At 45.8% G+C, this 221,754-nt stretch carries 180 protein-coding genes and 1 pseudogene; 94 read left to right on the forward strand and 87 right to left on the reverse strand.

From position 1 onward, the window contains the following. The 6 genes from GVN20_RS18540 to murB form a co-directional block, all read left to right on the forward strand. A partial coding sequence (locus GVN20_RS18540; protein ID WP_166559782.1) for a hypothetical protein occupies window positions 1-1,434 on the forward strand: 1,434 nt, incomplete at its 5' end. A gap of 75 nt (window positions 1,435-1,509) precedes the next feature. Further along, the gene (locus GVN20_RS18545) at window positions 1,510-2,772 is read left to right on the forward strand and encodes a DUF11 domain-containing protein (RefSeq protein WP_166559783.1); all 1,263 of its coding nucleotides are present in this window, start codon (window positions 1,510-1,512) and stop codon (window positions 2,770-2,772) included. A 243-nt stretch (window positions 2,773-3,015) separates the two neighbouring features. After that, window positions 3,016-3,381, forward strand: a complete 366-nt coding sequence (locus GVN20_RS18550; protein ID WP_166559784.1) for a hypothetical protein — start codon at window positions 3,016-3,018, stop codon at window positions 3,379-3,381. Window positions 3,382-3,834: 453 nt separating this feature from the next. Next, the gene (locus GVN20_RS18555; protein ID WP_166559785.1) at window positions 3,835-5,172 is read left to right on the forward strand and encodes a GntP family permease; all 1,338 of its coding nucleotides are present in this window, start codon (window positions 3,835-3,837) and stop codon (window positions 5,170-5,172) included. A 40-nt stretch (window positions 5,173-5,212) separates the two neighbouring features. Then, the gene (locus GVN20_RS18560; RefSeq protein ID WP_166559786.1) at window positions 5,213-6,409 is read left to right on the forward strand and encodes an RsmB/NOP family class I SAM-dependent RNA methyltransferase; all 1,197 of its coding nucleotides are present in this window, start codon (window positions 5,213-5,215) and stop codon (window positions 6,407-6,409) included. Between the two features lie 46 nt (window positions 6,410-6,455). Beyond that, window positions 6,456-7,475, forward strand: a complete 1,020-nt coding sequence (gene murB / locus GVN20_RS18565) for a UDP-N-acetylmuramate dehydrogenase (protein WP_166559787.1) — start codon at window positions 6,456-6,458, stop codon at window positions 7,473-7,475. A 114-nt stretch (window positions 7,476-7,589) separates the two neighbouring features. Here murB and GVN20_RS18570 read toward each other — a convergent pair whose 3' ends face one another. From GVN20_RS18570 to prmA, 3 genes are all read right to left on the reverse strand, one after another. Beyond that, window positions 7,590-8,102: an RNA polymerase sigma factor gene (locus GVN20_RS18570; protein ID WP_114070278.1), complete on the reverse strand. Its 513-nt coding sequence runs from the start codon at window positions 8,100-8,102 to the stop codon at window positions 7,590-7,592. A 305-nt stretch (window positions 8,103-8,407) separates the two neighbouring features. Continuing rightward, complete coding sequence (locus tag GVN20_RS18575) at window positions 8,408-9,226, reverse strand: SDR family oxidoreductase (RefSeq protein ID WP_166559788.1); 819 nt, start codon at window positions 9,224-9,226, stop codon at window positions 8,408-8,410. After that, entirely contained in the window at window positions 9,223-10,056 is an 834-nt protein-coding gene (gene prmA, locus GVN20_RS18580; RefSeq protein WP_166559789.1) for a 50S ribosomal protein L11 methyltransferase, read from the reverse strand. The genes GVN20_RS18575 and prmA overlap by 4 nt, the downstream gene beginning before the upstream one ends. A gap of 127 nt (window positions 10,057-10,183) precedes the next feature. Here prmA and GVN20_RS18585 point away from each other — a divergent pair, with 127 nt between their 5' ends. Continuing rightward, window positions 10,184-13,090: an FAD-binding and (Fe-S)-binding domain-containing protein gene (locus GVN20_RS18585; RefSeq protein ID WP_166559790.1), complete on the forward strand. Its 2,907-nt coding sequence runs from the start codon at window positions 10,184-10,186 to the stop codon at window positions 13,088-13,090. 12 nt (window positions 13,091-13,102) lie between these two features. Then, window positions 13,103-14,080 (forward strand): hypothetical protein, encoded by a 978-nt coding sequence (locus GVN20_RS18590; RefSeq protein ID WP_166559791.1) that lies wholly within the window; start codon window positions 13,103-13,105, stop codon window positions 14,078-14,080. A gap of 29 nt (window positions 14,081-14,109) precedes the next feature. Here GVN20_RS18590 and GVN20_RS18595 read toward each other — a convergent pair whose 3' ends face one another. The 3 genes from GVN20_RS18595 to GVN20_RS18605 form a co-directional block, all read right to left on the reverse strand. Further along, complete coding sequence (locus GVN20_RS18595) at window positions 14,110-14,754, reverse strand: response regulator transcription factor (RefSeq protein ID WP_166559792.1); 645 nt, start codon at window positions 14,752-14,754, stop codon at window positions 14,110-14,112. 95 nt (window positions 14,755-14,849) lie between these two features. Beyond that, the gene (locus tag GVN20_RS18600; protein ID WP_166559793.1) at window positions 14,850-15,185 is read right to left on the reverse strand and encodes a LytTR family DNA-binding domain-containing protein; all 336 of its coding nucleotides are present in this window, start codon (window positions 15,183-15,185) and stop codon (window positions 14,850-14,852) included. A gap of 437 nt (window positions 15,186-15,622) precedes the next feature. Further along, window positions 15,623-16,369, reverse strand: coding sequence for a hypothetical protein (locus GVN20_RS18605; RefSeq protein WP_166559794.1), 747 nt, complete (start codon window positions 16,367-16,369; stop codon window positions 15,623-15,625). A gap of 452 nt (window positions 16,370-16,821) precedes the next feature. Here GVN20_RS18605 and GVN20_RS18610 point away from each other — a divergent pair, with 452 nt between their 5' ends. From GVN20_RS18610 to GVN20_RS18665, 12 genes are all read left to right on the forward strand, one after another. Next, the gene (locus GVN20_RS18610; protein WP_166559795.1) at window positions 16,822-17,103 is read left to right on the forward strand and encodes a helix-turn-helix transcriptional regulator; all 282 of its coding nucleotides are present in this window, start codon (window positions 16,822-16,824) and stop codon (window positions 17,101-17,103) included. Window positions 17,104-17,243: 140 nt separating this feature from the next. After that, the gene (locus GVN20_RS18615; RefSeq protein ID WP_166559796.1) at window positions 17,244-17,546 is read left to right on the forward strand and encodes a LuxR C-terminal-related transcriptional regulator; all 303 of its coding nucleotides are present in this window, start codon (window positions 17,244-17,246) and stop codon (window positions 17,544-17,546) included. A 156-nt stretch (window positions 17,547-17,702) separates the two neighbouring features. Continuing rightward, on the forward strand, window positions 17,703-18,695 hold the full coding sequence (locus tag GVN20_RS18620; protein WP_166559797.1) for a hypothetical protein: 993 nt from the start codon (window positions 17,703-17,705) through the stop codon (window positions 18,693-18,695). A gap of 57 nt (window positions 18,696-18,752) precedes the next feature. After that, a complete protein-coding gene (locus GVN20_RS18625) occupies window positions 18,753-21,074 on the forward strand; it encodes a TonB-dependent receptor (RefSeq protein ID WP_166559798.1) in 2,322 nt (773 codons plus the stop codon). 3 nt (window positions 21,075-21,077) lie between these two features. Continuing rightward, window positions 21,078-22,013: a DUF4249 family protein gene (locus GVN20_RS18630; RefSeq protein WP_166559799.1), complete on the forward strand. Its 936-nt coding sequence runs from the start codon at window positions 21,078-21,080 to the stop codon at window positions 22,011-22,013. A gap of 469 nt (window positions 22,014-22,482) precedes the next feature. Continuing rightward, window positions 22,483-24,855 (forward strand): carboxypeptidase-like regulatory domain-containing protein, encoded by a 2,373-nt coding sequence (locus GVN20_RS18635; RefSeq protein ID WP_166559800.1) that lies wholly within the window; start codon window positions 22,483-22,485, stop codon window positions 24,853-24,855. Further along, on the forward strand, window positions 24,855-25,676 hold the full coding sequence (locus GVN20_RS18640) for a DUF4249 domain-containing protein (RefSeq protein ID WP_206023314.1): 822 nt from the start codon (window positions 24,855-24,857) through the stop codon (window positions 25,674-25,676). The genes GVN20_RS18635 and GVN20_RS18640 overlap by 1 nt, the downstream gene beginning before the upstream one ends. Window positions 25,677-25,680: 4 nt before the next feature. Continuing rightward, entirely contained in the window at window positions 25,681-26,322 is a 642-nt protein-coding gene (locus GVN20_RS18645; RefSeq protein ID WP_166559802.1) for a PorT family protein, read from the forward strand. A gap of 188 nt (window positions 26,323-26,510) precedes the next feature. After that, on the forward strand, window positions 26,511-28,847 hold the full coding sequence (locus GVN20_RS18650) for a TonB-dependent receptor (protein ID WP_166559803.1): 2,337 nt from the start codon (window positions 26,511-26,513) through the stop codon (window positions 28,845-28,847). Continuing rightward, on the forward strand, window positions 28,831-29,799 hold the full coding sequence (locus tag GVN20_RS18655; RefSeq protein ID WP_166559804.1) for a DUF4249 domain-containing protein: 969 nt from the start codon (window positions 28,831-28,833) through the stop codon (window positions 29,797-29,799). The genes GVN20_RS18650 and GVN20_RS18655 overlap by 17 nt, the downstream gene beginning before the upstream one ends. Before the next feature lie 62 nt (window positions 29,800-29,861). Next, entirely contained in the window at window positions 29,862-30,497 is a 636-nt protein-coding gene (locus tag GVN20_RS18660) for a PorT family protein (protein ID WP_166559805.1), read from the forward strand. Window positions 30,498-30,792: 295 nt separating this feature from the next. Beyond that, window positions 30,793-31,401 (forward strand): outer membrane beta-barrel protein, encoded by a 609-nt coding sequence (locus tag GVN20_RS18665; protein WP_166559806.1) that lies wholly within the window; start codon window positions 30,793-30,795, stop codon window positions 31,399-31,401. A 218-nt stretch (window positions 31,402-31,619) separates the two neighbouring features. Here GVN20_RS18665 and atpG read toward each other — a convergent pair whose 3' ends face one another. The 3 genes from atpG to atpA form a co-directional block, all read right to left on the reverse strand. Further along, the gene (gene atpG, locus GVN20_RS18670) at window positions 31,620-32,507 is read right to left on the reverse strand and encodes an ATP synthase F1 subunit gamma (RefSeq protein ID WP_166559807.1); all 888 of its coding nucleotides are present in this window, start codon (window positions 32,505-32,507) and stop codon (window positions 31,620-31,622) included. A gap of 98 nt (window positions 32,508-32,605) precedes the next feature. Then, complete coding sequence (locus GVN20_RS18675) at window positions 32,606-33,523, reverse strand: class I SAM-dependent methyltransferase (protein WP_166559808.1); 918 nt, start codon at window positions 33,521-33,523, stop codon at window positions 32,606-32,608. A 9-nt stretch (window positions 33,524-33,532) separates the two neighbouring features. Beyond that, the gene (atpA, locus tag GVN20_RS18680) at window positions 33,533-35,110 is read right to left on the reverse strand and encodes a F0F1 ATP synthase subunit alpha (protein ID WP_114067536.1); all 1,578 of its coding nucleotides are present in this window, start codon (window positions 35,108-35,110) and stop codon (window positions 33,533-33,535) included. A gap of 384 nt (window positions 35,111-35,494) precedes the next feature. On the opposite strand from atpA, the gene GVN20_RS18685 reads away from it, so the two are divergent. Then, window positions 35,495-36,307 carry a DUF5672 family protein gene (locus GVN20_RS18685; RefSeq protein WP_166559809.1) on the forward strand — a complete coding sequence of 271 codons (813 nt, stop codon included), beginning with the start codon at window positions 35,495-35,497 and terminating at the stop codon, window positions 36,305-36,307. 3 nt (window positions 36,308-36,310) lie between these two features. Beyond that, window positions 36,311-37,510 (forward strand): glycosyltransferase family 9 protein, encoded by a 1,200-nt coding sequence (locus GVN20_RS18690; protein WP_166559810.1) that lies wholly within the window; start codon window positions 36,311-36,313, stop codon window positions 37,508-37,510. Window positions 37,511-37,531: 21 nt separating this feature from the next. Here the strand turns inward: GVN20_RS18690 and GVN20_RS18695 are convergent, their stop codons facing one another. Then, on the reverse strand, window positions 37,532-38,548 hold the full coding sequence (locus tag GVN20_RS18695) for a glycosyltransferase family 2 protein (RefSeq protein WP_166559811.1): 1,017 nt from the start codon (window positions 38,546-38,548) through the stop codon (window positions 37,532-37,534). A 44-nt stretch (window positions 38,549-38,592) separates the two neighbouring features. After that, window positions 38,593-39,573, reverse strand: a complete 981-nt coding sequence (locus GVN20_RS18700) for a glycosyltransferase (protein WP_166559812.1) — start codon at window positions 39,571-39,573, stop codon at window positions 38,593-38,595. A gap of 233 nt (window positions 39,574-39,806) precedes the next feature. Between GVN20_RS18700 and GVN20_RS29730 the strand changes: the two are divergent. Further along, window positions 39,807-40,109 (forward strand): annotated as a pseudogene (locus GVN20_RS29730) (FG-GAP repeat domain-containing protein); the annotation flags it as partial. 307 nt (window positions 40,110-40,416) lie between these two features. Here GVN20_RS29730 and GVN20_RS18710 read toward each other — a convergent pair. Next, on the reverse strand, window positions 40,417-41,409 hold the full coding sequence (locus tag GVN20_RS18710; RefSeq protein WP_166559813.1) for a polysaccharide deacetylase family protein: 993 nt from the start codon (window positions 41,407-41,409) through the stop codon (window positions 40,417-40,419). 102 nt (window positions 41,410-41,511) lie between these two features. On the opposite strand from GVN20_RS18710, the gene GVN20_RS18715 reads away from it, so the two are divergent. Then, window positions 41,512-42,672: a serine hydrolase gene (locus GVN20_RS18715; protein ID WP_166559814.1), complete on the forward strand. Its 1,161-nt coding sequence runs from the start codon at window positions 41,512-41,514 to the stop codon at window positions 42,670-42,672. 190 nt (window positions 42,673-42,862) lie between these two features. Then, window positions 42,863-43,909 carry a DNA cytosine methyltransferase gene (locus GVN20_RS18720; RefSeq protein WP_166559815.1) on the forward strand — a complete coding sequence of 349 codons (1,047 nt, stop codon included), beginning with the start codon at window positions 42,863-42,865 and terminating at the stop codon, window positions 43,907-43,909. A gap of 151 nt (window positions 43,910-44,060) precedes the next feature. Here GVN20_RS18720 and GVN20_RS18725 read toward each other — a convergent pair whose 3' ends face one another. After that, the gene (locus tag GVN20_RS18725) at window positions 44,061-44,957 is read right to left on the reverse strand and encodes a LysR family transcriptional regulator (RefSeq protein WP_166559816.1); all 897 of its coding nucleotides are present in this window, start codon (window positions 44,955-44,957) and stop codon (window positions 44,061-44,063) included. Window positions 44,958-45,051: 94 nt separating this feature from the next. Next, window positions 45,052-45,975: a LysR family transcriptional regulator gene (locus GVN20_RS18730; protein WP_166559817.1), complete on the reverse strand. Its 924-nt coding sequence runs from the start codon at window positions 45,973-45,975 to the stop codon at window positions 45,052-45,054. 93 nt (window positions 45,976-46,068) lie between these two features. On the opposite strand from GVN20_RS18730, the gene GVN20_RS18735 reads away from it, so the two are divergent. From GVN20_RS18735 to GVN20_RS18750, 4 genes are all read left to right on the forward strand, one after another. Continuing rightward, window positions 46,069-47,505 carry an NADP-dependent isocitrate dehydrogenase gene (locus GVN20_RS18735; RefSeq protein ID WP_166559818.1) on the forward strand — a complete coding sequence of 479 codons (1,437 nt, stop codon included), beginning with the start codon at window positions 46,069-46,071 and terminating at the stop codon, window positions 47,503-47,505. An 18-nt stretch (window positions 47,506-47,523) separates the two neighbouring features. Further along, the gene (locus tag GVN20_RS18740; protein WP_166559819.1) at window positions 47,524-47,763 is read left to right on the forward strand and encodes a hypothetical protein; all 240 of its coding nucleotides are present in this window, start codon (window positions 47,524-47,526) and stop codon (window positions 47,761-47,763) included. 57 nt (window positions 47,764-47,820) lie between these two features. Beyond that, window positions 47,821-48,369, forward strand: coding sequence for a hypothetical protein (locus tag GVN20_RS18745; protein WP_166559820.1), 549 nt, complete (start codon window positions 47,821-47,823; stop codon window positions 48,367-48,369). Between the two features lie 218 nt (window positions 48,370-48,587). Continuing rightward, the gene (locus GVN20_RS18750; protein ID WP_166559821.1) at window positions 48,588-49,544 is read left to right on the forward strand and encodes a MoxR family ATPase; all 957 of its coding nucleotides are present in this window, start codon (window positions 48,588-48,590) and stop codon (window positions 49,542-49,544) included. Between the two features lie 80 nt (window positions 49,545-49,624). On the opposite strand, the gene GVN20_RS18755 is transcribed toward GVN20_RS18750, so the two are convergent. Then, window positions 49,625-52,492, reverse strand: coding sequence for a S9 family peptidase (locus GVN20_RS18755; protein WP_166559822.1), 2,868 nt, complete (start codon window positions 52,490-52,492; stop codon window positions 49,625-49,627). A gap of 434 nt (window positions 52,493-52,926) precedes the next feature. Between GVN20_RS18755 and proC the strand changes: the two genes are divergently transcribed. Both proC and GVN20_RS18765 read left to right on the forward strand, forming a co-directional pair. Next, a complete protein-coding gene (gene proC / locus GVN20_RS18760) occupies window positions 52,927-53,730 on the forward strand; it encodes a pyrroline-5-carboxylate reductase (RefSeq protein ID WP_114460377.1) in 804 nt (267 codons plus the stop codon). Window positions 53,731-53,811: 81 nt separating this feature from the next. Continuing rightward, window positions 53,812-57,486 (forward strand): gliding motility-associated C-terminal domain-containing protein, encoded by a 3,675-nt coding sequence (locus GVN20_RS18765; RefSeq protein ID WP_166559823.1) that lies wholly within the window; start codon window positions 53,812-53,814, stop codon window positions 57,484-57,486. Between the two features lie 51 nt (window positions 57,487-57,537). Here GVN20_RS18765 and GVN20_RS18770 read toward each other — a convergent pair whose 3' ends face one another. The 5 genes from GVN20_RS18770 to panC form a co-directional block, all read right to left on the reverse strand. Continuing rightward, a complete protein-coding gene (locus GVN20_RS18770; protein ID WP_114067515.1) occupies window positions 57,538-58,248 on the reverse strand; it encodes a zinc metallopeptidase in 711 nt (236 codons plus the stop codon). A 96-nt stretch (window positions 58,249-58,344) separates the two neighbouring features. Next, the gene (rfaE2, locus tag GVN20_RS18775; RefSeq protein WP_114067514.1) at window positions 58,345-58,830 is read right to left on the reverse strand and encodes a D-glycero-beta-D-manno-heptose 1-phosphate adenylyltransferase; all 486 of its coding nucleotides are present in this window, start codon (window positions 58,828-58,830) and stop codon (window positions 58,345-58,347) included. Then, window positions 58,823-59,866 carry a lysylphosphatidylglycerol synthase transmembrane domain-containing protein gene (locus GVN20_RS18780; protein WP_166559824.1) on the reverse strand — a complete coding sequence of 348 codons (1,044 nt, stop codon included), beginning with the start codon at window positions 59,864-59,866 and terminating at the stop codon, window positions 58,823-58,825. The genes rfaE2 and GVN20_RS18780 overlap by 8 nt, the downstream gene beginning before the upstream one ends. 10 nt (window positions 59,867-59,876) lie before the next feature. Beyond that, window positions 59,877-60,230, reverse strand: coding sequence for an aspartate 1-decarboxylase (gene panD, locus GVN20_RS18785; RefSeq protein ID WP_114067512.1), 354 nt, complete (start codon window positions 60,228-60,230; stop codon window positions 59,877-59,879). A gap of 147 nt (window positions 60,231-60,377) precedes the next feature. Beyond that, a complete protein-coding gene (gene panC / locus GVN20_RS18790) occupies window positions 60,378-61,262 on the reverse strand; it encodes a pantoate--beta-alanine ligase (RefSeq protein ID WP_166559825.1) in 885 nt (294 codons plus the stop codon). A 155-nt stretch (window positions 61,263-61,417) separates the two neighbouring features. On the opposite strand from panC, the gene GVN20_RS18795 reads away from it, so the two are divergent. Further along, window positions 61,418-62,524: a hypothetical protein gene (locus GVN20_RS18795; protein ID WP_166559826.1), complete on the forward strand. Its 1,107-nt coding sequence runs from the start codon at window positions 61,418-61,420 to the stop codon at window positions 62,522-62,524. A gap of 20 nt (window positions 62,525-62,544) precedes the next feature. Here GVN20_RS18795 and GVN20_RS18800 read toward each other — a convergent pair whose 3' ends face one another. From GVN20_RS18800 to GVN20_RS18815, 4 genes are all read right to left on the reverse strand, one after another. Further along, window positions 62,545-63,528, reverse strand: coding sequence for a metallophosphoesterase (locus tag GVN20_RS18800; RefSeq protein ID WP_229599122.1), 984 nt, complete (start codon window positions 63,526-63,528; stop codon window positions 62,545-62,547). A gap of 16 nt (window positions 63,529-63,544) precedes the next feature. Continuing rightward, the gene (locus GVN20_RS18805; protein ID WP_166559828.1) at window positions 63,545-63,904 is read right to left on the reverse strand and encodes a hypothetical protein; all 360 of its coding nucleotides are present in this window, start codon (window positions 63,902-63,904) and stop codon (window positions 63,545-63,547) included. An 85-nt stretch (window positions 63,905-63,989) separates the two neighbouring features. Next, a complete protein-coding gene (locus tag GVN20_RS18810) occupies window positions 63,990-65,261 on the reverse strand; it encodes a M14 family zinc carboxypeptidase (RefSeq protein ID WP_166559829.1) in 1,272 nt (423 codons plus the stop codon). A 49-nt stretch (window positions 65,262-65,310) separates the two neighbouring features. Then, a complete protein-coding gene (locus GVN20_RS18815) occupies window positions 65,311-66,564 on the reverse strand; it encodes a glutamate-5-semialdehyde dehydrogenase (RefSeq protein WP_166559830.1) in 1,254 nt (417 codons plus the stop codon). A gap of 228 nt (window positions 66,565-66,792) precedes the next feature. Here GVN20_RS18815 and GVN20_RS18820 point away from each other — a divergent pair, with 228 nt between their 5' ends. The 3 genes from GVN20_RS18820 to GVN20_RS18830 all read left to right on the forward strand — a co-directional run bounded on the left by GVN20_RS18820 (window position 66,793) and on the right by GVN20_RS18830 (window position 69,984). Next, window positions 66,793-67,161 carry a BlaI/MecI/CopY family transcriptional regulator gene (locus tag GVN20_RS18820; RefSeq protein WP_114067508.1) on the forward strand — a complete coding sequence of 123 codons (369 nt, stop codon included), beginning with the start codon at window positions 66,793-66,795 and terminating at the stop codon, window positions 67,159-67,161. Continuing rightward, window positions 67,158-69,233 carry a M56 family metallopeptidase gene (locus tag GVN20_RS18825; protein ID WP_166559831.1) on the forward strand — a complete coding sequence of 692 codons (2,076 nt, stop codon included), beginning with the start codon at window positions 67,158-67,160 and terminating at the stop codon, window positions 69,231-69,233. The genes GVN20_RS18820 and GVN20_RS18825 overlap by 4 nt, the downstream gene beginning before the upstream one ends. Window positions 69,234-69,462: 229 nt before the next feature. After that, window positions 69,463-69,984, forward strand: coding sequence for a GtrA family protein (locus tag GVN20_RS18830; RefSeq protein ID WP_166559832.1), 522 nt, complete (start codon window positions 69,463-69,465; stop codon window positions 69,982-69,984). A gap of 57 nt (window positions 69,985-70,041) precedes the next feature. On the opposite strand, the gene GVN20_RS18835 is transcribed toward GVN20_RS18830, so the two are convergent. The 4 genes from GVN20_RS18835 to GVN20_RS18850 form a co-directional block, all read right to left on the reverse strand. Next, window positions 70,042-71,574 carry a M20/M25/M40 family metallo-hydrolase gene (locus GVN20_RS18835; RefSeq protein ID WP_166559833.1) on the reverse strand — a complete coding sequence of 511 codons (1,533 nt, stop codon included), beginning with the start codon at window positions 71,572-71,574 and terminating at the stop codon, window positions 70,042-70,044. 145 nt (window positions 71,575-71,719) lie between these two features. After that, window positions 71,720-73,693: a S9 family peptidase gene (locus tag GVN20_RS18840; RefSeq protein WP_166559834.1), complete on the reverse strand. Its 1,974-nt coding sequence runs from the start codon at window positions 73,691-73,693 to the stop codon at window positions 71,720-71,722. 292 nt (window positions 73,694-73,985) lie between these two features. Beyond that, window positions 73,986-74,678, reverse strand: coding sequence for a BspA family leucine-rich repeat surface protein (locus GVN20_RS18845; RefSeq protein WP_310586832.1), 693 nt, complete (start codon window positions 74,676-74,678; stop codon window positions 73,986-73,988). Beyond that, on the reverse strand, window positions 74,641-75,861 hold the full coding sequence (locus GVN20_RS18850; protein WP_166559836.1) for a BspA family leucine-rich repeat surface protein: 1,221 nt from the start codon (window positions 75,859-75,861) through the stop codon (window positions 74,641-74,643). Before GVN20_RS18850 ends, GVN20_RS18845 begins: the two co-directional genes overlap by 38 nt. Before the next feature lie 251 nt (window positions 75,862-76,112). Here GVN20_RS18850 and GVN20_RS18855 point away from each other — a divergent pair, with 251 nt between their 5' ends. Both GVN20_RS18855 and GVN20_RS18860 read left to right on the forward strand, forming a co-directional pair. Further along, window positions 76,113-76,352: a hypothetical protein gene (locus tag GVN20_RS18855; protein ID WP_166559837.1), complete on the forward strand. Its 240-nt coding sequence runs from the start codon at window positions 76,113-76,115 to the stop codon at window positions 76,350-76,352. Window positions 76,353-76,420: 68 nt separating this feature from the next. Next, window positions 76,421-76,672, forward strand: coding sequence for a type II toxin-antitoxin system RelE/ParE family toxin (locus GVN20_RS18860; protein ID WP_310586831.1), 252 nt, complete (start codon window positions 76,421-76,423; stop codon window positions 76,670-76,672). A 3-nt stretch (window positions 76,673-76,675) separates the two neighbouring features. Here GVN20_RS18860 and GVN20_RS18865 read toward each other — a convergent pair whose 3' ends face one another. Next, window positions 76,676-77,917, reverse strand: coding sequence for a carboxypeptidase-like regulatory domain-containing protein (locus GVN20_RS18865; RefSeq protein WP_166559838.1), 1,242 nt, complete (start codon window positions 77,915-77,917; stop codon window positions 76,676-76,678). Between the two features lie 38 nt (window positions 77,918-77,955). Further along, a complete protein-coding gene (locus GVN20_RS18870; RefSeq protein ID WP_166559839.1) occupies window positions 77,956-78,543 on the reverse strand; it encodes a thymidine kinase in 588 nt (195 codons plus the stop codon). 125 nt (window positions 78,544-78,668) lie between these two features. Between GVN20_RS18870 and GVN20_RS18875 the strand changes: the two genes are divergently transcribed. From GVN20_RS18875 to GVN20_RS18890, 4 genes are all read left to right on the forward strand, one after another. Continuing rightward, window positions 78,669-79,829 (forward strand): hypothetical protein, encoded by a 1,161-nt coding sequence (locus GVN20_RS18875; protein ID WP_166559840.1) that lies wholly within the window; start codon window positions 78,669-78,671, stop codon window positions 79,827-79,829. A gap of 94 nt (window positions 79,830-79,923) precedes the next feature. After that, on the forward strand, window positions 79,924-80,550 hold the full coding sequence (locus tag GVN20_RS18880; RefSeq protein ID WP_166559841.1) for an ABC transporter ATP-binding protein: 627 nt from the start codon (window positions 79,924-79,926) through the stop codon (window positions 80,548-80,550). Between the two features lie 258 nt (window positions 80,551-80,808). Then, window positions 80,809-81,228 carry a HEPN domain-containing protein gene (locus GVN20_RS18885; RefSeq protein WP_166559842.1) on the forward strand — a complete coding sequence of 140 codons (420 nt, stop codon included), beginning with the start codon at window positions 80,809-80,811 and terminating at the stop codon, window positions 81,226-81,228. Further along, window positions 81,207-81,566 carry a hypothetical protein gene (locus GVN20_RS18890; RefSeq protein ID WP_166559843.1) on the forward strand — a complete coding sequence of 120 codons (360 nt, stop codon included), beginning with the start codon at window positions 81,207-81,209 and terminating at the stop codon, window positions 81,564-81,566. The genes GVN20_RS18885 and GVN20_RS18890 overlap by 22 nt, the downstream gene beginning before the upstream one ends. Before the next feature lie 80 nt (window positions 81,567-81,646). Here the strand turns inward: GVN20_RS18890 and GVN20_RS18895 are convergent, their stop codons facing one another. The 4 genes from GVN20_RS18895 to GVN20_RS18910 form a co-directional block, all read right to left on the reverse strand. Continuing rightward, window positions 81,647-82,684, reverse strand: a complete 1,038-nt coding sequence (locus GVN20_RS18895) for a type IX secretion system membrane protein PorP/SprF (protein ID WP_166559844.1) — start codon at window positions 82,682-82,684, stop codon at window positions 81,647-81,649. Between the two features lie 338 nt (window positions 82,685-83,022). Further along, window positions 83,023-86,199 (reverse strand): efflux RND transporter permease subunit, encoded by a 3,177-nt coding sequence (locus GVN20_RS18900; RefSeq protein ID WP_166559845.1) that lies wholly within the window; start codon window positions 86,197-86,199, stop codon window positions 83,023-83,025. A gap of 62 nt (window positions 86,200-86,261) precedes the next feature. After that, complete coding sequence (locus GVN20_RS18905; RefSeq protein WP_166559846.1) at window positions 86,262-87,371, reverse strand: efflux RND transporter periplasmic adaptor subunit; 1,110 nt, start codon at window positions 87,369-87,371, stop codon at window positions 86,262-86,264. Window positions 87,372-87,392: 21 nt separating this feature from the next. Next, complete coding sequence (locus tag GVN20_RS18910) at window positions 87,393-88,748, reverse strand: TolC family protein (RefSeq protein WP_166559847.1); 1,356 nt, start codon at window positions 88,746-88,748, stop codon at window positions 87,393-87,395. Window positions 88,749-89,261: 513 nt separating this feature from the next. Here GVN20_RS18910 and GVN20_RS18915 point away from each other — a divergent pair. Continuing rightward, a complete protein-coding gene (locus GVN20_RS18915; protein WP_166559848.1) occupies window positions 89,262-90,161 on the forward strand; it encodes a LamG domain-containing protein in 900 nt (299 codons plus the stop codon). Window positions 90,162-90,168: 7 nt separating this feature from the next. Here GVN20_RS18915 and GVN20_RS18920 read toward each other — a convergent pair whose 3' ends face one another. From GVN20_RS18920 to GVN20_RS18975, 12 genes are all read right to left on the reverse strand, one after another. Continuing rightward, window positions 90,169-90,735 carry a DUF4833 domain-containing protein gene (locus GVN20_RS18920; RefSeq protein WP_166559849.1) on the reverse strand — a complete coding sequence of 189 codons (567 nt, stop codon included), beginning with the start codon at window positions 90,733-90,735 and terminating at the stop codon, window positions 90,169-90,171. A 26-nt stretch (window positions 90,736-90,761) separates the two neighbouring features. After that, window positions 90,762-91,688: a PfkB family carbohydrate kinase gene (locus GVN20_RS18925; RefSeq protein ID WP_166559850.1), complete on the reverse strand. Its 927-nt coding sequence runs from the start codon at window positions 91,686-91,688 to the stop codon at window positions 90,762-90,764. A gap of 137 nt (window positions 91,689-91,825) precedes the next feature. Then, on the reverse strand, window positions 91,826-92,536 hold the full coding sequence (locus tag GVN20_RS18930; protein WP_166559851.1) for an HAD family hydrolase: 711 nt from the start codon (window positions 92,534-92,536) through the stop codon (window positions 91,826-91,828). Window positions 92,537-92,580: 44 nt separating this feature from the next. After that, on the reverse strand, window positions 92,581-93,618 hold the full coding sequence (locus GVN20_RS18935) for a lysylphosphatidylglycerol synthase transmembrane domain-containing protein (RefSeq protein WP_166559852.1): 1,038 nt from the start codon (window positions 93,616-93,618) through the stop codon (window positions 92,581-92,583). A gap of 1 nt (window position 93,619) precedes the next feature. Beyond that, the gene (locus GVN20_RS18940; protein WP_166559853.1) at window positions 93,620-94,567 is read right to left on the reverse strand and encodes a CDP-alcohol phosphatidyltransferase family protein; all 948 of its coding nucleotides are present in this window, start codon (window positions 94,565-94,567) and stop codon (window positions 93,620-93,622) included. Beyond that, the gene (locus GVN20_RS18945; protein WP_166559854.1) at window positions 94,567-95,436 is read right to left on the reverse strand and encodes a hypothetical protein; all 870 of its coding nucleotides are present in this window, start codon (window positions 95,434-95,436) and stop codon (window positions 94,567-94,569) included. Before GVN20_RS18945 ends, GVN20_RS18940 begins: the two co-directional genes overlap by 1 nt. Beyond that, window positions 95,436-96,170 (reverse strand): NTP transferase domain-containing protein, encoded by a 735-nt coding sequence (locus GVN20_RS18950; RefSeq protein ID WP_166559855.1) that lies wholly within the window; start codon window positions 96,168-96,170, stop codon window positions 95,436-95,438. Before GVN20_RS18950 ends, GVN20_RS18945 begins: the two co-directional genes overlap by 1 nt. Before the next feature lie 47 nt (window positions 96,171-96,217). Continuing rightward, window positions 96,218-98,779 carry a DUF5686 and carboxypeptidase-like regulatory domain-containing protein gene (locus GVN20_RS18955; RefSeq protein WP_166559856.1) on the reverse strand — a complete coding sequence of 854 codons (2,562 nt, stop codon included), beginning with the start codon at window positions 98,777-98,779 and terminating at the stop codon, window positions 96,218-96,220. Between the two features lie 111 nt (window positions 98,780-98,890). Further along, window positions 98,891-99,886, reverse strand: a complete 996-nt coding sequence (locus GVN20_RS18960) for an NAD(P)-dependent oxidoreductase (protein ID WP_166559857.1) — start codon at window positions 99,884-99,886, stop codon at window positions 98,891-98,893. Further along, window positions 99,883-101,004, reverse strand: coding sequence for a hypothetical protein (locus GVN20_RS18965; protein ID WP_166559858.1), 1,122 nt, complete (start codon window positions 101,002-101,004; stop codon window positions 99,883-99,885). Before GVN20_RS18965 ends, GVN20_RS18960 begins: the two co-directional genes overlap by 4 nt. Continuing rightward, window positions 101,001-102,206 (reverse strand): serine palmitoyltransferase, encoded by a 1,206-nt coding sequence (spt, locus tag GVN20_RS18970; RefSeq protein ID WP_166559859.1) that lies wholly within the window; start codon window positions 102,204-102,206, stop codon window positions 101,001-101,003. The genes GVN20_RS18965 and spt overlap by 4 nt, the downstream gene beginning before the upstream one ends. A 151-nt stretch (window positions 102,207-102,357) precedes the next feature. Continuing rightward, window positions 102,358-102,981, reverse strand: a complete 624-nt coding sequence (locus GVN20_RS18975) for a TetR family transcriptional regulator (RefSeq protein WP_166559860.1) — start codon at window positions 102,979-102,981, stop codon at window positions 102,358-102,360. A 362-nt stretch (window positions 102,982-103,343) separates the two neighbouring features. Between GVN20_RS18975 and GVN20_RS18980 the strand changes: the two genes are divergently transcribed. From GVN20_RS18980 to GVN20_RS19015, 8 genes are all read left to right on the forward strand, one after another. Further along, window positions 103,344-103,946, forward strand: a complete 603-nt coding sequence (locus tag GVN20_RS18980) for an RNA polymerase sigma factor (protein WP_166559861.1) — start codon at window positions 103,344-103,346, stop codon at window positions 103,944-103,946. An 87-nt stretch (window positions 103,947-104,033) separates the two neighbouring features. Continuing rightward, window positions 104,034-105,125, forward strand: a complete 1,092-nt coding sequence (locus GVN20_RS18985; RefSeq protein WP_166559862.1) for a FecR family protein — start codon at window positions 104,034-104,036, stop codon at window positions 105,123-105,125. A 237-nt stretch (window positions 105,126-105,362) separates the two neighbouring features. Continuing rightward, window positions 105,363-108,713: a TonB-dependent receptor gene (locus tag GVN20_RS18990; RefSeq protein ID WP_166559863.1), complete on the forward strand. Its 3,351-nt coding sequence runs from the start codon at window positions 105,363-105,365 to the stop codon at window positions 108,711-108,713. Between the two features lie 19 nt (window positions 108,714-108,732). Next, on the forward strand, window positions 108,733-110,196 hold the full coding sequence (locus GVN20_RS18995; RefSeq protein ID WP_166559864.1) for a RagB/SusD family nutrient uptake outer membrane protein: 1,464 nt from the start codon (window positions 108,733-108,735) through the stop codon (window positions 110,194-110,196). 135 nt (window positions 110,197-110,331) lie between these two features. Then, window positions 110,332-111,957: an FAD-dependent oxidoreductase gene (locus GVN20_RS19000; protein WP_206023322.1), complete on the forward strand. Its 1,626-nt coding sequence runs from the start codon at window positions 110,332-110,334 to the stop codon at window positions 111,955-111,957. 52 nt (window positions 111,958-112,009) lie between these two features. Then, the gene (locus GVN20_RS19005; RefSeq protein ID WP_166559865.1) at window positions 112,010-113,695 is read left to right on the forward strand and encodes an FAD-dependent oxidoreductase; all 1,686 of its coding nucleotides are present in this window, start codon (window positions 112,010-112,012) and stop codon (window positions 113,693-113,695) included. Window positions 113,696-113,989: 294 nt separating this feature from the next. After that, window positions 113,990-114,877 carry a hydroxypyruvate isomerase family protein gene (locus GVN20_RS19010; RefSeq protein WP_166559866.1) on the forward strand — a complete coding sequence of 296 codons (888 nt, stop codon included), beginning with the start codon at window positions 113,990-113,992 and terminating at the stop codon, window positions 114,875-114,877. A gap of 449 nt (window positions 114,878-115,326) precedes the next feature. Further along, window positions 115,327-115,821 (forward strand): hypothetical protein, encoded by a 495-nt coding sequence (locus GVN20_RS19015; protein ID WP_166559867.1) that lies wholly within the window; start codon window positions 115,327-115,329, stop codon window positions 115,819-115,821. Window positions 115,822-115,898: 77 nt separating this feature from the next. Here the strand turns inward: GVN20_RS19015 and GVN20_RS19020 are convergent, their stop codons facing one another. Beyond that, window positions 115,899-116,933: a hypothetical protein gene (locus tag GVN20_RS19020; protein ID WP_166559868.1), complete on the reverse strand. Its 1,035-nt coding sequence runs from the start codon at window positions 116,931-116,933 to the stop codon at window positions 115,899-115,901. A gap of 279 nt (window positions 116,934-117,212) precedes the next feature. Here GVN20_RS19020 and GVN20_RS19025 point away from each other — a divergent pair, with 279 nt between their 5' ends. Then, window positions 117,213-117,716 (forward strand): hypothetical protein, encoded by a 504-nt coding sequence (locus tag GVN20_RS19025; protein ID WP_166559869.1) that lies wholly within the window; start codon window positions 117,213-117,215, stop codon window positions 117,714-117,716. Between the two features lie 41 nt (window positions 117,717-117,757). On the opposite strand, the gene GVN20_RS19030 is transcribed toward GVN20_RS19025, so the two are convergent. Beyond that, window positions 117,758-118,492, reverse strand: coding sequence for an EcsC family protein (locus GVN20_RS19030; RefSeq protein ID WP_166559870.1), 735 nt, complete (start codon window positions 118,490-118,492; stop codon window positions 117,758-117,760). A gap of 354 nt (window positions 118,493-118,846) precedes the next feature. Here GVN20_RS19030 and GVN20_RS19035 point away from each other — a divergent pair, with 354 nt between their 5' ends. The 6 genes from GVN20_RS19035 to GVN20_RS19060 all read left to right on the forward strand — a co-directional run bounded on the left by GVN20_RS19035 (window position 118,847) and on the right by GVN20_RS19060 (window position 130,117). Further along, window positions 118,847-119,437: an RNA polymerase sigma factor gene (locus GVN20_RS19035; protein ID WP_166559871.1), complete on the forward strand. Its 591-nt coding sequence runs from the start codon at window positions 118,847-118,849 to the stop codon at window positions 119,435-119,437. A gap of 67 nt (window positions 119,438-119,504) precedes the next feature. Continuing rightward, the gene (locus GVN20_RS19040; protein ID WP_166559872.1) at window positions 119,505-120,581 is read left to right on the forward strand and encodes a FecR family protein; all 1,077 of its coding nucleotides are present in this window, start codon (window positions 119,505-119,507) and stop codon (window positions 120,579-120,581) included. A 279-nt stretch (window positions 120,582-120,860) separates the two neighbouring features. Further along, window positions 120,861-124,292 (forward strand): TonB-dependent receptor, encoded by a 3,432-nt coding sequence (locus tag GVN20_RS19045; protein WP_166559873.1) that lies wholly within the window; start codon window positions 120,861-120,863, stop codon window positions 124,290-124,292. 29 nt (window positions 124,293-124,321) lie between these two features. Then, window positions 124,322-125,827, forward strand: a complete 1,506-nt coding sequence (locus GVN20_RS19050) for a RagB/SusD family nutrient uptake outer membrane protein (RefSeq protein ID WP_206023318.1) — start codon at window positions 124,322-124,324, stop codon at window positions 125,825-125,827. A 172-nt stretch (window positions 125,828-125,999) separates the two neighbouring features. Then, window positions 126,000-126,902: a ThuA domain-containing protein gene (locus tag GVN20_RS19055; protein WP_409033843.1), complete on the forward strand. Its 903-nt coding sequence runs from the start codon at window positions 126,000-126,002 to the stop codon at window positions 126,900-126,902. A 62-nt stretch (window positions 126,903-126,964) separates the two neighbouring features. Then, entirely contained in the window at window positions 126,965-130,117 is a 3,153-nt protein-coding gene (locus tag GVN20_RS19060) for a PVC-type heme-binding CxxCH protein (protein WP_166559874.1), read from the forward strand. Window positions 130,118-130,170: 53 nt separating this feature from the next. On the opposite strand, the gene GVN20_RS19065 is transcribed toward GVN20_RS19060, so the two are convergent. The 3 genes from GVN20_RS19065 to GVN20_RS19075 all read right to left on the reverse strand — a co-directional run bounded on the left by GVN20_RS19065 (window position 130,171) and on the right by GVN20_RS19075 (window position 132,775). After that, a complete protein-coding gene (locus GVN20_RS19065) occupies window positions 130,171-131,037 on the reverse strand; it encodes an alpha/beta hydrolase (RefSeq protein WP_166559875.1) in 867 nt (288 codons plus the stop codon). 90 nt (window positions 131,038-131,127) lie between these two features. Next, on the reverse strand, window positions 131,128-132,231 hold the full coding sequence (locus GVN20_RS19070; protein WP_166559876.1) for a hypothetical protein: 1,104 nt from the start codon (window positions 132,229-132,231) through the stop codon (window positions 131,128-131,130). A gap of 16 nt (window positions 132,232-132,247) precedes the next feature. Beyond that, complete coding sequence (locus tag GVN20_RS19075) at window positions 132,248-132,775, reverse strand: DUF2911 domain-containing protein (protein WP_166559877.1); 528 nt, start codon at window positions 132,773-132,775, stop codon at window positions 132,248-132,250. 134 nt (window positions 132,776-132,909) lie between these two features. On the opposite strand from GVN20_RS19075, the gene GVN20_RS19080 reads away from it, so the two are divergent. The 19 genes from GVN20_RS19080 to rpmB all read left to right on the forward strand — a co-directional run bounded on the left by GVN20_RS19080 (window position 132,910) and on the right by rpmB (window position 159,316). Then, window positions 132,910-134,178 carry a hypothetical protein gene (locus GVN20_RS19080; protein WP_166559878.1) on the forward strand — a complete coding sequence of 423 codons (1,269 nt, stop codon included), beginning with the start codon at window positions 132,910-132,912 and terminating at the stop codon, window positions 134,176-134,178. 125 nt (window positions 134,179-134,303) lie between these two features. Next, window positions 134,304-134,978, forward strand: coding sequence for an RNA polymerase sigma-70 factor (locus GVN20_RS19085; protein WP_166559879.1), 675 nt, complete (start codon window positions 134,304-134,306; stop codon window positions 134,976-134,978). A 68-nt stretch (window positions 134,979-135,046) separates the two neighbouring features. After that, window positions 135,047-136,039: a FecR family protein gene (locus tag GVN20_RS19090; RefSeq protein WP_166559880.1), complete on the forward strand. Its 993-nt coding sequence runs from the start codon at window positions 135,047-135,049 to the stop codon at window positions 136,037-136,039. An 18-nt stretch (window positions 136,040-136,057) separates the two neighbouring features. Then, on the forward strand, window positions 136,058-139,432 hold the full coding sequence (locus GVN20_RS19095; protein WP_166559881.1) for a TonB-dependent receptor: 3,375 nt from the start codon (window positions 136,058-136,060) through the stop codon (window positions 139,430-139,432). 12 nt (window positions 139,433-139,444) lie between these two features. Further along, window positions 139,445-141,142, forward strand: coding sequence for a RagB/SusD family nutrient uptake outer membrane protein (locus GVN20_RS19100; protein ID WP_166559882.1), 1,698 nt, complete (start codon window positions 139,445-139,447; stop codon window positions 141,140-141,142). Window positions 141,143-141,227: 85 nt separating this feature from the next. Beyond that, complete coding sequence (locus tag GVN20_RS19105) at window positions 141,228-142,562, forward strand: polysaccharide pyruvyl transferase family protein (RefSeq protein ID WP_166559883.1); 1,335 nt, start codon at window positions 141,228-141,230, stop codon at window positions 142,560-142,562. A 17-nt stretch (window positions 142,563-142,579) separates the two neighbouring features. After that, window positions 142,580-143,845, forward strand: a complete 1,266-nt coding sequence (locus tag GVN20_RS19110) for a polysaccharide pyruvyl transferase family protein (RefSeq protein WP_229599123.1) — start codon at window positions 142,580-142,582, stop codon at window positions 143,843-143,845. An 85-nt stretch (window positions 143,846-143,930) separates the two neighbouring features. Next, window positions 143,931-145,259: a GntP family permease gene (locus GVN20_RS19115; RefSeq protein WP_166559884.1), complete on the forward strand. Its 1,329-nt coding sequence runs from the start codon at window positions 143,931-143,933 to the stop codon at window positions 145,257-145,259. Between the two features lie 172 nt (window positions 145,260-145,431). Next, a complete protein-coding gene (locus tag GVN20_RS19120) occupies window positions 145,432-146,829 on the forward strand; it encodes a glycoside hydrolase family 88 protein (RefSeq protein WP_166559885.1) in 1,398 nt (465 codons plus the stop codon). A 111-nt stretch (window positions 146,830-146,940) separates the two neighbouring features. Further along, window positions 146,941-148,386, forward strand: a complete 1,446-nt coding sequence (locus GVN20_RS19125) for an NADH:flavin oxidoreductase (protein ID WP_166559886.1) — start codon at window positions 146,941-146,943, stop codon at window positions 148,384-148,386. Window positions 148,387-148,441: 55 nt separating this feature from the next. After that, window positions 148,442-149,212, forward strand: a complete 771-nt coding sequence (locus GVN20_RS19130; protein WP_166559887.1) for a 3-ketoacyl-ACP reductase — start codon at window positions 148,442-148,444, stop codon at window positions 149,210-149,212. Between the two features lie 179 nt (window positions 149,213-149,391). Continuing rightward, window positions 149,392-150,693 carry a Gfo/Idh/MocA family oxidoreductase gene (locus GVN20_RS19135; RefSeq protein WP_166559888.1) on the forward strand — a complete coding sequence of 434 codons (1,302 nt, stop codon included), beginning with the start codon at window positions 149,392-149,394 and terminating at the stop codon, window positions 150,691-150,693. Between the two features lie 105 nt (window positions 150,694-150,798). Then, window positions 150,799-152,022, forward strand: coding sequence for an MFS transporter (locus GVN20_RS19140; RefSeq protein ID WP_114067440.1), 1,224 nt, complete (start codon window positions 150,799-150,801; stop codon window positions 152,020-152,022). A gap of 48 nt (window positions 152,023-152,070) precedes the next feature. After that, window positions 152,071-152,916: a sugar phosphate isomerase/epimerase gene (locus tag GVN20_RS19145; protein WP_166559889.1), complete on the forward strand. Its 846-nt coding sequence runs from the start codon at window positions 152,071-152,073 to the stop codon at window positions 152,914-152,916. A gap of 226 nt (window positions 152,917-153,142) precedes the next feature. Further along, a complete protein-coding gene (locus GVN20_RS19150) occupies window positions 153,143-156,781 on the forward strand; it encodes a PKD domain-containing protein (RefSeq protein ID WP_166559890.1) in 3,639 nt (1,212 codons plus the stop codon). Between the two features lie 178 nt (window positions 156,782-156,959). After that, complete coding sequence (locus tag GVN20_RS19155; RefSeq protein ID WP_166559891.1) at window positions 156,960-157,127, forward strand: GxxExxY protein; 168 nt, start codon at window positions 156,960-156,962, stop codon at window positions 157,125-157,127. 127 nt (window positions 157,128-157,254) lie between these two features. Beyond that, window positions 157,255-158,286 (forward strand): Holliday junction branch migration DNA helicase RuvB, encoded by a 1,032-nt coding sequence (ruvB, locus tag GVN20_RS19160; RefSeq protein ID WP_166559892.1) that lies wholly within the window; start codon window positions 157,255-157,257, stop codon window positions 158,284-158,286. Window positions 158,287-158,588: 302 nt separating this feature from the next. Continuing rightward, window positions 158,589-158,972 (forward strand): LytTR family DNA-binding domain-containing protein, encoded by a 384-nt coding sequence (locus GVN20_RS19165; RefSeq protein ID WP_166559893.1) that lies wholly within the window; start codon window positions 158,589-158,591, stop codon window positions 158,970-158,972. A 119-nt stretch (window positions 158,973-159,091) separates the two neighbouring features. Further along, complete coding sequence (gene rpmB / locus GVN20_RS19170; RefSeq protein ID WP_013926610.1) at window positions 159,092-159,316, forward strand: 50S ribosomal protein L28; 225 nt, start codon at window positions 159,092-159,094, stop codon at window positions 159,314-159,316. Between the two features lie 187 nt (window positions 159,317-159,503). Here the strand turns inward: rpmB and GVN20_RS19175 are convergent, their stop codons facing one another. The 3 genes from GVN20_RS19175 to GVN20_RS19185 are packed head-to-tail and all read right to left on the reverse strand — an operon-like array spanning window position 159,504 to window position 162,725. Next, complete coding sequence (locus GVN20_RS19175) at window positions 159,504-160,967, reverse strand: cellulose synthase family protein (RefSeq protein WP_166559894.1); 1,464 nt, start codon at window positions 160,965-160,967, stop codon at window positions 159,504-159,506. 36 nt (window positions 160,968-161,003) lie between these two features. After that, window positions 161,004-161,453, reverse strand: a complete 450-nt coding sequence (locus tag GVN20_RS19180) for a PaaI family thioesterase (RefSeq protein ID WP_166559895.1) — start codon at window positions 161,451-161,453, stop codon at window positions 161,004-161,006. A gap of 42 nt (window positions 161,454-161,495) precedes the next feature. Further along, on the reverse strand, window positions 161,496-162,725 hold the full coding sequence (locus tag GVN20_RS19185; protein ID WP_166559896.1) for a glycosyltransferase family 4 protein: 1,230 nt from the start codon (window positions 162,723-162,725) through the stop codon (window positions 161,496-161,498). 85 nt (window positions 162,726-162,810) lie between these two features. On the opposite strand from GVN20_RS19185, the gene GVN20_RS19190 reads away from it, so the two are divergent. Next, on the forward strand, window positions 162,811-164,004 hold the full coding sequence (locus tag GVN20_RS19190; protein ID WP_166559897.1) for an FAD-binding oxidoreductase: 1,194 nt from the start codon (window positions 162,811-162,813) through the stop codon (window positions 164,002-164,004). A gap of 7 nt (window positions 164,005-164,011) precedes the next feature. Then, window positions 164,012-164,485, forward strand: a complete 474-nt coding sequence (locus GVN20_RS19195; RefSeq protein ID WP_166559898.1) for a nucleoside deaminase — start codon at window positions 164,012-164,014, stop codon at window positions 164,483-164,485. Window positions 164,486-164,568: 83 nt separating this feature from the next. Here GVN20_RS19195 and GVN20_RS19200 read toward each other — a convergent pair whose 3' ends face one another. The 3 genes from GVN20_RS19200 to GVN20_RS19210 all read right to left on the reverse strand — a co-directional run bounded on the left by GVN20_RS19200 (window position 164,569) and on the right by GVN20_RS19210 (window position 167,319). Beyond that, on the reverse strand, window positions 164,569-165,198 hold the full coding sequence (locus tag GVN20_RS19200; protein ID WP_166559899.1) for an LON peptidase substrate-binding domain-containing protein: 630 nt from the start codon (window positions 165,196-165,198) through the stop codon (window positions 164,569-164,571). Between the two features lie 64 nt (window positions 165,199-165,262). Beyond that, window positions 165,263-165,772: a gliding motility lipoprotein GldH gene (locus GVN20_RS19205; protein WP_166559900.1), complete on the reverse strand. Its 510-nt coding sequence runs from the start codon at window positions 165,770-165,772 to the stop codon at window positions 165,263-165,265. Between the two features lie 23 nt (window positions 165,773-165,795). Continuing rightward, complete coding sequence (locus GVN20_RS19210) at window positions 165,796-167,319, reverse strand: polysaccharide biosynthesis C-terminal domain-containing protein (protein ID WP_166559901.1); 1,524 nt, start codon at window positions 167,317-167,319, stop codon at window positions 165,796-165,798. Between the two features lie 197 nt (window positions 167,320-167,516). On the opposite strand from GVN20_RS19210, the gene cysM reads away from it, so the two are divergent. After that, window positions 167,517-168,389 carry a cysteine synthase CysM gene (gene cysM / locus GVN20_RS19215; RefSeq protein ID WP_166559902.1) on the forward strand — a complete coding sequence of 291 codons (873 nt, stop codon included), beginning with the start codon at window positions 167,517-167,519 and terminating at the stop codon, window positions 168,387-168,389. 134 nt (window positions 168,390-168,523) lie between these two features. Here the strand turns inward: cysM and GVN20_RS19220 are convergent, their stop codons facing one another. The 6 genes from GVN20_RS19220 to GVN20_RS19245 all read right to left on the reverse strand — a co-directional run bounded on the left by GVN20_RS19220 (window position 168,524) and on the right by GVN20_RS19245 (window position 177,388). Continuing rightward, window positions 168,524-171,604 carry a PVC-type heme-binding CxxCH protein gene (locus GVN20_RS19220; RefSeq protein ID WP_166559903.1) on the reverse strand — a complete coding sequence of 1,027 codons (3,081 nt, stop codon included), beginning with the start codon at window positions 171,602-171,604 and terminating at the stop codon, window positions 168,524-168,526. 5 nt (window positions 171,605-171,609) lie between these two features. Beyond that, window positions 171,610-172,419: a polysaccharide deacetylase family protein gene (locus GVN20_RS19225; RefSeq protein ID WP_166559904.1), complete on the reverse strand. Its 810-nt coding sequence runs from the start codon at window positions 172,417-172,419 to the stop codon at window positions 171,610-171,612. Window positions 172,420-172,807: 388 nt separating this feature from the next. Next, entirely contained in the window at window positions 172,808-173,611 is an 804-nt protein-coding gene (gene lpxA, locus GVN20_RS19230; RefSeq protein ID WP_166559905.1) for an acyl-ACP--UDP-N-acetylglucosamine O-acyltransferase, read from the reverse strand. A gap of 99 nt (window positions 173,612-173,710) precedes the next feature. Further along, window positions 173,711-175,102, reverse strand: a complete 1,392-nt coding sequence (locus tag GVN20_RS19235) for a bifunctional UDP-3-O-[3-hydroxymyristoyl] N-acetylglucosamine deacetylase/3-hydroxyacyl-ACP dehydratase (RefSeq protein WP_114070399.1) — start codon at window positions 175,100-175,102, stop codon at window positions 173,711-173,713. Window positions 175,103-175,107: 5 nt separating this feature from the next. Continuing rightward, complete coding sequence (gene lpxD, locus GVN20_RS19240) at window positions 175,108-176,145, reverse strand: UDP-3-O-(3-hydroxymyristoyl)glucosamine N-acyltransferase (protein ID WP_166559906.1); 1,038 nt, start codon at window positions 176,143-176,145, stop codon at window positions 175,108-175,110. Window positions 176,146-176,155: 10 nt separating this feature from the next. After that, complete coding sequence (locus GVN20_RS19245; protein WP_166559907.1) at window positions 176,156-177,388, reverse strand: HD domain-containing protein; 1,233 nt, start codon at window positions 177,386-177,388, stop codon at window positions 176,156-176,158. 69 nt (window positions 177,389-177,457) lie between these two features. On the opposite strand from GVN20_RS19245, the gene GVN20_RS19250 reads away from it, so the two are divergent. From GVN20_RS19250 to hisIE, 3 genes are all read left to right on the forward strand, one after another. Next, a complete protein-coding gene (locus tag GVN20_RS19250) occupies window positions 177,458-178,156 on the forward strand; it encodes a peptidylprolyl isomerase (protein WP_166559908.1) in 699 nt (232 codons plus the stop codon). Window positions 178,157-178,357: 201 nt separating this feature from the next. Next, the gene (locus GVN20_RS19255) at window positions 178,358-179,521 is read left to right on the forward strand and encodes a sigma-54 dependent transcriptional regulator (RefSeq protein WP_166559909.1); all 1,164 of its coding nucleotides are present in this window, start codon (window positions 178,358-178,360) and stop codon (window positions 179,519-179,521) included. A 93-nt stretch (window positions 179,522-179,614) separates the two neighbouring features. Continuing rightward, window positions 179,615-180,214, forward strand: coding sequence for a bifunctional phosphoribosyl-AMP cyclohydrolase/phosphoribosyl-ATP diphosphatase HisIE (gene hisIE, locus GVN20_RS19260; protein WP_166559910.1), 600 nt, complete (start codon window positions 179,615-179,617; stop codon window positions 180,212-180,214). 75 nt (window positions 180,215-180,289) lie between these two features. Here hisIE and GVN20_RS19265 read toward each other — a convergent pair whose 3' ends face one another. Then, window positions 180,290-181,159, reverse strand: coding sequence for a carbon-nitrogen hydrolase (locus GVN20_RS19265; protein ID WP_166559911.1), 870 nt, complete (start codon window positions 181,157-181,159; stop codon window positions 180,290-180,292). Window positions 181,160-181,394: 235 nt separating this feature from the next. On the opposite strand from GVN20_RS19265, the gene GVN20_RS19270 reads away from it, so the two are divergent. After that, on the forward strand, window positions 181,395-183,614 hold the full coding sequence (locus GVN20_RS19270) for a S9 family peptidase (RefSeq protein ID WP_229599124.1): 2,220 nt from the start codon (window positions 181,395-181,397) through the stop codon (window positions 183,612-183,614). A gap of 212 nt (window positions 183,615-183,826) precedes the next feature. Then, on the forward strand, window positions 183,827-184,762 hold the full coding sequence (locus GVN20_RS19275) for a sugar phosphate isomerase/epimerase (protein WP_166559912.1): 936 nt from the start codon (window positions 183,827-183,829) through the stop codon (window positions 184,760-184,762). A 71-nt stretch (window positions 184,763-184,833) separates the two neighbouring features. On the opposite strand, the gene GVN20_RS19280 is transcribed toward GVN20_RS19275, so the two are convergent. Next, window positions 184,834-187,305: a TonB-dependent receptor gene (locus tag GVN20_RS19280; protein ID WP_229599125.1), complete on the reverse strand. Its 2,472-nt coding sequence runs from the start codon at window positions 187,303-187,305 to the stop codon at window positions 184,834-184,836. A 181-nt stretch (window positions 187,306-187,486) separates the two neighbouring features. On the opposite strand from GVN20_RS19280, the gene GVN20_RS19285 reads away from it, so the two are divergent. Further along, complete coding sequence (locus GVN20_RS19285) at window positions 187,487-188,131, forward strand: MarR family winged helix-turn-helix transcriptional regulator (protein WP_166559913.1); 645 nt, start codon at window positions 187,487-187,489, stop codon at window positions 188,129-188,131. 59 nt (window positions 188,132-188,190) lie between these two features. Here GVN20_RS19285 and GVN20_RS19290 read toward each other — a convergent pair whose 3' ends face one another. The 6 genes from GVN20_RS19290 to mutL form a co-directional block, all read right to left on the reverse strand. Then, the gene (locus tag GVN20_RS19290; protein ID WP_166559914.1) at window positions 188,191-188,580 is read right to left on the reverse strand and encodes an RDD family protein; all 390 of its coding nucleotides are present in this window, start codon (window positions 188,578-188,580) and stop codon (window positions 188,191-188,193) included. A gap of 126 nt (window positions 188,581-188,706) precedes the next feature. Beyond that, the gene (locus GVN20_RS19295; protein WP_166559915.1) at window positions 188,707-189,936 is read right to left on the reverse strand and encodes a dicarboxylate/amino acid:cation symporter; all 1,230 of its coding nucleotides are present in this window, start codon (window positions 189,934-189,936) and stop codon (window positions 188,707-188,709) included. 266 nt (window positions 189,937-190,202) lie between these two features. After that, window positions 190,203-192,137 carry a 1-deoxy-D-xylulose-5-phosphate synthase gene (gene dxs / locus GVN20_RS19300; RefSeq protein ID WP_166559916.1) on the reverse strand — a complete coding sequence of 645 codons (1,935 nt, stop codon included), beginning with the start codon at window positions 192,135-192,137 and terminating at the stop codon, window positions 190,203-190,205. A gap of 120 nt (window positions 192,138-192,257) precedes the next feature. After that, window positions 192,258-193,175: a rhomboid family intramembrane serine protease gene (locus GVN20_RS19305; RefSeq protein WP_166559917.1), complete on the reverse strand. Its 918-nt coding sequence runs from the start codon at window positions 193,173-193,175 to the stop codon at window positions 192,258-192,260. Window positions 193,176-193,289: 114 nt separating this feature from the next. Beyond that, the gene (locus tag GVN20_RS19310; RefSeq protein WP_166559918.1) at window positions 193,290-194,069 is read right to left on the reverse strand and encodes a rhomboid family intramembrane serine protease; all 780 of its coding nucleotides are present in this window, start codon (window positions 194,067-194,069) and stop codon (window positions 193,290-193,292) included. A 100-nt stretch (window positions 194,070-194,169) separates the two neighbouring features. Further along, complete coding sequence (gene mutL, locus GVN20_RS19315) at window positions 194,170-196,041, reverse strand: DNA mismatch repair endonuclease MutL (protein ID WP_166559919.1); 1,872 nt, start codon at window positions 196,039-196,041, stop codon at window positions 194,170-194,172. 295 nt (window positions 196,042-196,336) lie between these two features. Here mutL and GVN20_RS19320 point away from each other — a divergent pair, with 295 nt between their 5' ends. Next, window positions 196,337-196,516: a hypothetical protein gene (locus GVN20_RS19320; protein ID WP_166559920.1), complete on the forward strand. Its 180-nt coding sequence runs from the start codon at window positions 196,337-196,339 to the stop codon at window positions 196,514-196,516. Here the strand turns inward: GVN20_RS19320 and GVN20_RS30030 are convergent. The 8 genes from GVN20_RS30030 to GVN20_RS19355 form a co-directional block, all read right to left on the reverse strand. Then, window positions 196,511-196,816, reverse strand: a complete 306-nt coding sequence (locus tag GVN20_RS30030; RefSeq protein WP_310586793.1) for a DUF6787 family protein — start codon at window positions 196,814-196,816, stop codon at window positions 196,511-196,513. The genes GVN20_RS19320 and GVN20_RS30030 overlap by 6 nt on opposite strands. A gap of 49 nt (window positions 196,817-196,865) precedes the next feature. Next, entirely contained in the window at window positions 196,866-197,594 is a 729-nt protein-coding gene (locus GVN20_RS19325; protein WP_114068870.1) for an RluA family pseudouridine synthase, read from the reverse strand. A 118-nt stretch (window positions 197,595-197,712) separates the two neighbouring features. Next, window positions 197,713-198,537, reverse strand: a complete 825-nt coding sequence (gene panB / locus GVN20_RS19330) for a 3-methyl-2-oxobutanoate hydroxymethyltransferase (protein ID WP_114068871.1) — start codon at window positions 198,535-198,537, stop codon at window positions 197,713-197,715. A gap of 67 nt (window positions 198,538-198,604) precedes the next feature. Further along, complete coding sequence (locus GVN20_RS19335; protein ID WP_206023319.1) at window positions 198,605-200,035, reverse strand: murein hydrolase activator EnvC; 1,431 nt, start codon at window positions 200,033-200,035, stop codon at window positions 198,605-198,607. Between the two features lie 50 nt (window positions 200,036-200,085). Further along, window positions 200,086-201,048, reverse strand: a complete 963-nt coding sequence (locus GVN20_RS19340; protein ID WP_166559922.1) for a DUF4292 domain-containing protein — start codon at window positions 201,046-201,048, stop codon at window positions 200,086-200,088. A gap of 32 nt (window positions 201,049-201,080) precedes the next feature. Further along, window positions 201,081-202,796 carry a tetratricopeptide repeat protein gene (locus GVN20_RS19345; protein ID WP_166559923.1) on the reverse strand — a complete coding sequence of 572 codons (1,716 nt, stop codon included), beginning with the start codon at window positions 202,794-202,796 and terminating at the stop codon, window positions 201,081-201,083. 176 nt (window positions 202,797-202,972) lie between these two features. Beyond that, complete coding sequence (locus GVN20_RS19350; protein WP_166559924.1) at window positions 202,973-203,746, reverse strand: exodeoxyribonuclease III; 774 nt, start codon at window positions 203,744-203,746, stop codon at window positions 202,973-202,975. A gap of 93 nt (window positions 203,747-203,839) precedes the next feature. Next, complete coding sequence (locus GVN20_RS19355; RefSeq protein ID WP_166559925.1) at window positions 203,840-205,036, reverse strand: MFS transporter; 1,197 nt, start codon at window positions 205,034-205,036, stop codon at window positions 203,840-203,842. Window positions 205,037-205,117: 81 nt separating this feature from the next. On the opposite strand from GVN20_RS19355, the gene GVN20_RS19360 reads away from it, so the two are divergent. From GVN20_RS19360 to GVN20_RS19375, 4 genes are all read left to right on the forward strand, one after another. After that, window positions 205,118-205,342, forward strand: coding sequence for a DUF2905 domain-containing protein (locus tag GVN20_RS19360; protein ID WP_166559926.1), 225 nt, complete (start codon window positions 205,118-205,120; stop codon window positions 205,340-205,342). A 130-nt stretch (window positions 205,343-205,472) separates the two neighbouring features. After that, window positions 205,473-206,579, forward strand: a complete 1,107-nt coding sequence (locus GVN20_RS19365) for an AAA family ATPase (protein WP_229599126.1) — start codon at window positions 205,473-205,475, stop codon at window positions 206,577-206,579. Continuing rightward, window positions 206,576-207,172, forward strand: coding sequence for a hypothetical protein (locus tag GVN20_RS19370; protein ID WP_166559927.1), 597 nt, complete (start codon window positions 206,576-206,578; stop codon window positions 207,170-207,172). Before GVN20_RS19365 ends, GVN20_RS19370 begins: the two co-directional genes overlap by 4 nt. Window positions 207,173-207,220: 48 nt before the next feature. Further along, the gene (locus GVN20_RS19375; RefSeq protein ID WP_166559928.1) at window positions 207,221-209,347 is read left to right on the forward strand and encodes a bi-domain-containing oxidoreductase; all 2,127 of its coding nucleotides are present in this window, start codon (window positions 207,221-207,223) and stop codon (window positions 209,345-209,347) included. Window positions 209,348-209,378: 31 nt separating this feature from the next. Here the strand turns inward: GVN20_RS19375 and GVN20_RS19380 are convergent, their stop codons facing one another. Both GVN20_RS19380 and GVN20_RS19385 read right to left on the reverse strand, forming a co-directional pair. Continuing rightward, window positions 209,379-210,551 (reverse strand): cation:proton antiporter, encoded by a 1,173-nt coding sequence (locus tag GVN20_RS19380; RefSeq protein ID WP_166559929.1) that lies wholly within the window; start codon window positions 210,549-210,551, stop codon window positions 209,379-209,381. Between the two features lie 155 nt (window positions 210,552-210,706). Beyond that, on the reverse strand, window positions 210,707-212,230 hold the full coding sequence (locus GVN20_RS19385; protein WP_166559930.1) for a trypsin-like peptidase domain-containing protein: 1,524 nt from the start codon (window positions 212,228-212,230) through the stop codon (window positions 210,707-210,709). 394 nt (window positions 212,231-212,624) lie between these two features. Here GVN20_RS19385 and ruvX point away from each other — a divergent pair, with 394 nt between their 5' ends. Genes ruvX through GVN20_RS19400 form a run of 3 tightly spaced genes read left to right on the forward strand, consistent with a single transcriptional unit; the run spans window position 212,625 to window position 214,412 of the window. Beyond that, window positions 212,625-213,038 carry a Holliday junction resolvase RuvX gene (gene ruvX / locus GVN20_RS19390; RefSeq protein ID WP_114068879.1) on the forward strand — a complete coding sequence of 138 codons (414 nt, stop codon included), beginning with the start codon at window positions 212,625-212,627 and terminating at the stop codon, window positions 213,036-213,038. 55 nt (window positions 213,039-213,093) lie between these two features. Further along, window positions 213,094-213,666, forward strand: coding sequence for a peptide deformylase (gene def / locus GVN20_RS19395; protein WP_166559931.1), 573 nt, complete (start codon window positions 213,094-213,096; stop codon window positions 213,664-213,666). 14 nt (window positions 213,667-213,680) lie between these two features. Beyond that, window positions 213,681-214,412, forward strand: a complete 732-nt coding sequence (locus GVN20_RS19400; RefSeq protein WP_166559932.1) for a 3'-5' exonuclease — start codon at window positions 213,681-213,683, stop codon at window positions 214,410-214,412. 53 nt (window positions 214,413-214,465) lie between these two features. Here GVN20_RS19400 and GVN20_RS19405 read toward each other — a convergent pair whose 3' ends face one another. The 4 genes from GVN20_RS19405 to GVN20_RS19420 all read right to left on the reverse strand — a co-directional run bounded on the left by GVN20_RS19405 (window position 214,466) and on the right by GVN20_RS19420 (window position 218,423). After that, window positions 214,466-216,640 (reverse strand): molybdopterin cofactor-binding domain-containing protein, encoded by a 2,175-nt coding sequence (locus GVN20_RS19405; RefSeq protein WP_166559933.1) that lies wholly within the window; start codon window positions 216,638-216,640, stop codon window positions 214,466-214,468. A 4-nt stretch (window positions 216,641-216,644) separates the two neighbouring features. Next, the gene (locus GVN20_RS19410) at window positions 216,645-217,118 is read right to left on the reverse strand and encodes a (2Fe-2S)-binding protein (RefSeq protein WP_166559934.1); all 474 of its coding nucleotides are present in this window, start codon (window positions 217,116-217,118) and stop codon (window positions 216,645-216,647) included. A gap of 61 nt (window positions 217,119-217,179) precedes the next feature. Then, the gene (locus GVN20_RS19415; RefSeq protein WP_166559935.1) at window positions 217,180-217,857 is read right to left on the reverse strand and encodes an NAD-dependent epimerase/dehydratase family protein; all 678 of its coding nucleotides are present in this window, start codon (window positions 217,855-217,857) and stop codon (window positions 217,180-217,182) included. A gap of 2 nt (window positions 217,858-217,859) precedes the next feature. After that, window positions 217,860-218,423: a TetR/AcrR family transcriptional regulator gene (locus GVN20_RS19420; protein ID WP_166559936.1), complete on the reverse strand. Its 564-nt coding sequence runs from the start codon at window positions 218,421-218,423 to the stop codon at window positions 217,860-217,862. Between the two features lie 214 nt (window positions 218,424-218,637). On the opposite strand from GVN20_RS19420, the gene GVN20_RS19425 reads away from it, so the two are divergent. Next, entirely contained in the window at window positions 218,638-219,162 is a 525-nt protein-coding gene (locus GVN20_RS19425; RefSeq protein ID WP_166559937.1) for a hypothetical protein, read from the forward strand. A 457-nt stretch (window positions 219,163-219,619) separates the two neighbouring features. Here GVN20_RS19425 and GVN20_RS19430 read toward each other — a convergent pair whose 3' ends face one another. Further along, window positions 219,620-220,150, reverse strand: coding sequence for a DUF5946 family protein (locus tag GVN20_RS19430; protein WP_166559938.1), 531 nt, complete (start codon window positions 220,148-220,150; stop codon window positions 219,620-219,622). A 279-nt stretch (window positions 220,151-220,429) separates the two neighbouring features. Continuing rightward, window positions 220,430-221,572 carry a glycoside hydrolase family 5 protein gene (locus tag GVN20_RS19435; RefSeq protein WP_206023320.1) on the reverse strand — a complete coding sequence of 381 codons (1,143 nt, stop codon included), beginning with the start codon at window positions 221,570-221,572 and terminating at the stop codon, window positions 220,430-220,432. Window positions 221,573-221,754 lie beyond the last annotated feature (182 nt).

The following is a 221,754-nucleotide window of genomic DNA, read 5'->3' on the forward strand; positions in this document are numbered from 1 at the left end:
GAAGTCAAAAACAGCGCTACGGTGACAGGGACTCCTCCCACGGGACCTGATGTGACGGACGTTTCTGACAGCGGCAACGAGCTGGTAGATACTCCCGCCGACCCAGATACAGACCCCACCAACGACCCCACGGTTGTACCACTGACCCAGAATCCTAAAATTGGTATCGCTAAAGAAGTTAGCTCCTTTGTAAACAACCTAAACTATACCTACGACATTACGTTCAGTCTCAAAGTGAAAAACGTAGGCAATGTGCCTCTCAGTAACCTACAGGTATTTGACACGCTGTCCAAAACGTTTCCAAGTCCTGCCACCTTTAATGTTCTGGGTATCACCAGCACTAAGTTTACCGTTAATCCCACCTATACGGGGACTGCAAGCCAAACTCAGCTGCTTTTGCCCGGCAATGCCTTGGCTATCGGTGACAGCGGAATCATCAGTTTGACGGTGCGCATCAGTCCGAATGTATACGTAGGGGTTTCATACATCAATATTGCTTACAGTACTGGTCAGAGTCCCTTGGGCGAAACCGTAAAAGATCAATCGCAGTTGGGAAATAATCCCGATCCAGACTTTGATGGTGATCCTCAAAATAACTTTGTTCCTACACCCATCACAATTCAGACTCCCGGAAAGCTCACGCTTTTGCCCAAAGTCTTTTTGCAGGGCTCGTTGTTTGGGGTTTTCTCGGGCAACCTGATGCGCGATGACCTGCGGGTGAAAAATCTGATTCCTCGAAAATCACCTTATGTAGCCTGGGGCCCTATTACTGCCGCTGATACCATTACCTCCAACACGGTGTTGACTGTCAGCGGGCAAGATGCCATTGTAGACTGGGTATTTGTTGAATTGCGAGATGCCAATGATTCAACTATTGTGGTAGACAGCCGCTCGGCCTTGGTTCAACGTGACGGTGATATTGTAGAGGTAGATGGCACTTCACCCATTACCTTCAACACGGTTGTTGCGGCCAGCTATTTTGTGTCGGTTCGTCACCGCAACCATTTGGGAGTTATGTCGCAAACGGCTCTGCCGTTAACGCAGATCGTTTCCACGATTGATTTCCGTTCGGTAGCTACCCCTACGTATGTTTTAGCAAATTCACCGATTCATCAATCGCAGGTGGATGTAGTTCAGGGAAAAGCCCTGTGGGCGGGCAATGCCCTTTATGACGGCCAAGTGATTTATCAGGGTACTGACAACGACGTCAATGTCATCTATCAGCAAGTCATTGCAGCCACGGGCAATCCTTTTCTACTGCCTTTCTTCATTCTTTCAGGCTATTACACAGGAGATGTTAATATGGATGGAGAAGTGATTTTTCAGGGAACAACCAACGATGTAGAGTACATCTACCAAAATGTAATCAACAACCATCCCGGTAACGCCCTCAAACAAAACTTCTTTATCATTCAGGAACAATTACCTAAATAAACATAGACAGACTCAGGGGAGCGCGATGCTCCCCTGTAAAAACCTGAAAATTCAACGATATAAACATACACTACAATGAAAAAAGGAATATCTACAATCGTTTGGATTGGGCTAATCTGGTTTCTTGGCTTTGTTACAGTAGCAGCGCAGCAACTCTCGACCAATCAAGTCAATTACCAATTGACCTACCAAGCCAATACGGGGCTTTATACAGTTTGGGTGGTACCCAAATATGCTACGCCAAACGCTAACAATACCGATGTCAAAGAATTTGGAGCCACAGCGCAGGTATCGCTGAAAGTTCCCAAAGATTTTGTGATTCAGAATATCACCGATATAAGAGGCACTTGGGAGAAAAACCCCCTCAAATTGGGGAGTCAGGCCATATTTGCTTCGGCGGGTTTAGATGCTGCTTACAACTATTATGTCATTGGAAAAACAGCTACCGAAACCGATTATGGTTCATTTACCAACGGAACCCCCGTTGCTCTTTTTACCTTTCAAGGCAATGCCTGCTACAGCCCCGTAGGAATCTTAGCTAAAGCTGATCCCTTTGTGGCGGCGGCCAAAAGTGTGGCTTCACTCAATACCGCCTGTAGTTTTTATTCACGCTCTGGGCAAACGCCAAGCGGGAATGTTATTCCGTTAGAGCAATTTGTAGAAAAATTAGGCCCTGATGCCACTTGTAATCCTCCGATTGACTTATCGCTTTCCGTAGCTGTTAGCAATCAACAGCCGGGCTTAAATGCGAATCTCACTTTAACGGTAAGCGTCAAAAATGAAGGGCAAAATCCTGCATCTGGTGTAGAAGTAAAGGATATTTTACCTGCGGGAATGAATTTCCAAACTTTTGCCACAGCTACTGGTACTTATAACTCCGCTACGGGTACATGGACCATAGGAAATATAGCCGTTGGTGAAACCGTCACCTTGTCTATTGCGGTCCAAGTAACACAGCCAGGTGTGCAGTATTTTACGGCCCAAATTTCTAAGGCAGATCAAACCGATACAGACTCTACTCCAAACAACAACATCGAAAGCGAAGACGACTTTGACCGAACTTGTATCACGGTTCCTGTACCAATTTGTGTAGGACAGGTTTTTGAACTTTCCATTCCATCGGGATATACTAATATTCAATGGTTTAGAAATGACCAACCAATCTCTGGTGCAACATCGTCCGTTATCCAAATTACCGAAGCGGGTTCTTATCGATTTGCCGCTACCAACGCCACTTGCCCAACAGAAGGTTGTTGTTCTTATATTTTCTACGAAGGCAACTGCTGCCCTACCGAAGCCATCTGTGTGCCTTTTACAATCAAAAAAATAAAGAAATAAAAACCTTGTCTACCCTTTATTAAGCTAAAAACTACTGAGTTTTCAGCTACAGATTAGGAAAAAGAATAATCCAATAAAACAGGGCTCGCATGCGAGCCCTGTTTTGTATCGTCCTACTGAAAATTAATTTTCTTGTTTTATTTTCCACCAATACACTACTCCTGCAAGCCGAATTAAGGTAATAATGAGCAAAATCCACGAATACCAGCTGGAATCGGACTCCAGTCAGCTGCCGCAGGAGGAATGCTTTTCGGGACAGTTTTTTTGGTCGTCGTCATCCCTGGGCTGTACTACATTTTCGCCCGAATGGCCGAAAAACACCAGTTCATCAAAGACGAACTAAAAAACGCTGGCAGGATTTTGAACCCTGCCAGCGTTACTTTACTGTTTTCTACCCTTTTATTCGTAGTTGCATTGTCGGGCTGTAAAGTGCCGCAAGTGGCTACACCGCGAGCTATGCCGCCCGTTCCCGAAACGTTTAGCAATAATGCTAATACCGATACCCTCAACGTAGCTACGCTCAATTGGCGCATGTACTTTGCCGACTCGACCCTGAACGGCCTCATTGCCGAAGCATTGACCAGCAACCTCGACCTCCTCACGGCCTAGATGAAAATCATCATCATTTTGTCACAGAACGGTATTTTTTTCAATGTTCAAGATTGCGGTGGTATTTGCCCGCAAGATTAGACAGGAGAGCGCTGCCAAACGGGGCAGTAGTTCGGCAAAATAGGCGCTAGAACTTTTAAACTCTCCCAATCATTTTCTTTCCACGGTTCAAATAGGCATCAAGCTTATCGGTATTTTACGGGGGATTTTTTGGGGAGAAAGTGTAACCGATGGCTTTCAGAATTTTCTCAATCAATTTCGTTTCCTGAAAACGTATGACTAAGGTGTTTATTAACGAAAGTCGAAAGTGCGGGGGCTTTTTTTTGGTATAATCATACTATCATTGCGATTGTATGTTCCAGAGAAACTTTATATTTTTTATTTAATGGCATTAAGATACACCAAAGGAAAGCTTTTGGTAGAGCGGACTTCAGACTCTAACCTATTTTAAAGATGCTCTCACCTCTTTACGTATCCTTGCTGCTCATTGTCAGTATTTTGACCATTATTCTGCTCAGTTCACGGTACAAATTCAATACCTTTTTTGTGTTGATTTTTGTGGCAATGGGCGTAGGATTTGCTGCGGGGATGGAAGGAGAAGCGCTGTTGAAAGCCATCAAAGTGGGTTTTGGCAGTACCCTCGAAAAAATAGGTTTGCTGATTATTTTGGGGGCTACGCTGGGTATCATTTTGGACAAAACCAATGCTACGCTCAGTTTGGCTAATTTCATCCTGAACAAAACGGGCGAGCGCTACGCGCCGCTCGCCATTACGTTGGTTGGTATTCTCATCGGATTGCCTATTTTTTGTGATTCGGGGTTTGTGGTGTTGAGTGGATTGGTGGTTTCGTTGGGTCATACCCTGCCCAAAAAACGTCTGGCTTTGGTAGGCTGTTTGGCTACATCGCTGTACGCGGTTCATTGTCTAGTACCTCCGCATCCAGGCATCACGGCTGCGGCGGGCGTGTTGAATGTCGATTTGGGAAAAGCCATGCTGTTGGGAATCTTAGTGGCATTGCCAGCCGCTACGGTTGGGTACCTGTACAGCCTTTCGTTGCCTGCTTCATTAGATGCGGTTGAACAAACAGCGACTGAAAAACTTCCAATAAAAGATGTTGATTTGCCTTCTCCTGCACTTTCGTTTTTGCCTATTATTGTCCCGATTGCGCTTATTTCGTTGAAATCAGTGGTGCTTTTGTATCCCGATATGGCTTTGCCATTTGTGCTGAACCTCATTAAATTTGTGGGAGAACCCATCACGGCATTGATTGCTGGTTTAGGATTGACTTTGCCGTTGTTTCGAAAAATTGAGAAAGAAAAACTAAATCAATTGTTTGACGAAGCCATCGAAAAAGCGGGCCCCATCCTCATCGTAACGGCGGCGGGTGGCGCTTTTGGCGAAATTATCAGAACCCTTGAATTGGGAAAAGTATACGGCGCGGCGTTGGCGGCGGGCGGTTGGGGATTACTCGTTCCGTTTGGATTGGCGGCTATTTTCAAAACTGCACAGGGCTCGTCGACCGTGGCGGTGGTTTCGACGGCGTCGTTGGTGGCCCCTTTGTTGGCAGCCCTCGGATTGGCCGGCCCAGACGGTGCGCTGTTGGCGTTATTGGCGATGGGAGCGGGGTCAATGGTCACTTCACACGCCAATGATTCATATTTTTGGGTAATTTCGCGCTTTGGAAACCTAAACGTTTCCGTTACCTTGCGTGCTTTCACGCCTGCTTCCGCGCTCATGGGAGGTACCGCCCTGCTGGTTATTTACGTGATGAAATGGCTGATGGGTATGTAGAAAGCAGGCAGAGCGTCACGTACATTTTGATTCAAACTTCATGAAATACCACCGCGTTTTAGTGGAAGCGATTGTTTTTTCGCTGACCGAAATATTCGAAAAAGGGCGTCAGGCCGATAAAGTCATTGAGCAGGTGCTCAAGTCCAACCGTAAATGGGGCGCGCGCGACCGGGGCTTTATTGCCGAAAACACCTACGAAATTGTCCGTTGGTGGCGAATGTTGGATTTTGTCACGGCACACTTGGGCAAGCCTTCTTATCTGGACTTTTTTGCCGCGTGGCAAATTTTAAAAGGCAACGAACTGCCGCCGTGGGCGGAATTTGCACACATCAAGCCCAATGCTATCCGACAAGCCTACGAAGAAGCCAAAAAAAGCCGCAAAATTCGGGAGTCGATTCCCGATTGGCTGGACGAAATCGGCGCTGCCGAATTGGGGACAACGTGGGACGATGAACTTCATGCATTGAACCAAACGGCTCCCGTTGTGTTGCGGGCCAATACCCTCAAAACCACCGCTGCCGCACTGAAAGAAGCCTTGGCCAGCAAGGAGATTTTTGCCGAAACCCTTCCAGGATTGCCCGACGCGTTGAAATTGAGGGAGAAAAAAAACGTTTTCCAGACCGATTATTTCCAAAACGGACAGTTTGAAGTGCAAGATGCGGGTTCGCAGCGTATTGCACCCATGTTGGATGTTCATCCGGGGATGCGCGTCATTGATGCCTGTGCGGGTGCGGGTGGAAAAACCCTGCATTTGGCGGCGTTAATGCACAATCAGGGGCGACTCATTGCGATGGATGTGGAGGGTTGGAAACTGGAAGAACTGCGCCGCCGGGCGCGGCGCAACGGGGTCAGCAACGTAGAAACGCGCGTCATTGAACCCAAAACTATCAAACGTCTCCGCGATACCGCCGACCGCGTGTTGTTGGATGTACCCTGCTCAGGATTAGGGGTTTTGCGTCGTAACCCCGATTCCAAGTGGAAAATGAAACCCGATTTTTTGACCCAAATTCGTCAAACACAATACGAAATTCTGACCAGTTATTCGCAAATGGTGAAGCCTGGTGGGAAGTTGGTATACGCTACGTGCAGCATTTTGCCGTCGGAAAGTGAAGAGCAAGTGAAGCGGTTTTTGGCCGAACAGGGCGCTAAATGGCAGCTTTTGGAAGAAGCCCGAACCTCACCAGCGCGCGATGGATTCGACGGGTTTTACATGGCTTGTTTGACGAAACCTTTGTGAAACAACCATTTTTTACGTTCTTTGCACCAGAATCTACTACGGTAAAATGCTTACCATTCAAAGCAACGTTTCTCTCAAATCATACAATACCTTCGGCATAGAGGCTACAGCTCGCTATTTGGTAGAAGTGGATAATGACGAAGATATTCAGACATTACTCCAGCTTCCTGACGTGCAGACGTTGCCAAAACTTATTTTGGGTGGAGGCAGTAATCTTCTTCTTACGCAGGATTTCAACGGTTTGGTGGTCAAAATCAACATCAAGGGCATCAGGACGGTCAAAGAAGATCAGGAAAATGTGTGGGTGCGCGTAGGGGCTGGCGAAAATTGGCACGAATTTGTACTCTATTGTGTAGAACGAGGCTTGGCGGGTCTTGAAAATCTATCCCTTATCCCAGGCACCGTCGGAGCCGCTCCCATGCAGAATATTGGGGCGTATGGCGTCGAAATCAAAGACACTTTCGAAAGGCTCGAAGCGGTTCATATTCTGACGGGTCAAAAACGGGTTTTTACCAATGAAGAATGTCGTTTTGGTTACCGTGACAGCGTGTTTAAAAATGAACTGAAGGGACAGTACATTATTTGCAACGTGCAGTTCAAGTTGCAAAAAACACCCGTATTTCACGTTTCGTACGGCGACATTCAAAAAACGCTCGACCAAATGGGCGTAAATGAGCTGAGTATCAAGGCCGTTAGCGACGCCGTCATTAAAATCAGACGTAGCAAATTGCCTGATCCCGTCGAAATTGGCAACGCAGGCAGTTTCTTCAAGAACCCCGAAATTTCGGTAATGCAATACGAGCATTTGAAATTGATGTATCCAGAAATACCAGGCTACGTAATCAGCAATGAGGTCGTAAAAGTGCCCGCTGGATGGTTGATTGAACAATGTGGCTGGAAAGGAAAACGCTTCGGCAGCATTGGCGTACACGCCCGTCAGGCGCTTGTGTTGGTCAATTATGGCGGCGGTAAGGGATTGGAAATCAAGCAGTTGGCTGAAAAAATACAATCATCTGTCGAAGAGCAGTTTGGAATTCGTCTGCATACTGAAGTCAATTTTGTCTAAAACAAAAAAGTTGACCGGATACCGATCAACTTTTCGAAACCTTCCTCTTTTTAAACTGGCAGCTTCGCTTTATCGGTTAAGATAGCTAAGCCGCCAATGTCTCATTATCCCTACTCAAAATGGATGCGCATAAACGTATAGCTTGTCTTTGAGCTCTTTCCGCGCAATGTGAATTCTGTTTTTGACCGTTCCGATGGGAATGCGCAAGCGGTCAGCAATTTCGTGGTATTTGAACCCCCGATAGTACATCATAAAAGGGGTACGATAGGCTTCCTCCAGTGAATTAACGGCTTTGTTGATGTCGTCCATGGCAAATTTGCCAGCGGCTTCGTTCTCGGTGCTGTTTTCAAAAGAATTGATGTAGTGTAAGTTGTCGCTTGTATCGATAAATGTATTCTTCCGCACCATACGCTGGTAGTTGGTGATGAAGGTGTTTTTCATGATGGTGTACAACCAAGCCTTGAGGTTTGTGCCGTCGGCGTATTTGTCACGGTTGGTAAAAGCCTTCAACAGCGTATCCTGCAACAAGTCGTTAGCATCTTCGCTGTCTTTTGTTAAACGCATCGCAAAGGGCTTTAGTGACTTTGACACTTTAGCGATGTGGTAAGTGAACTCGATAGCTGTCATTGTGGGCTTATTTGAATGTTCTGGTTTCAGTTTGTTGAACAAATTTAGTTAAACATTAAACAAACTTCCAAATAAATTTTGAACAAATTTGTAAATATTAAATTTTGTTATCAGTTTTTTGTACTAAAATGAGTGTTTTTGTATTGGTTTAGTAATATTATAGTACTATTTTTAGGTCAATTTTGGGTTTTTGCCTTCAAAAAGTTCAAAAAAACACATTTGTTTAACGTATGACAATTAACGTTAAACAAAATTGAAATAAAAATAAGTGTTTGACTTTTGTTGATGGTTAATTAAACAAAAATCTACAGCTGATACAGAAATTGGAGGGGGGTGGGATACAGAAATGGATAGTTGATTTTATCCACTAATTTTTGAGAAGAGACGATTTTAAAAGGATTGATTTCAGCAGTACTAAACGTGGGGGGCTGATAGCCAAAAGGGGTACAACTCGCAAGGTACACGTCTCGACGGGTAGGATGGAAGGGTGCCACTACGTTGTAAGTTTCATTCCATACCGACGGGTTTTGTAAAAATGCCTTGATGACCCCGATGACATCGTCGCGGTGAATATAATTGACGGGAACTTCACCAGTGGTGAGGTTCTTTTTGCCTGATACATATTTTGCGGGTATGCGTTCGTACCCCATCAAACCGCCGCAACGCAATACAAGCCATGCTTGGGGCAATGATTGAATCAATAGTTCTGCTTCGGCCAACGTGGGAGCGGCTGATTGGCTGGGATAAATCACATCTTCTTCCTTTACTTCCCGGTTGAGCTCAGGATAAACGGAGGTTGAACTGATATAAATGACCCTTTGGGCGGGGCTATCTTTCACTAACTCTATCAAATGGCGCATTTGGGCCGTGTGAAAATCTGGCCCTGCGCGCTCCAGTCGTGGAGGAATATTGACAACCAGCACGTCGCAATCCATCAAATAATCCCAGCCGATGCCTTTGGGTTCGGGCGTAAGTTGGAGCCATAGGGGTTCAATCTGAAGGGCGCGCAAAACGGCCAATTTTTCGACGCTCGTCGTGCTTCCTTTTACGGTGTGCCCTTCTCGGGCAAGTTGTGCGGCCAGCGGAAGACCCAGCCAGCCGCATCCTAAAATGCTTATTTTCATGGTTTTTCAAATCTTAAAACCGCCCAATGATTGAGGGTTTTTTGGGCGACTAATCGAAGATTTACTTCTTCGGCTTTTTGAACAATATCGGCAATGTCAAATTCGTAAAATCCGCTGACCATCAGCGTTCCTCCACCGACCAGAAACTCGGTGTAGGTAGGAATTTCCTGTAACAAAATATTTCGGTTGATGTTGGCCAGTACAATATCATACGTGGCGGCGGGGCAATCAGCAATCGTCCCCTGAAAAACGTGAATGTGCGTGCAGCCATTCATAGCGGCGTTTTCTACCGCATTGAGGTAGGCCCATTCTTCAATGTCAAAGGCCGTGAGGCGGTTAGCGCCGAGTTTCTCGGCCAGAATAGCTAAAATTCCAGTGCCACTTCCCACGTCCAACACCGATTTTCCTTGATGGTCGAGCAAAAGTTGCTGTTCCATCACCAGCGTGGTGGTTTCGTGGTGACCTGTTCCAAACGACATTTTGGGGTCAATCACGATGTCGTACTCAAACGCTGGGTCGGGCGTGTGGTAAGAGGCCCGTACCCGAATTCTGCCCGCCACCTCAATCGGCTGATAGTTGCGCTCCCATTCTTCGTTCCAGTTTTTGGTTTCGAGTTGTTGGGATTCAAACGTAATGGCCGTCATGGATTGATACCGCTCAATGATTTGCTGGAGCGCGTCTAAGTCAAAGCTTGTGTCGGTAATATACGCCGAGAGGCCGTCGCTGGACTCGACAAAGGATTCGTAGCCAATCTCGGCCAATTCGGCCATCAAAATGTCGTTATAGTCTGGATTGAGCGTTAGGCGTGTTTCAATATAAGTAGCAGGCATCTTGTTAAAATCTTGTTTTTGGTAAATAATGTAAGGTATACCCAGAGGTTGAATGTTTATTCGTAAAGGGAGACAAAGGTACGTCCAATCTGATTTTAAATTACATTTGCAGAAATCATTCGTTCCAATGTTTTACGCTGCACCTACTAAACTTCCTTTTCAACAATTAACCCTTGATTTTGAGGGAGAATTCTATTTTGACAATTCGGTTACCCACCAAGCTATTCGGCGGTTGTACTCAACGGATGCTTCGGTATACCAAGAAACCCCGCTGGCGGTCGCTTTGCCCAAAACGCCCGCCGATATTCAAAAACTCATTGTTTTTGCTGTCGAGCATGGCCTTACGCTCATTCCCCGAGCGGCGGGAACCTCTCTCGCGGGCCAAGTGGTAGGTGAGGGAATTGTGGTGGATATTTCTAAATACTTTGACAAAATTCTCGAAATAAATGCGGACCAACGTTGGGTACGTGTGCAGCCCGGCGTGATTCGTGACGACCTCAATGTGGACTTGAAGCCCTACGGTTTGATGTTCGGGCCCGAAACGTCTACTGCTAACCGTGCGATGATTGGCGGGATGATTGGTAATAACTCTTGCGGGCTACACTCCATCAGTTGGGGTGCTACTCGCGACCATTTATTGGAAGTTAAAGCTTTATTGAGCGATGGGAGCGAGGCCGTTTTTGGCCAACAATCGGGCTCCCATCAGGAAGATTCTTTGCGGGAACGGATTGAGAAAGGCCTTACATTACTTTTGTCAGACACTGATAATCAGCAACTTATTCGGGAAAAATTTCCTAAAAAAACGGTCACCCGCCGTAATTCAGGCTACGCGCTTGATGCGCTGCTTGATGCACCGAACGGCTTGAATCTCCCCAAACTTATCGCCGGCTCAGAAGGCACCCTGTGTTTTATTACTGAAGCAAAACTCAATCTTTTACCCTTGCCACCCGCCGAGCTGGGGTTGTTGTGTGTGCATTGTCAGTCGCTGCATGAATCACTGCTGGCAAACGGTATTGCTATGAAACACCATCCGTTGGCGTCTGAATTGGTGGATAAATACATCATGGATTTTACCAAAGAGCACAACGAATACCGCCACAATCGCTTTTTTATTGAAGGTGATCCTGCGGCGATGCTCATGGTAGAATTTGGCGCAGAAACCCGCGCAGAAGTAGAAACAATAGCGGAAAAATTGGTTGCTGAACTGAAAATCAAGGGCTTAGGGTATGCGTATCCGTTACTGTTTGGCGATGAATCCAAAAAAGCCTGGGATGTGCGCAAAGCAGGTTTGGGCCTGATTCGAAATTTGCCGGGCGATTTGCAGCCCGTCAACCTCATCGAAGATTGCGCCGTGGCGGTGGAAGATTTGCCAAATTATATCGAAGATTTAGGCGAAGTGCTCAAAAAACACCAAGTACACGCCTCGTACTACGCCCATGCGGGAGCAGGCGAGCTGCACGTGGAGCCGATGGTTAACCTAAAAACTTCGGAAGGTAAGGCCAAGTTTCGGGCTATTTTGGCCGATACGGCCACGTTGCTCAAAAAATACAACGGGTCTCTCTCGGGCGAGCACGGCGACGGCCGCCTGCGTGGCGAGTTCATTCCGTTTATGATGGGAGAGGAGGTATATGGGTTGTTTCGGGAAGTGAAAAATTTGTTTGACCCTAAAGGAGTATTCAATCGGGGGAAAATTGTGGATACACCGCCGATGAACGAATTTCTGCGTTATCAGCCAGACCAAAAAGCCCCTCATATCGAAACAGTTTTTGATTTTTCAAAACAGGAAAGCTTGTTAAGATTGGCCGAGAAGTGCAGTGGTTCGGGCGATTGTCGCAAAACCCACATCACTGGCGGGACCATGTGCCCGAGCTACATGGCAACGCGTCGTGAGCGCGATACAACCCGCGCCCGCGCCAACATGCTGCGCCATTTTTATACCGAATCGTCATCCGTTGATGCTACGGCCGAAGAAACCAAGGAGATTTTGGACCTTTGCCTATCCTGTAAAGGCTGCAAATCGGAGTGCCCGTCGAGCGTGGATATATCCAAGATGAAGGCGGAGTTTCTGCAGAGCTATTATGATAAAAACGGCGTGCCGTTTCGGTCGCGGTTGATTGCTAATTTCTCCCAACAGATGCGTTTGGCGAGCATAGCGCCCTGGGCGTATAATTCTATTTTTGGCAATGAATCACTGCGGCGCATTGCCAACAAAGTGGTTGGGTTTCATCCAGACCGAACCATGCCAATGTTGGCAAAAACAACCCTTAAAGATTGGCATAAGGCAAGAACACAAAGCGGAGGCAAGCGAGTGTATCTTTTCTGCGATGAATTTACGAATTACAATGACGTTGAAATAGGTCAAAAAGCGATTTTATTGCTCGAAAAACTGGGCTATGAAGTCATCATTCCCAAACACATCGAGAGTGGCCGGACGTATCTTTCAAAGGGCTTGGTGAAAGAGGCAAAGAAAATAGCGATTCAAAATGTAAAAATGCTCAAGGAGGTCATCTCTGAAGATACCCCTCTGATTGGCATTGAGCCTTCGGCTATTTTGACTTTTCGGGATGAATACCTTGATTTGGTTCCCAAAGAACTTCAGGAAGCCGCCCAACAATTGGCCAAAAATGCCCTGCAATTTGAAGAATTTATTGCGCGCGAAATAGATACAAAACGTATTCATCGTCAACAGTTTACGAATAAACAAAAAACCATTAAATTGCACGGGCATTGCCATCAAAAAGCCTTGTCGTCGCTGACACCGAGCAAAAAGATGCTGTCATTGCCCGAAAATTATATCGTTCAGTTGATTCCTTCGGGTTGTTGCGGCATGGCGGGTTCTTTTGGCTACGAGGAGGAGCATTATGAGTTGTCGATGCAAGTGGGTGAATTGGTGCTTTTTCCTACGGTACGTCAACAGCCAGAAGAGGTCATTATTGCCGCGCCAGGCACAAGCTGCCGCCATCAGATTAAAGATGGTACGGGCCGCAAAGCCAAACATCCGATTGAGATTTTGTGGGAAGCATTACGTAGTTAAACAGACATGACCATGCGGTATTTACTCCTTTTGCTTGTTTGCTGTTTGCGGAGTTTTGCCCAGCCAAATGTGCATATTCAAGGCTATTTTGAGGGTTTTCCTTCTTCGCAGTATCAGATTTTTTTGGATACGCCCTTGGGCTTTTCTCCCTACGACCCCGAAGCTGTTTTGAAAGAGCGCACCGACGAAAGTGGCTGTTTTAAAGCCGATTTATGTATTGAATCGCCTCAGAAAGTAACGATTGAATGTTTGGGTTACCGCGTCGATTTTTTGCTTAAACCCAACGACACCCTTTACTTTGTCAACCCTAGCCGGTCGTCTTTTCCCGTTGTAAAAGGCCCAACGGCTCGTTTACACCAGTTTTTGTACGGGAGTTTGCTGTTTGGGCAGGATTCGCTCCGGCGCAAACCCCTCTTTCAACACATGTCTTTGGAGGATTATTCGTTTGTTATCAATGATCTTGCTACGGAGTCGGCCGAACGTTTTCAACGGGAGCAGGATACCACAAACCGTCAGATAAATGCGTACGTTTTGGCGTCGTTGGAAGGGCAAAAATATTTACGCAAACAAACCTACCTCCGGAGTTTGGGAGACCTCTCCAAAAATGAGCCGATTAGCCTCAAAACAATGAACGACGAAGCCCTTATTTCGGATATTTACCGGGAGGCTTTGTATTCGCGGTGGTTGGGTTTTCTTCCTGGGCCTTTTATGAATCGAAATATGGTGGTTCAGATTGACAGTACGGTGTGGGAAGGAAGGTATAATTCAATATATGAAGGACTGCGTAAATTTCCCCAAACTCGCGAACTAATGCTTGCCAAAATCGTACAGAGGGCGTTTTCGTTAGCGCACTTTTCGCCAGAAAAAGAAAACACGGCGGCGGGAAAATTGTTGGAACGGTTTAAAGAGGATTTTCCCGAATCACCTTTCTGTAATGCCCTGCATCAGGAATTTCTGGCAAGATTGATTAAACCGAAGATAAAGAATTAACCTGCGGGCGGAATGGGTATCGACGAGTTTTAGTCAATCAGTTTGTGCTTAATGGCAAACCGCACTAAGCCCACTACGGTGTTCAGACGTAGTTTTTTGAAGATATTTCGGCGGTGGGTTTCAATGGTATTGATGCTGACATTCAGTTGTTTGGCGATGGCCTCGCTGGAAAAATCATGTACAATAAACCGGATAACTTCGATTTCACGCTTGGTTAAATGCGGCACGCCGTCCACGATTTCGTGGCCATTGGGGACATGGGGATTGGGGATAGAAGCCAGTTGCTTTTCTATGTCGCGGCTAAAGTATCGCCTTCCTTCGCTCACTTCGGTCAAAGCCTTCCGCAATTCGTCGGGGGAGGCACTTTTTAGAATATATCCACATGCGCCTGCCTGAATAGCTTCCCGAATCTGGGAGGCATCTTCTACCATGGTCAGCAAAATTACCTTTATATGAGGGAATCGTTCCTTTACACGAATAGTAAACTCAATACCTCCCAAAAGAGGCATATTGAGATCAGAAACGACGATATCTACGGCCACTTCTTCTACTATCCGGAGTGCTTCCAAGCCATTAGTTGCTTTGGCAACAATCTGAACTCCTTCCTTTTTTTCTAAGAGAGCTGCCAGACTTTCAAGCAAAATCAGGTGGTCATCTGCCAACAATACGCGCATAGGAAGGTACTTTTTCCTGAAAATATAGAATCTTTTTGGATATAAAGTCAAATTGATTCCTAAAAATAAATTGAATTAAAGTTAAGTTGTTGATTCTAACGGGACTTCCCCAAGAGTCGTAAAATAGCCGTTCGCTTTCGCCTTGAAATGGGAATGGACGTACCGTCGGTCATCAAAATAGAATGACTACGTGGGTCTATTCCTAATATATACCGACAGTTGATAACATAACTTTTGTGGACTCGCACAAACTGTTGCGGGAGCTGTTCAAGATAGATACCCAACGACCGACAGGTAATGATTGGTTGTCCTTTTGCGGGGATAAAGCGGGTATAATTTCTAACCCCTTCCAAACGCACTACACTTTCCAGATCGAATGAAAAGAAATGCTGATGGCCCAAATTTGAAGAAATGAATAGTTGTGGATTCATAATAATCAATGTTAAAGTTTTAAATAGAGTAGGGTAAAGATTCTAGTGAAGTAGGGTAAAGATTTGAGTACCCAAATTTCTTACAAGATTAGGCAAGGCGCAATACTGGAATTCCGGTATTTTTATCCTAAAAAGGTCTTTATTTTTCTAATTATTTCGGTTTTTTACCTCAATGCTGGGTTGATAAAGAAAAAGTCTATGCTAAACACTCGTTTTTGAACATTCAATTGAAGGAAACGAGATGGAGAAAATGATGCCGAAGAGTGATATAGAGAGTCGTAGAAGAATGGCCAAGTACGGCCGAGAAGAGGATGAAAAGATAGCCACTTTGAGCAAGTTTATTCGGCCGAATGGCGCAGGCCTCTCAAAAATTTAGGGCCGTCGAGCGCATAAAATTGTACGCATTCGACGGCCCCGTTCAATCTCTTGGTTATTGTTTAATTGTCGTAGTAATCCAAGACACTCTTTTTTTCATTGGTGGCCAAGTCAATAATGTCGAAGCGTTTTGCGCTGGTGTAAGACCCCATGTCAGAATCGCTGTTGATTAGGATGGTACCAAACAATATTACATACTTGCAGTTGTAGTTTGTCTTTTCGACCAATTCATGAATACGTTGGTCGATGGCCTCATAAATTACTTCGGTTGCCTCATAAAGTGGTACGGCGGCGCCGAGTATTCGGTCCTTTTGACGGAGCAATATTTGCTCAATGGTGTTCATTTGGAAGTCCATTTCGGTCACGTTTCCTTCCACAATTTGATTGTTCACTAGTTTACTGAGCGCACCTTTGGCGGCTCCGCAGCATCCCGAATTTTTTGCCTGCCCGACGCGCTTAATCTCACCGATGACACCTTCTTTGGTGATGCCGATGTGGGGGCCGTAATAGATAAAGACCGCACCTTCGTCTGGTACGTGGCTGGCAAATGCCCCCATGCCCGTAAGGCCCGTAAAAGGAAAACCATCCAAGCCGCCCATTTTGAAAGGCCCCAAAAACTCGTGCGCTCTGGATGGATACTGAATGGCGTTTACATCGTCGCTGCAAATACTGTCGGCCAGCATGATTTGGCCAGGTTCTAAATCCAAATGCTCTTCCAGAAAGTCGATGAGTTTGTTTACACTGTCAATCGTGGTGACGGCATTGGGATAATAATTTCTTATTATCGCTAATTTTTCTCGTTTTTTCATACTTGCGAATGGCTAAAAAGGTTTTGATTGGGGTGTTAAGAAAATGCTAAGTGCTTCAGTACGCTTTGAATGGGTAGTTTACTTACAAAGTAAAAACTGAAAAGGAAGTAAAGATAATTTTATTCTAAAAAAAACAATTTGTGCGACTTTTATACCCATAAGGTACGGGGTAATTTGGAGACGCATGAGGGGCTTAATGGAAGGCAAAAGAGACTCATACCGTTTGATAACTATCGTTTGTTTTTCTCAAAAAAAACAGTTTATCTTTGGCTCGCTATACGCTTTGGGCGTACAGCTCTTCTACCCTGCTTCTTGATGAACAAATCATTGACAGCCTGTACCCAAAAGCTGTTCATCAGATGCTATCTATCTATCTATCTATCTATCTATCTATGGTAGAGGTTGCTGATGAACACCTCACAAAGGGTTTAAGTATCTAAAAATCAAAAAAGATGACAGCCCAGTGCCCGCAACCAGACCATTTCGACCCATTGAACAGATTAGACATTTTTCTGCTCCGCCAATCTATTTTTCTCTCCCCCCAGGAACTCAATGTGCTGTATTGGGCCAAAGAAGGCAGGAACAATCGGGAGATAGCCGACCAATTGGGCACGGCCATCTGTACGGTGAAGAAGCACAAAAACAACCTCATCGCTAAGCTCGGTGTGGAAGGGAAGGCGGGCTTGCAACAATTTTTGTTTCATGCCGCCCAAAATATTCCCACTATTTTGTAGTTCAACCGTTGGTGCTGATACGCAGCATTACCATTGTTTTTTCAACGTTTAGAAAAACTCATTGTAATCAATGCCATGCCTGCTTAGAGAGAATCTCTGCAAGTAATGGTTTATAAATGAGCTATTTAACTATATCTCGAATGCCGAACAAAACAGCCGCTGACTCCCCTGCCGAGGAGTTGGAAAAACTGAAACAACTGAATACCTTCCTGCAACGCAGGTCGGTTGCGCTCACGCCGCAGGAGCTGAAAGTGCTCTATTATGCCATCCAACGCCGCACCAATGCCGACATAGCGACGGCTTTGGAGGTAAGCATCGCCACCATCAAGACCCACAAAAACAACCTTATTTCAAAATTAGGCGTAGAAGGGAAGGATGGTTTTCAAAAATTTGTGTTGGAAATGGCCCATTATCCCTTTAGGGTGGAGAAAAATTCACCCTAGGGTTGAGGCGCGGCAAAAATCTTTTGCGGAGATTTGCACCTGACTATTGCGCAATAGTGAGTTCAAAAAGAAAAAGCCACCACGACTTTGGACGGCTGCGGTGACTTTTTCAGACAGTTCAAACAATTATTTAACCATTTAAACTCGTACAAATTTATGAAAAAGTTTTATTGGGCTTCAATTGTAGCCTTATTTATAGGACTAATGTCCTGTAAAAATGAAGAAAATCTAATGATGGAACAGACATCTACTAATTCGAAAGACGTTATTATGGTAGATGGACGGCTTAAATTTAAAAATCATCGGGTGTTTCACCGAATGATTAAAGATTTACAAGAAAATGGCATTGAGAAATTGGCTTCTGAGTTTCCCGATTTTAAATCTATGGCACAGGCTTTCAAAGAACTTTCTGATAAAGACCTCATAGGAAATTCAAATTCGGCTCTACTAAAAACCTATCAATATGTTTATAAAACTACTTTTGATAATAATGGGGAAAAATCAATTGAGAGAGCTGTTACGGGTCCTTTATTATCGTCAATCCTTAATCATGAAGGGTTAATTCAGATAGGGGACAATCTGCTTAGAATGAATGATGAAAAGGTATTATCGACAGATATAAGATATATCAGCGAACTTGAAATTCCAAAATCCAAGTTTGTTGAGGAACATAAAGTAGTTAATGTTCCATTGCAAATTTCCAGTCCTAATGCAAGATTGAAATGGGATGAAGAGGATGTCCTTACAGAATACGACCCTATTGGTGGAGGGTCTAAAAGGAGATTTAAAAGGCTGTATTTTGCACGCAACTATTTTAATGGGATTGACATTTCCGGTAATGGGTATGACTACATGCTTGAAGCGGGTATTTCAATGAGTCATCAACGAAAAAATTGGTGGGGATGGGGTGCTGTGGATACTGATGGATGGGAAATAGGCTCGGGCTTTTTTAGTTTTTCAGGAGCTGTATCCGGTTATTTGGGTATTACAGCAAGTACATACAGTGGAAGTACCAGTGCGAGGGGTGTTTTGTATGTACAGCCAAATGCTGGGGGAAATGTGTATTCCCATGTAAAAGTTAACTACATACAAGCCAATAAAAATGGAGGGGGTAGTTACAATAGTGGAGTTTTGGAGTTTTTCAATTAATAAAAGCAAAGAAGGGGTTTCGTCTTCCCTTCTTTGCTTTTACTTAAACAACGCAGAATGAAACATATAACCTGGACATTATTGCTTGTATTTTTCTGGAGCCATTCCTTTGCACAACGAATATTTGTAAAAGGGAAAGTTATAGAAAAAGAAAGTGGAGAAGCGGTAGTAGGGGCAATTGTCTACTTAGAGAATAAATCACAAGGGACAACAACTGATCAATATGGTAATTTTGTGTTATCGGGTTTAGCTGGGAGTTTTGATATTATATGCAGCTATCCGGGGTATGATAGATTTTCATTGTCCACAATTCTTAAAAGAGATACTTCATTAATAATTGATTTGGTCTCTACTACACTTGAGGAAATAGTCATTAAAGAAACAATGCAAAATCGGCAGGCAGGGTTTTTGAATATTCCTGTTTCAAAACTTAAAAAGTTACCTATGTTGTTAGGGGAGGCGGATATTTTGAAAGCTCTGGCAATGACGCCCGGTGTTATGACGGGGCAGGAAGGAACATCAGGTCTATATGTGCGAGGAAGTAGCCCTGATCAAAATTTGGTATTATTGGATGAAGCCCCTATGTATAATACTTCTCATGGTTTTGGTTTTTTGTCGGTTTTTAATCCCGATGTTGTAAAAAATGTTGATTTGTACAAGGGGAGTTTTCCTGCTCGTTTTGGAGGACGGACCGCATCAGTAATTGACCTAACAATGAAAGAAGGCAGTAATCAGAAGAAAAAGAAAGAGCTGAGTCTAGGCGCTATTAATTCTCGATTCTTGTCAGAAGGCCCCATTATAAAAAATAGGTCTTCTTATTTGATTGCAGGAAGACTCATGCATACGGCTTTATTACAGTTGCCTAAACACATCAAGTTGGTTACAGGGAAGTCTGTGCAAGATTTTGTAAGTTTTTGGTTGTATGATTTAAATGCCAAAGCCAATTATATCTTTAATGATAAGAGCCAGTTGTTTTTCAGTATTTATTCTAACTATGATTTCTTTAAAAATGCCAGTCAACGTAATGATGTTAGAAATTCGAGTTTCTTAAAATGGGGGAGCATGACGTCTTCATTGCGATATAATCGTACACTTTTACCAACACTTTCTTGGCGGATAATAGGAACTTATAGCCGATTTAATTACCAAATGCAGACTTATGAAGAACGTAAAACGAAAGACGAAACGATTACCAATCAGTTTTCATTAGATAACTCTATCAGAGATTGGGGGATTAAAACTGTTATTGAATACACCCCTTCCAATGATTATACAGTTCAATTGGGAGTAGACCATATTTTCCATCGTTATTTCCCTGGTCAGATAAGAGCAACTTTAGATAACAAACCTTCGGCTATTTCGGCCAACAATAACTCTCCGATTTATACCCAAGAATCCGCCTTTTATACCGAAAATAATTGGAAAATAGGAAACACTCACCTTAGTACAGGATTGAGATATTCAATATTAAACGTTGACAATCATATTTATTCAAATTGGGAGCCTCGTATTGCCTATACTTGGTCCATTTCTCAGGCACACAGCATAAAAATGGGGTACTCTCGTATGCAACAGTATATGCATCAGCTTACTTCAAATGGGGTAGGATTGCCCAACGACATTTGGGTTCCTGCTACCTTACGCGTGCCTCCGATACGATCTAATCAAGCAGATATAGGTTGGTATTATGTGTTGGATACTAAGAATATCTGGCAATTGTCAATCGAAAGCTATTATAAAAAAATGAACGATTTGTTGGATTATCAGTACGGGTCGGATATTATTGTTGATTATCAAAAAAATTGGCAGGACATCGTAATTAGTGGAGTACAGGGCAAATCATTTGGCATAGAATTAATGCTTCAAAAAAAGCAAGGAAAGTGGAATGGATGGATAAGTTATACTTATGCTAAAAGTGAACGCCAAACGCCTCAAATAAATAATGGATTGTGGTATGCATCAAGATATGACCGTCGGCACAATATTGCTTTAATCGGTAATTATCAGCTTACTTCAAAGTGGTCTTTTGTGGCGAACTGGGTCTTCCAAACAGGGTATCCAGTTACATTGCCTTCGGCGGCATATATTGATTACTTAGGCAATTTATCCCCTTACTATGAGGGGCGTAATCACTCCCGAATGCCGAATTTTCACCGACTTGATTTAGGTGCTATTTATCGTTCTAAAAATAATAAAGGGAGAGAGTTTGGATGGAATTTTGGGTTTTATAATGCTTACAATAGGAGTAACCCATACTATCTGGAAGTAATAAGAAATTATCAAAAAGTGGATGAAATGCTTGAAATAACGCGCCTCAGTGTGGTAAAAAAAGCGTTATTCCCAATACTGCCTTATTTTTCATACCAAATTTACTTTTAAGTCATGCGTGCACATTGGCTACATATTTGTTTGGCGATTATCCTGTCATTGGGCGCTTGCCAAGATCGGAGCTTATTTGTTTTACCACCTCCGTCGGCAAAAATTGTGCTAAATAGTACATTAATAGCCAATCAATTCCCTTTAGTTTATGTAGGAAAAACTTGGGCGGTTACGGATAAAAAACCCGATAAAACGTTTTATGATAATGCACTTGTAACTCTTTGGGAAGATGGGGTTAGGGTTGGTACATTAATGCTCAAAAACGGAATGTATGAATTACCAAGTTATATTCTAAAACCGGAAAAGACTTATGTCCTTGAGGCGGAAGTGCCTAACATTGGTAAAGCTTTGAGTGCTCCTACTACAATTCCACCAGATATTATTTTAGATAAGCCTATCACAAATTTTAGGTTTCAATGGACAAAGCGCGAAATAACGTTAAATCAACCCGCCCTCATTCAGTTAGTGATTCATAATAATGCTCCCCCAAATAGTTACTACGTGACATCTGGAGTCGCATTTAGTAAAGGAAAAAAAATAACTTTTGCACCGATTGCTACCGAAAATATAGAGATTAGCAGTTCAAATCTGGATTTTGGTTCAAATAAATGTTATGCTTTCTTTCCGGAATTGTCAGGCATACAAGGAAAACGTTCTATTGGCTATAATAGTCAATGCTTCACTTCTTCTGAAAAAGAAATAGGTTTAGTGGTAGATCAAGCGGGGCGGATTGAAACTACAAATGCCATTGCGGATGAAATTAGAGTTTATGTTGCAGTCTATTCTGCCGAGTATTTAGCATTTTCAAAAGCGGCACAGGCAATTGAAGGAGCTGATAATGCATTCATCGAGACTAAGCCTACCTATTCTAATGTGAAAGGAGGAATCGGTTTTGTTACTGCAATAAATAGGATTGAAAAATCAATCAAAATACCATAAAGAAAATTGAATAATAAACAGATTTTTTGTTAATAATGCAGGTTGAACGCATTATCAAAATTTTTAATATGTTTTTACTTTTTTGCAAAATTATAGTTGGTCATAGTTTCGTAACTCATTGATAAAGATTCAAAAATGATACAATTTGTCCAGCCTAACCAAAGAAAATTTGTTGATGCGTTCAACCTGTTAATAATGTTTCAAGGCCAAATATACCGTTTCAAAGATTCAGGCTCAGCAGCTTAAACAATATATCAGAGCACTTACCCTTCAGAGAACACCTCGGCTCCACCAACGATCTCCGGGATTCCTTGATGATGGCGGCTTTACATCGAACATTCTCAAAAATTTCCATTAACACCGACCCAATCTCCACCCTAGGGTTGAGGCGCGGCAAAAATCTTTTGCGGAGATTTGCCCCTGACTATTGCGCGTTCCATAACAGTATCATTAACTATTTTTTGAGTCTATGCGTTTTTGGAAATGGATGGTGGGTGTTTTGGTGGGAGTGGGCTTACTCAATGAAGCCTATTCTCAAAAGATAGTGGTCAAAGGAGTCGTTATGGAGGCAGGGACGAATGAGCCCCTGACCTCCGTAACGATTGTCGACAGTACCCGTAAGCTCTTTACGACCACCAATCGGTACGGGTACTTTAATGTTATTCCGAACAAACTGCCCGTTGCCCTCCAAATTTCATTGGTTGGCTACGAGGCCCAACAGGTATACATCACCAAAGATACCGTCTTAAGGCTCTATTTGAAGCCTCAAACGTTGCAGGAAGTGGAGGTTAGGGCGAGTTATCAACCCACCCTTCAGCCCAATCTTGTGACCCTTACGCCTACCCTACTCAACAATCTGCCGAGTGTGGGAGGGGAGAAAGACCTGCTGAAAGCCATCAGTATTTTTTCTGGGGTGGCCGCCGGCAGCGAACTTTCATCGGGCATCAACGTACGGGGAGGAGCCAACGATCAAAATCTGTATTATCTGGATGGAGCACCCATCTACAGTGTCGGGCATTTGTTTAATTTCCTGTCGCTTTTCAATCCTGATGCGGTGCAGCGGGTGCATTTTTATAAAGGAGATTTTCCGGTAGAATACGGCGGGCGACTTTCTTCGGTGACGGATGTGTCTTTTCGGGAAGGCAATAAAAATCGGTGGGAAGGCAAGGCGGAAGTGGGCGTTATTTCGGCCAAGTTCTCGTTGGAGGGGCCCATCAAAACCAATAAAACTTCTTTATTGCTGACCGGCCGCAGTGCGTATCTGAATCTCTTTAATTTGGGGAAGAAAAAAGCCATTCAGAACCATGAGCAGGGGAATTTTTTAGGGTATAATTTTTATGACCTTAATGTAAAGCTCAATCATTCCTTCAATCAGAATCATAAGCTGTTTTTGAGTTATTATCGGGGAGTGGATCATTACGAGGTACTTCAAAATTCCCCCTTTGGAACCAACTTCGATCAAAACCTTCGGCGATTAACCAACCAATTGCTTTCGGTACGTTCGTACCACGTGCTGAGTTCACGCCTTTTTCTTCAAACAGGGCTGCATTTTACACAATACGCGTTTCGGTACAATGAAGGATCGACAGAGTTCAGGGTAGCTACCGTCCAGCCCAAACCGTGGATGAAACCGGAAAGAACATTTACGAAGATCAATGAGATCTATACCATCAGCAACGGCAAAATACAGGATGTATCCGCCAATTTTCTGGCTGATTGGACCATCGCTTCGGGCGTCAAAGCAAAACTGGGGGCCGATCTCATTCACCATGCCTATGAGCCCGTTTCGTACCGTCGGAAAGAAGAAAATCAGGATTCCGTGTCGCTTAACGAAGCCTCCGCTTCGGCTTTGGAAGGTGGGGTGTTTGGCAGTTTGTTGGTAAACCTATCCTCCAAAATGCAATGGAATGTCGGGGCAAGGTACTCGTATTTTCAAACAAAACAAGTGAATTACAACGGGCTTGAACCCAGAACATCGCTTACGTACCGGACAGACAATGCAAGCATTCAGCTTAGCGCCACCCGGATGATTCAGTACAACCATGCACTGGTAAAAAGCGGAGGATTGACGGATAAAATTACGTGGGTGCCTTCAACACCGGGCATTTTGCCGCAAACCTCGTGGCAGTACGCCGTTGGTTGGTCGCAGTCGCGCCCGGGGCAAACGTTTAAGTACAGCATCGGCGCTTATTATAAACAAATGCAGAATCTGAGCATGTACCGCTATTACTATGGCGATCCTTACCTGTATTATCGTTGGGAGGCAAATACCCTCTCGGGGGGCAAAGGACGGGCCTACGGATTGGAATTGACCGCTGAAAAAAGCTTTCGACGTTGGTCCGGGGGAGTCAATTATACCTTATCGCGGAACCAACGACACTATGACGAACTGAACAAAAGCAAATGGTTTAATGATCTCTACGACCGCCGTCATATCCTCAACCTCAATGGTGTCTATAAAATGAGTAAGACCCTCCAACTTTCCTTTTTGTGGGTGTATTACAGCGGCCAACGCTATGATCTGCCGGCCGGCCGGATCGCCGCCAACCCGCTGGTTCCTGAATACATTGCGTATGACAAAAAAAACAACGGGAAATACCCCGATTATCACCGATTGGATGTTGGGTTAACAAAAAAATATTTTTTAACCAAAGGGCGTTATTGGGAAATAAACCTCAACGTGTATAACCTCTACAGTCGAAGAAATACGTATCGGCTGTATCCGGCGGTGGAAGTCATTACCGATGAGCAGCGCCAACCGCTTGAACGTCGAAACGTTATAAGATCGGCCTCCGTCTTTCCGATATTACCGTCCATAAGTATTGCTTATAAATTCAGATGATGCGTGGTTTCCCGGTGCTTTTGCTGGCTTGCGGAATCATTTCCTGCGAAGTCATTTCAACCAAAAACGTCAAGTTGCCGTCTTCTCCTGAGAAGCTGGTCGTGAATGGCGTGGTTTCTAACGTAGGCGTGGGCGTTTACGTGACCAAAACGCTGCCCGTGCTGCAATCCAATCCCACGTCTTCGCTCCTGAAAGCAAGCGTAAGTCTCCAAAAAAATGGAATGCCGTGGGCGGTATTACAAAAAGGGGATGATCTGTATATGTCAGACAGCAATTGGAAGTATACCGATAATCTCACGGTAGAGGTACAGCATCCTGCATTGGGAAAAGCCTTGGCTGTACCCGATCCCCTTCCGAGTGTGGTAAAAATGAGTGAGGTCTCGGCCGTGTATACGAAAGAAAAAACAGAGGCGGCCATTACCCTGGCTTTTAGGGATGTATCGGGCGCAGATTATTATGCCTACAAAATGATCGCGGTCAAAGATGGCGTGCCGTTGACCAACGAAAGTATCTATAAAATACCGACGGATGCGTTGATGAGCGATTTGAGTTTTGACAATCAAGCAAAGAAAATCGTCTCCCGCCTGTTTTTACTCAAAGAAGCAGGCAATAATCAAACGATTAGGGCAAATCAGGTAAAAGTGTATCTGTATCACCTCTCCGCCGCCACCTACGACTATTATCGCTCCCTGCGTGAATATGACTCGTACAATGAGGATACGTTTGCGGAGGTATTGCCAGTTAAAAATAACATTCAAAACGGCTACGGCTTTGTGGGTGCCTGCAGCATTGATACCATTACAGTCAACATAAAACAATGATTCCATGAAAACAGTACCAAGTCTGATTTGTGCATTTGCCGGCTTATTGTTGACCGGCACCGGTAGTTACGCCCAGGTAACCGATGGATTTTCGTTTGGCCTGAAAGTAGGGGCCAACAGGATGAGTACAAAAATAATTAACAGGCCGAGTAATTATAATGGTCAATTGCGCGGTGTGGGTGTTTCAAACGGTTTTCAGGTGGGAGCGTGGGCTACGCTTCCGGTGAGCCGTTGGTTATTTATAGATACCGACCTGTATTTTCAGCAAAGAGAAAATAAGTACGAAGACCCGAGCAATAGTGATATTATATTCGCTTACAATACCTACAGGTATGCAGGAGTCAGCGGCAGGGTAGGGTTTATGTATAAAGGGGCTTTTGTGAGTGTAGGTCCTGAGATGAATGTCTTGCTGGCTACAAAGACAAGGGCAAAAAATGAAGCTCAGGGGGTTGAATGGGGCATCAATGCGCGTTTGGGGTATCAATACAGGCGCGTCAGAATAGAGGCTTTTTATACAAAAGCACTCACTCATTATGAACAGATTACATTTATTAATCAGGGAGATAAACTTCAACATCTTTTTTACGGAAATACCCTTGGGCTTTCATTAGGGGTAAGATTGTTTGGAGGAAAAGAGCGGAGATAAAGCGGTGATATTTTTCATAACAGTACTGCGCAGTGCTTAACATCTGACATTCTCAAACGTTTCCATTAAAACCGACCCAATCTCCACCCTAGAGTGGAGGCGCGGCAAAAATCTTTTACGGAGATTTGCCCCTGACTATTGGACTTTTGGGGCAGGAGGACCCTGTTCGTGTTCGATTTAATTAAACTATGCTAAAACAAATTCAACTTTTTTTGTTCTTTTTTTTGTTGGGCATCGTCGCCAATGCCCAACAAAAAAAAGTCTATGTCCATGGCTATGTGGAAGATGCCGAAAAACGTGAGCGTATTGCCAAAGCCAATGTTTCGATAGTAGATCAAAAAACGGGTACGCAAACCAACACCTATGGTTTTTTCAGCGTTGGCCTTGTTCCCAATCAACGACAAACGTTGGTCATCAGTACGGTTGGTTTTAAAACAGAACGACTAAGCATTACACTGTCAAATGATACGTTATTGACCGTTTTTTTATTTCCGGAATCAAAACAATTGGAAGAAGTGGAAGTAAAAGATAAGGTGCCGCCCCATGAGCAGGTGCTTGGTGGATTTCATCAACTTTCGGCCAAAACGATTGAGAAAACGCCGGCGCTGCTGGGGGAAACCGACGCCCTGAAAACATTGCAATTGCTGCCGGGGGTGCAAAACGGCAAAGAAGGAACGGTGGGATTGAACGTACGGGGAGGAAGCCCGGACCAAAATTTAATTCTGTTGGATGGGGTGCCTGTTTACAACATCAATCATTTGTTTGGCTTTCTGTCCATTTTCAATAACGATGCCATTGCTAACGTAGATTTCTATAAAGGTGGTATTCCCGCCCGGTATGGAGGACGGCTTTCGTCGGTGATTGATGTAAGTATGCGTGAAGGAAATAAGAAGACTTACAATAAGAAAATCTCTTTGAGTCCTGTCGCGAGCCGCTTTTTGTTTGAAGGGCCTATTATCAAAGATAAATCGTCGTTTTTATTGTCAATACGGCGTACTTGGTTAGATGCGCTGACTACCCCCATTGCCGTCATTTCCAAGAGCGATTTTCGTTCGGTATTTAAATTTTACGATGTAAATTTTAAAGCAAATTACGCTCTTTCTCCTAAAAACAAGCTATACGTTAGCTATTATACAGGGCGTGACGGTCTCAATAACACCATAAAGTTTAACGACGGAACATCCCGTTTCAATTACAATTGGGGCAATAATACCTTCGTTGTTCGATGGAATCATTTGTACAATCAGCGGGTATTTGGAAACTTATCGGTGAGTTATACTAATTTCGATTACACTTTGCAAAACGAAGTGAAGGAGGCCAAAACCTTCCAAAGCCGTTTTACGTCGGGCATCAGAGACTGGTCCATACGATATGATTGGGATATTTTCCCCTCTGCCAATCACATCCTTAAAACGGGAATCAGCGCAACGGCCCACCGTTTCAGTCCCGAGATACAACAAATAAAAAGCGGGCAATCAGATACGATTTATAAGCCGCAAAACAGCGTTGATGCCGTAGAATTAGTCGCCTATGTTGAAGATGAATTTAAAATAGGAACGAAACTTAGCGCTAATGTAGGCTTAAACGCGAGTTTTTATCAAGTAGGCCAACGGAGCTTTATCAATCCTCAGCCGCGTGTATCGCTCAACTATGCGCTGAGTGAGCGCAACTCGCTTAAATTTTCTTACGGGCATTTTGCGCAATATCTTCACCTGTTAAGCAATTCTTCCATTGGCTTACCTACCGACCTGTGGGTGTCGGCTACCGAACGTATTCCTGCTCAACTTTCCAATCAGGTTTCGTTGGGGTATTACCAAAGCTTATTCGAGAGCCGATTCAATGTGAGCCTGGAAGGTTTTCGTCGAAACATGCAGAACGTCATTGAATACCGGGAAGGGGCGTCATTTTTAAACAGTTCGACCGTTGGGTGGGAAGATAAAGTGACTGTGGGCGAGGGGAAAGCGACCGGGATTGAGTTTTTGGTACAGAAAAATACGGGAAAATGGAAAGGTTGGTTAAGCTATACCTTATCAAAATCAGAGCGAACTTTCAGTGATCTGAATCGAGGAATATCCTTTCCGTACAAATACGACAGCCGCCATAACATTGCATTAACGCTCAATTATGAATGGAGTAAAAACAAAACATTTTCCTGTAACTTCTTTTATAATTCCGGCATTCCATTACAAATTTCTACGGCCAAATTCAACGGGGTTTCCCCTTCCCGTTTAGTAAAAACGGTTGGCTTTTTAGGACCTTACAGACCCGATGAGTACTATTCCTATTTCAATGAATTGGGTTTGCTCAGTGATAGAAATACCTTTCGGGCACCTGCTTATCATCGTTTGGATGTCAGTTACCGGTCGGTCAAACCCATGAAAAACGGCAATCGTGTCTGGACGCTGGGAGTGTACAATGTGTACAGCAGAAACAATCCTTTCTACCTGTATTACGATAAAAACCAACTCAAACAATTCAGTCTTTTTCCCATTATTCCTTCTTTTACGTATGAACGCAATTTTTGAGATGAGCAAAGCGGGGGCGATTATTATTGCGCTGTTATTTTTGCCGGGATGTGTAAAAACGGTGGATTTGCCTGGCAATATTTTTAAAAAACAGGTAGTGGCAGTAGGCACTCCCAACCCCGATAGTGTTTTGAGCGTCAGGCTGACGTATTCATTACGACCCGACACTGCGGCAGTGTATCAGGGAATTACCAATGCGGAGGTGTTGTTTCTGGAAGATGGGGTAGTGCTCGGGAAAGTGTCTAATGCGCCCAAAGGCGTGTATTCCTTTAATAAACGACCGGTAGCCGGAAAGAGATACGCCATTAGGGTCAATGTGCCGGGATTTGACGAAATATACGCGGAAGACAGTATCCCTCAGGCACCACGGGTGATCAGTTCAAAATTTGCTTTTAATCCTAACAATCCCAATTCCTCCCCTGATTTTGAGTTGCGAATTACCAATTATGCATTAACCCAAACACTCATTTGGTTTGGAATTTACAATACTCGAAAAGTAAAAGCTGCAAAGCCCGGAACGCCAACAGGCAGCGGTTTACCTGACCATTATTTTTATGAATATCTTAATACCACCAACTTGAATATCGTGAGTAACAGTCAATATTTAGATCGCTTTAATTCTTTTTTTGATGGCCTTTCGGGCAAATACAGTTTTGGAGATCCCGCCAGAGTGGATCCTGTGTCCACAACGTTTGAACCCAATCCGGTGATTCGCTATACGATTGTCAATCAAATCAAAAAAGAGGATCAGGTATTTACCTATTCATTCGCGGCAAGTGCCGGCTATGATCGGTATTTAAAATCGTCCATTATGGCGTATCAAAATCGTCTTTTGGATGCATCAGGTGCGCTGAATAATCCTTTTGCCGAGCCTACCCCTGTGTATTCAAACATTAAAAATGGACTCGGCATTTGGGGAGCCTATAATGCGAAACGAACGGTGTTGCAATAACATCACCAAGGGCTCCGCTTGCCGTGTCATTACCATTACAGTCAACATAAAACAAGGATTCCATGAAAACAACATTCAGTTCGATTTGTGTATTTGTTATCTTATCGTTTTCCGGCACAGTCAATTATGCTCAGGTAACCGATGGATTTTCGTTTGGCCTGAAAGCCGGGGCCAACCGGATGAGTACCAAGATAATCAGCAGGCCAAGTAATTATATTATTCAGTTGGGTGGTGTGGGTGTTTCAAACGGTTTTCAGGTGGGAGCGTGGGCCACGCTTCCGGTGAGCCGTTGGTTATTTATAGATACCGACCTGTATTTTCAGCAAAAAGAAAATAAGTACGAAGATCCTATAAAGGATATTATATATGGCTATAATACCTATAGGTACGCAGGAGTCAGCGGCAGGGTAGGATTTATGTATAAAGGGGCTTTTGTGAGTGCAGGTCCCGAGGTGAATGTCTTGCTTACCACAACCTTGGCACAAAACGAAGCTCAGGGGGTAGAATGGGGTATCAATGCGCGTTTGGGGTATCAATACAGGCGCGTCAGAATAGAGGCTTTTTATACAAAACCCCTCACTCATTATGAACAAAAAACGTTTATTGTTCAGGGGGATAAACCTCAACATCTTTTTTACGGAAACACCCTTGGGCTTTCGTTAGGCGTAAGATTGTTTGGAGGAAAAGAGCGGAGATAAAGCGGTGATATTTTTCATAACAGTACTGCGCACTGCTTAACATCTGACATTCTCAAAAGTTTCCATTAAAACCGACCCAATCTCCACCCTAGAGTGGAGGCGCGGCAAAAATCTTTTACGGAGATTTGCCCCTGACTATTGCGCAATAGTGAGTTCAAAAAGAAAAAGCCACCACGACTTTGGACGGCTGCGGTGACTTTTTCAGACGGTCCGCCGATGCTACATTCTAAACAATCAGTTAACCATTTAAACACAGACTTTATGAAAAACAGAACTAAAACTAATCGTTATAGCTATGAAAACCGGTAAGAAAGCACTGTTTGTCTGTTTATTTTTATTCACATGGATAAACGTAAACAGGGTACTGGGACAGAGTCATTTTGCTATTGCTCCTGTGATAGGTATTATCCATGGGTCTGTAACAGCAAATAACTATTTTGATATTCCTGCTGTTCGCGATAAAGGCTATGGGCCCTTGTTAGGTGTAATGGGGCACTATTTTGTAACTCCCAAGTGGTCGATTTCAACGGGGATGAATTATCACAGGATTAACTATCGAAGAACAACTCCAAATGAAAATCTATATAAAAGTAATCATTGGAATATTCCTGTATTGATAAACTACAAGATAATTGATCGTGCTTTGTCTCCGTATTTTTCTGCTGGGGGAGTTCTTTCATCTCGTTCAGTTTACCTAGATCTTGCGATAGCAAGGCCTAAATTTGCTACAGCTTTCGATCTTACTATTGGTGCTGGGGTTATTTATAAACCTACTTCAAGGGTGGGTTGGATCATACAGCCCTTATGGCAAAAAGAAGTAGCGCCCAAACCCAACAATGCTATACTTCCCAGATATAATGCCTCAAAGGTTTCGTTACAGGTACAGATGCTTGTTCAGCTTTAAGTACAGAGGCTGATCGAATCAGGAATATGTTTGAAAAGGAGTTAGAGGAGGAAATTTTAAAATGGAGTAATAAAATAACGTTAAGAAAATGCATTAGCAATTCATTGATACGATTTAGGAGCCCCCTTTATTTGTATCTACAAAATGCTTAATTCCATAAGCAAACAGCCCGCTTCATCGAAGCGGGCTGTTGCTGTTATGGGAATTATTACTGAAAATTACCCTTGCGAAAGTGCTTCGGCTCCACCGACAATCTCCAGGATTTCCTTGGTGATGGCGGCTTGGCGTGAGCGGTTGTATTCTAAGCGCAGGGCTTTGATGAGCTCTTGGGCGTTGTCGGTTGCTTTGTCCATCGCGGTCATTCGTGCTCCGTGCTCCGAGGCGTTGGATTCAAGTACCGCGCGGTACAACTGGATTTTGAGCGTTTTAGGAATCAAATCGGTCACGATTTGCTCTTCTGAAGGCTCAAAAGTATAGTTAACGTTGGACGTAGTGGCCTTCAAATCATTTTTTGCTTCCGGAATCGGCAAAAGCTGATCGGCGCGGATGATTTGGGTGGCTACGTTTTTGAACTCATTGAACACCACTTCAACGGCGTCGTATTTGCCCGCTTCAAAATCGGCCATGATGCTTTCGGCCGCCTCTTTCACCACACCAAAGCTCAAACGGGTATACACATCCATGAAGTCAGTATTTACCTTGAACCCCCGGCGCAAAAATGCCTCACCGCCTTTTTTACCCAAAGCCAATATTTCTACGTTGCCTTTGGCGGCTTGCGTCGCGTATTTTTCTTGAATGAGGGCCACGGCGGCTTTGATGACGTTGGTATTGAAAGCACCGCAAAGTCCACGGTCGGAGGTAACAGTGACAATCAACACTTTCTCGACGGTGCGCACTTGCTTGTAAGGGCTTTCGGCGGCGGTTTCGGTTCCTGCCGATACCGTAGCGAGCATTTCGCCCAATTTCTTGGCGTAAGGGCGCATCTGGATGATGGCGTCTTGCGCACGGCGAAGCTTAGCGGCGGCCACCATTTTCATGGCCTTCGTGATTTGTTGCGTCGAGTTAACCGACGTGATTCTATTGCGAACTTCTTTTAATGAAGCCATTTTTTTACAGTTATCTGTTATCTGTTACTGGTGATTCGTACTGAATCGCCAAATCCAACTTACGGGCATTTACGGGTTACTATAAAATTGCCTGTTGCCTACTTGACTTTGCGCAGCCAAATACTTGAACCACGGCCACGGGTGGCGTAGGTGGGCATATTTTCGGCAAGCCAATCGGCATGAAACGTTTGGAGGAAATCATTGTGAAACAATATCTCAAACGTATCCTGATACATCAAAAACGCGCGCAAACTATAGGCTTCATTCCAGCCAAAACGTCCGTTGCCGTCGATAACCCAAGCTTTGGGGTACTCAAACGGATAGAATACGTCGTGAACGTGAATGATGACGCCTGGTTTGAGGCGCGGAAAGATTTCGAACAAAAAGTAATTGACGTCGCTGCCCGTTTTTGATACGTGGGTAGAGTCGATAAAAAGAATATCGTTCTCGGCCAGTTTTTCAAAATACTCGACAGGAATATCCTGTAACGTTTTTTCAAAAATCGTCGTTTGCTGACGATCGGCGGGGGTCAACAACGAATACAAACGGTCGGGATAAGGCTCAATAAACGTAAATTTTACGCTTTGATTAAGAAACCGCTCGTTGGTGTCCAGCATCACCGCCGACGAAAATCCCGACCCTGCCTCCATGATTTGCTTGGGGCGGAAGTGCCGCATCATGCAGTGGAGCGTGGTGGCGTCGGCGTGGATAAAATACTTGTTGACAAAATAATACCGAAAGCCGTCTTGGGGAGTATCGGTAAAAGGCACCGACGGAAAGTACGATTTGGCGAACGTATTCATCAACGCTACCTGTTCCGCTTCGCGGAGGTCAATGCCCGGCAACGTGCGCGGGGGCGCGGGATAAATCTGTGCTTCACGTTTACGTACTTCATCTACGGACACGATGGGGCTGTAAAAGTGCCCCGCCGGAACCCGCGTGCGGTACTTACCGATAAATCGGGCTACGTCCCCGATGAGGGGCGTAGCCTTGACGATTTCTTTGATGCGCGACATTTAGCTCAATTATGCGTATTTGGCGGCTAATTCGCGACCAACTTTCTTAATGATATCGGTGACAGAGTCATCCAATTTACCAGCAGCCAGACTTGGAAGTACTTCTGGATGAACGGCTTTCAATAAATTGATAAACTCCGTGTCAAACTCTCTTACTCTTGATACGGGCACTTTGTCGAGCACACCGTTGATAGAAGCGTAAATGATGGCTACTTGGTCGCCAACGCTTACGGGAGAGAATTGACCTTGTTTGAGGATTTCTTGGTTGCGACGACCGCGCTCAATCGTCAATTTGGTAGAGGCATCCAAATCAGAACCAAACTTAGCAAATGCTTCCAATTCACGGAACTGGGCTTGGTCCAACTTAAGCGTACCTGCTACTTTCTTCATGGATTTGATTTGCGCATTACCCCCTACGCGAGATACCGAAATACCTACGTTGATGGCTGGGCGGATACCTGAGTTAAACAGGTTGGATTCCAAGAAGATTTGTCCATCCGTAATAGAAATTACGTTGGTAGGAATATAAGCCGAAACGTCACCTGCTTGTGTTTCGATGATCGGAAGGGCCGTCAATGAACCTCCACCTTTCACTTTGTCTTTCAACGAAGCAGGTAAGTCGTTCATGGTTTTAGCGATTTCGTCCGAAGTCGTAATCTTGGCAGCACGCTCTAGCAAACGGCTGTGGAGATAGAAAACGTCACCGGGATAAGCTTCACGGCCTGGAGGACGACGAAGCAAAAGAGAAACTTCACGGTAAGCAACGGCTTGTTTTGACAAGTCATCGTACACTACCAACGCAGGACGGCCCGTATCGCGGAAGTACTCACCAATGGCCGCACCCGTAAACGGCGCAAAGAACTGCATGGGTGAAGGGTCAGAGGCAGAGGCCGCTACGATGACGGTATAATCCATGGCACCGTACCGGCGGAGGGTAGCTTCTACCTGCTTAACGGTAGAGGCTTTCTGACCGCAGGCTACGTAGATACAATAGACTGGCTCGCCTTTGTCGTAAAATTCTTTTTGGTTAATGATGGTATCGATACAAACGGCGGTTTTACCCGTTTGACGGTCACCAATCACCAACTCGCGTTGACCGCGACCGATTGGAATCATGGCGTCGATGGCTTTGATACCCGTTTGAAGCGGCTCAGTCACTGGTTGGCGGTAAATTACCCCCGGAGCTTTACGCTCTACTGGCATTTCAAAGGTTTCACCTTGGATAGGCCCCATCCCGTCGATAGGTTCGGCCAATGTATTCACTACACGTCCTACGATACCGTCTCCTACTTTAACGGATGCGATTTCGCCAGTACGTTTTACGGTATCGCCTTCTTTGATTTCGTTTGACTCTCCGAGCAATACGGCTCCAACGTTGTCTTCTTCCAAGTTGAGAGCAAGGGCTTTCAGGCCATTTTCAAATACGAGCAATTCACCCGCTTGTACTTTTGTCAGGCCATAGATACGAGCTACCCCGTCGCCCACTTGCAGTACCGTACCTACTTCTTCGAGTTGGGCGTCGGTTTTTGCACCGGCCAATTGCTCCCGAAGTATCGCCGAAACCTCATCCGGTCTTACAGCTACCATAGTATGTTTGTGTTTATTGTTTAGTATTAATAATCGATTCGTGAATTGTGGCGGGTCTTTGGGTATTTAAAATTGAATAACCTCGGTCTTTCGCTTACAACTACGTTTAAATTTGCCGCAAAATTAGTGATAAATTTGCTTTGTTAGCATCGGTCTTTATAAAAAATATACAATTTTTTGCTAAAGTCCCGGTAGATGCCCCAAATGCCTCAAATAGGGGTTTTATTAGGCGAAGATTATAAACATGCCGACCAACCGATTGTTATACTAATTGATGCAAAACCAATCGATGTATCGGTAAAATTTTATTTTAGAATGGGTTTTTGTTTTACCTTTAGCTTACTTTTGCCTCCTTAAATTTTTTTTCAGACAAAATAAGGTGGTATGAAACCCGTTGCCGTTGTAATTCCCCTGTACAAGTCTGTTTTCAGTTTGCACGAAAAAATCTCGTTTACGCAGGGACTACAGGTATTAAAAGAACACCCCATTGTTATTATAAAACCCTTTTCGCTGGATATTTCGTTTGTATTGGAGGAGTATCCGCAACTGAAAGTAGAAAATTTTGATGACGATTACTTTAAAAGCGTTCAGACCTACAATCGGTTGATGCTCTCGACTGAGTTTTATGAACGTTTTAGCGACTTCGAATACATTCTGATTTACCAATTGGATGCTTTTGTGTTTCGCGATGAGCTTTTGGAGTGGTGCCGACAAGGATATGATTACATCGGAGCGCCGTGGCGAATCGAGCGCGATTTCAGTTCTGTGACCGACCGCATAGTTTTTGGTCTCAAAAAGCAGTTGGCGATTTGGTTTGACCTGCGCGACAAGCACCGCAATAATCAGCCGCTAGATGTGACGATAAAATTTACGGTAGGCAATGGCGGGTTTTCTTTGCGAAAAGTCCAAAAATTGCTAGACATTGTGCGCAATAATCGCCCCAAAATTGAAGAGTATTTGGCAAAGAAAGGGTCATTTTACAACGAAGATGTGTTCTTTTGCATTGAAATGAACCGGTATATCCGGCAAGTGAGCTTACCCCATTGGCGCAGGGCGCTTCGTTTTTCGGTGGAAGATTTACCTTCCAAAGCCTTTATTTTAAACGGGAACGAACTCCCGTTTGGGTGCCATGCATGGGATATCCACGAATTAGAATTTTGGAAAACCCACTTTGAAAAGTTCGGACATAAACTATAACGCATGAAGCGGCATTACAGCGGTACCCCTCGCGAGACCATTCCATTACGCATTCTGGATTTCTTCATTGACATCTACGTGCGGTGGTTTTATCGTAAGCGGGAAAAAGCGCCGATTTCTGCCGTTCCCAAAGTGCTTATTGCTTCCTTAGGCCACATGGGCGACGCCCTGACGGTTTCGTACATGTTTCCTATTATTCGCCAAAAATATCCTAATGCAATCATTGATATAATCTCGCCGAGTTGGTGCAAAGCAGTCAATGAACACAACCCTTACGTTCGTCATACGCTGGTGATTGATCATTATTTGAGCAATCGGAATAAAATCGGGTTTTGGCAAAAACTCAAACGGCATTACCAAACATTTAAGGAGGTGCTGCCTTTTTTGCGCGACGAACACTACGATTTTTATTTGGATGTTCGTACCTCTTACGGGGTGTCTCATTTTGTGTTGCCTTTTACGAATGTCAAAAAAGCCGTCGGTTTTAATCGGCGTGGAATGGGTGGTTTTTTGGATGTTGAGCTTGAAATTCCGCGAAAAGATGGCAACTATCACCATTTTGAGGCTTACGCGGCCTTGTTGAAAGAAATAGGGGTTGATACAAAATTGGAAGAAGTCGTGCCTTATTTTACCATTGATGCGTCAATCACGTGGGAGCAGGTTCAGTCAAAATTACCGTTGGTGGTTACGAAACCTTATATTTTGTTGTTTCCCGAAACAGGAGAGGCCCACCGGCAAATGTCGAATTCGTTTTGGGTCAATGTGCTGAAAGAAGTGCTTGAAAAGTCAGATTATTCTGTGGTATTGTGTGGACAAACCGACCTCTCGGCGCAAATTGTGAAGGGGATTGACCGTGCAACCGCGTCTCAATTTTCGGAGAAAGTCATTGATGCTTCAAAAAAATTATCCATCCAAGAGTTGGCTTTTTTATCCACAAAAGCGGAGTTTGCCCTTACTTTGGACTCTTTCCCAGAACATCTGTGTTGCATTTTTTGTGAAACAATTACCATTTATAAAGCTTCAGGTCTTCCATTCTTTCCCATTGCTAATTACCCCGTATTGCTTTTCCACACGCATTTTCTAAGCAAAAACGCAGCGTATGTACGTCGAAATGTTACGGTACATTACCGTGAAAAAATCGAAACTCCCGACGTGAGTCAATTGATTGTGGCGAAAATTACGGCTGAAAAAAAAGTGCTTTAAATTTCTGTAATAGAGGTGCTTTTATTCCAATACATCTCCGAGGGCAGTCATAAATATACCTCTAGGGGAGGTATCTTGGTCGGCAAAATAATGGTAATTTCCTCTTATCCACTCCCTAAAAACGGGTACTAGTCGCAACATCCTATTGCCAGGAAGGCTGGCTCTTACGGTCAAAAAATGCAATTTTTCTTCCACTATTTTCAGGTTTTTATTCTCCTTCGGGACAACGCGCTTTAAGTGGTTATACAGGGTTTGCAATTCGCGCTGCCTTTGCTGGTACGGAATCAATTTTTGCTGATGCGGCCTGGCCAATCGCTGTGTTAAGCTCAGGGGGACTAAATTTTTTGGCTGGGTACCCACTTGCTGGGCGGCATGTTGGCGGTAATTTACGAGAGGTTCGGGGATAAATTGGATTTGTTCCAAAACCGAAGCCACAAATGCAATCCATGTATCGTGCAGAAAATCGGGAATATCGAGGGGAAAAGGCAGTAATTGATTCAGAAATGATTTGCGGAGGGCCATGGTACAGCCTGCCACACGGTTGCCGATGAGCATTACCCTAATACTTTCGCCCTGTCGCCATTGTTGCAGTTGGACTGGTTGGAGTCGTACTACATCCCAAAACGTAGTCTGAAAGGGTTCTCCTTGTTCATTGATTAAAAGCGCGTCTGAAAAGACGACATTTAAGGCCGGATTCTGCTCCAAAAATGCCGCCATGTGCGAAATCTTCTCGGGGTGCCAGACATCATCTTGGTCGCATAAAAACAAGATGTCACCCGTGCATTGAGTCAGTGCTTTTTCAAAATTTTTGGTGACACCTACTTGTTGCTCGTTTACAAAAATGCACACTTTAAAAGGGGCCGTCAGCGCAAATTTGTGTACTAAATCCACAGTATTGTCCGTAGAGCGGTCGTCATAAATCACCAACTCATCAGGTAGTTGCGTTTGACGGGCTAAGCTCTCCAATTGCTCCCATAAAAACCGCTCTCCATTGTAAGTACACAAGGCGACGGAAATCAGTGATTTATTGGTAGACATACTCAAGAAAAAGATTTTTTGTAAATGTACTGAAAATGAAATGATTAGGATGCGTTTAATAACCGAAGTAAACGTCGACATCCTGCAATGATCACGCGTTTGAGGGCTTTGTTTTTTTGATAAAAGTAGGACGGATTGTGATAGGCATTGGGCAAAGAACGAAAATCAGCATCTCGGTTATCAATCAATGCCTGTTTATATACGTCATACAATGGTTTTACGTCTGGACGGTTGGCAAAAGTATATCTATTCTGATGCACCGATACATCGTCTGGATGGGAGAGATGATACCCACTGAAATGAAAAAACAGCAACGGAAACGTATTGTTTACCCAAAAACGGCCTTTTTCGTGGGTTATTTTTCGCTCGTGCATATTCCAGTAGGCCACATTGTAACCGAGGTTTTTGCTAATCAGGGCTGTTGGATAAAACAGCGGTACGTAGTTGAGCCACAGTTGATCCACAAACATCCCTTCGGCAAAATCATGGTAGCCTTCGTGCCAAACGCGGTCCTGCCACCAGTTCAGAAAATGCATAGATTCTTCGCTGCGGCGTAGGGCAAAGAAGCCGCCATTGTACAAACCTGCATTGAGAAAATTACGCAATCGGGGTAATCCTTCGGTGGTAATGGGTGCTGTAACGTGGGGCGTAATGACGATGTCGTGGTTTTCTAAATCATCTTCGATGGCGTTTAAACTATCGAAAAAGAGAATATCAGAATCGAAATAAAGCAGTTTTTGGACCGCAGGATATTTTTTCAATAACCAACTCGCCAGGTAAGGCTTGGCCAAACAACTCAACTCAAAAGGGGTATAGCGGTCAAAAAGCGATTCAAAGTCAGGTATCTGTTCCTTATTAATTTCAATAAGATGGTATTTTTCAACCGAAGAAACGTCCCGATGGTTAATTTTATCAAAAAGCCCAATTACAACCTGATACTCGGGATTATGCCTCACAAGGCTGTCGGCCATGGTTTTGGCCTGTGCTAAGTGACTGAATGTACAAATGGTAAAGGCAAGACGCATCAGAAAAGCGGTAGATTTTGGGCAAAAATAAACGCTTCTTTCGAGTTTCGAGCAGAGAGAGCCGATATTTGATTATTCGGGAAAGCGCAGATGGGTAGGATAAAATGCAGAACGGGTAAAATATCGTGCGGACTATCGTATTTTTGATGCTTTAAATGATTGACCCAATGATGAAAAATAAATGAGGAATCGGATTGGTGGCCTTGCTGTTTGGGAGCGGCTGTCAATAGGAGCCTACACTTTTTGAACGACTTGACGCTTCCGACACGGGAATTACGTTTACCAATCAGTTGACCGAAACCGAAACGGCCAATATTTTGGCCTACGAGTATTTCTACAATGGCGGTGGGGTAGCCGTGGGCGATTTTAATAAAGATGGTTTACCCGACGTGTATCTGACCGGAAATCAGGTGCCTAATAAACTATTTATCAATCAAGGAAACCTCAACTTTGATGATGTTACTGAACAAGCTGGTGTTGCGGGGCGTACAGATTCGTGGAAAACGGGGGTGACGCTCGCCGACGTAAATACGGATCGCGGGTATCAGCGCAAGGAAGCGGCCTACCTCAAAAAGGAATTTGACGCTGATGCAGGCGATAGTGCAGCAGGCAATGCTCGAAAATGGGTTTCATTGGCAGAATATGCGGAATATGTTGCAAGTGAATCAGGGAATAACCGAACACGGAACATGGAAAAAAGGAGCCACCTTTCAGTGCAGGCTCACCGCGAATATCCGCTATTTTTCGAAAGTGGGTCAGCTCGCGGGAGTTAAAACCGCAAAAGTATAGCTCACTTTTGCGGTTTTACGGTTACTTCAGTTAAACATTTTTCGGTTACTTTCTCTACTTCACTTTGGCGCGGCGTTCGCGCATTTCGCGCCAAGTAGTAAGAATAATGCCTTCTTTTTCAATGAATTTTTTTAGTGCAGGATCCTGCATTGCGTATAGGTCTCCGTAGCGGGTAGGCCACGAATCGGTGATTTCTTTGAAGTTTTCGCTCGGGGCAGCGCAGTGCATAATCACCATCGTAATGCCCGGTTTGGCTTCTTTCAACAACTCAATGTACTTCTCGGTTTTCATTTTTCGCAGGTTGTCTTCCGTATTAGGTGTTTCGGGCGAGAGTTTCCAACCGTATGTATCGGCAAACAAATCATCCAAAACGGGCAAGCCCGCGTTCCAAAGCATCTTGCCGATTTGTTGAAACTGCTGAATCTCTTGCGCGGGACTGTTGCGCTCTTTGGCAATCAAGGTGGCGTGACCGCCCGGAAGCATCACTGGAATTTTTTCTTGTATCCCTACTTTAATGTAGCGCTCAGTAAATGCCGCCGAGCCAAAGAGCGTGCCCATGTGCGAGTCGATGTGTGAGGGCTCTACCCCAAAGGCGCGGAAACGTGCAATTTGGGCGCGAATTTCAATCTCCACTTCGTCGGGGGTAGCGTGTTTAACTACATCACCGACGTTTGACCACATGGCACCTTCTTTGTCCAACAGTCCAGGTACTTTCTCACGTCCTGAAATCGGAAACCAGCGGTAGCCTTTCCATTCCGACGTCAGCGTAAGATGGACGCCCGCGTCGGTGGTAGGGTGTTGTTGTACGTATTTCATATAGGCAGGCACCCAGCCGCAGGGCATCATTACGCTGGTTGAGTTGGCCACACCCTTTTCCATCGCCAGAATCGTTCCCTGATTGGCTTCGTACGACATACCCGCGTCGTCGATGTGAAAAATGATGATTTTTTTGCCTTTGGGATAACCCAATTTCTCGGCGTAGGTTTCCTGAGAAATGCTCTGCGCTGCACAGAGAAAAGATAACACAGCGACGAATAGATATTTCATGAAATACAGCGTTTATATTTGCTTCATTAAAGACGTTTTGCTCCTAACCTTACCTAAACTCGGTTTGGCAAAGAACTAATGCACTACTTACTTTTAGATTGTATGAAAAGGCTATTTCGGAATTTACTTTTTGGTTTAGGCGGCTTGTTGCTTTTGGGCGCGGGTCTCACGTATACACCGCCGTTTGTTCATATTCGTAATTATGTGCAGCGCGGAGAAGTGGATATTTTGGATTATAAGCACCACCCCAAACGTCAGGTGTTGGCCTCAACCCTTCCTGAGCCCTGGCCGTTGGACTCTAATTTTAACAAAGCGGTGATTTCCCAAAACCTCATGGATACGCTAGAAAAATACCAGACAACGGCTTTTTTGGTGTTTCAAAACGGCAAATTGGTTTATGAAAAATACTGGGAAGGTTTTGACACCAAAACCCTGAGTCAATCCTTTTCGGCCGCCAAAAGTATCATTTCGATGCTAGTGGGAGTGGCGTTGTACGAAAATAAAATCAGAGGATTGGACGAGCCGATTTCCAATTACATCGACTCGTTTCGCGAAGGAGAAAAGGCGAAAATCACACTGCGTCATTGCCTGACCATGAGCAGTGGGCTGGATTGGCACGAAAAAGACCGTGGGGTGTTCAGCAACAATGCCTACGGCTACTATGGCGAAGACATGGCCGACGTCATCGACGGACTGAACGTAGAAAAACCTGCGGGTAAAGAATTTGAATACCGCAGTGGCGACACGCAAATTCTGGGTTTGGTATTAGAAAAAGTCTACAACAAAAAAATAGCCGACCTTGCCTCCGAAAAGATTTTTCAGCGTATTGGCAGTGAAACGGATGCCTACTGGATGCTCGATAAGCCCAAAGGCCGCGAAAAAGCCTTTTGCTGCTTTGCTCCCACGGCGCGAGATTATGCCCGATTCGGGCACCTCATGCTCTGGAAAGGCAATTGGAAAGGCCGCCAAATTGCTTCCGAAAAATATATGACCGAAGCCCTCAGTCCCGCCAAAGGCATTATTGACCCTAAAACGGGTAAGCCCATTGAAGTCTACGGGTATCAGTTTTGGATGCAACCTTACAAAGATCTGCAAACGGTCAGTATGCGCGGTTTGTTGGGGCAACTAATCTGGGCGATTCCGTCCAAAAATGCGGTGGTGGTGCGGCTGGGCCACAAGGAAGCGCCTCAAAAGGTAGGGCCCTACTTCAAACAGGATTCGGAAATGTATTTGCAGGCGGCAATGGAAGTGCTTGGAAATTAAAAGGCATTATTCAAATTGATTTTGGGCCATGAACGTTGAAAAAAATCTGTCTAAAGCTGGCGATATAGCTATGTAATGGCTTCATAATTTTTGCATTCACATATTTTCATGAAGCAGGTTAAATGAGAATTTTGTTGCAATCCGTGACAAAGTTTAGCTATTTGCAGTCAAAGATGAAAAGTAGTAATCGATGACAGTAACCGAAAAAATCAGTCTAAACCAGGCTGAAAATATTCCTTTTTCTTCCGTTTCCCAACCTGTTTTTACCTTTATTGATTTATTTGCTGGGATTGGCGGGTTCAGAATGGCCCTGCAATCCCTTGGTGGGCAGTGTGTGTTCAGCAGTGAATGGGACCCGCAGGCGCAGAAGACCTATGCGGCTAATTTTGGCGAAGCACCTTTTGGCGACATTACCAAGGAAGAAACCAAAAGTCAAATCCCCGACGGGTTCGATATTTTGTGCGGTGGCTTTCCCTGTCAAGCCTTTTCCATAGCGGGGCGTCGAGGCGGATTTGAAGATACGCGCGGAACGCTTTTTTTCGACGTGGCCGATATTATCCGACGAAAAAAACCAAAAGCCATTTTTCTGGAAAACGTCAAAGGGCTCATCAACCACGACAAAGGTCAAACCCTCAAAACAATCTTAGCCACTCTACGCGAGGATTTGGGCTACTATGTACCCGAACCCAAAGTGATGAATGCCAAGGATTTCGGGGTGCCGCAGAATCGGGAGCGTATATTTATTGTCGGTTTTAGGGAAGATTTGAACATTGATAATTTTGAATATCCCAAACCGTTGGGTATTCCAGTAGCGTTTGAAGATGTAAAAGAGACGGAGCCCGTGTCGGCTAAATATTACTTATCTACCCAGTATTTACAGACGTTGATTAACCATAAACAACGCCATGCCAATAAAGGCAATGGTTTTGGCTATGAAATTATCGCCGATGATGCCATCGCCAATGCCATCGTAGTAGGAGGCATGGGGCGCGAACGAAATCTGGTGTACGACTTCAGAATTACGGATTATACACCGCTGACCAAAATCAAAGGTGAAGTGAATCGGGAAGGTATCCGAAAAATGACCCCGCGCGAATGGGCTCGCCTTCAGGGCTTCCCCGATGATTTTAAGATCGTGGTGGCGGATGCTTCAGCCTATAAACAATTCGGAAATTCGGTGGCAGTGCCAGCTATTAGAGCTACGGCTGAGAAAATCGTGGAGCGAATGTTGGCCTGATTTTTCGAACACATCGGCCAGAGGCCTTTAAATAATCGTCACGCGGTAGAGCTGAGCGACAGCGGAGACACGGGTGCCGTTGGTTTCTCAAAACCAACGACTGGGTTGCTCACAACCCAATGTATCCTATCAAAGAATAGTGCTTACAGGCCTACTTCCTGCTGTATTCGCGAAAGGCAAAACGCATGAAGGATTCGGCCATCGGCTCGGGTTGGCCCTGTAAATGAATCAACCAGAATTTCCTTAAAAGCACCAAGTCCTTCACTTTGATGAGCTTCAATTGTCCAGTAATGAGCTCTTTCTGAATGGAGCGAATGGACAAAAACGCCATGCAATTGGCGTGCTCCAAAAAGGATTTGATACTTTCTGTGCCGCCCAAATGCATGATGATTTGGAGGGACGATAATTTTAAATTGTGTTCTTTCAGGGCGCTTTCGATGACTTCTAACGTCCCCGAACCGCGCTCTCTCAGCACTAGCGGAATTTGGGTAAGCTGCTCAATGCTAATTTCTTCCAAAGGTGCCAATTTGCTGTTGCTGTGTACCACCGCCACGAGTTCATCATCCATGAAATCCACGTATTTGATGCCAGAATGATGTTTTTTTCCTTCTACCACCCCCAAATCAATGGCGTGCGACAAAACGGCATTTTCAATCATCTCGGTATTTCCGTTGAGCAACGACAGCTCTATTTGGGGGAATTTTTCGTAATATTTGGCCAGCAGTGGCGCAATGAGGTATTGTCCGATGGTTGTACTCGCACCCAACCGAAGAATCCCGCTGTGTTTGGATTGCAGGGTGCTGAGTTCAAAGGCTGCTTCCTGATACAGGTGTAAAATCTGACCCGCATAGCGTTTGAGCAATTCGCCCGCAGGGGTAAGAAAAACGGCATTGCCTTTCCGTTCAAACAGCCTCGTGCCGTACTGTTGTTCTAGTTCGCGAATGTGCTTAGTAACGGCAGGTTGCGTAATAAATAATTCACCAGCGGCTTTGGTAAAGCTCAGGTGTTGGGCAACACTGTTGAAAACTTTCAGGCGGAAATCAGACACGGGGTAAAAAGCTTGGGTTGATGTACAAAGTAAAGGGAATTTGAGAAAAACGCGCGCATTTGATGATTTTGCAAAAATTTGTCTTCATCTAGGCTCAATAATTCTCAAACCAAGCAAACTTAACATTAATAATATTTTGCTTTTCTTTTTTGAGGTAATTAAGATAGGCATTAGCTACGGGCGACAGTTTTTTATCTTTTAACCAAATCAGCGTCCAAGTAGATGTTATGGGAAAGCCTTCGACGGGAATGATGTGCAATTGCTGGTTGACTAACTCATTTTTAATGCCGATTAATGGCATTATTGAATAACCTAGCCCTGCAATAACGGCTTGTTTAACGGCTTCATTTGAGGTTAATTCCATCTTTTTGAGTACTGGAAGGCTATTTTGAATAATAAACTTTTCCATCACATGCCTCGTGCCTGACCCTGGCTCTCGATAGATAAGTGGTATAGTTTCAAAGATGCTTTTATCGTATCGACTTGCCTCATAGCTCACTTCCGAATTCCCAACCACAAAGAGCTTGTTCTGCATCAATTCCACTTTATCAATTTTTAGATTTTCTGGCAACACGCTCACCAACGAAAAATCTACTTCGTTTTTTTCTAAGCTTGCTACTACTTGGGCTTTGTTAGTGACATCCATAAGGAGTTCAATTCCAGAGTGTTGTTTGATAAAATCAGCAATAAAATAGGGAGCTATGTATTTTCCCGTGGATACTACCGAGAGTTTAAGTTTTCCCGTAAGTTGTCCTTTGTGGGCGTGCATTTTATAATTGATGGCATAGACTTCACTCAGAATTTTATCGGCAGCCTCCACAATCTCTTTACCAAAATCAGTGACATAAATTTTCTTGTTTATGACTTCTATCAACGGCACTTCAAACTGATCCTGAAAGTTTTTGAGCTGAATCGAAACCGCTGGTTGGGTTAAATGTAGCTCCTCTGCTGCCTTGGTAACGCTCAGTGTTTGGGCCACTTTTAGAAAAACTCTTAGCTGATTGAGGGTATAGTTCATAAAAAATGTTTATGATAATAATAGCAAAGTTAAATAAAAACTTATGAAAATCAGTGCAGACCTTTGTGCCGTCAATCAAAAACCAATCAAGTAATGAAAAGAATTACGGTAGCAAAAGGCGATGGCATTGGGCCTGAAATTATGGATGCCACTCTGTCTATTATTAAAGCCGCAGGAGCTCAAATTGAAATTGATGAAGTAGAGGTAGGCGAAAAAGTGTACCTAGCTGGCAATACAGCGGGGATTGCAAAAGAATCTTGGGATATCATCCGCAGGAACAAAATTTTCCTCAAAGCTCCCATTACCACACCGCAGGGGGGAGGATACAAAAGTTTGAACGTAACTACCCGAAAGTTTTTGGGCTTATATGCCAACATACGCCCTTGCGTTAGTTTACATCCCTTCGTGAAGACCAAGCACCCCGAGATGGACATTGTCATTGTCAGGGAAAATGAAGAAGACCTGTACGCAGGAATAGAACATCAACAAACCGATGAAGTGGTTCAGTGTCTTAAACTCATCAGCCGTCCGGGTTGCGAAAAAATAATCCGTTATGCTTTTGAGTATGCCAAACAGTACGGACGAAAAAAAGTCACTTGCTTTACCAAAGACAACATCATGAAACAAACGGATGGATTGTTTCATCAGGTGTTTGATGAGATTGCCAAAGAATACCCCACCATCGAAAATGAGCATTGGATTATTGACATTGGGGCGGCAAAAATGGCCGACACACCTGAGGTGTTTGATGTGATTGTGATGCCCAATTTATACGGAGATGTGCTGAGCGATGTTGCCGCGCAAATTGCTGGCTCGGTAGGTTTGGCTGGCTCGGCAAATATTGGCGAAGAATGTGCCATGTTTGAAGCCATTCATGGCTCAGCCCCGCGCAGGGCAGGACAAAATCTGGCAAACCCGTCGGGATTGTTGCAAGGGGCGATTCAGATGCTGAATCATATCGGACAAACAGAGGTGGCAGAAAAAGTACAAAACGCGTGGCTGAAAACGATTGAAGACGGAATCCACACCTATGACATTTTCAAAGAAGGAGTGAGCAAGCAAAAAGTGGGAACCAAAGAGTTTGCCGAAGCAGTGATTAGCAACTTAGGCCAAAAACCTTCTCAATTCAAAGCGGTTAGCTACGCCAACGGCTCAGCACTTAATCTACCCAAATACCAACGCAAAGCGCCCAAGTTAAAAGAACTGCTTGGCGTAGATTTATTTGTACACTGGAACGGAACCAGCGCCGACGAACTGGCAGAAAAAGTGCAACAAATCAACACATCTGAGGTACAAATCAGCATGATTACCAATCGTGGCATCAAAGTATGGCCAGATGGATTCTCCGAAACATTCTGCACCGACCACTGGCGTTGTCGCTTTAAGCCTCTCGAAGGAAAGAGCTTAGATAAAACACAAATCATTCAACTGCTGGGGGCGGCTCACGAGAAAGGTATTGACGTCGTCAAGACCGAAAACTTGTACGCTTTTGACGGAAAGCCAGCGTTTTCTTTGGGGCAAGGGCAGTAACTTTAACTTTTTTCAATCATGAACATCCCACTTCTCAAAGGAAATTTCACTCAATCTGAGGCGCTTGATATTCTTACGCAATTGGTTCATGTAAAAATAAAATTTCATGAAAGTAAGATTGAAAAAAGTGATAATGAAGAGGATATAAAAATGCGCGAAAATCGTATTAAAAACCTACTTCAGGATTTCTATGAAGCAAAACAGCTCATACTCAAGCAAAAGCAGTGTGATTTGAATGCTGAAATTCATATCGGCTAAAAAACGGGTTGTACCCTCAATTGGGTACAACCCAAATTAAAATGTCACGAACAAATCATGAACGCTAAGCCCCAAAATCAGTTGTTTCTGGTGTGTCCATTTTGCCAAATGGAAAGGTTTATTACCAAGCACTTCGGGGACGTTTTGTTTCTTTCTGCGCCTGCCTCGGTCTTCTATTTTGATGATGCCAACTTCTTGAAAGCGGTCAAAAAAACAATTCAAAGAGAAAAAATAACCGATATATGCTTGGTCGGAGAAGTGTCCTGCTGTTTTATCCAATATGTGCTGCAAAACAAAAGCATGACGGGGCTTAGGTGCGAATCAGAGATTCAAGAGTTGTTTTCAAAAACAGATACGACATTTTCATTGACCGAGAAGCTTTTAAAGAAGCAATTGTATGAGATGAGTTGTCAAAGTATATTCGGCAACGAAATAGAAGAGGGGCAAATACGTATTCACGCACTTTTGACCTCCAAGCACGACGACTTTATTACACCCATTAACTGGGAATTTTTAGAGCGTATACAACTGGCTGCCGCCCAAAATGGCAATTTGGACAATGCCAGTAAGATGCTAACGCTATACTGCACAGAGTCAATTGTTTAGCGCTTGTATCAATGGGTCTTATGCGTTGCAGCGTAAGGAGGTCGATAGGGGTGTAGGTTTGTCAATAACATGGTTTCAGGGCATATCTCGTCGTTAAAGAGCAGGCAAAAGGTGTTTTTTTGCCTTTGAAAAACAGAGATTGCAGAAAAAACGTAAGAAAATAAGGTGTAAAAACGGGTAATTCCTAACTTTACATCTTACACTTACTTTGAAACCAAATGCCACAAAACAAAATACAGGAGATTTTTGAGGAAATGGGGAAAGTGGTTGTGGGGCAAGAAAACCTTATCAATCGACTGCTTATAGGATTATGTACGGGAGGACATATTTTGCTGGAAGGCGTACCTGGCTTAGCCAAAACGCTCACTGTCAATACCTTGGCTAAGGTGTTGCACCTTGATTTTCAGCGCATTCAGTTTACCCCCGATTTACTTCCTGCCGACATCATCGGCACCATGATTTACAAACCCAAATTGGGCGATTATGAAGTAAAAAAAGGGCCCATTTTTGCCAATATGATTTTGGCCGATGAGGTCAACCGCTCACCAGCCAAGGTGCAATCGGCGCTGTTGGAAGCAATGCAGGAAAAGCAGGTGACCATCGGCGAAGATACCTTTCGCCTCGACCGCCCGTTTTTTGTGTTGGCGACCCAAAACCCCGTGGAGCAGGAAGGTACTTACCCACTACCCGAAGCGCAGTTGGACCGTTTTATGATGAAAGTTTTTGTGGATTATCCCAGCAAAACCGAAGAAATGGAAGTGATGCGCCGGATGTCAAATCTGGATTATAACTACGAGCCGAAAGCAATCTTGACGAAGGAAGATATTGCGCAAATTCGCCACGGAATCAACCAGATTACGCTTTCTGAAACCTTAGAAAACTACATCGTAGAGCTGGTTTTTGCTACGCGTCGCCCGCTAGATTATGGTTTGCGCGACGAAGCCCGCTACATGCAGTTTGGCGTATCGCCCCGCGGCACGATTAAACTCAACTTAGCCGCCAAAGCATTGGCGTATTTTGCGGGCCGCGATTATGTGCTTCCAGAAGATATAAAAGAAGCCGCCCCCGACGTATTCAATCACCGAATCATGCTCAACTACGAAGCCGAAGCCGACGGCATCACGACGCGCTACGTCATTGATTCAATTCTGCGGAAGGTAGCCATTGGAAGGTAAAGTTGTTCTATATTCATAAAAAGAACGCTCAGAAAACCCTGAGCGCTCTTTTTATGAACTTTCATGTTTTTGTTGGGGGGTTATTTTTCACTTCCGCCACCCAATTGTGAACCTCCACTTACCTTGGCTGGAGCCAAGTGCTGATTGATGCCTTTTTCGACCAAGGGCAAGCCTTCTGCCATCCACGAAGGCGCGGGGGCGTCTTTGAGGTAATGGTCAAAATATTGGTACAAACGAACCGCGAAATCTTTCATGTTTTGACGTTTGGTCAAGCCGTGTTTTTCGCCATTGTAGTTAAGCATCCAAACGGGTTTGTTCAGACGTTTCAGTGCCATATAAAACTCTATTCCTTGGTACCAGGGCACAGCGCCGTCGTCGTCGTTGTGCATCATGAGCACAGGTGTTTGAATCTTGGGCGCGTGAAAAAGCGGCGAGTTTTCGAGGTATTGCATGGGTTTTTCCCATAGTGTACCCCCAATACGGGTCTGGGTGCGCTCATACTGTGCTTGGCGAGAAAGTCCTGTGTCCCAGCGGATACCACCGTAAGCGCTGGTCATGTTGGCTACGGGAGCGCCCGCTTCGGCAGCTTTGAAAAGGTTGGTCTGCGTGACCAAGTAGGCTGTTTGGTAGCCTCCCCAACTGTGCCCTGAGATTCCTATTTTGTCTTTATCGACAAATCCTTTGTCAATCATGCTCAACACGCCGGGTACGATACAATTGTAGGCACTTTGGCCTGGATAGCCCGTTTTGTACACAATATCAGGGACAAAAACCAAGTAACCATTGCTCACAAAATAAGAGAAATTGATGTACGAGCGGATGGGACGAGGGGCGTAGTGGGTGTGTACGTTATCGGCGTTTTTCTCGTAAAAGTACGTCATCATGGGGTACTTTTTGGTCGAGTCAAAATTCTCTGGTTTGTACAATAATCCCTGCATAGGTGTGCCATCGCCTGCTCTCCAGCTCACGATTTCGACCGAGCCCCACAGGTAGTTGGACTGCTGAGGATTGGCATTGGTGACCCGGGTGATGTTCTTGAAACTTCCGTCGGTTGCGTACCAATCGGGATATTCTTTAAAGGTTTGTTTTGTGAACAGATAACGGTCGGCATTTTTGGCTTTCAGTACCAGATTACCTACGCTAAAATCGCCCTCGTACAACTTTGTTACCTGCAAAGTAGGAGATAACTGCGCAAAACCCGACTGCTTGGTGGTTTCGTTGACGGTGCTCAGGAGCAACGGTTTAGATAAATCAACGTTCCGTTCTTCCGCATCCAATCGTACGTAGCGGTAGACTCGTTTGTCGCCCCGACCGTTGGTTAATTTCTTAGGATTATTAGGATTCTGCGGGTCAATTTGCCAAATATCAAAACGATCGTTGATGAGGATGGATTGGTCGCCTTTGGTCCAGCCCGCAAGGCCGTAAGGATTTGGAAAATCAGGGTGGTCGTCTTCCTCGTCGGCAAATTTGACGGCTTTATTGGTGGTCAATTGGATGGTTTTATTGGCCGCTATATCGTGCGCAAACCAAGCGGTGTCGGGGTTGGAAAACCAGTACAAATACTTGCCCTCGGGCGATACGCGCGCATTGCCTTGGATTTTTTCTTTGAGCATGGTTTTAGAACCGTCGCGGGTGCTGATGAGGTACGCATCTTCTTTGGGGTTCCAGTCCCAGTGCTGATTGGAGTAGCGAATGTCGGAGTGACCGATGATAAAATCGCCGTTTCCTTCATTGATCAACTCGGTCTCTGGAATGAGTTCACTGCCCAATTGGACCAATTTTTTATCGCTGAGGTTGACCATCGCCAAATACGATTTTTTGCGGTCTCTTTCCAAAGATACTTTTTGTTGGGTTTGGAGTTTGGCGTCCTGCCAATGCCACACTTCCACGTTCACGATTTCTTCGTTGAGGAGCGTGGTATCCTGAACAATGGGTTTAGGATTGGTTCCGAAGAACAATTTCGCCCCATCTTTGGAGAATTTGGGTGTGTATTCGCTGCTTATGAGCCAGCCCTGCGCGGCGGGTTGGGTGGTTTCGTCGGCCAAGCGGGTGGCGGTGGCGTCGCCTGATTTCCAGTAAAATAACTTCGGTAAACGAATCTGAACTTTGGCGTTAGTGTCCAAATCGGCCACAAAAGCGAGTTGGTCGCCGTTTTCATCAAAGGATAATTTCTTGAATTTATGCTTTGGCAAGCCCGCATGAATCAGGGTGAGTTGATTGGTGGCGGGTTCAAAGATATAAACGCCCGTTTTGGTAGAATCAGCACCCGTAGAAGCGAAGGCGAGGCGTTTACCATTTTTGGCTACTTCGTATTCGGTCACAAACGGAAATGTTTTTTCAGTTCCGCTTTTCAATTGTCTCACCACCAACCGATAACCGTTTTCATCCGATTCCCGTTTGGGACGTTTGCTCGGGGCTTTTTGGGTGGTATCGGGCTTTACTTTGGGGCTTTCGCCCAAGAACGCTACCCAATCGCTGCCTTTTTCGGGCAGTTTAAAAGACTGAACCGTTGGGAATTTGACCAGCTTTTTGGAAGCGAGTGCATAAATCCCCAATGAGTCTTTGGGCAGTTCGTCTTTCTTCTTTTTGGCGCGCCTTGCCGCCTTTGTTGCTTCGAGTTGGGGTTTTATTTTAAAAACGGCAAACTCCGAATCTGTGCTTAACCTCAATCCTTCACCACGGGCTACGGAGTCGGCTTGATTGGTGGCGAGATTGTGAAATACCACTTTCCCATCGCCTTCTTGTGGATTGAGCGCATAGCCAAACCACTGTCCGTTGTGGCTGATAACCCGCTCAGGAATGTCTTTCCAAAAATCGTACACATCGTGGGTAAGCGGCTTTTTAACGACCGTCGTCGGGGGAGGCGGGGCCGATTTTTTTGCTTTCTTTTGGGCAATGAGCGTGGGAGAAAGCCCTCCTAACAGTAGAAGCAGTAAATACTTTTTCATTATTTGGTCAGGCAAATGGTTATTGTTTGTTGATTAGGTCAAATTTCAGAAGTTTAGGCTACCCCTGCTAAAATTATTTCCAATTTGCGACGAACCGGAAAAATCCGACTATGATTTGGGTTCTCGAACATCCAAGGCGGGGGGGGTAATGCGTTTTCTCCCAAAAAATACTGTTTTTAACAATCTTTATATTTTACATTTTTCGGGTTATAATTTTTTAAATTTTCCAATTTTCGACTAACCAGAAGAATGCATTTTTAACACTTTTACATTTTACATTTCTCGAGTTATGATTTTTCGGTTTTCCAAATAAACCCCTTCTATTTCCCGGTTCATACGTTCGGTATCTTTTTTGTAAACTTACTCAAAATCGCGTTTTATTGCCAAAATATCCCCAATTTTGCGCTTTAACCACCAATTTTTACCCCGAACCAATGAAAATTGCTATTGTAGGTTGCGGAAACATGGGCATGGCCTTTGCCAAATCGTTTTTGCAGTATGATCTTGTAAAAAAAGAGAACCTTCTTTTGATTGAAAAAAGCGCCGACCGCGCTGAAACCCTGCGTACCGAAAACACGGGCGTGGTGATTGAAACCATCAGTACGCACATAGGAGAGTACGATATTGTGATTCTGTCGGTCAAGCCGCAGGATTTTGCGGCGGTGCAGGATGCGTTACGCGAAGTATTACAGCCACAGCAGGTGATATTGTCGATTATGGCAGGGATTCCGATTGCCAATATTCAGGAAAAACTTGACCATCGGTTGGTCATCCGGGCCATGCCCAATACCCCTGCCATGCTTGGAATGGGCATTACGGGCTTCTCGGCAGCCAAGGAGTTGAGTTTTGCGCAATTGTTAAAAGTAGACAACCTCATCAACGCCACGGGGCGTTCGGTGTTTTTGGAAGACGAATCCATGCTGGATGCCGTAACGGCCCTGAGTGGTAGCGGTCCGGCGTATTTTTATTATTTGGTCAAAGCGATGGTCGAGGCGGGTAAGAAAATGGGCTTTGAAGAGTCATTGGCGACGCTTTTGGTCAAACAAACGATGTTGGGCTCGTTTCATTTAATCAATAATGCCGACAAAAGTTTGGATGATTTAATCAAGGCAGTGGCGTCAAAAGGCGGCACGACAGAAGCGGCTTTACGGGAGTTTGAAGCGGGCGATTTATCCAAAACCCTTCAAACGGGAATATTGGCGGCCGAGCGTCGGGCGAAGGAATTGTCAAAAGGATAGAAAATAGCAAGTAATCGGGCTTTTTCAACGCCAAAGTTATAATTCTTCGTAATTTAAAAGCTGCATTTTCGTTTTTTCTGTATGAAGCAAATTTTACGTATTACCTTACTATTTCTGGGAATTACTGGTGGGCTGATGGCGCAGAATTCCGCCGCGGTTCGGTTTGTGCGAAATCAGGGACAGTGGGAGGCCGCCGTGCGCTATTGCGCCGAAATACCGGGAGGGTATTTGCTGCTGAAAGAAAAATCGCTGATGTATGTCTTCTTTGAAGAAGAGGCGCTGAAGAGTGTTCACGCCCGAAAAGGTGCGCCCAATGCCCGCAAAACAGGTGCGTTAAACGGGCACGCCGTGGAAGTGCTTTTTGAGGGGGCAAATCCTACGTTTAATGTAGAAGAACAACACAAAAATCCCGCCACATATAACTACTTTTTGGGCAATGACCCCAACCGTTGGGCGTCCAATGTGGCGTCGTTTGGTGAAGTAATTTACCGTGATGTGTATCCCGGTATCGACTTCAAAATGTACGCCTTTCGGCAAACGCTCAAATATGAATTTTTGGTGGCCCCCAATGCCGATGCTTCGCGTATTAAAATGCGCTATGTGGGCAGCAAAGAGCTAAAACTGGTCAACAACGAGCTGGCCGTGGCCACCACGGTCAATCAATTCAAGGAAGCGAAGCCTTACACGTACCAAGAAATCAATCAACGTAGCAAGGAAGTAGCTACGCAGTACCGGCTAGAGGGAGAATATCTTTCGTTTGATTTTCCCAAAGGCTATGACCGTTCGGCCCCGTTGACCATTGACCCAGAACTGGTTTTTTCGACTTTTTCGGGTTCTTACGCCAATAACTTTGGCCACGCCGCTACCTACGATACACAGGGAAATTTGTACTCGGTGGGCACGACTCACTCTCTAGGGGTTTTTCCCACCACGGCGGGGGCGTTTCAAAGACAAGTAGGTGGGCCTGGAAATCAAGTAGACATTGGACTGCTTAAATTCAGTCCCGATGGTACGCGTTTATTGTATGGCACGTACATTGGTGGTTCTGATTGTGACGTGCCTCATAGCATGATTGTGAACAACAAGGATGAATTAGTGATTTTTGGAACGACATCATCCCTTAATTTTCCGCTTACTTCGGGCGCTTTTCAAACCCGTTTTGGGGGCGGAACTCCCGTGATGCCCCTCGGTGGATTTGAGTTCAACAACGGTATGGATATTTTTGTCCTGAAATTAAATTCTACGGGGAGTGTGCTGACGGGCAGCACCTACGTGGGCGGAAACGGTAGCGATGGATACAGCCGTACGCCTGATTTTACGTTGGCCAATTACGGAGATGAATTTCGGGGAGAAGTAGTGGTCGATGATAAAGACAACGTCTACGTAGCTACTTCGACTAATTCCTCTAATTTTCCGTTGATGAATGCGCCAGGCAATCAATACGGTGGCCGTCAGGATGCGGTCGTGTTCAAATTGAGTTCCGATCTGAAAACGATGCTCATGAGTACGTATTTGGGTGGAACTTCAGCCGATGCGGCGTACGGAATCAAGTGGGCTCCCTCGGGAGCGGTGTACGTGACGGGAGTAACCCGAAGTTCTAATTTGCCCGTAAAAACAGGTGCTTTTAAAAAAGCCCTTTCAGGGTTGGAAGATGGTTTTCTGGCTAAATTCGCCAATGACCAATTGGCCCAAATTACTTATTTGGGTACCGATAGCTCAGATGTTGGTTATTTGGTGGATGTAGATGCCGAAGAGAATGCCCACGTTTTTGGAATTACAAACGGTAAATATCCCGCTACGGCGGGTACTTACAATGTGGCAAACGCGGGCCAATTTGTTCATGCACTTGATAAAAACCTTGCCCAAACGGTATTTTCAACCACCATCGGCTCTACGCGCGGGCGTCCGGACATTGCCCCGACGGCTTTTTTGGTCAATGAGTGCGGCAATATTTATCTTGCTGGATGGGGAGGGGTGGTAAACAGTCGAAATGGATACATCGCATCAAGCAATACCGCTGGGTTGCCTACCACCGAAGACGCCTTCCGGCGCACCACCACGGGAAGCAATTTCTACGTTGCTATTCTGGAAAAAGGGGCGAAATCGTTGCTTTACGGTACATTTATCGGCAGTACCGTTACCAGTACAGACGGAGATCATGTGGATGGAGGAACCAGCCGATTTGCCAAAAACGGCGTTATTTACCACGCAACCTGTGTATGTCGAATGGCTAATTTTCCATCTACGCCCAATGTTTGGGCGATAAATAATAACAGTTCCGATTGCAACAACGCGGCTTTTAAGTTTGACATTGACCGCATGAAGGCCGATTTTGATACTTACGAAGGGTCAACTAAAGGCGTTGTGTCTGGATGCGCTCCCCTCACGCTGGATTTTATTAATACCAGTGTGGGTGGAAGAACTTACAATTGGGACGTACAGGGTAACAACATCTCGCGAGACCCCGTTAAAGCAACCTATACCTTTAATCAACCTGGTGAATACCGCGTTACATTGCGGATATTCAATCCGTTGGTGTGTAGAGGTCAGGATGTGGTGACCAAGATTATCAAAGTGGGCGTTTCAAAGGCCAAAGCGAGTGGCGATACCACTGTTTGTGCCAATGTGGGCGTGCCGCTTTTTGCCCAGGGTGGCATCAAGTATTCATGGAGCCCAGCGGCGGGTTTAAGCAATCCCAACATTGCAAATCCCATCGCAAAAGTCAACGCTACTACGCAATTTATCTGTACCGTTACCGATTCTAATTGTACCGTCAAACGCAACGTGACGGTTACTGTAAATAATAACAAACCTGATTTTCAGGCTTTAAAAGATACCACGATATGTGTTGGTCAAAGTGCGGTTTTGACGGCCTTGGGCAGTGCCACTCGTTACCGTTGGAGTCCTGCATTGACCTTGAGTGATTCTGTTGGAACACGCATCGTTGCCAAACCTGCCCAAACGACTACGTACACCGTAACGGGGGTTTACGCCGATGGTTGTTTACCCCAAAAAAGCGTAACGGTCAAGATTGAAGATACCAAAACGGATTTCAGGGTCGTGCCGGATACCATTATCTGTGCAGGGCAGAGTGTACAACTCCTTGCGCAGGGAGGAGCAACCAAATTTACGTGGCTGCCTTCGCCGACTTTATCGGATGTTACAATTCGTAACCCAGTGGCGAAACCTACCCAAACGACTACTTACACCGTGACGGGTACGTACCCCGACGGGTGCACCCCCGTGCGAACCATCACCGTCAATGTAGAGCAAGGGCCGCAAAATGTGCGCTTCGAAATAGCACCTATTTACGTCTGTGGACAACCCACTACGTTGCAGTATTTTAATCGAACCTCTGGTAATGCAAAATTTGAGTGGGATTTGGGGAATGGTACGCGCAGCACCAACGCTACCCCTGCGATTGCTACTTATACCCAAAACGGCACCTATCAGGTGACGCTCAGCGCTTTTTCAGCCTATGGTTGTACCACCTCTGTGACACAGACGGTGTCGGTATTGAACTTAGATAAGATTCCTAACGTCATCACCCCCAACGGTGACGGCAAAAACGACACGTTCATCATTGGAATTCCCAACGCCCAACTGGAAGTATTTAACCGGTGGGGAAAGCAAGTGTATAGCAATGCTAATTATCCCGATGATTGGGGCAAAGGGGTTTTGAATGGCACGTACTTCTACCAATTAAAAGTAACGCCTACGGTTCAGTGCAAAGGCTGGGTACAGGTCATAGAATAAAAAAAGCGGCTTTCGGGCCGCTTTTTTTATTGTGTTTTTAAGTAATCTCCATTAGTCGTCGCTTCTTCTTCCGAGCAACATACTAGCGTAATACATCAGGTTGGCCAGGGCGCCCAATGCCGCTACTACGTAGGTCATGGCGGCCCACCACAGTGCGTCTTTGGCCATAACGTGCTCGTTGCGGTTTACGATGCCGCGCTGCTCTACCCACGCCAAAGCCCGACGGCTGGCGTCAAATTCTACCGGAAGGGTAATCAAAGCAAAGAGCGTTACCCCCAAGTTGGCAACGACCAAAACGGTCAAGAGGGTGGTACTCACGATTCCTTGGTTGTAGAATATAAACCCGCCAATAAACAGCATTGCCATGTTGAACATATTGAGGATATTGCTGCATACCTGCACCACAGGAACTAACGCCGAGCGCATTTTCAGCGGCGCGTAAGCCACTTTATGCTGTACTGCGTGGCCGCATTCGTGGGCTGCCACGGCCGCCGCCGAAACGTTGCGCCCATGATACACATCGGCGCTCAGGTTGACGGTTTTATCAACGGGGTTGTAGTGGTCGGTGAGCATTCCTTCTACCTGAGTAATACGCACATCGTAGATTCCGTTGTCGCGCAACATGCGGTCGGCGATTTCGGCCCCGCTCATTCCGTTCATCAATCCCACCTGCGAGTACTCCGTAAATTTGCTTTTCAGACGCCACTGGACAAACATCCCAATGACCATGAATACGATACCAATAAGAATTAAACCTCCCATTTTTGTTTCTTAGATTTATTGATTTTAGGTTGATTAATGGATTTTTGTATCTATCAACAAGAACATAAAACCGTCAAAATCTACTTAAAATCAGGGTTAATAGCCTTTTTTTATCTTCTCAATAAGTAAAGAAGTAGAATAACCTTGAACCAACGGAACGGTTAATACTTCTCCTCCTCTTTCAACGACAAAATCCGCGCCAACGATATTTTGGGGGGTATAATCATCGCCTTTTACCAAAATATCAGGACAAATTGTCTGAATCAGCTCCAGAGGAGTGGGCTCACCGAACAAAATGACAGCATCCACAAACTCCAACGCGGCCATCAAACGTGCTCTGGCGTACTCATTGACCACTGGGCGCAGTGGTCCTTTCAGTTTGCTGACCGAGGCATCGGTGTTTAGGCCCAGCACCATTTTGTGGCCGAGATTGCGGGCCTTTTCTAAATAGTCGATATGCCCTAAATGGACAATATCAAAGCAACCATTGGTGAAAACAATTTTTTTACCCTCTGCTTGCCATGCGCGAGCGGCTGCGGCGCCAGCTTCCCATGACATAATTTTGTCGGCAGTATTAGACATTTTTGTTTGAAATAGAATGTGAAAGTGAAGTTTGACTTTCGGCTTTGGGACTTTTGACCAAGGTGATAATGAACGAAATACCGCCTAACAACAACATCAGAATCATTTGGGTACCGTGAATGTAGGTGGCCAATGCCAGCCCATTTTCTTTGGATAATCCGTACAGTACCAGCGCGCTACTGACCAGAATATGGTACGGCCCAATTCCACCCTGTACAGGTGCCGACATTCCCAATCCGCTCATAATCAGAACAGTCAATCCCGCCAAAAGGGTAAGGTGGGACGATTCGGGGAGCACAAAAAAGCAAACGTAAGAACTGAGCAGGTACATTGTCCAAATCAAAACCGTGTGAAAAACAAACGCCCACGGATTACGAAGTTTACGAACACTCAAGAGTCCTTCCACTAATCCCAGCACAAATCCTTCGATTTTAGCAAAAAGAGAATTCTGACGCAGCCGTTCGGCGTTGTTACGATAAAACCACCAAGCCGCTACCGCAATGCCTATTCCCAATACGGCCACGCCGCCCAAAAGGACTATTCGTCCCGAGCCGTTGCCCGAGCCCATTCCCAATTTTTCGCCGAAAAGGCTCATGAAAAAATCGCTCAATCGGTTGAATTCCAGTATGAAAGCCAAGCCAATGAGCGCTAGAAGGCTAATCACATCAAATACCCGCTCGGCTACTACCGTTCCAAAGCTGACATTGACGGGCACACGCTCTAGCCGATTGAGCGTGCCACACCGCGTCACCTCTCCCGCGCGGGGAATGAGTTGGTTGGCAAAATAACCCGTAAATACCGCCACGGTGGAGTCAAATGAAGAGGGTTTAAACCCTAGCGGCTCAAGCAACATATTCCAGCGGTAGGCCCGACTCCAAGCGGCAATGATGGTAAAGAGTGTAACCAGAATGAGCCACCAATGATTGGCATTTTCGAATTTAGCCCACATAGCGGCCAAATCCATGTCTTTAAAAACGTACCACATCAAGCCACCCGCAATGGCCAGCGAAAGACAATATTTAAGGATATTTTTCATGGATAAATGGCTAACTACCAACTATTTTATTGTTTTCGTCAGGGAAAACGACTTTGGGTTTAAACGTTTTTGCTTCTTCCTGAGTCATCATGCCGTACGAAATAATGATGACTACATCACCTACTTGCGCTTTGCGGGCAGCTGCGCCGTTGAGGCAAATAATGCCTGTACCGCGCTCACCCTTAATGACATACGTAATGAGTCGTTCGCCGTTGTTATTGTTGACTACGTGCACTTGTTCATTTTCCAGAATACCTGCGGCATCCATCAGGTCTTCGTCAATCGTAATGCTCCCAACGTAGTTTAATTCGGCCTGAGTGACCTTAACGCGGTGGATTTTTGATTTGAATAATGTGACAAACATCTTGAGAAAAGTTATTAATCAGTGGTAAACCGTTGAGAAAATGTTTGTAAAACAATGTCTCGGCTCTCTTGCTGAAAATGAGTGATAAGCTAAATGTCTATGTGGTTAATCACCTGAAAAACGGCTAATCGGGGGGCAAAGTTCACGTTAAAAAACCACATTATCAATCAGACGCACTTTTCCCAAATGAGCGGCAATGCAAAGCGCTGTTTGCCCTGTATCGGCCATTGCCTCGATGGTTTGAAGTGAATGGGCGTCCACAATCTCAAAATACTCCAATCGAAAGGCGGGTTGTTGCTCAAAATGCGCGCTGATTGCTCGTTTCACTTCAGCAGGGGTACGGCCCGAAAGCAACAACGATTTGGCTAGGCTTAATCCTTTAAAAATATGCGGAGCAATGGCGCGCTCTTCCGTCGTGAGGTTTCGATTGCGGGACGACATCGCCAGTCCGTCCAACTCGCGGAGGGTGGGGCAGGGGTGAAGTTCAATCTGAAACCCCAAATCAATCATCATCCGGCGGACTATAGCCACTTGTTGTAAGTCTTTTTGGCCAAAGTAGGTCCGGTCGGGCTGAACGATATTGAACAACTTAGACACCACAATTCCGACTCCGTTGAAATGCCCAGGCCGAAATTGCCCTTCCATTACGTGCTCCAGTGCGCCAAAATCGAATTTTAAAATGGGTTTAGAATAAGCGTTTGACAGTTTTGAACCCTCGGACGCTGTCGCTTTTCCGTACATCTCTTCCGCCGACGGTGCAAACACCGCATCACAACCGGCGGGAGCGAGCATCGCACAGTCGGCTCCGAGGGTGCGGGGATAACGGGCGAGGTCGTCGGGATTATTGAATTGAATCGGATTGACAAAAATACTGCAAATGCTAAGGTCATTTTGCGCCTTGGAGGCTTCGATGAGCGACAAATGTCCTTCGTGCAATGCCCCCATGGTGGGTACAAATCCGACGGTCTTGCCTTGTTGGCGTTGTACACGCAAGTAAGAGCGGAGGTCGGCGATGGAATGAAAAATATGCATTACGCTTCCTGAAATTTTGGACAAAGCTACATAATTACCCATTACGAAGTTGGCGTATGGCCAACCTCTTGAAAAACGAGGGGTAAAATCAGTATATTTGCTCAGCTGAGAATGATGTTCGGCAGCCTCCTAAACTCTGCTTAAACAAATAAAAAATGAAAGTTTTTATTAGCATATTCTTTCTCATTATGGGCAATGCCTACGCCCAAGAATGCAATGAAGCGGCATTGCTTATAACCCCTGGCAAATGGCTAGAAGGCATGAAAGGCTCTACATCGGGAGTTTTGGCGGCTGACCTAGCAAAAGAGAGAATTGTCGTCGATAATCTACACAAAATGATGCTGCAAAGCTACCGTCCTTTAGGCGTAGATGCCCACTACAATGGGGCCTATTATGCCACTCGCAGTGACTATCAATGGGTAAATGAATACAGCTATAATTTGCGGGTTTTGCCCTATTACTGTAGCGGAACCACCGTGGCGAAGGCGCACGAGACCTCAACGAGCCTCACCATTGCAGCCAACGTGATTACGTTTGGCGTTGACGTGTACGAACCTTATACGGATTCTTCGCCTTGGGACAATGGATTTCGTTCAATTCGTCAGTTACCTGCTGAAAAAGACGGCTTGTATTACCATGTCGAAGAAACTAGCATTGGTTTTGGCCGAATAGGGCAGCAACATACGTGGCTTATCACCCGCGACGGTCAATTGCCGTTTTTGCTGGTGAGTAAAAAGGAATTTCTGGAACGCAAAAAACAGAAGCTTTTGAAGGGATTGGAAGAAGAAAAAGCCATGGCGAGCCGAAATGCCGAGAGCCGCGAAACTGAGCGCAAGCTGATGGAAAAGCAATACAGCAATGACCCTGTGAAACTACAAAAATACCTTAAAAACCAGTATGAATATTTTAAAGCCCAGGACCGAGAAAATCTGGCGAGAACCGAAAAGAATTTTCTAAATGCGGTTGCCAAAGTGGAAGAATTGCTAAAAATGCCCGCTGATGAATTGAACAAACCCGCCATTGTAAAGCAAGACCCTCACGATTTTTTGTCGCATCTTTTTATCAATGCTACCGACGCTTATCCTGATATTTTGATTAAGCCGAACCCTAATTATTTTGACAGAAAACTCCCCCGAACTTCGCCGCAGTTTATTTCGGTGGTTATTGTTGGTAATCACAAAGACCCCATGATGATACAAGCCATGGCAGGGCTACAAAAAGCGGTAGATTTCGCTAAATTGAAGGGAATGTTGGGGAAATAACGTATTTCCCCAACCCGCTTTTAGCGGGTTTGTGGCACAAATTCTATCTTCAAGTAAGCCCCCGTCGCGTTGGGATTGGTGACGATTTGGGGTAAACCGTTGACTACATCTAGTGATTGGTTGTGGGTGTGTCCTGCAAATACTCCTAGCAGGTTTGGCGCTTTCATTACTTCTTTATGAAAAGCCATGGTTACTTCGGTATGTCCGGCTTCTGGCCACCTCTGACGACGTTCGAGCTCGTGATTTCGGTCTTTTTTGGCACTCCATTCGGGATGCCCACACCCGAAGCCCATGCCTCTTTCGGGCGCATACAGGGGAATATGAACCATCAAAACTAAGGGTTTTCCCGTGGCAACTTCTTTACGGAAAAATGCCAACTGCTCGGGCAATATTTCGTAAATAGAATTGTCGATAACGACAAAACGAACGCCGTTAACTTCGCGCACGGTCATCAGTGGGTTTTCGCCCTGATAGAGCGGAGAAAGGCGCTTTTTTGTCCACGTATCGCGCAGCTCCGTTGCCGAGCCCGACATTCCTTCGTAGTGCCAATCGTGGTTCCCTGCGGTATAGACGTAGGGCAAATTGACCGTTTTTAATTGTTGACTTACCCAATCGACGGCGGCTTCGGAAGGAAAACTCATGATGTCGCCAATGAGTGCCACCAACGAAACCTTTTCTTTTTGGGCAATGGCCAGTGTTTCCTGAAAGCATTTTTCTGGATTTGTCGGCTCACCCGTCTGAAAATGCTTCGTTTGGTTGTAGGCTTTGGCCATGCGGGCGCTATATTGTCGGTAAGGTTCTCCCCGCGCATCATCAATGAACAGGTGCGTGTCGGCCACAAATAGAATACTAAAACGCTCGCGAATGGCGGAGTTGAAGAAACGCACCCGGTTGGTATCAATGGCAAAAGTGCCTCGGTCCGAAAGCGTTGATTGGGTGGTATTTTTAGCACGAATGGCTAAAGGTGCCAAGGCGAGAGATGAAAGCAGTGTTCGTCTTTTCATGGTTAATGTCATAGAATTATTTTTTATGAATGAACCAAGCCCATAAAATAAACACAAATTGCAGGGGTAAGCGAATCAGCGCCATTTGATGACTGCCGATGGCGGGATTTTCTTTGAATACATCAACGATGTGCAATGGCAGAAACAGTAACATCAGCACGAGAATCCCGAGGGTAGACTGGGAGCGAAAGGCTGGAATAAAAACACCGATCCCCACGATGATTTCGGCTATTCCTGATAGATAGTTGATGGCCTCGCCTGGTAAAAAACTCGGAATAAAAGGAAGGTACATTTCGGGCTTTAGGAAGTGATTCACGCCCCCAAAAATCATGAATGCACCGAATAAGTACGTCAGGATGAGTTTTAGTATTTTCATTTTTAATGGTAAAAGGTTTAGGAATAAATAAAATGCGGTGGGTTGCTTAAATCCACCGCACCAATTTTTTTGCATTTTAAAACAACTATAAACTTTTCAAAAATCCGCTTTCGACTTTCCAGCTTTTCTTGTCAGAACGAAGCTCAAAATTGCCTCGATCACCCAATCTTAACACGAGCGGCTTGCCTTTAGCGTCGATGATCATAGCGCCTTGGGCGTCGAGCTCATCAATGCCGTAGAAGACCGACAAATCCCCAAAATCTTCGATGCTACTGCGGTAACTGAACGCGGTGGCGTCGGCGTTGTTGACCTCGTTGCGGTTAATGGCCACATCAACGGTGTAGGTTTGGCCGTTTAATTCAGTTTTGGCATTACGAATGATGAGGTCGTAGTGGTTACGCGCGTTTTGCGGGATTTTCTCGTAATCGTTTCGATTTTCGCGGGCATAAGTGCCATCAGCGATGGATTCCAGCGCGGTCAAAATGGCGACGAAATTCATTTTGCGCAGATACTGCTTTTCGGGGTCATTTTTGTATCCGCCTGATTCAATCAACACCAAACTGGTGCCCCACTTGGCGATGTTGTCGCCAAAGGCGCGTGGTTCAAACTCATCCGAATAACGAGCTACCTGGTTGGGGACAAATTTCTGCAATTCACGGTTCATGCCCACAATCAACTGCATGGCGCGCTCACGAACAGAATTGATGGTACGCTCTTCGTTGTAGGCCGTTGCCAAAAACGAAATTGCGGCTACTTCTTTCGACTCACCTACGCTGTAGCGTGGGCTTTGGTCGTGGAGATTGAAACCCACCGCCGGTTTAAGGGTTTGCTGAAGATGTTTGAGCAATTTTGATTCGGGGCATTGCAACCGCAACGCGTCGCGGTTCATGTCAATTTCTTGCGCGGTGCGGCGTTGCCAACGCTCCACGCCGTCGGGGTTGAGCATCGGAACGAAATAGAGCGTACTTTTTTCCTGAAGTTTTTTTCGCAAATCGTCAAAGCCATCGCCGCTTGCGTTCAGAAAATTGAAAATATCCAGCATCGCCATCGTGGCCGTGGCTTCGTCGCCGTGCATCTGCGACCACAGCAAAACGGGAGGGGCGCCCTTGCCGTATTTTAATTGGAAGATTGAACGACCCTCAAACGATTTACCCGCTTCGGTGACGGTAAAGTTTGGGTTGGCTTTGGCATTGTCGATGAGGGGAACCAAATGACGATGCTTAAAAGCCCGGCGCTCGGCGACGCTTTTTTCTTTGAACATCTCGTGCGCGTCGAAAAGGCGCTGTGATAGGTTGTTTTGGGCAAAAATGGTTTCAGACATACAAAAAAAAGAAACCACCAACAAAAGGTGTTTCATGTGGGCTTTAGGGTTTAACGTAAGGTTATATACAAAGTAACAGGATTCTTTACCACCGCACCTGTCCATCACCCACAACCACCCATTTCTCCGTCACCAATTTTTCTAAGGCAAACGGGCCCCGGGCGTGAAGTTTTTGGGTCGAAATACCGATTTCAGCGCCGAGTCCAAACACCCCACCGTCGGTAAAGCGCGTGGATGCATTGGCATACACGGCAGCGGCATCTACTTCATTGAGAAAACGGTCAATGGCGGATTGATTTTGGGAAACAATGGCCTCAGAGTGGCGTGATGAATAATTTTGAATGTGCGAAAGGGCTTCATCCAGACCATCTACGATTTTTACCGCTATTTTGTAATCCAGAAATTCTCGCCCAAAATCCTGCGGTTGAGCGTGTTGGAGCATGGGATATTGCATTTTCTCAAATAAAGGATAGGACTCATCGTCCGCAAATACTTCGACGTTCCATTGGATAAAATCGTCTTTGAGCATCGGCAAAAAAGTAGTCGCAATGGCTTTGTCAACAATCACGCAATCCATCGAATTACAAACCGACGGACGTGATACACGCGCATTAACTACAATGTCGCGGGCTTTGGTCAAATCGGCCGTAGTTTCTACATAACCATGACAAACCCCTGCGCCCGTTTCGATGGTGGGAATCAGTGAGTTTTTACGCACAAACTGAATCAATGATTCTGAACCACGAGGAATGATAATATCAACATAGCGCGTAGCCGTGAGCAATTCCATCACAAATTGGCGGTCGGTTGGGAGCAACATCACCGCGTTGGTGTCTATGCCGTTTTCTTGCAATGCTTGGTGAATCAGGCCCACCAAACAACGATTGGAGAAATCGGCTTCTTTACCGCCTTTGAGCACGCACGCGTTGCCCGAGCGCAGGCACAGCGCGGCTACGTCTACGGTTACGTTGGGGCGCGATTCAAAAATCGCTCCCACCACGCCGAGCGGCACGGCTATTTTTTTGAGTTTGAGTCCCTGTTCAATTTCCCGCTCAAACAACACCTGTCCCGATGGGTCGGGCAATTGCGCCACGTCGCGCAGGCTGTCGGCCAAGCCCTGTATACGTTTTTCGTTGAGAAATAAACGGTCTTTTTTTGGGTCTTTGTCTGGCATACGCTCCATATCTTTTTGGTTTTCAGTCATGATATGGGCTTGGTTTTCAATCAATATGTCAGCCAAACGATTCAGGAGGGCCGTTTTTTGCTCACTGGTCAAACGGCGCACTTGGGCCGCCGCTTGTTGCGTAGCTTGGAGTTGGGGAACAATCGTGGTGGTCATTTTTTTAGTCGTAAAAGCTAACGATGAACGAATAACTGGTTAGCTATTTTAGGACTGTAAAATTGGGCAAAAAAGCCGCAAAACCCAAACTTGGCAAGTTTAAGAAACTGGCTAAGTTTTATCTACGAAATATTTCGTATAAAAAATTTGGTATTACGAAAGTCTTCGTATATGTTTGTTACGAAATTATTCGTAGATTAAATAAATGCTTAACAGCATGACAAAACCATGAAACCAACCGATTCTGAACTCGAAATTTTGCAGGTGCTTTGGCAAGAAGGTCCCTGCACCGTGCGGCAGGTGAATGAGCGCCTCGCCCAAAACAAAGATGTGGGCTACACCACTACGCTTAAACTGATGCAGATTATGCACGAAAAAGGCCTTTTGACGCGTTTGGAAGAAGCACGGTCGCACGTGTACGCTGCCAATGTCAGCGAAGAAGAAACGCAATCGACCTTACTCGAACGCTTTGTCGACACGGCCTTTCGCGGCTCGGCCAGCAAACTGGTCATGCACGCTTTGGGCAATCACAAAGCTACTCCTGCCGAACTCGACGAAATTCGTAAACTCTTAGACCAAATCGAAAAACAGCCATGAAACTTTTCTCATTATCTTCAGAACCCATCATTCAGGCCTTTGGCTGGATGCTCCTCCACGCCGTTTGGCAGGGATTTGCCATCGCTTTAGTGGCTGCTGGAATCTTATTTTTGCTGCGTCGGAAGGCAAGTTATAGTCGTTATTGGACGAGTATTGGTGCGCTTGCGTTGCAAGTAGCGGCCTCGGTGACCACATTTGCGTTGTATTATCAACCTCGGGTATTGCAGGCGTCTCTTCCTAAAGTGACCCAATTTGCGCAGCCTTTGATGGCAAAAGGCTCGCAAGTGATGATTTCCTTGCCTTGGTACAAACAGACTTTGTGGTTTTTGCAGAGCCATCTGGAGACCATCGTGCTGTTTTGGGTCATTGGTGCATCGGTATTGTTGTTGCGTCTGGTTGGGAGTTGGGTGTATGTACAACAACTGAAGGCTGAAGGGATTCGACTGACCGAATCGGGCATTCAAGAGATGTTTCGGCGGATTGCCACTGCACTCAACATTCGCTCAACCGTGCACTTGTTTGAGTCGGTACGGGTGAGCACGCCCGTGGTCATTGGCTTTATTCGCCCCGTCGTTTTGCTTCCCGTTGGGCTAGCGACTGGATTGAGTGTTAAGCAAATTGAGGCGATTTTGGCGCATGAATTGGCCCACGTGAAGCGTTACGACTATTTGGTCAATCTCCTGCAATCGTTGGTTGAGGTGGTTTATTTCTTCCATCCCGCGTTGTGGTGGGTGTCGTCGCGGGTGCGCATTGAGCGTGAGCATTGCTGCGACGACGTAGCGATTGAGGTTTGTGGCGACAAGGTGGCCTTTGCCCGGGCGTTGGCCGAAGTGGAGGCGTTTCGTCAGTCGCCCGCGTTGGCCATGGCCTTTGCGTCCAAAAGAGGGGTGATGTTGCAACGTGTGCGCAGGGTACTGGGGGTTCCCGAAAAACCGCACCGGAGAATGAACCCCAATGCGTTGGTATTGCTCGTACTGTTGGTATTTGGGGTGTCGGTGTATGCGTTTCAACCGCAAGATAAGCCTAAGGCACCCAAAACCAAGAATATCAGCCATACATCCAAAGACGCAAAAATTGAATTGGATGAAAATGGAAAACTCACAAAAGTGACGTGGAAACAACGCCCATTAGCCGCGAAGGAAGTGGTTGAATTGCAGAAATTAAAAGAGAAGCTTGACAATGGAGAGATAACGCTTGAAAATATCAAAAATGCGGAACAAAAAGCCATTTTAGCTCGTCTTACCGATGTAGAAACTGGACTTCATCAAGGAATGGCGGCCTTGGCAAACGGACTTTCTCACATCGATTTTGAAAATATAAGTATTACAGATGACCAATTGGATGCCATATCTGAACAGGCATTGGCTGATGCTCAACCCATTGTTGACGCCATTGCGGTTGCTTTTTCTGATACCATTGATGAACGTAAAATGCAGTATCATCACCGAAGAATGGACAGCCTCAACCGATTGATGGAGCCTCAACACCAAAAAATGGAAGCCCTTCGGTTGGAGATGGAGCAGCATGAATTCAAAACCAGCGAGTTGGAACGGAAAATGGAGGTGTTGGAATGGAAAAAGAACAAGGCTGCCGATGAACGAAACCAAGTGCTCGAAAAACGAAATAAGGTGATGTACCAAGAAGGGCAAAAAGTAAAAAAATCAGCGGCCGAAGTTGAAAAGGAAATCGACGAGTTGGAAAACCAAATCAAGCAGCGCGAAACACAGATGCAGCAGTTGAATCAACAACTGGGAGAGTTGCGGCTCCAACTAAAAACGGTTCGCAAACCCGTGGAGGAACTGGAAAATCAAATGCGGGAATTGGAAGAACTCAACGAGAAGTATTCACGCGAAATAGACTTTCACGCTGTAGAAATGAGTCGTGCCTATCCGCCGCCGCCGCCACCCGTTGAGCCAGCGAGAGCAAGAGTGCCCCGCAAGGTATCACCACCGCCGCCGCCAGCCGAGCCTGCACCGCGCGTTGGTACTCAAACACCCAAGGCGGTACGGTCTCCAGTGAGGGTAGGACAACCCGTGGGTCCTGTCACTCCTACACCGTCTAGAAAAAAATAAACGTCTAGCAAATTCTTAAAAGAACAGTTTTCGGCTTTGAGTGCTTTTGCACCGAATTGTCGGAAACTGTTTTCCTTTTTATGATTTTTATTCCAAAAAAAACAGATATACCAAAGACCGATAGATAAAAAAGGAGAAGGTTTTTTGCGACCGTATTCGAAATGCGTTTATTTTGTGCCTTCATATCCGCTGTTTCATGCCATTTGTTTGATGAAAGTGGCCTTATTTTATGCTTGTGAAGAAGAAATCAACACTATTCAATTTTAAAGACCTCATCGTATATTTTTTGATTGCAGGCACTGGCGCGGCGGTACAATTTGTAGCAGGCAGTTTTTTTCGCAACTACGTTGATTTTTTTACGTCAGTATCGTTGGGCTACATCGTCTCGTTTGTTGTGGGCTTTGTACTCACCAAAATGTTTGCTTTTGATGCCCGCAATACCAATAAAACCCGCCGTGAGATGGTGAAATTTGGTATTGTCGCCTGTATTTCTTTTGGAATTACGGTTGGTTTTGCGGCTTTAACGCTCAAAATTCTGCACTCATCAGATCCCAACGATTATATTTATAAAATCCCCTACGGTATCATTCCCGAAAAATACAAGGATGTCAACGTCACCGAGGCATCTTCTACGCTGGTGGGAATGGGCCTGAGTTTTGTCAGCAATTACATCCTTCACAAAACCTTTACCTTCAAAAGCACAGGTTTCTACGATCGCGCCAAAGCGGCGTTGCATTTAGGCAGAGACTAAGCTAAGCATCAGATGAGCTAGGCACTCCCGTTCAAAACCGTCCGACGCTTAGTCTGTTTATTTTACTTGCTCCTGCGTCAAAATCGCCATCCACGTTTTTATTCCTTCTACATAATTGCCTAGTCGCAAATTTTCATTGGCCGCGTGTTGATTGTTGTCCATGTTGACCATCGGCACGTGAATAGCGGGCAAATTCAACTCTCTTAAAAACGGCACAATCGGCACGGAGCCGCCCGTCATGCGTATTTTGATGGGCTCTTTGCCAAAGGTGCGCATCATGGCGGCCGTCAGCCAGCGGTCGGGGTAAATGCCGAAATCGGTCCGGAAAGGCAGCATTCTGGATTCCCGTTCGGTAAGGGTGACGATTTTAGGGTATTTGAGGCGTTCTTCATCGGTGGGTTTACGGTTAAAAATAACGTAACCTTTTCCTTCAATGTGTTTTTTTATCAACGAAACCAAGCGGTCGGGGTCGGTTTCGGGAACCAGTCGCAGGTCTATTTCAGCAATAGCCTCTTCTGGTACGATGGTGTTGGCTTTTTCGCCGATGTTGGCACAAACCAACCCTCGAATGTTGAGAGAAGGGTATTGCAAGGCTTCCTGATAATTGGCACCTACCTTATCGGGCGCAGCAAAGCCTAGTTTTTGCCTAATGTTTTCGGGACTGTCGGGAACTGCCGCCAGAATTTTGCGGGCGTCGGCGTCGATGCTGATGCCGTCATAATAGCCTGGAATCGTCACGCGGCCGTCTTCGTCTTTCATGGAGGCCAGCAATTGTGCCATGCGCAACGCGGGGTTAGGGGCATAATTTCCGTAATGGCCGCTGTGTTGTGGTGTTTTTGGCCCATAAGTGGTCAGCGTAATGGTGGCAATGCCTCGACAGCCGTACGTAAGCGTAGGCTCGTTAGAAAGGTGCCGTCCGCCATCCATTACCATCAGAAAATCGGCGGCGAGCTTGTCTTTGTATTTCTTTACGGTTTCGGCCAGGTGTGGCGCACCGATTTCTTCCTCACTGTCTAAGATTACCTTGATGTGGTAGGGAGAGTTGATGTTTTCTTTTTGCATCATGTCCAACGCAGCCAGCAACATCAAAATCGGTCCTTTGTCGTCCGAAACAGCCCGGGCAAAGATGCGCCATTCGGGATCGTAGCCCGTTTGTAGGTTGTTCCAGTCTATCTTTTCCCATTGGCCGTTGGCTCCGCGTTTTTTAAGGACGGGCTTGTAGGGAGATTCCTGTTGCCATTTTTCGGGCTCCACGGGTTGTCCGTCAAAGTGCATATAAAACAACAATGTTTTGAGCGATCCAGTGGTTGGTGTAGCGGGTTTCTTTTCGGCAAAAAACACAGGGTGCCCGCCCGTTGGAAGTGCTTCGGTGCTGAAGCCGCGTTTGTCAAAGGCTTTTTTTAGCCAATCTAAGTTGGGCTGAATCTGCTCTTTGATGTGCGCATTGCTCGGCAAAACCATAAAATCATACAGGTCGCCGTAATAATTTTTGACGTGCTTTTGGACAATGCTTTCCAAGTCAGCCTTGGGCTGGGCAACAGCGGTAAAGGAGAGTACAAAAAGGCAGAAGGGTAGAAGTTGTTTTTTCATTGATAAAGGATAGGTTATGGGTTTCAAACACAGACTTGCCAAGTTTTCAAACTTGGCAAGTCTAACTGATAACTGATAACTGATAACTGATAACTGATAACTGATAACTGATAACTGATAACTGATAACTGATAACTGATAACAATTAACGGTTAACATCTTCGCCAAAGACCCATTTGCCAAACCATTGCAGGTTTTCTTCCATGACCTGCCGCATTTGTTTGGGTTTGGTGATGCCGTGGCCAAAGCCTTTGTAAACCACCATTTTGACGGGTACGTTGTTGTCTTCCAACGCCAGTCTCAACTCGTAGGCATTGGCAATCGGCACGCGCCGGTCCAGTTCACCGTGTTGGATAAGGGTAGGTGTTTTTGCGGTCTTGATGTACGAAATCGGAGAGGTCTTTTTATAGATTTCCGGGTCATTCCACGGGGTACCTTTGAGGTATTGCCGAGTAAAAGGCGTAATGTCCGTATTTTGGTAATAGGTAGCCCAGTTGGAAATTCCTGCCCCGACCGACGTAGCCTTGAAACGGTCGCTGAACGTAGTAATGAACGCCGAAATATACCCGCCCTGACTCCAGCCCATGGCCCCAACTTTTTCCTTGTCGACCATGCCTTTTCCGATCAGAAAATCGACGCCCGAAATGACATCGTCGTAATCGCCTACGCCCAGATTGCGAACATTTAAGGCTCTGAATGCCTTACCATAGCCCGCCGAGCCACGGTAATTGGGCCGCAGCACCAGTGCCCCTTTGGCCGCGAACAGTTCGATGGGGTAGTAGCGGTCGGCTGTAATGCTCGGCATGTCAATGCCCGTCGGGCCGCCGTGGATCACCACCAGCAGCGGGTATTTTTTGGCCGGATCATAATTGGCTGGTTTGATTAACACGCCTTCAATGGTGGCTCCGTCGCGCGATTTCCAACTGACTACTTCGCGGGTGGCCGTTTTGTAGGGTTTGAGTTGGTCACCCATTTGCGTCAGAATTTTGGGGGCAAAAGAGGGGATAGCAGAAACGGCAATCTCGCCCATTTGATTGGGCGAAGCCATCACAAAAGCGGTTTGTTTGAAGTCTTTGGTGAACGAAAACTGGTTGGCAATGATATTATCAGGTTGCGTGATTTTGGTAAACTTCTTAGTAGACGGATTCAGTAAAAATAAATGGGAAGTTGTTTTCTGCAGTCCGCTGAACCAAATCCCTTCGGTCGACCAATCTAATAACCCCGCGTTTTCATCAAAACTCTGACTTAAAACAGTCGGGGTTCCTCCTTCGCTCGGAACGCTCGCAATGAGGCGATTGGCATAAAAAAAGAATTCATCTTCGTTGGCCGTTACGAATGCAATCTGCTGGCCGTCGGGCGACCAAACGGGGTTATTGTCGGGGCCTTTCATGGAAACAATCTTCCGGGTAGTGGTATCGGCCAACGTAAGTGCATAAATATCAGCCGTATGGCTGTTAATCAAGTCAGGATTTTTGGTGGCATCAAACGCGATTTTTGTGCCGTCGGGGGAAAAAGAAAAACTGCCTACCGAAAAGTCCGTTCCTTTCGTCAGTGCTTTGGGCGTGGGGAGCTTGGTGGCGGTGTCCGAAACGGGTAGGATGTAGAGATGCGTCATTTTGTAATCCTGCTGCACCACTTCGTAATCGCTGTATTTTTCTACGCGTTCTTTAAACGCTTTGGAATCGGGAACGGTGGTGGCAAACACAATGGATTTTCCGTTGGGCGAAAAGTCAAAATACGATACGCCTGTTTCAAATTTGGTGAGTGCTTTGGCCTCTCCGCCCTGCGGATGGATGACGTAAATTTGGCTTTTATCGTCGCGGGTGGAGAGAAAGGCCAGCGTTTTGCCATCGGGCGACCAGACGGGGCTACTGTTTGATTTTTTGGAGTTGGTAAGCGGGTATTTCTCGCCGGTAGCGGTGTTGGCCAGCCAGATTTCGGTCTCGTAGGCATTCTCTTCCCAATTGGTTTCCGTAACGGTATACGCCACCCAACGGCCATCGGGAGAGATTTTTGGACTGCCCACGCTTTTCATCGAAATGGATTGCTGAATGCTGGGCGTTTGGGCAAAGGCCATTGCTCCCACAAGGCAAAACAGGGGTAAAAGGTTTAGTTTCATTGGATGAAGTTTAATTGCCCCTAAAAATAAAGATTTTAAACAGGAAAGGGCCGCAAAATTTTGCAGCCCTAAATCCAAGGTCTGTGTCTCTACAGAACTTACGTCAAAATGTCTGTGGTGAGACAGACCCTGGCGAAGTAGAAATAAATCGGACTGCCGACGCAGTTACTGATGTACGGATACTTTTTGGCTGGTTCAACTTGGTAGGCCGTCACAGACCCCGACCGCCGGTGCGGGCTATTTATGGAGAGTACGCAGGGTTCTTTTAAACACTACGCATTACTGAGAAATTTTAGTGAGAGCAACTTTCTGAGTCCCCGATAATAATCCAACCCTTGCCACCCGAAGCGGTAGGGGTAGTAAGTAGGATGCGGGCAGTTTCCGCACTGCAATATTTAAGGTTTACTGCTCCCATACTTCTGCCTGTTACCGAGCCTGTCGCAAAAGCTGTGAGGGTAGCATCGTAGTTGGCTATGCTCATGCCGCAGTTATTCAAAAAGTCTGTTATATCAACATTGGCATTGAGTTGGCTGCCCCAAGAAGCCAAATTTTGGTTAAACGTACTACAACCAACAAACATATTGCTCATATTAGTAACAGCTACGATATTAAAATTGCTTACCGATTGGTTAAAAGCACGACAACCATAAAACATATTATCCATATTGCTAACTTTTTCGGTATTGAAATTGCTTACCGATTGGTTAAAAGCACTGCAACGAACAAACATACCACTCATATTGGTAACGGCAGCGGTATTGAAATTGCTTACCGATTGGTTAAAACCACTACAATCATAAAACATATTACCCATATTGGTAACGGCTGCGGTATTAAAATTGCTTATCGATTGGTTAAATGAACTGCAACCAATAAACATACCACTCATATCGGTAACTTTTTCGGTATTGAAATTACTTACCGATTGATTAAAGGCAATACAACTGTTAAAAACACCCCCCCATATTTGTAACGGCTGAGGTATTAAAACTGCTTACCGATTGGTTAAAGACACGACAACCGGAAAACATAGAACTCATATCGGTTACGGATGCCGTATTAAAATTGTTCACCGATTGGTTAAAGGCCCTACAACCGGAAAACATATCTCTCATATTGGTAACGGATGCGGTATTAAAACTGCTCACCGATTGGTTAAAGGCGCTACAACCGGAAAACATAAAACTTATATTTGTAACGGATGCGGTATTAAAATTGCTCACCGATTGGTTAAAGGAACTACAACCAGAAAACATAAAAATCATATTGGTAACTTTTTCGGTATTGAAATTGCTCACCGATTGGTTAAAGGCGCTACAACCATGAAACATACCACTCATATTGGTAACGGATGCGGTATTAAAATTGCTCACCGATTGGTTAAAGGCGCTACAACCCGAAAACATAAAGCCCATATTGGTAACGGCTGAGGTATTAAAATTGCTGACGGATTGGTTAAAAACACTACACTCAGAAAACATCATACTCATATCGGTAACGGCTGCGGTATTAAAATTGCTGACAGAATGGCCAAAGGCTTTACAACCATTAAACATATGACTCATATTGGTAACCTTGTCGGTATTAAAATTACTCATCGATTGGTTAAAGGAACCACAACGAAAAAACATATAACTCATATCGGTAACAGCGGCGGTATTAAAATTGCTCACCGATTGGTTAAAAGAACTACAGTCAGCAAACATATAACTCATATTAGTAACGGCGGCAAAGTTGGGCGTGTCAGTAGCTGTGAGTGTCATATTGGAGCAGCCGTAAAAAGCATTTTGCATACCGGTCCAATCCACAGTACCCCACTGTTTTATTTCAGTGAGGCGTTGGCTGTCTGTACTGTTGTTAATGATGATTCTTTGAAAATTGGCCGGGCCAATGCTCACGTCTATGATGCCATTGGCAGGTAAGTTCGTGATGGTGAGCGTACTTCCGCTAAAAGTACCACTGCCGGAGGCAGCGCCACCCACCTGTTGCCAAGTATAACTTACTGTACCGGCCGTGGCTACGCCAAATGTCAATGTCGTAGCGGCCCCACCTGTTTTTGATAAATCCCAACGGGTAATGAATGGGCTGCTTTGGGCTTGGGCATTGTACAGCATTGCCCCCCAGGCAAAAAGAAAGATAGTTAGAGATTGGAGTAAGGTTTTGTGCATAAGAAACGGTAAATTTTCGTTCAGGAGAACACCTGAACACTTCAAAAGTACTTTGAAAATCAGCCATATTTGACAGCCTAAAGTAAGGGATTTTTGCGCATTTGTTGCAAGTCTTTATGAACTTTAGAATACGTGACAGTCCCCAAATCCAAGGTCTATGGAGACACAGACTTTGGCGAAAAGTTGGTCAGAATGAAAGGGACGAACAAAAATTTAGTTACTTTCGTTATCTTTTCAAAAAAAGTACCTAAATGAAAACGGTTGCTCATCTCACTACCAATATCACGCTGACATTTAATCAAGTGGCGGAGCTGACTCGTCAACTTCCCAAATCAGATCGTTTGCGACTTGTTACTCTTCTTCAGGAGCATGATGAACCAAGTAAAGAACAACTTTTGCAAGACCTTCGGGAGGCTATTGAAGAAGTAAATCTGGCTAAGGAAGGGAAAGTTAAACTTAAATCGGCGAGGGACTTTATTGATGAGCTATAAGATTTCCCTTACCGAAAAATTTTAAAAAGAAGCCAAGCGCTTGGCAAAGAAATATCCTTCACTTAAAATTGATTTATTACAACTTATCGAAAAACTTAGAAGAAGACCCTATACAAGGCGATGCTTTAGGAAATTTATGCTATAAGGTACGTTTAAAAATTTCTTCTAAAGGAAAAAGAAAGAGTGGTGGGGCACGTGTAATCACTCACGTACATATTGCACACGAAAATGTGTATTTGCTCACTATCTATGATAAATCCAGAAAAGCTGACCTTGAACAGGGTGAATTGGAGTCGCTGTTACGAATTATTAAACATTAAGCCCTACTTCGCCAGCGTATTCACGATCTGCCGCATGGCGTCGGAGGGAATGATGAAATTGAAGTTTCCCCAGAATACCTCATCATATTTAGGAATGACCTGCGGAGAAAAGTTTTCGGTATCAATCAATACGTCCGTTTCAGGAATACGCATACCGTTGCTTTTCTGAATTTCGGTGGTGACAAATTGTAGTTTTATGCTTCCCAATGTTTGGACTTTATTCTGTTCAAACTGCGTATCCAGTAGCATTCTGTAATCTTGCAAATACCATTTTCCCGCAAAAGGCTTGTAATTGATGCAGGTATAGACGCGTTTGGCTTCGCGCTTGGTTTTGCCGAAAACCTTATCAGATGTGCTCGTTTTGAGTATGTCTTTAACGCCTTCGGCCGTAAAATCATATTCAATTTGAATGATGGCCGAATCGGCGGCGTTGATACTGATGCTGCCCGTACGAGCTGCTTTGATGCCTGCGCTAACGGGTCGAAAAAGTACCCGGTATACCTGCTTATCGAGATAATAGGCGATGGTGTCATCCAGTTCGTACACATAATCGTACAGGTTTTTGCCGTCGAGGTATTCGGGAATGCCCACGTCAATCGAATGCGTCACAATCGTGGCACCGTTGGGGAATGAATATCCTTCGAGCGTTTTTGAACGATTATCGCTTAAAAACTGGCGTCCTCTCAGGGCTTTTACTTTCTCTGGAACCAAAATCTTGGGGCGAGGGTCTTTTTCAGATTGCAGCACCGCCTCCCGAATGTCGACGTATTCGCCGTTTTGTTGGAGAGATTCGCGGTAAAACCCATTGAGTAAATAAGGCGTTTCTGGATTGTTTTTCTTTATTTTTCCCAACGCGTCCGACACCAGATTTCGTGCTTCAAAAGTCTTGATGAAAGAACTATCAACGAGCCGTGGGGTGGCGGGTTCGAGTTCTATCACTACGTCTTTTTGGTTCAGGGTATAGGCCGAGGCTTTTTGTCGAAAAGGTTTGTAACCAATCACGGCTACCACCACCACAGAGTCGATGGCAATGCGTGGGAAACGATAAAAAAAATGGCCATCCTCGTTGGTCAGTGTGCCAGTACTTTTGCTCATCATGCCCACGTACGCGTGCGAAATGGGCTTTTGGGTCGATTGATCAATGACTTTTCCCGAAAGCAGCAAGTAGCCCTGCGCCTGTGCGGAGGTTGAAGTGAGCCACTGAAAAACAGCAAAAAAAAGTAGGGTGTAGAATGAAAGACGCATCAGTTCAACTTAGTTAATGAAGATTTTTGTGGCAATAATCACGCCAATTCCCCCATCGTATAACATCTCCGGCAGCGCGCTTCGTAGGAATCGGTTTCGCCCAAAAGAATTTTATCTTGAGAAGTCACTTTTCGGTATGAATATTGCGCTACTTCTCCACAGACAACACATACCGCGTGGACTTTGGTAACGTACTCGGCAATAGACATCAACAGCGGCATAGGACCGAAAGGCTTGCCCGCAAAATCCATGTCTAAGCCCGCCACAATGACGCGTTTGCCGCTGCCGGCAAGTTTGTTGCAGACATCCACGAGATTGTTGTCTAAAAATTGCGCTTCGTCGATGCCCACCACGTCGCAATCACCGGCGAAGAGTAAAATCTCCTCGGAGGTGTTGACGGGAGTCGAACGAATCGAATTTTCGTTGTGAGAAACAATGTCGAGGTCGTGGTAACGTTTATCAATGGCGGGTTTAAAGATTTCCACTTTTTGACGCGCTATCTTTGCCCGGTTGAGCCGACGAATGAGTTCTTCGGTTTTTCCCGAAAACATAGAGCCGCAAACGACCTCCACCCACCCAATGCGAGGCTGCGAATGTTTAGTATTGTGATTGGGTTCGATGAACATTACGATAAATAATAGCCGTGATACTTGAACCGTTATTTGTTTTATTTTTATCGAAAAATTTTCGAATAATGGATAGCAGAAACCGGCTTTGAAAAACTACTTTTACAAAACAAACGATTTTTAGGATGCTTCACAAGTTTAATGTTTCGGCCCTCAATGACTATAGTCAGCAGTTTGCCCATAAAGTTTGCGACGATTTTTTTGCGCATAATTCTGTCGCATCAGGTCAGCACATCCTGAACTTAACGGCAATTCCACAAGTGAATTTGTTTATTATCAGTAGTTTATACGATAAATGGAAAGCCGATGCAGAAGCGTTCAAAAGCCCATTTTTTGACTTTGAAAGCAGCGAGGTAAAAGAAGCGCTCAAGCAGTTTATGAATGTGGTGTCGCGCAAGATTTCGGTAAAAAGAGAGCAGCTTGAGCCTGTTTTGGTGGAAGCCACCAAAGATACGTTGGTGCTCTTGATTGACCCCAACAGTTATTTCAACGAAATTTTTCGCAATCAGCCCAATTTTACCGTCACCGCCGATACAATTCAGCAACTGCGTAAGTACATTCGATTCAATAAATTTGTGCCGCAGTCCATCGCCGAAGCAATGGCCGACCGGGCGTTTGTGTACGTCAATCAGGCCATTGAATGGTCGGAGCAAGCCATTGCGCAACGCACCGCCGAACTAGATTCTATCGACCAATGGGTGGCGGTTTTTTCGGAAAAGGCCGCGTTGGATGCTTCGTCGCTGTTGAAGAAGACGAATCGTCCTGAGTCGATTGTGATTCCAGGAGAGCCGCAGGCCGACCAATCGTTTTTTGATACACTGGTAGAGGAGCCAGTGGCCAATCCCGTCAAATTGAGCGAGCCAGAACCTCTGCGTCCTGTGGATGTCTACGTTCCTCCCGTACCCGCTTTTACGCCCCCCGCCGCGCCTCCCATGCCTCCGACCCTCCACGAAACCGTGGGTGGAAATGGCAACGCCGCCAAGGAGTCGCTAAACGAGCGTTTCAGAACCGAGCAAGCGTCGATTTCAAGCAACTATCAAAAGCAGCCGATTGCGAGCATTTCGCAAAATATACCGCTTCACCAGAAATTTATGTTTATTCACCAATTGTTTGGGGGAAGCAACAGCGCCTACGAAAATGCCATTACCGAATTGGAACAAGCACCTGATTTTCAAACCGCCCGTGGCCTGATTACCTACAAATTTGCCTCTCAGCATCTATGGGACATGACGGGTGATACCGTGGGCGAATTGTTAGAAATTGTAAAACGACGTTTTGGGCAATAATCGCTCTTTCTTCATTTTAGTTGGGAGTTTCTGCGTTTCTAAGTTTCTTTGTATTTAATAACCGAACCGCAGAAACTCTTACATACCGCGCCCGATGATTGCTTGCCACAACCTTACGTTTTCGTATTCCCCCCAAAAGCATTTTTCTTTTCCTGATATTGTTTGTAACGACCGCGAAGCGCTCTTGATTTTGGGCCAATCGGGCAAGGGAAAAACGACGTTGTTGCATTTAATGGCCTTGTTGTTGCGTCCCGAAGGCGGTCAAGTTTTTATCAACAATCAAGATATTACGCCCCTTTCGGTAGCCGAAGCGGCGGCTGTACGCGCAAGTCAAATCGGTATTGTCTACCAACGTCCGCATTTTGTTAGCTCGCTCAATGTGATGGATAATGTGCTTCTTTCGAGTTACTTAGCCCAAAAACCGCAAGATAAAGTGCGGGCAAAACAGCTTGCGGAGCAATTGGGTTTTGCCGATCATCTGTCCAAAAAAACCAATCAATTGAGTCAGGGAGAGCAACAACGCGTCAGTATTGCCCGGGCGTTGATGAACAACCCAGCGGTCATTTTGGCCGATGAGCCTACCTCCAGCCTCGACGACATCAATTGCGATAAAGTAATCGAACTTCTGAAGAATCAATCCGAGCAAATCGGGGCCAGTCTCGTCGTCGTAACGCACGACCAACGCCTCAAAGATGCCTTTGCAAAGCAGGTGAAGTTGTAAACTATGGTCAGGAATGTTTATAGTCAAGAAGTGGTTATAGACTGTCAAGAAATACTCATAATTATAATTAGCCGATTGCCGAAACTTTTCTTTTGAGCACTGTCTTAGAATTATCATCTGTTGCGACGGCACCAATGCCCTACCGCTGTTTTTTCTCCTGATTAAACATATACATAACTTGCTAAAATTCAATTAATTAAATTGCCTGTAAACTTAATATGTATTAAATTTGTTTCGACTACCAAACAGACTTAATAATTGGCAACGGCAGCAGAATTAAAAGTAATGGTAGAGGATCGCCTTAACGAAGCTGAATTATTGTACGAAAACAGGTTTTACGCAGGTGCTTATTATCTATCTGGTTATGCTGTGGAATTTGGATTGAAAGCGGTGATTTGTAAACGGTTAAATATTGAGATGTTTGAGAAAAATCCAAGTACAAAAAATATTGCAAAGACTTTCCAAATACATGACCTAAGTGACTTAATTATATTATCTGGTCTACATCAGGAATTAGAAGACCTAAAAAGTACAGATGCAAGTTTTGCTAAACTATGGTCTATAGTTTCTGGATGGACCGAACAAAGGCGGTATGATTTTGGATGTAAGCAACAAACATCAAGAAGATTTTTAACATCAGTAAAAACATTTATGTCATGGATACAACAGCATTGGTAAATAAATTAAAGACTTTATTCTTAAATGAAAAGAGTAAAGGCCTGCTAGTTGATGCAATAGGGTTGGCTCCTGCATATGGAGGTTTGGTCAGCGACTCTTTTATACTAGGAGTCAGTGCACCTTCTATGGCAATGATTGATTGTTATGATAAAATGGACATTATTATAGATTTATTATTTGCCAATTTGAATGAAGCTGAACGGAGAATGATTGATCGCGTGCGTGTATACGATAGTATTAATGAGCTAAAAAGTCATGCCGAAAATGATTTTGACGACTCATCATGTGCTTGTGAAAGACCCCTGCAATTGAATGCAGCTCTTTATGAAATGGCTTGATTAATATCATTATAAAACAAGTAAGGAGGGCTTTAACCCTCCTTTTTTATGTTAATATTGGCCTATAAACGTACCGACCTTTAAAATTTAGGACACGATAGCTGTTTGTCTTTCTTTGAGCGACGATGACGGGGCGAAGGCTCGAAATCGAAGGTGTAAGCCATCGAAATTTCGTGCGAACCGCCGCTCGGCAATCCCAACGACGAAATCGTAATGTCGTAGCTGTAACCAAATGAAAACTTATCTTGGCGATACCCAATCAGGGCAATGAGCGACTCGCGGTTGGTGATGTTGTCAACGTATTTCTTAATGGGCAGCCCACGGTACCAAAGACCCAATACGATAGGAGAATAGGTAAGATACACCCCCAAATCTAACTGATCGTATTTGCCCTGAAATTTATAGTTAATGGCGGGTGAAATGCTCATTTCGCGGTTCCATTCATCCCCCAAACCAGTATAGCCCCCAAACGGAATGACCAACCCTGCATGAATACTTCCTTTGATGGGTAGACGCGTGCCGTCGGCTATCTGAAAAAATCCTTGCTCTGGGCGGTTAAGGTGGTGCGCTGATACTCCTACCCAATAACGGTCAGAATAAAGCAATAATCCCGTGGCGAAACTCATGTATCCAATCGTAGGCGTGCCGTTGGCGGCGAGGGGGTCAGCGGTAGGGTTTCCTGTAAAACCACGGTTGGTGTACTGGTCTCCAAAAGTCAATTCGCGTAGGTCGGCGCGGCGATTGGCGTAGGTTCCCTGCAATCCCATGCGCAGGGCGGTTGTTTCGTTGAATTTAAGTTGATAGGCGTATTGGGCCGATATTTCGGAAGTTCTCAAATTGCCCGTTCCCTGACTGTCGTTAACAAACATCAAGCCCACACCGCTATTGACTCCTGAGAAGTAATGGTCAACGGCAAACGAAGTGGTAACGTAGTTGGCGGCTAGGCCAGGCCATTGGTTACGATAGTTCATCATAACGCGCGGTGCCAAAGCCCCACCAGCAAAGGCAGGGTTAAGATACAAGGGGTTCGCGTAGAATTGCGAAAATTGAGGGTCTTGCGCTTGCGCAACCCAAAAAGATATACCTAACAGCAGGGTTAAAAGAAGTCTTCTCGTCATGATACCAAAGCTACCGCAAACATTTTGCCAAATTAATCATTAAATCTCCGAGAATTTAACGGATTTTTCAAGCAAATGTTATTTAGGTTTAAAAAAAGGCCCTTGAAAAGATAGAATGCAACTTTTAGGGAGGTTTAGATTGGGGGAGATTAGTGAGTTTTATGCGCAGAGATGGCGAAATAGAGCAATTCTGTTCTTTATATTGTAAACTAAAGTTACTATGGGGCAGTTTGTGAACCTGCTTAACTTAATGTAAAATCATTAAATGAAAAACGCCCATAAAACAGTTGATTAATCAGCTGTTTTATGGGCGTTTTAGTTATTTCCTAAAATGTTTCTTACTCCACTACCGTCGAAGTTGTGTTTGTTTTTTGTTCGTTTTCTGTACGTTTTTTCTTGCCCATGCTGATTTTTTCAATCAAGACAAACAGTACGGGTACTACAAAAATAGCCAGCGACGTGGCGGCCAACATTCCCCCAAATACGGTCCAACCGATGGTCTTGCGTGATTCGGCAGCGGCACCGCTGGCAAACGCCAATGGCAACACCCCCAGAATAAATGCCAACGAAGTCATGATGATGGGTCGGAGGCGCAACTGTACGGCTTCCAGCGTTGCTTTGACCAATTCCATACCGCCGTCTACGCGCTCTTTGGCAAATTCCACAATCAAAATGGCATTTTTTGCGGCCAATCCAATCAGCGTAATCAACCCGATTTGGGCGTAGATGTTGTTGGATAAGTTGGGTAAAAACGTCAGCGTCAAAATTGAGCCGAAGGCCCCGATGGGAACGGCAAAAAGCACTGAAAATGGAATGGACCAGCTTTCGTACAAAGCGGCCAAAAACAAAAAGACAAAGACGATAGAAATGGCAAAAATGGTCGTGGTGCTGTCGCCTGCCTTGATTTCTTCGCTACTCATCCCCGAAAATTCATAGCCATATCCAGCGGGAAGGGTTTGGGCGGCTACTTCCCGCAGCGCCGTAATCGCTTGCCCACTGCTGAAGCCAGGTTTGGGCGTCCCGTTGATTTCGACCGACCGGTAAATATTATAGTGGGAAATCAAGGCGGGGTTTTCAACCACTTTTGTCGTGACCAAAGCACTCAGCGGAATCATGTTCCCTTCGCGGTTGCGTACATAAAACTTCTCAATTTTATCCAACGATGAGCGGAAACTGCTGTCGGCTTGTACCACCACGCGGAAGTTTCGTCCGTAAAGATTGAAGTCGTTGACGTAATTGCTTCCCAACATGGCCGACAATGAACTGAATACCTCTGAAACCGATACGCCCAGTTTTTTGGTTTTTTCGCGGTCTACGTCAATTTTATAGCTGGGAGTTCGGGTGTTAAAAAAGGTGAAGGCCGCGCCGATTTCGGGGCGTTTGGTAAGCGCTCCCAGAAAATTACGGGCTACACCCTCAAATTGCTGAATGTTATCTGTGCTGGTGGTTTGCTGTATCTGAAACGTAAATCCAGACGTGGCACCCAAGCCCGGAATAGCGGGCGGTGCAATGGCCAAAACGCGCGCCTCGCGGATGTCGGCGGTGCGTTTTTGGATTTCTTTGATGACACTCTGCACGTGGTGCTCGGCACCTTTGCGCTCGGCCCACGGGTGCAGGTTGATAAACAGCGTACCAACGTTGGATTTGTTGGAAAAACTGAGCACGTTCAACCCCGCCAAACCACCCACGACCCGTACTTCGGGAATGGATTCTACGCGGGTCATGATTTCCTTAATCATCGCAATGTTACGTGTGGTAGAAGTTGCTTCTTGCATTTCATAGGTGACAAAAAGGCGCCCTTCGTCTTCAACGGGGATAAAACCCGTTGGTTTATTTTTGAACAGAAAAAACAGTCCTACAAACAAACACACCATCATCACCATCACGTAGGGGGTACCTTTGATCCACTTTGCCACACCGCTGGTGTAGGAAATCGACAAGCGCTCGAACCATTTGTTGAATCGGTCGAAGAATTTCTCCATTAAATTCTTCTTATCGGCCGCTCCTTTGGAAGGGCGAAGCATGGTAGAACACAACGCTGGCGTCAGCGAAAGCGCTACGAAAGCCGACAACAGCACCGAAACGGCAATCGTAATGGCGAACTGCTGGTATAAACGCCCCACGATGCCCGGCACAAAACTCACGGGCACAAACACCGCCGCCAAAATCAAGGCGATGGCAATCACGGGTCCAGAAATTTCTTTCATGGCCTTGGCGGTTGCTTCTTTGGGCGAAAGTTTTTCGTGGTCAATATTGTGCTGAACGGCTTCCACGACCACAATGGCGTCGTCGACGACGATACCGATGGCCAGCACGAAAGCAAAAAGCGTGAGGGTATTGATGGTAAATCCAAACGGGATAAAAAAGATGAACGTGCCAATGAGTGAAACGGGAATGGCCAGAATCGGAATCAATGTAGCGCGCCAGTTTTGCAGGAACAAAAACACCACGATAATCACCAAAATCATGGCTTCGCCAAAAGTCTTTAATACTTCATTGATGGAAACCCGGACCACTGTGGCAGTTTCGGTCGGCATGACGTAGTCGATGTCTTTCGGAAACGTTTTTTTCATGGTTTCGAGGGCGTTTACTACTCCGTCGTAGGTTTCGAGGGCGTTGGCACCGGGCGCCTGATAAATCAGAATAAATGCCGCAGGTTTCCCGTTGACAAAGGCGTTTACCCCATAATCAAACTTGCCGAGCTCGACCCGCGCCACGTCGCGTAGATACACCACGCGCCCTTCAGCGGGTGAGGAGCGCACCACGATGTCTTCAAACTGTTCTTTGGTGTTTAAGCGGCTGTTGGTCAGTACACTGTATTCAAATGTCTGGGTGTTGGGTTGCGGATTTCCGCCCACGGTTCCCGCCGCAATCTGAAGGTTTTGCTCCGAAAGTGCCGCCGAAATATCCGCGGGCGTCATTTTGAGGCTGGCGAGTTTGTCGGGATTTAACCAGATACGCATTCCGAAATCATCGGCGCGCGAAACAATATCGCCCACGCCTTTGACCCGTTGGAGGGCATCTTTTAGGTAAATATTGGCGTAGTTTCCGATAAATTGCGCATCGTGCGTGCCTTTGGGCGAATAAAGTGCCAATACCACCATGATGCTCGGCTGACGTTTCCTGACCGTAACCCCCAAACGTTTGACTGCATCTGGAAGCGAAGGCTCGGCTACGCTGACGCGGTTTTGCACGTCGAGTGCCGCAATGTTGACGTCGGTGCCCACCTCAAATACCACATTGACGCCGCTTTGCCCGCTGCTCGTACTGGTACTCGACATATAACTCATGCCTGGCACGCCGTTGACTTGGGTTTCGATGGCGGTGGTGGTGGTTTGTTCTACCGTTTGTGCATCTGCTCCGATAAAGTTCCCCGAAATCGTCACAGTAGGTGGGGTCACATCTGGATACTGCGCGATGGGCAGGGTAGATAATGCAATGAGTCCCACCAACACAATCACAATCGACGAGACGATGGCGGTAATGGGCCTTTTGATGAAAATATCTGCAATCATTTGGAAAGATTTTTATATTTGCAATTGTCGATTTCTTATTGAAATAAACAATTGTAAATGAGTTATTTGTCCGTTTTAATTAGTGCTCCTTCGCGTAAGTTTTGGACTCCTTCAACGGCGATTTTTTCACCTTCTTTCAATCCCTCTTTCACAATGATTTTGGTCCCCAACGGTTGGCCCACCACAATTCTCCGCTGACTTACTTTGCTGCTATCACCTGCAACGTAGACAAAAAACTCGCCCAATTGCTCAGTTACGGCCTTGTACGGAATCACGACCGATTTGGTTGAGGCGCGGTTCAGTACGCGCACGGTTCCGGTCATGCCCGCACGCAGTAAATTGTCGGGATTAGGAAAAATCAGTCGCGTTTTGATGGTTCCTGTTTGCGGGTCAACGGCGCGGTCAAGCAATTGAATTTTGCCAGGATGAGGATAAATATCGGGGCCAAAAGCAAGCGTAAATGTTGAGTCTTTGGAAGCTCTATTTTTAAGTAAGGTCGCAAACCGATAGATTTCTTTTTGGTCGACGCCAAAATCTACGGCCAGTTGTCCATCAGTCGAGACAGTATTCAGCAGGGTTTGTCCTGCCGAAACCGCTGCGCCGGGTTTCACCAAAGAGATGCCAATTACACCATCAAATGGAGCGTAGACTTTGGTATATCGTACGCTGGTAGATACCGCCGAAATATTGGCCTTGGCGGCTTCTGCTTGTTTCTTGGCTACTTCGAGTGCGGCGTCGGCATTGTCAACTAATTGCTTGGCTACGGCATCGTTTTTGTCTAATTCATGGTACCGGTCGGCGTCTTTCTGGGCTTTGTTGACGTTGGCTTCCTGTACTTTCAGGTTGGCCACGGCCTGCTCATAATTGGCCGAATAAAGTTGCGCATCGATGGAGTATAAAAGCTGTCCTTTTTTCACCCGTGCCCCATCCTGAAAATGTACCCCCGTAATAAAACCTGTCACCTGCGGGCGCAGTTCAACTTGATTGATGGGCGTAATGCTGGCGGGGTATTCGTCGTAATAAACGGCGTTGGTAGTGGTGACTTCTTCCAACGTCACGGCCACGGCGGGAGGGGCCTGTTGGGCCGCTTTTTGTTCCTCTTTTTTATCGCAAGAGGTCAGAAAAACGATGGACAATGCGGCGGTAAAGTAGTGTATGGGATTCGAATACATATAATTCGGAGATTCAGTTTTTTAATAATTAAGTTGGCCAAGGGCACGTTGTACGTCAATTTTATTGGAAAGCACTTGATAAAGCGCGTTGTAATAATTGATGCGAGCCAGTCGTAAATCAGTCTCCGAAGCGATGACCTCGAGGTAGGTTTTGATGCCCGACCGGTATTGCAGTTGAATGATGTCGTAGACTTCGCGCGCCAATTCCATGTTTTCTTTTTGGGTAAGCAAATTGGTCAAGCTCCCTTTATAACTGCCCAAAGCCCGCACATATTCGGCGTTGACGTTGAGTTGCAGGCGTTTAATGTCCAAATCAATGCGTTTGAGCTGCCACTCGGCGGTGTTGGTATTAATCTTGCGTTTTCCTCCTTGATAAATAGGAAACGAAAGCGTAATGGCTGCAAATGAATTGGGGAAATTTTTGGAGTACAAATCCAAAAACTGATTGTTTTGAAAGTTCAAATTGTAGGCTCCGTTGGCCGCTACCGTAGGTAAATAGCTCCATTTGGTGTATTGATAATTATACTCTAATAAGCGCTTTTGGGTATTCAGCAACTGATATTCAATGCGGGACGTGTATTCGGCATTTTGGAGGGTATCCAAAAAAAGCTCACGTTCCATTTGCAGGCTGTCGTACTGAAGATTTAGCTCCTGCGCTTTCGGATACGCCATCAAGGATTTGAGGTGTTCAATTTTTCCTTTCAGAATTTCCTCATTGCCTTTCTTCGATGCTTTGGTATTATTGAGCGAAATCAGCGCCCGTTTGTAGTCAATTTTATCGGCAACGCCCGCTTTGTACTGATTTTGCGCATCTTTCAGGCTGCGCTCTAGCCGCACAATGTCTTCGTTGGCCACGTCGATTTGTTGCTTGGTGGTCAAAACATCATAAAAGGCTTTGGAGACATCGACGGCCAAATCGGTTTTGTTGGAAGATGTTAGTTGATTGGCCTGCAATCGTACCTCGTTTTGGGTGCGCCGAGCCAAAAGCACGTCGCGGTTAAAGAGTGGTTGCGACACCGTAAACTGCCCCGCCGAGATATTACTAACACCTAACTTGACGGGATTGCCGCCAATGATGCTGGTTTGGACAATAAAGTTGTGTTGAAGGTTGTAATTGAAGTTGATTTGCGGATACCAATCAGCGAGTCGGCTTTTGATGTTGTTTTCGGTAATGCGCTCATCAATCACCGATTGTTGAATGGCGGGCTGATTTTTCAGAGCGTATTTCACGACCTCTTCTAAGGTGGCTTTTTCCAAGGTTCCGCCGTCGACCGATGCCTGCGATTGTGCCCAAAGCAGGCTGGAAGGCGGAGACAGGAATGTAACGGTAATCAGCGCTAAAAAAAACTTTTTATCTGATTTTGACCAATAACTCATTCAGGGTAAAAATTATGAAAGTAAGAGGAAATTGAAAGATATTTAGGCGGTGCGAAGCTCGGATACTTCAAGAACCGTTGGGAAAAAAATGGAGTAAAAAAACGGAAGAATCGGCAGAATAATGACTTCTACCCCTCGCTCTCCAGTACGTGATAGCAGGAGCGAAGATGTATACGGGCAATGTTCTCATAGTGTTTAAATTCTTAAATGACCGGACTATATTTCTTTCTGATTGCCTGTTAAATAGGATAAAACCAATGGACTTTTTAGAAAGTGTAACGAGTCATTCGGGACGTTAAGAAAGTTGTGATGGTGTGGATAGTAACGCAATGGGTATAAGCTATAAAACAATAATTTTTTAAAAGCGTTCACACTTGAGGCAGATATGGAGGACGCAGAAAGAATAATTTTCAAGCATGAAAGGCTTGCTGATTGGCGTAGAAATGGGCAAATAATCTTTAACATTGAACAAATGTTTTTCTAAACCTGATTCACACAATCCTTCGAAGTTGTATGAAAAAAGCCCTTTTTATGATTCGCCCGTACCTAATGTTTTGTCTCCTGACGATGTGGGTAGGCAGTGCCGTGTATGGGCAAGCACCAAAGCGTTCTATCAAGAAACTCCTCAGCACCAAAGGCTTGGTGGCCTTGTGGGATTTTAAAGAACAGGAGGGACAGCCTAGAAAGGCCTGGGGCATGGAAGATTATCCATTACAAGAGCAAAACGGCACACTGCCTCGCATCAACGAAGGGCCGTTGTCGGGCTATTCGGCGCTTTTTGGTAACAAGGCTTTTCTTTCGCTGCCCAATGCGGAAATCGGCAAGCTTAATATTTATGGTAAAAATCAAGGAGTGACTGTGGTGGCCTGGGTCAAGTGGACGGGAGAACAAACGGGATTTGTGGGAGGGATTTGGAACGAATACCAAGACGGGGGCAAACGGCAGTATGGGCTGTTTGTGTCGTTGCCGTATTACAACGGTCGAAATCAGGTTTGCGGGCATATTTCCTTCACTGGCAAACCTACGCCGCCGTTTCCGTATTCCATTGATTATTCAGCGAGTGAACAGACCGTGCCCGCCAATGAGTGGTGCTGCGTTGCTTTTACGTACGATGGGCAATACATTCGCTCGTATTTTAACGGTATTTTCAAAGCACGTACGCCCGAACTCATCGACCATACCAAAGGCTTTGAGGGCTACCCCGAGGGTTTGACCCAGTCCAAAAATCCGTATTACTTTCCCGATGGCATGGGCAACAACGGTTCTGATTTTACCGTGGGGGCGGTGCTGCTTAAAGCGGGAATGGGTAATTTTTTTAAGGGACAAATCGGCGGATTAGCTGTTTTTGACCGCGCATTGAGCAATGCCAAACTGAAAAAGTTATCTACAGCTTTTTTGGAAGTGGGGTATTAAGCCACCTTTAAACAGGCTTGATGCGTTGAGTCAGGGTTTTACCCGTTGCTATTTCAGTTCCTTTTAACTCAATATAAAGAACATTTGGCGACCAAAATGAGCCACCATCGATGCGGATAAATACCCGGCTCAGAACGCATTCTTTTTTATTGATTGCGGTATATACCTGATATTGGTTTTGGGCGTCTTTTTTCAACAAAAGCGGTAGTTTAGAATAAGCCACCGAGCGCAATTCGTAGCGGTCGTTTCCCGTCGACTTTACGTTGATTCCGTAGGCAAATTTTCGTTGAATGTAGTTCAGATCTTTACGCATTCCTCCCTCCGGATAGCGAATCCAAAATGCATGAACGGGGTCTTCTGTTTCTAATTTCCCGTTTTTGTCCACATTGATTTCGTAACAAATCGTGTTGGTATTAGGGTCGCGCTGGATATAAAACAGGAGTCCTTTGATTCCGTTGGGTACGGGAAAGCTCTCGGGGTCGGGGAGTGGTGCTTTATCGGTGCTACTGTTGGGCGTCGAAAACGATAAAAGTAGCGGGGCAACAAGCAACCACAAAATAATTGAAAGTTTCATGACTATAGTTTACTGCAAAAACAACTTTAAACGACCGAAGACCACGCCTCTGCCCATGAAAAAACCTTTTCGTACCCCTCATGAGTTCCATAAGCAAGCACTTTTTCAACTTTGGTGAAATCGCCCGAGAAAGGACCAGAAGCTTCGATATTGATGGTAGCCATGGCTGCCCCAAACTCTCCGGCTTCTTCCACGTCGGCACCGGCTATCTTTTTGGATAAATAGCCCGCCATGTACGTATCGCCGCAACCCGTGGCGTCCACTACTTTTGTGGGTGTAAAAGCGGGGATTTTATGAAAGCGATTATCGGTATAAATCACCGAGCCGTGGCTGCCAAGGGTGATGATTACTTCTTTAACGCCCATATCGGCCAAGTATTTGGCACCTTCTTGCACCTTACTTTTTCCTGTCAATACCTCCATTTCAAACTCATTGGCTTTCAGAATGCTCACGTGCGGCAGCGCCTCTTTTTTGTCGGCCCAGTCTTTGTAAAGCACCTTTTTGTCTTTAACGTACCGCAAATACCCCTGAATATCCAGCGAAACCATGCCTTTGGTGGCGAGTAGTTTTAATAGTTCCAAGGAGATGTCGTCTGAAAGTAAAGGCCCTAAATGGTAGATTTTGGCGGTAATATCGGGCATGACCGGAACATCAAACGGGGAGGCTTTTTGCAATACGTTTTGTTCGCGGTGGTTTTGATTTTCGGGGTAAATGTTTTCAAAATACACCGAGTGCTCGCTGGGCAATGCATATACTTCAATACCTGATTTGCGAAGGTCGGCAACCACTCCCAACTCACTCGTTGCCAAAGCCGTGACCAAAGCATAGTCTAATTGTGCCTTTTGGATGGCTTTGGAAAAATAAAAAGAAGTGCCTCCCGGCATATATTTGACCGAGTGGGGTGTCACGACTTTATCAAGCGTGATGTGCCCGATGGTGCATATATCGTACATACTCTTCAATGATTTGGTGTCAGTATTTTTGTAAAAATGCGTCGAAGCTAAATCTTAAAAAGTAAGCAATCAGAATGATGAATTTACAATAAAATCATTTAACTACCTATCTTTTAATTGTTTAACTTCATTGGTGCTTAACTTATTAATTTCGTAACCTCCTCAGGTACCAATGCAAAATCATGGATTTCGGCATCGGCGACGGAGTCAGTTTTGGCAGTTGTTTCTTCCCAACCTTGTACATTTAGCCAGATTGTTTTGCAGCCGATTTCGTGCGCTGGAACAATGTCTTTGCTGTATGAGTCGCCAATGACGACGCAGGCTTCGGCGGGCAATTGTAACGCGTCTACGCCGAGTTGATAAATGGCTGGATTAGGCTTTCTTACGCCCACCACGGCCGATTCTACCACGGCGTTGAAATACGCGGCAATTCCAAAATCATTTAAAACGCTATTGATATTTCCGTAAAAATTAGAAACCATCACCAGCGGATACTGCTTTGCAAGTTGCGCTAAAACGGGAGCGGCCTGCGCCACCGTTGTTTTGGCAAAAAGATGACAGTCTGTTGCAATCAGCTCAATGCTTTCAGGATTAACCCGAAAACCGTTGTCTTTTAAAAACTGAAACTGTTGCTCCACCTTGAGCCGTAAGGTATCTAAAAAAGTATGCTCAGGTTTCACAATCGGATGAATCGCCAAGGCTCTCTCCCCAAATGAGTACGCTTTTGAAAATGTTTCTTGGTCAATTTGTACCCCGTATTCTTGGTAACTGTTCCACAATACACCGCCCCAATGCAATCCGTTGGTGTCGATTGTGCCACCGTAGTCCAGCAAAACTCCTTTTATCATAAACGATTTACTTTAAATAATGGGTGACAGATAAACCAAAAAAATCATAATTTATTTGAAACGGTTTCCAGCGCAGTTTCTTTGCCCACTGATTGAACGTTTGTACGTTGGAGCAAAAGCAGCCCAATGCCTATCCACACCAACTCCCTGATACGCACCACGATACCGATAAAAAGGCCCGTTGCGGCGGGCATTCCGATGCTCTGCAACGCCAGCGCCAACCCCCCTTCCCGGGTGCCGAGCTGCATCGGAAAGAAAAAAATCAGGTTGGCAAACAACGAAGAACCTGAGCTAACAATCAGCGATTCTGTGATCGACATATCCAATCCTACGGCCTGGGCCGTAAAGTAAATCTCGGCGCACCCTACCACCCGGGCCGCAAATTCTAGCCCCAGCGAAGCGTAAAAACGCGGTTTTCGTTCGGCGTAGAGAATGCGGATTTGTTCGTCGATTTCGTGCAATGCGTCAATTTTTTCGGCCATAAAGCCCTTTACTATTTTATTGACGAAGTACATTTTTTCTAACAATCGAAATGTACTGACCGTGAAGCCGCGTTGGTAGACGCGAATAAACCAAAAGCCCAGCACCAAACCCACCACCAACATAACGCCACAACCCGCGAGCATCAGCGTACTCAGCGGAACAAAAGCCACGATGAGCACAATCGACGCCAACCAAAACAACACGTGCGAAAACATGTGCATCAGGCTGTACAACAACACCGACGACGTGGCCTTGCGCACACCCAGCGCGGGTTTGAGCAACATGATGCGGTACGGCTCGCCGCCCAGCGCCACAAATGGCGTAATGTAATTGATAACGTAACCCGTAATTGTCAGTCGAAGCACCGACCAAAAGGAAAGGTTGCTTGCGGGCAATTGTGGATCTTCAATGATAGCCTTAAAGGCAAAAGCATTCAGAACATAAATCACCAACCAGCTGCCAATGACGGGAATAAACCAAAAACCCATTTTTTTGATATTGGCCCCAATAACATCAAGCCCCATGCCATAAATCATATAGCCCAGAAAAATGACGCCCAGCACCAAAAATAGGGCTTTGTATATCGTCGTACTCTTCACGTTAAGACACAATTTTTTGGTAAAAATGACGGCTGACTTTCTCCTGACTCACGCACATGTAAATGAGAATGGGGTTCAGAATAAAGATGTCGAATAGAAAATAAATCCAGGCTTGGTCGATAAACAACCACAAAAACAGAAATAAAACCCGCGTGTTGAACTGAATAATATTGGTATATTTCATCAGGGGCTTATTTTGTGCTCTAAACTCGGTAATAAGCCATTCGGGTAATCCTGAGCTATATTTTTCGCGTACTACACCCAATAATTTTTGCAGATTGGGCGAGAAGCTTTCCTGCATTTTGGTATAGTTTAAGTAAAATCTTGCGACCAGTTTCATGCCGAAGTTTTTACCCCACGTAAGCGTGTCGTATTCTTTCTGCAACTCGCGGCTGTTGTCCAGTTCGCTGCCAGAAGTGCCTTTTATAAAGAACAAATGCACGTTGCGGTAGTAATCGGCCATTGCTGATTGCACCACGTGCGAAGCCCCCGCTACCACGCCCGGTACCCAAATAAACGCGCTCCAACCTTCGTTTTGGCTCCGTAAACAAATGGCAACGTGAATGGCAATAAACCAAAAGTCCCCTGCCGCTCCGTCTAAGATGCGTCCTAGTCGGCTCTTGTTGTTGGTCATGCGGGCCAGCTGTCCGTCGGCACTGTCGAGAGAGTTGGCAAAAACCAACAACAACATTCCGATAACGTTTATCCACAGTTCTTGGTAATAGAAAAGAATTCCTGCCGCTACGCCAAAAAAGATGCTGACAATGGTAACGGGATTGGGCGTAATGCCAACTTTGGCGCAAAAAAGGGCAATTTGATAGCCAATGGGCCGATAAAACCAAATATCAATCTGCTCTTCGGTATCGCTTGATTTCAGTGAATTTTCAAAAGCACTGCTTTTGGGCTCTTCCTTTTTTTCGGTGGGTATTTTTTTTGTCAAATTTTCCATCAGGCAGCTATGGTAAATTGTTGAAAAATGGCTTGGGCAATCGACTCAGCGGCGTCTTGACGGCACGGAGCGAAGCTTGGCCAGTCGTTGAGGTCAATGATGTGAAACCGTCCGTCTTTTCCCACGATGGCATCCCCACCATACACGTGTACATCGAGGGCTTCGGCTGATGCATTGGCGGCTTTGCGGAGCGCATCCTCATCAAAAGGATAGTACAGCGACTTGCCGTTGATGTTTTCATAATCGGCGTATTTGTGGTGGTTGTTGGCGTACGGATAAAACCAATAGAAAAAATCGGTGTTGCGTACGGCATAAAACTTCACCAAATCGCCCATCAAATGCTCAGAAATGACAGCGTCGGGAATATCCCGGAGCGCGTATTCACGCAATATCTCCCGGGCTTCGTCGGCGCTTGCCGCAAAGGTCACGTCTTCTTTGTGAATGGCGTGAAAATCACCGCGCTTGATCCAAAACCCTTTGCCGGGAAGTTGCTCAAAAACATCATTTCCAGTGTAGGAAGTGGGCACAATAAAACTTTTGGGATATGGAATGCCGTTTTCGACCAGTCCTTTGGTCATATTTGTTCTAAAACATTTTTCGATTCCAAAACCCGAATTGACAACTACTTTTCCCGCCAATTCCAACTCCTGCAATTTTTTCACTACTTCTTTCTGCCGGGCCATGGTAAAAATAAAACGTTGCTCAATCGTCTGTTTTTGCAGAAACTCATCTTCGCAACAGATGCTTACCGTGCATCCCATTCGTTGGAGTGCTTGGGCGGTTAATGAAAAAATGGCGTCATCATTTCCGATATGATTGGGGGAAAACTTCTTGTTTCGGTGTACTCCCAGTAATTCAAATGTATCCATTATAAAACAACTTCATGATTTGGTGTCTGCTGCGCGTGGCTCAAAAAAAGCTCGGCAGTGGTAATGTCCCTCACGTGGTCTATGTCCACGATTTTTGAAAAGGGAAAAGCTTTGATAATTAACTTATTGTCAATCAATTGGCGTTGAAAATTGCGCATCCGGCTGGTGCCGCTTTCAATCGCCTGCGTAACGCAATCGAGGGCTTTGTTGCGCAAACAATAAATGCCCCCCGATACAAATGGCGTGTTCAAAGTGTTGGTGTCGGTAAAAGCCGTGACCAAATGTTGTTCATCGGTTGCCACAAACAAAGGACTTTCGTCATCCACAAAGGTGGTGACGGCCATTAATCCGTCAAGCTCGCGGTTTTGCTCAAATGCCAGAATATATGACTCAAATTCATCTTCAGTAAATACCGTATCGGTGGTGGTCAGACACAACTCGTCAATGGCGGGATTGGCCTTTAGCAATTCATAAAAGCTGTGCAATGAACTCGGCGTGGATTTTTTAATGACCCGAACTGGAACCTCATAGGTTGTTTCCGACAAGTGTTTCTCCAGTGCTTCCGATGTTTCGTTAATGATAATTTGAATGCTTTCGGCCCGATTATTACTGAAAATACCAATCAAACGGTCAATCAATATTTCGCCGTGCAGCGCGACCATCGGCTTAGGAAGCGTAAACCCTTCCTGCGCCAATCGTGAACCTTCCCCTGCTGCGATGATTGCGTAATTCATTCTTTGTGCTTCTTTAAATAATTGATAATTAGGTGATTGAGGGTAGTTTAGAAATCAACCCTAAACCGCGCCCGAATGCCCCACTCGGATACACCCGGATGATTGAGGTAATTAAAACGCTTTACCAAATCCAGACGCAATAATTTGAAAATATTGGCTATCCCGACGCTGCCTTCTACGTACGGCGTGCGTCCCAAAGAGTAACTGATGGATTTGTCTTGCTCGTCAACTGGAAAGCGAAAAACGGAGGTTTGTTTGTTCGGATTGTTCTCGTCGCGTAGGCCACCTACGAGCGCTTTCAAGCTGACCACCTCTCTGAGTTTTAGTTTTTTGAGCAATGGTATCTTATTGAAAATGAATCCGTTGAAGTAATATTGTACGTCTACGCTAGCGTAATGGTCACTCACGAACTCAAGAAAATTCATCAAGTTGTACGAGTTCAATTGGTAGGCGTAGGTCTGGTTGGCGCGGTGAATCATCAGCAACGGAAACGGAATGTTTTTGCCCACAATGTAGCCGCCTTCCGTCGTGACGTCGGCGTAGCCGTACTGCGAGAAGTAAAAACGTTTTGCAATATTGGCCGTAATGTTGTGGTAGTTGTTTTGGCCCGACAAAAAGCCTTTCACGCCCACATTGTAGCGAAGTGTGAAAATAGGTGAGCGGTTGATGAGTGGTGTGCGGTACAGTTTTCCTTGGTAAAACTGCTCGTTGGGCGCGTATCGCAGTTCCAGACTCAGCTCGGTATTTTTCAACTGTGGTACACTTTGTACGTTGCCTTCATTATCAACGGTTTCATAACGCAGGATGCCCGCGGGGCTTTGATTCCACTGCGTAAAGCCCACCCGGTAAGAGAAATGGTTGGCTAACTCACGGATGTATTCGATTTTAAAAATGTCATTGTACAGCCAGCGGTTATTGTCGCCGCGTTTGAAGGACAACAAAAAGTTGTCTTCTTGCACAAACTGCAAGTCTTGTCCAGGAATTTTGGTATCGCGCTGAAAACTGGCCCGTATGTAATGAAACGGAAACTGGTACACCGATTTATTGTTGAGCGAATACGTACCGCTTAAAAAATACTTCCATTTTTCGTCCTTGAAACCGTAGGCCGCGTAGGTTTCAAAAAAGTAACGATTGCTCAAATCAGTGGTGGTTCGGCCGCCAAAACGCAGACGGAATCCTTCCACGGGATTGAAACTGTAAAACGTGTTTACGGGCCCTACTTCTACAAGGCCGAAGGATTTATAACCAGCCAAAAGCAAGGTTGCGATGTCCATTGTTCGGCGGAAAGACGGGATGGTTTGCAGCGTGTCTACGTTTCTGTAAATATTGCGCTCTAGCCGGTCCAAGGGTAAGTGCCTCACGTTGTTCCAGTAAGATTCGCCTTTGTTTACGGCCAAAAGCGCGGTCACGTTTTCTTGCGCGGGGCCTTTATAAACGCTGTCGGGACGGGCTTGATTGATGGTAAAGTTCTTGAAATTTACCACGCGTTGTCCATAGAGGCCGCCCGATTTATCGCCCAGTGCAAACTCCATTCCCAACGTAGTTTTAGCGGGATGGTAGCGACCGTCCGTACCTTTTTCAAACTCCAACTTTGCTTCCAAATCGCGCATGAAGTTGAGGTTGATTTCCTTATTGACCGTCAGGTAGGCATTCTGAACGCTGTAGTTACCATCTAGGGTCACAAATAGTTTCCCTTCAAAGAGCATATCGGTTTTATTGCGCGGCACAAATCCCAACTCAACGAGCCAAGGTGTTTGGGTTTTAACGGTATCGCGAATAAAAAATTTGTAAAACGTCGGTGCCGTGTTGGCAATGGGGCTTAGCAGCAGGTTGGTGGCAATAGAAATGTCGTTTTTGTAAATGTCTACATCCTCGTACAAACGTCGGAAGTAGGCGTTCAAGCCGTCATTATCAATAAATTTAGAATCAAATTCGGCCTTGCGGTCGGCTTCTACCCATTGTTTTTTGGTATAGGGATTTTTGCGAAAATAGACTTTAGAGAGTTTTTCCTGCATGTAAGCGGGCAACAGATTTTTGCCGCCCATGCCCGTTGAATCTTGATTGACAAACAAAAACTGGTAGTTCCGAAAAATGCGACGCTCTTTAAAACTGTCGGAAAGGTTGCTCAACGACAAGGCGATTTTCTCGTATTGTTCGTATTCTACATAGTCATTGGCCGCCATCTGGTTTTGTTCTTTGTGCTCAATCACCTCCCGGATGAGCTGAACCGCTGGATTATCTTTGTTTCGATAGCGGCTCGTTTTTCCCCTGACGGTCACTTCCTTCAATTGCAAGGCGTCGACGGCCATCTTTATGTTAATGGTCTGCGCAATCCCCGGCGTGACGTTTTTCTCGATGCTCAGGTACCCTATATAAGTAAACTTAATGACTGATTTATTGGCGGGTACGGTAAGGCTGTAGCGGCCTTCGGCATCGGAAGTGCTTCCGATGTTGGTTCCTACTACCTGCACATTTACATAGGGCAGGGTTTCACCCGATTTAGTGTCGGTAATGACGCCTTTGACGGTGGTTGTTTGGGCAAACGCAACGCCTAACGTCAGACATAAAATTGACAGGAGGTTGGTTATATCTGTGGCTAATTTTTTCATTTTAATGTGGGCTTTTGGCCCTTTGTTCATCACGACTGTACATTAAATGGGTCCAATCAAGTTTCTTTTTAGGAAAGAAAACTTCGGTAAAGGTACTTTTGGTAGATTGCTTTAAATCCAGTCATTGGCTTTGTACCACTGCCAGGTTTCGGCAATTCCTTTGTTTAAATTATAATGAGGCTGGTACTGTAAATCCCGTTTGGCGGCTTCGATACTGCAAAACCAATTCGGCGCGGTCAGCTCTTTTACCTTTTCACGGTTTATTACGGGGGCTACCGACGAAAACGTGGCGCCCAATTCCATGATATTGGCGGCTAGTTTCAACACGCCCACGGGCAAATGAATCCGACGCGGTTTTTTGCCGCTGGCTGCCTTAAAGGCGTCGGCCAAAGCGTATCGGTCGTAGGCAAATCCATCTGAGATGTTGTAGACCTGACGTTCATCTTGGCCTTTGAGCAAGGCCGCCACCGTCACTTCTGCCAAATCTTTGACGTAGACAAAACTCAGTCGCTGGGGTTCCTTGCCGATGTAAGCGTCAAGGCCTTGATTGAGGGTTTTGAAAAGAATGAACAAATCTTTTTCCCTTGGTCCGTACACGGCAGTGGGCCGTATGGTGGTCAGCGGTAAAGCTGTTAATTTTTCCAACATCTTCTCTGCCAACAGTTTACTTTTTCCATAACTCGTAATGGGCAATGGTAAAGTGTTCTCCGTGATGGACTGCTCTTCGGCATACGATAGAGGACCCAGCGCCGCCAAACTGCTCATAAACAAAAACCGTTTTAGCGGAATATCAGCTTCTAGTGCCGCTTCGGCCAGCAAACGCGTATAATCGGCATTGATTAGGTTGTAGGCCTGGGTGTTTTTGGCTCGTGTGGCTCCCGCCGCGTGAATAATGTAGCTGTAATCCCCTTCCTTCAACAGTTTTTTCAGTGCCTCTTTATCACTTAACGCTGGATAGACAAATACAGGATTGAATTTTCTTAGGTGATTGACATTACTGGAACGGCGGACGGCGGCGTGAACTTCCAAGCCCTCTTTTTGGGCGGCTTCTATCAGATGATAACCGATAAAACCGCTTGCTCCCGTAATCAATACCCTGCTGCTCATAATTCTTTCTCGTACAATCTGTATCTTTTGTAAAGTGTACCGTTAATTTGTTCGATGGCGTGGTTCATGAGGTAATTATCTTCCAACATCCACGAACATTCTCCCCCTGTAATCTTGGTTCCGTAGGTATTCTTGATGATGGTCCCGTACAAACAAGCTTCAATGCCCATTTTACGGTACCCTTCAAGGACCCCCAGCGTCAGAACACGGATACGGGTGATGTTTTTCTTCTGAAAAAGCAGTTTGAAAATACCCGTTGGCAATAGCCGTCCGCGCTTAATCTTGATAAGTACTTGATTTATATCGGGTATGCCCAACGCAAACCCCACAAACTTGCCGTCTTTTTCGGCCACTATGCAATAGTTAGGGTCCAAAATCAACTTCAAATCTTTGGCCAAATAATCAAACTCATTGTCGGTCATCGGCACAAATCCGAGGTTTTTGTCCCACGCCGAGTTGTACACATGCCGAATCTTAACGACCTCATTCTTAAAATCTTTGAGGTCTACTTTTCGGATGGTAATTCCTGCGCGTTTTAACCTTTGCTGTAAAGTATCCAACAACTTTATGGAGCGGTCGTTGGAGTTGCTTACTTCCAATTCGTAGGCCAACAAATCTGTCTTTTTATGTAGTCCTGTTTTCAGCAACAGTTTCTCGTAATAAGGCGCATTGTAGGGCATCATGGCCATGGGAGGGCGGTCAAAACCCTCTACCAAAAGCCCACAGGGGTCGTTGGTAGAAAAATTGACTGGGCCATTGAGGTGCTCTGCCCCCTGCGATTTCAACCATTCAGACGCTTGCTTGATGAGCGCGTTGGCCACCTCTTGGTCGTCAATACAGTCAAAAAAACCAAAAAAACCGTCTTTTCTTCCCGTAAACGCATTGTGGTTTCGGTTGAGAATGGCCGCAATACGCCCCACTATACGTAGATTACTATACGCAAGAAAAGGCTTCACAGTAGAGTGCTCATGGAAAGGGTGCTTGCCAGGTGTCAGCATGTCTCGCTGAGCGATAAACAGCTCAGGGACATAGTTTTTGTCGTCGCGGTATAAATCGTGCGGGAAGTCAATGAACTGACCAAGCTCTTTCTTAGAGTCTACGGAAGCTACGCGAATCATAGTTTTACTTTTATCGCCTCAGGACGAAGTTTGCGGTAAATTCTGGCCATTTTGTCGACAGCTTCTTCAATTTGGCTAAACGTGTGCGTTGCCATCAAAGAGAACCGAATAAGGGTATCTTCGGGGCGAACAGCGGGCGAAACGACGGGATTTACAAAGACACCGTCTTCCTGAAGAAGCTTGGTCATCATAAATGTGAGGTCGTTATTTCTTATATAAACTGGCAAAATCGGGCTTTCGGTATGGCCCAAATCAAAGCCGTTGATGAGGAGTAGCTCTTTGGCGTAGCGTGTATTGGCCCAAAGCCGCTCAATGTGGAATGGCTCCGACTCAATAATGTCCAATGCCGCCAAGGTGCTGGCCACGGTAGCGGGAGTCATGCTGGCGCTGAATATCAGCGAACGCGCACGATGCTTGAGGTAGTCGACGGTGGCGGCGTCGCTAGCGATAAATCCTCCCAACGAAGCGAGGGATTTGCTGAACGTACCCATGATTAAATCGGTACTGTCTGTCAGTCCAAAATGTGAAGATGCACCCGCTCCTTTTTCACCGATTACGCCTAGGCTGTGGGCATCGTCGACCATGATGGCAGCGTCAAAATCGGCGGCCACTTTATTCAAATCGGGAAGATTAACAATATCCCCTTCCATGCTGAATATGCCGTCGGTTACGATGAGTTTAACGGCTTCGTCTGGCAACAGACTCAACTTCTTGCGAAGGTCGGCCATGTCGTTGTGGGCGTACTTAATGACTTTTGAAAAAGACAAACGGCTTCCGTCAATGATGGAAGCATGGTTCATCTCATCCAATAAAATGTAGTCATTACGCCCAGTAAGTGAGGATATTGCGCCTAAATTGGCCTGGTAGCCAGTACTGAAAAGAATCGCTGATTCTTTTCCAGTATAAGCCGCTAGTCGGCGTTCTAGCTCAATGTGAATGTCTAATGTACCATTCAGGAAGCGCGAGCCTGCGCATCCGGTACCGTATTTTTGGGCCGCTTTTTGCGAGGCCTCAATAATGTAAGGATGGTTTGTGAGCCCCAAATAAGAATTGGAACCAAACATCAAAACGGGTTTTCCATCAATTATCACTTCCGTATCCTGCCCTGATTCGATAGGTCTGAAATAAGGATATAATCCTTTTTCTTTTATAGCAGCAGCATCCTTAAATTCTGCAACTTTGTTTTGTAACTTCTTACTCATACTGTCAATGTGTGTCAGAATATATAAATTTATCAAATTGACCAAAGGTCAATTTCATCATAGGTTCTCAGCAATTTTAATAGCGGGCAGGGTAAAGAAGGGTAATCTAGTGAACAATAATTGCGTGAAAATGTTTCAATGGCTTTTAAAACTAACTAACAGTCTCAGAAATAAAAAGATATTCGGTAATCATACTGATAATTAGATTCTTATGGTTTTCGGCAAATGCATTAAATTCCTCTTCTGATGCATTGTACATTTTCATATTCATATTCTTACCCACAAAAACAAACTGCAAACTCCCCATAATCAAAGGCATCAAATGCTCCACACTTATATTGCGCATTCGGCCGTTTATGATCTCTTCTTCAATTTGGTTTGATAGTGTAACATGTAATAATTCCTTAAACCTTGATAACTCCGGCAAAAGCCGTTCGGGGTCCCGATGGATTTCGGTCATCAAAAACAACACTAAGCTCGGCTCCTTCTTCATCATTTGAAAATCTTCTTCAATAAGCTCAATCAGCTTTTCACGGATGCTGATTGGTTTCTCAAAGATTTTCAGCGTGTTTTTACAGTAATAACTGAACAAATCTCTAAAAATCTCAAAAAAAAGTTTCTCTTTACTTCTGAAATAATAGTTCGTAAGCGCAATGTTCATGCTGGCTGCCTCCGCTATGTCTCTTGCGGTGGTGCCTGCATATCCCTTTTTTAAAAAAACAGACTTCGCTGCTTCTTTAATTTTTTCTTCACTTGATTGAGTAATGCACGTCACTTTTGCCTCCTAATTTTCAAAACTTGAGCCAAAGTTGAAAACTATTTTTTTAACCGCCAAATATTTAAATGCATATTTTAAACAAATGTTTAAAATGTTTGTTTAGTTTAAAAAAAACTGTGTTTTGTACTAAAAAACAGAGACTTACTTTTCATTGAAATAATGGAATAATATTAGTTTGACTTTTTTTAATTCCCTGAATAAGTGATTAGTTATTTGTGGATGCCCTTTGCTGTTTTATAAAAATATCCAAATAATATGATGCTTTTGCATTGGTATTATGCTTATAAAAAATAGTATGATTTGTGAGGGTTTGTTTGTTAATTTGATGTCAACTTTGGTAAAACTCACAAATCTCCCTTTTGAAAATCACCTTCTTACATAACGAAGAAGAACTTCTCTGGCAGCGCTTCAAAGCGGGTGACAGTGGCGCGTTGGGGCAGCTTTCGCGGCGTCATTACCGGGCGTTGTTTAATTACGCCGCCAAATTCACCAAAGACCGCGAAATTGTCAGAGATTGTATTCAGGATTTGTTTCTTGAACTCTGGGAGCGACGAGAACACCTGACCGAGACGCCTTTTGTTCGGATTTACCTCATCAAATCCTTGCGTAACAACCTATTTCGTAAACTTCGTCAAGAACGATGGATGCTTGAGTCGGAAGATTTGGACGAAGATTTGCCTTTCTCAGATCATACCTCCGCCGAATCAACCTTGATTGAAAGCGAGCTTTTTCAAGAAAACGAAGGAAAAATAAAGGCAGTTTTGGCCAAACTTCCCAAACGGCAGCAAGAGATTATCTTTTTAAAATTCTACGAAGGTCTGTCCAATGATCAAATCGCCGAAATTTTGACCATGAACCGTCAATCGGTGGCCAATTTGCTGCATCGGGCCCTTACTTCTTTAAAAACCAATTGGTTTTCGTTGGCCAAAATGTTGCTTTTCTGCTGGGCCAATGTAAAATAATCAAAAAAAATGTTTTTGTAAGTGAGTATTGCCACGGGCCATGTGTCTATCTCTTTATAGACAAGGTATCAAAGTACAATTCTTTCTATGATTGATTATACCGCCTACGACGCCGAGGCGTTGGCATTAGACGAATCGTTTCGGGCGTGGGTTTTGGAAAATGCGGAATCACTTTTTTGGGAGCGATGGCTGGCAGAGCATCCCGAAAAGGACGCGGCTGTGCAACAAGCTAGGCGGGTTGTCTGGGCATTGTATCGGGCGCAAGAAGAGATTTCGGAAGCGGAAGTAGACGAGGCCATCCAACAGCTTGTGCAACGTGCCGAGGAAGGCGTAGCGGTGGTGCCGCTTTGGCGCCAAACTTGGGTGCGCGTGGCGGCGGCAGTGGTGTTGATTCCACTCGCTGGATGGCTGATTTTTCAGCGGAATTTTAGCGAAGAAGTAAGCTCTTACCATGAGGTTGTTCAGCAGATTAAGCATGAAGTTAAGCTCATCGAATTTACCAATACAACCTCCCGCGCCCAATCAGTGATGCTTTCCGACGGCAGTTCTGTGGTGTTACAACCGCAAACGCGCATTAGTTATCCCACCATTTTTCAGACCGATAAGCGGGAGGTTGTATTGTCTGGCGAAGCCTTTTTTGAAGTCTCTAAAAATCCCGAAAAACCGTTTTTTGTATTTGCCAACGGGTTGGTAACCAAAGTTTTGGGTACTTCATTTACGGTGCAAGCCTACGACAAAGACCAGGAAGTTCGGGTCATTGTCAAAACCGGAAAAGTGTCTGTGTTTACCCGGGAAGACCCCACGGCGGATGCCAAACAAAAAAATCGAGAACTGACTGGCTTGGTGCTGACTCCCAACCAACAAGTGACTTTTCGACGAGCTGATAGCCGATTGGTGCGCTCGTTGGTTGAAAAACCGCAGTTATTGGCGCTGTCCGACATTCAGCAGCAGAGTTTTGAGTTTCGTCAGGCGCCTGTTTCGGATGTATTTGCGGTGTTGGAAAAAGCCTACGGCGTAAAAATTGTGTACGACGAAGAACTCATGGGCGCTTGCGAACTCACCGCGACGCTCGGCGATGAACCGTTGTTGGAAAAAATGCACCTTATCTGTAAAGTACTTGAAGCCAATTATGAACTGATAGACGCGCAGATTGTGGTGACAGGGAAGGGATGTAAGTAAAAAAACAAATAATAACTGCTAAACTCCACATACTTCGATAAGTAAAGAACCTTTTAAACCCCTTGGAGACGCTATGATTTAGAAAAGTATCACCGATTAACCAACAAAAAAGTCGGCGATGTGTCCGCATCACCGACCCGTAATTTTCCCCAAAGTTTCTCAGGCTTCGTGACACCCGTTTATTGACGAGTGCGGGGATGTTTTTGTCAATTCAGTAAACCAACAAAGTCCAAAATTATGTCAAAACATCGACAATTCAACAAGTTGCTGCTCAAAATCATGCGAATCACTTGTTACCAATTATTTCTGACAATTCTGTGCACTTCCCTAGGGTACGCCATAGATACCAGAGGGCAGGAACTACTCGAACGAAAAATCAGCGTTCAGGTGGCTAACCAAGAAATTGGACGCGCGCTCGAACGCATCGAAAAAGTGGCGGATGTGCATTTTATGTACAGCCCTCAGCTTATTTCTTCAAAACGAAAAGTGACTTTAGTAGCTAAGAATGAGCGACTTTCCACCATATTGGAAGGCCTACTTCGGCCTTTAAATATTGAATATGAGGTGGTAGGAAACAAAATCCTGCTCAACCGGATGCCGCCCAGAACCGAACCCGAAAACGAGCGAGCCGAGCCTTTGCTGAAAGAAAAACCCGCCGATAAACTTCTTAAAGGGAGAGTGATTGACGCCGAAAAAGGAGATGGACTGCCGGGGGTGAGTATTTTGCTCAAAGGAACGCAGCGCGGCACTTCAACCAATGGCGACGGCGAATATTCCATTGCCCTACCCGACGGTGAATCGGCAGCGGTGTTGGTGTTTAGTTTTGTGGGTTACGAGCCGCAAGAAATCGTAGTAGGCAATCGCACCACACTTGATGTTTCGCTCAAAACCGACATTAAAGCCCTCAGCGAGGTGGTGGTAGTGGGTTATGGACAGGTCAAAAAGAGTGACTTGACGGGTTCCGTAGCATCGGTAAAAGCAAAAGACATTACTTCGTTTCCGATAACGACGCCCGTGCAGGGAATGCAGGGCCGCGTGGCGGGTGTACAGGTAATTCAGAACTCGGGAGCGCCCGGCTCTAATATTTCGGTGCGGATTCGGGGGGGAAACTCCCTGAGAGCCAGTAATGAACCCTTGTACGTAGTTGACGGTTTCGCACTTTCGGGAAGCCTTGCCGCGCTCAACCCCTCCGACATTGAATCCATGGAAGTGTTGAAAGATGCCTCCGCCACCGCCATTTACGGTTCGCGCGGTGCCAACGGGGTCGTGATTGTGACGACCAAAAAAGGCAAAGCGGGTAAAAGTCAGGTGGATGTGGAAAGCTTTTACGGGATTCAATCACCCACAAAGCTGATTGAAATGATGAACGCCCGCGAAATGGCCGAAATTGCCAACGAGCGCGCTACCAATGACGGAGTAAAGCCTTATTTTACGCAAGATGAAATCAATGGGTTTGGCCAAGGAACCAATTGGCAGAAGGAATTGCTCCGAAACGCCCCCATCCAAAACCACGGACTGACTTTCTCGGGCGGGACCGAACGGATGCAGTATTCATTTTCGGGAAATTTGCTCTCACAGGAGGGAATTGTTCCCAACTCAAGTTACAAAAAAGGGACCATTCGCGGCAATATCAATCACCGCGTAAGTGATAAACTGACCTTTGATTTTAGTACCATTTTGAGCCGACTCAACCAAGGCCGTATCGATGGTGAAAACAGCAACCGGGGCAACGGGGCGCTTTCTGCCATTTTGGTAGCTCCCCCTACGGTAGCACCGTTTACGCCGTCTGGCGATTATAGCAATGTGGTTCCGTATTCGTTCAGTTCCAACGTATTGCTCAATCCGTTTGCGCTTGTCAATGAGCGGACCGACAAAGATGTGCGGGACTACGTTTTGGCCAACACCGCCGTCAATTATGAATTTATCAAGGGACTTTCGTTGCGAATTTCGGGAGGTATTGAAACCTTTAATAGCCGTCAGGATCAATATTCGACCCGTAAATTGTCTACTTCTCCCACTGGTTCGGCCTCGGTTTCCACGTCTCGACAAACCAACCTCTTGAACGAAAATATCCTGAACTACGTCCGTTCGTTCAATGACAAACACAACCTGGCATTAACGGGCGGGGTGACTTACCAAAATCAAAAAAACAATTCGTTGAGTGCGGGCGGAAGCGGTTTTGCTTCCGATGTACTCACCACCGATGCGTTGCAGGGAGCCGCTACGCCGGGTATTCCCAGCAGCGGGGCGTCGGAATGGACGTTGCTTTCGTACCTCGGGCGGGTCAATTATTCCTTGAAAAACCGCTATTTATTCACCGCCAGCTACCGGGCCGACGGGTCGTCGCGGTTTGGGAAGAGCAATAAATGGGGGTATTTCCCGTCGGCCGCTTTTGCGTGGCGGGTGATTGAAGAAGATTTTCTGAAAGACAAATCGTTTTTGTCGGACCTTAAACTGCGGGTTTCGTGGGGACAAACGGGCAACACGGCGCTGAGTCCGTACCAAACCCTGAACAGTTTGGCATCGTATCAAACGATTTTTGGCAACGACCTTTCTATTGGCTACGCCCCTAGCGGTAGCTTATCCAACCCAGATTTGAAGTGGGAAACTACCACCCAGACCGACATCGGACTCGACATTGGCTTCTGGCAAGACCGCATTCGTCTGACGGCGGATTATTACCAAAAAAATACCAAAGACTTGTTGGCCATTGTCTCGTTGCCGACTTCCGCAGGTTACACCAGTACGACCCAAAATATTGGTGAAATCCAAAATTCAGGGGTAGAACTAGGACTGGACGCCAATTTGTTTTCGGGAGAATTTAAGTGGGATATTTCGGCCAATGTTTCTTTTAACCGCAACAAAGTGAATCAGTTGGTGGGAGGAAGCGACGTGTTTGGCAGTAGCCTGCAAAACCCGCTTGGGGTGCCTGTCAGCTTGGTGCGTGTGGGGCAGCCCGTGGGGGTTTTCTTTGGGTATCAAGAAAATGGACTGAACGAAAAAGGGGAGATTATTTTCAAAGATTTGAACAATGACGGTATTATCAACACCAATGATAAAACCATCATCGGTAACCCCAACCCCAGTGCTATTTTTGGATTCAGTTCGTCGGCTTCGTTTAAAAACTTTGAGTTGAACCTGTTTGTACAAGGTGTGCAGGGGGTAGACTTGTTTAACTTCAACGTGGCCAGTTTTGCCAACAGTTTCAATTTTGGCGAAAACCAAATCAAGGATTTGTACGCCAATCGCTGGACACCACAAAGCCCTAATCCTAACGCCAAATATCCCAAAATAAGCGTTAATACAAAGTTCAGAGAATCAGATAGGTATGTAGAAAATGGCTCTTTTGTGCGGGTTAAAAATATCCAATTGGCGTATAACTTGCCCACGGCCCGATGGGGGCTTAAATGGATGCGAAAAGCACAGGTGTACGTGAGCGGTCAGAATTTGTTGACCTTGACCAAATATTCGTGGTACGACCCTGAAGTAAGCACCCTCGGCGGCGGCAATTCCATCAGTCCTGGCGTGGATCAGTTTGGTTATCCCGTAGCCAAAACCATCACATTCGGCGCACGTCTCGGTTTTTAATTTCCAAAATGAACTTATTATGAAAAAGATAGCTATTCTCTTTCTTACCCTCTTGTTTACATCCTGCGAAGGTTTACTGGAAGAAGTCCCAACGGACCGCTTGTCGCAAGAGAATTTTTATAAATCCAAAGAAGACCTCATTGCGGCCCTGAATGCCGTGTATGCGCAGGTACGCGGGGCAAACTCGTACGGCACCAACTACCCAGCGCAATTGAACGGGATGACGGATTATTGTATTTCGCGCGGTACCCAGATTCCTGTCAGCGAATTTCAGGGATTGGACGGTACCAATATCGGCCGCACAGATGCCATTTGGCGCGACTTGTTTCAAAGCATCAATTCCTCTAACATTGTGATTCAGGCCGTTAAAGCCGTAAACATCACCGAAGCCGAGAAAAACGCCATCGAAGCAGAAGCTCGTTTTTTGAGGGCGTTAAACTATTATAATTTGGTGCGCAACTACGGCGGAGTGCCACTCCGCACCACGCCCATCGGTGAGGTGTCGCAGGTGCGTGGAAAACGCGCTTCGGTAGATGAGGTCTATAAACTAATCACCGACGATTTGCAGTATGCCGAAACAAATTTGCCCAAGACCGTTACCTCTGGGCAAGCAGGACGACCCACGCAGTTTGCGGCTAAGCTGCTGTTGGCCAGTGTGTATTTGACCCGTGAAAACTGGGCCCTGGCCCGCGACAAAGCCGACGAGGTCATTAAGTCAGGGTTGTATTCATTGGTTGAAGTCAAGACCTCAGATGATTTTGAAAAACTTTACGGTGCTGACTTAACCACGACTTCGGAGGAGGTTTTTTACATTAAATACGCCCGCATTACGGGTCAGGGATGGGGGTATCCGAGTTATCAACACCCCGCCGATGGGCCCTACACCACGGGCGTACGGGCGCATTTTACCTTGCCCACTTTGCCTTTGATCAAAAACTGGTCTGACAAAGACTTGCGCAAAGATTACAACCTGTATTCGTCTTATACCAATCGCAGCGGTAGACTAACGACTTTCCCCACAGCGGAGCCGATTTGTTTCCGCAAATTCAGGGATACGCCCGCCAATCCTGCAGGTAATGACTTTCCGATTTTACGTTATGCCGAAGCATTACTTATTTATGCCGAGGCGGTAAGTCAAGCCAACAACGGCCCCACCGCCCAAGCTTTGGAAAGCCTCAATAAAGTACACCGTCGGGCGTATGGGTATCCTTCAGGGGCGGTATCTCCCGTTGATTTTACGTTGGAGGGACAATCGGCGGCGTCCTTTCGCGAATTGGTCATGACCGAACGGGCTTACGAATTTATGATGGAAGCAAGTCGTTGGTATGATCTCAAACGATTGGGCGTGGCCAAACTCAAAGAAATCATCAAAACGGCGCGCGGCAAAGACGTGAAAGATGCGCATTTGTTTTGGCCGATTCCGAAGCAGGAAATGGATAATAACCCCGATTTAACTCCTGCTGACCAAAATCCCGGATATTAATATCTTAAGGTGTTTTTAGGTAGTAAAATATGCTTAAAAACACCTTTTTTAACCAATAATCACTTTTTTACAATGAACAAAATTCGCTCTCTGGTGTGGCTGATTGCCACCGTTATTTTATTGCCGAGTCATAAAATGGGAGGTCTGACGGAATCTCCGAAAAACGCACCAAATAGCCCAATGGCGGTGCGACAGGCCGATGTGATTATTTATGGCGGCACCTGTGCGGCGGTCATTGCGGCAGTACAGGTGAAAAAAATGGGTAAAACCGTCATTGTTGTTTCTCCCGACAAACACTTGGGCGGCTTGTCGTCGGGTGGGTTGGGCTTTACCGACACGGGCAACAAAGAAGTAATCGGGGGCTTGTCTCGCGAGTTTTATCAGCGACTTTACACGCATTATCAGAAAGAAACCTCCTGGAAATGGCAGAAAAAAGAAGAATACGGCAACAAAGGACAAGGTACGCCTGCCCTTGACGGTACCAACCGGACCATGTGGATTTTTGAGCCTCACGCGGCAGAAGGCGTTTTTGAGGATTTTGTAAAAGAATACAAATTGACCATTTATCGTAACGAATGGCTCGACCGTTCGGCCAAAGGAATCACTAAAAAATCGGGCGGAATCACTTCCATTAAGACCCTGAGTGGAAATGTATATCAGGGGAAAATGTTTATCGACGCCACCTACGAAGGCGATTTAATGGCATTGGCGGGGGTGAAATACCACGTAGGCCGCGAAGCCAACAGCGTATACGGCGAAAAATGGAACGGTGTACAGGCGGGCGTGTTTCAACACGGTCACTATTTCAAAGCCAATGTCAGTCCTTACAAAATTGAAGGCGATCCCAAAAGTGGATTACTACCTGAAATATCGGCTGAACCCATCGCTGAAAACGGTACTGGCGACAATAAGATTCAGGCGTACTGCTTCAGAATGTGCCTCAGCAATAATCCCGACAACCGCATTCCTTTCCCAAAACCAGAAGGTTATGACCCCGCCCGTTATGAATTATACGCGCGGGTGTTCAAAACGGGCTGGCGCGAAACCTACGATAAGTTTGACCCAATTCCCAACCGTAAAACCGACACCAACAACCACGGGCCGTTTAGTACAGATTACATCGGCAAAAACTACGATTATCCCGAAGCAAGCTACGAGCGCCGTCAAGAAATCATTAAAGACCACGAGTTATACCAAAAAGGTCTGATGTATTTTCTGCAAAACGACCCGCGTGTTCCTGCCGATGTGCAGGACAAAATGAAGCAATGGGGCTTGCCCAAAGATGAATTTACCGACAATGGCAACTGGCCCCACCAACTCTATATCCGTGAAGCGCGGCGCATGATTGGCGAATTTGTGATGAAAGAAGCCGACGCTTTGGCGCAAACCAAAGTGCCCAACCCTATCGGTATGGGTTCGTACGCACTTGATGCCCACAACGCGCAGCGGTACGTCAAAAGTGATGGCTTTGTGCAAAACGAAGGGGACATTGGCGTACACCCAAAAAGTGCCTATTCTATCGCTTACGGGTCGATTTTGCCTAAAGAAAATGAGTGTAATAATCTTTTGGTGCCCGTTTGCGTGTCGAGTTCGCACATTGCGTTTGGCTCGATTCGGATGGAACCCGTTTTTATGATTTTGGGACAATCAGCAGCTACGGCGGCGGTTTTAGCTATTGAGGGTAAAATGCCACCCCAAAAACTTCCCTACGAAAAACTCCGTGAGGTGTTGTTGAAAGACAAACAGCGGTTGGAGTTATAAAAATGGATGTAACGCCAGTAAAACAAATGTTTATCATTAAACCATCACGAGGATGTTCAAGAATTGTTTGTCTTTGTTGACAATTTTGGTTTTCTCTTCCTTTTTGGGAAAGTTCCAACGCGCTTTTTGTCAGATTACGCCTGCATACGATGTCGTAATTTATGGTGGTACTTCGGCGGGAGTCGCTGCTGCAATTCAGGGGGCGAGAATGGGTAAAACCATCGTGTTGATTGAGCCATCAAAACGAATAGGAGGACTGACCACCGGTGGATTAGGTCAAACAGATATTGGTAACAAACAAGCCATCGGTGGGATTTCAAGGGAGTTTTACCAGAATGTCAAAAAACATTATCAAAACCTAGAAAGCTGGAAATTCCAAAAGAAAGAATCTTATCGAGATGGTGGGCAAACCAAAACAGGCCCCAATGAAGATGCAATGTGGACTTTTGAACCTTCGGCCGCTTTGAAAATAATGAAGGAAATGCTGGAGCAAGAAAAAAATATAACCTTGGTGTATGCGCAACGCTTGAACCGTAAGAGTGGCGTAAAAAAATCTAAGGGGATTATCAAGTCCATTCAGATGGAAAGCGGCCAAGTATATAGCGGTAAAATGTTTATTGATGCTACTTACGAAGGTGATCTGATGGCTGCGACGGGAATTTCTTATGCAGTTGGAAGAGAATCAAATGCGCAATACGGCGAAAGTTTGAACGGTGTACAGGCCAATGAAACAAGCCCTTCTTTAAAGGGAACTATTTCCAAAAATGGAATTAACCATAATTTTGTAAACGGAGTTGACCCTTACATCGAAAAAGGAAATCCTAAAAGTGGATTACTTCCCTTCATTGAAAAAGAACATCCACCCAAGGATGGTACAGGCGATTCAAAAATTCAGGCGTACTGCTTTAGAATGTGTTTGACTGATGATGAAAGAAACCGCATTCCATTTGTTAAACCTACCAATTATCGTGAAATAGATTATGAGCTTCTTTTTAGAAACTACGAAGCAGGCGAGAAAGCAGTTCCTTGGATCAATTCTAGTATGCCTAATCGAAAAACAGATACCAACAATAGTAGGGGCTTTTCCACTGATTTTATTGGTCAAAACTACGCCTATCCAGAAGCCAGTTATGCAGAACGGAAACGGATTTTTGAAAACCATTTGAATTATCAGAAAGGATTAATGTGGTCTCTTGCGTATCATCCCAGAATACCTGCTTTCATCAGGGAAGAGGTGTCAAAATGGGGAATGTGTAAAGATGAATTTGAAGACGGACAAGGCTGGCAGTCGCAAATATATGTGAGAGAAGCTCGTCGAATGATAAGCAACTACGTAATGACCCAACGCAATTGTGAACGCTTAGAAGTGGCTCCTGACCCCGTGGGGTTAGCTGCTTACGGAATGGATTCGCACAATACCCAACGGTACGTAACCAAGGAAGGCTACATACGGAATGAAGGAAATGTAGAAGCTGGCGTAAAAGAACCGTTTGCAATAAGTTATCAATCGATCATTCCTAAAAAAGAAGAGTGCGGCAATTTGCTGACTCCCATCTGCCTTAGTGCTACCCATATTGCCTATGGCTCTATTCGGATGGAGCCCGTTTTTATGGTGTTGGGACAATCGGCAGCAACGGCGGCGGTTTTAGCGATTGACGCTAAAACGCCACTCCAAAAACTTCCCTACGAAAAACTCCGTGAGGTGTTGTTGAAAGACAAACAGCGGTTGGAGTTGTAAGGGAGACCGCTGTTGGGCTATGGTTTTTTTGATAAATCACTTTATTTAAGAACTCGGCCAACGTTTTGGTATAATTTTAAAATATTCAGTGAAAAAAAGGTAGAATTTCTATAATTTTAACGGGTGCGAAAGCACTTTACAATTGGTTAGTAATTAAAAAAGCCTCGGCGAGTTTCGCCGAGGTTTTTTATGGGAGATTTTAACAAAAAGGGGGTAATATCCTGTTTAAAAATGCTTTAAGTGGTCAGAGAAAGTGCTGGCAATGAAACCAACAATGATTAACGAAGATTCACTATGGCAATAAACACATCACGCCGTACGGCCCTAAAAAATATGGCAGGCAGCGCGGCCCTTTTATCGTCGCCTATGACGCTGACGGAAGCTTTTGCAGCATCCGACAAAGCCCTGGGCCCCGAGCTAAAAGGCAGAATCAAGCAGTCAGTTTGCCGCTGGTGCTACAACAAAATACCACTAGAAGACCTTGCCCGCGAAGCAAAAGCCATGGGCCTGCAATCTATTGAATTGTTGGGGCCCAACGACTGGCCCATTATTCAAAAATATGGCCTAACGTGCGCCCTGCCCAACGGTGCGGGTATGGGTATCGAAAAAGGATTCAATAATCCGATTTATCACGATGATTTGGTGGCGAGTTATGAAGCCCTTTTTCCTAAGTTGGTGGAGGCGGGCCTGAACACTGTCATTTGTTTTTCGGGCAACCGCAAAGGAATTTCTGACGAAGAAGGTTTGGTAAACTGCACCATTGGACTCAAACGGCTGATGCCCTCCGCTGAAAAATATAAAATCACCCTCATTATGGAGCTGCTCAATAGTCGGGTCAATCACAAAGACTATCAGGCCGATAAAAGTGCTTGGGGCGTTGAGCTTTGCAAGCGGGTAGGCTCGGAGCGTTTTAAATTACTATACGATATTTATCACATGCAAATTATGGAAGGCGACATCATCGCCACCATCAAGCGCGATCATCAGTACTTCGGGCATTATCATACGGGCGGCGTACCAGGTCGGGCCGAAATCGACGATACGCAAGAACTGAATTACCCCGCCATCATGAAAGCCATTGTGGATACGGGCTATCAAGGATATGTGGCGCAGGAATTCATCCCCAAACGCCCAGACCCGATCGCTTCGTTGAAACAGGCCGTGGAAATTTGTGATGTATAGACCCTGAATAAGGGGTAGAAAATTTTGAATCCTTAACCATTCAACACAAAAAAGAAGAGTCCTGCTTTTTCAAAGGCGGGACTCTTTTGTGTTTATAGGCACCGCAAAGGCACTTTTGACGAAGGTTCTGTTGGAGGTATTGCTAAAATGAACCCATATTTTATGCATGTTGTATAATTTTAATCCAAATTATATTTTGTAAAATAGTCTGTTTTATACTAAAAAAGTCTGATTTTGGCGATTTTCAAGGACTTAAAAAATGCTTTTCCGAATATAATTCCGTTCAAATGGTTTTTCATGCACTTCGACCCTTAAAACCTACGCTTCATCCCATTTCCCTTTTTCAGCTCAGAAATACCTGCCACTTTTGTCATGTCATTAAGACAAACAAACAGCCAGAAACAAAAAATTAAAATAATTACAGCCAACAATTTAAGAACATTAAAATCATGAAATCGTTAATCACAACCGCCGCCTTAAGTCTTTTAGCATTAAGTACTATTGCAGAAGCACAACCTCAAAAAGAGCAATCGTGTATCGCCGCTCATTTAATGGCCTCGTTACCAACTCAGGATGTTGAATCAACTACTCCCGCTTTTGTGGTCCTCAATATTCAATCTTTAATGGCTTCATTGCCCACGCTCGACGCTACCAACGAAATGCCGACAAACCCAATGAGTGCTGAACTGATGGCTTCATTGCCTACCGAAGATGAAAACATCGAAGCACCCGCCGCTCGTACCAACACCGCGAAACTGATGGCTTCATTGCCTACCGTGGATGAAACAATGAGCTTGCCCGCCGCTCGTATCAGCAGCGCGAAATTGATGGCTTCATTGCCAACGATGGATGCAACAACCGTAACGAGTGTGTTGGTAGATACCAACATCAATCACTTGGATAGCAAATACCATCATACGCCCGTTCGTTTGACCGAAGAATAATCAAGCTACAATTCCATAATCAGATAGAAAGGCGCATCGGAAGGAGGTCAAACTCCCACGATGCGCCTTTTCGTGTTTTAGGCCGTTTTTTCCTGATTGCGCCATTGCTCGGCTTTGCGCCCCACCCACCAGAAAGAGAATGCCAGAATGGCAAAAAAGATACCTTTGTTGGTGCGGTCCCAAAAATATTCAAAGTACCGGGTGTAAATATTGGCCAAAAAGAACACCAGACAAATATCCCGAAGGGTATCGTTTTTGCTTCTAAATGCGTATGCCGTAAGCGTGGCCAAAACAACCGTAAATCCCGCCGACCAGTACCAAAGTGTGCCCTGTTTGATGGCTGACCAGCGCCCCAAATCGTCGTAATTGCCGAAGATGGAAAGCATCCAAGCCGCAAAAAGAAACAAAACCAGTCCAAAAGTATAGGTGGCGCGCTCGAACGAAACCAGCGGTTTGATTTTTTCGACCAACCAAGACGATGCCCAAATCAACAGTCCTAAAAGGGTCATACTCAATGGATAATTCATTCCTGCCAACCGAAATCCTCCCCCCGACCATTCGTAGATTTGAACCGCCCACCAGCCCGTCAACGACAAAAGCATGATAACCCATAAAAGCTGTGAGGGCAAAAAGCCGCCGATGAGGCCGTAAACGATGGTCGCAATCAGCAAAGGTTGAGCATAATTGCCGTTGAAAAGGCCCAGACTGCGGGTCCAGTACGCAATCGCGACGGCTACGCTGAGGGCAATAGTAATGGTGTAAGATTCATTGCTGATTTGGGAGGTAGGGTATTTGAGCTTTCGGCGATGGGCCAAGTACACAAACACGCCTGCCACGAGCGTAAAACCTATGCCTACGGTTGCTTCTGAAAACTCCCATCGTTTGCGCAATAATTCAATCCATTTTTCATCAATTACCAGTGCTCCAAAAGCCAAAAGGCCGCAAGAAATGGCAGAAATAAAGGCATACCAAGCGATGGTATCGACGTTGGAGCTGCGGACTTCGTAGCTGTTGCGCAGTTCTTCAGCTAGTTCGGGAGATATTTTTTGGGAATCTTCCCAAAAACGAATGGCGTTGATAATGGTAGCAGCTTCTTTTTTGTCAAGTTTCATAGGGCTGTTAATTGATGCTCTGACTAGTAAAATCCCGTGCCGGCGGAGTCATTGATTGGCGGAATACGTCTCAAAATAAAGGATTTTATTGAAGTGTCAGAAAGTGATAGTAGCGCGACGCGGCCATTTATGAAGAAATTGAAACAAAAAGCGATGGACGTAATAAGTAATCGTTTGATTATCAATATGTTTTTGTTTTGTGTGTTTGATTTTTCTTTTTTATGCCCTTTCTTTTTTGACCTTATTTAATCCTGTTATAAATTGCAGTAAAATAACGTTATGAAAAATAGTATTTTATTCTTTGCCTTGCTACTATCATTGCCTGCATTTTCCCAACATGACTGCGAAAAAATAATTCATTACGAATACAGCAGTTTTGACGGTGAGCACCGATTTTTTACGCCTAAAGAAGATGAAAAAAAAAGGGACGAGCCTATTTACTTCGAAAAGGCGTTATCAAAAGGAGAAACTAAATATTATGTACACATAAAGGTTTACTATCCAACGTTTTATACGGCATTGGTTGACCTGAGTATTCTGTTTGCCGATGGCTCGAAAATTTTGCGTCGGCAGCAGCTCATTGGGGTAAAGCCTTCCAAAATAACCAACTTCTACGAGTCAACTACGCTCATTCGGATTAACGAAAGCGAATTGAATTTGCTACTGAGCAAGCGTATTGGCAGTTTTAGGATTCAAACCGATGAATTTAAAATTCCTGCCGAAGAAGGTGTTCAGTTAAAACACGAAGTGGAATGCCTGCGGTACGCTCAAGTGCCTAAGTGAGCTGTTGGTGTTTTTCCATCAGTAGCCATCGCTTCCTAACTTTATTTAATCAGTTTCTGTTCTTCCGTCCACCGCATTCGGTAGGCATTGATGGCGGTTTTTCCCAATTTGTTAATCAAACGGTAGTTGACCACCACGCCCACGGCAGCACCGATGCCAGGGATGAGTTGGGCCATTTTGGCGAGGTCGATGTAATCGCGGTATTCCTGCTGGAAGGTGCGCCAGTCAAAAGCGTGGATGTCTTCGGGAAATTGTTTGCTTTTTTCGTCCCAATTTACCATCTGTAAATACACTTCTTTGCGGCGCTCCTGACTCGAAAAAGCCAGTTGGAAAATATGCAAGATATAAAGACGCTCGCGGTAATCGTCGATGGGGTAGCCGTACTGCGCCGCAATATCAAAAAGCAGTTTGAGTTTAATACTCAGCAACAGTGGGAAATCTGCAAGTGCCAACAGAAACCCACCCGCGCCTGCTACACCCCCTTCGGCGGCTCCTGCCGTTTTGTAAAAATTGATTCGCTTCTGCACGGCAGCTTCGCGCTCTTCCAATGTCTCGGCGGGAATCGGTTGAGGGGTAATAAATTCAGCCCCAAACAACACCCCCCTCGTCATTTGCTTGATGGTGGCGGTGATAACGTCGTGGATTTTTTCGGGAATGAGGTTATTTATCCAAGTCTGGGCCGATTTTGATAATCGGTTGACGGCCGAAGGCTTTTTCAGCATTTGGCGTTGCCATACGTTTAATTCCTTTTGGGCGAGTTCTTCGTAGGGAGTCATGGTTAAGGGGTTGGTGCGTGGTGTAGTTACAAATTATCCCCTAAAAAACAAAATGTAAAGATAGATTTCCTATGGCATGGTGGGTGTTTTCTGAAAGGCATCCATGGTGATACAGGTCAAAGCAGGATGGAAAAGACGGAACATAGCCGTTTATTCATTAAAATAACGTAAGAGGGACGCCTGATAAATGTCTTTTGGAGATGGGTAAAAAGGGGTAATTATGAAGAAAATTAAAAAATATTTAGAAAAAATAGGATTAAAATCCACCCTTTCGGGCATTAGTATATTAGAAGGTCGTTGCACCCATCAAAATCAACGTTTTCAGCGCCGTGTACTATTTTTAACAATTTTTCTGTGACAGCACATCATCCAAATAATGGCCTTTGGAATGCTTTTCGGGAGGGCGATCAGTGTGCATTTAAGCGCATTTATGAGTTGTATGCCAAAGAGTTGGTAAGTTATGGATATAAAATTACGACGAATGTTCAGTTGGTCGAAGATAGTATTCATGATCTTTTCATTGAATTGTGGCAAAGCCGTACCAATCTCAGTGAGACAGATTCTATTCGGTTTTATTTGTTCCGGTCGCTTCGCAATAAAATCAACCGTGCACAACAACGGGATGTTTTTTATCAATCGGTGAGCGTGGAAGGAATAGATGGTACTTGCGAAGAGGATACCTGCGAGAGCCGCCTGATTAAAGATGAGAGTCAGGAGCAGCTTTTGCGCCAACTCAAGCAAGGATACGGACGCCTGAGCCCTCGCCAGCAGCAGGCCATTGATTTGCGTTTTACGCATCATTTCAGCAACGAAGAAGTGGCGCACATTATGGGCGTTAATTATCAATCAGCGTGTAAATTCATTTATACCGCTCTCAAAACCCTGCGCGAAGCAGTACGTATTTTTTCAGTCATCGGTGTTCTTATTTTCAATACCATACCCTGAGCTTAAGGCAGGCTTTACAATCTATATCCACTACCATTTTTTGAATTTATTTTTTTTACTAACCTAGATGGACTATTATCAATATACCGCCGAAGATTTTGCCGCCGATGACTACTTTAAGGAATGGGTATGTTGTCCTACGGCCGAAAATGACGCCTTTTGGCAGGGCTTTTTACGGGATTGCCCCGAGCGCTATTATCAGATAGAAGAAGCTCGGCGGCTCATTGAGGGGCTGAACCAAATTTGTCCAACCCCAGAAGGGAGTCAATCGGTGCCAGTGATTTGGGCGCGGATTGAGAAAACGCTGCATGAGCAATCAACTGAGCGTATGCACAGACCCCAACGTTGGTACATACCTGTTCTATCCATTGCGGCTACTCTTGTGGTGCTAATTGCGGCAGGGTGGTTGTATTGGCGTCGTTCTACTCCGTTGGAGATTCCGGGCGTATTGGCTACTGCGCCCACCGAATGGGCAGAGGCTGTCAACGGAGCCGACAAAACCATGTTGCTCCAACTGCCAGATGGTAGCATTGTTAAATTAGAAAAAAACAGTCGTCTCAAATATCCCGTTGAGTTTGATGATTCAAAAAGGGAGGTACATTTAGAAGGCGGCGCTTTTTTTGAAGTGCAAAAAAATCCAAAGCGGCCGTTTTTGGTGTTTTCTAATGGATTGGTTACTAGAGTTTTAGGTACTAGTTTTCACGTAAAGGCGTATCAGAAAGACCCAAATGTAACGGTGGCGGTAAAGTCGGGACGGGTTTCGGTGTATGCCGAGCGGAACGACACCCAGCAAGACCCTGAAGTAAAGGGTGTTGTACTGACTCCCAACCAAAAGGCGGTTTTTCACCGAAGCGAGTCCACCATCAGCAAAGTATTGGTAGAGGCTCCGTTGCTGCTGTTACCGCCCGTCGAAATGGCCCGGTTTGTGTTTGAAGCGGCCCCCGCAACGGAGGTATTTGCGGCCCTAGAAAAATCGTACGGGATAAAGGTAGTGTTTGACGAAGAAGTACTCAAAGACTGCACGCTGACCATTAACCTGACCGATGAAAACTTGTTTCAAAAACTTGAAGTAATATGTAAAGTGCTAGATGCTCGATACAAATTGATTGATGGTCAGGTGATTATCTACAGCAAAGGATGTTGATTTTTAAAATACCCTGATTAAAAAAAGAACATTTTTCAAATAAAAAACGCACCATTTGTTACATACGATACTACCTAAACAACAAAATGCTTCTTTAACCTTAAACAATTTTATGTCTATGAAGAGTCCGTCGTTTTTCTCCTGACAAAAAAAACATCAGCAGTGGTCGCACACCGCTGATGCCGTTACCTCCCTGTGATTTTGACCGATCAGCAAGCGCCTGTAAAGACGTGAAGGAGGAGTTTTTGCTATAATTATTCACAAAAACAATCAAAACTAATGAAAAAAACGGTACGTTTTAAACCCCTTGTGTATCATCTCATGAAAATATCGTTGATACAATGTGTGTTGGCATTGATCTTTACGGGTATCTCTTTAGCCCGGGAGGCCAGTGCGCAGGAAATACTCCAGCAGAGAGTAACCATTAATGTTGAGAATCAGGACGTACGAAAGGCGTTGACGGTGATTGAAAAACAGGTCAAAATACGATTTGCGTATCGCCCAGTTACGCTTCCCTCCAATCGGAAAATTACGCTCAGTGCTTCCAATGAGCCGTTGGTGGAAGTGCTCGGTAAGCTAATAAAACCTCTTCATTTGAGGTATGAAATAATTGGAAATCAGATTATTCTGACCCCAGAAAAAGAAGCTGTACCCACCGTCACTCCCGCGCCAAAGGTAGTGCCCATCGAAACCACGGCCCCCGTGGTTCGTAAAATATCCGGTGTTGTTACGGATGAAGCCAATGCTGGGTTGCCTGGTGTGAGTGTGGTTTTGAAAGGAACGCAGCGTGGTACAACGACCAATTCTGAAGGACGTTTTGACCTTGATGTACCCGACAACAACGCGGTGCTTGTGTTCAGTTTTTTAGGTTATCTGACGCAAGAATTGACCGTAGGCGCGCAAACACAGTTGAATGTTTCGCTGAAAGTAGACACCAAATCGTTGGAGGAGGTAATTGTGGTGGGTTATGGTGTACAGCGCAAATCAGACTTGACGGGAGCTGTGGGAACCGTAAAAGGAGAAACCCTTTTGGAGCGCCCGTCGGCGTCTTTGAATCAGGCCCTTGGGGGGCGGATTACGGGGGTGAATGTATCGGTTAACTCGGGACGCCCGGGTGGTCGTGCCAACATTCGTATTCGGGGAAATACCTCCGTGAGTGTAGCCAACAACCCTTTGTACGTCATTGACGGTGTGATTTTGAACGCCACCGATTTGGCCAACGGAAGCACACCCATTGATTACATTAACCCTAACGATATTGCTTCCATTGAAGTGTTAAAAGATGCTTCTGCTACGGCTATTTACGGTGCTCGCGGCGCCAACGGCGTTATCTTGGTGACCACCAAGCGTGGCAGTCAGGACGGCGGTCGTATTAGTTATGATACAGATTTCAGCGTTGGGGTATTGCCCCGCAAAATCCCCTTGCTCAATTCGGAAGAATTTTTGAGAACGGAAGAAATTGCGTATCAAAATGCTAAAAAATACGACCCCGTAGGTTGGGCTGGTGGCAAGTACGTGAATCCAGTAACCAAGCGTACAAACCCTTTATTGTTTGATGCAAGCGGTAAGCCGCTTTACAACACCGATTGGCAGGATGAGTCGTTCCAAAGAGCGTTTACCCAAAATCACCAACTTGCGTTCAGCGGTGGCAACGCCCGCGATAACTTTGGCTTATACCTTGGATACCGCAACGAAGATGGTTTGATGAAAGAATCGTGGCTCAAACGCTATTCGGCTCGTTTTGTGATGGATAGCCAAATTAAAAAATGGATCAAGGTAGGCGGTTCGCTCAGCTACAATGACCAGAGCGAAAGTCAGGTAGACCCACTGGGTGCTGGTGGTATCATTGCGATGCGACAGGTATTGGAAGCGCTGCCCATTATTCCAGTCAAATACCCTGACGGACGTTGGGGAGGCAACGAAGACTATCCTGGTATGGAAGGCGGTGGTAACCCCCTTCACGTAGCTACTGAGCGGCTTTATTACCTCAAGACCCAAACCATGTTGGGGAATATCTATACCAATATTTCATTGGCAAAAGGCTTAGAACTGCGCACTACATTGGGGACCAACATCATCAACCAGCGTATTGATTACTACGGAGGTCGGAACCTGAATTATATTTCGCGCAACCAAGGCGGTGATGCATCTATCACTGGCGACCGTCATAATTCGTGGCAGTTTGAAAACTACCTGACCTACAACACCAAAATCAACAAAATTCACTCGGTCAATGCCTTGTTGGGATTGGCGTGGCAGCACGTAGATCGCTTCAATTTTCAGGCGAGAGCACAGCGTTTTCAGGATGACTATTTTCAATTCAACAACCTCGGTGCGGGGGCAGTGGCGCTTGCTCCTACCTCTGGAACGAGTGCGTATGGCTTGAATTCCTATTTTGGACGGATTAACTATGGCCTCAAAGACAAGTATTTACTCACGGTTACGGGGCGGATTGATGGTTCCTCAAAGTTTGGTTCTGCCAATCGCTACGCGGTATTTCCATCGGCGGCGTTGGCGTGGAGAGTTATTGAAGAAGACTTCATGCAAAATGTACCTTTTATCTCTAACCTCAAAGTACGTACCAGCTACGGTGTAACGGGCAACTCGGAAATTACGGCTTATCAGGCATTGGCTGGTTTGGGCAACTACTCGGTGATTTTCAACAACGCCCGTCAAATAGGTATCGGGGTAAACCGCCTCGCCAATCCTGACCTGCGTTGGGAAAAAACGGCCCAAGTGGATGCTGGCGTAGAGTTGGGGCTGTTTAATAACCGTATCATGCTCGAAGCTGACGTGTACCGCAAACTCACCACTGATATGCTTTTGAGCGCACCCGTACCTTCAAGTAGCGGTTTTACGACGGTAAGTCAAAACATCGGTAGCATGGAAAACCGTGGGGTAGAATTGGGCATCAACACGGTCAACGTAGCAGGCCGCAATTTCTCGTGGAATTCATCATTTAATATCTCCTTCAACCGCAACAAAGTAATTGCGCTTACGGGCGGAGCGGATATTTTTAGCGGCTCTACCATCATTCGCGAAGGCGAGCCAGTAGGGTCATTTTTCGGATTTGTGCACCAGGGCACTTGGAGCATAGCTGAAGAATCAGAAGCGGCTAAGTATCTCAAAAAGCCAGGCGATATCAAATACCAAGACGTAAACAATGACGGACGTATCAACGACAATGACCGCGTGGTAATCGGTAAAGGTATTCCAGATGGTTTTGGTACGTTTATCAACACCTTTACGCACAAAAATCTGGAGTTGATGGTTGACCTGCAATTTATGTACGGCAACGACGTATTGTTCAGAAGCAAGCACTCGGCCGAAGACCGCCAAGGAATCGCCAATAGTTTCAAGACCGTTTTGAACGCATGGACGCCTACTAATCAGAATACCAATATTGCCGAATTGCGCCCTGTATCAGCAGGTTACAACACCAACAACGATACCGACCGCGTGCAAGACGGCTCTTTCTTGAGAGGTAGAAACATCCTATTGTCGTATAAATTCTCCCCAAAAATGATTGAGAAAATCCACCTTAATCGTTTGAGAGCCTTTGTTTCGGTACAAAACTTCTTCCTTAACACCAAGTTTGAAGGCTATGACCCTGAAGTATCAACTTCTGGTTCGGCATTTGACCAAGGAGTTGATTTGTATGCCTATCCAAAACCGCGCGTTTTTATGGTTGGGTTAAACATCGGATTGTAATAGTTGTGTAATTTTTAATGGATACTCTAATGAAATACACTATAAAGTTTTTTAGTCAACTGATACTGAGCGGAACATTGGTTTTGTGCGGGGTGAGCTGCTCCGATTTTTTGGAAGAGCCCGATCGTTCAAATTTTACGATGGAAAACTATTTCACCAAGCCCGAACACGCCGAAAGTGTGGTGAACTCCATTTACGAAAACCTTCGAAACGTGTTAGGAGGTGGATTTGGCGGCGCGCCATGGATGATGCTTGAATTTGCTACTGGCTTGGCCAACACCGAGTTGGGGCAGGCCCAAAACAGCATTTTTGTGCGGAATCTGGTCAATAATTCAGACAATGGTTACGGTGCCACCTACTGGACTAGCCACTACCGGGGTATTGCTAATGCCAACCTAGCGATTGCGAAAATACCAGGTATTTCGATGAACGAAGCCGCTAAAAAGCGCTATCTGGGAGAAGCACGATTCCTGCGGGCGTTGTATTACTATGATTTGGTGCGCATCTTCGGCAACATTTCGCTTATTACAGAGCCAGTTGATTTGAAATCGCCCGATTTATACCCTACGCAGGTATCGCCAGAAGAGGTATATAAGGTAATCGTAGCCGATTTGATTGAGGCGGAAGCTTCCGGCTTGCCGTACACCGATGCCACTGGGCGGGTGTCTTTAGGGGCTGTTAAGTCGCTGCTGTCGAGTGTATACCTTACCATGGCGGGCTTCCCCTTGCAAAAAGGCGCTGAATACTACAAAAAAGCGGCTGATAAGGCCAAGGAGGTAGTCGATTCTGGCAAATTTAGCCTGTTTCCTTCGTATGATGATTTGCGTAATCCTGCTAAAAAGAACATCGGCGAAAACATTTTCATGGCGCAATATGTCGCTTTCGTATTGCCTTCCAATTGGCAAACATCCATTATTCCGTACAATCAAGGTATCTCGGCCTATACGGATGAGACTGGGGCTATTTTTGCCAATAAAGAGTTTGTAGAATCGTACGAAAATGGCGACAAACGAGCGGCCGAAAAGCAATTTTATTACACTTCTTTCTCACTGCGGAGCGACCGTACCAAAACCCGTAATTTGGGAGGCTATTACCTGTACAAACACTTCGATACCGAAGCTCAACTCAGCACCACAAGCAGTGGCTTGAACTGGACCATGATGCGCTACGCGGAAGTTTTGCTGACCTATGCCGAAGCCGAAAACGAAGCAAATGGCCCCTCAGCGGCGGTATATGAAGCTGTTAATGCCATTCGCCGACGCGCTCAACTACCCGATTTGGCTGGTTTGACCAAAGCACAACTCAGAGAGGCAATCTGGAAAGAGCGCTGGTACGAGCTGAGTTTTGAAAACAAAACTTGGTATGACATGACCCGCCTCCGCAAGGCGTTTAACGTAACGACTAAGAAGTTTGAGGATTTTGTCGGTCATAAGTTTTCATACGGTCCTGTGCTCAAAGAAAGAGAATTGTTGTTTCCGATTCCCACCGCCGAAATTCGTAACAACAATAAGTTGAAGCAGAATACTGGTTATTGATAAATGTTTTGTAGATAGAAGTGATTTCTTACCGTAGGCACCTTTTTTTCGGTGCTTACGGTATAAATTTTAGAAATATGACTTTTCAAATATTAGCGATTTTGCTTAACAACAAATAGCTTTTAGGTTAAAAAGTATAGAATTGTTTAACACCCGCTTAATGACACACTGCATGATAAAGCGTACTGTAAGTCGTATTGTTGCCAACCATTGGTTTTCGGGGCTGTTCCTAATGTTAGGGATTGTGGCCGTTTCCGCCTTTGATTCTCCCCAAAAAACAGCTCCGCCAAAAAAGAAACCGTTGGTCGTTTTTGTGGCTGGCGATCATGAATACGGTGGTGAACAAACCCTCCCGCTCATTGCGGCTGAATTAGAAAAAAACTACGGCGTACGTACCCAAGTACTGAAGTCATTTCCTGACCAAAATGCCGAAAAAAATATCCCTGGTTTAGAAGCACTCCGAGACGCAGATTTGGCAGTGTTTTTCTTGCGCTGGCGTCAATTGCCGCCTGACCAGCTCCAATACCTTGACGAATACCTTAATTCTGGCAAGCCAGTGATGGGTTTTCGAACGTCTACGCACGCATTTAATTTTCCGAAAGGACACGCTTCCGAAGCTTGGAATGCGTTTGGGGAAAGGGCTTTTGGTTCTCCTCCAGGCTGGGGCAAAGCGGGCCACACCCACTACGGACACAAAAGTACCACCGACGTAACGGTGATTGCTGAAGCGGCCAAGCACCCGATTCTGACGGGCGTACCTTCTGCTTTTCACGCGGCTTCGTGGTTGTACCGCGTTCGCCCCGATTATCCGCCGCAAGATGCAACCCCGCTGCTGATGGGAAAATCAGTAAATCCTGACAAAGCCGCCATTGATAATCCAGTAGCTTGGACGTGGAAAAATAAAGCCAACGCCAAAGTATTTTTTACGACGCTAGGGCACCCCGAAGATTTTCAACAAGAAGGTGTTCAGCGGCTCACCATCAACGCAATACATTGGTTGTTGGGCAAACCCGTTCCTAAAAAATGGAAAGGTAAAATGGAAATAAATGTGCCTTACCGAGGTATTGTAAACTAGTAGAGCAGTACTAAATACATCATTATTAATTACGAGTTAAAAATTTAAAATAACTAAACCCAATGAGAATACGTATCAAGGGATTGCTAATAGCCGTTGGATTGATGTTGATTGTTTTCAGCTCTTTCCAATTCAATCAATCCAATACTCTGACAGTTGGAAATGGGGCCCACATTTCACTGATTGGTAATAATTTGGGGTCACGAATGATGAATTACGGTCACTTTGAAACCGAAATGAACGTTCGCTACCCAGAGAATTCGCTTGTTATCCGTAACATGTGCGATGGCGGTGATACTCCAGGTTTTCGCCCGCACGCCAGCCGAAACTCGCCTTGGGCGTTTCCTGGGGCTGAAAAATTTCAGACCGAATACGCCAACTACTCAAACAGCGAGGGCCACTTTGACACCCCCGACCAATGGCTTACTCGCCTTAAAACGGACATTATTGTGGCTTTTTTTGGGTTCAATGAATCCTATCAGGGAAAAGCGGGCTTGGCCAACTACAAAGCAGAACTTGATGCGTTTATCAAACATACCTTGAGCCAAAAATACAATGGAACAACGCCGCCGCAATTGGCGCTCGTGTCACCCATTGCGTTTGAAGATTTATCGGCTATGTACGACTTGCCCAATGGCAAAAAGGAGAATGAAAACTTGCTCTTGTACACCAAAGCCATGCAGGAAGTAGCCGACCAAAACAACGTACTTTTTGTGGATGCTTTTACGCCTTCGCAAAAATGGTACAATGAAAGCAAAGAGCCACTGACCATCGATGGATTGCAACTCAATGAAGCTGGTTATAAAAAACTGAGCATTTTATTGACGGACCAACTGTTTGGAAAAACCGCCGCTAAAGCCGAAGCCAACCGCAAATTGGTGCACGATGCCGTCATGGAGAAAAACTGGATGTGGCACAATGACTATAAAATCCCGAATGGGGTACACGTGTACGGGCGTCGCTACAATCCGTTTGGCCCCGACAACTATCCCGCTGAGATTAAGAAAATTCGGGAAATGACCGATATTCGTGACAAAGCCATTTGGTTAGCCGCTTCTAAAGGCGAGAAAACAGACCTTGCCGCCGCCGACAAAAACACTACACCGTTGCCTCCCGTTAAAACCAACTTCAATCCCGAGAAAAACGGTAGTCTTACCTACCTCTACGGACAAGATGCGCTCAACAAGCTGAAAGTGCCAGCGGGCTATAAAATTGAGCTTTTTGCTTCAGAAGCTGAGTTTAATGACTTAGCCAATCCCGTACAAATGTCTTTTGATAATAAAGGACGTTTGTGGGTAGCTGTCATGCCGAGTTATCCTCATTATAAGCCAGGAGATACTCGGCCCAATGATAAAATCTTGATTTTGGAAGACACCAATGGTGACGGTAAAGCCGATAAACAGACAGTGTTTGTCGATGGTTTGCACTTGCCATTGGGTTTTGAAATCGCTAAAGAAGGCGTTTACGTTTCTCAGGGAACGAACCTGAAATTATTTACCGATACCAACGGAGATGACAAGGCCGACAAAGTAGAAATTCTGCTGAGCGGTTTTGACGACCACGATACCCACCACAACAGCAGCGCGTTTTGCGCCGATCCTTCGGGAGCTATTTATACAGGAGAAGGGGTGTTTTTACACACCAATGTAGAAACACCTTACGGCCCTGTTCGGGCTACCAACGGTGGGTTTTACCGCTATGCTCCGCAATTGCATAAATTAGAGCGTACCGCCCAATTGGCTATCCCTAACCCTTGGGGGATTGCTTTTGATGATTGGGGGCAGCCGTTTTTTGCTGAAACTTCCAGCCCTGACGTTCGTTGGATGTTGCCTGGCTCGGTGTTGCCGCGCTACGGACAGGCTACGCACAAGTCATTCCAATTGATTGAAAAAGACCACATGGTGCGTCCTACGTCTGGACTGGAATTTTTGTGGAGTCGCCATTTTCCTGATGAAGTACAGGGAGATATGCTTATCAACAACACCATCGGATTTTTGGGTACAAAACAACACCAAATTTGGGACGACGGTACGGGCTACAAGACAAAACACCGTCAGGATTTGATTGTGAGTGAAGATCGTAATTTCCGCCCCGTTGACATGGAAATTGCGCCTGATGGCTCGCTGTATGTTATTGACTGGCATAATATCCTTATCGGACACATGCAGCACAACGCCCGTGATCCACTGCGCGACCACGTACACGGAAGAGTATACCGCATTACCTACCCTTCCCGTCCGCTGCTTACTCCCGCCAAAATAGATGGTGCGAGTGTTGAGGTACTTTTGGACAATCTCAAATTGCCCGAATACCGTACCCGCTACCGTACCCGTCGTGAATTGAGAGGTAGAGATGCTGCCGAAGTATTGCCAAAAATAACGAAATGGGCCGCAAGTTTGAACAAAGCTGATGCGCGTTACGAACATCATTTGCTGGAAGCATTGTGGGTAAGCTGGGGATTGGATAAAGTAGACCAAAAATTGTTGCGTCAATTGCTCAAAGCCAAAGATTACCGCGTCAGAGCGGCGGCTACGCAGGTAGTGCGCTACACCGGCCACCAAGTGGCCGACCAGGCTGCATTGCTGATGCAGGCCGCTAAAGATGAAAACCCCCGCGTGCGACTGGTGGCGATTGTGGCGGCCTCTTGGATTGATAAAGAAAAGGGCTTGGCTGTTTTGGCCGAAGCTAAAAAGAAGCCGCTTGACGAGTGGATGATTCATGCCCACGAAACAGCAGTAGCACACTTAAATGGAGAAAATGTGGCTAAGAAAAAGGAAGCTGAAGTGATTTCGGCATTGAAAGGGGCTGAATTGGAAGCTTTTAAATTGGGGAAAACCATTTACAGCAAAGAAGGATACTGTATTACTTGTCACCAAGCGGATGGAAAGGGGCTATCGGCTTCTGGTTTCCCCCCACTTGCGGGCAAATGGGTGCAGGGAAATGAGGAGCGTTTAATCAAAATAGTATTGAAAGGATTGCTCGGTCCGATTGAAGTAAGCGGTAAACAATACCCTGGTCAAGTACCGATGACGCCTTTTGGCGGTTTGTTAAACGATAAAGAGGTGGCTGCTGTATTGACTTACGTTCGTAACTCGTTTGGCAATAAAGCCTCCGCGATTTCGCCCGAAAAAGTCAAAGCAGTACGTGCGGCTACGGCAGGTCAAAGCGACATTTATAATTCTTCAAAACTGTTGAAAGAACATCCGTTGGAGTAATCATCAATGAAAAATAGGGAAGGGCAGGCGCTTGCGTCTGCCCTTTTTTGCTGTTAAAACTGCACCCTTTTCAAAAACGCCGCCATTTTATCCATTAACTCTTTGGTTGCATAGGCCGGGCCTGAATGCCCTGCGTTGGGGATAAATTCGATCTGAACGGGTAGGTTTTTGCTTTTGTAAGCACTCATCAACTCGATGGATTGGTTGATGGGTACTTGATTGTCTTGCTCGCCGTGCACAATAAAAAGGGGAGGGGCACTTGCACTGACCTGATAAACTGGACTGGCAGCTTTGGCCAATTCAGGCACTTGCTCCACGGGTTTGCCCAACAAAATGGCCAGCGCGGGCAAGCGCACATTCAGCCCGTGCGGTGTTGATTGACTCAGTATGGTCAAAAAATTGGTAGGGCCGAAGAAATCAATGCAGGCCTGCACCGAAGAGGAGGTTGTGAGATAGTTACCCAGCGTCCCTTCAAGGGTGGGATTGTTGGTGGTGGTGGCGACCAATGCTGCCAAATGCCCGCCAGAAGAGGCACCCCAAATAATGATTTTGTCTGATTTATAGCCGTATTGGGTGGCATTGGCCCGCAAAAAACGAATGGCCGCTTTGATGTCGTGAACGGGCGCAGGAAAGGCTTTTTCGGTGCTAGCCCGAAAATCAACGCTTGCTAGCGCGTAGCCGTGCGTCAACATCCCCAGCGGTGGATTTTCTTTACTCCCTGAGTGCCACGCCCCACCGTGAATCCACACAATGAGATAGGGCTCACTTTGCGTTTTGAGTTTGTGAATATCTAACGTCAATTTTTTGCCGTCGGCCTCGGCGTAGGTGATGTTTTTGACAATCACTGTGTCTTTTTGGGCCATAATGAGACTTGATGGCAGGAAAATCAGTAAAAAAAATAGTTTTGGGACAGTGTTCATGGGGAATTATCGAAGAGATTGCCGAAATAGAGAATCGGTGTATGCTAAAGCCATGGTATACCCTTTATTTACTTCTCTTACTGAATGCCTTTATTTCTCGATTTTTATTCCTTCCCAATCTTCCATTTTTGCCTTCAGGCCCCAGCCGCCAAATGTTTCGGAAACAGAGATCCAAAGCTCATTTCTACCTTTTTTAAGGGGTAAAAAAACTTCATCAAAATACCCGATCGTGCCCAGAAATCGGTAATCGCGCGAGAGAAATTCATCATGGCCCGAATACAGGATTTGGTCATTGAGGTATACGGTGGCTTTGTCGCTGAAACCCAAATATAGCTTTTTAATTTGCTCATTATCAGCGGTAATGATGACTTTTGCGAACACGGTATTGTGCTCATTGTCAAACGTTGAGATAGCAGCGAGGTTTGCGGTGCCGGTCGTTTCCGCGGTCAGTTTTTGCCACGTCAGGTTGTCTTTTTGAGCGTGGGTCAATCGGTAGATTTTATCCAGTTTGTTGCCGGCAAACGGACTCGAAACCTGCCATTCGGCAATGGTGTGGGGAGGCGTGGGCGCTTCGGGCTTGACATTGCTTGTCAATACGGGATTTGATTGTGGCGTGTAGGTGAAGTTGGCAAAATAAGAACCCACATTTCCGTTGGCATAGATTCCCAACATGCCCGTTTTTACGGTCCGTTTCAGGACCGGAATGGATAGAACGGCCTTGCTCATGTCGTCAATGAATACTTCGCCGCGACTGCCCGAAATCACCAGTTTGACGTGAAACCACTGATTGAATCTGTACTTGACGGGCACGCCGTAGCCTTCGCCATGGTATAGTTGCCAGCTTGATATTGATTCATAAACAGGGGTGTATTGGTTGGCGTCGGGATTGCCGGATTGGTGTGGACGTAGGTAAAATTCCTCGTAGTTTTTGGTATCCTGCATCCGAAAGGTAACGCCTGTAAAGCCGCGTTCCTGCGGAAAAGCAATGTCAAATTCGATGATACCGTCCTGTAGCTGCGCTTCTTTGGCGTAGGCCATTCCTTTTTTGAGAAACAGAGCTTTCTTTCCCTGAAAATCTTCCACTCTGCTTTGTTCGGCCTCGATGGTCCATTGGCGGGAGTCAAACGGAATCAATGTTTGGGCAGTCGCCTGAAGCGACCACCCGATGATGAATAAAATGGCTGTAAGTTTCATTGACTTTTGTATTGATTTACTTCACTTTAAAATCAACTTCCACGTTCTCCCACAAAATACCCACGCTGCCTTTGGGCGATACGGTGTAGAGCAGTTTTTCATTGAACGTTGCTGATTTTTTTGGCTTTACAGTTACCCGCAGGGCATCCTGTCCGGCGTCGTATTTGAACGCGCCCCATTGAGCAGGCACTTTGTTGAAGATGATCGTCCACTCTTTTTCGTTCGGAATGGTGAAAAAACCGTATTTGCCCGCCGCGAGGGGTTGGCCTTCAATGCTGACGTCTTTATCTACTTCAAACGTGGTGGCTTCGTTGGCTCCCGTGCGCCACACCTGACCGTAGGGCACCAACTCGCCCCACACCTTGCGACCTTTGACGGAGGGCTGACCGTAACTGACAGTGACAGTCGCGTTTCCTACCTTTTGCACTACCTGCGCCGGCGGGCTCGGACGGGTGGCTTTGTCTTGGGCAACGGCTTGGAGACCAACAAAATAAACCGCAAAAACGCTGAACAGAGACAGTGATTTTTTTACATACTTTTGCATAGCTGGAATGAAATTGAGGGTGTTGAAAAATTGAACGACCCAAAGTTCAGCAATCAAACGGAGACCGCCCGTTCAAAGGCCATTCAAGTTGGTGCAAGTTGATTCAAGTACGTAAATGATTGTTTATCAGAGCCATGATTATTGAAGAAAAAGACCTCACCCTCGCCCGCTGTCGGGCATTGGTGGAAAAAAAATTGAATTGGGGCAGCAGTGCCGACTGGTCGGCGCAGGATTTTGAGCGCCTCAGCGAGCGAATCGCCGCCGAAACGGGCGTCAGCCTCAGCGCTACTACGCTCAAACGGGTATGGGGCAAGGTGAAATACGATTCCGTGCCTACCCAAACCACGCTCAACGCCCTCGCGCAGTTTTTGGGCCATGACAACTGGCGGCTTTTCTGCGTATCAAATCTGACCCTTAACGGCAATGGAAAAGGGGAGCATACCGACGAAACGCCTGCCGCCAAAATCCCCCAATCATCGTCTTTTTCGCTATGGAAAAGACGCCGCACCTGGCTCATTGGATTAATGGTCATTGTTGCCGTTTCGGCGGTGGCCGTCCTGTTTTTCAATTATCTCAATGCCCCCATTGACTCGTCGCAGGTGCGGTTCAGCAGCCGAAAAGTGACGGATGAGCTGCCCAATTCCGTAGTATTTGAGTACAGCATCGGCAACCTCAAAACCGACAGCGTCACGATTCAGCAATCGTGGGATCCGCGCCGACGGGAGCGGATTTCGGCGCACAAAGGCCAACATACGTCCATTTATTACTACCCGGGCTATTTCAAGGCCAAGCTGCTGGTCGGTGACCAAATCATGCAGGAACATCCTGTTTTTATCAAAACTCAGGGCTGGAAAGGGATCATCGAACAAACACCGCTCCCGATGTATCTGAGTAGCAAAGAGATAGCTCTAAATGGCAGCAGCATGGAAATAAACGCCGTAACCTTACGAGAAAAAACGGGCCTATCTGTATTTAACAATGTGTGGACCCATTTTTATCTGGTCAATGATGTGAACCGAGACGCCGACAATTTTACGTTTGAAACCGTTTTGCAAAATACTTCGGCCAAAGAAGAAGCCATTTGCCAAAAAGTACGCATCCGAATCCTAACCTCTGAGAGTGCTATCGGGTTGCCGCTTTGTTCAAAAGGCTGTACTTCTGACGCGTCGCTTTTTATTGGCGGCACAAATGTGAGTGGCAAAGACCGCGATCTGTCGGCTTTTGGCTGTGATTTTTCCAAGGCACAGCGTCTGAAATGTACCGTTTCCAACAAAGTGTTTACCATATTCTTAAACGAAAAATCTATTTTCACCGCCCCTGCCAACGAGAATTTGGGTAAAATAGTTGGGGTAGTCATTGGCTTTGAAGGTGCCGGAAAGATAGAAAGCGCGGCGTTTTTATAATCATCCAAAAAATTGTTGAAAAAAAATCTCACACCCACTAAGTGTTTTTTGGGGTGCAGAACGTCTATCTTAAAACAGAGGTTAAATTATACGTTTCCAAGAAAAAACTTATCTTTATATAGAAAATGAGACCGTTCAGGCAGAATATGCAAGAGGAGGAAGATAAGGCACAACCGCTTTTCAGGAGGAGCGATTCGGGACAATCGTCGGCTAAACAGGCCGTGCTGGATCCTGAGTTGATGATTCGAAAGGCTTTTGAGGCCAATGCTGACGCGGGCATTGCGCTGCTGTTTCAGTATTATTATCCTTTGCTTTGTAGCCACGCCGTGCGTTATGTATCCTCCAAAGCCATTGCCGAAGATATCGTTTCGGATATTTTTTACGAGTTTCATTCCGAACACCTGTACCGGACCGTGACCACTTCCTATCGGGCGTTTTTGTTTACCTCAGTGCGCCACCGAGCCTTTGATTATGTACGCAGCGAAATGCGCCGCAATACCTCATTAGACAGTGCCAACCACTACCTGAGCCCTTCGGCGTCGGAGCCGGATTCCATCATTCAGTACGAAGAGTTGTATCATGACGTAGAAAATGCCATCAGTAATATGCCGCTCAAACGTCGGCAGATCTATGTCATGCATCGTTTTGAAGGCAAGAAATACCAAGAGATTGCCACCGAGTTAAACCTTTCGCTTCGTACCATCGAAGCGCATTTATATCAGGCCATTCGTCAGATTCGTACCTCATTGAAAGATAAATGGCTAATGCTGATGCTCCTGGCAGGCAATGATTGGTTTTGAATTAATTACTATCCACACCACTACCTATTTTGGGCGCTGAAAACGTCCTGCTCTTAAATTGTTTCAATATGAAAACGCAAGTGACCAAAGAAACGCTGTACAATTATTTCTCCGGAAGGGCAACTGTTTTTCAGAAGCAGATGATCGAGAATTGGGCACAGGACGCGCAAAACCGCGAGCTGTTTTACGGTTATTTGGCCATGTGGGAACGCGAACACCCGCAATACGTGGCTGACCCGCAGGCCGCTTTGGAGCGGCATCGGGCACGCATGGCGCAGCAAAACGAAAATGAATTGGACACCGAAGAGTTGGTGGCGGAGCGGCGTATTTCATTCCGTTTAATGATGGCAGCCTCGATCGCATTTTTGGTGCTATTGGGCGGTTGGGTATTCAGGGAAAATCTATTGTACACCACCCACACCACTGCGTACGGCCAAACCCGCACGCTGAAGTTGGAAGACGGCAGCCAAGTGGTGCTCAATGCCAACTCGTCGCTCAAAGTGCCGCGTTTTGGATTCGGGCACCAGACGAGAGAAGTGTATCTGACGGGTGAAGCCAATTTTTCTGTTACGCATATGGCTAACCATCAGAGTTTTGTGGTAAAGACTGGGCGGGCGTTTGATGTGGTGGTGCTGGGAACGGAATTTGTGGTCAATACCCGTCCTGCTGCTGCCAAAGTGGTGCTCAACAAAGGCAAAGTGCAACTGCGCTTTCAGGAAGGAAACGCCCAAAAACAACTCACAATGAAACCCGGCGACTTGGTCACGATGGATGCCAGTGGAAAGGCCAGTCTCCGCCAAATTGCCAAGCCCCAAAACTATGCGGCCTGGCAGGACCACCGATTCGTATTTGAAGAAACCACGCTCAAAGAAGTAGCCCAGCTCTTTGAAGATAATTTTGGGATACCCGTTGAAATCCCCGAAACGGAGTTAGCCCAATGGACGCTTTCGGGCTCTTTTACGGCCAATAATGCCGAAGAATTGCTGGAAACCCTCACCGAAGCCGCCAATCTGTCGTACCGAAAAGAAGAAAACAAGATCATCATTACCACCAATCCATAACATAAAAATTTCCTGCGAATGAAAAGAACAATACAAATCCTGTTGTTGGGTGTATTGCTGGGAGGAGTACAGCCAAGTTTTTCACAACTTTTGGCCAGTGCGCAAACCGCACAAAGCAAAGACGCTCCTAATAAACCTTCCCAAAAGAAACTGAAAGAAGTTCTGCGCGAACTCAAAGAGCAGTATCAGGTCGATATTTTGTTTTTTGACCGCAACGTAGAAGGGTTGACGGTGATGAGCAACGTGGTTAAACCCAACGTGAAATTGGAGCAAAACCTCGACGCCGTGCTGAAGCCGCTGGGGTTGCGGTATAAAAAATCAAAGAACGGTGGCTACGTTATCAGTGACAAACGTGCCGAGAGGAGGTCGGACCAAAGTGAGGCACGATTTCCCGAAACTGACCTTCCAACCACCCCGAAAGCCGTAGGAAGCGCCGCCGAAAATGCCCTGAAAACGCCTTTTTCTGCCGTACCAGAAGCGGCCAAAATGGTTGATAAAATCGTAAAAGGTAAGGTGACCGATGCCGAAAAAGGCGAAGCCCTACCCGGTGTCAATGTGATTATTAAAGGAACCCAACGAGGTACTACGACCAATCCCGATGGAGAATTTTCGTTGAGCGTGGCCGATGATAACGTGGTGCTGGTTTTTAGTTTTGTGGGTTACGCAGCTCAGGAAATACCGGTAGGAAATCGCACACAAATACCTGTCTTACTGAAGATCGATGATAAATCGCTGGAGGAAGTAGTAGTTGTAGGCTACGGAACCGCCAAAAAGAAAGACCTCACCGGTGCTGTTTCGAGTGTTAATATTGAAGATACCCGGCTTCAGCCCAACACCAACGCCGCCCAAATTTTGAGAGGGACCACGGCGGGTGTTCAGGTGACAGACAATGGAAGACCCGGGCAAGCTGGCAACATACGAATCAGAGGTATCAATTCTATTTCGGCCAGTACGGCCCCGCTCATTGTATTGGATGGGATTATTTACGCGGGCGGCAGTTTGGCAGATATTAACCCTAATGATATTGAATCCATTGATATTTTAAAAGATGCCAGTTCTACGGCCATCTATGGCTCGTTGGCTACAAATGGTGTCATAGAAATTACGACCAAAAAGGGCAAATCTGGCAAACCGAAGTTCTCCTTGAATTCCTACATGGGAGCGTCAGATTATGCCTATTTGCCCAATTACAGGAACGCAGAGCAGTACTTGGCCGCCCGCAAAGACGCTGAACTTGCCGAAGGGGGCGCGGTGCCTTTCTCGGTCATTGAGTTGGCGAATATTGCCGCTGGAAAAACCATCAATCCTTTTGATGAAATCAAACAGGCGGCACCGATGTACAATTACGAGTTGAGTGTATCCGGCAAGACCGACCGAGTGAATTACTTTTTTTCGGGAGCTTATACGGGTTCAAAATCACCGGTCAAAGGAGACAATTTTACGCGTTTGTCAAGCAGGTTAAACTTAGGTGTACAAGCCACCGACTGGCTGAAAATCGGCATTAATTCGGGTTTTTCTTCTAGAGATAACTCAGGTATAAGAGCTTCGCTGTTAAACACTTCGTATCTAAGCCCTTATGCAAGTTTGTTTTTAGAAGACGGCGTATCGCCTAACCCCCTTCCTCAAAGTTGGGGCCTCGTATCGAATCCTATTTTGGGTACGCTCTTAGATAACAATAAAGCAGTTACAAATATTTTGTTTTCCAATGCCTACGCCGATGTAAGTATTTGGAAAGGCTTATCTTACAAATTGAATGCAGGATACACTCGAACAGACTCAAAAAGCTTTTTTTACAGCCCATCATACGCACCGTTGAACAGACCCGGTTCGGGTTCAAAACGACAGGGAGAAAATCAAAATTTGACGTTGGAAAACATTGTAAAGTACCAACAAAAAATAGCGAAAAATCACAGCCTTGATTTGACCCTGTTGTATGGAGTTTATCAATTGACCAGCCAATCGTCTTTTTTGTCAAGTCAAAATATATTTAATGATGCCTTAGGATATAATGCCTTAGAAATTGGTGAAGGATATGTCATTGATGCAAGTGCTGCCCAAAACCGGCAAGTTTCAAGCATGGCAAGGGTTGGCTATAATATCGCGAGTAAATATTTTTTCACATTAAGTATGCGTAGAGATGGTTATTCAGCCTTTGGCGCAGGAAAAAAATACGGGGTATTTCCGGCCGCTGCATTCAGCTGGAACATAAGTGATGAAGATTTTTTCAAGAACATCAAAAAAATAGATTTCCTGAAACTGCGGGCTTCGTGGGGAAGAAATGGAAACCGGGGCGTGAGTGAATACTCTTCTTTGAGCCAAGTGGGGCAAAACAACTATGTATTTGGTAATGGTTCACCCACATCCGTTGGTTTAAGCACCACCACCCTTGCTAACCCAAATCTCGGATGGGAAACCACCGAAAGTTTTAACATTGGCGCTGATATTCAGGCTTTTTCAAAACGAATTACCGCTTCTGTCAATTTTTATTCATCCAATACGTTTGACCTGCTGCTCAATCAAACCATTCCCAACACCAACGGATTTGAGAATTTTTTAAGAAATATCGGTGAAACAAAAAATACGGGCTTTGAATTAGACCTAAAAACCGTCAATATTCAAAAAGGTGACTTTACCTGGAATACGAATCTGGCTTTTTCATTGAACCGAAATAAGGTACTGAAATTGACCGGTCGAGATATCAACAAAGACGGCGTGGAAGATGATGATATTGCGAGCGGTTGGTTCATCGGCTATCCATTAGGTTTTAACTATGATTATGTTTTCGATGGTATTTTTCAGCAAGGCGAAGACCTTTCTTTAATTCCTGGTGCCAAAGCCGGTGATATTAGATTTAAAGACATCAGCGGACCCAATGGTGTGCCCGATGGTAAGATCACCCCTGCCGACCGAATGGTGGTAAGCAATAATCAGGCTAAATTTAACATGGGTATCACCAATATATTCAACTATAAAAACTTCAGCCTTTCTGTTGCTCTGAATATTAGAGAAGGTGGGTACAGTTCCAATTCACTTGTCAATCCCGGCTCTAACTTTTTTGACCAAGCCAATTTCTTGAATACACCTTATTGGACTGCTTCAAACCCGATCAATACAAATCCAAGAATAAATTACCGTAATCCATTGGGATATGGCTTTTATCAGGACCGAAGTTTCGTGAGATTACAAGATGTGTCGCTGTCATATAATGTACCCGAAAAATGGCTCAATAAAATTAAAATTTCGGGTTTACAATTGTACGTGAGTGGCAAAAACCTTCATACATGGACGAAATGGGACGGTTGGGACCCTGAATTTGGCGGCGGAGGCCGGGACCCCGGCAATAATGGCCCATTGCTGAAAACCTTCGTAGGTGGTATTAATGTATCATTTTAGAACCTTAAAAAGATGAAAAATTCAATTAACAAAATAACGATTATCGTACTTTGCCTGCTTGCCACGACCTCTTGTCAAGACGATTTTCTCAATGAAGTGCCCTTGGATAGGTTCAGCCCAGAAAACCTGTTGACCAATGCCGCAGGGTTTGACGCCGCAGTAGTGGCACTTTACGAGGGCGCAAGACAGGAGCATATCATTGCTTCTACCAATTTTGAGTACATGACCGTGGGCACCGACCAAACCCAATGGGGTCGAAATGATGCAAGAGGCAATAAAGATTATAGCCTGTTAAATTCAAATTTGGATGCCACCATTGTGTATTGGGATTGGGCCTACAAACAGATGATCGTGCGGGCTAATTTAATTCTTGAAAATATTGACAATCCTGCTCTGACCATTGCGGATGATGCGCGGAAAAATATCAAAGGACAAGCGTTGTTTTTCAGGGCCTATACGTATAATTTTTTGGCAAATATCTACGGAGGAGTGCCGATCGTGAAAGAAAGAATTGTTGAGCCAAAATTTGATTTTGTGCGTAATTCAAGGGCCGAAGTGCTGAGCTTTTCGGCAAAGGATCTGGAAGAAGCTACGACACTTTTACCCTTAGACGTAAAAGACGGCAGAATACCCCGCGCGGCGGCTTTTCATTTGTTGAGCGAAGTGTATATCTCATTGGGAATGGAAACCAAAGATGCCTCCCTGTATGATAAGTCCATCAGTGCAGCAAGCAAGGTCATCAACAAAGAAGCCGGTGATTATCAAATTATGACCACTCGGTTTGGTCCGGCGGCGTCCAAACCGGGCGATGTATTCTCGGATGTATTTGCCGACGGGCAAATCAATAAATCCTCCGGCAATAAAGAAGTGATGTGGGCCTGGCAGTTTGAGTCCACCACATTGGGAGGAGGTTATTCAGTAGCCTTGGCCAACAACAGCATACGGTATTGGGCACCGGAATATGACAGGCTCCAAACCCCCAACAGAATCTTAAATATATCTCCGGATAGTTTGGGTAGGGGCATTGGGGTAAATTCACCCACCAACTACGCCAAGTATGATGTTTGGGCCTTAGACCCCAAAGACATTAGAAACTCCAATTTTAACATCAGACGTACCTTTTACTATAACAACCCAGCCGATAAAGAATACTTCGGTAAGCCTATTTTAACCCGAAAAGTGAATGGGAATTTAGTTGTTTTAAAAAATGACGGAACGCCGACCACCATTGTACTTGATACGTTAAGACAATATTACCCTTATTTCAGAAAAATTGAAGGGGCTGCCATTAACGGCAATATACTTTCGGGCAATACGGCCAAAGATTTTAGCCGAATGAGGGTAGCCGAAACCTACCTGTTGCGAGCCGAAGCTTATTTTAGAAAAGGTGATCTGGCCAATGCCGCCAAAGATATCAATGTAGTACGGGCACGCGCCAAAGCCTCATTGATAAGTAGTTCTGAGGTGACGGAAGACTTTATTCTGGATGAACGTACCCGAGAATTGATCGTGGAAGAACCGCGGTTACGTACGCTCATTCGTATGGGAAGATTGGTGGATAGGGTTAGAAAATACAACTCAGCACCTTCTGTGCCAAACGGGCCTTCTTCTGGCAAAACCATTCAGGATTTTAACCGATATTGGCCCATTCCCCAAAAAGTAATTGATGCCAATACGGGGGCAAAATTGGAGCAAAACCCAGGCTATTAATCAGTAATGTTGTAAAAACATGGGTTTCCCTCGGGCAAAAAAGAAAAAAAGGCCGTTTCGGAAATAGACAAACATCCAATACCTCATGAATACAGACAATCGCCGGGAGTTTCTTAAAAAAACAACCTTATCTTTTCTTCCTTTTGTGCTCCCTGCGGGTATGGAAGGGGAAAACGAAGGCGCACATCAATCATTAAAAACCCCGACCATTCTGCTGCGTTCGTCGTGGAATGACAATAATATCGGAGACATCGGGCACACGCCCGGTACGTTGCGATTGTTGGAACGCTACGTCCCTGAAGCCCAAATTATTTTGTGGCACGCCCAGCCTCGACCCGTGACGGAGGCACTGATTATTAAAAACTTCCCCAAGGTGAAGATCGTTCATGGGGCATTTTTTAATCAGGATGAGTCATTAACGGGAGAGCTGAAAGCGGCCTTTGAACAGGCGAATCTGTACATCCATAATTCGGGAATGCCCATGAATTATGGCCTGTTCAATTATGAATGGGGCTCGACTATGTCCAACCTCGCTCCATTTTATTACTGTATCGAAAACAATATTCCGTTTGGGCTGTACGGACAGTCGTTTGATAAGTTTGCGCCGCCTTCGATGTCGCTTTACCGCGATGTGCTCAACCGGGCTGCTTTCATTTATTGTCGGGATGGCGATTCGGTGAAGTTTCTGAAAGACAATCAATTCAAAACGCCGATTCTTGAATTTGGCCCCGATGGCTGTTTTGGTATTGATGTTCGTGATGAAGCAAAAGGATTAGCCTATCTTAAACAGGCAGGACTGGAAGAGGGGAAATTTTTGGTGGTGGTGGTTCGTACCAACACCCCGCATTTGAATACTTCCGGCAAAGGCGATCTGATGAACCCTGCCCCAAGTCTCGAACAGCAGCAACAGGACAGCCTGCGGCTCGGTAAAGTGAAAGACCTCATCACGCAGTGGGTACAGACCACCGGCCTCAAAGTGCTGATTGCGCCCGAGGCCCTCAAAGAAACAAAATACGCCAAAACCATGCTTTACGACCAACTGGACGCTGATATCAAAGCCAAGGTCATTTGTCGTGAAACCTTTTGGAGCGCCGACGAAGCCATGTCGGTCTATGCCCGGGCCCATTGCATGTTTGGAATGGAGCCGCACTCGCTGATCATGGGCTTAGCGTTGGGCGTACCCGTCGTTCACGCCCGTCCGTTAAAGCACGGCCGCAAAGGCTGGATGTTTCGGGACATTGGCGTACCGGAGTGGCTGTTTGAAATTGACCAAGACCCATCGACGGCTATTACGGGAGCCGTGATGGCTATTCATCAAAACTACCCCGCCGCCAAAGCAAAAGCCAAAAAAGCCATGGATTTTGTGAAAAACCGACAAAAAGAAACCATGTCGGTGGTGAAAAAACTGGCATTAACCTAATAATACTATCCTCAACCATGAATCGTCGCCAATTTGTTAAACAGACTGGGCTGCTTTCTGCGGCTGCTTTTGCTCCTTTTATTACCCAAGCTGTTAACAAAGAAAATCCGGTATTGCTCATTACGTCGGGCTGGCAGGATGTTAATATCGGCGATATTGCCCACACGCCTGGTCTGATCGGGTTGTTACAAAAAAGACTCCCCAAGGCCAAAATCATCCTTTGGAAAAAGAGCAAAAGTGAGAAAGTGGAAACCATGCTCAATAAGTACTATCCAAACGTCAGAATCATACACGGCGCGGTGGATAAGAGCTTTGTGCCGCAAACCGACGAAGTAAAAAAGGCGTTTCAGGAAGCCGATTTCTTTATTCACGGCTCGGGGCCATCGGTTGTGGCGGCTGATTATGTAGAATCGTGGTACAAACAAACGCAGAAGCCTTTTGGAATTTTCGGCGTTACAACCCAGAATGTGACGCCCTCCTTGAAAGACTTGCTGCAACATGCGTCGTTTATTTTTACCCGCGAAACGGCCTCCATTCAAAAACTGAAAGAGGCGGGATTGGAAGGTAACCACATCGCCTTTGCTCCCGATGCTACCTTCGTACTGGAAATTCATGACGATGCCAAAGCCGACCAATTTATCAAAGATAATAAGTTGGAACACCGCAAGTTCATCTGTGTCATTCCTCGACTGCGGGTTACGCCTTACTACAAAATCAGGGCCAATAATGCCGGCTACACCGAAGAGCGCATGAAAGAAATCGAAACGCTGAACGATAAATGGAAAGAGATTGACCACGCCAAAGTGCGCGAGGCAATGGTGGCGTGGGTGCGCAAAACGGGCAATAAGATCGTAGTTTGTCCAGAAATGACGTACCAGGTGGATATTATTGATGAACTACTGGTCAATCCGTTGCCCGATGATGTCAAACCATTTGTCGTCAAGCACGGCTATTGGCTTCCCGACGAAGCGGCTTCGCTCTACGCTCATGCGCACACGGTGCTGAGCTATGAGTGCCATTCGCCCATCATTGCCATCACCAACGGTACACCCGCCTTTTACCTGCGTCAGCCCGAAGATACCATCAAGGGCCAAATGTATTATGACCTCGGGTTTAAAGATTGGACGTTTGAGATCAACGATACCACTGGCAAGCAGATCACCGACCGGTTGATGCAGGTCAATGACAATTACAAAGAAGCACTCAAAAATGTGAAGCAATCGCTGGTTAAAGTAAACAAACAATATGACGAAGCCTTTGCGATTATTAAGCAAAAAGTATAGGGTATAGAGGTAGAAAGTGAGGCCGCAAACAGAAAGTAGAAAGGCCGTTTCCCGCGCTTTTCTGACTACCTAAAACCTCACTTTCATGAACCCGCATTTTTATCCCCTTGCTATCTTTTTGGTATCTATTACGGTGTTGCTTTTTACAATCATCCGCCTGAAAATCAATCCATTTGTGTCATTGCTGGGGGTGGGGTTGCTCACAGGCGTAGCCATCGGAATGCCGCTTGATGAGGTAACGAAGCAAATCTCAACGGGTTTTGGACAAACCCTTGGCAGCATCGGGATTGTGATTGGGTTAGGAATTGTGCTCGGCAACCTGCTTGCTGAGGCGCGGGCCACTGAGCAAATTGCGGCGCTCCTGCTGCGGGCCGTAGGTAAAAAAAATGCGCTGCTGGCCGTTAATCTTACGGGTTATCTGATTTGTATTCCTGTATTTCTCAACGCAGTATTTATCATTTATATGCCCATTTTGCGGGACATTTCCCGTAAAACTACTCTGCCGTTAATTTCTTTGGTGACGGCGTTGCTGATTGGCGGTTTTGCTACGCATTGTTTGGTAATGCCTACGCCAGGGCCGTTGGCCGTGATGGGTACGCTGAATCTGCCCTCGGGGCAGTTTATCGGTTGGTCGCTGTTGGTGGCGTTGCCTCCAGCATTGCTAGGGTTGGTGGCTGCCAAGTACCTGATTAAAATGCCCCACATGCAAATTGCCGAGCCTAATGGTACTGCGGAGGCCGTGCTGGAAGATGACCGTAAAAAACCTTCGGGCGGTCTTTCATTGTTGCTGCTTCTCTTTCCGATTCTATTGATTTTGTTTGGCAGTGTCGTGTCTGAAATGATGCCTAAAGGTACCGCTAGCCGTCAGATAATCGCTTTTTTGGGAGATAAAAACGTGGCGATGTTGCTGGGGGTGATTCTGGCGGGAGTTTTACTGCGTCCTTATTTCAAGAAAACTTTTGAAGAACTCATCAGTGAAAGCGGCGCTTCGGCGGGTTTGCTGACGCTGATTGTGGGCGCGGGCGGTTCGTTTGGCGCCATTATCAACGGCTCGGGCATTGCTACGGCCCTTGTTGAGTGGCTGTCGTCCATGAATATGTCGCTCTTGATGTTGGGCTTTGTATTGACGGCTATTTTGCGAGCGGCCCAAGGCTCGGCTACGGTAGCGGCCGTAACTACATCCTCCATTGTGGCACCCATGATTGCCGTGGCGGGGGCCAATCCCATCACGGTCGGACTGGCAATCTGCTGCGGTAGCATGTGCTGCTCGTTTCCCAATGACTCGGGTTTTTGGGTTATTTCCCGCTTTTCGGGTATGACCGTAGGACAAACCCTGCGGGCCTGGACCTTGGTCAGTACGCTGAGCGGATTTGTTGGCATGGCGCTTACCCTGCTGATTGACTTAACTTGGTAATCGTGGATGTGGTGCCTACTTTTGGGGTTTCTTATGCCTGTTTTTAATCTGAAAACGCAATTTAGACCCGAATCAAAAGTAGATTTTAGGGGTAAAATGTTTTGTTAAAAGTAAATAATGAACACAGCGATTGTTTTCATTTCAGCACGTTTAACCTCCTTTTACACCCTGAATGATTCACATTAACCCCACCCTTACGCCCACTGATTTGTCGGCCAAATTGCAGCGATTCTGGGCGCTTTCGGCCCAAAAAATCCGTTTGATTGAAGAAAATTATGACGTTGCCAACGGCTCTCCCGTTTTTACCGTAAAAGGCCAATATACCACTCGTGGTTGGACTGAATGGACGCAGGGCTTTCAGTTTGGCTCCGCCATTTTACAGTTTGATGCCACGGGCGAAACCGATTTTCTAGAATACGGGCGCAAAAATACCCTCGCCGTAATGGCCCCGCACGTGAGCCACATCGGCGTACACGACCACGGATTCAACAACGTCAGTACCTACGGGAATTTGCTGCGGCTGATGCACGAAGGCAAGATTGAGTTCAATGAGTGGGAGAAAAATTTCTACGAACTGGCCCTCAAAATCTCAGGCGCGGTACAGGCAAGCCGCTGGACTTCTATCAAAAACCGTGACGGTGGACTGGGCGGTTTTATTCATTCTTTCAACGGCGCTCATTCGTTGTTTGTTGATACCATTCGTTCGTGCCGGGCGTTGGTGGTGAGTCACCAACTGGGGCATGTGTTTCAGGGAGAAGGAGACCTGAAAATCAATCTGCTCGAACGGGCATTGCTGCACATCAAAGCCACCGCCGACTTCTCGGTATTCTACGGCGAAGGCCGCGATTCATACGATTTGTGGGGCCGTACTGCCCACGAGAGTGTTTTCAATACCAAAGATGGCAACTTCCGTTGTCCCAACTCGCAACAGGGCTACACTGGTTTTAGTACTTGGACGCGCGGTTTGGCCTGGGCCATGTGCGGTTTTCCTGAGCAACTCGAAGCCTTGGAAAGTATTTCTGATGCTGAATTGGTGTCTTTTGGCGGGCGCGAAGCCGTCGAGGCTATGATGCTCAAAGCCGCCCGCGCTACCTGCGATTTTTACATCGAACATACCCCTACCGACGGCATTCCGTATTGGGATACAGGCGCGCCCAATCTCCATAAATTGGGAGATTATTTAAACCGACCTGCCGACCCGTTCAACGACCACGAGCCCGTCGATAGTTCCGCCGCCGCCATCGGTGCGCAGGGATTGTTACGTTTGGGCAACTATTTGATAGCCAAAGGAGATGCGGAGTCAGGGAAGAATTATTGGCAGGCAGGTTTGACGGTTTTGAACTCATTACTCGAAGAGCCTTACTTAAGCACTAACCCCCATCATCAGGGCTTGTTACTGCATTCCATTTATCACCAACCCAACGGCTGGGATTATGTGCCTGAAGGTAGTAAAATTGCGTACGGTGAGTCGAGCATGTGGGGCGATTATCACATTCGGGAGGCCGCGCTGTATGTGCAGCGGATGATTAATAAAGAGCCTTATTACGCATTTTTAAATTGTGTAAAATAAATATTAGTGGGTAGGTTGAGTTTGGACCACAGGTCTGGCTTGTAAAAGAAAGGAAACCTACGTTTTTCAAAACCGAATAACAGATAATAATTAACGGCTAACGAAACCTCCATGTCTACCAAATTCAAACCAAAATATACCCGAGTAGCGCAACTCAAAACGGTGTCTGACTTAAAAAAGTACTTGGAAACGGCTGAAGTTGATTTGTCTTTTGACGAAACCTTACTGCCGCCCACGGAAAGCCCATTCAATACCGCCATTTCGTTAAAATCAGGCAAAACCATCGGAAATAGCCTTTGTATTTTACCGATGGAAGGTTGGGATGGAACCTTGGACGGAAAACCTACCGAATTTACCAAAAATCGTTGGGTAAAGTTTGCCGTCAGCGGCGCCAAATTGCTGTTTGGCTGCGAAGCGGTGGCCGTTTGCCACGAAGGCAAAGCCAACCCCAATCAGCTGGTGATGAGTGAAGACAATTTTGAGGAATATGTCAACCTACGCCAATTGATCTTGGATAAACATACAGAGAAATTCGGCACTGCTGACGATTTGGTCATTGGCCTGCAATTGACCCATTCGGGGCGGTTTTGCAAGCCCAACAGTCACAAAAAATTTGAATCGAAGATTCTTTATTCGCATCCTTTTCTCAACCAAAAGTTTGGCATGGATGCTGATTATCCCGTCCTGACCGACGAAGAAATTGATGAAATTATCGAAAAATACGTCAAAGCGGCCGTGTTGGCGCAGAAAGCAGGCTTTGATTTTGTAGACATCAAGCATTGCCACGGCTATTTGGGTCATGAATTTTTGAGTGCGGTAGATCGACCTGGCAAATACGGCGGTAGTTTTGAAAACCGTACACGCTACCTGCGCAATATTGTAGCGGGCATTCAACAAGCGGCGCCGGGCTTGGAAATGGGTATTCGGGTGAGTGCATTTGACTTTTTACCGTTTAAAAAAGGCCCAAACGAACAGGGCGAGCCCGAAAAAGCCGAAACTTATCCCTACGCCTTCGGCGGCCGGGAAGATGGGTTAGGCATTGATTTAGAAGAGCCTAAAGCCTTTTTGGAGTTGGCGCAAAGTCTTGGAATTCAGATGATTTGTATTACAGGCGGGAGTCCTTATTACAATCCGCATTTGATGCGCCCTGCGCTCTTCCCACCCTCTGACGGCTACCAGCCACCAGAAGAGCCGTTTGCAGGCGTAAAAAGACAAATTGATGTAACGGCCCAGCTTAAAAAGGCTTTTCCTGAGTTGGTTATTATTGGTTCGGGCTACTCGTATTTGCAAGAATGGCTACCCAACGTGGCCCAATACGTACTGCGCAACGGCATGGCCGACAGCGTAGGCTTTGGGCGTATGGTGTTGTCGTACCCCACCATGCCCGACGACATGGCCAATGGCCGTCCCATGACGCGTAACCTCATTTGCCGTACGTTTTCAGATTGTACCACTGCGCCAAGAAACGGCATCATTTCTGGCTGTTATCCTTTGGATCCGTTCTATAAAAAACGCCCCGAGGCCGAGGAGTTGAAGGCGATCAAAGAGAGTTTGTAGCTATTTACTAACGTCGGCAGGGGTGAAACCCCTGCCGACGTTCATTTTAAACTTTATGAAAAAAGTAGCATTTGTAACGGGCGGTAGCCGAGGAATTGGCCTGGGAATTGCCGAGCACTTGGCCAAAAAAAGCTTTAATTTGGCGATCAATGGCGTTCGTGACGAAACCTCTGTTGAAGAGGCATTGGCACATTTACGCAGTTTAGGCGCAGAGGTGATCTACTGCCAAGGAGATATTGCGTCGCATGAAGCAAGAACTGCGATGTTAGAGAAAATCAAATCTCACTTTGGAGGTCTGAATGTACTGGTCAACAATGCCGGCGTAGCTCCAAAAGTCCGCGCCGATATTTTGGAAGCCACCGAAGAAAGCTTTGATTATGTGGTCAATACCAATTTGAAAGGAACCTATTTTCTGACCCAAGCCATGGCCAACTGGATGATTCAGCAAAAAGCTAAAAACGATGATTTTGAAGGCTGTATCATCACCATCTCCTCCATTTCGGCAACCGTTGCCTCCGTCAATCGCGGTGAGTACTGCGTGGCCAAAGCAGGTTTAAGCATGACCACGCAGTTGTTTGCGGCGCGTTTGGGCGAATTTGGAATCCCTGTCTACGAAGTCCGCCCGGGCGTTATCAAAACCGATATGACCGCAGGCGTTACCGATAAATATGATAAGCTCATTGCCGATGGCCTCACCGTGCAACCGCGTTGGGGCTTTCCCGACGACATCGGAAAAGCCGTAGCCGTCATTGCTGAAGGCGCGTTCCCATATTCGACGGGGCAGGTGTTTATGGTAGACGGCGGACTGACGCTGGCGCGGTTGTAACCTCGGCAGTTTGTTTGTACTATCCGATAGGGCAGAAAGACCGTTTGACTGAGCGATTTGGCTGGTTGTAATAAAAGCAGGGGAAATTGGTCGTCAAAACTGATTTTTGGCCTTCAAAACAAGTATGTACGCTTCTTAGAGTTCTTACTAGGGTTAGAAGTAATTCAAACCCTTAACAAATGAAACATATCCCCTTTTCACGACGGAAATTTCTAAAAACGGCAGCCTTAGGTACGGCGGCGGTAGGGATTCCGACCATTATTCCTGCCCATGCTTTTGGGGCCAATGACCGCGTGCGCGTGGCGGTAATTGGTGTAAACGGTCGCGGTAAAGACCATATTTCTGGGTTCTCAAAACTGGCAAATGTAGAAGTAGCTACCCTATGCGATGTTGATAACGTTGTGCTTCAGGAGCGCGCGGCCGACTTTGAGAAGAACTACAAAAAGAAAGTAAAGACGGAACAAGATTTGCGGAAAGTCTACGAAGATAAAGACATTGATGCTGTGAGTATTGCCACACCCAACCATTGGCACGCGTTGGCGGCTATTTGGGCGTGTCAGGCGGGAAAGGATGTCTACGTAGAAAAACCCGCTTGTCATAATATTTATGAAGGTCGCAAACTGGTCGAAGCCGCTACTAAATACAACCGTATTGTACAGCACGGCGTGCAGTTGCGCAGCTCGGTGGCCATTCAGGAGGCCATTAAACACCTGCGCGACGGCCTCATTGGAAACGTTTACATGGCCCGCGCCTTGATATTCAAATGGCGGCCCGATATTGGCAATCAGGGACCATCGGCAGTACCTGCGGGCCTGAACTGGGACTTATGGCAGGGACCAGCGCAAGCCCGTGAGTTCTCTAAAAACTACGTACATTACAACTGGCACTGGTTTTGGGAATATGGCAACGGCGACATCGGCAACCAAGGTATCCACGAAACCGACCTCGCTATGTGGGGGCTCAACGTAGGGTTGCCCGAGGAGATTACTTCTACGGGCGGTAAATTCCTTTGGAACGACTGCAAAGAAACTCCTGAGACGCTCACGTCGAGTTATATTTATCCTAAACAGAAAAAAATAATCGAGGTGGAAGTGCGCCCTTGGATGACTAATAAGGAAGACGGCGTGGAAGTAGGAAACCTTTTCTACGGCGACAAAGGCTACATGGTTATCAATGGCTACAACGATTACAAGACCTATCTTGGCAGGGAACGGACTCCTGGCCCAGCCCGAAAAGAGGGCGGCGACCATTATAAAAACTTTGTGGATGCGGTGCGCGCGCAGGATAAAAAACTCTTGAACGGCCCCGTAGAAACGGCACACATGGCGGCTTCGTTGGCGCATTTGGGCAATATCTCGTATCGACTGGGGCGCACGCTCAAGTTTGACCCCGAAAAAGAAACGTTCGTCGGTGACAAACAAGCCAATGCCATGCTCACCCGCAAATACCGCGCACCGTTTGTTGTACCTGATAAAGTATAAATCTTCTCAACCACAGAGGAATGGAGAACCACAGAGAGACTTTTTTTTACTCTGTGTTCCTCAGTTCCTCTGTGGTTTAATTTTTTGCGCTTAAAAATAATTTTTATGACCAAATCTTCCGATTTTAAACTTCTTCTTCAAGTGCCCGTTTTGGTAGCCGCCTTGGGCTATTTGGTAGATATGTACGATTTGTTTTTGTTTAGTGTGGTGCGCGTGCCCAGCCTCAAAGCCATTGGCGTAACGGGTGACCAACTCTTGCCAGAAGGCGTTTTTTTACTCAATATGCAGTTGGCTGGATTGTTGATTGGAGGCGTGCTATGGGGGATTTTGGGGGATAAAAAAGGCCGACTTTCCGTGCTTTTTGGTTCTATTTTACTCTATTCTTTAGCCAATATCGCCAACGGACTCATCACCAGCGTGCCTCAATATGCGGTTTTGCGATTCATTGCGGGCGTGGGTTTAGCGGGAGAATTAGGCGCAGGAATCACGCTGGTGGCCGAGGTTCTGCCTAAGCATTTGCGCGGGTATGGTTCGGTACTGGTAGCAACGATGGGTGTTTTAGGTGGTGTACTGGCCTATTTTGTCGCTGATTTGTTCGAATGGCGCATGTCATACTACGTAGGGGGTGGGCTAGGGCTTTTATTGTTGGTGTTGCGGGTCAACGTATTTGAATCGGGCCTATTTGTTAATCTCCGAAATAAAGATGTGAAGCGCGGTAATATCGGAATGCTCTTTACTCCGCAACGCTTGAAGAAATATTTGTTGGCAATTGTCGTCGGGGTGCCGTTGTGGTTTGTGGTAGGCATTTTGATTACTTTTTCGCCCGAATTCGGTATAAGTCACGGCTTAGCAGACCCCATCATTGCGGGCAAAGCCGTTATGCTGGCTTTCACGGGGCAAACATTCGGCGATATTGTGAGCGGCTTTTTAAGTCAGCGCCTACAAAGTCGGAAAAAAGCCATTCGCATTTTTCTGTTGATGTCATTCTCGTTCATGATTATTTACCTGATGGCCCCCATCCAAAACACGACCCAATTTTACATCCTTTGCGCCTGTTTGGGGTTTTGTAATGGCTATTGGACGTTGTTTATTATTCTGGCCGCCGAACTTTTCGGAACCAATCTTCGGGCTACGGTGGCTACTTCTGTGCCCAACTTCGTGCGTGGCGCGACCATTCCGCTGGCGGCGTCTTTTGTATACCTCAAACCTTCTTTGGGGGTAATAAATGGGGCGCTATTGATTGGAACGGTGGTGGTGGTTATTTCGTTGATTTGCCTTCAGTCGTTAGAAGAAACTTTTACCAAAGATATGAACTACGTGGAGGAGTAGATAGACGTTTGTCTAACCTCTTTATTTGTAACAATTAACCTGATTTTTATGAAAAAGCATTTGATTTATTTGTGTATCCTGACGAGTTTTTTGTCAACGGCGTACGCGCAGCGTTTCGGTAAATTACTGAAAGATACCCCGGGGGCGGTTTCGTACACGTTTCGAAATGAATTCAGTAAAGACGTGCCCGGCACCTTGGATAAGGTGAAGGCCATGGGTATTACTAACATTGAATTTTCTAATTTGTTTGGTAAAACGGCGGCCGAACTTCGGGCTTTATTGGATGAACGAGGAATGCGATGCAGTAGCCTCGGCGTCAGCTTTGCCGACTTGACAGATAAGTCAGAAACCGTGGTGCAGAATGCCAAAACGCTAGGTGCTGAATTTGTGCGGATTGGTTCAGTGCCGCACAAAGGGCCGATGGATGAAGCATTGGCCAAAAAAACGGTAGAAGATTTCAACCGTTTTGGACAAAAACTTAAAGAGAATGGGCTGACTTTCTGCTACCACAACCACGGGTTTGAGTTTGAGCCTTACGGACAAGGAACGTATTTTGACTACATCGTTCAGAATACCAATCCTGATGCCGTCTTTTTTGAAATGGATGTGGTATGGATGCACCTGCCCGGTCAGAATCCTGCCGAGATGCTCAAAAAATATCCTAAACGGTTTAAATTGATTCACCTGAAAGACCTGAAAATCGGGGTACCCAAAAGTACCTCTGGTAGCACACCCAACGAAAACTGTGTGGTGCTCGGTACGGGCCAAATCAATTACCCAGAGATTCTAAAAGCGGCCAAAAAATCGTCTATTAAGTATTTTTACATCGAAGACGAAAACCTAGGTGCCATGCAGCAAGTGCCTCAAAGCATGGCTTATTTGAAGAGCCTTTAGGTAGCTGATTTCCTTTTCGACATAATTTATTACCTTACCGTAGATTTCCATAAAATTTTCGGTAAGGTTTTGTCGTTTTTAGGTAGAACTCAATGGTCTGACCTGTTTTTTTTAGATAGTATTGAATTGATTACAACGTTTTTACGAAAAACTGCGTAAACATCTTTATCGACAAAAGGTTAAGATTAGGCACGAGATTTGAGGTAGGAGGAGTCAAATGGAACCCATGAGAAAAAAGCTGCACATATTTCTTTCATTCCTTGGAGGATGGATGCTGTTGGTGCTGTCTATCGGCACTGCGTACGCACAGCTAGAGCCTTTTAAGGTTTCAGGTAAATTATGCATTCCTGATCAGGAATGCTTGGCTGATTCAACGGTTTTTACGGATACATTGGCCACGTCAACGGCATGGAGCTGGGATTTTGGGGATGGAAGCGGTATTATTACTTCCACCAAAAATAGCATCAAGCACCTTTTTCAGACGCCGGGCATGAAGCTCATTACGCTGACCCGGACAGTAGCGGGCGTACCCGAAACGGTTACCCGAACCGTTAACGTGGGGGTGCCGCCGCCCGTTTTCCCCAATTGGCGTCGTGATACCATGATTTGTAAGGAGGATTTGGGGAAACTCATCCTAAATCCGTATCCTAACAACGCCCCGAATGGGGTTAAATACATGTGGTTTCCGAAAGGCGATACCACCCAAACGCTGCGCGTCGATAGTTCTGGCTGCTACTCTGTGGAAGTAACCAATGCCGACGGATGTACTTATGAGGATAAAATTACGGTAAAAGTCTGTTTGGAGCAATCCAATCAGGAAGGGGCCAAATGGTATTTCGGAAACAACGCGGGCCTTGATTTTTCGGGCGGAAGTCCCCAACCGCTCACCGATGGTCAAATCAAAACTCCTGAAGGGACTTCGTCCATTTCCAACTCCAAAGGACAATTACTTTTTTACACGGATGGAGTCAAAATATTTGATAAAAACGGGGCCGTGATGCCTTCCAAAGACACGGCGGCGCTGGCGGGAAGCCCTAATTCGACCCAATCGGCCCTGATTGTCCCCAAACCCACCTGCCGAGGCTGTGAATACTTGTATTACGTTTTCACCACCTCCGAAATCAACGGACAGAAAAAGTTTAGTTATAGTTTGGTAGATATGCGCCGCAATGGCGGCAAAGGCGAAGTGGTAGAAACCAATAACCTTTTGAATGATAATACCACCGAGCGGATTGCTTCGGTCAGAAACGACCGCGACTCTACGTACTGGATTGTGTCGCACGATTATAATAGTAATGTTTTTCGGGTATATCACGCCACGAAAGCAGGTTTGGAAGGTCCGTTCCAGTATGCCTTAGGGGCCGTCCAGGATACGGTCTCCAAAGGAGAAGGCTACATGAAATTTTCTCCCGCCGACAGTACTGGAATGCGCCGATTGGCGGTGGTGGTGCCAGGACCTCCCCGCAACCTTGTCGAAATTTACAATTTTAGCGATTCATCGGGGCGGCTGTCTGGGCCGCAAACGATTGATCTGGGGCCTGCCCCGCCCAAGGCCTACGGGGTAGAGTTTTCTCCCGATGGCACGAAAATGTACGTTTCGTTGCAGAAAGGCGATGCCGCAGGTGATACCACCCTTTCTCGATTATGGCAGTATGACATCAGCTTAGGCGATTCGGCACGGATTGCCGATTCCAAAATATTGATTGACAGTTCGGCCACGCAAGTGTACGGAGCGCTTCAGGTAGGGTCGGACGGTAGAATCTATCTGGCCATCAAAGACAGCCAATATTTAGGGGTTATCAACGAACCCGACGAAGACTCGCAGGATGAAGTAAGATTTGTAAAAGACGGTATATTTTTGGGTGGAAGTACAAGTCAGTTAGGACTGCCCAACTTTGTTCAAAACTTTACCAACGAATCCTCTGGGCCGGGATTTACCTATTCGGACACCTGCTCCAACCAAGCCACCAACTTTCAGGCATCTCCGCTCTGCGACCCTATCAAAGACAGTTATACGTGGAATTTTGGCGATGGGTCTGCTCCCGTAACGGGGCAAAATCAACAGGTACAGCATACCTACAAAATGCCCGGTACGTATTCAGTCAGTTTACGATTGGTAAACAGATGTAAGGATACTACCATCACCCAGCGCATCACAATTATTGCCACACCAGACCCTATCAATCTAAAATCACCGATTGATACCTGTGTCAACCGACTGGTGCTGGATGCAGGGGTGCAGGCTGAAGAGTACCTCTGGCTCCGCAACGGAGTGCCCCTTGCCCGAACGAAAACCATTACATTGCAGCCCAATGGTGGGTCGGGTTCGTACAGGGTATTTGCCGCAAACGGCATTGAGGCTCAATGTTTTTCAGAGGGCGCTACTCAGGTAAGAATGAAAAACCCTCCTCCATATAGCTTAGGGCCTGATACCAGCCTTTGTGTGGGGGGAGGCAACGTAATACTGAACGCAAAACCAACCCCTACCAACTGGAGCCAATTTCAGTGGAGTACGGGCGAGACATCACAATTGATTACCGTAACTCAACCCGGTACTTATTCTGTAAGGGTTGTGATTAATCCTGGGAGTTCTGATGTATGCGTCAACGAAGATACCATTGCGGTGCGGGCGCTGCCCAAAGCGCGGATAGCGGCGGTATTAACGCCGCCAACGGGTTGTACCACCACTGATGGGCAGATAGTCATCGGAAATATTTCACCGCCGAGCGGCAGTTATACTTTTGAGTGGTTTGGAGCCAACAATACGCCGCTGACCGCCACGGGAAACACACTCTCAAATGTAGGTGAAGGAACGTACCGAGTGATGCTGCGCGGTAATCCCGCCGTATGCGCCACCGATTCTTCATTTGGCCTGAGAGCGGTCAGAACATTGCGACTGCAACCGACCATCGTCAACGCGCGCTGCACGTTGCCTTCTTCGGGAGCTATTAATCTCAATACCTTGGCGGGAACTCCCCAAACCTACGTCTGGACCAATGCCACGGGGGCGGGGCTAGGAACCAATGCCGCCTTGCTTGCCAATTTATTGCCGGGTAAATACAACGTGAAAGTAACGGACGTAGGGGGGTGTGATACTACTTTGCGGGACATTACGGTTGGCATGACACCAGAAAAGTTTTTAAGCTTGGGGCCCGACCGTAAAAAGTGTATTGGTGACACGGCGTTGTTGATACCCTCATTGCCGCTTATTCCTGGCAACCAGTACCGATGGAGTACGGGCGAAACCACCGAGCGTATCAGCGTGACGCGGGGAGGAACGTATACATTAACAGTAACAAATACCGTAACGGGTTGTACCGACAACGACGATTTTACGTATTCATTGGCCCCGCGCCCTACTTATGACTTGACCAAAGAGGTACCACTGTGTGATCTTGACGATGGTGCAATGGCTACGCTGGCCGTGCGCGGTGGGGCTTCCAATCTGAGTTATTTTTGGTTCCATTCCGAAGAACGTACCCCGCGTGTTATGGTTAGTCTCGTCGGAAACTACCGCGTTCGCATCAGTAATCCTGAAGGTTGCGAACTCTTTGATACGGCTCGCGTAGTAGTTCGTTGCGAGCCGCGTATTTATATCCCGGATGTGTTTACACCCAACGGCGACGGCAACAATGATGTACTGAACGTGTTTGGCGACCACTTGACTGATTTTGAATTGAAGATTTTCAATCGGTGGGGCGAGGTGATTTTTTATACCAACGACATCAACCAAAAATGGGATGGTAGCTACCGGGGCAGTGTGTATCCGCCGATGAGTTATCCGTATGTGGTTTCTTTCAAATCCAAATTCTTCCCTGATCGACCGCGTGAAAACCAACGCGGAGCGGTGCTGCTTGTGCGGTAATATTTATTTCACGCAGAGCCGCGAAGGCGCAGAGTTTATTTTCTTTGCTCCTTTGCGACTTTACGTGAATAATAAACCATTGTGTCAGGTAGAGCCGCGAAGGCGCAGAGACCGTTAAGAAACATTTTTCTTGTTTTTCATCCGTATGTGCTTTTTTGCATGAACAAGAACCTTGCTCATGCACGAAAACGAAATCTCTCAAATCGTCATAAACTCCTGTTTCAAAATACATCAAAAACAGCTGCAAACCTACCTTAAATTGACTGGCCTAAAACTCGGTCTCTTAATAAATTTTAACGTACCTTTGATAAAAGACGGAATTCAAAGAATTGTTAATCGTTTATAAATCACACCACGCAAAGTGACGGGTTTTGTTTTCCGTCTTTGCCACAACGTCGGACCGTCGGACTGTCGCAATGGCGGACCGTCGCAACGGCGAACCGTACCTCAGCCACTCTGCGTGAATACGTATTATGCGTCAAGATTACTTAACAGGAACTACCGACCCGCTTTCCCCGATGGAAAAGGAGATAGACCGGGCATTGCGTCCGCTCTCTTTCAGCGATTTTGCGGGGCAGGATAAGATACTGGAAAACATTCGGGTTTTTGTACTGGCCGCCAAGCAGCGCGGCGAAGCCCTCGACCATGTGCTGTTGCACGGCCCTCCAGGGTTAGGAAAAACCACCCTTTCCAACATTATTTCCAATGAGCTAGGCGCCAGCCTAAAAACATCCTCTGGGCCAGTGTTGGACAAGCCCAGCGATTTGGCGGGATTACTCACCAACTTGCAGCCTAACGATGTATTGTTTATCGACGAAATCCACCGTCTTAACCCCGTTGTAGAAGAATATCTCTACTCGGCAATGGAGGATTACAAGATTGACATTATGCTCGACTCGGGGCCCAATGCGCGCAGTATTCAGATCAGCCTCAATCCTTTTACGTTGATTGGGGCCACTACCCGCGCGGGCTTGCTCACCTCACCGCTTCGGGCGCGTTTCGGGATTAATTGTCGATTGGAATACTATGATGCTAAGTTGTTGACATCCATTGTAAAACGCTCTTCGGGCATATTGGGGGCACCTATCGACGACGACGGAGCCTACGAAATAGCCCGTCGTAGTCGTGGCACCCCGCGTATCGCCAACAACCTCCTGCGCCGCACGCGCGATTTTGCGCAGGTCAAAGGAAGTGGACGAATTACGGTCGAGATTGCAGAGATTGCCCTGAAAGCCCTCGATGTAGACCAGCATGGCCTAGATGAGATGGACATTCGTATCCTGACCACCATCATTGAGAAATTCAAAGGCGGCCCTGTGGGGCTCTCGACCATCGCCACCGCTTGCGGCGACGAAGCTGAAACCATTGAAGAGGTGTATGAGCCGTTTTTGATTCAGGAAGGATTCATTAAACGTACTTCTAGGGGGCGTGAAGCTACCGAAAAAGCCTACCGCCACTTGGGAATCGTCCCTAAATTTCGGACGGGAGATTTGTTCCCAGAGTAGGTAGTAGGTCAATAAAAATGCCTTTTAAACAGGTCTGTTTCAACCCAACTGAGGGTGGAGGCAGACCTGTTTGTATATATGAAAATTACTAATTAATAATCAAAATATACCATTTGTGCAAAATGGCATCAGTAGATGGGACTTGTACTTTTAGAAAGCTTATTGGATAAAAGTGCGGTCTTAGCTTTTGTAATGACGTTTCAGACGCCATATTTTACATTTCATCCTGATTAGGTTTCTAAGTTTTGAGAATATACCGCAATTTTGCAGCGCATATTTTATAAAAACAGCCTCACTCAGCCATGAACAATCTCTCATCACTTTTAAGTCCTGCCGTATCTCCTGATTATTTGGAGTTAGTAAATCTGAAACGCTCTTTCTTTATTCGTACCGAAGATGTAATTTTTATCCAAGCGGATGTGAATTACGTCCGGATTGTCACCAAAACTGGGAAAGTTTTTGTACAGGCCAAAACTCTTAAAAGCTACGAACAAATGCTCAAAAAGACGAGTTTTGTACGTACGCACAAGTCGTATTTGGTCAATTTTCATCATTTTGCGGGTTATCAAATTACCGAGGGTGGTACGTTTATTCAATTGCTTGACGGCAAGAAAGTGCCAGTTTCGAAAAGACGTCGGCAATACGTGCAAACCTCTGTTTCACAAAAGCAAAACGGAGTAAACTAGGTTTATTACCTTATAAGGGCATTTTATCATTTTACGTAAAGCGTTTTTTTGACAAAGATTTGGCAGTTGCCAGAAAAATTACGACCTTTGCGCCTCATTCTGAAATTAAATCAATCGTCATGGCCAGAGTTTGTGAAATTACGGGCAAAAGAACACGAGTTGGTAATAACGTATCGCACGCTAACAATAGAACCAAGCGTAAGTTTTATCCAAACTTGCAGACAAAGAAGTTTTTCGTACCTTCTTTGAACGAGTGGGTAGAAATTAAATTGGCTACTTCAGCAATTCGCACGATCAATAAAAAAGGTATCGAAGCTGTTTTGAAAGAAGTTGGAGCGTTGTAATTAAACCGACAATCTTTTGCAAAAGACATTAACCCCGCTGCAGCGGGGTTTTTTGTTGTTATAGCTTCCCAAAAGTTTTAAGTAGTCGAGCAAAAGTATTCCGTGTAGAGGACGGGCGGCCGTTGCTCACAAACCGACCCTTGATTGAAGCCAAACCTACTTTTACAAACGTAAAAGTTGAGGAAGTTCAGGAGATTGAATGCTTGACAGAATAAAAGCTGACAAAGCCAAACCCTACGGCCAGCATAGCATGAAGTACGACCATCTGGTAAGAATGCCAATAAAACCCAAGACCTACTGCTGCCGCGAAGTAAACCGCCAGTAGAAGTTCAGCAATTGTGAGCCAGTTAAGGCTTTTGACAAGGTAGTTTTTTCGTTGCCAGCCATCTTTTTGTTGAACAATCCCCCACTTTGGTGTACGAATAAAAGGGGTTTTTTTGCCGAAGTAGCCTTCCAGAGCGGCAATGGCATTGTGCAGTGAGAGCCCCATAATGACGGTTAGAAAAAAGGGTAATTGCCACACAAACTGCCCGAAGGTCTTGTGACGGTAATGCGTGGTGCCGTAAAAGCCCAAGAGCATCAAGAAACTCAGCTGAAATATTCTAAAAATACCAAACAGATAATCGTATTTGGGTTCAAAAGCCGTAATCGCCAAAATGGGGACACTCAGCAGAGCCATGACGAAGACCGCCAAAAAAACGCCGCTGTTGAGCAGGTGAAACGCCGCGTAAACTTTCGTCGAAAACTTTACGGTAGTGCTTTGTAATACTTTTTTGAGGTTTTTGCGGGCGCATTCGGCCGCGCCTTTCATCCAGCGGTATTGCTGAGATTTGAGGGCGGGCATGGTGGCAGGAAGTTCGGCAGGTGTTTCTACGTTTTCGAGGTAGACAAATTGCCAGCCACGCAATTGGGCGCGGTAACTTAAATCAAGGTCTTCGGTGAGGGTTTGGGCCGACCAACCGCCAGCATCCACAATACAGCTTTTGCGCCATACGCCCGCCGTTCCGTTAAAATTGATGAAATGCCCAGCCGCATTGCGTCCTCCTTGCTCCACAATAAAATGCCCGTCTAGCCCGAATGCCTGCAATTGAGTGATGAGCGAATACGATTCATTGAGGTGCACCCAGCGCGTTTGGACTACTCCAACGGGCGCGTTCTCAAAATGCGGAATGGTGGTTGTCAGGAAATCAGGATGGGGAATAAAGTCGGCGTCAAAAATGGCGATGAATTCGCCCTTGGCTGCGGTAAGCCCGTAAGCCAACGCGCCTGCCTTGAATCCATCACGGCTGCTGCGTCGAATATGTTGAATATCAAATCCTTGTGCCTTATAGAGACGTACTTTTTGGGCAATTATGGAGACGGTCTCGTCGGTGGAGTCATCCAACACTTGAATTTCGAGACGATTTTTGGGATACTCAAAAAGACAGACAGCGTCGATGAGTCGTTCTACTACGTATAGTTCATTGTAGATGGGAAGCTGAACGGTAACCAGCGGAAATTCGAAGGACAAAGGTGTGATGTTGGATGCTGGATTTCCGTTTTCTATTCTCTTCTTTTTCCAATAATTCCATACCAGACTCAATTGCGCACAGCTGTACGAAAATAAAATGAGCGTAGGAACCAAGTATAGTATGATAACAATAACTTCCATAAAATCTAACCACTAACCACGCGTCGGTTTTCCCGACTAAAACGGAAGTTTAACGCCCGTTTGAATCATATTGGTACTGCATTTGGCTACTATTTTGCCCTCTAAATTACTGATTCTGGCTTCGCAATGAATCACGTTTTTGCCCGCACGAACCACATGCGCGTGTGCAGTTAGAACATCGCCGATGCGGGCTGCGTTCAAAAAATCACAATTAAGGTTGACCGAAGTGTAGCCGTACTCGCGGCCCAGTCCAAATACCATCATGCCCACGAGATCGTCCATAATGGCGGCGGCGGCTCCGCCGTGAAGCGTGCCGAGGGGATTCGTCATGTCTTGTCGTACGGTTACTTCAACGGTCATGGTGCCGTGTTGGACGTCTTTTAGTGTGCCGTTGAGCCAACGCCCTAGCGGCGAAGGACTTTGAATTAAACTATTGCCTATCTGTGAACGAAAAAAGTCTAAACGTGGATTGGTTTCGGTGCTCATTTGTTTCTTGATTTTCAGAGAATTGGGGCGCAAATATAGGCATTAGACCTGAGATAAATACCCAACATATTTGCTGGCCAAAAGGGCGCGGTCAAAATTTTCTTTTGCGTAGCGATAGCCGTTTAGGCCGTGTTGACCGACCAAGTCAGGATTTGCCAGATACATACGGATTTTCTGGGCAAAATCAACGTGATTTTCGGGTTCGACATACACACCTGCCTGTGCTTCTTCCACCAATTGGCGCGAAACCCCGTCGATTGCCATCAAAATAGGCTTTTTACACGCCATATAATCAAACGTCTTGTTGGAATAAACGGTTTTGAAGGTATCCACTTTTTTGAGCACCGACGCCCCCGCATCGGAGGCCAAAATGTAATTAAATACTTCTTTTTTGGGTACAGAATTGATAAAACGGACATTAGAAAGTTGTCGCCGTTGGGCTTCGGCTATCAGGTCTTTTTTCATCATACCGTCGCCAATGAGCAAGAACAAAACGTTGGTGTCTTTGAGCAACTCGGCCGTATCCAACACCTGTACCAAATGATTGGCTACGCCGTGTGCTCCGACGTAGGTCACGACAAACCTCCCTGTCAAGTCGTGCTCTTTTCTGAATTGGGCAACGTCGAATGAAGTCAATAATTCATCCGAAAGAGAAAAGTCGGCGGCGTTTGGGATGAAGATAATTTTGGAAGAAGGAACTCCTTTTTTTGCTAGTAATTTTTCCCGAAAAGCAGGTGTCAATACGTTGATTAATTTGGCTTTACGGTAGACGAATTTCTCAAACCAATAGGCAAATTTGATTAAAATACCGCTCGTAAGCACGCCCGTGTCAATGGCCGATTCGGGCCAAAGGTCGCGGATTTCAAACACAAAGGGGGTGCGTTTCAATACCGAAAGTACGTAGGCCGTAATACCCACAAAGAGGGGAGGAGATGTAACAACAATGACATCATAGTTGCCTTTGGCGTACCAGATACCGCCCCAAATGCTCGAAAAAGTAAAGGAGAAGTAGGCCCAAAGACGACCGAAAAAACTCTTGTTGTAGGACTCGGATACGTGGCAACGAATAACCTGCACCCCGTCTTGATTGGTTTCGGGAAGAAAGTATTTTCGGTGGTATTTGGCAGGACGATGCCCCATGTAATGCACCATGCCTGCCAGCACGGTTACTTGATGCCCCTCCGACTGCCAAAAGCGGCTCATTTCGTTCCAACGCGACCCGCCGCCGTCGTTGTCTTCCAAAAAATATTGATGTATCAGTAAAATTTTCATAGGTGACGCGAAGATAATCAGCCCGCTAGGTTTTTGGCTATCAATTTTAATACATTTGCATTTCTCAACCCTTTTTTAGCCTCTTATGTCGACCCAACCGACTTTTGCACCTAAAACTGTACAGGAAATCAGGCCTTCGCGTCGAGGTCCATTGTTGGATACTGGCTCTCACATTGCGGTGGTGGGAGCGGGTGCTTTTGGCGGCTGGACGGCCCTCTGGCTGCTTTGGTCGGGTTTTCGCGTTACGTTGATTGATGCTTGGGGCCCAGGGAACTCCCGCGCCAGTTCGGGCGATGAAACACGGGTTATTCGCTCTACTTACGGAGCCAACGAAACCTACTTTAACCTCAACGTGCGTGCGATTTCGCTTTGGCGTGAACAGCAGCAACGTTGGAATAAGTCGTTGTTTTTTAATTCGGGGGTACTTTGGTTTTGCTACGATGATGCGCCCGAAATGATTAAGGCAACGCAGCCTTTTATGAAAAAACACGGGATGGAATACGCATATTTTACGCCCCAAGAAGCCGCAAAACGTTATCCTCATATTAATACTAATGATCTGAATCACTTGGTTTTAGACCCCTATGGCGGGTATCTCAAAGCGCGCGAGAGTTGTCAGGTGGTCAATGAGGTTTTTGTACGGGGTGGAGGAACGTACCTCAATAAATTTGCTAAACCTAATCCGTTGGCCAATGGGCGACTCGAATCATTGGCCCTTTCTGACGGAACGGAGTTGGAAGCCGATGCCTACCTTTTTGCGTGCGGACCGTGGTTGGGCAAATTGTTTCCCGAAATTTTAGGTGAAATCATTACTTGCACCAAACAGGAGGCCTACTACTTGGGCGTTCCTGCGGGATATACCCACCTTTTTGACTCTATGCCTGCGTGGATTGACCTAGACGGGGAAGATTTTTATTATGGTATTCCGGGCAATGCGTATCGAGGATTCAAGATAGGGGTGGATAAACGGGGCGGAACATTTGACCCAACTTCCGGAGAACGAATTTTTAATGAAAGTGTATTGGCAAAAGCGCGGTCATTCATGGCCCATCGTTTTCCAGCTTTAGAAAACGCGCCGTTGGTCGAGAGCCGCGTTTGTCCCTACGAAAATTCGCCAGATGGCAATTTTATCTTGGACACGCACCCCGACGCCGACAATTGCTGGTTTTTGGGCGGTGGTTCGGGGCACGGGTTCAAACATGGGCCCGCATTGGGTGAATTGGCCGCCGAAGTTATCAGCGGTAAACGCGATTTGGAAGAATTATTTAGAATGAGGTAGAAAAACAATGAACGAACATCATAAATGGATGCGTCGGGCCATTGAAGTGGCACGCGCGGGAATGGAAAGCGGTAAGGGTGGGCCTTTCGGGGCGGTGATTGTCCGCAATGGAGAATTGGTGGCCGAAGGCTGTAATCAGGTCACGTCTACCAACGACCCGACCGCTCACGCCGAAGTCACGGCGATTCGGGTGGCGTGTCAAAAAGTAGGAGATTTTAAGTTAGACGATTGTATTATTTATACCTCTTGTGAGCCGTGCCCCATGTGTTTGGGGGCCATCTATTGGGCGGGCATCAAGAAAATTTACTACGCTTGCACCAAAGAAGATGCCGCCAACGCTCATTTCAACGATGCGTTTATTTATCGGGAATTGGATACGCCCAAATCAGAGCGGCAACTTCCGATAGAATGCTGCCTACGCGAAGAAGCCCTGAAAGTGTTTGAGGCTTGGCGAGTTAAGCAGGATAAAATTGCGTACTGATGTTTTTTCACGCAGAGTCGCTAAGGAGTAGTGCTTTTCCTGACACGTCTTTGCTCCTCTGCGACTCTGAGTGAGAAACTCCGCTAAAAATTAAGCGGGTCGAGATTTTTGAAGTGACCGTTGAGCTTGATGCGCTCTTTGGTTTTTTCCATTTCAGCCATGACAGGGATGACCTTATTGAGATGGCGCAGCAAAAAACGTTGGCGCTCAGTTTCGGAATCAATCGTTAAAACCTGATATTCTTCCTCCTGCGAAAGCCCCACTTTGTGCGCTACCTGATACGAAAAAGGAGAGATGGCACTGTCAAAATCAACCTGTGTTTGGAGAATGGTATACAGACGGTCGAGTTGCAATAAAAGCTCGGAAATCACCCCTTCCGATGATTCGGTCTCTTCCACAAACGTAACTTTACCGCCCGAATACAGTTTATCGGGAACGGGATTTTGGAATGTCAACACACGAAATGCCCGTATTCCTTTGGTTTTGATGTCCATTCGCCCGTCGTCGTAGCGTTTAGAGACGTTCACAATCTTCATTTCGGTGCCGTAGCCAGGCAACTTATTGTTGATGAATGCGGGAATCCCAAACGTTTTTCGTTCGTCGATGCACTCATTTATTAATTGCTGATACCGGGGCTCAAAAATATGCAAATTGAGGTTTTCGGTAGGATATGCTACCAGATTTAAAGGGAAAAAAGGGAGAAAACTTTCCATACGTGTAAGTCCTCAGCAGTGAGGAGCGAATAACGAGCAACCAAAGGCGTGATTTTGCTTCTGATTACTTCGGATTAATAACTTCTTTTTCAACGCTTATGCCCATGCTCAGAATTTCGGGTAGCGGGTCCTGACGCATGTATTGGCGGATTTTGAACGTATATTTTCCTTTGCGCGGAAAACGATAGCTTTTGAGGGCCAGTACTTTATGGTCAAATAAGTCTCCCAATCCATCGCCCAAAGGTTTACCGCTTTTTTCGTCCATCAAAATTAATTCATTCAACGCTTCGTTAACGATTTTGTTTTTGTCGTTGAGCAAAAAACGCTTTACATAGAGGTTATAGTAGGGGTACGCAATGCTGTTGCGCACCAGATAATACACGTTGTAAGTTTGTGTCGTATCGGTGATTTCAAAGGTAAACGCAGGCTCGTTTTTGACGTACCATTTCCCGTCTTCGATGTCTTCGTGGTCTTTATAGACCGAATTAGAATCACAGCTTCCGGCAAGGAGAAACAGGGAGAAAAGCAATAAATACGTAGACGTTTTTGCGGCAAGGCGGTGAAACAAATCCATAGTGTCGGGTACTGGTTAAAAAATTATCCTAAAATCTTAATTTTTCGGCGAATCTTCAAAGGTATGGAATCGCGCTCTACGACCAAAATTCCCAAAAAGTATACTAAACATAACGCTAGATGGTAGGCAAATGATACCCATACGTTGGAGATTGTTATCCACGAAGAAAGATAGACCAATACTGCCGCGCTACCGATGTAGCCCAATGCCGAGCCGAGTTGGTAGGGTACGGGATAATATTTTTCACCCAGCCAATAACACATGGCACACATGACCACGCTCGAAGCCAAAAAAGCCCAGGCACAACCCATGTAACCCATGGTCGGAATCAGTACAATATTGAGCACTACGGTCAGAATTGCACCTACAGTGGTAATCAACGTACCGAATTGAGTCTTATCGGTGAGCTTGAACCAAAAGGCCAAATTGTAATAAACGCCCAAAAACAGGTTGGCCAACAACAAAATCGGAACCACAGAAAGGCCCACGCGGTAGGCTTTGGACAACATATAATGTCCGATAATATCCACGTTCAGACTGACGCCTACCCACAGTACTACACACACGATGACAAACCATTTCATGACCGAAGCCAGCAAATGGGGAGCATTTTTGTCTTCGGCCTGCGAGAAAAAGAACGGGTCGGCGGCGTATTTGAAGGATTGAACGGCCAAGGACATAAAAACCGATAATTTGTAACAACTGCCATAAATACCGAGGGCATCTTCTGACGTTAGATTTGGATAAAAGCCTGCGGGTAATAAATGACGTAAAAACCAACGGTCGGCCATTTGATTGACAGTACCTGCCAAGCCCAAAATCAGGATAGGATATGCATAGACCCACATTTCGTTGAAAAGTGGCCCTTTCCAAGTGATTTTAAAACCTTTAAATGTATCGCGAAGTAAAAACAGAAAACAAGCGTTGGCAATCAAATTGGCGATAAAAATATAACCTGGTCCGATTTCAGGACGGTACAAAAACGCCCCCAACGACTGCAATGATGGTAGGTATTTCCCCAACGCAATGTCCCGACAAATCAGTAGAAAAAAGACATTGAGTAAGACGTTGATGATGATATTTATAATCTTAATTTTAACGAATTGTCTGGCCTTTTTCTCCAAACGTAAACGTGCAAACGGAATTGCAACAATGGCATCGATGGCTACTATGAGCGCTAAATAAATAATGTTGCTTGACTCGCCAGGGTAGTCTAGGGCCTCACTTATTTGTGGAGCCAACACAATCAAAGCACCCGAAAAAACAATGCTCACCAACGCAATGGCCGTGAGGGATTGGTTAAAATAATCCTGTCGGTGCTCAGGGGAGCGGTTGGCAAAACGAAAAAAGGCCGTTTCCATGCCAAAGGTGTACACCACGTTGAACAGTGCTACCCAACTGTACAATTCAGTATTGGACGACAGCTCTCCCGGACGTAGAAAAACGTAGGTATGTAGCGGCACCAAAAACCAATAAATAACCCTGCCCAGTATGCTGCTTACCCCATAAAGTGCGGTTTCGCCGGCTAATTTTTTAAGAACACTCATGCGTTAAATTGATAATCGACGGTAAGTAATCCGTCATAAATCGAGAATCAAAGATAGAGGGCTTTTGCGGTGCGGAAAAATGGATTTTAAATTTTTGCCCAATAAAAGGAACTCATCAATGCTTTATTGTGCTTAATTTTAAATCGCAAATGTAACTTTCAAATCGCAACTGCGGCAAATCGCCCGCAATCTGATATATGCCAACTCTCTTAGATTTTGTCGGAAATACGCCTCTGGTGGAACTGACACGCATGAATCCCAATCCAAAAGTAAAAATATACGGTAAACTGGAAGGGCATAACCCCGGCGGCAGTGTGAAAGACCGGGCCGCATACAGCATGATTAAAGGAGCGGTAGAGCGTGGAGAAATCAAACCTGGCATGAAGCTAATTGAGGCCACGAGCGGCAATACGGGTATTGCATTGGCGATGATTGCACGCTTGTATGGCATTGAAATTGAATTGTCTATGCCCAAAAACTCAACGCGTGAGCGTGTGTTGACAATGGAAGCGTTTGGTGCTACGGTGACATTGACGGAAACCATCGAATCAGCCCGCGATTATGCCGACGAGAAAGTAGCCGAAGGTGGGTACCTTATGCTTAATCAATTTGCGAATCCTGACAATTATCTGGCACACTACCGCACTACTGGGCCCGAAATCTGGCGGGATACCGAGGGACAAATAACGCATTTTGTGTCGTCGATGGGAACGACGGGTACCATCATGGGCACGTCCATGTATTTGAAAGAGCAAAATCCAAACGTGCAAATTGTGGGCTGCCAACCCACCGACGGCTCCAGTATTCCGGGCATTCGGAAGTGGCCAATTGAGTATTTGCCCAAGATTTTTGACCCTTCGCGGGTGGATAGAGTGATGGAAGTATCGCAGGCTGAAGCCACGCAACGGGCGCGTGAGTTGGCCCGTACCGAAGGGATTTTTTCGGGTATGAGCAGCGGCGGCGCGGCTCACTCGGCCCTTCAGTTGGCGCAGGAGCTGGAAGAGGGTGTCATTGTCTTCATCGTCTGCGACCGAGGCGACCGGTACCTGTCCAGTGAATTGTTTGGATAAAGCAGTCGCGTGGCTCTGCCGCTTGACCCTTATCATGAGGCCTCTGGCCATAGTCATCTGTATGGCCAGAGGCCTCATGATAGTCGTCACGCGCGGGACGCGAGCGACTGCGGTGTCTGCGCGACTGTGAGTACTTACTGCCTCTTAATAAATGCAATCAAATCGGCCATCTCTTGAATACTGATGGCGTTTTCGAGGCCGTTGGGCATGATGGATTGCTCCGCTTTCTGCATTTTGGAAATGTCTTTTTTCTGAATCACGCTGACCATTCCGCCCATTTCGCGGAGGGAAATGTTATTGGTGTTTTCCTGAGCGATAATGCCCGCCACGGTGCTGCCGTTCTTGAGTTCCAACGTCCAGAAATCGTACATGTCGGCAATTGAATTATTAGGGTTGATGATTTCGGTCAATACCGATTGGGCATTTCGGCTGCGTAGAGTAGAAAGGTCTGGGCCAAAATTTACGCCTTTTACTCCTTCGATTTGGTGGCAGGTCGCGCAGTTCTTTTCAAATACCAATTGGCCTTTCGGCTGATTACCCTTTAGCTCTAAAGCAGCCATATATTTCTGCAAGACCGCTTTTCGGTCTTCATTGACCGACAGTACCTTCCGCGCATACGCCCGAATGCCAGTGTCGTAGTAATTCATTAACCGAACCATTTGTTGCCAACCCACAACCGACTTTTCGATTTCTTTGGTTTCGATTGCTTTCAACAATACATTGATTCGTTCTGGTTTTGACAAAAACACATTCACCGCTTCTTTTTTCAACGCGGGAGCAAAGCCCTTCATCTCATTCAGCAAAAACTGATAGGTTTGCATATCAGTGCTTTTTCCCAAGGCTTTCAACGCCGCCAACTGAACCACTTCTGGCTCTTTTTGGGTTAAAATTTGTTGCGAAATTGGCTTTATTTCGTTGGAATTAACCATTGCAAGAAAAGCAATAGCATGGGCGCGGTAAACATCGATATTGCTGCCTTGGCTGGTAAGTGTGGAAGGGTTTTTAAGGGCACTGATTGCCTGCGCGATTTTTTCATCTAAGCGTTTTCCTTTGGAAAAACCCGTGATTTCCAACAAACTCAATGAACCCATGCGAAGTTCTGGAGAGGTTGTCGGAGCAAAGTTAGCTAACAGTTTCTCTTTTTCAGGTTCAGACAATAACACCGTTCCCTTGCCTTTCTGATACTGCCAACGTTTGGCAACGCCGTTGAGTGCAGCGGCCTTCCAAGCCTCCTCAACCTTAGTTTCGGTCATGATTTTTTTCATCATTTCCGAGAATCCTGTTTTATTTTCTCCGCCCGCAATGGTTGAGGCCAAATTGGCAATGAACTCGCTTGTTTCAGAGGTCGATTTGTTCGTAAATTCGGCAATGGCTACGTCAAAAATCTGATTTTCTTTTCCCGCAAAGGAAGCAATGCTAGCAAGCCCTGCCCAACGGTCGTGTATGTCCCGTTTTAAGATTGCCAAACGGGCCTTTTCTGACTCGACCGTTTTTGCCAAACCCAGTGTGTTGAGCAACTGAAACCGCACTTTGGGGCTATCGTCATTGTGTAGCGTGGTCAGTTCGTTGATTAATTCTTTTCCAAAAGCTGCGTTCAGATACCGTTCCGCCACCCGGATGGCGTTTTCGCGTACGCCCGCCGTTTCGCTTTTGAGCGCCTGTACAATGTCTTCTTTTTCAATGGCTTGTATGCCGTCCAGCAGCCAAAGAGCATGGGCCTTCGCTTCGGGAAATTTACTTTTCGTTACTAATGCGTGCAATGCCGGAATGGCCTCTTTCGCCTGGCGATGCAGCAATAAGCGTTGCGCCGTGCGACGATACCAGCTGTTTTCATGGTCGAGCAATGTGACCAGTTCGGGTGCTGATTTTTTGGATAAATTGAGTTTTCCTAACCAATTCATTGGTAGTCCTTTGTGGGGGACAATGCGATAAATACGTCCTTTGTCCGTGCCGTTGTACAACGCGCCCGATTGCGTAATTTCGTCCGACATCCATTCGGGATGCTCCACAATTTGGCGGTAATAATCAATGACATACAGCGCGCCATCAGGCCCGGTGTAAAAATTGACGGGCCGAAACCACGCATCTTTTGACGCCAGAAACTCCGATTTTTCATTCAGACGACTCGCTGTAAAACTCGCACCTGCGTCACGTACAATGTCGGCATGGACAAGGTTATGCACTGGCTCCGCAATGAACGTTACGTTGTTGAATTTCTCCCCAAACGCTCCGCCTCTGTACCACGTTATCCCGCAAGAAGACGTAATGACGCCGACGTCGGTCAGCAGTTGGTGATTGGGGGTTTCGGTAATGGGGTAAATTTCGGCCGCTTCGCCGTGGTCGGAAATGTTTTGTGTGGCGTTGGGTACCAGCAAAGCGGGATTGTTTTTTAGGTAAGTGTTTGCCAACACTTCATGGTAAATGTGGTTAGCATTGCTCGTGTAGAAACGATGCCCCCACGCGTCCATGCTGTGCCCGTATTGGGTGCGGCCCGAGAGTTCTTCGAGTTCGTAGCTGTCGGGTTTGAAGCGCACCGCCTTCCCGTTGGCATTGGGCGCTAAACGTGCGGCTGACGGTTTATCGGGAAAAATAATGTCCGTGCCTTTATCACCAAATTCTTTCTTAAAAACAAACGGTGTCACTGCCCCTTCGTGGCCGAGATAGATCCAGTTGTCCAGTTCAAAGCGAGGGGTGTTGAGGTTGTGTTGGGGATTGGACAGCGCAAATCCCGAAAGCATTTTTTGGCGAATATTGGCCTTGCCGTCGTTGTCGGTATCTTCCAAATAAAGCACATCGGGCGCATCCGTGACGATGAAACCGTTTTTCCAACGCATGATGCCCGTCGGCAGGGTTAACTTATCGGCAAAAATGATGCTCTTGTCGGGGTAGCCGTCGTTGTCGGTATCTTTGAGCAGTTTCACCTTTCCTGAACCGCTCACATCCAGCGGATAGCCGTGCATTTCTACCACGTACATGTCCCCGTTTTCGTCCACTTCCATCGCTACTGGGTCGGCAATGAGCGGCTCGGCTGCGACCATTTCCACGCTAAAACCCTCCATAACGCGCAACGATTCGAGCGCTTTTTGGTGTTCGGGCGAAAGTTTCGGAGGGGTATTTTTTTGAAACGAAAAAACCGTTAATAAACAGACAAGCGCAACATAACGCATGACGGGAGAGTTTTTATGATGAATAAACTTACAAGGAATGATGAGCATCGAACTCATTTCCTTTTTTCCTGAACATACTTAGCAACCGTTCCGATGGGTGCAATCCACACGCCGTTGGCGGGGTTTTGGGCGTATTCGCACAACTTCCGTAACATGGCAACGCGGGCGGTTTGATTGCCTGATTCGCCCACTTCGTGCCCCGCCAAAACGACCCAATGTCCCGTTTTCTTGGCATTTTCGATGATGGGAAGGATTTGCTCAAACTCTTTGCCGTCCATTTCCATGCCCGTCAATTGGGCCATATCGCAGAAAGTAGGGTCGTTGGGGCCTTCGTCGAGCCAGCCTCGTCCTACTGAAAACAACTCGGCAATGAGCGGAATATAACTTTTGGTATTTACGCCGCGCCCCACAAACGTTTGCCCGCAGGGGTACGCAAATACCCTCGGCGTGATGCCCAATTGCGCTTCGAGGGCTTTGTTGGTGCGAATCAACTCACTTTTCATCTTATCGAGGGTGTACTCTTCAAGGGCTTTGGGTTTGGCCCACGGGAAATTCCCGCTGCATGGATGTTGCTCGGTATGGTTGCCGATTTCGTGGCCGTTGGCAATGGCCTGTTTCCACGCATCAAGGCGTTTGCTCACGCTCGATGTCAACACAAAAAAAGTGGCTTTTACGCCGTATTCATCAAACAGCTTGGTTCCCACATCCACTTGGCTCAGTCGTGCATCGTCGAAGCTGAGACTGAGCGCCACGCTTTTGCCTTCAGGCCAAAAAGCAGGCGCGGCAGAAGGCGTTTGCGCCGCGCTTAAATGGGTTATTGTCAGTAAGATAACAAACGAAAGTAGATAAAATAGGCTTTTCATGAAGAAAGAAATTATGCTTTCTTAGAAAAGATAGGAAGCCAAGAAATTACTTAGTTTTGGGGGTGAAATGTTGATGTGGGGTTTAGGGCGAGGAAACTGAACGAGATCTCACAGACCTTTTACAGTCGTTGTGCGTAGTGTTCTTTGAACACTGCGTACTCAAAATAAAAGGCAGTCCGCGTGGATGGCCCCATGTAACTGCCTCAACCAAAGTAAAAAACCTATAAAGTAACCGTAATAAGCCAATGGCATTTGCAAGGCGAATCCAAAACCCGGAAGGACTGAATTTTATCACCTTTGCTACAGTACAATTCCCCACAAAAAAAAGCAGCCAAAAATAAATTTCAGCTGCCGGTATAAATCATCGTAAACGGGTCTTTTCTTTTAACTAATCATCGCCGTTGTCGCTGCTTGTACTTGTGGGGGCTTTGATGATGCCGCGTTCGGAATTGCGTATAAAATTCACAATTTCGTCGCGCTCGGCGGAGGGGGCCAATTCCAACTCGATGTGCTCCAGGGCTTCGGTATTGTTGAAGCCGCGCAGATAAATATAGCGGTATACCTCCTGAATTTCGTTGATTTGCTCATTGCTGAAACCGCGACGGCGCAAACCTACCGAGTTGATGCCCGCGTAGGAGAGGGGCTCACGGGCGGCTTTGGTAAACGGCGGTACGTCTTTGCGAACCAACGAACCACCCGCCACCATGGCGTGGGCGCCGATTTTTACAAACTGCCGCACTGAGCTCGACCCCGCAATAATGGCCCAGTCGCCCATGTGGACGTGGCCGGCCATTTGCACGTTGTTGACGATGATGCAATTGTTGCCGATACGGCAATCGTGCGCTACGTGCGAGTAGGCCATGATGAGGCAGTCACTGCCGATTTCGGTCTTCCAATGCTCTTCCGTACCACGGCTGATGGTGGCATATTCACGAATGATGGTGTTGTCGCCGATGTAGGTGAGCGTATATTCTCCCTTGAATTTTAAATCCTGAGGAGTAGAAGAAATCACCGCTCCGGGATAGATCTTACAATTTTTACCAATTCGGGCGCCGTCATTGATGACCGCGTGCGAACCAATCCAAGAACCTTCACCGATTTCGACGTCTTTGTGAACAATGGCGAAGGGCTCAATCTCCACATTAGGGGCGATTTTTGCGTCTGAATGTATATATGCTAATGGATGAATCATAATAGTCCAAATTGCTGTTTTTCAGCGGAGTTCGTAGCTTTAACAGTGTAAAAGACCGTAAAAAAGACGCGCTTCCTTATCGACTGTTGCTTGTATGTTTTATCTTTTTCTAACTAAACTCGCCGTCATGTCAGCTTCGCAGACCATTTGGCCTGCTACATAACCAGCACCGTGCATTTTTACAATTCCACGTTTGATAGGCGCCGTAAATTCACACTTGAAAATGACCGTATCGCCGGGTACAACATTCCGACGGAAGCGGCAGTTTTCGATGGCTGCCAAAAACGGCCAGTAGTTTTCAGGGTCGGGTTGGCTGCTCAGGGCGAGAATCGCACCCGTTTGCGCCATCGCTTCCATTTGTAAAACCCCGGGCATCACTGGATTGTTTGGAAAATGTCCCGTGAAAAACGGCTCATTCATCGTTACGTTTTTAAGGCCAGCCACGCTGTTTTCGTCCATGTAAACGATTTTGTCAATCATCAAGAAGGGATAACGGTGCGGCAACAGCTCACAAATCCGCTTCAAATCCATGACCGGCGGCACTTTAGGATCGTAGTGCGGCACATGGCTTTTGGCCGATTCCATCAATTTTTTGATTTTCTTGGCCAGTGCTACGTTGGCGGCGTGGCCGGGACGAGCGGCCAAAATTTGCGCCTTGATAGGACGACCTACCAATGCCAAATCACCTACCACATCCAACAACTTATGGCGAGCCATTTCGTTGGGGTAGTGCAGGTCTATATTATTCAGGATACCTACCTTTTTATTGACGCCGATTTTGGGCTTGTTCAATAACTGAGAGAGATAATCCAGCTCGCCTTCCTCAATATCGCGATCCACAATCACGATGGCATTGGTCAAATCGCCGCCTTTGATGAGGTTGGCTTTGTAAAGCGCTTCCAACTCATGCAGAAAACAGAAAGTACGACAAGAAGCAATCTCACGCGAGAAAGTCGTCAGGTCGTTGAGCGAAGCGTGCTGACTGTTAATGACTTGTGAGTTGTAGTCCACCATGACCGTCAGCCGGTAATCGTTGAGTGGCAGGGCCACCATCTCGATGTCTTTGTCGGCGTTGATGTAGCGAACGGGCTCGGGGATTTCAAAGTAGTTACGCGAAGCGTTTTGTTCTTCGATGCCAGCGTCGCGGAGTGCTTCGACAAACTTAATGGAACTTCCATCCATGATGGGCGGCTCGGGACCGTCCAGCTGAATGAGTACATTGTCAATTTGTAAACCAACCAAAGCCGCCAAGGTATGCTCAACGGTATAGACCCGGGCTCCACTTTGCTCCAGGGTAGTCCCGCGCGACACATCTACGACGTTGTCCACGTCGGCGTCAATGATGGGTTGGCCTTCCAAGTCGATGCGTTGGAATTTATAGCCGTGGTTGATGGGTGCCGGTAAAAAAGTCATGGTTGCCGACACACCCGTGTGTAAGCCCACGCCCGATACTGATACGGCTTTTTCGATGGTTTGTTGTTTGATGTTCAACATTCCTATTGTTTATCGTCTTTAATTTTCTTTTCTAATTCGTTTACTCTTTTTTCCAACTGAGGCAATTTCCGGAAGATCGCCGCCGAACGCAGGCTGTCTTTGAATTCAATGGCAGGAGTGCCGTTGAGGGATAAACCTTCTTGCTCCCAGGTTTTGGTAATGCCCGCTTGCCCGCCGACTTTCGTACCGTTGGGTACCGTAATGTGCCCATTGAAGCCTGCCTGCCCACCAATTACGCACTTTTCGCCGATTTTGGTTGAGCCAGCTATGCCCGCCTGTGCGGCAATGACGGTGTGCTTTCCAATCTCAACATTGTGTCCTACCTGCACCAAGTTGTCCAATTTTACGCCTTCCCGAATAATGGTCGAGCCCATGGTGGCGCAGTCGATGGTCGTGCCTGCCCCAATACTTACGCTGTCTTCAATGATAACGTTGCCCAGTTGGGGAATGGTTTTGTAAGAACCGTCTGGCTGGGGGGCAAAGCCAAAGCCATCGCTTCCAATGACTGCATTGGCAAAGAACGTACAATTCTTGCCAATAACGGTATTATTATAAATTTTTACGCCCGAATGAATCACGGTATTGTCGCCGATACAGACGTTGTCGCCGACGAATGCCTGCGGGAAAATCTTGACGTTTTTGCCGATTTTACCGTTGTTACCAACGTAGGCAAAAGCGCCGAGATAGAGTCCTTCACCCGTGGTAGTTCCCTCGCCAAGGTGGGAAGGTTGTTCGATTCCCTGCTTCGTTCCTTTAATGATTTGTTCGTACTGTTGAAGAAGCTGCGTGAAAGCGGTATAAGAGTTTTCGACCCGAATAAGCGTTGTATTTACTTTTTTTCTGGCTTCAAAATGCTTATCTACAATTACTGCCGACGCCTCGGTAGTGTACAGGTATGCCTCATATTTGAGGTTTGACAAAAAAGAAATAGTCCCGGACTTACCTTCTTCTATCTTTGCTAACTGATTGATTTTCAGTTCTCCATCTCCCTCTATTTCGCCTCCGAGCAGTCCGGCAATCTGCTTGACGGTAAATTCCATACGGTCTTAATTAAGACTGCAAAGTTAGGGGTTTCATCCAACAAACATAATACTTTCGGACAATATTACTGAGGGCCTTAATGGTCGGTAAATCAGAAGCATCGGCAATGTCGCGTACGCTGCCGTCTTTCATTTTGATGAGGATGCGTTCTTCGCTCGAAACATAGGCGGCATTAGTAGATTGTCCTTCTACTAAATAATAGGGATGCAAATCTTCTGGAATGCCCTGAGCGGTCAACTGTTGATGGATTTGCTGGCGCTGATTTTGGCTAAAAGGTTCATCCGCGAACTGAATTTTGTACAATTTTCGGTCCAGCAGCCGTTGGCAAATTGACGAAAGAACAGGGTCTAAATGGTCAGCCCAAGCCTTAATGCACGCCCATATATCATAATCGTCAATTTTGGTAAAGGCATGAAAATAAGTGCTATCTTCTTCGAATTGGCTGAGAGTCACGGTATTGGTGAGGAATAAAGAAAAATGGGGTGGGGCAAAAACCGCCTCTCCGCTCATCACCAATTCACGCGCTCTCCTGATGGCCTGAATGAGCATCACCTCGGCGCAAATAGAGGTTTTGTGTAGGTATACCTGCCAATACATGAGTCGGCGGGCGTTGAGAAAATTTTCGATGCTTAAAATTCCTTTAAACTCCACCACCAACTGGTCGTCTACCACATCAAGCATTTTGATGATGCGGTCGGTACCGATGGCGCCCTCTGCTACCCCCGTAAAAAAACAGTCCCTGTTGAGGTAATCCATGCGGTCCATGTCCAACTGACTAGAAATAAGTTGGTGAAAAAAATGCCGTGGATAACTTCCTTCAAACATCTGAATGGCCAAGTCTAGCCGCCCGCCTAGTTGGCGACTGAGCTCTTTCATGATTTGTAATGAAAGGTATTCATGGGGAATGTTGGTGAAAATGGTTTTTTCCAACACGTGCGAAAAAGGGCCGTGGCCCGCATCATGCAACAAAATGGCAATTTGGGCGGCTTCCCACTCGGCATCCCAAATCAAGTGCCCTTTAGAGCGGAGCGTATTGAGCGCTTGGCCCATCAAGTGCATGGCTCCCAAGGCGTGATGAAAGCGCGTGTGCAACGCTCCTGGATAGACCAATTCGGCCAATCCGAGTTGCCTGATGCGCCGAAGTCTCTGAAAATAAGGGTGTTCTATTAAATCAAAAATAAAGTCAGACGGGATGGCGATGAAACCGTAAACGGGGTCATTGAGGATTTTGCGTTTGTTCACGGGCTGTCTAAAATTTGGGAAACGTTTTTTTTGATTGCAATTTCGTGAAAAAATAAAGCCAATACCTAAATGAATCGTTTTTGTCTATTAATTCTTCTGCTGAGTTGCGTGCAATCAATGGCGCAGAAAAAATCCCGTAAAGATTATCTTGTCACTATTCATACCAACTATGGCGAGATGAAAGCGGTATTGCACGACCGCACGCCGTTGCACAAACAGAATTTTCTAAAATTAATCAATGACCGTTTTTACGACAGTTTGCTTTTTCACCGCATTATTGAGGGGTTTATGATTCAGGGCGGTGACCCTACCTCAAAAAATGCCAAAGCGGGCGAACGGCTCGGTGGCGGAGGCTCAAATTTGGAACGGATTCCCGCGGAGTTTAAACCCGAATTGTTTCACAAAAAAGGCGCACTGGCGGCAGCGCGCAACAATAACCCCGAAAAAGCGTCGTCGGGTTGTCAATTTTATATTGTTCAGGGCCGAGTTTGGGATTCCGCAGGTCTTACGGCACAACTGAACAGGGGAGGCAGAATGCCGACAGCTGCCCAAAAAGAAGCCTATACCACCGTAGGGGGTAGTCCTCATTTGGACGGGGGTTATACCGTTTTTGGTCAGGTAATCAGTGGCTTAGCGGTCATTGATAGCATTGCGCATCAGCCTAAGGATGCGGCTGACCGCCCTCTCAAAGATATAAGGATGCGGCTGACGGCTGAAAAAATGAAGAAGAAAAAAATTACGAAACAGTACGGGTATATCTTTGAATAAGATAGAAATAGCAAGGATAAAGCTAAAATATTTGTAAAAGCTCAATTCTTTCGCGTAATTTCCGACGTGGGTTTATTAAATTTGCCCATTCAAGTGCTATTGCACAGTATGTTGTTTTTGTTAATCAAAAGAACGAAAACCTTTTAAGCAATCGCTGTTTGATTAACAACTGACAATAAACGGTTAACATTTCTACTACTGATGGCTAGAATCCTAATTGTGGATGACGAAAAAAGTATCCGGGCGGCGCTGCGGGATATTTTAGAATACGAAGGATATGAGGTTGAAGAAGCCAAAGACGGTGAAGAAGGCCTCAATATGATTTTGAAAAATTCCTACGATGTAGCACTGTGTGATATCAGGATGCCAAAACTGGAAGGGCTCGAAGTACTCCTGAAAGCGGGAGAAGCGGGGCGCTCTACCCAATTTATCATGGTTTCGGCGTTTGGTAATGTGGAAAATGCTGTTGAGGCGACCAAAAGAGGAGCGTACGATTTTATCACCAAGCCCCCAGATTTGAACCGTTTATTGGTTTCGGTTCGTAATGCCATTGAGAAATCGAAATTGGTAGCAGAAACCGTTGATTTGAAAAAACGTATTTTTAAAATCAACGAAATTGTGGGTGAATCTGCCCCTATCAAGAGGGTAAAAGATACCATCGAGCGCGTAGCGCCCACCGAAGCAAGGGTCTTGATTACGGGGGCCAACGGCTCTGGAAAAGAGATGGTGGCTAAGCAAATTCACGAAAAAAGCAGTCGCGCCAACAAGCCACTGATTGAAGTGAACTGTGCCGCTATTCCGAGCGAATTGATTGAAAGTGAGCTATTTGGGTACGAGAAAGGCGCTTTTACAGGCGCCGTCAAACAGCGTATTGGGAAGTTTGAACAAGCAGATGGAGGTACTCTTTTTCTGGATGAAATCGGCGATATGAGCCTTTCGGCCCAAGCCAAGGTACTGCGGGCATTGCAGGAAAGTAAAATCACGCGGGTGGGTGGCGACAAAGAAATCAAAATCAACGTGCGGGTGATTGCCGCAACCAATAAAGATTTGAAGCGCGAAATCGCCGAAGGGGGCTTTCGTGAAGACTTATACCATCGCCTCAACGTCATTCCGATTCACGTACCGCCGTTGTCAGAGCGCCGGGAGGACATCTTATTGCTGGCCGATAAATTTCTGTATGATATTTCACAAGAATACGGCGGTATCCCAAAAACCATTCTTCCCGATGCCATGCAATACCTAAAGTCGTTGCCTTGGACGGGAAATGTGCGTGAACTTCGCAACGTTATTGAGCGTTTGGTCATCATGTGTGGCGACGAAATAATGCTTGATGATGTACGTTTGTACGCGAGTTTTGGTAATTAATTTATTTAGAAAATAGACTTTGACGAGGGACTTTGAACGTCAGACAATCTGTCTACTGTTCAAAGTCCATTGTTTACGGTCACCTACCAATGTATGAAAATCAATTTTGAAAAATCCCCAGATGGTTTGGTACCTGCTGTGGTTCAGGACCACGAGACGGGCAAAGTGCTGATGTTGGGGTATATGAATGAAGAGGCCTTGGCAAAAACCGAAGCTGAGAAAGTGGTTACGTTTTTCAGCCGTAGCAAGCAGCGCCTTTGGACCAAAGGCGAAACCTCTGGTAACTTCTTGGAGGTCAAAGCAATTTTGGTGGATTGTGACCAAGATACGATTCTCATCAAAGCCCATCCCATTGGCCCTACCTGCCACACAGGCGCGGATACCTGCTTTTTTGAAAAGAACGAAGGCAAAGCTTCTTTCTTGAATTACCTGCAAAAGCAAATCATCCGCGACCGCAAAAACAATCCTTCGGATGCATCTTATACGAGTAAATTATTCCAAAGAGGCGTAAACAAAATTGCCCAAAAAGTAGGGGAAGAAGCGGTCGAACTCGTGATTGAAGCCAAAGATACCAACGACCATTTGTTCAAAAACGAAGCTGCCGACCTACTTTTTCATTACCTCATTCTGCTCGAACAGCGCGGCATGGATTTGGACGACATCGTGGATGTATTGAAGGAAAGACACAAGTAAGCTAAACTGGATATTGAACGTTAGACTATTTGTTAATTTCTAACGTCCAATATTTAGGATTATCCCGATGGCCAACTATTCGTCAATCAAACGCTTCGTAATCGGCTGGTAGCTATCAATGCGGCGGTCGCGGAGGTAGGGCCATGTGGTGCGATAGTATTCTGTTTTATCCAAATCCAATTCGACCACTTTTACTTCTTCTTGGTCGTGCGAAGCCAAATACATGAGGCTTCCGAAAGGATTAGACACAAATGACCCGCCCCAAAACTGCTGGTCGGCTTCGCGCCCTACGCGGTTGACCGACACGACATACACGCCGTTGGCCACCGAATGACTGCGCTGAATGGTTTGCCAAGCGTTGTATTGCTCTAAATTAACGGCAGGGTCTGGCTCATTGGTATCCCAACCGATGGCCGTTGGATAAAACAAAATCTCGGCCCCCATCAGACTCGTAATGCGCGCCGCTTCGGGGTACCATTGGTCCCAGCAAATCAGAATGCCTAATTTCCCAAACTTGGTATCAAACACTTTGTAGCCCAAATCGCCGGGAGTGAAATAGAATTTTTCGTAATATCCTGGGTCATCGGGAATATGCATTTTACGGTATTTCCCTAAATAGCTGCCGTCGGCGTCCAAGACGGCGGTTGTGTTGTGATAGAGCCCAGGGGCACGTTTTTCAAACAAAGAGGCAATAATGACAATGCCAAGTTCTTTGGCCAATGCCCCAAATTGTTCGGTGGTGGGGCCAGGAATTGCCTCTCCGAGGCTAAAATTGGCGTGGTCTTCCACGTCGCAGAAATAAAGTGATTTAAATAATTCCTGCAAACACACAATTTGTGCGCCCTGAGCCGCTGCCTCACGGGTTTTGGCGATTGCTTTTTCTACATTATGATTAATATCGGCGGTGCAGCTCATTTGCACCAAACCCACTTTTACATTTCGCATGGAAAATTAACTTTGATTAGGACGTCGAAAAACGTCGGAGAGGGATTGGCACCTGCCGTTTAAAACCTCACCGACTTTACCGATGACAAAGGTAATGCGAAAACCCTTATTTATTGACAAATCAGGGAAAGTGCCAGTTTAGAACGTCGGAGAAGCTTTGAACCTCGCCGACTTAACATATTGACAAATCCATGAAAGTGCTTACTTTAGAGTTTAAATCAACAAACCCTTTAAGATGATGTTTTTTACTAACCTATCGAGAATTGTTTTTCTGTCCACAGTTCTTTTTTATCATTCCCTCAACGGTTTTTCGCAAACCAAAGAAAAAATTGTTGCATCCGATCTGACGCGCATCAAGCAAGTGGGCGGGATTGCCGTTTCGCCCGACGGAAAGCGGGCCGTTTATACCGTCACCTCGCTTGAGCCTGCCTCAGAAGCGCTTGATTATGAATACAGAACCCACCTTTGGCTCGTAGATTTGGACGGAAAAACACCCCCACGGGCCATTACGCGTGGCAACGAAAGTGCCAGCCAGCCCGTATGGAGTCCAGACGGAAAAAGCGTGGCTTTTGTGCGGGCCGTCAAAGGCAAAGCGCAGATTTTTGTAATGCCTCTGGATGGAGGAGAGGCATGGCAGTTGACCGATTACAAACACGGTGCTTCGGGGCCGCAGTTTTCGCCCGATGGTCGTCAGATATTATTTTCTACTAGCGTGGTGTTTTCGGCATTAATGGCTGATTCTACCCTGAATCCGACGAAAGTGGGCCCAGCTTGGAGTTTGGAAAAGGCGGGTTTTGCCAAAAATGAATTTCTGAAAAAAAATACTGCAAAACCCAATCCCGACGGGACGATTGAAGAAATCAGGGCGTATTTGGATAAGGATGTAGAAGACAAAAAAGCCAAGGTCATCAATCGACTCAACTTTCAAGGCGAAGCCTCGGCTGGTCAGGAGTTGAGTTTTAGTCATTTGCTGGTTATTGATGTTAAAGAAGGGGCCAAGCCAGTGGCGCTTACCAAAGGGTTTTATTCGTACGCGGGTGCCGCTTGGTCGGGCGATAACAAACAAATTTGGTTTAGTACCCGCGCCGATAGCCTGCTTCATCCCGACCGCGACGCCGAAAGTCGTATTTGTGTCATGAATGCCGACGGCAGCGGCATGCGAACGGTTTTGGTAGAAAAAGGCCGTAATTTTGGGCAGCCAACTCCCTCACCCGATGGACAGTGGTTGGCTTTCATTACCTCACAGGCTCCTGTTAAATCGGCCATACTGGACCAAGGACATTTGGGCTTTTTAAATCTAAAAACGACGGCTGCGAAATACTCCGTTAATCCTTTTGATCGTTCTCCGGGTAATCTGAAATGGGTAACGCTGACGTTCCCAAAAAACAAGAAAGAAGTTGGTAAGGTAGAATATGTCTATTTTACGGCCTCCTCCAACGGTGGAGCCCCACTTTTCAGAGCTGTTCCTACCATTGATAAAGTAGAGCAATTGTCTGATTTTGATAGTGGAGTGACTGATTTTGATGTTTTTCCCAATAAAGTTGTTTTTGCCAAAACCGAAGTGGCTAACCCATCTGAATTGTATCAGGCCGATGTATTGGTAAAAAATGCCGTGAAGTTGTCGACGCATAACGACTGGGTAAGCAAAAAAGCCTTGAGTATGCCCGAAAAACGGACATTCAAAAATGAAAAAGGCCAAACCATCGAGTATTGGATTATGAAACCGACGTTGGTGGAGGCAGGCAAAAAATATCCGTTGCTACTCAATATGCACGGTGGTCCTACCGCCATGTGGGGCCCTGGCGAAGCCTCGATGTGGCACGAACATCAGTTCTTTTGTGCGCAGGGCTACGGGGTAGTATATGCCAATCCGCGTGGTTCGGGCGGTTACGGTGTTGATTTTATGAAAGCTAACTACCGCGATTGGGGCACTGGTCCAGCCAACGATGTGTTGCGAGCGTGTTCGGATGCGGCCAAAGAAACATGGGCTGATACCTCACGTCAGGTCATTACGGGAGGTTCGTATGCTGGTTATCTTACCGCGTGGATTATTGCGCATGATAATCGTTTTAAGGCGGCCTTTGCCCAACGCGGGGTGTACGACCTAACTACGTTTATGGGCGAGGGCAACGCATGGCGTTTGGTGCCTGGCTATTTTGGCGGCTATCCGTGGGAGACTGAAGCCAAAGAGTCAATGGATGCGAATTCACCTTATACATTCGTTGATAAAATAAAAACCCCTTTTCTCATCAAACACGGCGAGAATGACCTGCGGACGGGCGTAATTCAGAGCGAAATGATGTATAAATCGCTGAAAATTCTGGGCCGTGAAGTCGAATATGTGCGGATGCCAGGCGGTACGCACGAGCTGAGTCGTACGGGCAACCCGCGTCAGCGAATCGACCGGATGTTGCGTATTTATGAATTTTTTGAGCGGTACGTGGGCAAGCACTAGAAAGGGTAATTTTTAAATAATTATTGCTTATGGATGATGACGAAAACGTCCTAAAATCAGGCAGAGAAAAACCTGAATATTAGGCTGAAAAAGATGAATTTTATGAGGAATTCATTAAGCCGCAGCAACACGTAAGAGCTGAATACAAGTACTTGAATAGTTTAATTAAGATTGCTTTAGATGAGTTAAACCATAAATTTTCACGTTAAAAAATGAATAATCGCCGCACTTTCATTAAAAACTTAGGCGCTGCCGCAGGAATGGCTGCGTTTGCACCCGAGCTGTTTGCAGCTGAACCGCAAAAACTCTGGTTTCAGATTTCGTTGGCCGAATGGTCGTTGCACAAAGCTATTCTCAACGAAAAAAAATTGACCAATTTAGATTTTCCCGTGGTAGCTCGTAAGGAGTTTGGAATTGGGATTGTGGAATACGTCAATCAGATGTTTAAAGATAAAGCCAAAGATACGGCCTACCTCAACGACCTACTAACGCGCTGCAAAGACAATGACGTTAAAAACCACCTCATCATGATTGACGGAGAAGGCGGTCTTGCCGAAACCGATGCCGCAGTACGTAACAAAGCGGTGGATAATCACAAAAAATGGGTTGAGTGTGCCAAATACCTTGGCTGCAAAACCATCAGGGTCAATTCATTCGGGCGTGGAACTGCCGAAGAAGTAGCCAAAGCAGCGGTAGACGGTCTCGGAAAATTAGGCGAATTTGCCGCACCTGTCGGTATCAATGTGATTGTAGAAAACCACGGTGGTTATTCGTCAGACGGGCAGTGGCTGTCGAATGTCATGAAGCAGGTCAACATGAAAAATGTAGGTACATTGCCCGATTTCGGCAACTTTTGCATTAAGCGTAGCAGTGGTGGTGAGTGGGGCGGTAGTTGTACAGAAGAATACGACCGCTACAAAGGCGTGAAAGAATTGATGGCTTTTGCCAAAGGGGTAAGTGCCAAAACCAACGACTTTGACGAAAAGGGAAATGAGGCGAAAATGGACTACGCCCGTTTGCTCAAAATCGTAAAAGATGCTGGGTTCAAGGGAATCATCGGTATTGAGTACGAAGGAAACGTAACGTCAGAATACGACGGCATCAAAGCCACCAAGAAGCTGTTGGAGCGAGTAGGAGCAATGGTGTAAAGTGTATTTGCAAAAAGGGACGTGTTGAATTTTTATATTCGACACGTCCCTTTTTGTTTAAATAAGTGTTTTTAGAATTCAATCACCAAGCCCAACGCAGGGGTGAAATTGGAATCTTCATTGGCTAAAATGAGCGGAATGGCGTTGCTTCCGTCGAGTTTGAGGGCTTGCCCATCGGTGGTTTTGAAGCCTGAATTGTCGGCGGTGCGCTCAAATGTATATTGTGGAAAGGCTGGATTGGCGGTTAACAAGGCATTTTGAAAATCAAAAAATAAGTCAATCGACATCTTTTTGTAATTCCATTTTTTATCCACCCGGAAGTCCACGCGGCTGAATGCTTTGAGTCGTTGGCTATTGAGGCGAGTGTAGTCTTCGGTGCCCACTCCGCTTGTGAGATACGTTCTTTGAGAAGTTGCCAAGTCAAACGGCGTGTAGGGAGCGCCGCCTTGGTAAAGCCACTTTAGGCCCAGCTCCCAACCCCGCTTAAATTTGTATCCTAACTGGGTCGAAACCAAGTTGCGGGTATCCCAAGCCGAGGCTACGTATTTGCCGTCTTTTCCCGTAAATTCAGATTGAAAATAAGTGTAACTCAATACGCCGAAGAAGTTTTTAGTGAGTTTTTGCTGCACAAAAAATTCAATTCCCCGACTTCTGCCTTTGCCAGTACTCGTCACGGCTTCGTTGCCGATGGCGCCAAAATTGCCCCCCTGATTGGCCAACGATATGCCGTCGCGTACAGAAACGGGGTAGTTATCGTACATTTTTGAGAAACCTTCGAGCGTGATGCGCGTAGTAGGCGTTGGAATGAATTCAAGACCCGCTACCACGTGGTCAGAACGAATGTACTTGTTAGATTTATTGACGAAATTCCCATCTTGACGGTAGCCCAAAACGGTGTAAATCGGGGTTTTGAAATAACGCCCTACCGACGCGTTCAACCGCCATTTGTCGCTCACCTGATAGCTGGCCGACAGGCGTGGGCTCAGTGTTTCGAGCGGATTGTTGCCGTCGGTCGTGAAAGAATTCATGTCGGTGCGTAGGCCCGCCGAAAGATTGAGGCGGTCGTTGAGTAGTTTACGATTCACCTGCGCAAAGGCACCGTATTTGAAAAAATCAATGGCCGTATTAAACGTCACCGTGATACCCGGTTGCACGATTTGCCCCTGTGAGTTGGTGATTTCGCGGCGTAAGACGTTGAAAAAATCATTGTTGTATTTGACGTATTGCAACACCGCGCCGTAGCTGTACTCCCATTTTCCGATGAATTTATTGACATCAATCCGTAGTTTATTCTCAATCTCCTGCGAATTGCTCTTCAGCGCGCGATATCGTTCATCGCCCTGGCGATTGTCTTCAAAGCGGTCCAGACGGTTATTAAACATGTTTCGGCTCAGCGAAACATTCATAAAGCCGTTTTCCACAAGCCGTTTCAGTGAAAAACCCGTCGTATAATTCCACTGATTGATGGTGGGATTGGAGCGTAAGATGTATTCTTTTTCGGGGCTGCTTTCTTGCGGAACGGCAAAAGTGAATTCGTCGATGGCTCCCACGCCAATGGCCGTTAGCGTGGTTTTTTTATTGATTTTATGCGTGACTTTGTACTGGAAATCCCAATAATTGGGCCGAATAGGTAGGTCAATGGCCTTGAATAAAAACTGCAAATACGAGCGGCGAACCGACGCCAAAAAAGTGGTCTTGGGAGAAATCGGCCCTTCTAGCGTGCCGGCTACTTCGGTGGAGCTGACGCGGATGTTGCCCTGCACACGCTCTGGATTACCTTCGCGCTGACGGAATTGAAGCACCGACGAAAGGGCGTTGTCGTATCGGGCGTTAAAACTGCTCGAACTCAGCGTGGCATCTTCAATAAAAGATACGTTCAAAATGCCCGTTGGGCCACCCGAACTTCCCTGCGTGGCGAAGTGATTGATGACGGGTATTTCGATCCCATCCAGATAAAACACGTTTTCATTTGGACCTCCGCCCCTGATAATCAAATCGTTGCGAAAGCCGCCAACCGACCCGGCCGTCCCGCCAACACCTGGCAATACCTGAATCACCCGTGAGATGTCGAAGTTGCCGCCGGGGTTGTTTTTGATTTCCTCGGTCGTTAGTTTTTGGATGGAGTTGGGTGTTTCGACGGAGGCGACCGAAATTGAACGGTTAAAAACAATTTTGGTTTCGGCCAACTGTACGGCATCTTCTTCCAGCTCGAAGTTGATTTGCTGGGCGTTGCCTGAGGTAAGCACAATGTTGAACTTACTGGTGGCTTTGTAACCGACAAATGTGGCTTTGAGGTTGTAGCTACCCACGGGCAAGCTGAGTTTAAACTTACCTTCGGCATCAGTAGTGGTGCCTTGGTTGGTGCCTTCCACCTGAACCGTCACGCCAATCAGTACTTCTTGCGTGCGTTTGTCTTTGACGCTGCCGAGGATGGTCCCCGTATTTTGGGCAAAAGCCGAAGTAAGGCTTAAATAGACAATCATGAAGAAGGCTGCTAGGGCAGTGTAATTCGGGATTTTTTTGAGTGTTGACGTTGAATTCATTGTTTTTAGATTGTATATATATTTCAAAATGGTTTGTAGTTAAATAAGTGTTGTGACAAACATTTTAGGTTCGATTTTGTTCTATCCATGTTTGATACAATACAATAACATTCCAAATTTGAAATTGTTTGTACGAAAACAAATTAATTTTGATATATTAGAATGTTTTTAGTTTAAAAAAATGAATTACGAACTCCTGCAACAGCTAATTGGTCATCTGGCAGATTACGAAGCCCAGCGTTCTTCTTCTCAACGAAAGGACATGGAAGGATTTGTGGCGTATTTGAATCAGCAGGTTTTTTCAAAATCAACCGATGCTGCGGTAGACTTTGAAAACAGCGAAACAGTGGAAGCATTGTTGTCGCAATTGATTGCTTTTTTGTACCGTTATGCCAAAGGGTACATTAAAAAAGCCCTCGAAGACTCGGCGCTTATTACGCTGGATGACTTCGGCTATTTGGCGGGTATATGGCAAAGAGGAGGGTGTTCAAAAACGGAAATCATCGAGTTGAACATCCACGAAAAAACGACGGGAATGGAGGTGATAAAGCGTTTGTTGAATAACAAATTGATTGAACAAACCGACGACCCCAACGATCGTCGAAGCAAGCGTTTGTTGATTACGGAGCGGGGAAAAGGTGTTTTGTTTGGAACGTTCGGTGAGATGCGCAAGGCAAGCTTGATTATTTCTGGCAACCTAAATGAAATCGAGAAGTTGCAGTTGTTGTATCTGCTTCAAAAACTGCATTTTTTCCACAAACCGTTATTCCTAAACGAGCGGGAGAAAAGTTTAGATGAATTATTGAATTTAAATCAAACCGAATAAAAAAAGCGTTTGCGAACTCCTTCGCAAACGCTTTTTATGAAATGAATTTATGGTTCTGATTACTGCTTTACCACGATGGTGTTCGCCCATTTATCGCCAAAACGCTTTTTGTCATCGCTAAATACCATCAGGGCATCAACAAAACCAAAAAGAGGAATCATCAATGAAACTTGGCGCACAATGGCCGCGCCCCAATCTCCCTCAATACCCGCGCCAGTATCTTCCTTAATGACTTTGATTTTCATTAATTTTTTACCGATGCTTTGCCCTCCGAAAAAGCCGTTTGTGGCCGGGATGGCGTCTTTGGTGAGTACGTAAGCAATGGCAATAAGATACCCCACAAAAATGAGTTTAAAAGAAATAAAGGCTAAGATCCAAGCGGGAAGATAACCCACAATACCGTCAATAAAGGCAGCTACAAAACGTTGGATGGCATCGGCTTTTTGCATTAGATTAAGGAGGTTTAGAGTAAAAAAAGTGGTTCAGGGAATTTTTTACCGAACCTACTTCTTTTCAGCCAAACAGTCAAGGAGTTACGGGTTAATTTTTGTAAAAATAAATTACGAAAATCTGTTTTAACTCTCGATGTATTCTCCTTCTAACTTGGAAATAACAGCCGTAGCTACGGCATTGCCCGCCACGGAAGTGGCCGAACGCCCCATATCTAAAAACGGATCCACGCCGATGAGCAACGCAAGTCCTTCAACGGGCAAATCAAATTGAGCCAGTGTACCCGCAATCACCACCAACGATGCCCTTGGCACTCCGGCTATTCCCTTTGAGGTAATCATCAGCGTAAGCAACATCGCAATCTGCTGCTCGATAGAAAGCGGGATGCCGTATGCCTGCGCAATAAAGCCCGTTGCGAAGGTCATGTACATCATTGAGCCATCCAAGTTGAATGAATAACCGAGCGGCAACACAAATCCGATGATACGCTTGCTACAACCGAATTTCTCCAACGCCGTGATTTGCTGCGGCAAAGAGGCTTCTGAGCTGGCCGTACTGAACGTCAGAATCATTGAATCTTTGACGTGCGCCAGCAATTTGAGGTACGGAATCCGCATTACCAGACAAATAGCCCACAAAACCCCGAAAACAAAGAAAAGAAGGCCTCCGAAGAAGCAGAGAATCAAATACGCATAGGAAATAAGAATGCCGAGGCCTTTCAAGGCTACCACGCCCGTCATGGCGCCCAAAACGGCGAAAGGTGCAAGTTGCATCACATAGCCAACGATTTTGAACACTACTTCGGCCAAGCTGTCAATCACTTTGATTAGCTTTTTTCCATGCTCGCCCACTGCGCCCAGGGCTATGCCGAAAAACAGTGAAAATACCACAATTTGCAGGATTTCGTTTTCGGCCAATGCTTTAAAAAAGCTGTCAGGGAAGATATGAAGAATAAAATCTTCGACGGTTTTCATGGCTTTGCCCGATACGCCCACTTCCGTTCCTGCGGCAGGACGCGGCCACTGCTGTACTTCTCCGGGACGGGTTACGTTGACTACCACCAAGCCCACAATCAGCGAGAGAATCGTGGCAAAATAAAAATAAAGCAGTGTTTTAATCCCAATTCGTCCTACTACGCTAAAATCACCAAGTTTGGCAACCCCCACCACCAAAGTGCAAAACACGAGTGGGCCGACAATCATTTTAATTAATTTGAGGAAAACTTTACTCAGGATTTGAAATTTGTTGGCAATCTGAGTGGCATCTTCGGCGCTCATGGTGCTGTGCAGGATTTGACCGATAATAACGCCCAATACGAAGCCAATGATGATTTTGGTAGTAATGTTTAGTTTCATGAAGTGTTGGGTTATAGATACGTTAGGTTGAAATTTTCAAGGAATTTAGTGAGTGGTATTTTAAAAAGAATAATCATAAAGATTGGAGGCCTGCATCCCGCGCTTTATGATTCTGCCACAAATTAGGAAAAAAAAGAAAAAGAAGCGTGTGTCAGGATGAAAAACTGCCCTCAACTTGGCGAATCAGGAGACGTTTGGGTAATTTTAAACGCACAAGAGGCTCGGTGATTCACCGAGCCTCTTGTAGAAATAATATTAAAGGAATTTTACAAAGCAATTGCGGGGGTTGTCATCATTTCACGAGCCGTTCGAGCGATACCCTCGGGGTCGAAACCACATTCCCGGTGTAGTTCAAGTTGTTCGCCGTGCTCTACAATGCGGTCTGGAATACCAAGACGCTTTACGTGGGCTTGGTATCCGTTTTCGGCCATAAATTCGAGCACCGCGCTCCCCATACCTCCGGGCAAACAGCCGTCTTCTACCGTAATGACTTTATCGAATTGTTGAAAAACTTCGTGCAACAGGGCTTCGTCCAAAGGCTTTATAAAACGCAAATCGTAGTGGGCGGCGCTGATGCCTTCCAATTCTAGTATATGGCATGACTTAACGGCATAGTTACCGATGTGCCCAATGGTCAGAATGGCTACGTCGTCACCCGCTCGTACTTTACGTCCTTTGCCGATTTCAATTTTCTCGAATGGCGTTTTCCACTGAGGCATGACGCCCTCGCCGCGTGGGTAACGAATGGTAAATGCTTTTTTCGACTTCTGTGTTTCGGTCAATTGAGCCGTGTACATCAGATTTCGTAACTCTTGTTCATTCATCGGAGCCGAAATCACCATGTTAGGAATACAACGCATGTACGCAATGTCGTAGGCACCGTGGTGCGTGGGGCCGTCGGCTCCTGCAAACCCTGCCCGGTCCAGACAGAAAATAACGGGTAGTTCTTGAATACACACATCATGAACAACTTGGTCGTAAGCTCGTTGCATGAAAGTGCTATAAATATTACAATACACCACCGAGCCTTGAGTAGCCATCCCCGCCGAGAATGTCACGGCGTGCTGTTCGGCAATGCCCACGTCGAAAGCCCGGTCGGGCATGGCTTTCATCATAATATTGAGCGATGAGCCAGAAGGCATGGCAGGCGTTACACCCACAATTTTTTCGTTTTGTTCGGCCAATTCAACCAGCGTATTTCCAAATACATCTTGATATTTGGGTGGTTGTGGTTGGTCGTATACTTTCTTGAAGATTTCGCCCGTAATCTTATCAAATTTGCCAGGAGAGTGCCATTTCGTTTGGTCTTTTTCGGCAGGAGCAAACCCTTTTCCTTTGACCGTGACGCAGTGCAGCAGTTTGGGGCCTGGAATATTTTTTAAATCATTGAGAACGTGTACAAGATGATCAACGTCGTGGCCGTCAATGGGACCAAAATAGCGTAGATTAAGTGATTCAAACAGGTTACTTTGGCGCAGCAAGGTTGCTTTGAGTCCATCTTCGACGCGCGAAACAATCTCACGGGCATTTTTACCGAATTGGCTCATTTTGCCCAGCAGATTCCAAACTTCCTCCTTTACGCGGTTGTAAGTATGGGAAGTGGTAATGTCGGTCAAATATTCTTTGAGCGCCCCCACGTTGGGGTCGATGCTCATGCAATTGTCGTTGAGAATGATGAGCAGGTTGGTATTGTTGAGCGCTCCAGCGTGGTTCATTGCTTCAAACGCCATTCCACCCGTCATGGCACCGTCGCCGATAACCGCGATGGACTGTTGGTTTTGAGCACCACCCAACCGTGCGCCAACGGCCATGCCCAGTGCGGCAGAAATAGAAGTAGAGGAGTGCCCTACGCCGAAAGAATCATAAGGGCTTTCTTTGCGTTTGGGGAAACCCGAAATACCGCCGTAGAGGCGGTTAGTATAAAAATTATCCCGTCGTCCAGTGAGGATTTTGTGGCCGTAGGCTTGGTGGCCTACATCCCATACCAACTGGTCTTCGGGCGTATTGAAAACGTAATGTAAGGCAACGGTAAGCTCAACAACGCCCAAGCTTGAGCCAAAGTGACCACCGTACACAGACACCAAATCAATGATGTACTGTCGGAGTTCTTGCGATACTTGAGGAAGTAGGGATGAGTCTAACTTACGCAGGTCTTCGGGCGTATGGAGTTGCGAAAGTAATTTACCTGGAGTGATGAGCATTGTGTAACGGCTTGAAACAAACGTAGTACTATAACCGATGTACCGATAAAAGTGTTTGGCAAAAGTACGAAAAAGAAAAGCAACTTATCAAAAGTTTGAAAATCACCTTCCCCTAACCCATCACTGCTGACTTGCTTTGTAGAGTTTTTGTTTTTCTTCCCGGGTCAAACTTTCATACCCAGACTTCGAAATTTTGTCCAAAATTGCGTCGATTTCGTCTTGGTTTGGAATCAAAATAGCCGAATTTTCACTGCTGGAAGTAAAGTGACGCGCCGCTGAGGTGGTCGTTGCACGGGCGCGTTGCGGAATAGTTACGTTGGGCTTGCCAGTAAACAACTTCCGAAAGAAATCATTAATGGCATAAATGGGCGTGCCCCAATCGTGGCCTTTTTTAAGGGATTTGATAAAACCAAAGCCCACCATTGCTCCCGCAATGTGTGCTACATTGCCACCGGCATTAGGCCCTACCAGCTGAGCCATTGAAATAATAATGCACAAAGCTGCAATGTATTTTAAACGAACGGGCCCAATCAAAAAGACAAAAAAAGTATGATCGGGCAAGAGTGTAGCTGCCCCTAAAATGACGGCAAAAATCGCACCTGAAGCTCCAACGAGCGTTGTACTGGCCAATTCGCCCTGAAAATAAGGTAATGTGTTATACAAAGCTAAAAACAATAAGCCGCCTCCGAGCCCCCCAAGCAGATACAGGGCAACGAGCCGCCGGCTCCCGAGGTATTCTTCTAACACCTGCCCAAACCAATACAGCGAGAGCATATTAAAGAAAATATGAAAAGGCCCCTGATGAACAAAAAAGTTGGTGAGCAAAGTCCACGGGCGGTGCAAAAACGCATTAAAGTCCGCAGGAAGGCGCAACTGTTCCATCACCCACTCGTAATAAACGGGGTATTGACCAAAAGTGAAAATAATGTATAGAACAATGACCGTCACGAAGACGAACAGGTTCAACAATATGAGTTTAACAACCGCATTGTTGGTCTTTGAAAACTCCCCCTTAACATCGTCAAAAATGCTGCCCATGCCTTTTGGTCGTTAATGGTTATTGGTTAATTATTAGTAATTTTAAACAAGCTTTTAGGCTTTTTATTGTTATTTATTTAACGAAAGTTAGGTAAAAATATACAATAACACAAATCAGTACATTCGCTTCACCCGCCAGACCTTCAACAATATATACGCAAAAATCATGCCTCCAATATGGGCAAAATGCGCCACTCCCGAATCTCTGATATAGACACCCGCGTATAATTCATACAAAGCGTAAAAAGTAACGAAATATTTGGCCTTGATGGGAACAGGAAAGAACAACAACATCATTTCCATGTTGGGGAAAATAAGCCCGAATGCGGCGATAATTCCAAAAATCGCCCCAGATGCTCCCAACATGGGTATATTCAGGCGCTGTTGGTACAAATCTTTTACAAACCCAACACTCTCGTTGATATACGATAAATTTTTGGGTTGGTCTTCAAAATCATTCAAAAAACCCAACGCTCCCTGCTTTATGTCGGGAGCAAATCGGGTTACGAAATCCAAGAATGCGTCGGGAGACGGGAATTGAGTGTATAGGTCAACAGCATGACTGAGCTGCGACATTTCGATGTAATTGATGACCGCGTACAAAAAACCTGCGCCAATCCCCGTAACAAAGTAGAAAATGATAAAACGCTTGGTGCCCAGCACGTGCTGTTCTAACAGCGGCCCAAAAAAGAAAAGGCCGAGCATATTGCTGAATAAATGCCCAAAACCACCATGCAAAAACATATATGTAACAAACTGATGCGGCCTAAATTCGGGCCCCATTACGGGATGCAGCGCAAACCAGTTTACAATAAGAGGACTCAGGTCTTGAAGTAAAAAAATGACGACGTTAAGAATTAATAAATTCCGTACAATCGGAGTAATATTGAACATAAAAGCACAGATTAATTAGAAACGATTCTGTTGACGGTTACCTGTTATGAGGGATTAAGAATAAATATACGAGCCGATTTAACGACCAACTTTCCAACGCTTAACCATTCTTAAATAGATTGGCTATTTTGTCTAACGATAAAATGACAAAGATGGGTTCGCCACTTGGCGTATAATTTGGGTTGGAAGAAATAAAGAGTTGGTTGATTAACTTTTCTATTTCATCAGACGAAAGCCGCACCACATAACGGGAAGCAAAACGTCGGGCCAGTGTGCGGGCCGTTGTTTCAGCACGATTGAGTCGTAGCTCGTCATGACTCTGGTGCAATTGTTCGCATAATTCTTCAAATAATTGCTGTATGTTATCGCTTGGTAAGTCACCCGGAAGGCTTCTAACTACGAGTGTATCGGGCCCCAGTGCGTCAAAATCAAAACCTAAGGCCGTGATTTCCTCCCGCATTTCGAGAATCATCGGAATAGCGGCTGGTGATAGCCTGACCGTGGCTGGAAAAAGAAGCTGCTGCGAAGCGGCATTTTGGTTTTCCAGTTGTTTTAAGTAGCGGTCATATAGTACGCGTTCATAGGCCGCACGCTGGTCAATGAGCATCATACCTGACTTAACCGCCGAGACTACATAACGGTTTTGAATCTGTACCGCCAAACGACGATTTTTGATGTCCTCATCTTCGGCATTTAGGGCATTGGCCCGGCTGCCAAGGGTGGTGGGATGTGACTCTAAAAAATCTTCTTTTTCGCCCAGCTCCAAGGTGGTTTGCACGGGAGTAGGGTCAGGTTTTTGAAAGCCATCGAATAGTTTTTCCCAATGAGACAAATTGGTTTCCTCTCGCCGCGAAGTGGGCAGGGAAGGGGCCAATGCAGCATCTCGCGTAAAACTCGGTGGATTGGGGGCGGTACTGGTCCGAGCTCCCGACATAGGGCTGAGGAAATTAACGTTTGATTCAAAATCAATCGAGTGAGATAAATGATTGATACTGATTGCTTTGCGGATAGCGGCCATCAACAGCGCATACACTGAGCGCTCATCGTCAAACTTTATTTCCGTCTTTGTGGGGTGAATATTAATATCAATGTGTGAGGGGTCGATGTCCAGCATCAACACATAAAATGGATGACTCCCTTCCGAAATGGTGGATTCATAAGCCGCCAACACAGCGTGGTGCAGATAGCTATGTTTGACATACCGCTCGTTTACGAAAAAAAACTGCTCACCTCGGGTTTTGCGCGCAAAATCGGGTTTTCCCACAAATCCTCTTACGGTTACGTAAGGGGTTTCTTCCTGACACTGAATTAGTTGTTCGCGGTAATTTTTTCCAAACATATCCACAATGCGGCGGCTCAATTTGCCCGCATAGAGATTATAAACCTCGGTGTCGTTGTGATAAAGGGAAAAACTGATTTCGGGATGGGCCAGCGCAACTCGCTGAAATTCATCCAGAATATGACGCATTTCGACGGAATTAGTTTTGAGAAAATTTCGTCGGGCGGGTACATTAAAAAAGAGGTTTTTGACCAATATATTGGTTCCAGGAAGGCACGCAACTGATTCCTGCGATTTCAATTCGGAACCCTCCATCCTCAACAAGATTCCAATTTCATCGGAAGGGCGTCGGGTACGCATTTCAATTTGGGCAACGGCGGCAATCGAAGCCAATGCTTCACCGCGAAAGCCCATGGTGCGAATTTTGAAAAGGTCGTCGGCATGGCGAATTTTGGACGTTGCATGGCGTTCAAAACTCATACGGGCGTCGGTTTCCGACATACCACCACCGTCGTCAATAATCTGAATAAGGGTACGGCCGGCGTCACGGATAATTACTTGAATATTTTTGGCCTGTGCATCAATGGAATTCTCCAGTAACTCCTTTACAACGGAAGCCGGGCGTTGTACTACTTCACCCGCTGCAATCTGGTTAGCAATGGCATCGGGCAACAGGCGAATTACATCTTGCATATTGGGGGTAAGTCTTTCAAATTATACAACAAAAAAAAGGGCTCAAAACGTTTACGCAGGGTAGATTTTAGTTAAAAAATATATATGTTGCAACAATTAAAAATAAAAACGCGTTTATATGATTAAAAAGATATATAATTTTACTTTATTGAGATATAAATATCTTTTTTATCTTTGTTCTGAAAATAAATTTACCCCATTTAAATACTTTGGCACGCTGTTTGAGGAAAGGCTTAAAAGAGAGGTATTCTACTTTTAATCAATCAGTTGCACTATACTAATGACACTAACTAAGATGAAGAAGCCTAACCTGTATTTGGCCTTTCAGTGGCTAATTTTCCTTCCGATTATTCTACCATTATGTATTGTGTTCGGAGCCCTCCAAGGAGTGGTTAACACGGTAGAGCAGATGGCCCAACAAATGTGGTCTGATGTTTCGACGGTAGAAAAAACCGTTGAGCCTTCAGAGTTATGAGTGCTTGCGAGAAAATACGTTCATCAGGCGCCTGAACATTTTTTTTTCGAAGTTCAAAAAAAACTGAAATTGCCCGAAGAGCCATCCGTAACACAACAGGATGACTTGATAAAGGGGTAGAATAATTAAAATATTAAACGCCCACACGGCCCATGTGCTTTCAATCGAAAGCCATTGGACCATCCATCGCTTTGTGTACATTACAGTAAATCCCGTACAGGCAAAAACAAGTAGTATAATTACTACTTGCCAACTGTTTTTTACTCCCCAACGGTTTTTGAGTTTATCGATCCAAGTCATTTAATGGGTAGTCTGTGTCCGAGAATCAGGCTTGGGTAAGTCAGGTATATTATTCGTGTAAAAACGCCAAATGTTCAGGTCCGATTTCTTCAGGGTCTAAGTCCAAAAATTCTTCCCAGAACGGGTCGTTTGGCAACGATGCCCGACATAAAATAGATTCTTTTTTGACGGGATGCGTAAAAAACAACCGACGGGCGTGCAGATTGATACTGCCGTCGTGGTTGGGTTTTGGCGAGCCGTATTTTACATCTCCCCGAATCGGGCAACCGATTTGTGCCAATTGAACCCTGATTTGGTGCGGGCGCCCCGTGTGCGGGGTTACTTCGAGCAAATAATGCTTGTTTACTTCACCCAACAAACGATACGTAAGTTCTGCTTTTTGTGCCTTGTCGGCGGGATAATCATAGGCCGACACAACATTTTTATTTTCATCTTTGACCAACCAACTTACGAGTTTGTCCTGCTTTTTGGGAGGGCGTCGGCGCACCACCGCCCAATAAGTCTTCTGAACGTCGCGTTTGCGGAAAATTTCGTTCATGCGTTCAAGCGCTTTCGACGTTCTGGCAAAAACCACTAAGCCGCTTACGGGGCGGTCAATGCGGTGAACCGTTCCTAAAAATACTTCCCCAGGTTTTTCGTATTTTTCTTTAATGTAATCTTTAACCAGCTCCAAGAGCGGAACATCGCCGGTAGAATCGCCCTGAACGAGGAGACCAGCGGGTTTATTGACGATAATGAGGTGATTATCTTCGTATACTACGTGAAATGGCTTGGCCATCGGAATCAAAAGTTAATAGTGAATGGCAGCTTTTCTGCCCTGAATTGTTCATTACAAACTTCGTTACGAACATTCGTTACGAACAATTAAATCTTAACGGAGAACCACCGCTGATGGTTCAGTAAGATTCTTTTTCGTTCGGAAAATCGTTTGCTTTGACGTCTTTGACGTAATTGCTGACTGCATCGGTCATGATGCTGTGCAAATCAGCGTAGCGCCTTAAAAAGCGCGGTTTAAATTCTTTGGTGATGCCCAGCATGTCGTGAATCACCAGAATTTGCCCGTCGGCATGAGGCCCTGCACCAATACCGATGGTTGGAATACTGACACTTTCTGACACCTGCTTGGTCAGGCTCGAAGGAATTTTTTCTAAGACCATCCCGAAACAACCGATTTCGTCCAGCATTTTGGCGTCTTGCAACAGCTTTTCGGCCTCGGCATTTTCTTTGGCGCGAACGGTGTAGGTGCCAAATTTATAAATAGATTGGGGGGTTAAGCCTAAGTGACCCATCACGGGTACACCAGCGCTCAAAATCCGAATAATGGATTCTTTTATCTCAAGACCTCCTTCGAGCTTTACGGCGTGTGCACCCGATTCTTTCATGATACGAATGGCCGAATCAAGCGCGGCGCGTGAGTTTCCTTGATACGAACCGAAAGGCAAATCGACCACCACAAAAGCCCGCTTCACGGCACGAACAACGCCCTGTGCGTGATAAATCATTTGGTCGAGGGTGATGGGCAGCGTGGTTTCATGGCCTGCAATGACATTGGAGGCCGAGTCGCCCACCAAAATAATGTCAATTCCAGCGGCATCTACAATGCGAGCCATGGAAAAATCGTAGGAGGTAAGGGCAGATATTTTTTCGCCCCGGTTTTTCATTTCCTGTATGATGTGCGTGGTAACACGCTTTACTTCGAGGGAGGAAAGTTGAGTTGACATTTTGATGTATAAGTTGTTGGTTATCTGTTATTTGTATTTGGTGTACAAATAATGATTACCGTTTTTTTTATCTAGGACGCAGCCACGTCTCGGGATTGAGTTTGCTGGTATTTTTCCAAATCTGGAAATTGACCTCCGAAACCCCGTCGCCGTCGGTTGCCACCACGCCAATGGTGTCGCGTGCTTTAAGCTTTTGTCCTGGACGAACATTGACATTCTTCAGTTTGGCGTATACCGTGTAAAAATCCCCGTGTTGGACAAATACCACATTGCGCATTACACCCATGTTGGTTACGTCCATCACCACGCCGTCGTACACCGTTCGTACGGATGTGCCAGCGTTGGTCTGAATATCGACTCCTTGGTTTTCCTGATAGACATTTTTGAGGACCTCTTTTGTTCCAAAACCATCGGAAATAAATCCAGGAACGGGCCAAGGTAAACGACCACGATTGGCGGCAAAAGAAGAAGCTAGCGTTACCTCTTCTTCGTTCATCCCTTCGTTATTAAGTTCCTCTTTTTTCGGTTCTGGCTTCGCGGTGGGAGGTTCAGCTTTAGTGATTTCTTCGTTGTTATCTTTCTCTTTGGCTCTTTCGGCCGCCGCTCTGGCGGCAGCTTCGCGCTCGGCACGTTCCCGAGCGGCTTTTTCGCGGGCGGCAGCGCGGGCCCGTTCGCGTCGTTCTTCGATTTCGCGCTGAATGATGCGCGTCAACGCATTCTCCAATTGCTTGTTTGCTTTCCGTACCTCGGCTACTTCGGACCTAATTTCGGCTTCACGACCGCTTAATTCTTGGACCACTTTGTCTTTTTCGCCTTTCAGCTGCTCCAGATTTTTACTTTCTGCAATCCGCGTTTTGAGCGCGTTTTCTTGGTCTTTTTTCTTGTTGCTGATGCTGTTTGACTTAGCAATCATGAGTGATTGCACTTTTTTCATTTGGGAAACTTGCTTCTCACGCTCGTCGGTGTATTGCTTTAGGTACTTGTAGCGAACCAAAAATTGATTGAAGGTTGGTGCCGAAAACAGAAAACTCAATTCACTAAGGCTATTGTTGTGCTTTGAGGCGTTATAAATCATGCGGGCATACTCCTCGCGTAATTTGTCGAGGTCTTTGTCAAGCGCTATTTTTGCCTGTTGCAGCTCGGTAAGTTCCGAATCCATCAACTTTAAATCATCGTTGATGAGGTCTATTTTACGGTTTTGGGCATTGATTTGCTGTTTGATTGCCTTGAGCTGTCCCAAACTGGCGCGTTTTTGTTCGGTAGTTTGCTTTAGAATTCCCTGCAACTCCTGCAAGCGCTCCATGTTTTCCCGTTTCTCTTTTTCAAGCTGTTGACGGCTTTTTTGGGCCATTGCAGAAAAACAAGAGAGCAACAGTACCAATCCAATCAGTACGGGTAATTTAAACGCCAGCGAAGTATTATGCTGAAAACTTGGTACGATACTTTTGCGCTCAGCAGCAGTATTTTCAGCATAACAATCAAACCTTTTTTTACTCATAAATAGCTTATTCAACACAGCAACAATACGTTTTAAAATCGTCCAATCCCCTATTTTCGTTCATATTTGGGTGGAACACTGAACGGAAAACTAAGCGTTTTTTCACTCAATTCCACCTTTTGGTGCTTTATCCGAAACACCGTTTGATACTGTAGCTTATCTTTTTCGGATTGGTAATCCAACTGAATCAAACTGGTATATGGAAACAGGTAATTGTTGAGTTGCGTAAAATCGTCGTAGTCGAGGGTTAGTGAATTCTTGGTGGGCTGTTCGGTAACCAGCAATTTTTTCAAACGACGGTTTTGTTCTCCAATGTAGCTTTCCAACATAATTTTTCCTTCTTGTTGGCGGAGCATGAAATAATCATTTTCCTTCTTAAACCGCTGATTTTCTTTCTTAGGAATCGGCATATTGCCGACCAAAATAGACTGAATCAAATCAAAACTCAGTTGGAAGTTAAATTTTTGGCTGAGTGTATTAAAATCGTACTGGTAATATTCTTTGTGGTACCGGTCTACAATCAGAATTGAATCACGCGTGATGAGCCCCCGAACCACCTCAATCGGCCCAGCCACAATCGAAAGCCACAACACGCTGTCTTTCTGCATTCTAATGTTGATATTGGCATTGTCTATATCTTGGTCTTTACTTTTGAACGATACTTTTGATTTGGCCGATAAATATTTAAAATCAACCATTTCAACGTTCACTTTGGTCTCTTCGGGCTCTATAACAGGCGGAACTACCGCCACCGCCGTCGTATCTTTTTCCAAAACCGAAACCGTGTCTTTGACAACTGAGGCTAGGGTGTCGGCGGGTGTTTCGGTTTTGTTTTTCTGCCGCGGCCGATGACAGGCCGAGAAAAGTAAAACCAAGATGATAGTACTGAATGTTAGGAGAGAATTCCACGGCGTATTTGGACTGGTCGGGCGTTTTTGAGTGCGTAAACGACCCGAAGAGACGCGGTGTACCTCAACGAGAACTACATTAACTAATGGTACTTTAAGTTTCATATTTTATAGAAAAAAACAGGTGTAGATTGCTTTTATTCAATCAATTGACCTGTCGCAATTTTTTTGTCGATTTGAGAGGTGTTTTCTCCCATTGTTTTGGCTTTTTTCCACTGTTCCACTGCTTTTTCACGTTCCCCCAATTGATAAAGCACGTCGCCATAGTGTTCAATAATCGTTCCACTTACTCCTTTGCCCGAAGCGATGGCTTTTTCCAAATTTACCCGTGCGCCTTTATAGTCTTTCATGACGTAGAGCACCCAAGCATAAGTGTCCAGATACGTGGCGTTGTCGGGGTTTCGGCTTACTACCTGGGCGGCCATTTCTTTGGCTCGCTCCAGTTTGGCTTTCCGTAACGACAGAAAATAACTGTAATTATTTTGAACGTGGTCGTTTTTGGGTTCTATTTTGAGGGCTTCTTCGTAGGCTTCGTCCGATTTTTCGTGCTCGCCTAGGCCATTGTAGGCATCACCCAACTGCGCATAAATCACGCCTTGTAGTTCTTTGTTCTCAGATGTTAATTTTTGGGCTTCTTCGAGCGCATCTACGGCTTTTTGATAATTACGTTTGACTAAATTAGCCGAGCCGTTGGAATACCAGAATAAGCCTTGATTGGGAAAGGTTTCCAGCGCCTGTTCAGAATGAGCCAACAAGCTGTCGATTTGGTTGAGGTCTCCGTCTAATTGTAAAATCGCGCCCCACACTTCGTACATCGAACTATTGATGCGAGAGGCTTTGACATAGGCATCGCGGGCTTCTGATTTGCGGTCGACTTTCGCCAATAAATCAGCGTAGACAACATACGCCCGCATGTCTTTGGGGTGAGCTTTAACGATTTCGGCGGCTCGGTTGAGCACATCTTGGCGAGTTGCCTCGTCTTTTGCTTCGCGGAGGAGCCCCACTAGCGCTTGCATTTTGGTGTCAATGTCGGCGTTGGGGTTGTTAAACATCTGCCCGATTTGCTGCTCAGCGGCCTTACTGTCTCCGTTTTGACGATAGATTTCGGCCAGCATCATGCGGGCATTTGCTTCGTCAGGGTTGATTTTTAACGCTTTTTCGAGCTGTTCTTTGGCGTCTTGAGGACGTTTGTCCATCATCAACAGTTGCGCCAGTTCTACCACATATTGGGCCTCGGTGGGTTCTGCGTTAATGAGTTTTTGAGCTTCTTCGATCGCTTTTTTAGGCTTATCGAGTTTGAGGTAAATGCGTTGTTTTTGATGAACCAAATCTTCGTCCACGCCCAAAGCCCGTTCTACTTCATCGTAAGATTTGAGGGCTTCTTCGTATTTTTCGTCCAGAATATAAACGGCAGCCAACTCAAGGCCGTATTCGGCGTTGTCGGAATTTTGACGGATAATGTTGCGGTAAATTTCAGCGGCTTTGGGGTATTTGCGTTGTTGGGTATAAATTTCGGCCAATTGGATGGCGTAAAATTTATTTTCGGGGGCAAGTTGGGCCGCTTTTTGCGAAAAAATAGCCGCTTCGTCCAAACGTTCGCGTTTGAGTAGGGTGCGTGCTAGCTCGTAGTTCAAGGCAGGAACGGAGGCATCGACTTTCAACGCCGTGCGAAATACGCTGTCGGCCCGGATATATTCTTCCATGGCTGCGTATTTCATGCCTTCGGCCAACAAAGATTCTAACTCAAATCGTTGTGATTTTTGGGCGTCGGTTTCGCTGACAGGCTTATTCTTTTGGGCCATTGCAAGCTGCCCCAAAAATAAGAGTACCCAAATAAAGGGCGTGTGTTTCATTGGTTTCAAATTAATCTCGTTGACTGGTGTGATTGAGGTTCGAAATTGAGATTCAATCTATTATAAAAAACGAGATTAATGAAGCAAAATTGGAAGAATTTAGTCGTTTTACCAAAATTTATAAAAACCCCTCCTAAATACTTTATTGGGAGAGGGGTTTTTAAAGGTATACATCTTTAAAAATCATTGTTTATTTCGAGCCAAACGGGGCAATGGTCGGAGTGGACTGCGTCTGGCAGCTGACGACAGCTAAGCAGATGGGGGCGGAGGTTGTTGGTCACGGAGAGATAATCTATACGCCAGCCTTTGTTGTTGGCGCGGGCGCCCGCCCGATAGCTCCACCAACTGTATTCCACCAAATCTGGATTAATGTATCGAAATGCATCGGTAAAACCACTGTCAAACCATTGAGTCATCCAGGCGCGCTCTTCGGGTAGGAATCCTGTCGTATTTTTTAGTCGAACGGGGTCATGAATGTCAATTTCTTGATGGGCAATGTTATAATCTCCCACTACAATCAGCTGGGGGCGGGTTTGTTTGAGGGTGTTTATCCACTGATGAAAATCACCAAGAAACTGCATCTTTACGCCTTGACGTTCATCGCCGCTGGTTCCTGATGGAAAATAAGCATTGACAATGGTCAGGTCGCCGATGTCGGCGCGAATCACGCGGCCTTCATAGTCATAAAGGTCAATTCCGCAGCCGATGGCGCAGTTGTTGACGGGAACTTTGGAAAAAATAGCTACGCCGCTGTAGCCTTTCTTTTGGGCCGCATTCCACCCGACCAACTGATAGCCTAAGGCTTCCAACCCCGATAGGTCGACTTGGTCGGGAGTGGCTTTAACTTCCTGAAAACAGAGGATATCAAATGATTTGGTAGAAAGCCATTCGACGAGACCGTTGCGCATAGCGGCGCGTAGGCCGTTGACGTTGTAGGATAGAATTTGCATGAAGAACGGGAGCCTCCCCGAATTAATAGGATTCCCTCACCCCCTCTCCTAATTCAAGGAGAGGGGAGTATTTTATAAAGGTGAATTTTTTATTTAAACTGTGGCAGGCTTGGTTGATTTTTCGCTGAAGAATATCAAAAACAGAACCAATACCCCCGCAGCAATGCCGGCCGGTACCATCCATACACTCAGCCAATTGGTGATATTTTCGGCATTGGTATTGGCCGCGACTACTTTGCCGCCAATCCACGAACCAATGCCCATACCGAGGCCGTAGGTAGCCAGGGTAATGAGGCCCTGTGCCTGTGATTTGATGCGGTCGCCGGCTTTGGTATCGGTATATATTTGGCCAGTAACAAAGAAAAAGTCGAAACAAACGCCGTGGAGTAAAATAGCCGCGTACAGCATCCACTCGCTGGTGTCGGCATCCCCGTAGCCGAAGAAAAGGAAGCGGACAATCCACGAGATCAGTCCGACGGCCAACATCCATTTAACACCTAATCGGCTGAAAGCCAACGGAATCAATAGCATGAAAACTACTTCGGAGACTTGGCCTAATGACATTTTATTTTCTACAAACTCCATTCCGGATGCCCGTAACGACGGGTTGGCAAAAGCATAATAGAACGACAGCGGAATACAAATGGCAACCGAAGCGATAAAGAATATGACGAATGAACGGTCTTTAAACAACGAGAAGGCATCGGCTCCGATGATTTGACCAATGTTGACTGGACCCGTAGCGCGTGGCGGCGTATTAGGCAGGGTGAAGGCAAGTAAACCTAATATAATAGAGGTAACAATCGAAATTTGAAAGATAGTTACTTGGTCGCCAACGTTCAGAAAACCAACCAAATTGGTAACGGCGATCCAGGCAATGGTTCCCATCACACGAATGGTTGGGAAGTCTTTTTCGGGCGAGGCAATGTGCCGCATCGAAATCGACGTGGTGAGCGCAATACATGGCGCAAAGCATAAACAATACGCTAAAATAACCCAGAAAAAAGTACCGGCATCGTTGATTTGCGACAGCACAAAAAGCAATCCAGCACCTACCATGTTGAGCGCTCCTAGTACTTTCTGGGCGGCAAAATAACGGTCGGCCACGGCTCCGATGAAGGGAGAAATAATCATGGCGATGGAGAAAGCGAGGTACGCATTCCCGATTTGGTCGCCAGTGGCGTTGAGTTGTTTGCCGAGATATACACTCATTTGGCCGTACCAAGATCCCCACGTAAAAAACTGGAGGAACATCATTAACATTAATTGTATCCGAACGGAAGACTTCATAGGGGTTTTAGGGTTGAGTTTTGAATGGGCGAAAATGATGGATTTTGGTTAGAAATTCAAATCCTTCGTAAATTTGGGCCTATGAATCCTGCATTTGGCAAATATCTCATTGGCATTGGTCTCCTGATTGTGGTGGTTGGGGTAATTATCTATTTTTTTTCGGACAAACTGCACTGGCTCGGCCAACTCCCCGGGGACATACGTATTAAGCGAGAAAAGTTTGGTTTTTACTTTCCCATCGTCACCTGTATTGTGTTGAGTGTGGCGCTGAATCTGATTATTTGGTTGGTACGGCGGTTTTTCTAGAAGCGAAGGACAGCCGGTCACCTTTGCTGTAAAAGTACTTCCCGCCAACGCCTCAAATCCTTTGTTATACTCCTGAAACCGGCGCTTTAGTGTTTTTAAGCGAAGAGAATTTTAGTGAGCAGTTTTTGGGATGATATTTGTAATATTGCATTTGCAGCGACTAAACGCAACCTCTTTCACAATGCTTACTAAGATACACATCGAAAACTTTAAAAGCCTGAAAAATGTAACGCTGGAGTTGCAACCTGTGAACTTACTTATTGGACCTAATAACTCTGGTAAAACCAATTTTTTGAAGGCATTGGAGTTTATTAAAAATCAAGAATTGGGTGCAAATATGGGCTTTGCAGATTATACTTTTAAGCATGAAAATGTGGATATACTATTTTTGGCTGCAAGTGGAAAGAACTCCTTACAAATAAAAATTGAAAAAAAAGCTCCTGATACTTATCCAAAACATACACGATCTCTAAATGATTTTGATACAAGCCAAAAGCTGCCGGAAGAAATATTAACTAACACAGACATTAATTTATTTTTAAGAGCAATTACCCAAATCAATTTATACAGGCCTAATCCTCTAAAGTTTACCGACGCTGAAGCAATTGTATCAAATAATTATATCAATGAAGATGCTTCCAATCTTGTTCCTTTTTTAGAAACACTCCGCGACGAGTACCGAGAGCATTTTGCTGAGATTGAAGAAGATTTGCGTAAATGTATTCCTGAATTTCATGATATTCGCTTTAAAACGGTAGCCTCTGGCAGTGATAAGCGTACCTTCAAAAAATGGGGTTTGTACAGTGATATCAGCAAAATGATCTATTGGGCAGATGAGCTTTCGGAAGGAGTTTTGTACTTCTTAGCCTTGCTTTGTATTATTCATCAGCCTAATCCTCCCAAAATCCTGTTATTGGAAGAGCCCGAGCGCGGAATTCATCCCCGACGCATCAAAGAAGTGGTGGATTTTATTTTTAATCTGGCCCAAACTAAAGATATACAGGTGATTATGACGTCACATCACCCGTATGTACTCAATGAATTTGAGGATATCCCCGAGGCCGTTTTTGTTTTTGATAAAGACGAAGAGGGAGCAACGCAAATTCGAAATTTACAAAAAGACATCATTACCCCTTCAGATGCTAAGAATGATGCGTTAGGTTTACCCAGAATCAAATTTACCCAAGATTTGGCCGAACATTGGTTTTCGGGCTTTTTAGGAGGAGTGCCCGCATGAGAACCTTGAAATATGGCTATTTTGGGGAAGACCATGCCCAACAAATCTTCCTCGAAAATTATTTGCTTCAGCTTCCGGTTTACCTTGGACTTGTTGCCCATGTTATGTTTGTGCGCGATGAGCACTTCAAACTCAAAGGACATGATCGGCCAAATGTGCTGCGAATCTTTTCCGAAGCGGTACAGCAGGGTTTAACCTTTCACGAACAGGATGTATTTTTTGTCGGACTCGATCTGGATGATGAAAAAATGCAGGAGCATGAAAGATTGCACGGCGAAATGGTAGGGAAATTAGGAGGTACTTTTATAGATAAAACCTTCATTTTTATTCCGGTACAGTGTATTGAGCATTGGCTTCTCTATTTAAAGTATAAAAAAGACCATCCTCATTCGAATAAAAATGAGGCGTATGAGCGAATTTCCAGACCGGAAGCAAAGAAACAAATGTATGGTTTTCCTCGTCCTGTTGCTGAAAAGCAATCAAAGGTTGTAGCCGACCTAACTCAAAATATGGACATCAACTGGCTCGAAAACCGCTCCGCTAGTTTTCGGCACTTTCATTTAAAAGTCACTGATTTTCTTAGTAAAATGTAGAAACGAGCTCATTGATATAGGCGAGCTTTCGTTTTCTGATAAATCCCCATGAAGCAACTGATCCAAAACCTTCAAAACGGTCAAACAATACTGGAAGAAGTGCCTGCACCGCAGGTGAAAAGAGGTGCTGTGCTGATTCAAACGCGTCGAAGTTTGGTTTCTTTGGGAACCGAACGAATGCTCGTTGAATTTGGCAAAGCCAATCTCATCGAAAAAGCCCGTCAACAGCCCGAAAGGGTGAAAATGGTGTTGGATAAAATCAAGTCTGACGGCCTGATGCCGACCTTGGAGGCTGTTTTTAACAAGCTTGGGCAGCCGCTTCCTTTGGGGTATTGTAATGTAGGTCAGGTGATTGCGGTGGGAGAAGGCGTGACGGATATTCGCATCGGCGACCGTGTGGCCTCCAACGGCCCTCACGCCGAAATCGTTTGTGTGCTCCGCAATTTAGTAGCTAAAATTCCCGATAACATATCTGACGATGAAGCTGCATTTACGGTCATTGGCTCGATTGGGTTGCAGGGCGTACGGTTATTGAATCCAACCTTGGGTGAAACCGTCGTGGTGATTGGACTGGGGCTGATTGGGTTATTGACGGCCGAACTGCTTCGTTTGAACGGCTGTCGGGTCATTGGGTTTGATTTTGATGAGAATAAACTCCGCATTGCCCGCGAAAAAGGCATCTTGGCCGCCAATCCTGCCGCAGGCACTGATCCCGTCAAGTGGGTAGAAAGCCTCACCAACGGCGTAGGCGCGGACGGCGTGGTGATTACGGCTTCGGCCAAAACAGATGAGATTATTTCACAGGCCGCGCGCATGTCGCGCAAGCGGGGCCGTATTATTTTGGTAGGAGTCATTGGACTTAATTTGAGCCGGGCGGAGTTTTACGAAAAAGAGCTTTCGTTTCAGGTATCGTGCTCGTACGGTCCGGGCCGTTACGACGACGACTATGAGCAAAAGGGCGTGGATTATCCGCTGCCGTTCGTTCGTTGGACCGAAAACCGCAATTTTCAAACCGTCCTTCAATTGATGGAATCGGGATTGCTTGATGTAAAACCCTTTATTACGGAACAGATTGCGCTGGAAGAATATCAAAAAATTTACGGTGATATGGGCAAAGGTGGGACGATTGCCTCTCTGTTGGTTTATCCCGAAAAATCTTCGGCCGAGCGTACTGTCCGCCACCATGACATTTCTTTTGCGGGCCGAAAAGGAGTTGTCGGTATTATTGGTGCAGGAAATTTTACCAAAATGACTTTGATTCCTGCCTTAAAAGGCGGGGCCATGCAAGGCGCAAATATTAAATACATTGCGAGTGCGAATGGACTGTCGGGAACGGCGTTGGCCCAAAAACACGGCATTGCTCACAGCACGACGGATTATCATGAAATTTTAAAAGATAACGACGTCGATTTGGTGATGATTACCACGCGCCACAATCAACATGCTCGCCTTACGATGGAGGCACTGAAGGCGGGGAAGCATGTGTTTGTGGAAAAACCACTGGCCATTTTTGAAGAAGAACTGAGTCAACTCTTGGAAAGCTTTCAACGGGCCGAAAGTTTAAGTGTTACGGTAGGCTTTAATCGTCGTTTTTCGCCTCATGCGCTGAAAATGAAGTCATTGCTGGGAGATGCGCCCATGAACGTGATTGCGACCATGAATGCGGGTTTTATTCCTGCCAACTCGTGGGTACACGACCGCGCCGTGGGCGGCGGGCGTATCTTGGGCGAAGCTTGTCATTTTATTGATTTGATTACGTACCTGACGGGCAGCCGCGTGACGGCGGTATGCATGAATGCCATGGGGCCACAGGCTACCGAAACAACCGACAATGCAAGTATTATGTTGCGCTATGAAAATGGCTCAACGGGCGTCATTAATTATTTTTCCAACGGACACAAATCTTATTCCAAAGAGCGGATAGAAGTATATTCGCAGGAGCGAACGCTGATATTGGATAACTTCCGAACGCTGGAAGGCTATGGGTTCAAAGGGTTTTCCAGACTCAAAACAAGTCAGGACAAAGGACATAAAACGCAGTTTCAAGAACTGATAAAACGTATTCAAACGGGAGGTGCGCCTCTGATTCCGCTGGATGAAATTATCAACACTACGCAGGCTGCATTTGCGGCCATTAGGAGCGTGAAAGAAGGCGCTTGGGTGCTTCTAACCTAAAAGCGTCTGGCGGTTTTAAACCGTCGGACGACTACTCGCTTTCTTTTTTATTTCCCATCATTAACCCAATCATCATGACCAACGCTGATAAAATGATGATTTGGATAATCAGCGATTTATTGACCAATGAGATGGTTTGCGAAGCTGGAATGCTCAAAAATAATAAAATGGTAATCAATCCACGCGGCGCAACAAAAAGCAACGGAGAAAGCTCTATTTTGTAGAATTTGAGCAGAATAGCCCGCAGGCAAAAAATATTTATCACAATTCCTACGGCCCATCCAAGCGTACTGAGGTTCAAAATTTCGGCGGTTTCCATCAGGTAGCCAAAAAGCAGGAAGAACAACACCCTAATTACGAACGTAGCCTCAATCGTGATTTCCTTAAATTTCTTCACTTCGCGGTCGAGCAGGTCTGGTTTCAGGCGCTGAATCCACTTAAAGCGTTTTATTTCATCAAGATTTCCTAAGAATAACCCAAAAATCAGAATAAAAACGAGCGAAGGAAGGTGATAGATTTTTGAAATATTATAAATCAAAATTACCAAAAGAATAATAGGGGCAAACTTGATATGGTGGTCGATTTTGCTCAAAAGATAGGATAAACCGCCTGTGGCTAGAAAAGAAACAATAATGATGGTCATCAATTGCGCAAAAAAATGCCAAATAGAAGCCACGCCAAAACTATCATTAAAGACTACAAAGTTGAAAAATATCACCCCCAAAATGTCCGAAAGGCTACTTTCGTAAATAATAAATTCTTTCTGATGGTTCATCAAATTCTTAACGCTCGGAATGGCAATTGCGCTGCTAATGACGCAAAGGGGAATGGCATTGGTGAGGCTGTCTTTAAAATTTATTCCACCCCAAAAATGGAAAGCCCCCGCTGCCCCAAAAGCCAGCAGAAGCATGGGCAACAACGCAACGGCAAATGACTTTTTGATAAGCGGGAATTTTGTGGCATTCAGCTCTAACTCCAAAGCGCCTTCGAGTACAATAAGAATCAGTCCAATTGTTCCTAAAATGGGTAAAATAGGACCGAGATTTGGAAGCAATAAACCAGTGGTAAGGGCCACTTGCTTCACGAGCCATCCCATCAGCAGCAAAAGAATAACGGAGGGTACTTTGGTTTTGGAAGAGGTAATGTCAAAAATATAAGCAAGAAGAATCAGAACGCAAACTGTGATAATAATTGCTGTTGTCATGTAAAGGATGGTTGGATACTTTACAATACTAACAAACACTGGCGTAAAAACAAAGGGTTAGACCAGCGATGGCCTAACCCTTTGTTTTTTTTCTCAACGTTGGCGAGGATTGGGCACCCCCGTTTAAAAACCTCGCCGATGTTAGTTGATAAGGCTTATAAATTAAATCCGAAAGAATAGACATCTTCAGGATAATCTAAATAAAGACCTTCCATCTGAACGCGAGCTCCTTTTTTCTCGGCTAAAGCTGCTTTTAGTTCTTTGACCGAACGAACCGCCTTGTCGTTTACTTTCGTAATTACAAAACCTTCTTCTACCCCTACTCGGGCGAGTTTGCCAGCTTCCATCGCGGTTACTTTTACGCCGCCGCCGATGTTGGCACGCTGAAGGCGCTGTACTTCGCGGGGGTTGAGGTCGCTAAATTGGGCTCCTAATGAACTAAGGGCTACGTCAGCTTCGTCAGTTTTGATGATTTCGCGTCCACCTTCACGGTTGCGGAGCATTACACTGTAGTCTTTTACGCTGCCACCACGATTAACGGTCAGAACGACACTCTCACCAGGACGTTTGCGAGCGACTAGCTCACGGAATTTGGGGTCAGAATCTACTTCAACACCATCTACTTTCGTAATGACGTCGCCTACTTTCAAGCCTGCATCTTTGGCGGCGCTGTTGCCTTCTCCAAAACCTTGTACATAAATACCCGTGGCTACTTTTACGTCGTATTGTTCAGCTTTTTTGCTGTCGAGTTCTTCGGGAATGATACCGATGTAGCCGCGCTGTACACCACCGTATTTGATAATGTCGCTAGATACTTTTTTCACTAAGCTCGAAGGCACTGCAAAGGCATAACCAGCGTAGCTACCAGTGGGGCTGGCAATGGCGGTGTTGATACCCACCAATTCACCTTTCAGGTTGACCAAGGCGCCGCCTGAGTTGCCAGGGTTTACGACCGCATCCGTTTGGATAAATGACTCCAAGGGAGTATCGCCTTTAAACTGGCTGCCGCGTGCGCGTGACTGTTGCTGAAACTTCTCGGCAAGGATTCCGATACCGCGGCCTTTGGCACTCACAATCCCCGCCGTAACGGTCGATTCCAAGTTAAACGGATTTCCTACTGCTACTACCCACTCACCTACTTTGATGGCGTCGGAGTTGCCAAACGTCAATGCAGGTAGGTCTTTGGCGGGAATCTGAATCACGGCAATATCGGTAGAAGGGTCAGTGCCGATTACTTTGGCTTTGTAAGTGCGTTTGTTTGACATCACAACCTCCAGTTCTTCCGCCCCTTCCACCACGTGGTTGTTGGTAACGATGTAGCCATCCGCGCTGACAATCACGCCTGAGCCCGACGACTCCTGCTTTTGCGGACCGCTGCGGCGCATTCCAAAATCTTCGCCAAACAAGTCAAAGATGTCCATGCCGCGTTGTTGCGCTTGGCGTGTGGCCGAGGCTTTAATGTGTACTACGGCAGGGGTAGAAACTTCGGCGGCGTACGTAAAATCGGCCGCTGCCCCAGGAGCCGCTCCCCCAGTAAAACGATTCATGGAAGGAGCGCTTGCTTCCGTAAAAATGACATCTTTTGAGTCATCAATCCCGCCCAAAAGCTTTACACTTCCAACGGTAACTGCGCTTGAAATGAGCCCAACCAATGCCAATGATTTCCAATTCTGATTCATGACTTTTTATTTTGGTTTTGGTTTTAATTACTGTTTATTTTTAGATTCTTCTGTTTTTGCAATTTACACTTCAAAAATGCACCAACATAACGTCTCTGGCAAAAAAATCGGTATCCAAATTTCTACCTTTTAACAATATTTAACAAGCAAAAGTTTGGACTTACTTAAGATATAAAAGAATGATGCGAGGGGGCTTTAACTGTCAAATTGTCATTTGTTTGAAAGCCTTTTATGAACCATCTACGCCAAAGGCTGACGATTTTTCTGCTATATTTGTGATTTAATTGGCAATTTACCCTGTCATTAGGGCTGAAAGAATATCAAATATAGCGATAATTCGCAGCTTGTGTTTAGTAAAGAATAAACGGATAACGTACTTAAATAAAACAAACCAATGGGGCGAATCCTTGCCATTGATTATGGCTCAAAACGAACCGGATTGGCAGTTACCGACCCGTTACGGATTATTGCAACGGCCTTGGAAACGGTACGCTCATTTGAATTAATTGATTTTTTGAAACGTTATACCGCCAACGAAACCGTGGATGTATTTGTGGTAGGTATGCCTCGTACGTTGGAAAATACCGACACCAACAATACGCCGCACGTGAAGGGGTTCATCAAACAACTCAAAAAAGCGTTTCCCGATACCCCCGTGTACGAACACGACGAGCGTTTTACCAGCAGTATGGCCTTACAGACCATGATTTCGATGGGGTCTAAAAAAAGTGATCGACGCAATAAAGGTAATATTGACAAAGTCAGTGCCACCATTATCTTGCAATCGTTTATTGAAAGCCAACGATGAAATCATATCATGGGTGTTTTGCCCGATAAACCATTAAAAAGGACAACGATTAACAATGATTTTTCCAATAGTAGCTTATGGCGACCCCGTATTACGAAAAGTGGCTCGCCCCATTGAAAAAGACGAACTCAACCTGCCCGAGTTGGTAGAAAATATGTACCAAACCATGTACGATTCTTCGGGTATTGGTTTGGCGGCTCCACAAATCGGACAAAGTATCCGGTTGTTTGTAGTGGATGGTACGCCTCTTAATGAAGACGAAGAAGAGGAAGACAAAGACCCAAGTTTGGAAGGGTTTAAAAAAGTATTTATTAATCCGCAGGTGTTGGAAGAAACGGGTGATGAGTGGGCGTTTGAAGAAGGATGCCTCAGTATTCCGGGAATCAGAGCTGATGTATATCGCCCTGAATTTATTAAAATCAAATACCGAGATATTGATTGGAACGAACACGTAGACACCTTTGAAGGCATGGCGGCGCGTATCATTCAGCATGAATATGACCACTTGGAAGGCAAACTCTTTACGGATTATTTGCCCATGCTCAAACGACAGATGCTCAAAAAACGCCTCACCGATATTACAAAGGGCAACGTCAAAGTGGATTACAAAATGAGATTTCCTAAATAACCTCGAAACGCGAGATGCAAGAACTTCGCCGAGTTGCCAAAAATATTCTTTTTATTGACCTGGAAACGGTGTCAGCCAAAGCGTCGTTTGATCTGCTAGACGAACGAATGCAGGAACAATGGCAACGAAAGGCGGCCAACATCCGCAATGATGAACACGTCTCGGCTTTTGATTTGTTTTACCGCCGGGCGGCGATTTATTCCGAGTTCGGCAAAATCATCTGCATCGGGGTAGGAGCGTTGTATTGGACCACTTCCGATGAGCTGCCACGTTTTAAAGTAAAAACCATCGCGGGCGACGACGAGAAAGCGATTTTGTTGGAATTTAAGGAGTTGATTGAAAAATATCCCCAAAACCAACTCGTTCTCTGCGCCCACAACGGCAAAGAGTTTGACTTTCCTTTTTTGTGCCGTCGAATGCTCGTTAATGGAATTACGCTGCCTGATTCTTTAAAACTTTCGGGCAAAAAACCTTGGGAAATTCTTCATCAAGACACACTGGATATGTGGCGTTTTGGCGATTATAAAAGCTTTGCGCAGCTGGATTTATTGGCGGCGCTGTTTGGCATTCCGAGCAGCAAGTCAGATATCAGCGGCGAAGACGTGACCCGGGTTTATTACGCCGAAAAAGACCTCGACCGGATCCGTCGTTATTGCAAAGAAGACGTCGTGGTGCTGGCGCAACTTTGGCTTCGTCTCAATCAATACGATACCGTAAAGCCCGAGCTGATTGTAAGGGCCGAATAAAGACAACGAACGTCGTCGAGGTCTTGAACTCAGAACCTCGACGACGATTTATTTTAGCTCAATTTCAGCGGTAACGTTCTCAAATTCTTACCCGTTAAATCAAAAACCGCCGCCGCAATAGCGGGCGCTACTGGCGCAAGAGGGGGCTCACCTACGCCGTAAGGTTCGGTGTGCCCTTCCAGAATAATTACCTCAATTTCGGGGGTGTCTGAAAGTTTCGCCATGGGGTATTCGTGAAAATTGGTCGCGGTTATTTGTCCGTCTTTGACGGTTAAGCCTTCATAAAGCGCGGCCGTAATCCCCATCATGGTGGCACCTTCTACCTGCATCCTAATTCCCTCAGGATTGATGGCTAAGCCCGCGTCAAGCACTTGCGTTACTTTTTTTACCCGAATTTGATTGTCAACTATCGCTACTTCAATCACCGCCGCCGCAATGCTCTTTCGGTCGTTGCCGATGGCGATGCCGCGCCCAATCCCCGCCGCTTTGGGTTGGTTCCACCCGCTCTTTTCGGCCAGCGTTTCCAATACTTTTTTGTAACGTTGGTTGATTTGTTCGTTGCCTGCCAACAACTCCAAACGCATTTTGAGCGGGTCTTTGCCCGTTTTATGGGCCAATTCGTTGATAAAACTTTCGATGGCAAACGTATTGGGAAACATCCCTACACTACGCCAGATTCCAGTATGAACGGGCAGTTTATTTTGCCACAACGTGGCTGATTTATGCTCAATGTTATATAAAATACTGGCACCGTGGCCCGCCGACACAAAATCAGCCCCTAAAAGTGTATAGCCGATATTGGCAGGAATTGCCCCAAGCACCTGGTCGGGGGTGGCTTGGTTGTGGGTGATGGCTTCGATTTTGCCATTTTCTCCAATTTTTGCGGCGAGTACATGGTGCGTTTGTGGACGATAAATGGCATTCTGAAACTCTTGCGTTCGCGTATTAAATACATGTACTGGCTTGCCAACAATCTTGGCAATGCGCGCCACTTTTTCGGAATGTTTTGAATCTATTCTTCTGCCAAAACTACCGCCCGCGTAGGTGGTTTCGATGTTGAGTTGTTCGGTTTCTACCTCAATGGCTTTGGCGATGGCACTTCTGAAAAGGGTGGATGCCTGCGTACCTACATACATCGTGGCTTTGTCTTTTTCAACGTGCGCCACGGCGCCGTGCGGCTCCATGTGGGCATGGGTGGCCAAAGGTGTGCGGTATTCTTGTTTGAATACTTTGTCTGGCGTTTTTTCCAAAAGCGATTCAGGCGAGCCTTCGCTTTGAATGCGTACGTCGGTTCCGAGGCCCACGGTCGTGAGTGCTTCAAATTCAGCCTGTTGCCATTTTTTTGGAACATCCCATTCGGCTTCTATTTTTTGTAATCCCATCTCGGCAGCGTATCGGTTTTTGGCCACGACGGCCACCAACTCATTGTCCTCCACGATTTTGACCACTCCGCTGACTTTTGCGGCTTCTTGGGTGTTTAGCTTTTTGAGTGTTCCGCCGATGTAGGGAGATTGGAGCATCACCGCATACAACATATCTGGAAACGTCTGGTCAATGCCAAAGATGGGTTGGCCCGTCACTTTTGGTTTTAAGTCAATGCGTTTGACGTCTTTTCCTACATATTTAAACGCCGAAAACGGCTTTAATGCGGGTGTTTCGGGTGTTTTCCATTCTTTGGTGGAGGTGGAAATTTCATAATAGGTAGCTTTATGGTTTCCCGAAGTCATGATTCCATTTTCAACCTTGATGCCTGCCACGGGTACGCCCCATTGCTTAGCGGCTTGGGCTTTCAGCATTTCGCGCAGGGTAGCGGCCACTTCTCGAATGGGTTTAAATAGCGACAAGGTGGTGTTGCTTCCGCCAGTTCCGAGCGAGTCTTCCACGCCGTTGGCCGTATTGGCGTGAACCACTTTGATTTGTTCGAGCGATACTTCTAGCTCCTCGGCGGCCAACATCGCTAATCCCGTAAAAATCCCCTGTCCCATTTCCAGTTTGGTAGATTTGTAGAGGATGGTATTATCGGGCAATACTTCAAACCAGAAAGAAGGCTCCTGTGTGGAAACTAGCAAGGGGAAATCCATATTTTCCGCTTTTTGGGCCAAAAAACGACGAATGGGCCCCTTTGACGCAATAACCGCTACGACGGTTCCGCCAAAAATGATGGCGCCGCGTTGTAAAAATTTACGCCGCGAAAACTTCTTTTTTGGTTTTTTATCTTCAGTTGCCATGTCGTTATAAAGTTGCGGTTTGGGAAAGTTGGGCGGCTCTTTTGATGGCTTTGATGATGCGGGGCTGCGTACCGCAACGGCAAATGTTGGTGATATTGGTTTTAATATCTTCTTCGGTCGGGTTGGGGTTTTTCTCCAGAAAATTGACGGCCGCCATCATAAACCCGGGCTGACAATAGCCGCATTGGGGCACGTTTTCTTCCATCCATGCCTGTTGAATAGGGTGAAGTTTGTCCTCACTTTCGGATAATCCTTCGAGCGTGGTTACTTTTTTTTCTGCCGCAAAGCTTACGGGGATAGAGCATGAACGGTAGGCTTCGCCGTCGATGTGGAGCGTGCAGGCGCCGCAAAGTGCAGCCCCGCAGCCGAATTTTGTGGCTTTGAGGTTGAGTTCATCCCGAACTACCCAAAGCAAGGGCATAGCAGGGTCTACGTCCACTTTTGCCGTTTTGCCATTGATATTAAAGTTGATTTCCATTTGGTTTAGTTTGAATATTGATTTTTAGATTGACTAATCACTCTATGTCTAGGATAAATTTTTAAGGAGTTTTTGTCAGCGCTACAAAGTCTTTTACTTCCAAAATGGGCTTATGATAGCCTTTTGTAGCCACTTTAATCATGCCCTGTCCTAATTCTGCCAATGTACTTGCGGCCCCTGGAAACACCTTACGAAACACGGGATACAGCCAACTTAAATACTTGTAATAAGGAAGGGTATTCCTCAATCCGGGCGTGGGGTGCATATAACCAGGTCGGAAATTGTAAACGGCTTTAAAGGGCAGTTTCATCAAGTCGTTTTCGGTTTTGCCTTTTACCCGCGCCCACATGCTGCGGCCTTTTTCGGTGCTGTCGGTGCCTGAGCCTGATACGTAGCAAAATGTCATTTCAGGATTAAGTTTGCTCAATGTTTCGGCTACGTGCATCGTGAGCGAGTAGGTCATTTTGGTATATTCTTCCTCTTTCATCCCGACGGAAGAAACGCCCAAACAGAAAAAACAAGCGTCGTAACCTTTCAATTGGGCTTGGATAGGAGAGACGTCGAAGAAATCTTGGTGAATGATTTCCTTTAATTTAGGGTGCGTGAAGCCCGAAGGTTTGCGGTTGATAATCAAAACTTCCTCAACTTCAGGGCTTTGTAGGCATTCGTGCAATACTCCCTCGCCGACCATGCCCGTGGCACCCGTCACAATGGCTCTTATTTTTTTGGTTTCTTTCATGGTTATTTTTGTTCGGTCAGCATATCCCAAAGCATTTCAAAGCCGTTTTCGATGATAGGTTTTTGTTGGTCGGGGGGTAAGTTGACAACGTAATTATAGATGCCCATCAAGTGGCTGTTGGCCAATGTATAAATCAAATCAGTGGGTAAATCTTTGATGATTTTGGTAGCTTTTGCTTCTTCAATCAACTGAATGTGTTTCTGAGATTGCTCCATCAAAACCGATTCGGAGATTTGAAAAATATGCGGTGAAAAAAGTACCTGTTGGATGTAATGGTTCTTCTCTCTGTTGTCTAAAGCCCAGTAAATGAAATAGATAAAGACTTTCTTTATGATGGCTTCGACGCTATCCTCAGGAGTGATTTTTGAGAATAAAAATTGGTTTAAATCATTTTTGATGGTGATGTATAATTCCTTTATCAGGTCTTCTTTGGTGGCAAAATAATGAAAAAGGGTTCCGTTGGATACCCCCGCTTCCTTAGCGATTTTGCTCGTGGGCGTACCATGAAAACCAAACTCCACAAAGAGCTTCAATGCACTCGCCAGTATCTGTTCTTTTTTATCCATTTATACTAGATTGACTAATCACTCTACAAAGGTAAGGTTTGGATCGGGCTTTCCAAATTTGTTTTTGGGTTTTATTGTCGAACACCAGCAACGGCGTATAATAGAGATAACTCACGCTTGTTACTTCCAGAAACGGAAGACCTCTTGATAACTATTTGTTTCGGCAGCCAAAAGAAAGGCGTATTTTAGTGCCAAAACAACTTTTAGGTTTGCCATGAAAAAGGTACTTTACTTAACACTTCTTACTTTCGTATTAAGTTGCAAAGGCGAAGACCAACCTACGATTGATCCCGAAATCTTAAAACCACTCCTAAACGGGTACTTCGAGTATTTTCCCAAGCCCATCGACTACTTTACATCCCGCATCACCTGCAAAGAAGGTCATATGATTATCTCTAAAGCTTTTATTACAAAAAAGGACGAGAAAACCCTCACTATTCAATTTGTTTACGTTGGTAAATGCGCAGGACTCAACCCCAACCCTGGCAACGATTATGAAATAAAGGCTACTTTTACCTCCCCTATGCCTAAACAGGAAGCTACGCGTTATCGTATTGATTTTAGTGGAGTATGTGATTCGGCCATCCCGGCAGACCCTCAACTTGTTGGCAAAAAATTGGATGGGTATGCTTATTTGACTCCTGACCTTGGCGAGTTTGTGATTAATCTTCCCGTTTCTGTAAACAATGTACCTCAAAAAATTACTTCCAAAATGGACATTAGAAGCGATAAGTTTTAGATGTGATGTTTGGCCCAAAACCTTTTATAGGCGGACAAAAAAGTACTTAAAAATGGAAAAATTAACAATATTGAAAAATAGAAATGGGGTACTTACAATATGCCCTCTACACCTTAGCTTGTGACTCCACAGACTTAATATAAAGTAGGTTTTGTCCATCACCCCAAGTGCAGTATATAAAAATGTCATCTGCTCCATAGATAACTGTGGTCTTTTAAGCTGATCTTTAACGGTTTACGTATTGGCGATGGTGGAGAATTTGAAAAACGTCTGCCCAACATTTGCACAAATGCCCAATAGAATTACAAATTCGGGCGGCCGATGCCATTGAGTTTACAACTATCAGCCCGACTATTGCCAATACAATGGTGGTGGTAGTTTTTAATTTGCGTAATTCTTTTGATATGTCTCATCAAAATTTGGTTTTCGCTTTATGTAGCCGATATGCTAAGTGATATCAACCATATCTGTTTAAAAAGCTGTTTGCTAATGAAGAAATCAAGGTTTGGTGCTCACTGAATGAATGATAAACTTCAGTCGCCCAGCTTTTTACAATATTAATACATTCTTCTGGTGTTGATGCATTCAGCAAATCTAAAGTGGTTAATTGTCCTCGCTCTCCGAATCGGGGTGGTGTCAAAAATTCGGTTTTATCTTTTTTATAAGCGTTAATGATGTTGCTCAATAAAGGCGTCTTAGCATAATCCCATTTGATATTTTTCTCAAAAATTAAGTATAACCTCGTTAAATGAATATGATTGTTCCAAGGTCCGTGCAATTCACAATGCTGCAAAGCCATTGCATCAACACTTAAGAACCGTGTTTCATAGTAGATAGGATTATTAAAGTCAAGAATTTGAGTTAGGTGGTTTAAATTGCCCTCACATTCAAATACACCTTTGGATACATTTGAGTAACAAAACTGACATCTCCCCACATTTTTAAGTTCAATTCCTGATTTTTGGGCGTAGTCAAATAAGTCTTGCATATTTCTGTTCTCAAATTAAATTCAAATTATCCGCGAAAAATTTTGTAACAGTCTAACCTAAAATTACCTCCAACTCGCTGATTGACGCATGTTTTAGTATTTTATCTGCAATGTAAATGCTTCTGTGTTACAATACAAAACTTAAAACCATTGTTTGTTAATAAGTTGATATACAGTTGATTGATGATAAAATGTGTTTAATTTCTTGCAATAGACGCTTAAATAATACTTCAGTACAGAGAAGCTTTGACGGAGCATGTCCTTCACCTCACGCTAACCCTACACTTTCTGCAAAAGCGTCAGCAGTTTTCTGTCTAATTTTTGGCCTTGGAAATTTTCGTAATCAACGTCGCTTCTTCCCGAATTGAGCAAACCAAAGGAGCCGTCAAATTCCCATAATGCAAAGCCGATCCCGTTTTCGCTCAGAATACCAAGCAAATCTTTGAACCACGCCAAAAATACGTCGTGGGGCGTCTTGTTAAAGCAGCCGCATTCGCCGCAGTGAACACCCGTACCGCTGTTTTTGAGGTCTATCCACGGTTGAAATTTGTCTTCCAGTATTTTACGGCTTAGGTTTTGGTCGCCCACTTTTCCGGGCCATACGGGAACGGGCAGGCTTTCCGGGTCTTTGTACACCCAAGAGGCTTTGTAATGCGAGATGATGGAGGGCGTATAGCCTCGGCAACTTTGCCCCACTTCTAAATCGGAAATACCCGTAATCACATCATTGCCAACGTTGTTGCCATCCGCAATGATTAAGTGTTTTTTATTGACTCCTTTGATGGTATTGTAGGCCGCCAAAATCAGCTTGCGGTACATTTCGGGTTCCAATTTGGTTTTTTTGCCCAATTGGTCGTTCATGTCGTCGCGCCAGCTCGGTTCGTTGAGGAGGTCAAAACTGATTTTTTTGGAAGACGTATCTTTGAATTTTTTCGCCCAAAATTCCCAATGATAGCAGAAGTCACTCAGCGCCTGCTCGTTGGTCCAAAGGTTGTAAGGCTCCACAAAACCCGCGTTGATGCAATAGCCTGGCGCGCGGTGGAGATTGAGTGAAACGTGATGGTTGTATTTCTGCGCCCAATAGACCAACTGCTCGATACGGTCGGTCATTTGGGTATCTATGTTTCTAATCTCGTCGATTCGGATGTTTTTGGAGCGGTCAAATTTCAGATAAGCGGGGTACGCCATCGGAATTCGGACAAAATCAAAGCCCCAATCTTCCATCCATTTAAAATACATTTCGGGCGTTTGCGGGCGGCTTTTGGCGGGGTCGGGCGAGAAGAAATCCAGCACATTGAAGCCCTTCCATTGGGGCAATTTGTTTTTCTTTTTCACCGACAAATTTAAACTTCCGCTCGACAAAGCAACCGTAGCTAACGAACTGTTTTTGATAAAGGTGCGGCGATTGATGCGATTTTCCATAAGGAGTGATTAGTTGAAAAGCAAAATTGAACAACAGTAAAATTACTTCAATGTTTTTGACACAGAACGGTCCGCCGAGCGGTTTCTCCGAGCGGCCCGCCGCCCAGCGGTTTCTCCGAGCGGCCCGCCGCCCAGCGGTTTCTCCGAGCGGCCCGCCGCCCAGCGGTTTCTCCGAGCGGCCC

The sequence above is a fragment of the Runella sp. CRIBMP genome (assembly GCF_009905605.1).
Classification (GTDB): Bacteria; Bacteroidota; Bacteroidia; order Cytophagales; family Spirosomataceae; genus Runella.

Excerpts from the sequence above, each read along its gene's own strand:
- GVN20_RS19045 (WP_166559873.1), top strand. The coding sequence starts at position 120,861 with ATGAAAAAAACGGTACGTTTTAAACCCCTTGTGTATCATCTCATGAAA.
- GVN20_RS18635 (WP_166559800.1), top strand. The coding sequence starts at position 22,483 with ATGCGTTTTTGGAAATGGATGGTGGGTGTTTTGGTGGGAGTGGGCTTA.
- panC (WP_166559825.1), bottom strand. The coding sequence starts at position 61,262 with ATGCATATTTTTCATTCCATCGCCGACCTCCGCTCTTACTTGCGTGTA.
- GVN20_RS18695 (WP_166559811.1), bottom strand. The coding sequence starts at position 38,548 with ATGTCTACCAATAAATCACTGATTTCCGTCGCCTTGTGTACTTACAAT.
- GVN20_RS19185 (WP_166559896.1), bottom strand. The coding sequence starts at position 162,725 with ATGAAAATTTTACTGATACATCAATATTTTTTGGAAGACAACGACGGC.
- GVN20_RS19205 (WP_166559900.1), bottom strand. The coding sequence starts at position 165,772 with ATGGATTTGTTTCACCGCCTTGCCGCAAAAACGTCTACGTATTTATTG.
- GVN20_RS19430 (WP_166559938.1), bottom strand. The coding sequence starts at position 220,150 with ATGCAAGACTTATTTGACTACGCCCAAAAATCAGGAATTGAACTTAAA.
- GVN20_RS19345 (WP_166559923.1), bottom strand. The coding sequence starts at position 202,796 with ATGAAACACACGCCCTTTATTTGGGTACTCTTATTTTTGGGGCAGCTT.
- GVN20_RS18870 (WP_166559839.1), bottom strand. The coding sequence starts at position 78,543 with ATGTTCATCGAACCCAATCACAATACTAAACATTCGCAGCCTCGCATT.
- GVN20_RS18810 (WP_166559829.1), bottom strand. The coding sequence starts at position 65,261 with ATGAAACACCTTTTGTTGGTGGTTTCTTTTTTTTGTATGTCTGAAACC.
- panB (WP_114068871.1), bottom strand. The coding sequence starts at position 198,537 with ATGTCAACTCAACTTTCCTCCCTCGAAGTAAAGCGTGTTACCACGCAC.
- GVN20_RS19350 (WP_166559924.1), bottom strand. The coding sequence starts at position 203,746 with ATGCAAATTCTATCCTACAACGTCAACGGCCTACGCGCCGCTATGCGC.
- GVN20_RS19365 (WP_229599126.1), top strand. The coding sequence starts at position 205,473 with ATGATATTTGTAATATTGCATTTGCAGCGACTAAACGCAACCTCTTTC.
- GVN20_RS19415 (WP_166559935.1), bottom strand. The coding sequence starts at position 217,857 with ATGAAAGAAACCAAAAAAATAAGAGCCATTGTGACGGGTGCCACGGGC.
- GVN20_RS19195 (WP_166559898.1), top strand. The coding sequence starts at position 164,012 with ATGAACGAACATCATAAATGGATGCGTCGGGCCATTGAAGTGGCACGC.
- def (WP_166559931.1), top strand. The coding sequence starts at position 213,094 with ATGATTTTTCCAATAGTAGCTTATGGCGACCCCGTATTACGAAAAGTG.
- GVN20_RS18640 (WP_206023314.1), top strand. The coding sequence starts at position 24,855 with ATGCGTGGTTTCCCGGTGCTTTTGCTGGCTTGCGGAATCATTTCCTGC.
- GVN20_RS19155 (WP_166559891.1), top strand. The coding sequence starts at position 156,960 with ATGCACGAAAACGAAATCTCTCAAATCGTCATAAACTCCTGTTTCAAA.
- GVN20_RS18835 (WP_166559833.1), bottom strand. The coding sequence starts at position 71,574 with ATGAAAAAACAACTTCTACCCTTCTGCCTTTTTGTACTCTCCTTTACC.
- GVN20_RS19220 (WP_166559903.1), bottom strand. The coding sequence starts at position 171,604 with ATGCTCATCATTCCTTGTAAGTTTATTCATCATAAAAACTCTCCCGTC.
- GVN20_RS18910 (WP_166559847.1), bottom strand. The coding sequence starts at position 88,748 with ATGAGTTATTGGTCAAAATCAGATAAAAAGTTTTTTTTAGCGCTGATT.
- GVN20_RS18620 (WP_166559797.1), top strand. The coding sequence starts at position 17,703 with ATGAAAAAGTTTTATTGGGCTTCAATTGTAGCCTTATTTATAGGACTA.
- panD (WP_114067512.1), bottom strand. The coding sequence starts at position 60,230 with ATGTTTGTCACATTATTCAAATCAAAAATCCACCGCGTTAAGGTCACT.
- GVN20_RS18945 (WP_166559854.1), bottom strand. The coding sequence starts at position 95,436 with ATGGATACATTTGAATTACTGGGAGTACACCGAAACAAGAAGTTTTCC.
- GVN20_RS19320 (WP_166559920.1), top strand. The coding sequence starts at position 196,337 with ATGAAGAAGCCTAACCTGTATTTGGCCTTTCAGTGGCTAATTTTCCTT.
- GVN20_RS18825 (WP_166559831.1), top strand. The coding sequence starts at position 67,158 with ATGAAACTTTTCTCATTATCTTCAGAACCCATCATTCAGGCCTTTGGC.
- GVN20_RS19020 (WP_166559868.1), bottom strand. The coding sequence starts at position 116,933 with ATGAAACTTGACAAAAAAGAAGCTGCTACCATTATCAACGCCATTCGT.
- GVN20_RS19190 (WP_166559897.1), top strand. The coding sequence starts at position 162,811 with ATGTCGACCCAACCGACTTTTGCACCTAAAACTGTACAGGAAATCAGG.
- lpxA (WP_166559905.1), bottom strand. The coding sequence starts at position 173,611 with ATGATTCATCCATTAGCATATATACATTCAGACGCAAAAATCGCCCCT.
- mutL (WP_166559919.1), bottom strand. The coding sequence starts at position 196,041 with ATGCAAGATGTAATTCGCCTGTTGCCCGATGCCATTGCTAACCAGATT.
- spt (WP_166559859.1), bottom strand. The coding sequence starts at position 102,206 with ATGAGTAAGAAGTTACAAAACAAAGTTGCAGAATTTAAGGATGCTGCT.
- GVN20_RS18770 (WP_114067515.1), bottom strand. The coding sequence starts at position 58,248 with ATGGGAGGTTTAATTCTTATTGGTATCGTATTCATGGTCATTGGGATG.
- GVN20_RS18855 (WP_166559837.1), top strand. The coding sequence starts at position 76,113 with ATGAAAACGGTTGCTCATCTCACTACCAATATCACGCTGACATTTAAT.
- hisIE (WP_166559910.1), top strand. The coding sequence starts at position 179,615 with ATGAAAATCAATTTTGAAAAATCCCCAGATGGTTTGGTACCTGCTGTG.
- GVN20_RS18610 (WP_166559795.1), top strand. The coding sequence starts at position 16,822 with ATGACAGCCCAGTGCCCGCAACCAGACCATTTCGACCCATTGAACAGA.
- GVN20_RS19070 (WP_166559876.1), bottom strand. The coding sequence starts at position 132,231 with ATGAAACTTACAGCCATTTTATTCATCATCGGGTGGTCGCTTCAGGCG.
- prmA (WP_166559789.1), bottom strand. The coding sequence starts at position 10,056 with ATGCCTGCTACTTATATTGAAACACGCCTAACGCTCAATCCAGACTAT.
- GVN20_RS18605 (WP_166559794.1), bottom strand. The coding sequence starts at position 16,369 with ATGAAAAAACGAGAAAAATTAGCGATAATAAGAAATTATTATCCCAAT.
- GVN20_RS19380 (WP_166559929.1), bottom strand. The coding sequence starts at position 210,551 with ATGACAACAGCAATTATTATCACAGTTTGCGTTCTGATTCTTCTTGCT.
- GVN20_RS19000 (WP_206023322.1), top strand. The coding sequence starts at position 110,332 with ATGGGAGGTCTGACGGAATCTCCGAAAAACGCACCAAATAGCCCAATG.
- GVN20_RS18660 (WP_166559805.1), top strand. The coding sequence starts at position 29,862 with ATGAAAACAACATTCAGTTCGATTTGTGTATTTGTTATCTTATCGTTT.
- GVN20_RS18765 (WP_166559823.1), top strand. The coding sequence starts at position 53,812 with ATGAAGCAAATTTTACGTATTACCTTACTATTTCTGGGAATTACTGGT.
- GVN20_RS18730 (WP_166559817.1), bottom strand. The coding sequence starts at position 45,975 with ATGAACTATACCCTCAATCAGCTAAGAGTTTTTCTAAAAGTGGCCCAA.
- GVN20_RS18675 (WP_166559808.1), bottom strand. The coding sequence starts at position 33,523 with ATGTCGCGCATCAAAGAAATCGTCAAGGCTACGCCCCTCATCGGGGAC.
- GVN20_RS19225 (WP_166559904.1), bottom strand. The coding sequence starts at position 172,419 with ATGAAAAGCCTATTTTATCTACTTTCGTTTGTTATCTTACTGACAATA.
- GVN20_RS18795 (WP_166559826.1), top strand. The coding sequence starts at position 61,418 with ATGAAAGTTTTTATTAGCATATTCTTTCTCATTATGGGCAATGCCTAC.
- GVN20_RS19125 (WP_166559886.1), top strand. The coding sequence starts at position 146,941 with ATGTCTACCAAATTCAAACCAAAATATACCCGAGTAGCGCAACTCAAA.
- GVN20_RS18560 (WP_166559786.1), top strand. The coding sequence starts at position 5,213 with ATGAAATACCACCGCGTTTTAGTGGAAGCGATTGTTTTTTCGCTGACC.
- GVN20_RS18550 (WP_166559784.1), top strand. The coding sequence starts at position 3,016 with ATGCTTTTCGGGACAGTTTTTTTGGTCGTCGTCATCCCTGGGCTGTAC.
- GVN20_RS19150 (WP_166559890.1), top strand. The coding sequence starts at position 153,143 with ATGAGAAAAAAGCTGCACATATTTCTTTCATTCCTTGGAGGATGGATG.
- GVN20_RS19275 (WP_166559912.1), top strand. The coding sequence starts at position 183,827 with ATGAATAATCGCCGCACTTTCATTAAAAACTTAGGCGCTGCCGCAGGA.
- ruvB (WP_166559892.1), top strand. The coding sequence starts at position 157,255 with ATGCGTCAAGATTACTTAACAGGAACTACCGACCCGCTTTCCCCGATG.
- GVN20_RS19255 (WP_166559909.1), top strand. The coding sequence starts at position 178,358 with ATGGCTAGAATCCTAATTGTGGATGACGAAAAAAGTATCCGGGCGGCG.
- GVN20_RS19030 (WP_166559870.1), bottom strand. The coding sequence starts at position 118,492 with ATGACTCCCTACGAAGAACTCGCCCAAAAGGAATTAAACGTATGGCAA.
- GVN20_RS18930 (WP_166559851.1), bottom strand. The coding sequence starts at position 92,536 with ATGATAAAAGGAGTTTTGCTGGACTACGGTGGCACAATCGACACCAAC.
- GVN20_RS19080 (WP_166559878.1), top strand. The coding sequence starts at position 132,910 with ATGATTATTGAAGAAAAAGACCTCACCCTCGCCCGCTGTCGGGCATTG.
- GVN20_RS18990 (WP_166559863.1), top strand. The coding sequence starts at position 105,363 with ATGTCAAAACATCGACAATTCAACAAGTTGCTGCTCAAAATCATGCGA.
- GVN20_RS19360 (WP_166559926.1), top strand. The coding sequence starts at position 205,118 with ATGAATCCTGCATTTGGCAAATATCTCATTGGCATTGGTCTCCTGATT.
- GVN20_RS19295 (WP_166559915.1), bottom strand. The coding sequence starts at position 189,936 with ATGAAACTAAACATTACTACCAAAATCATCATTGGCTTCGTATTGGGC.
- GVN20_RS18840 (WP_166559834.1), bottom strand. The coding sequence starts at position 73,693 with ATGAAACTAAACCTTTTACCCCTGTTTTGCCTTGTGGGAGCAATGGCC.
- GVN20_RS19210 (WP_166559901.1), bottom strand. The coding sequence starts at position 167,319 with ATGAGTGTTCTTAAAAAATTAGCCGGCGAAACCGCACTTTATGGGGTA.
- GVN20_RS18600 (WP_166559793.1), bottom strand. The coding sequence starts at position 15,185 with ATGAATCCACAACTATTCATTTCTTCAAATTTGGGCCATCAGCATTTC.
- GVN20_RS19055 (WP_409033843.1), top strand. The coding sequence starts at position 126,000 with ATGATAAAGCGTACTGTAAGTCGTATTGTTGCCAACCATTGGTTTTCG.
- GVN20_RS18625 (WP_166559798.1), top strand. The coding sequence starts at position 18,753 with ATGAAACATATAACCTGGACATTATTGCTTGTATTTTTCTGGAGCCAT.
- GVN20_RS18715 (WP_166559814.1), top strand. The coding sequence starts at position 41,512 with ATGAAAAGGCTATTTCGGAATTTACTTTTTGGTTTAGGCGGCTTGTTG.
- GVN20_RS19200 (WP_166559899.1), bottom strand. The coding sequence starts at position 165,198 with ATGGAAAGTTTTCTCCCTTTTTTCCCTTTAAATCTGGTAGCATATCCT.
- GVN20_RS18555 (WP_166559785.1), top strand. The coding sequence starts at position 3,835 with ATGCTCTCACCTCTTTACGTATCCTTGCTGCTCATTGTCAGTATTTTG.
- GVN20_RS19075 (WP_166559877.1), bottom strand. The coding sequence starts at position 132,775 with ATGCAAAAGTATGTAAAAAAATCACTGTCTCTGTTCAGCGTTTTTGCG.
- GVN20_RS18955 (WP_166559856.1), bottom strand. The coding sequence starts at position 98,779 with ATGAAAAAATTAGCCACAGATATAACCAACCTCCTGTCAATTTTATGT.
- GVN20_RS19085 (WP_166559879.1), top strand. The coding sequence starts at position 134,304 with ATGAGACCGTTCAGGCAGAATATGCAAGAGGAGGAAGATAAGGCACAA.
- GVN20_RS18735 (WP_166559818.1), top strand. The coding sequence starts at position 46,069 with ATGAAAAGAATTACGGTAGCAAAAGGCGATGGCATTGGGCCTGAAATT.
- GVN20_RS18575 (WP_166559788.1), bottom strand. The coding sequence starts at position 9,226 with ATGAAAATAAGCATTTTAGGATGCGGCTGGCTGGGTCTTCCGCTGGCC.
- GVN20_RS18805 (WP_166559828.1), bottom strand. The coding sequence starts at position 63,904 with ATGAAAATACTAAAACTCATCCTGACGTACTTATTCGGTGCATTCATG.
- GVN20_RS19005 (WP_166559865.1), top strand. The coding sequence starts at position 112,010 with ATGTTCAAGAATTGTTTGTCTTTGTTGACAATTTTGGTTTTCTCTTCC.
- GVN20_RS18720 (WP_166559815.1), top strand. The coding sequence starts at position 42,863 with ATGACAGTAACCGAAAAAATCAGTCTAAACCAGGCTGAAAATATTCCT.
- GVN20_RS19325 (WP_114068870.1), bottom strand. The coding sequence starts at position 197,594 with ATGGCCAAGCCATTTCACGTAGTATACGAAGATAATCACCTCATTATC.
- GVN20_RS18800 (WP_229599122.1), bottom strand. The coding sequence starts at position 63,528 with ATGAAAAGACGAACACTGCTTTCATCTCTCGCCTTGGCACCTTTAGCC.
- GVN20_RS19310 (WP_166559918.1), bottom strand. The coding sequence starts at position 194,069 with ATGTTCAATATTACTCCGATTGTACGGAATTTATTAATTCTTAACGTC.
- GVN20_RS18590 (WP_166559791.1), top strand. The coding sequence starts at position 13,103 with ATGCGGTATTTACTCCTTTTGCTTGTTTGCTGTTTGCGGAGTTTTGCC.
- GVN20_RS19425 (WP_166559937.1), top strand. The coding sequence starts at position 218,638 with ATGAAAAAGGTACTTTACTTAACACTTCTTACTTTCGTATTAAGTTGC.
- GVN20_RS19280 (WP_229599125.1), bottom strand. The coding sequence starts at position 187,305 with ATGAATTCAACGTCAACACTCAAAAAAATCCCGAATTACACTGCCCTA.
- GVN20_RS19140 (WP_114067440.1), top strand. The coding sequence starts at position 150,799 with ATGACCAAATCTTCCGATTTTAAACTTCTTCTTCAAGTGCCCGTTTTG.
- GVN20_RS19265 (WP_166559911.1), bottom strand. The coding sequence starts at position 181,159 with ATGCGAAATGTAAAAGTGGGTTTGGTGCAAATGAGCTGCACCGCCGAT.
- GVN20_RS18940 (WP_166559853.1), bottom strand. The coding sequence starts at position 94,567 with ATGGAAAATTTGACAAAAAAAATACCCACCGAAAAAAAGGAAGAGCCC.
- GVN20_RS18960 (WP_166559857.1), bottom strand. The coding sequence starts at position 99,886 with ATGAGCAGCAGGGTATTGATTACGGGAGCAAGCGGTTTTATCGGTTAT.
- GVN20_RS19100 (WP_166559882.1), top strand. The coding sequence starts at position 139,445 with ATGAAAAATTCAATTAACAAAATAACGATTATCGTACTTTGCCTGCTT.
- ruvX (WP_114068879.1), top strand. The coding sequence starts at position 212,625 with ATGGGGCGAATCCTTGCCATTGATTATGGCTCAAAACGAACCGGATTG.
- GVN20_RS18865 (WP_166559838.1), bottom strand. The coding sequence starts at position 77,917 with ATGCGTCTTTCATTCTACACCCTACTTTTTTTTGCTGTTTTTCAGTGG.
- GVN20_RS19065 (WP_166559875.1), bottom strand. The coding sequence starts at position 131,037 with ATGAACACTGTCCCAAAACTATTTTTTTTACTGATTTTCCTGCCATCA.
- GVN20_RS18900 (WP_166559845.1), bottom strand. The coding sequence starts at position 86,199 with ATGATTGCAGATATTTTCATCAAAAGGCCCATTACCGCCATCGTCTCG.
- dxs (WP_166559916.1), bottom strand. The coding sequence starts at position 192,137 with ATGCTCATCACTCCAGGTAAATTACTTTCGCAACTCCATACGCCCGAA.
- GVN20_RS18700 (WP_166559812.1), bottom strand. The coding sequence starts at position 39,573 with ATGCGTCTTGCCTTTACCATTTGTACATTCAGTCACTTAGCACAGGCC.
- GVN20_RS18630 (WP_166559799.1), top strand. The coding sequence starts at position 21,078 with ATGCGTGCACATTGGCTACATATTTGTTTGGCGATTATCCTGTCATTG.
- GVN20_RS19175 (WP_166559894.1), bottom strand. The coding sequence starts at position 160,967 with ATGGAAGTTATTGTTATCATACTATACTTGGTTCCTACGCTCATTTTA.
- GVN20_RS19060 (WP_166559874.1), top strand. The coding sequence starts at position 126,965 with ATGAGAATACGTATCAAGGGATTGCTAATAGCCGTTGGATTGATGTTG.
- GVN20_RS18745 (WP_166559820.1), top strand. The coding sequence starts at position 47,821 with ATGAACGCTAAGCCCCAAAATCAGTTGTTTCTGGTGTGTCCATTTTGC.
- GVN20_RS18645 (WP_166559802.1), top strand. The coding sequence starts at position 25,681 with ATGAAAACAGTACCAAGTCTGATTTGTGCATTTGCCGGCTTATTGTTG.
- GVN20_RS18815 (WP_166559830.1), bottom strand. The coding sequence starts at position 66,564 with ATGACCACCACGATTGTTCCCCAACTCCAAGCTACGCAACAAGCGGCG.
- GVN20_RS18880 (WP_166559841.1), top strand. The coding sequence starts at position 79,924 with ATGATTGCTTGCCACAACCTTACGTTTTCGTATTCCCCCCAAAAGCAT.
- GVN20_RS19095 (WP_166559881.1), top strand. The coding sequence starts at position 136,058 with ATGAAAAGAACAATACAAATCCTGTTGTTGGGTGTATTGCTGGGAGGA.
- GVN20_RS19090 (WP_166559880.1), top strand. The coding sequence starts at position 135,047 with ATGAAAACGCAAGTGACCAAAGAAACGCTGTACAATTATTTCTCCGGA.
- GVN20_RS19015 (WP_166559867.1), top strand. The coding sequence starts at position 115,327 with ATGAAATCGTTAATCACAACCGCCGCCTTAAGTCTTTTAGCATTAAGT.
- GVN20_RS18925 (WP_166559850.1), bottom strand. The coding sequence starts at position 91,688 with ATGTACGATATATGCACCATCGGGCACATCACGCTTGATAAAGTCGTG.
- GVN20_RS18585 (WP_166559790.1), top strand. The coding sequence starts at position 10,184 with ATGTTTTACGCTGCACCTACTAAACTTCCTTTTCAACAATTAACCCTT.
- atpA (WP_114067536.1), bottom strand. The coding sequence starts at position 35,110 with ATGGTAGCTGTAAGACCGGATGAGGTTTCGGCGATACTTCGGGAGCAA.
- GVN20_RS19385 (WP_166559930.1), bottom strand. The coding sequence starts at position 212,230 with ATGAATCAGAATTGGAAATCATTGGCATTGGTTGGGCTCATTTCAAGC.
- GVN20_RS18545 (WP_166559783.1), top strand. The coding sequence starts at position 1,510 with ATGAAAAAAGGAATATCTACAATCGTTTGGATTGGGCTAATCTGGTTT.
- GVN20_RS18890 (WP_166559843.1), top strand. The coding sequence starts at position 81,207 with ATGGATACAACAGCATTGGTAAATAAATTAAAGACTTTATTCTTAAAT.
- GVN20_RS19435 (WP_206023320.1), bottom strand. The coding sequence starts at position 221,572 with ATGGAAAATCGCATCAATCGCCGCACCTTTATCAAAAACAGTTCGTTA.
- GVN20_RS19270 (WP_229599124.1), top strand. The coding sequence starts at position 181,395 with ATGATGTTTTTTACTAACCTATCGAGAATTGTTTTTCTGTCCACAGTT.
- GVN20_RS19110 (WP_229599123.1), top strand. The coding sequence starts at position 142,580 with ATGAATCGTCGCCAATTTGTTAAACAGACTGGGCTGCTTTCTGCGGCT.
- GVN20_RS18820 (WP_114067508.1), top strand. The coding sequence starts at position 66,793 with ATGAAACCAACCGATTCTGAACTCGAAATTTTGCAGGTGCTTTGGCAA.
- GVN20_RS18750 (WP_166559821.1), top strand. The coding sequence starts at position 48,588 with ATGCCACAAAACAAAATACAGGAGATTTTTGAGGAAATGGGGAAAGTG.
- GVN20_RS18755 (WP_166559822.1), bottom strand. The coding sequence starts at position 52,492 with ATGAAAAAGTATTTACTGCTTCTACTGTTAGGAGGGCTTTCTCCCACG.
- GVN20_RS19180 (WP_166559895.1), bottom strand. The coding sequence starts at position 161,453 with ATGAGCACCGAAACCAATCCACGTTTAGACTTTTTTCGTTCACAGATA.
- GVN20_RS18920 (WP_166559849.1), bottom strand. The coding sequence starts at position 90,735 with ATGAAACTTTCAATTATTTTGTGGTTGCTTGTTGCCCCGCTACTTTTA.
- GVN20_RS19290 (WP_166559914.1), bottom strand. The coding sequence starts at position 188,580 with ATGCAAAAAGCCGATGCCATCCAACGTTTTGTAGCTGCCTTTATTGAC.
- GVN20_RS18915 (WP_166559848.1), top strand. The coding sequence starts at position 89,262 with ATGAAAAAAGCCCTTTTTATGATTCGCCCGTACCTAATGTTTTGTCTC.
- GVN20_RS18685 (WP_166559809.1), top strand. The coding sequence starts at position 35,495 with ATGAAACCCGTTGCCGTTGTAATTCCCCTGTACAAGTCTGTTTTCAGT.
- rpmB (WP_013926610.1), top strand. The coding sequence starts at position 159,092 with ATGGCCAGAGTTTGTGAAATTACGGGCAAAAGAACACGAGTTGGTAAT.
- GVN20_RS19250 (WP_166559908.1), top strand. The coding sequence starts at position 177,458 with ATGAATCGTTTTTGTCTATTAATTCTTCTGCTGAGTTGCGTGCAATCA.
- GVN20_RS19400 (WP_166559932.1), top strand. The coding sequence starts at position 213,681 with ATGCAAGAACTTCGCCGAGTTGCCAAAAATATTCTTTTTATTGACCTG.
- GVN20_RS18895 (WP_166559844.1), bottom strand. The coding sequence starts at position 82,684 with ATGACGAGAAGACTTCTTTTAACCCTGCTGTTAGGTATATCTTTTTGG.
- GVN20_RS19340 (WP_166559922.1), bottom strand. The coding sequence starts at position 201,048 with ATGAAACTTAAAGTACCATTAGTTAATGTAGTTCTCGTTGAGGTACAC.
- GVN20_RS19405 (WP_166559933.1), bottom strand. The coding sequence starts at position 216,640 with ATGGCAACTGAAGATAAAAAACCAAAAAAGAAGTTTTCGCGGCGTAAA.
- murB (WP_166559787.1), top strand. The coding sequence starts at position 6,456 with ATGCTTACCATTCAAAGCAACGTTTCTCTCAAATCATACAATACCTTC.
- GVN20_RS19165 (WP_166559893.1), top strand. The coding sequence starts at position 158,589 with ATGAACAATCTCTCATCACTTTTAAGTCCTGCCGTATCTCCTGATTAT.
- GVN20_RS19105 (WP_166559883.1), top strand. The coding sequence starts at position 141,228 with ATGAATACAGACAATCGCCGGGAGTTTCTTAAAAAAACAACCTTATCT.
- proC (WP_114460377.1), top strand. The coding sequence starts at position 52,927 with ATGAAAATTGCTATTGTAGGTTGCGGAAACATGGGCATGGCCTTTGCC.
- GVN20_RS19025 (WP_166559869.1), top strand. The coding sequence starts at position 117,213 with ATGAAAAATAGTATTTTATTCTTTGCCTTGCTACTATCATTGCCTGCA.
- GVN20_RS18905 (WP_166559846.1), bottom strand. The coding sequence starts at position 87,371 with ATGTATTCGAATCCCATACACTACTTTACCGCCGCATTGTCCATCGTT.
- GVN20_RS19040 (WP_166559872.1), top strand. The coding sequence starts at position 119,505 with ATGGACTATTATCAATATACCGCCGAAGATTTTGCCGCCGATGACTAC.
- GVN20_RS19305 (WP_166559917.1), bottom strand. The coding sequence starts at position 193,175 with ATGGGCAGCATTTTTGACGATGTTAAGGGGGAGTTTTCAAAGACCAAC.
- GVN20_RS19130 (WP_166559887.1), top strand. The coding sequence starts at position 148,442 with ATGAAAAAAGTAGCATTTGTAACGGGCGGTAGCCGAGGAATTGGCCTG.
- GVN20_RS19050 (WP_206023318.1), top strand. The coding sequence starts at position 124,322 with ATGAAATACACTATAAAGTTTTTTAGTCAACTGATACTGAGCGGAACA.
- GVN20_RS19375 (WP_166559928.1), top strand. The coding sequence starts at position 207,221 with ATGAAGCAACTGATCCAAAACCTTCAAAACGGTCAAACAATACTGGAA.
- GVN20_RS19410 (WP_166559934.1), bottom strand. The coding sequence starts at position 217,118 with ATGGAAATCAACTTTAATATCAATGGCAAAACGGCAAAAGTGGACGTA.
- GVN20_RS18570 (WP_114070278.1), bottom strand. The coding sequence starts at position 8,102 with ATGACAGCTATCGAGTTCACTTACCACATCGCTAAAGTGTCAAAGTCA.
- GVN20_RS19115 (WP_166559884.1), top strand. The coding sequence starts at position 143,931 with ATGAACCCGCATTTTTATCCCCTTGCTATCTTTTTGGTATCTATTACG.
- GVN20_RS19420 (WP_166559936.1), bottom strand. The coding sequence starts at position 218,423 with ATGGATAAAAAAGAACAGATACTGGCGAGTGCATTGAAGCTCTTTGTG.
- GVN20_RS18615 (WP_166559796.1), top strand. The coding sequence starts at position 17,244 with ATGCCGAACAAAACAGCCGCTGACTCCCCTGCCGAGGAGTTGGAAAAA.
- GVN20_RS19355 (WP_166559925.1), bottom strand. The coding sequence starts at position 205,036 with ATGAAGTCTTCCGTTCGGATACAATTAATGTTAATGATGTTCCTCCAG.
- GVN20_RS18780 (WP_166559824.1), bottom strand. The coding sequence starts at position 59,866 with ATGAAAAATATCCTTAAATATTGTCTTTCGCTGGCCATTGCGGGTGGC.
- GVN20_RS18875 (WP_166559840.1), top strand. The coding sequence starts at position 78,669 with ATGCTTCACAAGTTTAATGTTTCGGCCCTCAATGACTATAGTCAGCAG.
- lpxD (WP_166559906.1), bottom strand. The coding sequence starts at position 176,145 with ATGGAATTTACCGTCAAGCAGATTGCCGGACTGCTCGGAGGCGAAATA.
- GVN20_RS30030 (WP_310586793.1), bottom strand. The coding sequence starts at position 196,816 with ATGACTTGGATCGATAAACTCAAAAACCGTTGGGGAGTAAAAAACAGT.
- GVN20_RS18965 (WP_166559858.1), bottom strand. The coding sequence starts at position 101,004 with ATGATTCGCGTAGCTTCCGTAGACTCTAAGAAAGAGCTTGGTCAGTTC.
- GVN20_RS19370 (WP_166559927.1), top strand. The coding sequence starts at position 206,576 with ATGAGAACCTTGAAATATGGCTATTTTGGGGAAGACCATGCCCAACAA.
- atpG (WP_166559807.1), bottom strand. The coding sequence starts at position 32,507 with ATGGCTTCATTAAAAGAAGTTCGCAATAGAATCACGTCGGTTAACTCG.
- GVN20_RS19145 (WP_166559889.1), top strand. The coding sequence starts at position 152,071 with ATGAAAAAGCATTTGATTTATTTGTGTATCCTGACGAGTTTTTTGTCA.
- GVN20_RS19010 (WP_166559866.1), top strand. The coding sequence starts at position 113,990 with ATGGCAATAAACACATCACGCCGTACGGCCCTAAAAAATATGGCAGGC.
- GVN20_RS19120 (WP_166559885.1), top strand. The coding sequence starts at position 145,432 with ATGATTCACATTAACCCCACCCTTACGCCCACTGATTTGTCGGCCAAA.
- GVN20_RS18985 (WP_166559862.1), top strand. The coding sequence starts at position 104,034 with ATGATTGATTATACCGCCTACGACGCCGAGGCGTTGGCATTAGACGAA.
- GVN20_RS18595 (WP_166559792.1), bottom strand. The coding sequence starts at position 14,754 with ATGCGCGTATTGTTGGCAGATGACCACCTGATTTTGCTTGAAAGTCTG.
- GVN20_RS19135 (WP_166559888.1), top strand. The coding sequence starts at position 149,392 with ATGAAACATATCCCCTTTTCACGACGGAAATTTCTAAAAACGGCAGCC.
- GVN20_RS18995 (WP_166559864.1), top strand. The coding sequence starts at position 108,733 with ATGAAAAAGATAGCTATTCTCTTTCTTACCCTCTTGTTTACATCCTGC.
- GVN20_RS18690 (WP_166559810.1), top strand. The coding sequence starts at position 36,311 with ATGAAGCGGCATTACAGCGGTACCCCTCGCGAGACCATTCCATTACGC.
- GVN20_RS19335 (WP_206023319.1), bottom strand. The coding sequence starts at position 200,035 with ATGAGTAAAAAAAGGTTTGATTGTTATGCTGAAAATACTGCTGCTGAG.
- GVN20_RS18950 (WP_166559855.1), bottom strand. The coding sequence starts at position 96,170 with ATGAATTACGCAATCATCGCAGCAGGGGAAGGTTCACGATTGGCGCAG.
- GVN20_RS18665 (WP_166559806.1), top strand. The coding sequence starts at position 30,793 with ATGAAAACCGGTAAGAAAGCACTGTTTGTCTGTTTATTTTTATTCACA.
- GVN20_RS18655 (WP_166559804.1), top strand. The coding sequence starts at position 28,831 with ATGAACGCAATTTTTGAGATGAGCAAAGCGGGGGCGATTATTATTGCG.
- GVN20_RS18650 (WP_166559803.1), top strand. The coding sequence starts at position 26,511 with ATGCTAAAACAAATTCAACTTTTTTTGTTCTTTTTTTTGTTGGGCATC.
- GVN20_RS18740 (WP_166559819.1), top strand. The coding sequence starts at position 47,524 with ATGAACATCCCACTTCTCAAAGGAAATTTCACTCAATCTGAGGCGCTT.
- GVN20_RS18710 (WP_166559813.1), bottom strand. The coding sequence starts at position 41,409 with ATGAAATATCTATTCGTCGCTGTGTTATCTTTTCTCTGTGCAGCGCAG.
- cysM (WP_166559902.1), top strand. The coding sequence starts at position 167,517 with ATGCCAACTCTCTTAGATTTTGTCGGAAATACGCCTCTGGTGGAACTG.
- rfaE2 (WP_114067514.1), bottom strand. The coding sequence starts at position 58,830 with ATGTCTAATACTGCCGACAAAATTATGTCATGGGAAGCTGGCGCCGCA.
- GVN20_RS18830 (WP_166559832.1), top strand. The coding sequence starts at position 69,463 with ATGCTTGTGAAGAAGAAATCAACACTATTCAATTTTAAAGACCTCATC.
- GVN20_RS18850 (WP_166559836.1), bottom strand. The coding sequence starts at position 75,861 with ATGCACAAAACCTTACTCCAATCTCTAACTATCTTTCTTTTTGCCTGG.
- GVN20_RS19285 (WP_166559913.1), top strand. The coding sequence starts at position 187,487 with ATGAATTACGAACTCCTGCAACAGCTAATTGGTCATCTGGCAGATTAC.